Source organism: Acidaminococcus sp., from assembly GCF_057597765.1.
Genome location: NZ_DBMBXK010000002.1, coordinates 1 through 217799, shown reverse-complemented (window position 1 = coordinate 217799; position 217799 = coordinate 1). Strand labels below are relative to the sequence as shown.

Below are 217799 nucleotides of genomic sequence, written 5' to 3'. Positions count from 1 at the left end.
AAACGGAGCTTGTGCCCAGACGGCACAGCAAAACACCCCGGACAGTGGCTGTCCGGGGTGTTTTGCTGTGTGTCTGCAGACGGGCGGCTCTGGCGACATTTTGCCAGAGGCAAAAGTCTTGAACCGACCCTGCGGATTCGGCTTATCCATTTCAAAAATTTGCCTGTAAATTTTTCGTTGGCTGTAGGCTGGTGACTGCTGACTAGTGACTGGAAGGGGGTATTCACACCTCCCTCGGATACACCGTCAAAAAATGGTTCTGGGCGTCTTTCAGGGCGGCGATCACCGCCTTCTGGGACAGGGCCAGAAACCGGCTGCGGAGTTCTTCCACCATCCGGTCCATGTCCTTCAGCAGGTTTTTCCCGATCAGGATGTCTTGGAGAAAGGCGATGGTGTCCGCCATGATCATGTTGGCGCTGCAGTGGAGGATCAGGCCGGTGTTCCGCTGGATTACTAGGCTCAGGGTGAAGGTGCCGTACAGGGTATTGATCACATCTTCCCGGGATACTTTGGCCACCCCGGTGACAAAAATGGAATCAGAAGGATAGTGTTTGTCCATAGAGGAAAGCTCCTTTGCAATGAATTGATTTTAGGGTATCACAAAAAGCCGGCAGGGGTCAATGACAGGACGAAAAATTCACAAAATTCTGTTGCACTGCTGACGGGAATATGCTATACTAAACATGTTATGAAGAAAGTATAAGACAACTGGATAAATCCTTATGGATCTGGGAACAGTTTCCCCTGTTTCTGACCGTCTGTAAGGCCTGGATCGGCAGTCCTTCCCCATGGGACTGTCTGTTCAGGCCTTTTTTGTTTGAGTTCAGGAGGTAAAGTATCATGATGCAGGCAAAGCAACCCATTGGCGTAATCGATTCCGGCGTAGGCGGGCTCACCGTCCTGAAATGGCTCCAGGCCAAGCTGCCCCACGAAGATTTCATCTTTATCGGGGATACGGCCCGGACCCCTTACGGCAACCGGCCCCGGGAAGAAATCACCCGGTTTGTGGGAGAGATGACCGACTGGCTGGACAAACGGCACATCAAACAGCTGGTGGTGGCCTGCAATACCATTACGGTGCTGGGGCTGGACGTGATCAAGGGGAACCATTCCTTTGACGTGATCGGCATGGCCAAAGGCGCCCGGATGGTCCCGGGAGTGACGAAGAACAACCGGGTGGGCTTTTTTGCCACGGATTTCACCGTATCCACCGGGGCCCACAAACGGGAAATCCAGCGGATCAGCCCGGAAATCCAGGTGTTCGGACAGGGGTGTCCCAAGTTCGTGCCGCTGATCGAAGGAGAGAAATTCGGCACGCCGGAACTGAAGGCGGCCATCCACGAATATGCGGACAAGCTCCGGGAACATCATGTGGATACGGTACTTCTGTCCTGCACCCATTATCCCTTTGTCCGGAAGGAAATCGAAGAGGAATTCGGTCCGGAAGTGACCATCCTGGATCCGGCGGAACGGACCGCCCAGGATGCTCTGGAAAACCTGGAAAAACGGGGGCTGGCACGGACGGATGGCCTGGGCCGGGCGGAAGTGTGCTTTACCGCCGACCTGGAACGGGGACGGCGGCTGGCGGCCCGGATGCTGGATCTGAGCAAGTGCAGCTTCCATCTGATCGATTTGAAAAAAGATCCGGAACAACCGGAAAAAGAAGGAAAAACGGCGTGAAAAATAAGGGATTGTTGCCTGGGCAACAATCCCTTATTTTTTCAAAACAAGATAAATTGTGATGGAATGTGGAATTTTTAGAAATGTTCGTATATAGTAAAAAGAAATGAAATAATCATTATCAGGCGGGGAGTGAAAAATTATGGAAAACAAAGAACGGCGGGATACCATCCTGGCCATGCTCCGAAAAGCCGACAAACCGGTGACCGGAACGGACATGGCCAGGGTATGCCAGGTAAGCCGTCAGATCATCGTAGGAGACATTGCCCTGCTGCGGGCCAGCGGAACCCCCATCATTTCCACCCCGCGGGGCTATCAGCTCCAGGAGTTCCGGAAACACGGGGTGCAGGAATCCTTCCTGTGCCGCCATGGGGCGGACCAGGTGGAGGCGGAACTGAACGCCATTGTGGATAACGGGGGAGTTGTCCACAATGTGGTTGTGGAACATGAGGTATACGGCTTCATGGAAGGGGAGCTGAACCTCCGGTCCCGGAGAGACGTGCAGCTGTACATCCAGCGGATGAAGGAGACAAAGGCACCGCTGCTGTCCACCATGTCCAACGGAATCCACACCCATCTGGTGGAAACCAACACCGAAGAAGAAATGGAAGCCATCCGCAAAGCCCTGGAGAAACTGGGGGTGCTGGTGGAATAAAAGAAAATGCAAAAGGGGCTGCCGCCTACGCGGCAGCCCCTTTTGCATCCATCACCATCCCTGCCAGGATGATGGCGAAGCCGGCAAGGACCATGGGACCCGGGTACTGGTGGAGGAACAGGGCCACCCACAAAGGTCCCAGGATCATCTCCCACAGGGCCAGCACCGAAGCTTTCCGGTCGGGGATTTTCTGGACTCCCAGGTTGAAGAATCCGTAGCCCCCGGCCACCTGGACCATCCCCAGGATCAGCATCATCCCCCATTCCTGGCCGTTCATGGCCGGCAGGGCAGCCCGGGCGGTGGGGAACAGGAGAAAGACCGCCAGGGCGGTGAACAGGTTCCCGATGGCGGTGATCCCCAGAGCATTGGTCCGGGTGGCTTTCTTGGAGGCCAGGCTCATGCCTGCAAAGAAAATCCCTTCCGTGAGGGCAATCAGGTTCCCCAGAGGATGGGAATCCCCGCTGCCTCCGGAGAGCATGAAGCACAGGACCCCGGCCATGATCACCGCCACCGGCAGGAAGGCCCGGCGGCTGAAATACCGGGTCTGGAACCAGTACAGCAGGAACAGCCAGATGGTGGCGGTGTACTGCATGCCGATGGCAATGGCGGCGGAAGTCAGGGACAGGGAAACAATCACGCTGAGACACAGGGCACAGTAGGCCAGGACATAAGCCAAGAGGTACCGGTTCCAGGCGATTTCCCGGGGCCGCACAAAAGGCAGCAGCACCAGCCCGGCGATCAGGGAACGGAGTCCGCAGATCAGGAAGGGGTCCAGGGTCAGATACTTCACCAGAGGGGAATTCAGGCTCCAGCAGACAGCTCCCAGAAGGACCAGGGCGCTGCCGGACAGGGCAGGGAGACGGGGCATGGGGATACCCTCCTTTCCAATGAGGAAAAATTCGTACTTGACGTTTAATCACGATTAAAATATAATCATGATTATAAACCAGCTATATTATAAAAGCGGCCTGAAAAATTGTCAACCATCTTCCCGGAACGGGAATCAGGATCAGCAGTCAGGAGGTGCCCTGCCCCATATGGAAAACCAAAATCAGGAAACCCAAAAACAACAGCGAAAGGAACTGACTCTCCGGCAGAAGCGGAACATGATGTATTTCGTGGAAGCTACGGAGAAAATCCTCAAGGAAGAGGGAATCCCCGGAGTGACCATCCGGCGGATCGCCGCCGAGGCCGGGTACAACAGTGCCACCCTCTACAACTATTTCCAGGACCTGGACGAACTGATCCTGTTCGGATCGGTGTGCTTCCTCCGGGATTACCTGCTGAGCCTGGCCAGGCACCTGGAACCGGAGATGACTGCCCTGGAACGGTACCGGACCATCTACCGGTGCTTCAATGAAAGAGCCTTCCGGTTCCCGGATATCTTCTACAACATGTTCTTTGGCCGGTACAACGCCAAACTGGGCCATGTGATCCAGGTCTATTATCTGGACCTGTTCCCGGAAGAACTCCAGGGACTGCCGGCGGATGTCCGGGAAATGGTGGTCCGGGGCACCCTGGTGGAACGGGATCAGGTAATGATGAAGAGCCTGGTGGAAGAAGGGTATGTGGCCGGAAACCGGGCTTCGGAAACCCTGGAAATCATCGTGGCTCTCCATGGAAGCTACATCCACCGGGCCTGCCTTTTGGGCAGCAGCCTGGACCGGCCCCTTCTGGAAAAGCAGTTCCTGCACATTTTCGACTATGTCCTGGCAGCAGCCAGACCCGGGGAAACTACCCGGGGCAACCGTGATCAGACAGTCTGAAAAAGGAGTGGTACAAAATGGCGGAAGAAAAGAAAAAAGGCTTCAAGCTCCATGCTCTGAACCCCATGGTCCTTCTGGGCATCATTATGTTCCTGGCTTTCCTGGCCTCTTACATCGTCCCGGCCGGGGAATACAGCCGGGTGATGAACCCCGTCCTCAACAAGGAAGTGGTGGATCCCGCCACCTTCCATTACATCCAGCAACAGCCGGTGAGCCCCTTCTATCTGTTCCAGTCCCTGACCCTGGGACTCCAGAACGCAGCGGAAATCATTTCTTTCCTGTTCATCATCGGGGGCATGTTCGCCATTATGGACGCTACCGGAGCCATTAACGCCGGACTGTCCAATGTGGTGGAAAAGATGAAGGGCCGGGAACTGATGATGATCCCGGTGTGCATGGTGCTTTTCAGCCTGCTGTCCGCCTTTGCCGGCTGTTTTGAAGAATTCCTGGCTTTCACCCCTCTGGTGATCGGGGTTTCCGTGGCCATGGGGTTCGATTCCCTCACCGCCATTGCCATTGTGTTCTGTGCGGCGCCGGTGGGTTATGCGGGAGCCATGACCAACCCCTTTACCATCGGGGTGGCCCAGGGCATTTGCGGTCTGCCCATGTTTTCCGGTATGGGACTCCGGGCTGTGCTGTTTGTGGTGATGAACATCGTAACCATTCCCTATGTGATGTGGTATGCCAACAAAGTCCGGAAGAATCCGGAACTGAGTACGGTCCGGGAAGAAGACCTGCTGTACAACAGCCATCTGAAACTCCAGGAAACTCCAGTGATCACCCTCCGGCACAAACTGGTGCTGGTGCTGTTTGTGGCCACCATCGGTGCCGTGGTCCTGGGCGTACTGAAATTTGACTTCTACATCAACGAAATGGCCGGGCTGTTCCTGGTGTGCGGGATCCTGGCCGGGATCATCGGGGGCCTGTCCTCCGGGGAAATCGCCGATGCTTTCCTGGCCGGCTGCAGCAACATGCTGTTCGCCAACCTGGTCATCGGCATGTGCAACGCGGCGGTGCTGATCATGCAGAACGCCCACATTATGGATACGGTGATCCACTACATGGCCAGCCTGCTGAACGGGCTGCCGCCCACTCTCAGTGCCTGCGGCATGTTCATCGTCCAGGATCTGTTCAACGTGCTGGTGCCTTCCGGCAGCGGCAAGGCGGCCATTACCATGCCTCTGTTTGCCCCGCTGGCGGATCTCATCGGGGTCACCCGGCAGACGGCTGTGCTTGCTTTTCAGATGGGGGATGCCTTTACCAACGTGTTTGCTCCCACCAGTGGGGAAGTGGTGGCCGCCTGTGCCATGGCCCACATCTCCTTCGGGAAATGGTTCCGCTGGCTGGCGCCTCTCTTTGCCATCTGGTGCGTGGTGGCCATGGTGTTCATGGTGATCGCCGTCCAGATCCACTATGGTCCGTTCTGACAAGGAGGCAGTATGATGGAAAAAGAAAATTTCGGCAGCCTGGAAGAACTGCTCCGGCATCCGGTGTTCCGGCACTTTGCCCGGATCTGCCAGATCCCTCACCCTTCCTTTAAGGAAAAGGCCCTCAGCGATGCCCTGTTCCAGTGGGCCCGGGAAAAAGGCTATGCTGTCCGTCAGGATGAATGGAACAATGTGCTGCTGCGGAAGCCGGCTTCTCCCGGGTATGAAAACCGGCCGGGGGTCATGCTCCAGGCCCATCTGGACATGGTCTGCCAGAAGGCAAAGGGGGTGGAACACGACTTCCTGCAGGATCCCATCCATCTGGAACTGGAGGGGGATATCCTGTCCACCGGAGGGCGGACCACCCTGGGGGCCGATGACGGCATCGGGGTGGCGCTGGCTCTGGCCCTTTTGGAAGACGGGTCCTTTGCCCATCCGGAACTGGAAGTGCTGCTGACCACCGCCGAGGAAGAAGACCTTAGCGGGGCCCAGAATGTGGACGCCAGTGATTTCCGGTCCCATTACCTGGTGAACATCGACAATGCGGTGGAACGCCATTCGGTAACCGGCAGCTGCGGAGGCTTCGGGGTGAACTTCCACCTGCCGGTGACCTGGGAAGCGGTGCCGGAAGGGGCCCGGTTCTTCCATCTGAAGGTGGAAGGGCTCCAGGGAGGCCATTCAGGGGAAGACATCCACCGGGGCCGGGGAAACGCCAATATTTTCCTGATCCGGATGCTCCTGTCCGCCCGGAAAGAAATGCCCCTCCGGCTGTCTTCCCTTCATGGAGGCACCTTCCGACTGGCCATTCCCCGGGATGGGGAAGCGGTGGTGCTGGTGCCCCGGGGCAAGGAAGAAGCCTTCCTCCAGGCGGTGAACGCTGCAGCGGAAGAACTGCGCCGGGAATACAAGGCCGTGGCTGCCAATCTGAAGATTTCCGTGGAAGAGACCCAGGGACCGGACAACGGACTGGTGGTGTCCCGGGAAGTGACGGACAAGTTCATCCAGGTGCTGGTGCTGTCTCCCAACGGAATCTCGGAAATGAATGCCGCCGTGCCCGGGGTGGTCCAAAGCTCCGACAACCTGGGAGAAATCCGTCTGGAACGGGAACAGAACCGGCTGGTGGTGGTCTACGAGATCCGCACCTCCTTCCGGTCCAAGGCGGAATACATCTGGGATAAAATCCATCTCCTGGCCCAGATGGTGGGGGGGACCTGCGAGAAATTCGCCGCCTATCCCGGCTGGCCCCATGATCCGGATTCCCGGCTGACGCCCCTGGTCCAGCAGGTGTATGAGGAAACCTTTGGAGAAAAAATGGACGCCACTCCCATCCATTCCGGCCTGGAGTGCGGATGCCTGATCGAGAAGAAACCGGACCTGGACGCCATCTCCCTGGGCCCCGACTGCTGGGACCTCCATTCTCCTCAGGAAAGGCTCAGCGTAAAGAGCACCATCAGGATGTATGAGTTTTTGAAGAAGCTTCTGGAACAAATTGCATAAAAAATAAGGGGCTGTGAAGAAAGAAAAGATTCACTTCTTCACAGCCTCTCTGGTCGCAACCTGCGACCGGGGGTGTGGATTTTCCACACCCCCTTCTTTTATTTTCCCAGCAACTGGATAAAGGCCCGGACTGCGTATGGGGTAAATTCCCTGTCCGGCAGCAGGGTATGGAAGGTGCGGATGCAGTCCCGATCAGAAAGCATGAAGAACAAAAGGGTTTCGCTGTCCCGGGAAACCATGGCATCACTGACAAAGGTGGCGGCCAGTCCATGCTCTGCCAGCCGGTAGGCGGTGGCCAGCTGGGAAAGCATCAGTTTGACATGGGGAGTGAAGCCGGCTTCCCTGAACAGGATCTGACAGCGCTGATGGAGGTTGTTTCCTGGGGTCAGAAGGATGAAGGGCAGATCCTGGAATCGGGCCAAAGGGAGGGAGGGGCAGTCCGGCTGACCGGCCCGGCCTTCCAGCACATCCTGGCAGGTCAGGGCACTGGGCAGCAGCGGATCAGGCAGTGGATAGGAACGGGGCACAGCCAGCAGGATCTGGTCCTGAAAAGCCCGGTAGTGATGGCTGTGGCGCCGGATGATGGTTGGATCGCAGCTGAAGGTCAGATCCAGGTCTTCTCTTTCCAGAAGGGATAGAAGGGCATCAGAACCTTCTTCAATGAGCTTCAGCTGAATCCTGGGGTATGTTTCTGCAAAGGCTGTCAGCAGGTTGGGGATTTTGTAAGAAAGGATATAATGGCTCCCTCCGATGGTGAGACTGCCTGTCTGGAGATCTTTCAGCTGCTGGACTTCCCGGTCCAGATCTTTTTCCAGGTGCTGCATTTTCCGGATGGCTTTCAAATAAAGGACACCGGCTGGGGTCAGCTGTATCGGGCGCCGGTTCCGGATGAACAGAGGCATGCCGATCCGGGCTTCGATCTTCCGCAGGGCGATGCTCAGGGCAGGCTGGGTGATAAACAGTTTTTCTGCGGCCCGGGTAAAACTGCCTTCCCGATAAATGGTGTAGATGTATTCATAGTCGGCATTCATGGAATCCACCTCTTCTTATAAAACTAGTTTATAGAATTATATATATGATAAATTGGATTATATAGCAAAAGAATGATATTGTAAATATAAGAAAAATCAAGGAATTCCGAAGGGGAGGAAAAGTATGAAAATCAATGGACTGCTGATGGACGACCAGGACAATGTGGTCACCTGTGTGGCCGAAATCCGGAAAGGGGATCAGGTGGTTTATCAGAAAGATGGAAAAATGGAAACGCTGGAGGCAAAGGAAGACATTCCGTTCTGTCATAAAATCGCCCTGGTGGATCTGCCCAAGGATGGTTCGGTGATCAAATATGGAGAATTGCTGGGAAAGACCCGGGAACCCATCGGGAAGGGCCATTGGGTCTCTGACAAAAATATCTTCAGTGTGCCCAGAGATTATGAACAGGAATTTGTAAAGGAATAAGGAGTGACAATCATGGAATTTTGGGGATATAAGAGAAAAGAAGGAAGAGCCGGGATCCGCAATCATGTCCTGATCCTGCCCACCTGCGCCTGCGGCAGTGAAACGGCCCGTATCGTAGCCAGCCAGGTCAAGGGAGCCGTAAACATCATTTTCAATACCGGATGCTCCGATGTGGCGGCCAACACGGCCATGTCCCAGAAGGTGCTCACAGGATTTGCCTGCAACCCCAATGTGTACGGGGTGGTGATCATTGGTCTGGGCTGTGAAACCGTACCTCATCTGAAACTGAAGGAAAAAATCCAGCAGATGACCTCCAAACCGGTTGTTTCTTTTGGCATCCAGGACGAGGGAGGCACCCTGAAGACCATCGAAAAAGCAGTCCGGGCGGCCCGGGAAATGGCAGCGGAAGCAGCGCTCCAGCAGAAAGAACTGTGTGACATTTCCAATCTGCTGCTGGGCATCGAATGCGGCGGATCCGATGCCACCAGCGGCATTGCCAGCAACCCGGCTGTGGGAGAACTGAGTGACCTGCTGGTGGACCTGGGGGCTTCTACCATCATGAGCGAATCCATCGAATGGATCGGTGCGGAACATGTACTGGCCAAACGGGCAGCCACTCCCCACATCCACAACCAGATCATCCAGATCTGCAAAGACTATGAGGCCCATCTGATGGCCGCCGGCCAGGACTGCCGGGCCGGGCAGCCTACCCCGGGGAACAAGGCAGGGGGACTTTCCACCCTGGACGAAAAGAGCCTGGGCTGCATCCGCAAAGGCGGTACCCGTCCCATTGTGGAAGTGCTGGAACAGGCAGCACGGCCTTCCTGCCAGGGCGCCATTGTGATGGATACGGCAGGGTACGACATTTCTTCCGTAACCTCCATGGTAGCCGGGGGCTGCAATGCGGTAATCTTCACCACCGGCCGGGGGACGCCCACCGGGAATGCCATTGTACCGGTCATCAAGGTTACGGGCAATGAACGGACCTACCGGAAAATGGAAGACAACATGGATGTGGATGTAAGTGCCATTGTCCGGGGCGAAAAAACCTTCAAGGAATGCGGCAAAGACATGCTCCAGGTGATCCAGGATGTGTGCAACGGCAAAATGACCAAAGCGGAAGCTTTTGGCTTCTCGGATATTGCCGTGGATCATGTGTGCCGGTTTGTCTGATGGAAAAAGGGAAAAGGAGAGCGATGAAAAATGGGATTTATTTGTAAACCGTGGAATCGGCTGAGCCTTTTCACCCGGATCATGATCGGGTTTGTCCTGGGGATTGTCCTGGGACTGGTCCTGGGACCCCGGGCCGAAGTGCTGAAGCCCCTGGGGACCATCCTGACCAATCTGCTGACCATGGTGGTGGCTCCTCTGGTATTTACCCTGCTGGTCTGTGCGGCAGCAGATGTGGGAGACGGCAAACGGCTGGGACGGATCGGCATCAAAACCGTCATCATCTTCCTGGTCAGCACGGCATTGGCCATTGTCCTGGGGCTGGTGGTGAGCAACATGATGAACATTGGTGCCGGGGTGGAACTGAGCAATGTGGCAGCTCCTCAGCCCAAGGGACAGGCACCGGCTTCCATGCTGGATACGGTGATCAACATCATCCCGGTGAACATCTTTGCTTCACTGGCCAAACAGAATCTGCTCCAGATCATTTTCTTTGCCCTGATCATGGGCTTCGCCCTGCTGAAACTGGGTGACAAGGGCAAGCCCCTGCTGGACTGCTGCCGGGCAGGCCAGGAAGTGATGAAGGAAATCACCAACATGGCTCTGGAATTCACTCCTTACGGGGTGCTGGGACTGATGGCCTCCGTTGTGGGGAAAAACGGGACAGCCATCCTGATCCCCTACATCAAGACCATCGGGGCTATGTATCTGTGTGCTGTGGTGTATCTGCTGGTGGTCCAGGCTGTTCTGATGGTGGGCGTATTCGGCCGGGTCAGTCCCCTGAAATTCCTGAAGAACATGAAGGAAGCCATGACCTTTGTGTTTGCCACCTGTTCCAGTGTGGCCACCATCCCCCTGAATCTGGCCTGTGTAAAGAAAGTGGGGGTGGATGAGGAAACCGCCAATTTTGTGATTCCCTTCGGCGCCGTCATGAACATGAACGGGACGGCCATCTATGAAGCGGTTGCTGTGGTGTTCACGGCCCAGATCTTCGGGGTGGAATTGACCTTTACCCAGCAGGTGATGATCATGCTGACTGCCACCCTGGCCTCTATCGGGACTGCGGGAATTCCCGGGTCCGGGCTGGTCATGCTGACCATTGTGCTCAGTTCGGTGAATCTGCCCATGGAAGCCATCGGCCTTTTGGCAGGGATCGACCGGATCCTGAACATGGCCCGCTGCGTACCCAACATCGTGGGAGATGCGGCTACGGCGGTCATCGTGGCCCAGTCGGAAGGAACGCTGAAAAGATAAAAAAAGAATAGGGTGCTGTACCTTGCGTGCAGCACCCTATTCTTTCATTCTGCTGTTTTGGCTGCTTTTTCCACGGCTTCCGGCAGGGTCACGTCTTTACCCTGCTGGTAGTCGAACTGGAAGGCGAAGACCAGGGTGGAGCTTCCCAGCAGGCTGGTGAACATCTGCTGCTGCTCCGGGGTGATCTTTTTGGTCTTGGCGGCGGCATCCAGGATGTAACCGCCGGTGGTCTGGAGCACCGGGGTCATGTCCATGCCCAGCCGTTTCATCCGCCAGGTCTTTTTATCCAGCACCACTGTGTAGGGCACGTCCTTTACCTGGGCCACCAGGGACTGGATCTGTTCTGCATCCTTCTGCTTTTTGAATTCCGGATCCTGGGCCAGCTTATTGGCCAGCTTCTGGCCGTCCAGGGTGAATTCCAGGGTCTTTTCCCGGCTGGTTTCCTTGGTTACCTTGGCGGAAGACAGGTACTCCAGCAGTTCCTTTTCGGCTTTTTTGCTGTCCGGATTGGGCAGGAGAGGCAGGGTGTAGGGACGGACACTTTTGGCCCAGCCTTTGCCGCTGTTGATGTACTGGGTCAGCTGGCCTTTTTCCGCAAAGAAATAGGCGTCAATGGGCTGGCTGGCGGTCTGCTGGCCGGTGAGCAGGGTCAGCTCCCCGGTGCCGTGGAGATCTCCGCTGAGCTTTTCCATCCGGGTATTCTTTTTGTCTGTTTCTTCCACTCCGTTCCCGGTAAGGGACAGGTTCCCCACTCCGATGGGGCTGAACAGGGTGCCCTTCATTTCGTACTGGATGTATTTTTCCTTGGCCATGACGCTCTGGACACGGACCATGTCTTTCACCACAGCCTTGTCTACGGGAGAAGCAGCCTGGGCCAGGGAGCCGGCGGAAAGCACCAGCAGCAGGGACAGGCCTGCCGCACGGATTTTCGATAACAATGCCATAAAAAAAGCCTCCTTTTCAGATCAACGTCTGTTTGTTCCTTATTCTATCCTCTTAGCATGTCACATTCAAGGAGGAAAGTCAAAGGAAAAAGTTTTGAACTTTTCGGGAAGAACCGGTGCGAGGGCCGGGGGATATGGTATCATGACAGCAGATAACTGGAAAAGGAGAGGATACCATGAACAACGAAGTACTGGAAGCCATGCAGCTCCGCAGGAGCATCCGCAGTTTCAAACCGGACCCGGTGCCGGAAACCGATCTTCAGGAAATCATCAAGGCAGGACTCTATGCCCCCAGTGGCAGAGGCAGCCAGGATACCATCATCCTGGCCATTACCAACCCGGCCATGGTGAAGCGGCTGAGCCGGCTGAACTGTGAAATCGGCGGCTGGGCTCCGGATTTCGATCCTTTTTACGGGGCACCGGCCGTGCTCATCGTACTGGCGGACAAGACGAAGCCCACGGAAGTGTATGACGGGTCCCTGGTCATGGGGAATCTGATGCTGGCCGCCCATTCTCTGGGCCTGGGCAGCTGCTGGATCCATCGGGCCAAGGAAGAATTCGAACGGCCGGAAGGCAAAGCCCTGCTGAAAACCCTGGGTATCACCGGCGAATGGGAAGGCATCGGCCACTGCGCAGTGGGCTATGTAAAGGGAGATATCCCCATCGCTCCCCTGCGGAAGGAACATCGGGTGTATTGGATGAAATAAGGAGCATATTGCAGAGGCAAAATGCTCCGGTCGCGGGTCGCGACAAAAGGGGTGCTGCGTCAGCAGCACCCCTTTTAAAATACTTCCGATTCCGCCGTCCTCTGGTAATTCTTCTCCAGCATGGCTTTGTGGGAGAGAAAGCGGGGATCGTCGAAATATTTGGCCCCTTTGGGACAGTATTTGATGCAGGCCTGACATTTGATGCAGATGCCGGGGACTTCATCGGTGTTTTCCGGATTGATGGACCCCATGGGACACACCTGGGCGCATTTGCCGCAGTGATCGCATTTGGTCAGGTCCGTTTGGGGCTTGGCTTTCAGGAACTTGGCAGGCTGGCCGTCTTCTCCCAGAGGGATGTAGTAGGGGGCCACCGGGGCGTCTCCGTTGATGCTCACTCTTTCCAGAGGCTCTCCGCTCCGGAGTTTTCCTTCCACCCGGTCCAGCAGTTCCTGGAATTTTTCTTTGTCCTGAACCGTGGGATGATCCCGGCCGATGGCGGCAAAGGCGTGGGGAGCGGCAAAGGCACCGGCAGCGAACACCCGGAAATCCTTCTTTTCCAGTTCATCCCGAAGTTCCGTCAGAGAGCTGTCGTAACTCCGGTTGCCGAAGGTCACCAGGGCCACAGCCGGGGTCTTGTTTTCCGGATCTCCGGAAAACAGCTGCTGGACAAAGGGCAGGGCCTTGTTGGGAATCCGGCCGGCATAGGTGGGCATCCCGAAGATCACCAGGGTGGCGGGACCGAAGGTATGGAGAGTCTGCTGATCCTGGGGCAGGGTGAAGGAATGATGGGACAGGGTGACCCCTTCTGCATGGAAACGGCGGGCCAGCTGTTCCCCGAATTCCCGGACCAGGGCTTCCGTCTGACCGGTGGGACTAAAAGAAATGGCGGCAATATGGGTAATCAAGAACAAGACCTCCCTAAAGAACTGAATTTTCAGCCAATGGATTTTCTTTTTATCATACCTTATTTTCAGGAGAAAAGCCAGTGCCAGGGCCTTCCTTTCAAAAAATTTGCTACCGGTCCCGGAAATGGCCTATAATAAAAACAGCAAACCTACCAAAGACAGGGGGAATACCCATGAGTGAACTGATGATCCGGGAGGCCACGGCGGAGGACGCAGCGGCCATCCGTTCTGTTTATGCACCCTATGTGGAAAGCACGGTGATCACCTTTGAATACCAGGTGCCCAGTGTGGAGGAATTCCGGCGGCGGATCGCCCATACCCAGGAACGCTATCCCTATTTTGTGGCGGTGGAGGATGGCCGGGTGCTGGGGTACGCCTATGCCGGACCCTTTGTGGGCCGTCCGGCCTATGACTGGTCCGCGGAACTGAGCATCTATGTGGACTGCCATCTTCGGAAAAAGGGACTGGGAAAGAAACTCTACGGCGCCCTTCTGGAAGCCCTGAAAAAAATGGGGATCCTGGATGTGTACGCCTGTATCGGCTATCCGGAACAGCCGGACGAATACCTGGACTTCAACAGCGCCCAGTTCCATGCCCATCTGGGGTTTGAACCGGTGGGGCTCTTCAAAAACTGCGGCTACAAGTTCAACCGCTGGTACCATATGATCTGGATGGGGAAGAACATCGGGGAACACGGGAAGAACCAGCCGGCTGTCCGGCCCTATCCGGAAGTCCAGGCCGGGGAATAGAAAGGGAGGGGGAACCATGGAACAGCAGGTGGTGCTGGTCACCGGGGCCAGCAGCGGCATCGGCCGGGAAACCGCCATCCTTATGGCCCGGACCGGCCATGTGGTGTACGGGGCAGCCCGGCGCCTGGACAAACTCCAGGAACTGTCCAAATACGGGGTCATCCCCCTGGTGCTGGACGTGACCAAAGACTATTCCTGCCAGAACGCCCTCCAGCAGATCCTGAACCAGCACGGGACCCTGGACATCCTGATCAACAATGCCGGCTACGGATCCTATGGAGCGGTGGAGGACGTGCCCCTGGCGGAGGCCCGGCATCAGATGGAAGTGAACGTGTTCGGGGCCATCCGGCTCACCCGGATGGTGCTGCCGCTTTTCCGCCGGCAGCACCAGGGACGGGTGATCATGGTTTCGTCCATTGCCGGACGGGTCACAGGACCTTTCGGGGGCTGGTATCATGCCAGCAAATATGCTCTGGAAGCCCTCAGTGATGCCCTGCGGATGGAAACCGCCGGCCAGGGAATCCAGGTGAGCATTGTGGAACCGGGGCTGGTGCGGACGGCCTGGGGCCACATTGCCGCTGACCATCTGGCAGAGGTGTCCCGGCAGGGAGCCTGCAGGGCCTGGGGAGAGAAAATGGCCCGGGGACTCCATCGGCTCTACGACCAAAAGTGGCTGAACACCCCCCAGGATGTGGCCAAAACCATTTTCCTGGCGGCCAACGCCTCCCAGCCCCAGGCCCGGTATCTGTGCGGCAAGGGTGCCTGGCTGCTGCTTTTGGCCCATACCTTGCTGCCTACCGGACTGTATGACATGGCGGCCCGGTGGGTCATGAAAAAACTGTCCTAGGGAGGCGGTGCCATGGATATTTATCGACTGGGGAATCTCCAGCTGTCTCTCTTCCTGCTGATTCTCATTGGTCTGTACCTGCGGAAAAAGAATATTGTGGATGAACCGGGGAAACGGTGTCTCACCGATGTGTGCGTCTATGTGATCATTCCCTGCAACATCATCAAATCCTGTCTCATGCCCTTTGAAGGAAATATCTTCCTGACCTGCGGCCGGATCCTGGGGGCAGGGGCTGTGCTCCAGGTGCTCTTCATGATCCTGAACCATTTCCTGTTCAACCGGTATCCGGATACCCGGAAAAAGGTGCTCCAGTACGGCACCCTGGTGTCCAACAGCGGCTTTCTGGGCTATCCGGTGGCGGAAGGGGTCTATGGGGACCTGGGGCTGTTCTATGCCTCTGTGTTCCTGATCCCTCTGCGGCTGGTCATGTGGTCCGTGGGCACCGGATATTTCATGGCCCGGCAGGAAAGCCGGAAGGAAGTGCTGAAAAAGGTCCTGACCCATCCCTGTCTGATCGCTGTGTACATCGGGATCGTATTGATCCTGACCCAGTGGCGGCCTCCGGCTTTTCTGGACATGACCATCCGGTACATCGGGGGCTGCAATGCGGCCATTACCATGTTCATCGTGGGGACCATCCTGGCGGATGTGCCGCTTTTGACCATTTTCAACCGGGACAGCATCCTCTACAGCATCCTGCGGCTGATCCTGCTGCCCGGGCTGGCCTGGGGAGTCAGTGCCGCACTGGAGCTGGATCCGGTGGCCACCGGGATCGCGGTCCTCATGACCGGCATGCCTGCCGGAGCCACTACCGCCATTTTCGCCGCCCGGTATGGCAGCGACGCCCCCTTTGCCACCAAGCTGACGGTACTGTCCACGCTGCTCAGTATGTTCACCATCCTGTTCTGGTGCATGGTGCTGCCGGAGCCGTGAGACAAGGTGCTGTTGCATGCGCAACAGCACCTTTGTTCATCCTTTTGCCTCTTTTCTGCCTTATTTATTCTGCATCTTGGGATTATGATGTATAGTCAGTATTCTATGCATCACAGAAAGGCGAAGAAGGTATGCGTTTCCTTTGGAATTTCATCAAATATCTGGTGTTCCTGACCCTGCTGCTCCTGCTGGGAGCCGGATTCTATGCCGGGAATGCCGCGTACACCCAGCTGTTCACCCAGCCCTGGGACAAACTGCTGGCCATCGAGAACCATCGGAATGACCTGGACATGATCCATGGGCTGGAACGGAAATACGGCTGGGAACGGGTGGCCGTCACCTCCAAGGACGGTACCCGGCTCCAGGGAACCTACATTGAAAGCCCTTCAGGAGGCCATAAAACCGTCATTCTGCTCCACGGTCTGTACCAGAATCGGACCATGTGCGTTCCCTATGCCCGGATTTACCTGGCCCGGGGATACAATGTGCTGATGCCGGATATCCGGGGCCATGGGGAAAGCGGCGGCAATACCAATGACTGGGGAATCCACGATCCGGAAGACATGGACAGCTGGGTGGCTCTGCTCCGGCAGCAGGATCCTCAGGTATCCATCGGGTTCCACGGCATTTCCCTGGGTGCCGCCATGAGCCTGATCTATGCCGGCACCCCTCAGGGCCGGGACATGGCTTTCTACGTGGCAGACAGTTCCTATGGCAATGTACTGGAACTGGGCCGGGAAAAGCTCATGAACTATACGGAGGACCAGCGGATCCTTACCGGCATGGAAGTGCTGGATCCCTTTTTCCAGGCTTCCATGTACTACCATACCCGGAAGACCCTCCGGGATGTGGACCCGGCTTCCTGCGTCCAGCGGATGACCGCTCCGGTACTGTTCCTACACGGAGATGTGGACCGGCTGATTCCCCCTCACATTGCGGAAGAACTGATGGACCGGTGCACCAGTCCCCATAAAAAGCTGGTCTATTTCGAAGGATCCGGCCACGCCAACGAAATCGTGGACAATCCGGAAGGATATGCCCAGGCGGTGGGGAGCTTTTTGGAGAGCTTGTAAAAAATGGGCTGTGAAAAAATGATTCTTCATTTTTTCACAGCCCATTTTTTACGCGTATTTCTTCAACAGTTCCAGGAACGCCTCTTCATGGTCCGGATACCACTGGGTGAAGGGCTGGCCGGCTTCCAGGAGAGTCTGGTTCAGGTCCAGGAAGAACTGGGGCAGCCGGGCGGTGGCAATCAGGCCCAGAGGCTCGCTGATCTTTTCCTTTCCGTAGGCGTAGCTGCCTCCCGCGTACACCTGGAAGGCACTGGCCCGTTCCCCGTTCACCAGGGTGAAGGCCCCCCGGAAGCCCAGCGCCGCCAGGGATTGGACAGTGCAGGTGGAAGGGCAGCCGGAGAAGTGGCATTTGGGCAGATACCGGGTATCCACGCCCTTTTCCTTCAGGAAGGAGGCAATCCGGGCCAGGGTCCCATGAGAATCACACAGGCCCTGCTGGCATACAGCTGCGCCGATGCAGCTGACGGAATGTTCAAAGAGGGTGTGGGCGGTGTCCTTTTCTGTCAGGGCCGCCACCTGCCGGGCTTCTTCCGCCGTCAGGTTGATGATGTAGCAGGTTTCGTCCGCGTTGAGCCGCAGCTGGGCGCCTTCCATCTGAGAAGCTTCTCCCAGCAGCTGCCGGAACACCTGGATGTCCGGTACTCCGCCCAGGGGCTTGTATTCCACATAGTACAGCCCTTCCTGTTTCTGGCTGCGGATCCGGGGATCGGCCAGGACGGAATCGTCTTTCCCGGATTTGGTCAGGGGAGGGATGGTTTCCAGTTCCAGACGGGGGATCCCTTCTTCCCGGCACCGGGCCACTGCCTCCCGGAACGCCTTCCGGAAGGGTCCTTCGCCCATTTTGGTCAGGATGAAGCGGGAACGGGCGGTCCCCCGGTGTTCATAGTCCCCGTATTTCATATACACGTCCCGGGCATACCCCAGAATGTACCAGGACAGGTCATGGGGATCCACCTGGGTGTCGATGAGCACGCCGAACCGGCTGCCGTTGACTCCGAAGCCTCCGCCGGCATAGACATCGAAAGTGCCGCCGGGACGGGCTACAAAGCCCAGGTCCTTGAAAGTGGCATGGCCTTCATTGTCGATGCCGTTGGAGAAGCTCACCTTGTATTTCCGGGGCAGTTTCAGTTCCGGGATCTGGCTGATCACAAAGTTGGAAGCAGCCCGGATGGCCGGGGTCATGTCAAAGGGTTCTCCCTTTTCCACCCCGTGGAGCGGGCTGGCGGTGATGTTCCGGGGGTTGTCCCCGCCGGCTCCCGCACAGTAGATTCCCTGGTCGAAGCAGTCCTGGTACAGGCCCAGCACTTCCTGTTCCTGGAGATGATGGAACTGGAGGGCTTCCCCGGTGGTGAAATGGGCCAGGGAAACATGGTATTTGTCAATGGCCTGGGCCAGAAAGGCCATATGTGTCTGGTCGATGGTGCCCGCCGGAGAAGCGCAGCCGGAGCATGCTGCTGCTCGCGCCCCGTTCTCCATAGGAACCGAATTTGCCGGAAGTTCCTTTATATTTTCCGGGAGCCAGCTCTTTGGCATAGAAAGCCCGTGCGGCTTCCTGGAAGACCGGGAACTGGCTTCGGATCTTCTCTTTGGCAGTTTCAGAAATCTGCGTCATGGACGGATTCCTCCTTTGTGTGCTTGTAAATCCGGATGGATGGAATAGAAAAAGAATAACACATCCTAATTCATAGTGCAATAGTGTGATATAAGCAGCAGCCCCTCCTACCGCAGGGTCAGCAGACACACGGTCTCCACATGGCTGGTATGGGGGAACATGTCCACGGGCTGGACTTTCCGGACCACGAAGCCTTTGTCCCGGAGAATGGCCGCATCCCGGGCCAGGGAGGCCGGGTTGCAGGAAACATACACCACCCGCTGGGGACGGACTTTGGCAATGGCGTCCAGCACCCGCTGTTCACAGCCGGCCCGGGGAGGATCCAGCACCACCACATCGGGGCGGCTGCCCTGGCGGACCAGTTCGGGCATTTCTTTGGCCGCATCTCCGCACAGGAACTCTGCATTAGTCACCTGGTTGTCCCGGGCATTCTGCCTGGCATCCCGGATGGCCGGAGCCACGATTTCGATTCCCAGGGCCCGCTGAGCTTTCTGGGCCAGGAACAAGGTAATGGTGCCGGTGCCGCAGTAGGCGTCGATGACCTTCTCCTTTCCTGTAAGGGACGCGTACTGGAGGGCTGTTTCATAGAGCTTTTCCGCCTGGAGGGTGTTCACCTGGAAGAAGGAATGGGGAGAAATGGCAAAGGTGAATTTTCCCAGCCGGTCATGGATTACGCCCGGCCCCCAGATCACTTTGTTTTTGGGGCCCATGATCACATTGGTATGACGGGTGTTCAGGTTCTGGACCAGAGTGGTGAAGCCGGGGATTTCCTGCCGGAGCATGGCCGTCAGATCCTTCAGATGGGGGACCTGGGGTTCGTTGGTCACCAGCACGGCCATTACTTCCCCGGTACGGACTCCCACCCGGCCCATAATGTGCCGGACAATGCCCCGCCGGGCATCTTCTTCCAGAGCCGGGATCCGGAATTTTTCCATCCAGGCCCGGACCACCTGGACGATTTTGTTGTTGGTCTGCTGCTGGATCAGACAGTCTTTCACATCAATGACCCGGTGGGTGCCCTGGGCGTAGCAGCCAATGGCCAGGGTGTGGTTCCGTCCCTGGGCAGCCGGTACCTGCATTTTATTCCGGTAATGCCAGGGGTCCTCCGCTCCCAGGGTTTCCTGGACGCAGAGTTTGGAAAAATGGCCGATCCGTTCCATGGCGTCCACCACCGTCTGGCGTTTCAGGGCCAGCTGGGCCGGATAGGACAGGTGCTGGAGCTGGCAGCCGCCGCACTGGGCGTAGACAGGACAGGGGGGCTTCACCCGGTCCGGGGAGGGCACCAGCAGCTTCAGCAGCCGGGCCTGGCCGTAGCTTTTCTTCAGCAGGGTCACCTGGGCCTGGATCCGCTCTCCCGGCAGGGCTCCAGGGACGAAGAAGGTAAAGCCGCTGACTTTGCCCACCCCTTCTCCGGAGCTGCCCAGACCGGTAATGGTCAGTTCGATGTTCTCTTTGATTTTGAAGGGTAATTTGTTTTCTTTCATAATACTGTCATTATACCGTTGTCCCCGTTCCGGTGCAATGTTTCCGGCTGAAAAGTCGGTAAAGGGAAGGAAAGAATGGAAAAAGGAAGTTTGGAAATTATTTTGAACCATTTCCAAATGAATTGACAAAATAAACGGTTTTTACTATCATATTATTATAGAAGGACGCTGGGCTTGGATTCAGCGCCCGTTTTTTCAAATTGGGGAAAAAGGGTGCAGCAGGGAGGCGTGATCTTACTGTTGTTTTTATTGAGGGGGAGAAGTTTATGATGTGGAAAGAAGATGCATTGCTGCTTGTCTATGTGGCTTTGGGCGGCGCCCTGGGATCGGTGGCCAGATACCTGGTGGCTGGGGCCCTGAAGGGAGTTTGGAGCAATCATTTTCCCTGGGAAATGGTCTTCGTGAATACTTTCGGGTGCATCCTGGTAGGCTTTTTTGCCGCCTTCCTGTATACGAAACTTCCCCATCCCCGATGGGCCATGCTGCTGTACTGGGGGTTCATCGGCGGTTTTACGGCCTTTTCTTCCTTTATCAAGGAAGGGCTCCATTTCTTCCTCCATGGGGAACATGTAACCGGGTTCCTGTACCTGCTGCTCCAGAACACCCTGGGCCTTCTGGCGGCCAGTGTGGCCTTCTGGGCAGGAAAAACGCTGTTGTAAAGGGATGATGTTCTCGTGAAATCCTTCTTTGTGACCCTGCTGTTGGTGGGACTGGGTGGCTCCACGGCCATCTGGGCCATGTACCGGGCGGGGCTCTCTTTTTTGCGGTCCTGGTGGACCCTGGTGCCTTTTTGGGTACTGCCTTTGTGTTTTGTGTTCAGCAATGTGTATCTGAATGCGGTGCCCCGGCCCCTTTTGCGGTTCCTGGCCTGGGCCGGGGGCCTGTGGATGGGCTTCCTGTACTATTCCGTGCTGGGGATGGCTTTGTTCCTGGTGGCTTTCCTTGTGGGGAAACTGAGGCACTGGCCGTTTCTGGCGTCCCGGGCAGCCCAGGTGCTTTTTGCAGGGACGGTGCTCCTGGTGGCTGTGGGTTGCTGGCAGGCCCTCCACCCGGTGGTCCGGAAGCTGGAATATGCCACGGATAAAAACATCCCTGGCCCCTATCGGATCGTGTTTGTGTCCGATCTCCATTTCGGCGGCCTTTTCGGCACCTCCTATGGGGAAACTCTGGTCCGGAGGATCAATGAGCAAAAGCCGGATCTGGTCCTTCTGGGCGGGGATATGGTGGACGGGGACCTGCCCTTTGTGCTCCAGGAAGGGAGCCTGGGCACGTTCCGGAAGCTGCGGAGTACCGACGGGGTCTATGCGGTGTTTGGCAACCATGACAAACGGCTGGGTTCCGGAGCTGTGGAACGGGAATTCCTGGAAGAGGAAGGCGTCCGGTTTGCCGTGGATGAAAACCGGATGGTGAATCCCTGGCTGAACCTGACGGGGATGGACGATTACCTGTTTGGAAACCGGCGGGCGGACTATCATCCGGAACCCGGGAAGTTCAACGTGTTCATGGAACATGAACCCCGAAGGATCCCGGAAGCGGCGGTTAAAGGATACAATCTGTATTTTGCCGGCCATACCCATGCAGGCCAGATAGCTCCCAACCGGCTGATCACCCGGAAAATGTACTTACTGGATTACGGATCAGAAATGGTGGAGGGGATGCTGGCCACAGTCTCCAGTGGCTACGGCCTCTGGGGCGTCCCGGTGAGGACGGGCCCAAAACCGGAAATCGTCGTTGTTGACATCAAAAAAGCAGATTGAGCGGCAGGCTCAATCTGCTTTTTTCCTTTGGCCGCTGACCGTTGTCCGTTGACAGCTGACGGGCGGTGCTGCTTCAAGCAGCACCGCCCCATACATCTCCGCTTTCTTTTCCAGCTTCATGGGATAGGCCCGGGAAGTGGAGGGGAGCCGGGAAAGAAGCAGTTCCCGTCCGTCCAGGGTAATGGGCAGGGTGGTGCCGGTCCGGGGCAGTTTGGGAGGATCGGTGCACTGGCCAAGGAGGATTTCCGTAGCCTTTTCTCCGGTGGTGATCAGATGGCGGCAGTCCGGGATCTGCCGGACCATGGCAGCCAGGGAGGCTTCTTCCACCACATGGAGGAATTTGTCCGAGGCATTGCCTTTCTGCCGCTGGGCCCGGAGCACCGTGGGCCCCAGGGCGATGCCCGTCCGGGTCAGGAAGGCTTTGATGGCTTCCGGGTCAAAGGCTTTTTTCGTCCCTTTCCGGAAATGGTCCGGGTCTTTGAAATATATCATTCCCATGATCCGCCAGATGTCGTTCTGGAAATTGGGATAGTAGAAATCCATGGCCCGCTTTTCCGCTGCCGGGGGAAAGGTCCCCAGGATCAGCACTTTGGCTCCCTCCGGCAGGAAAGGTGGAAAAGGATGCTCCTCCACCGGGATCCCCGGCAGAATCTTTCCTGTAAGTTCCATTTGCTCCATAGCAACCTTACTCCTTTATATCATTCAGAACCGGCTGAAAGCCGGCTTCCAACGGCCATTGACAATTGACTATTGACAATTGACTATTGACAGCCCTCATTCTTCTTTCAGCAGCTTGAAGCTTTCCTTGTGGTATTCCAGGAGGCCTTCCTTCTGCATCTTGCTCAGTTCGTTGCTGAGGGCACTCCGGTCCACACTCAGATAATCCGCCATCTGCTGCCGGTTGAAGGGGACGGTGATGATCTTCCGCTTCTGCTGGGCTGCCAAAAAGGACAGGTAGGACAGCACCCTCCCCCGGATGGATTTGGAGGAGGTGTGGAGGATCCGCCGGGCCAGGGACAGGTTCTTCCGGGCCAGGATGTGGAGCAGGTTGTCGCTGATCTGCTGGTGCTGGGGACAGCTCCGGGAACAGGTGTGGAACACCTTGGACAGGTCCATCATCAGCACGGTGGTGGGCTCCACCGCCAGCACATTGATCAGCAGGGGTTCGTTTTCCGCGCAGGCATAGGCTTCTGCAAACAACTCCCCGGGGCCCATCTGCCCCAGCAGGTTCCGGTTGCCCCACAGGTCGTCGTTTTCGATGATGACCCTTCCTTTCAGTACCATGCTTACCGTGTGGACCACATCCCCGGCGTAATGGATGTAGGTTCCCTTGTCGTAGGAGCGGACTACACCTCCCAGACAGTGTATCCGGACCTGGATCTCTTCCGGGGGAACATTTTTGAACAAAGCCGTTTTGGCCAGAAATTCCGTATCCATAGTTTTCCTCCGTTGTTTTAACAACATTAAATCTGTCTCCAGTATACGGCCAAAAGGAGAAGATTGCAAGGGGGAAACCTCTTGACGAACCGGGTTTTCTGTGCTAAATTGAAAGCAATTTGATAGACAAACCTGCAATGAAAAGAAGAGTACCCTTTGCAGGCCGGCACAGAGAGCTTCCATTTGGGTGAAAGGAAGAGCGGCGGAGAAGGGGAACATGGCCTTGGAGCAGATGATTGAACGGCAGTAGGTCATCCGGGGGTGCCCGTTACAGCACTGGAGCATCCGCCTTGCGTGTGCTCGAGAGGCCTGGGCAACCAGGCGAAGCCGGGTGGTACCACGATGCTTTCGTCCCTGCAGGGGCGGAAGCTTTTTTTATTCATGAAGAAGGAGTGATTTCCATGCCAATCAAAATCGACAGCCATCTTTCCGCCAAGGAAAAGCTGCGTGAAGAAAATATCATCACCATCGACAACGAACGGGCCCTGACTCAGGACATCCGTCCTTTGAAGATTCTGATCCTGAACCTGATGCCTTTGAAGAAGCCCACGGAAGTGCAGCTGCTCCGGCTTTTGGGGAATTCCCCCCTCCAGCTGGAAATCGATTTCTGCCGGCCGGTAAGCCGGGTGGGGACCCATACGGACAATTCCTACCTGGAATCCGCCTACCTGGAATTCAGAGATGTCCAGGACCGGTATTACGATGGGCTCATCGTCACCGGGGCTCCTGTGGAAAAACTTGAATTCGAGGATGTGGAATACTGGGGAGAAATCGAGGAATACCTGGAATGGGCCCGGACCCATGTGTATTCCGTGCTCCATTACTGTTGGGGTGCCCAGGCCGGCCTGTACTATTATTATGATGTGCCGAAGATCATGTTCCCCCAGAAGCTCTGCGGCATCTATCCCTATGGGCTCACGGTCCGGAACCATCCGCTGCTCCGGGGCTTTGACGACCGGTATTTCATTCCCCAGTCCCGGTACACCACCGTGGATGACGCCAAGGTGTACAGCAATCCGGACCTCCAGGTGCTCAGCCGCAGCGTGGAAAACGGCATCAACATCTGTGCCACGGAAGACATGCGCCGGATCTTTGTCATGGGCCATTTTGAATATGACCGGATGACCCTCCGGGATGAATACGTCCGGGACCGGGAAAAGGGCCTGAATCCTTCCCTGCCCAAACACTACTATCCCACGGACGATACCACCCAGGAGCCTCTGTTCAAATGGTGCAGCTACGCCCATCTGTTCTACCTGAACTGGCTGAACGTGGTGTACCAGGATACTCCTTACGATCTGCACAAGCTGACCAAGAGGGAGTAGGAGGGTTTGCTGCACGGTCCGCCTGCCGCCCCAGTGGATCTTTGGAAAAGGAGAAAAAACAAGATGGCTCAGATTACCAAGAACTCGCTTGCCGGACAGACCGATGTTCATTTCATGGAAATGGCCCTGGAGGAAGCCCGGCAGGCAGCCCGGGAGGGGGAAATCCCCGTGGGGGCTGTGCTGGTCCGGGAGGGCCAGGTGCTGGCCCGGAACCACAACCGCCGGGAGCAGGACCGGGACGCCACTGCCCACGCGGAAGTGCTGGTGCTCCGGGAAGCCTGCCGGCAGCTGGGCCGCTGGCGGCTCAGCGACACTGCGCTCTATGTGACCCTGGAACCCTGTCCCATGTGCGCCGGGGCCATCTGGAATGCCCGGGTGGGCCGGCTGGTGTACGGGGCCTGGGACAGTGCCGCCGGAGCCTGCGGCTCCCAGTTCAACCTGCCTGCCCATCCTTCCCTGAATTTCCGGACCCAGGTGACCGCCGGGGTGCTGGAAGAGGAGTGCCGGAAAATTTTGCAGGATTTTTTGAAAGCACGGCGGTAAGTATGGTATAATAAAACTCTCATGGATGGGTGTCCGAGTGGTCGAAGGTGCTTGACTCGAAATCAAGTGTACCGCAAGGTACCGAGGGTTCGAATCCCTCTCCATCCGCCAGCCATGGGGCTGCTGCTCGTGCAGCAGCCCTTTTTTACTGTATAAAAACTGCAGAGGCCGCGAAAGAAGGAAGGAAGCATGAAAATCTATCAACCCATGACCGGGAAAGTCCTGGACGCACTGCGCAGCATTGTAGGAGAGAAGTATGTCTGGACGGATCCGGATCACCTGGAACAGTACAAGACCGATGAGGAAACCGACCCCCGGAAGTTCCATCTGCCGGAGGCAGTGGCTGCTCCCGGCTCTACGGAAGAGGTTTCCGCCATCCTGAAACTGGCCAACCGGGAACAGTTCCCGGTGACGCCACGGAGCGGGGGCACCAGCGTATCGGACGGGGCCATTCCTGTGTGCGGCGGCCTGGTGCTTTTAATGGAACGGATGGACAGGATCCTGAAAGTGGATCCGGAAGGCATGTATCTGGTGGCTCAGGCCGGGGCCCGTACCGCAGCCGTCCAGCAGGCCGCCCGGGAAAAGGGCCTGTTCTATGCCGGGGATCCCTGCAGCGCCGACAGTTGCCTGATCGGCGGGAACCTAGCCACCAATGCCGGGGGAGACAAGGCCGTCCGGTACGGCACCACCCGGAACCAGGTCCATGCCATCGAAGTGGTGCTGCCCAACGGGCAGATCGCCCGTCTGGGCACCCGGAGCAAGAAGAACACCACCGGCTACTGCCTGGATCAGCTGGTAATCGGCAGCGAAGGTACCCTGGGCATCATTACGGAAGTGACCCTGAAGCTGCTGCCCCAGGCTCCCTATAAAGCCGATGTGCTGGCCATTTTCACCGACCAGGCCAAGGCTACAGGCATTGTGCCCGTACTGCTCCGGGAAGGGCTGAATCCCACCAGTGTGGAATTCATGGACAATGCCTTCGTCCGGTCCGCCAGCGACTATTCCCAACTGGACCTGGGCCATTATGAGGATGGGTCCTATGTGATCCTGACTCTGGAAAGTTTCGACGAGGACGAACTGGATAAAAAACTGCTGAAACTGGACGAATTGTGCCGGAGCCACGGAGCGGTCGATGTGTCCATGGCCGATGAACGGGTGTGGACCCTCCGGAAGAACTGTCTGGAATCCGCCCGGGTGCTGAGCAAGGTCATGACCAGTGACGACTTTGTGGTGCCCCTGGACAAAATCGCCCAGGCCCTGGACGAACTGTCCGCGGAAGCCAAAAAATATCCCTTCCGGGTGTTCACCCTGGCCCATGCCGGGGACGGGAACCTTCATTTCGCCATGCTGAAGGGAGATCTGTCCGACCGGGAATGGGAAGAAGCCCTGGATGCCTTCCACGAAAAGGCCTATCAATACATCTATGCCCTGGGCGGCAAGCTCAGCGGGGAACACGGCATCGGGGCCAAAAAGGTGAAGCAGCTGGCCCAATTGGCGGACCCGGGAGAACTCTATATGATGGAAACCATCAAGCGGGCCCTGGATCCGTTGGATATTTTGAATCCGGGGAAGGTACTGGAGGTGTTTTAAGGGCCTTCTTGTGTGCAGGGAAGCAATCGTCGACCGATGACAAAAAAGAGCCGCCGCCCCTTGGGGCGGCAGCTCTTTTTTCTTTATTTTCCCGGCGGGCTGCAGGGGCAGGCACCCCTGCGGCACATGGGGGTATCCGCTTATTGCTGCTTCCTTCCGGACCTGACAAGGTTCACAGGCCTCCATTGCGCAGGACCCACTCCTGCAGTCCGCCGGAAAAATAAAAGCCGCACAACGCGGCTGATTGGATAAAATGGCGGAGAGTGAGGGATTCGAACCCTCGATACGGTTATCCCGTATACACGCTTTCCAGGCGTGCTCCTTCAACCACTCGGACAACTCTCCAGGTTGAATTGCTGACAGACAGCTATTCAGTTTTCAGCTGCCTGAACGACAACTGCGAGATTTAGTATAACGAATTTTACATTCTTTGTCAAGGGATTTTTGAAAAAAGAAAAGAATCCTGTTGAAAGCGTCCATGGAAAAAAGGTATAATAGCAAAGAAGCACTGCAGAAAGGATGGGAAAGATGGCATACGTAGCATTGTACCGGACCTGGCGTCCCCAGGATTTTGACGATCTGGTGGGCCAGGGTCCCATCAAGAAGGCTCTCACCAACGCCCTGGAAACCGGGCGGATTTCCCATGCCTATCTGTTTGCCGGTCCCCGGGGTACCGGGAAGACCAGTACCGCCCGGATCCTGGCCAAGGCACTGAACTGCAGGGAAGGCCCCACAGCCCATCCCTGCAACGACTGTGAAAGCTGCCGGGAAATCACCGAAGGCACCTGCCCGGATGTGGTGGAAATCGACGCGGCTTCCAACCGGGGCATCGACGAAATCCGGAAACTCCGGGAGCAGGTGTATTTTGCGCCCTCTTCCTGCCGGTACAAGGTGTACATCATCGACGAAGTCCACATGATCACCACCGATGCCTTCAATGCCCTGCTGAAAACCCTGGAGGAACCGCCGGAGCATGTGGTGTTCATACTGGCCACCACCGAGCCCCAGAAGATCCTCAATACCATCCTGTCCCGATGCCAGCGGTTCGACTTCCGCCGGGCCACTGTGGACGAGATTGCAGCCCATCTGGCCAAAGTGGCCAACGGCAGCAAAATCCAGGCGGAACCGGAAGCCCTGCGGCTCATGGCCATCCAGGCGGACGGGGGACTTCGGGATGCCCTGAGTCTCCTGGACCAGTGCAGTGTCATGGCCAGTCCTGTTACGGCGGAAACGGTCCGGCAGGTGCTGGGCCTGGTGGGCCGGGAAAAACTCCGGGAACTGGTGACCCGGATCGGTCAGAAGGATCTGTCCGGGGCCCTGGATGCCCTGGGCCAGCTGTTGGAACAGGGCAAGGAAATGGAGCAGATCCTGGCGGAACTGATGGAATATTTCCGGGCCCTGCTGCTGTACCAGGCAGACCGGGAGTATCAGGAAATTTACCTGACGGATACCCCGGAAGCCCTGGGGGAGACGGCGGCCCTTTTTACTTCCAGCCAGATTGTGGCCAGTGTGGAGCGGATCCACGAGGCCATCCGGGAAAGCAAATTCTCCCTGCGGAAAAAGATCGTAGGGGAACTGTGCCTCTTTGACCTGTGTGAAACCCGGGGCCATACGGAGGCGGCTCTCCTGGCCCGGATCGACAGTCTGGAACAGCAGGTGGCCGCCCTCCGGCAGGGAGGCATCACGGCGGCACCGACTGCAGCCCCGGTAATCCGGCCGGCAGCCGTACAGGCCTCCGTATCCCGGCCGGCATCTCCTGGCCCCACGGCTGTCAGGCCGAATTCCGGGGTGAAGGATGCCTTTGCCCGGATGGCGGCAGCCGCCCGGCAGGAAGAAGCCCGGCGGCCCCAGGAGACAGTTCCCGCTGCTCCCGCGGCGGAACCGGCTGCGCCCCCGGCACCACCGGCCCCGGCTGTACAGCCGGCCCGGCCGGAACCTGCTGCCGGGGAAGTGCAGTTTGACGGTAGCGGACGGGCCAAGGCCCAGCAGCTGTGGCAGCTGGTGCTCCAGGGTCTGAAACGGCGCCGGAAGCGGACGTTCCTGGTCTATGCGGAAATGGCCCAGGCAGCGGATTACCAGGACCAGGAACTGCTCCTGGCCGTCAGCTCCGCCTATGGAAAGGAAAAAATGGAAGAACCTTCCTTCCGGAATCTGATCCAGGATATCTTGAAGGAAGCGGTGGGGCAGCCTATCGGGCTCCAGGTGGTCCAGCAGGAAGGAGAGATTTCCCTCCACCGGCCCCAGGAGAAACCGGCGGCTGCACCGGCACCGGTCCAGGCGGCACCGCCGCCTCCTCCCGTGCCGGATCCCATGCCGGAACCTCCGGCGCCTCCGGAGGAGGAAATCCCGCTGCCCCCTGAACCGCCGGAGGAAGAGGAAATACCGGAACCTGTTCCGGCCCCTTCCCCGGCCAGCCAATCAGCAAGTCCCGCCCCTCACCCGGTCAAACCAGGGGAACTCCCTGAGGGTGTGAAGAAAGCCATGCAGGTTTTCGGCGGAGAAGTCTATAAAGAATAAAACAAGGTCCCTGTTGGGACATAAGGAGGAAACCAAATGTTCAAAGGTGGAATGGCAATGAACGGCATGCAGGGCATGCTGAAGAAAGTACAGAAGATGCAGAGCGAAATGACCAAGCTCCAGGAAGAACTGAAGGAACGGGAAGTGGAAGGCACCGCCGGCGGCGAAGCCGTCAAAGCTGTGGTCAACGGGAACAAGAACCTGGTGAGCCTGACCCTGTCCCCGGATGCAGTGGATCCGGAGGATGTGGAAATGCTCCAGGACCTGATCGTCACCGCTGTCAATGATGCCATGAAGAAAGTGGACGAAATGACGGAAAAGGAACTGGGCAAAGTGACTGGCGGACTGAAGCTGCCGGGGATGTTTTAAGGAACGGTCTCAGGCATGCGGATGGTAAAACCCCTGGCACGGCTCCACGAACAGCTGCGGCGCCTGCCGGGAATCGGCTCCAAATCGGCCCTGCGTCTGGCCTACCATGTGCTGGACATGAAGCGGGAAGATGTGGAGGAACTGGCCCGGGCTCTCCTGGACGTAAAGGACAATGTCCATCTCTGCCGTCAGTGCTTTGACCTGTGCGAAGGGGATCTGTGTGAAATCTGTCAGGATGAAAAACGGGACCGGAGCCTGGTGTGCGTGGTGGAACAGCCCCAGGATGTGGCGGCCATGGAAAGGACCCGGGGCTACCAGGGCCTGTACCATGTGCTCCACGGGGTCCTGTCTCCTCTGGACGGGGTGGGCCCGGATCAGCTGAAGATTCGGGAACTGCTGCTCCGGCTCCAGAAGGGGACGGTGAAGGAAGTAATCATTGCCACCAATTCCGATGTGGAAGGGGAAGCCACAGCCAACTATCTGGCCGGGCTGATCCGCCCCACCGGGGTGAAGGTGAGCCGGATCGCCCATGGGCTTCCGGTGGGCGGGGATCTGGAATATGCCGATGAACTGACTTTGTACAAAGCTCTGGAAAACCGGCGGGAAATCTGATCCTTTCCGGCAGGCAGAAGACTGCCTGGAAAAAACGGATTATGCAGAAAAGGCGGTTAAACAATATGGAAATATGGCTGGTGGGCGGGGCAGCCCTGGTTGTCCTGTTCCTGATCATCAATATGTTCTCTCTTTCCCTGAAGCTCCTGTGGAACGGGATCTGCGGGGTGGTGCTGCTGTGGTTGTTCAACATCCTGGGAGGCCTTTTCGGAGTGACCATTCCCATCCACTTCATTTCAGCTCTGGTGGCCGGCTTCTTCGGAATCCCGGGAGTGGTGGTCATGCTGCTGTATCAGCTGATGGGGCACTGAAATGCTCCAGAAATCCAAAAGTGAAAAGATCCGTGTCCTCTGTTATCTCTGCATCGGGGGCACGGCTGCTTTGTTTGAGTGGGCCCTGGTCTATCTGTTCAACAGTCACTGGGGCTGGAACTATCTTGTAGCCACAGCGGCGGCTTACCTTTGTTCCACGGTGTGCCACTACATCGCCACCAACATCTGGGTGTTCACCAGCGGAGTCCGTTACAGCAAAGGAAAGGAATTTTCCCTGGTACTCCTGGTGTCCACCCTGGGGCTGTTGTACAACGTGCTGCTTATGCGGCTGTTTGTAGGCAGCCTGGGTCTGCCGGTGATGGGATCCAAAGTGGGGGCTTCGGCACTGGTGACGGTTTGGAATTATTTTTCAAGGAAAAAATGGATTTACACGGAATAATGGAAGAAAAAGAGTAGGTGGAGATGCACATGCTTCGTCATAAAGTCGATATTGAAGGATTCCAGAAAGTCCTTCTGGTCCACAACCGCAACTCCGGAAAGCAGACCCTTTTCAGCGGAATCCACAGCAATGTGGAAAGCATTGCCCGGCAGCTGATGCGGCTGTACGGTGCGGAAAAGTTCCAGTATGTGACCGTGGGCACCTTTGCGGAAACCCAGGCTGTGGGAAAAAAGATCTGTGCAGAACAGATCCAGTGGGTGATCGTGGCTGGGGGAGACGGCACCCTCCGGGCCCTGGTGGAAGAATGCGTGGACCAGGACTACTGGCCCTATGTAAGCATCTATCCGGCAGGAACCGTGAACCTGGTGGCCAAGGAACTGATGCAGAAAACCGATGTGCACAACTGGATGTACCGGGTTTCCAAAGGAGTCACCACCCCGGTGTGCCTGGGCAAGGCCAACGACCGGATCTTCCTCACCGTGGCCGGGATCGGGGTGGATTCCATGGTGGTCCAGCAGGTGACCCCCAAACAGAAAAAGTACCTGTCCACCCTGGCCTATGTGCGTCAGAGCGGCCGGGTGCTGGGGAATGAAATGCTGCTCCACAACTGGAAATACCGGTTCCAGGTGATGATCAACGGGGACGGGGTGTGGCACCAGGCCAGTTCGGTGATCGTCACCAAAAGCCGGTACTATGCCGGCCGGTTCTCTCTGGTCAACGGAGGCTCCCTGTCCAATCCCACCATGCATGTGTGCCTGTTCACCAAGGGCCGCTGTGTGGACTTCCTCCGGTATACGGCACTGATTGCCGCAGACATGCTGACCCTGGACAAAAGCGTGGAAATCTATCCCGCCACCCAGGTGGATGTCCGGTGCAATGTAAGTAAATTCGCGGCGGAACTGGACGGGGATGCGGTGGTCAATTCCCCTCTTTCCATTGTCCTGCTGCCCAAATCCCTGCAATTCATATCCTGAGAGGCTGCGTTGTGAAAAAGAAAATCCTGTACGGAGTCTTTGTGCTCCTGAGTTTTCTGGCGGAAGCCGGGTACCGCTGGAACTTTTTGAAAGAAATCGTACCCTTTCCCTGGGCGGAATTCTGGTACCACACCCTGAACTATTTCTGCCGGGACCTGCTGCTGTCCTGGGTGGTCCTGTTCCTGTACGCCCAGCGCCGGCGGATCCGGGACCGGGTGAAACGGTATTTCCCGGTGGTGGTGGTGGGCACCCTGTATCTGATCGATGCGGTGTTCATGGTCAGCTATCTGGAACTGGACCCCGGGTTCATGACGGTGCTTTCGGTGCTGGCCGGGCTGTTCAACAACATCGTGTTGGTGCTGCTGGCTGCCATGTGCTACCATCACTGGCCCAACCGGGCCATGAAGGCGGTCTATTTCCTGGTCTACTATGTGACCTGCCTTCTGATCCTGGGAGACGGGATCTATTTCTGGAACACCTCCATGCACGTGGAAAGCGTGCTGTTTGACAACCTGAACATCTACGCCGCCAAAGGGATCCTGAGCACCACGGAAAACTGGCAGCTGGGTCTGATCGCTGCCGTGATGCTGGTGTTCGTCCCCCTGTTCCGGGTGGTCCATCCCCGGCGGCACAAGCCCAACCTGCCCTGGTCCCTTTTGTGCGTGGTGCTGTTTGCCATGGGCCTCAACGGCTCCTACCTGCTGTTGGCAGAAGGGGTCTACCATGCCACGGACAGCGTCAGCGGCCTGGACATCGAAGTGGATATGGAAAAGAGCCGGAAACCCACCCGGGCCATGGTGGCTTATCCCATCAACGTGAACTTCTTCCAGAAAGCCTTCTTCAAGACCGACAAGGTGGTCCATGATCCCTGGAAATACCAGGAACGGACCCTGACGGACAAGGACCAGGCAGCCCTGACGGAACTGGGGATCCTGCCCAAACAGGAAATCGTGCCCCGGAAGCAGCCGGCCTACGACCGGGTGGTGATGCTGATCCTGGAAAGCGTCCATCGGGACTACCTCCATCACTACAATCCCAACATCCCGGCGGATGCCACGCCCTATCTGGATTCCCTGGTGGAGAAGTATCCCCGGATCGATCATTACTATTCTTCTGCGGTGCCCACTACCCAGGGGCTCAACGCCACCTTCCGGTCCCAGCTGATCTATGACAAGGACCTGCCCGGCGAAAAGCAGCCCTCCCTGTTCCGGAGTCTCCAGCAGGCCGGCTACGAAGGGTACTTCATCAATGCCTCCAGCCGGTACTATGCCAACGAATACCGGGAATATCCCGCCCAGTTCGGCATGGAACACTACCTGGCCAAGGAGGACCTGGGGAACATGGGCTACAAGGGGGCCAGCGGCTGGGGCTTCCACAACGACGTAATGTACGATGTGGCCCTGAAGACCCTGGCGGAACACCGGGACCAGAAACTGTTCCTGGTGTGCAAGACCCTGGACATGCATCAGCCCTATCCCTATTACGGGTACACCTATGCAGAGATGCCGGAAGATGTCCGGGACCACGGGACCGCCACAGTCTGCGGCATGTACTGGGTGGACAAGACCATCCAGCATTTCTTTGAGGAAGCCTCGAAGCAGGGACTGATGGATGACAGGACCCTGTTCATCATCACTTCGGACCATAACCCCCATTCCGGCGGGGAATACAAGACCCTGGTAAGCAATCCCCAGGACAAACAGAGCGTGGCTCCCATTCCGGTGATCTTCGTTTCCAAAAATCTGGCTCCTCTGGCGGACCTGGATGAAACCATGTACGCCAGCCAAGAAGACATGGCACCCACTCTGCTGACCCTGCTGGGCCAGCCAGTGCCGGCAGAATTTTTGGGCCGGGATCTGCTCCAGCCAGTGCCACATCCCTATGCCCTGGGATATTTCGGAGGCAAGGCCTACTATTATTCTGCCGACCGGAATTTCGTGGCTACCCTGGACGAAGAAACCCCGGATACAGAAGAAAAAAACGCCCTGGCCAACTACATCATGTACGGCTATGTGAAAAGGCATATTGAGTTTATGAAGTGAAAAAAGAGGCTGCTGCCCGGGCAGCAGCCTTTTGATTTAAAGGAGTTGATTTGTTGACTGCAATGACCATGGCGGGGAACGGGACCTTCCGTTCCTGTCTGAAAAAGATCCTGGGGGTGATGATCCCCATCCTGATCACCCAGCTGTGCATCACCGGCATGAGCCTGTTCGACACGGTGATGAGCGGCCATGCAGGCACTGTCCAGCTGGCCGGGGTGGCTATCGGTACCAATGTTTGGATGCCGGTGTTCACCGGTCTCAATGGCATCCTCCAGGCCCTGACTCCCATTGTGGCCAATTACCGGGGCGCCCGGGAATTCCACAAAATCTCCGGCGCCGTGGTCAGCGGCCTGGCCCTGGCCTGCGCCCTGGCGGTGACGGTAATCGGGGCCGGCTCCCAGCTGCTGCCCCGGATCCTGGACACCATGAGCCTGGCTCCGGAAGTCCGTACCGTGGCCTTCCGGTATCTGGGCTTTGTGGCCTGGGGAATCCTCCCCCTGTTCTGTGCCAGCATCCTCCGATCTTTTGTGGATACCCTGGGCTACACCCAGGTGACCATGAAGCTGTTCCTGCTCACCATGCCGGTGAACGCCTGCATGAACTATATCTTCATCTTCGGCAAACTGGGAGCCCCTGCCTTGGGCGGTCCGGGAGCCGGGGTGGGGACGGCCATTACCTGCTGGCTCCTTTGCCTGTCCTTTGCCCTGCTGGTGCTTCGGCTGAAGGTGTTCCGGGATTTCCACGTGTTCCGGACTTCCGGCTTTTCTTTCCATCATGTCCGGGAACATCTCCGGATCGGCATTCCCATGGGGCTGGCCATTTTCCTGGAAACCAGCTTCTTCGGGGTGGAATGTCTCCTGGTGTCCCGGTTCGGCACCATTGCCGTGGCGGCCAACCAGGCGGCCATGAGTTTCTGCAACATGCTGTACATGGTGCCCCTGAGCTTTTCCCTGTCCCTTACCATTATTGTGGGGGCCTATGTGGGAGCCCGGGATTTTGTCCAGGCCAAGGCCTATGCGGACACGGGACGGCTGTCCAACATCCTGATCGGGGCTTTTTTCGGCTGCTGCCTGTTTTTGGGACGGGGGCTCATCGCCCGGCTCTATACCTCCGACCCCAATCTGCTGGAACCCATCATGCACTTCCTGACCTTTGCCGTGGCCTTCCAGTTCTTTGACAGCACCGCCGCTCCCATCCAGGGGGTGCTCCGGGGGTACAAGGACGTAAAAGCCACTTTCTATTCCGCTCTGGCTGCCTACTGGGGCATCGCCCTGCCCTTCGGCCTGTTCCTGGACCATGGGCTGGAAAAGGGCCCGGACGGCTACTGGCTGGGGCTCATTACCGGAATCTTCTTCTCCGCTGCCTTCCTGAGCCTGCGGCTGAGATATATGGAAAAGAAAAAAAGAGAGGCTGTCTGAGGCAGCCTCTCTTTTTCTGGTGTTTAAAAGCCAGCGGTGCTGGCTTCCTTTGCCCGTTGACAGCTGACCGCTGACAGGTCTGTCGCTCTTGCGACAGACCCTTCCAATTCACAAACCCCAGCCCGGTGAGGATATACACCGCTCCCAGGATCCCGGCGGGGCCGAAGGTCTCTCCCAGGACCCAGTGGCCCAGGAGGCTGGCGAACAGAGGATTGATGGCACAGTAGAGCCCCGCTTCTTCCGGGGTCAGATACCGCTGGGCCTTGGGCTGGAAGGCAAAACCGAAGCAGCTGCACACCAGCACCTGGAAGGCCAGGGACTGCCAGGTAAGAGCTGCCTGGGGCACCGGGATCCCCCCGTCCAGCACCAGGGCCGCACCGAAGCTCATGAGTCCCATGATGCCCATCTGGAGGGTGCCCAGGGCCAGAGGGTCAGCGGAATGGGACAGTTTCCCGATAGAGATGATGTACCCGGCGTAGAAAACTGCCGCCAAAAGGGCCCAGCCTTCGCCGCCTGCCAGGGTGAACCCGGCGGTGCCGATGGTAAGGGCCGCCACCCCCAGCAGGATGAAGCCCACTCCCTGGAGAATCCGGTCACCGGGGAGCCGCCGGTACCACAGGGCCAGGAACAGAGGCACCAGGGCCAGGGACAGGTTTTCCAGGAAGGCCACGGTATGGATTTCCGCCGTAAGCAGGCTGCGCATTTCGCATCCCATGACGGCAAACAGCAGGAGCCCCAGGAGCAGGCTCTTCCGGCCCAGGCTCCGGTGTTCGTCCCAGGCCCGGACCAGAGGGCGGCGGAGCACCAGGGCCATCACCAGGAATGCCAGGATGAACCGGTACCCCAAAGCCTGGAACGGCGTCAGTTCCTCCATGATGAATTTGGAAAAGAGAAAGGCACTGCTCCGGGTCAGGATGATCAGCGCCATAAGGATTTTGGCGGCAGTGGGTTTCATACTAAGACCTCCCTGTAATTTTTTTTCTTTCTGGTTCCATTATAAAAAGAAAAAGGCGTTGCAGGAAGCGCACATTCTGCAATATACTGTTGCTGAAAACGCAATGCAAAAAGCAGAACAGGAGGGATTTCATGGATACGGAAAAATACCAGGCCCTGGTCCAGGCAGCGGAGCAGGGGAGCATTACGGCAGCGGCCCGGTCGCTGGGCTATTCTCCCTCCGGGCTGACCCGGATGCTGGACAGTCTGGAACGGGAAGTGGGCTTCCCGCTATTGGCCCGGACCTCCCAGGGGGTACGGCTGACCCGGGAAGGGGAGGGACTGCTGCCGTCCATACGGGGACTGCTCTACTGGAGCCGGCAGATACGGGAACAGTGCAACGGGATCCTGGGCCTGGACCAGGGGGAACTGTTCGTGGGCAGCTACTACAGCATTGCCTCCTGCTGGCTGCCGGGGATCCTCCGGGAGTTCCAGAAGGATTATCCGGGGATCCGGGTCCATGTCCAGGAAGCCGGGAACCAAACCCTGCTGGAGGGGCTCCGGGAACACCGGCTCAGCTGCTGCCTGTTCAGCCGCCATCCCGGGTACCAGGGGGACTGGGTGCCTCTGTATGAGGATCGGCTGGTGGCCTGGGTGCCGGAAGACCATCCTCTGGCACAAAAAAAGGCCCTCCTGCCGGAGGACCTGGAAGGCCAGCCTTTTATCGAACCCCTGCCCCAGCAGGAAACAGACACGGACCTGTTCCTGGATAAATACCAGGTCCATCCGGATTTCCGGTTCACCACCAGCAACATGTACACCTGCTGGACCATGGTGGAGGCGGGACTGGGGCTGTCCATGGACAACGCCTTCAGCAGCCGCCGGTGGAACGGAAAGGTAAAGGTGCTGCCCTTTGCCACCCCGGACCGGCTGGAACTGGGCATGGCTCTGCCCAGCCTGGCCCAGGCTTCCCCGGCCCTGAAGAAGTTCCTGGAGTATGTGAAGAAAGGGGTGGGGTGATCCTTTCTTACTGTCCAAACCCGAAGACCACGCCCACTACAGCCGAGGCAGCCAGGAAGGCGATGGGGTGTACCTTTTTGTATTTCCCGGTAAGGAACACCAGTACCAGGGCCAGAAGGAGGGAACGGCCATTCAGCACCCCGGCCAGGTCACCCTGCTTCCAGGCTTCCGGATGGAGCAGGGTCACCCGGGCCACCATGAGCCCCGCTGCGGCGATCAGACCGGCGGAAGCGGCCCGGAGCCCGTACATTACCGCTTTCACGTATTTGCTGTCCCCGAACTTCTTCAGGAACTGGGACACGATGATGATCACGATTACCGACGGGGTGATCAGGCCGAAGGTGGCGTCCACTGCCCCGGGGATCCCGGCAATGTGATAGCCCACATAGGTGGCGGTGTTCACCCCGATGGGGCCGGGAGTGGATTCAGATACGGCGATCATGTTCAAGAGATCCGTTTCTGTGAACCAGCCGGTGGCAGTAGCCAGCTTGGCCAGGAAGGGAATGGTGGCCATGCCGCCGCCGATGGCGAACAGGCCGATTTTGAAGAATTCCCAGAACAGCTGCACAAAAAGGCACATTACAGCTCACCTCCCGCTTTTTTGGCCAAAAGACCCACCACGCCGGCCAGGACCACCAGCCAGGCGGGAGAAATGCTGGAGAACAGGTTGATCCCCATGACCAGAAGGAACAGACCTATGGTCAGTTTGTCCACCAGAGCCCCTTTTGCCAGTTTTTTGATGGCGTTGAAGATCAGCACACAGACGCAGACCCGGATCCCGGCAAAGGCATCCCTGACGAACTGGAGCTGGGCAAAGTTGGACAGGAAGGCGGCGATTACCGTAATGATCACCAGAGAGGGGAACACTACCCCCAGGGTGGCAATGATCCCTCCGGTTACCCCTTTCCGTTTCATGCCAATGAAGGTGGCCGTATTCACCGCAATGACCCCAGGGGTACACTGGCCCACCGCATAATAGTCCGCCAGTTCTTCCTCGCTGGCCCAGTGGTATTTTTCCACCACTTCCGCCTGGAGGATGGGGAGCATGGCATAGCCGCCCCCGAAAGTGACCGCCCCGATCCGGGCGAACACCGCAAACAGCTGGATCAGTTCATTCATGGAAACACCTCCGATTCTTTTCAGTGTAACACGGAGCAAAGAGCCTGTAAACAAACTGGCACCAAATGGCTGGAGGAGAAAAAGAACGGGAAGAAAAATGGAGAAAATGTCACAAAGGAAACAGGGGAACAAATTGTAGATTTTCCAAAACTGTACTATAATAACTTTGTATGAGCAAAAGTGCAGAGAAAATTTTCCAGGAAAAGGGAAAGTAAATTTCCCTGGGCGGGCAATCCGCAGAAAGGCTTGTTTTGTGAAAACGTATTTACTGGCATTGAGCATTTCCCTGATCATCAGTTGGGTCCTGACTCCTTTTGTGAAGAAGCTGGCTTTCCGCATCGGCGCTGTGGACCGGCCCAATGCCCGGAAGGTGCACCACAGGATCATGCCCCGGATGGGGGGCCTGGCCATTTACATCGGGTTCATGGCTGCGGCTGTTTCCACCATGGAACTGACCCGGGACGTGGTGGGCATCCTCCTGGGAGGTACGGTCATTGCCATTGTGGGTATATTGGATGACATGTTCCAGCTGGCCGCCAAGGTGAAGCTGGTGGGCCAGATCATTGCGGCCCTGGTGCCGGTGTTCTTCGGAGTCCGGATCGAATGGCTGAACAATCCCTGGGGCGGGTATTTCTATCTGAACTACCTGTCCATCCCTTTTACCGTGTTCTGGATCGTCAGCTTCACCAATGTGGTGAACCTGATTGACGGGCTGGACGGCCTGGCAGCCGGGGTGTCCGCCATTGCCTCTGTCACGGTGATCATGGTGGCCCTCCAACAGGGACTGTATCCGGTGGCGGTGCTCACCGCGGCCCTGGCCGGAGGCATCATCGGCTTCATCCGGTACAACTTCAATCCGGCCACTATTTTCATGGGGGATACCGGGAGCCTGTTTCTGGGCTACATGCTGGCAGCCATTTCCATTTTCGGCGCTGTGAAAAGCGCGGCCACCATTGCTCTTCTGGTGCCGGCCATTGCCCTGGGGCTGCCCATTATGGACACGGCCTTTGCCATTGTCCGCCGGTACCGGAACGGACGGCCTATTTTCAGTCCGGACAAGGGACATATCCATCACCGCCTGCTGGCCATGGGCTTCAGCCAGCGGCAGGCAGTGATCTTCATGTATCTGATCAGTGCAGGACTCTGCCTTACGGCAGTGCTCCTGACGGAAATGGAGGGGATTTATGCCATTGCACTGCTGGTATTCCTGCTGGCGGTGATCTTCATTGGCGCAAGAAAAATCGGGATTTTACAGGATAGATCATGAAATAGGGGCGAAGGAAAATGAAAAAATTGAAAGTCATGACGATTTTTGGGACCCGGCCGGAAGCCATCAAAATGTGTCCCCTGGTGCTGGAAATGAAAAAGTACCCGGATATGCTGGAACCCATTGTGGCAGTTACCGCCCAGCACCGGGAAATGCTGGACCAGGTGCTGGAGCTGTTCCAGATCAAACCGGATTATGATTTGAACATCATGACCGCCGGTCAGACCCTGTACGATGTGACCAGCCGTGCCCTTATGGGGCTGAAGGAAGTGCTGGAAGAAGCCCAGCCGGATCTGGTGCTGGTCCATGGGGATACCACTACCACCTTTGTGGGGGCGCTGGCTTCTTTCTACAAACAGATCCCCGTTGGCCATGTGGAAGCAGGACTGCGCACCGGCAACAAATATTCTCCCTTCCCGGAGGAAATGAACCGGAAACTTACCGCAGCCATTACCGACTGGCATTTTGCTCCCACCAGCAACGCCAGAGCCAACCTGCTGAAGGAAAACATCAAGGAAGATGACATCTACGTCACCGGGAATACGGTGATCGATGCCCTCCAGGCCACGGTGAAGGATCATTTCGATTTCCACAACCCCAAACTGGAGGAAGCCATCCGTTCCGACCACAAGCTGATCCTGATGACCACCCACCGGCGGGAAAACCTGGGGGCTCCCATGCGCCACGTATACCAGGCTCTGAAGGAAGTGCTGAAGGACAATCCGGAAGCGGAAGCCATTTTCCCCATGCACAAGAATCCCAAGGTCCGGGAAGTGGCAGAAGCGGTCCTGGGCAAAATGGAACGGGTCCATCTGTTGGAACCCATGGACTATGAACCCTTTGCCAACCTGATGGCCCGGGTGGACATTGTCCTCACCGATTCCGGCGGCATCCAGGAAGAAGCACCGGCCCTGGGGAAACCGGTACTGGTGCTCCGGAACACCACGGAACGGCCGGAAGCCGTTACCGCCGGCACGGTGAAGCTGATCGGCACCGGCAAGGAGGATGTGTATGCTGCCACCTGCCGGCTGCTGAACGATGAAAAATACTACCGGTCCATGGCAGAAGCCGTGAATCCCTATGGGGACGGCCAGGCTGCCAAACGGATCGTCACCTATCTGCTCCATACCCATGGGTATCCGGTGGATCTGATGCCGGAATTCCATGGGGGACAGGAAAAGTAAGACCCTATGGAAACCCTGTTCCAGCGCCTGGGCCGTCAGCTCCGGTCGCTGTTTCTGAAACAGCTGGCTCTGGGACTGGCTTTCCTGCTGGCGGTGCTCCTGCTGGGAGGAACCCTGCCCGGGGCCCTTCTGGGCTCCGCCGCCGGCCTGGCGGACACGGCCCTGTTTCTCTGGGGCGTCCGGCGGGGGATGGAAAAGGAACCGGCCCAGGCCGCCCTTTCCATGCACCGGCTCATGTTCCTGCGGATCGCCGTACTGCTGGGGTTCACCCTGGCGGCACTCCGGGGAAAATGGCAGCCGGTGCTGGTCCTTTCCGGTTTCCTGATCCTGAATCTTGGTTTGATCATCCAGCTGGCCCGCAGCCGGCCCGGATGCCGGAAACCCTGAATTGTCAGAGTTTCCTATAAAAAACAAGAAATAATACAAAGGAAGTGATAAGTCTATGGGAATTGCAGAAGCTGCCGGTTCAGAAGTCATCCACTACGGGACCACACAGGTCCTGCCGGGGGTCACCCTGAACATGCAGACCATCTATATGTCCTGGCTTACCATGCTGATTGTGGCAGCCATCGTCTTTGCCGCTACCCGGCGGGTGCAGGAGATTCCCTATGGAATCCAGAACCTGGTGGAAATGATCGTGGAGTGGCTGGAAAAACTGATGGATGCCAACCTGGGGGTGGAAGGCCGTCGGATGGCCACGCCCTTCATCCTGACCCTGTTCCTGTACATCTTTGTGGGGAACGAACTGGGCCTGATGCCTTCCCTGGGGGTCCATCTCTCTTCGCCCACCAATGACATTAACGTGGCCCTGGGGCTGTCCATTACCGTGGCTGTGGCCACCTACATCATCGGGATCATCCAGCAGGGGCCCAGCTATTTCAAGCATCTGGTGACACCCTTTGCCCTGATGCTCCCTCTGAATATCATCGAGGAGCTGGCCAAGCCCCTGACCATGGCCTTGCGTCTTTTCGGGAATATCCTGGCCGGGGAAATCCTCCTGGCCGTGCTGTACATGCTGGTACCCTGGGTGGTGCCCAACCTGTGGATCGGATTCAGTCTGGTCATCGGTTTCCTCCAGGCCTTTATCTTTACCATGCTGACGGTGATCGCCCTGGCGCCGATCTTCAAACAGGTCCATTCCAAAAAATAAGAATCTGGAAAACAGAAAGGATGTAAAAAAATGATAGACAACAATACCCTGATCATCGTGGCTTCCATCCTGGGAGCAGCAATCATTGGCGTAGGGGCTTCCCTGGGGGCCACCAAAGGGGACTCCACCGTGGCTTCCAAGGCTCTGGAATGCATGGCCCGTCAGCCGGAACAGGCAGGCAGCTTCCAGGTGAACATGCTGATCGCCATCGGCCTGGTGGAATCCATCCCCATCATCGCCTCCGTTATCGCCATTGTGCTGGTGTTTGCCAACCCCTTTGTAAAATAAGAGGCATGCACCCCTTTGGGGAGAAAGGAAGCGATAGGGAATGGTAAGTATCAATTATACGCTGGTGGCCCAGGTGGTGAACTTCATCATCCTGCTGTGGGTCCTGGCCAAATTTGCCTACAAACCCCTGCTGAAGGCCATGGATGACCGCCGGACCAAGATCGTCAAGGATATGGACCAGGCGGATCATGCCCGGAAAGAGGCGGAAGCCCTGAAGCAGGAATATGTGCAGCAGCTGCAGAACGCCAAGAAGGAAGCCAACGACATTGTGTCCAAGGCCAACGCCATGGCCCAGCAGCTCCATGATGAAGCCATGGCCAACGCCCAGAAGGAACGGGAAGAACTGCTCACTTCCGGACGGCAGGCTGTGGAAATGGAACGGAAGAAAGCACTGCTGGACGTGCGGGAGCAGATCATCGCCCTGAGCACGGAAATCGCAGGCCGGGTTCTCCAGGAAAAGCTGGATTCTGCAGAAGACCAGCAGCGGATCACCCGGATTACCGATGAAACCCTGGCAGAACAGAAAAAATAAAAGTCCCTTCAGAGGAACTGTGGAGGCAGTATCAACCTATGAACAGTAAAAACAAGGAAGCTCTGTGGAAACAGATCCTGGACCGGCTGACCCTCACCGAGGACGACCAGGCTCTTTTTGCAGGAGAGTCTCTCCTCTCCCTGACGGTGACCACGGCCCAGCCTCTGGCTCCGGAAGAAGCCCAGCTGCTCCAGGAGCTTCTGGCAGAGAAATTCGGAAAACCGGTCCGGCTCCAGGAACAGAAAGTGGATGCCCGGCTGGTGGGCGGCGTACTGATCCAGTACGGCGACCATATCTTTGATGCCACCATGAAACGGCAGCTGGAAAAGATGGATGCCCTGATGAAGGAAATCCATCTCAGCGACCAGGATCTGGACCATACCCAGAACATCACCCAGGCCCTGACCCAGGGGGTCCAGTCCTTTAAGGACGACGTGGACCTGGAAGAAATCGGCGTGGTGGAAAAAGTCGGTGACGGCATCTGCACGGCCTCCGGGCTGGGCGGTGCCATGAGCGGGGAACTGGTTGCCCTCCATGACGGGGTGTACGGCATGGTCCAGAACCTCCGGGAAAAGGAAGTGGGGATCGTCCTTCTGGGCGGCGCCACGGAAATCAAGGAAGGGGACCTGGTCCGGCGTACCGGTGAAATCATGGAAATCCCCGTAGGGGAAGCCATGCTGGGCCGGATCGTGAACCCTCTGGGCCAGCCCCTGGACGGGAAAGGGGCCATCAAGACCTACGCCCATTATCCCATCGAACACCAGGCACCGGGCATTGCCGCCCGGCAGCCGGTGGATGTGCCCCTCCAGACCGGCCTCAAGGCTGTGGATGCCCTGGTGCCCATTGGCCGGGGCCAGCGGGAACTGATCATCGGGGACCGGGGCACCGGGAAAACCGCCATTGCGGTGGATACCATCCTGAACCAGAAGGGGAAAGGTGTGATCTGCATCTATGTGGCCATCGGCCAGAAGGCCTCTTCCGTGGCCCGTCTGTTCCATACCTTTGAACAGTACGGGGCATCGGATTATACCATGATCGTGGCGGCCACCGCCGCGGATACGGCCCCCATGCAGTACCTGGCTCCCTATGCCGGGGCGGCTGTGGGGGAATATTTCATGGACCAGGGCAAGGATGTGCTGATCGTCTATGACGACCTGAGCAAGCACGCGGTGGCCTACCGGGCCATGAGTCTGCTGCTCCGCCGTCCGCCGGGACGGGAAGCCTACCCTGGGGACGTGTTCTACCTCCATTCCCGGCTGCTGGAACGGGCCTGCCGCCGGAATGCCAGACACGGCGGCGGCTCCATGACCGCTCTGCCCATTATTGAAACCCAGGCCGGGGACGTGAGCGGGTACATTCCCACCAACGTGATTTCCATCACCGACGGCCAGATCTATCTGGAAACGGACCTGTTCAACTCCGGTGTCCGGCCGGCCCTGAACTCCGGGCTGTCCGTATCCCGGGTAGGGGGCGCAGCCCAGACCAAGGCCATGAAATCCGTGGCCGGCACCCTGCGGCTGTCTCTGGCCCAGTACCGGGAACTGGCGGCTTTCGCCCAGTTCGGTTCCGATCTGGACCGGGAAACCAAGGCCCAGCTGGACCGGGGCGCCCGGGTGACGGAAATGCTGAAACAGGGTCAGTACCAGCCCCTGTCCATGGCCCAGGAAGTTATTTCCCTTTACGCTGTGAACAACGGGTTCCTGGATGAGATCCCGGTGGAGGATGTGACCCGGTATGAACATGAGATGCTGGGGTATCTGAACAACCACTGTTCCATCATCCTCACCACCCTGGAAAAAGAACAGAAATTCACTGATGAACTGAAGGCCCAGCTGGACGACGCCCTGGATGACTTTGGCAAAATGTTTGCGCCCGGCAGCGCAGACGGCATGTAAGGCAGGTGATCCCTGATGGCAAATACCAGCGGCATCCGTGCCCATATGAAAACCGTCGGCAGCATCAGCAAGATCACCGGGGCCATGCAGATGGTGGCCTCTGCCCGGATGCATCAGGCCCAGCAGCGGGCTGACGCCAGCCTGCCCTATGCGGAAAAACTCAAGAGCCTGCTCCAGGAAGCCGTCAGCGATCCTTCGGTGATGGCCCATCTGGACATGAAAGCCAATCCCCTGCTGGAAAAACGGCCGGTGTACCGGACCGCCTATGTGATCATGGGTTCCGACAAGGGGCTGGCAGGCCCCTACAACAACAACGTGGTGAAATATGCCGGAGTGGAGCTCCGGGGCCGGGAGGATTCTCCTCTCCTGGCGGTGGGGAAGCAGATGAAGATCGGGCTGAACCACTGGGGCTACCACATTGCCAAAAGCTGGAGCGGATTTTCCGAAAAGCCCACCTTTGAGGCGGCGGAAGACATTGCAGACACGGTGGAATCCATGTTCATCCACGGAGAAGTGGACGAAGTGGACGTGATCTTCACCTATTTCAAATCTGCCATGATCCAGATCCCCAAAACCGTGCAGCTGCTGCCGGTCCAGCCCAAGGCCAAGGACAGCCTGGAGGTACAGGCCCAGGAAGTCTGGGAGGACGATGATCCCACCGATTATCCCACCCTGATCTTCGAACCGGAACCGGCCCAGATGCTGCCCTACCTGGCCCGGTATTATCTGCGCAGCCAGATCTTCACGGCGCTGATCCAAAGCTCTGCCTGTGAACTGGCTTCCCGGATGACGGCCATGAGCACGGCCACGGACAATGCCCAGAACCTGTTGGGCAAGCTCCAGGTCTATTACCAGAAGGTGCGGCAGGCCAGCATCACCACGGAAATCAATGAAATCGTCAGCGGCGCGGAAGCGCTGAAATAAGGGAGGCACCCATCGTGTCGGAAGAGCAGAAACAAGCAATCGACAGGGCCGTTGCCCATCTCTCCGCCAAACAGCGGGGCCATGTGGGCAGAGTGGTCCAGGTCATGGGCCCGGTGGTGGATATCCGGTTCCCGGATAAGGAACTGCCGGCCATTTACAATGCAATCGTCATCGATGCCCAGGCATCGAAAAATATCCATGTGCATCTTACCGCGGAAGTGGTCCAGCACATCGGGGATGATGTGGTCCGTACCGTAGCCATGAGTTCCACCGACGGGGTTACCCGGAACATGGAAGCCAGGGATACGGGGAAACCCATTACGGTCCCGGTAGGCAAGGGCTGTCTGGGCCGGGTGTTCAACGTCCTGGGAGAAACCGTGGATGATGATCCCACCCCGGTCCAGGCAGCGGACCACTGGCCCATCCACCGGCCGGCTCCGGCTTTGGCGGACCAGGCCACGGAAACCAAGATCATGGAAACCGGCATCAAGGTGGTGGACCTGATCGCCCCGTATTCTCTGGGGGGCAAGATCGGTCTGTTCGGCGGGGCCGGCGTAGGCAAAACCGTGCTGATCATGGAACTGATCCACAATGTGGCCACCAACCACGGGGGCTATTCCGTATTTTCCGGGGTCGGGGAACGGACCCGGGAAGGGAATGACCTGTGGGGAGAAATGAAGGAATCCGGGGTCATCGACAAAACGGCCCTGGTGTACGGACAGATGAACGAACCCCCGGGAGCCCGTATGCGGGTGGGGCTCACCGGTCTTACCATGGCGGAATATTTCCGGGATGTGGGAGGCCAGGATGTACTGCTGTTCATCGACAACATCTTCCGGTTCATCCAGGCCGGGTCTGAAGTCTCCGCCCTGCTGGGCCGTATGCCTTCCGCCGTAGGGTACCAGCCCACCCTGGCCAACGAAATGGGTGCCCTGGAAGAGCGGATCACCTCCACCCGGAGCGGCTCCATCACCTCCGTCCAGGCCGTCTATGTGCCTGCCGACGACCTGACTGACCCGGCACCTGCCGCCACCTTCGCTCATCTGGACGCCACCACGGTGCTCAGCCGTGAAATCGTGGAACTGGGCATTTACCCGGCAGTGGATCCCCTTTCTTCCACCAGCCGGATCCTGGATCCTCTGGTCATCGGCCAGGAACACTATGAAGTGGCCCGGGGAGTCCAGAAAATCCTCCAGCGGTACAAGGAACTCCAGGACATCATCGCCATCCTGGGGATGGAAGAACTGAACGAACAGGACAAACTCACCGTATCCCGGGCCCGGAAGGTCCAGCGGTTCCTGAGCCAGCCCTTCTTCGTGGCCCAGCAGTTCACCGGCCAGCCGGGGAAATACGTTCCCCTGTCCGAAACCATCCGGGGCTTCAAGGAAATCCTGGAAGGCAAACACGACGATCTGCCGGAAAGCGCCTTCTACATGGTAGGGTCCATTGATGAAGCCGTGGCCAAGGGCAAGAAACTGAAAGGCGCATGATCATGGCCAGGTTAATGAAACTGGAAGTCCTCACACCGGAAAAAATTTTGGTGAAAAGGGAGGATATTTCCTATGTCTTGTTGAATACAGTCAATGGGGGAGTTGGCATCCTGGCCAACCATGGCCCCATGATTGCAGTCTTGGGGGAAGGTGCACTGAAACTGCAGGATAAAGACAATCAGGTGATCCTGGTCTATGTGGAAGGGGGATTCGCAGAGGTCAAGGACAACCAGGTTGTGATCCTGACGCCCAGAGCCCAAAGAGCAGAGAAAATCGATGTGGCCAAATATCAGCAGATCCGGGACGAGGCCCAGGCCAGACTGGACCATCCCGACGCGCTTACCGACGTGGCCCATACGGAGAAGATCCTGCGGCGGGCGGAAGCCCGGCTCAGGACGGCATCCCTGGTGGGAAAGGTACAGCCCTATCCCGTAGAAGGAGAATGATCCTGTAGCACAAAGTCACTGCAGCAGGCAGAGGGGGGATCCGCTGTGGACTTTATCAGCAAAATGGCTGCCAGTAAAATGGGGCAGCTGCGGCTGGAACTGGTCGAGCTCAATGAACGGCTGGAAGCCGCAACAGACGAAGAACAGATCCGCAAGCTACGAAAGACCATCCAGGAAAAAGAAGTCTACTACAACATCCTGGCGGATCGGCTGCGGACCCATACGAGGAATTTTTAAAGGGGGTGCCAGTAGGCACCTCCTTTGCCCGTTGACAACCGACCGTTGACGGGGCTGTTGCTTATGCAACAGCCCCTTTTTTTATTTCCCTCTATGGAAAACAGAACGTTCTATGGTATAATAATCTAGTTATAAAAATGGACAGAGAAGGGAAGTTCCGTAGACATTAAGGGGGGTGCCGTACGGTTTGTCCAATATGATTGTTTTGGTGGTCTGCTGTCTTGTGACCTGGGTGGTTTTTCTGGACAGCCACAGCATTGGCATGAAGCACAAGAACCTGTGGGTATTGGGAACCTTTCTGCTGATGCCGGTGGCGGTGCCGCTGTATCTGATCCGGCGGGCCCAGTTCTTGTATGACCATAAATTGACGCCCCGGCAGAAACGGGAAGCCCAGGAACGGGCCGCATCCCGGAAACGGCGGGAAAAGGCGGAACGGGAAAAACAGCAGTGGGAACAGCAGCAAAGGCAGCTGGCCCAGGCAGATCCGGAAGAAGTGGCCCGGGAAAAGGCCGCCCGGTATCGGGAAAAGCATGAAATGAGACTCCGTCTGGATGAACAGCTGAGCAATCAGCAGAAACGTCATGCCAGACAATGGGGCATCCATCGACAATAGAGGCAGGAAAAAAGAGGGAAGCCCGGCTTCCCTACAGGCAAGGAAAGGTGTGGAATCAGGCGTGGAGAAACTGGTGGTAAAGGGTGGTCATCGGCTGACAGGAACTGTGCGGGTCAGCGGGGCCAAAAATGCAGTGCTGCCCATCATTGCAGCATCCGTTCTGGGGACGGAGGGCAGTACAATTTTGGAAGTTCCGGAACTGGAGGATGTAAGCACCATCTGCAAAGTACTGGAATGTCTGGGGCTGAAGGTGGATCATTCCACCCCTCATGTGCTGAAAATCGACAGCCACAACATTACCGGCTGGGAAGCTCCCTATGATCTGGTCAGCACCATGCGTGCCTCTTTCCTGGTCATGGGATCCCTGCTGGCACGGATCGGCCGGGCCAAGATTTCCCAGCCCGGAGGCTGTGCCATCGGCACCCGGCCCATCGATATCCATCTGAAAGGGTTCGAAGCCCTGGGGGCCACCATCGAACAAGGCCACGGCTACATTGAAGCCTTTGCCCCCCACGGTCTGGTGGGCACCACCATCTACCTGGATTTCCCCAGTGTGGGAGCCACGGAAAACCTGATGATGGCGGCGTCCATGGCCAAAGGCACCACCATCATTGAAAATGCGGCCCAGGAACCGGAAATCGTGGACCTGGCCAACTACATCAACGTGATGGGAGGCAAGGTAAGAGGCGCCGGTACCACTGCCATCCGCATCGACGGAGTGGAAAGCATGAAAGGCGGGGAACACGCGGTGATCCCGGACCGGATCGAAGCCGGCACCTATATGGTGGCGGGAGCCATGACCCAGGGGGATATCCTGGTGGACAATGTGCTCTGCGAACACATGAAGCCGCTCATTGCCAAGCTCCGGGAAGCAGGGGCCATTGTGGAAGAAGACATCAGCAGTGTCCATGTGGTGGGACCTAAGGAACTCCAGCCCATTACCATCAAGACCCTGCCTTATCCCGGGTTCCCTACGGACATGCAGGCCCAGGTCATGGCCATGATGTGCATTGCCAAAGGCCAGAGCTCTGTATTGGAAACCGTGTTCGAGAACCGGTTCATGCATGTGGATGAACTGCTGCGGATGGGGGCCAATATCCGGACCAACGGCGGCCGGGCCGCCATTGTGGAAGGGGTTCCCAAACTGTACGGCTGCCAGGTACGGGCTACGGACCTGCGGGCCGGTGCAGCCATGGTGCTGGCCGGTCTGGTGGCAGACGGGGTGACGGAAATCACCGATATCTACCACATCGACCGGGGCTACGAAAACCTGGTGGACAAGCTGACCGGACTGGGAGCCGACATCCAGCGGGTTGGCTGATGCGCCATGAAGCACACTGAAAAAAGCCTGTTCGCCCGGCTGTTCAATCCGGTGGACGTGGGCATCGACCTGGGGACTTCCTCCACCCGGGTGTTCATGAAAAATCGGGGGATCGTGCTGGAAGAGCCTACGGTGGTGGCCATCGATCCAGCTACTGGGAAGACGGGTGCCATCGGTTCCCGGGCCCGGGAAATGAACGGCCAGGGCCAGTGGGAAGTGGTCTGGCCCTTGGAAAACGGGGTCATTGCAGATTTCGACGCTTCCGTAGGCCTTCTGGAAACAGTGTTGGACCGGGTGGTGGGGAAGAATCTGTTCTTCAAGCCCAGAGTCATGGTCTGTGTGCCCACGGGAGTCACCGGGGTGGAACGGCGGGCGGTGACGGAAGCGGCTCTTTTAGCGGGAGCCGCCCGGACTTATCTGATCGAGGGACCTCTGGCGGCAGCCCTGGGGGCCGGGCTTCCCATCCAGGAACCCAGAGGCCGGATGGTGGTGGATATCGGCAGCGGTACCACCAGTGCAGCGGTGATGAGCATGGGACGGATCATCCAGGCAGCCTCACTCCGGATGGGAGGGGAGGCCTTCAACGAAGGGCTGATCCGTCATCTCCGGGACCGGCTGAACATCCAGATTGAACGGCCCCTGGCGGAAGAAATCAAGCTGGAAATCGGTACCGTGAGCCGGCGGGGACGCCGGAGCACCAAGATCATCCGGGGCCGGGACAACATTACCGGCCTGCCCACCAGCCTGCGCCTGTCCTCCCAGGATACGGTGGCCGGACTGGAGGAACCCCTCACCGCCATTTTGTCCTGCATCCATCAGGTGCTGGAAAAGACACCGCCGGAACTGGCAGCGGACCTGCTGGAAGAAGGCATCGTCCTTACCGGCGGGGGCGCCCTGCTGGAAGGGCTGGATGAGTGCATCGAAGCCGGGACTCACGTAAGGACCCGGGTGGCGGCCCATCCCAGGGAATGTGTGGCCCGGGGGGCCGGCATGGCCCTGGATGATCCGGGGCTGCTGGAAATTTTGGAAGGAAAATAAAGGGGGTGTTGCCTGCGCAACACCCCCTTTTTACGAAAGGAACGCGATCAATCACAATGAACCACAGTTACAGACAATGGATGGCACGAATTCTTCTGGCGGGGGTGCTGCTGACGGCTTCTCTGCCGACGGCCCAGGCGGCCCGGGTCAGCGCTCTCCGGGGCGGGGTTACCCCTAACCGGGCACGGGTGGTCATGAACCTGGACAGCCCTCTTTCTTATACGGCCCGGGTCACCGGGAACCAGCTGATCGTTGACCTGAAGGGAAAGGCGGACCGGACGGAAATGGTCCGGCTCCGGGATCCCCGGATCCAGAAGGCCTATCTGGAACCCCAGGGAAAGAACAGCCGGCTGGTGGTGGTCTTCCGGAAGACGGTGCCGGTGTACAAGATTTTCCTGCTGAAGAATCCCCAGCGGCTGGTAGTGGATTTTCCCCGGTCCGGAACCAGCACCGGTACGGCCGGAAAACCGGCGGCGGGAAGTTCCCAGTGGCTGGGAAAGGGGCTCACCTACCGGGAAAGCACCGTGAATCTGGGAGCCGGCCGGGTGAAGACTTATCTTTTGACCCTGGCCCCTTCCAGTGACTTCCGTCTGGACTTCATCCCCGGCTATGGGAAGACCATCCAGCGGGGGACCCTGTCCATGATCCAGAAACGGTCCGGGGCTGTGGCTCTGGTGAACGCCTCCTATTTCGACAGTGACATCTGGGTGGTAGGAAACCTGAAAATCCAGAACAAATGGCTGGGCATGGAAAGCACGCCCCGGACCGGGCTGGTGATTCCCCGTACGGGAACTCCTTCCATCCAGCCCGGGCTGTCCTATACCGGCACTGTAACCCGGCCGGACGGAAAAAGTTTCTCCATAGGCGGATTGAACCGGATGCGGCTGCAGAACGAACTGATCCTGTACAATGACGGGTATGACGACACGACGGACACCAATGCCTACGGCACGGAAGTTCTTCTGAATGGCGGGATTGTCCGGGATATCCGGAAAGGGGCCGGCAGCATGGCCCTTGCCCCCGGCACCACGGTGCTTTCCGGCAACGGAAGTGCCGCCGCCTTTTTGAACGGCCTGCGGACCGGAGACAAAGTCACGGTGACTCAGACCCTGGGAAACCAGGCTGCGGACAGTGCAGCTTCCGTAGGGTCCGCCGGGCCTCAGCTGGTCCGGGACGGCCGGGTCCAGGTGACCAGCGAGGAAGAAGAAATCGCCGATGACATCGCCCAGGGACGGGCTCCCCGGACCGGGGTGGGCATCAAAAAAGACGGCACTGTGCTGATTGTAGTGGCTGACGGCCGGTCCGACAGCAGCGTGGGCATGACTCTCACCGAATTCGGCCGGTACTTCGTCCAGCTGGGGGCTGACCGGGCTATGAACTTCGACGGAGGCGGCTCCAGCGAAATGGTGGTCAACGGCAAAATCATGAACGATCCCAGCGATGGCAGCGAGCGCCCGGTCCGGGTGGCTCTGGGGGTGTTCAGGAAATAAGTGCCGCCAGAGGCGGCACTTATTTCAGTCTTGAGTCGGGAGTCTGAAGTCTGGAGCCGAATGATAAATTTGCAGGCAAATTTTTGAACGTGTAAATCGGTGCCGTAGGGGCTGCACGCCGGGCAGCCCGCCAAATTATCGATGATCTGCGCATTTTGCGGGGCGCCGGGCCTGCGCCCCCTACGGTTATACACAATAAGAAGAACCCGGCCGAAGGACAGGTTCTATCCAGTGGCCCGAGCCTCATGACTCGAGACCCGAGACCTGAAGAGGGGGCTGCTGCCTTACCGGCAACAGCCCCCTTGCATCTCCCCTCTCCTTCGGTATATAATAAACAAACGAAAGAAAAGAGGTGCTGATCATGTTACACAAAATCCTGAAAAACAGAAAAATATGGGCAGCAGCCTTGCTGATGGTATTGCTGGCTTTGGGCATTGCCCAGGCGGCAGGGGTGCAGCCCCAGAAAAGCAGTCTCTCCGGCCAGGTGGCAACGGTGGTTTCCGTGGGCACCCAGGTATCGGAAGGTTCTGTGCTGGTTACGGTGAAGACCCTGACCGGGACGGCACCGGCAGCCCGTGCCAACTGCAGCGGGAAAGTGGTTTCCGTGGAAGTGGCTCCCGGCAGCCAGATTGCAGCGGACCAGGTGGTGGCCACCATCCAGCCCTGATGCAGGCAGTTTTTTCCATTATTGATAATTACAGGAACCAGAGGGTGTGAAATACACAGTCACACCCTCTTTTTTACAGGAGGAATTATGCGTTGTTTCAAGTGGAAGCGGCTCCTGGTGCTGACCCTGGGCTGCCTTGTGGCGGCGGTTTCCCTGGTAAGTGCCGCCATTCCCACCATTGCCGTGGAAGAGCTGAAACCGGGCATGAAGGGATATGGGAAAACAGTGATCCGGGGAGCGGACATCGAAACCTTTGATGTGGAAGTCCTGGGGGTCACCGGTACGGAAACCGGGGGCTACAACATCCTGATCAAGGCGTCCGGCCCTCTGCTGAAGGAAAGCGGGGGCATCGCCCAGGGCATGAGCGGCAGCCCGGTGTACATCGACGGCCGGCTGGCCGGAGCCGTGGCCTATGGTCAGGCTTTTTCCGACCCCAACTACTGTTTCCTGACCCCCATCAACGAAATGCTCCGGCTCTTTGACGAGACCGATCCCCGGCCTTCCGTCTTCCTGCCCAAGAGCACCCCTCTCATGGTCAGCGGTTTTACCGCTGACGGGGTGGCCCATCTGAACGAAAACCTGTCTCCTTTCGGCCTTACCTCCTATGCCGTGCCGGGAGGGACGGAACAACTGGACAATGTGAAGCTGGAACCGGGAAGTTCCGTGGGGGTTTCCATGGTCCGGGGAGATATGGTCATCGGAGCCATCGGCACGGTAACCTGGACAGACGATGAAGGACGGATCCTGGCTTTTGGCCATCCCTTCCTTCAGCACGGGGATTCCAACTATTTCATGACCAATGCCTGGATCTTTGCTTCCGTGCCCAACATCCAGAGCGCTTTCAAAGTGGGGACCCTCGGCAAGACCCTGGGACGGATCAGCCAGGACCGTCTCAGCGGCATTGCAGGGAAAGAGGGGGAGAACGCGCCCATCATCCCCATGTACGTGTCCGTCACCGACAAGGACCGGGGACTGCACAAAAGCAGCAATGTCCAGCTGATCACCGATGAGGACCTGGTGCCCAGCCTGGTGGACGGGGTGACTTACAACACCGTCAGCATGGCCAAGGACAGAAAGGGAGGGGGCACCTCCCGGATCCGGTTCACCATCACCGCCCAGGGAGAAAAGGAAGGCCCCATCCGGCTCCGGCGGGAGAACATGTTCTACAGCGCTTCGGACATCGGGAAGCTTACCGATTCAGAACTGAACGTGGCTACGGATATGCTCATGAACAACAGGTTCGACAAGGTGACCATCCAGGACATCAATGTGGATGTGGAAACCACCTCCAGCTGTGAAGTGGCGGAAATGGTGGGAGCCTCGGCGCCTCTCACGGCAGTCCAGGGAGGGAACCTGCCCATTACCCTGACCTTTAAGCCCTACCGGTCTGAGGAAATCACCCGGACTATCAATTTCAGGATCCCGGACAAGCAGCCGGCGGGTCCCATGAACCTGATCGTCCGCAGCGGCAATGCCACCACCTGGATCAGCAAGGCCCTGGCCAAGCGGAACAGCCGGAACGGGGCCAACACCGCCCAGGGACAGGATGCAGGGGACGGCACCGGAGAGGACGACAGCGCCATGTTCCAGTCTTCCCAGCGCCAGTTCAAGGATTTCCTGACGGAATTCAATGAAATGGATGCCAACAACGAAGTGGTGGTGGACCTGATGCCCTCCTACGGGGACAGCCGGCCCAGCAGACGGGCTGCGGCCCGGGCGGCGGGAACCACCTCCGGCAGCATGAGCAGCGCCATCACCGGTCTGCTGAAAGGCAGCAAATACAAGCAGAAATTCCCCCTGGATTTCATTATAACCGGGGAAAGCAGCATTACTGTGGATGTGAAGAAACGGTAAGAAAAGGGGCTGTGAAAGAATGAGATATCATTTTTTCACAGCCCCTTGTTTGTCACTGGTCAACGGCCAGTGCCCAGTGACAAGAGACCAGTGACCGGGGGTGTGAATTTTTTCACACCCCCTTTTTTCTACATTTTTTCATCCAGATAGGTTATAATAATCAGTAACGTATTTTTGAAATCATGCAGGGAAGGAGTTGTTTCCATGGGATGTCGTGATCTTTGCCGCTGGGTGGGCCGTAAAATGGTGGACCTGTGCGCCCGTACAGGCCGGGTGGTCAACCTGTTTCTGGCGGCCTGTCAGGCGGCCGGCAGTGCGGACCGGCGGGAAGTCCTCCGGCAGATGGCACGGCTGGGGGCTGATTCCCTGCCCATTGTGAGCATGACCATCCTGTGCACCGGTATGGTCATGTCCGTCCAGACCGCCAAGGAATTCGTCCGTTTTGGGGCGGCGGATTCCGTAGGGGGCATCGTGGCCATTGCTATGGGCCGGGAACTGTCTCCCATCCTGACCGGGGTGGTGGTGGCCGGCCGGATTGGGGCGGCCATTGCGGCGGAAATCGGGACCATGAAGGTCACGGAACAGATCGATGCCCTCCGGGTCATGGCCGTGAGCCCCATCCGCTATCTGGTGGTGCCCCGGCTCCTGGCCATTGTGCTCATGATGCCCGTGCTGGTGGTCTATGCCAACCTTGTGGGGGATGTGGGGGGCTGGTTCGTGGCGGAAAACTACGCCGGGATCAATTCCCACATGTTCCTGGAAAGCATCAGGGGATTTATTGAACCCTGGGACATTATCGGCGGGCTGATCAAAGGAGCCGTGTTCGGCGCCATCATCGCCATCATCGGCTGCCACAAGGGTCTGAACGCCCAGCAGGGGGCTGAAGGTGTGGGCATGGCCACCACCAAATCCGTGGTGCTGTCCATTATCCTGATCTTTATCGCCAACTATTTCCTGTCGGTGATCCTGTATGTCCATGGAGGCTGAAATGGAACGACCTGTCATTGAATTCCGGAATGTGGAGATGGCCTTCGGGCCCAAGGTGATCCTGGACCGGGTGAATTTTTCCGTGGCCAAAGGGGAGACCCTGGCGGTAATCGGTCCCTCCGGTACCGGCAAAAGCACTGTGCTGAAGCTGCTGATCGGCCTTTTGAAGCCCCAGGGGGGCCAGGTGCTGATCCAGGGCCAGCCGGTGGAAAAATATACGGAAGACCAGTGGAACCAGCTGCGCCAGCATATGGGCATGGTGTTCCAGTATTCCGCTCTGTTCGATTTCCTGGATGTGGGAGAAAACGTGGCCTTCGGCCTGCGCCAGCACACCAGCATGTCGGAAGAAGCCATCCAGAAGCGGGTCAGGGACCTGCTGGAAGCGGTGGGCCTTGCCGGCAACGAGCATGTGTACCCGGCCCAATTGTCCGGAGGCATGCAGAAACGGGTGGGCCTGGCCCGGGCACTGGCTCTCCAGCCGGACATTATCCTGTACGATGAACCCACCGCCGGGCTGGACCCCATTATGGCCACCAACATCAGCCAGCTGATCCTGGATACCAAGAAAAAACTGGGCATCACCGGGGTACTGGTGACCCACGACATGGCTTCCGCCTTCCTTTGTGCGGACCGGATCCTTATGCTCAGCCATGGGCACATCGTCTTTTCCGGCACGGTGGACGAAGCCAGACATACCCGGGAACCCCTGGTGCGGGCGTTCCTGCGCAGTGATATTTTGGAAGACAAGGAGTAAGATCATGAAAGCAGATGAAGTCAAAGTCGGTGCCGTCACCCTGGGGGGCATCGTGATCCTGGCCCTGATGCTCACCTTCCTGGGGGTGTTCAGTTTTGCCGGCCGGACCTACAAACTCAATGTAATGTTCGACGATGTAAACGGCCTGAAAGTGGGCAATGAAGTCCGGTTCGCCGGGGTCCCGGTAGGGAAGGTGGATGACATCATCGTGGACGGGTCCAAAGTGAAAGTGGTCATGAAGATGGACGAAAAACAGAAGATTCCCCGTAACTCCCAGTTCAGCATCGGTATGGACGGGGTCATGGGCACCAAATTCGTCACCATCGCTCCTCCCAAAATCGCCACCGGCCTGGTGTTCAAGGCAGGGGAAACCATTACCGGCCAGCAGGCAGGGGGCATCGATAAACTGATGGATTCCTCCGGCCGGGTGCTGGACAAGCTGGAAGTGGTGGTGGATGCCTTCAGCAATGTGTTCGGAGACAAGAACGTGCAGAAATCCATGCGGGAAGGCTTTGTCCAGACCGGGGAAGTGGCCAAGAACATGAACGACTTCACCAAGGCCCTGGCCACCATGGCCCAGCAGAACCAGGGTGATATCCGCACCATGGTGGGTCAGATGAAGGAAATGTCCGTCCATATGAACAGCATTATGGACAAGGCAGATGCTGATGGAGCCACCGGTCAGAACGTGGCGGCCATGGCAGCCAATATGGCGGATGCCAGCAAGAAGATCCAGAACACGGCAGAGGCCCTGCAGAATGTGGTCACCGACCCTCAGACTCAGCAGGACCTGAAGGAGACCATCCACCATGCCAAATCCACCACTGTGAAGGCGGACAAGATCCTGGGAGTGGTCACCGATGCCCAGGTCCAGGCGGATGTGCTGTACAATGACAAAAAAGGCAAATGGCGGACGGACATGGGAGTGAAGCTGCCCCTGAAGGAAGATACCTATGCCTATCTGGGGGTTTCGGACATCGGGGACCGGGACAAAGTGGACTTCCATTACAACAAAAAGCTGAACAAGTACATCTGGGGCCGGGCCGGTGTTATGGAAGGAGAATTCGGCGTGGGAGCCGACTGGATCCTGTCTCCCAAATTCAAGCTGTTCACCGATTTCTATGATTTCGATGATGCCAAATTGAAAGTGGGGGCGGAATGGGCCTTCAGTCCCAAACTTTCCCTGATCGGAGAGAGCATGGACGTGCTTGATCATGGTTCCGACACCACCTACCTGGGGCTTCGGGCCAGATTCTGACAAAAAGTTTAAAAAGTGTTTGGTTGACTTTACTTTTTCAACTGATTATAATAATAAAAGCTGACTAGGTAGTCAGAAAGTACAGGAGGGTCTGATTGTGAAGCATTTCCATACCAAAAGCATGATTCTGAGCGCTGTCATCCTGAGCGCCCTTTCTATCCATACAGTGGGGGCCGCTACCCCGGAAACCGTAAACCTGGATCTGGGGAAAACCGTCCGCATGGCCCTGGACAACAACTCCAGCGTCAAGATCTCTGCCGCTGAACTGGATGCGGCCAAGGCGGAACTGGACCAGGCCAAAGGGGCCCGGTGGGGGAGCATTGATTTCTCCCATACCAGCGGCCGTACAGAAAAATACCAGTCCAATGTCATCGGCAACAATCATTCCAATCAAGTGAGCATTACGGTGCCCATCTATACCGGAGGCCGTCTGGAAGGGGTCATCGACCAGGCCAAAAAGAACCTGGATTACTACCAGTATGGGATGAGCAGTTCCTACCAGACCACCCGGTACAATGCGGAAAAGGGGTACTATGATGTGCTCCAGGCCGCCAACACCGTGAACCTGGACAAGGAAACCGTGAACCGTCTGGATGAACATCTGAAGAACACCCAGGCCCAGTTTGCCGTAGGGGTAGTGGCCAAAGCCGACGTGCTCCGGTCCCAGGTGGAACTGGTCAACGCCCAGCAGACCCTGACCCAGGCGGAAAACAACTATGAAGTGGCTGTTTCCTCCCTGAACAACGTAATCGGGCTGCCCACTGCCACCCGGCTGAACCTGAGCCAGGGACTGGAATACAAACCCAACGACTACACCCTGGACAACTGCGTGACTTATGCCATGGCCAACCGGCCGGAAATCCACCAGGCGGAAGCCTCCGTGGGCATGGCTCAGGCCGCCCAGAAGATCGCCAACTCCGGCAGCCTGCCTCAGGTAAGCCTGGGAGCTTCCAACGCCTGGAGCAATGATACCTTCCCGGGCCAGAACCGGGACAACTGGACGGTGGGGCTCAACATCACCCAGAACATCTGGGACTACGGGGTCAACGCCGCCAAAGTCCGGGAAGCCAAGGCCAATGTGGTGAAAGCCCAGGAAAGCTACCGGCAGATCAGTGATCAGGTGCGCCTGGCCGTACGGACCAGCTACCTGAGCATGCGGGAAGCGGAAAAACGGATCAAGACCACGGAAGTGGCTGTGGCCCAGGCGGAAGAAGATTACCGTATCGCCCAGCTCCGGTACCGGGCCGGCGTAGGGACCAACACCGACGTAATGGATGCGTCCGTGGCCCTCACCACCGCCAAGAACAACTACATCCAGGCCCTGTATGACTACAATACTTCCACTGCCCTGCTGGAACAGAGCATGGGTGTTCCTGTGGAAAACGAATAAAAGAGCAAAGAAGAGGCTGTTGCGCAGGCAACAGCCCTTTTCTTTTTCCCTCTATACCTGTTATACTTATGTTGTGTATGATAAATTAATTAATTTGCATTTCCCTTGTAAGCGCCGGGCAGCAGCCCGCGCTTTATATCCGCCCTTTTCAAGGGCGGGGGACCATGCGCAGCATGGTGGTGGGTTTCGCGATGAACGACCCACGATTCACGACAATCGATATGGAGGCCCTGATGGGTACCAAAGGTAAAAAACGGCTGGCCGTTCTGGCCGGAGTGCTGGTCCTGCTGTACCTGGTCCTGTGGAAGCTGCTCCTTCCTACAGGGCTGGAGCGGGCCGTCCCTCTGGTGGAAAACGCCGCCGGGGAATACATTAACGGACAACTGCAGATGGAAACCATGGAAGTGAGCCCGGACCTGACCTTCACCGCCCGGAACCTCCAGCTGACCGATGCCGGCGGGAACCTGGTGGCCAAAATCCCGGCCCTGTCCCTCCAGGTGGATCCTTTGAAGTTCCTTTCCGGGAGCAGTTCGGTGGGGATCCTGACCCGGATCACCCTGGATGAGCCGGAATTGTACCTGGTCCAGGACGACAAACAGGAATGGAATGTGGCCCATCTCCTGAAGGAAAGCCAGAGTTCCAGCACCGATTTCAAAGCTCTCATTGCCATCCATAACGGCCGGGTGGAACTTCATCTGCCTTATGGCACCTGGGATGCCAGGGTGGAAGGGACCATCGATCCGGCCCGGAACCCGGACTTTGCCCTGGATCTGACGGTGACCCGGAAAAATCAGTCCATCCATGTAGCCGGTAACCTGGACACGGACCGGCAGGGAACCCTGACCGCCCAGACAGATCTCATGGGACTCCAGGATTTCAGCCCTCTGGCGGAACAGTTCCTGCCGGTGACGGAGCTTACCGGGGCTTTGACGGATGCTTCCATCACCTGGACCAACAACGCGGCAGGCAGCCAGCTTTCCGGGAAGGCCCGGCTCCGCCAGGTGGGAGCCGTCTATACCTGGAACGGCCATGACCTGTCCCTTACTGTGGATGGGGGTCTGTCCTTTGACCAGCTGCGGCTGAAGGCTCAGGACCTGGATGTGACGGTGAACGGCCAGAAAATCCGTCTTTCCGGAGGCCTGGATCTGACAGATTTCCAGGATCCCCGGGCGGAAAAACTCCAGGGGGAAATCCGGGATTTCGATCTGTCCGCCCTGCCTCTGGATCTGCCTGTAACCGGCACTGTCAGCGGCACCCTGGCTGTGGACGGGACCAAAGAGGATCTTACCGGCAATGGCACCTTTACCAGCCCTGCTCTGACTTACCAGGGATATGAAGCGGACCAGGTGACGCTGCCCTTCTCCTTCCGGAACCACCGGGTGGAAACCGACGGAGCCAAAGCCAGCCTGGGAGGGGGTTCTGTTACGGTCGAAGCCTCCTATGACTGGGAAGCCCAGGAGGGGCAGGCGGCCCTTACGGCAGACCAGGTGGACGCCGGAAACTTTGTGCCCCGGCTGGGCAGCCTGATCCTGGACGGCACCCTTTATGCCGCAGGAAAGTATCAGGACGGGACGCTCCAGATGGAAACCCTTTCCAGTGATCTGTCCCTTGCCTGGGGGAACCTGAAGCTCCAGCAGATTGCCCTGGATGGATCCGTGGACGGCAGCAATTTCACCCTCAGCCGGATTTCCGGCTATACGGAAGAAGGGGGCGCCCTGGCCGGCACCGCCAGTCTGAAGGGGGGGCAGCTCCAGGGAGATATCTATATTACCGACCTGCCGGTGGATCCTCTCCTGGCCGCTGTGGGCCAGGAAGGCAAAGGTCTGCTTTCCACCCACCTGCTCCTGTCCGGTACCGCCGACGCACCGGGAGCCTTCGGGGCCTTCTCCTTCCGGGAGGGAGAACTGCTGGGCCAGACCATCCAGGAAGCCCACGGAGCTCTGGAATGGAAGGACCGGAAAGCCAGCTTCCACAAGGTGGAAGTAAACCTGGCCCAGGGCACCCATGTACTGGACGGCAACGTGGACCTTTCCGGCAGCGAGCCTCAGCTGGACCTGACCCTGGAAACCCGGGGCATCCGGCTGGAGCCCTTCAGCGAAGCTTTCCATTCCCCCTGGCCGGTTACCGGGAATCTGACCAATACCATTGCCGTGAAGGGGCCCCTGTCCAATCCTTCTTTCACCGGCCATGTCCACGCCTGGGACGGGTCCGTAAACAAATTCCTGGTGGACGAAGTGGACGGAGACTACACCTATGACGGGAAGCTCCTTCATCTGAAAGATTTCCATGTCCAGGCTCTGACCTGCGCTGCCCAGTTCAGCGGCACCGTCAGCCGGGACGGGTTCCTGGATCTGGGGATGGACGCCAAAAACATCAACCTGCTCCGGCTGCCCTGGCTGAAGGACAGTGTGGACCTGGCCGGATTCGTGAACTTCAGCGGCAGCATTACCGGCCACACCAGCCGGCCCCTGTTCCAGGGGGTCCTGTCGTCGGATTCCGTGCTGATCAACGGAGTGGAATTCACCGGGCTGGCCCTGTCCTTCCAGAGCCAGGCCGGCCATGTAAACACCTTCCAGGGAACCTTCCAGCAGAAAACCGGCGGGGACTATGCCCTGAAAGCCAAATTCGACTTTGACCGGAAGCTGTTCCAGTGGACCGTGGACGTAACCAAAGGCAATGTCCGGTCCCTGCTCCAGATGGGGGGCATCAAAGCGGACGTGGACGGCTATCTGTCCGGACGTATTGAAGCCAATCCGGACGGCCCCCGGACTGGCATGACCATCATCGGCAAAGTGGAAGACGGGAAAGTGGCCGGAGTGCCCTTTGCTTCGGCGGATTTCGATATTTACACCCATATGGGTCTGTGGCAGATCCGGAAGCTCCAGGCCCAGGAAAGCGGCGGCGGGCTCCTGGCCGCCCAGGGGAACTTTGACATGCGGAAACGGACCATCGACCTGGAACTGGCCACCAGTGAGGCCAATGCCAAGCTGCTCACCGTGGGCATGGACAATCCTCCGGATGTGAACGGAAAACTGAACATTGTGGCCCAGCTGAAAGGGAACCTGGACGATCCCAACGGGAACTTCTCTCTGGAAATGAAGGAGGGAAGCATCAGCGGAGTGGCTTTTGACAATGTGTACGGCATGGTTACCCTCCGGAATGACATGTTCCATCTGGACCAGTTCCTGATCCAACGGGATGTGTACAAGATCAGTGCCTACGGCACTTTCCCCATGGACCTGCTCCGGCCGGTGGCCAAACGGAAGAATCCCCAGTCCCGGATGAACCTGGAAGTCCGTCTGGACAACGGGAACCTGGCCATCCTGCCCACCCTGACCAAATGGGTCCAGTGGGCGGACGGCCCCACCAGCGGCCGGGTGGATATTACCGGTACCCTGGAGGACTACAGCCTGAACGGATCCATTGATCTGGACGGGGGTACCGTAAAGTTCCGGGGCCTGGACAATACTTTCGACAACATGAAGTTCCATGGGGAATTCAGCGGCAAGACCATTACCCTGAAGGAATTCTCCACCACTACCGGGAAAAACGGCAGCATCACCGCATCCGGTTCCTATCTTCTCAATGATGTGTCCGGGAAACCCTACCATCTGAATCTGGCCATCAAGGATGTGGAACTGGTCTCTTCCATGGTGAAGGGGAAACTCAACGGGAACTTCGACCTGGAGCACAAGGAAAACAAACCCTTCCTCAGCGGGAACATCAAACTGGACAAAGGGTATCTGGGGCTGTCCGCCATCCCGGAATTCGGGGAGGGAAATTCGGACATCGGACTGGATATCGACGTGGACCTGGGGAACAATCTCCATTTGTACAATGCAGCCTTTATGGACCTGTGGCTGAAAGGCCAGTTCCACATTATGGGCAGCACGGCCTTCCCCCAGATCAACGGCAGCATCCGGGTGAACCGGGGCAGCCGGCTGAAATATCTGGGCACTCCGTTCAACATCGGGTTCGGGGAAATCTACTGGCCCCGTCCCGGGACCTTTGTGCCCAATGTGAACATGTCGGCCTTTACCCGTCTGGGACAGTACAATATCCTGGCCAAGGCCAGCGGGCCGCTCAGCCTGGACAACATTGTGATCAAACTGTCCAGTGATCCGCCCCAGGATGAAAACACCCTGAAGCGGTTCCTGACCCTGAAAACCGACGACGCCAGCCTGGGGGACGATGCCTGGAGAGGTTTGGTGGATGCCGGGCTCCAGATGACCTTCCTGGCGGATGTGGAAGACGCCATCAAGGACGCCCTGGGTCTGGACGAACTGCGGATCTACAGCGGCAATGTCCAGAACCTGGTATCCTTCTCCGCAGATACCAACCAGGCCAACGAAGCCACCGGTCAGGAACGGCGCCAGTACAACGTGCTGCTGAGCCGGTATTTCGGCCGGAAGCTGCTGCTGGGCTATACCACCAGCTTCGACGGGGAAGAACATAACCTGTACGCCGGGTACCGGGTGGCTCCCAAAGTCCATCTGGGTGTATCCATCGATGAAGACAACAACCGGTGGTATGGGGTACAGTATCGGACGAAGTTTTAAAAGAAGGGACTGTTGCCTCCGCAACAGCCTGTGACCGGGGTGTGAATTTATTCACACCCCTTTTTTCACACTCCAGGACTGGAAATATTATCCCATAGAAGGTATAATAAACGGGATATGGTATAATTAATCGTTGATTTTCAAGTAGATACTGACAGCAAAAACCTGTACGGAGGGTACTCTATGAAAAAACATGTAAACTGGCGGCAGCTGTCCGTCGCTGTCTTGGCATCTCTGGCCATGACCACTCCGGTCTATGCCGCAGAAATCACCCACAGCCAGGAAGTGGAACTGGGGCCGCACAAAACGGCCGCCAAAGAAGGACAGGGCATCGGAACCATCGAGGTGGCTCCGGAGAGCCAGACTGCTGCCCAGCCGGCGGAAGCGGCTGCTCCAGCAGCTCCTGCTGAAGAAGAACAGCCCAGATATCGGGAAGTCCGCCGGAACGGTGTCACTTATATCGAAAAGGTCGGCAAGAAGAAACTGGAACAGGAACAGGAAAAGGCCCAGGCTGATGAAGAACAGCTGGAAGCCCGGATGACCCAGCAGAAGGAAATCCAGGAAGCCCAGAACAAGCAGCTGCCGGGCCGGAGCATCCTCCAGCAGTCCGTCCTGTCCGACTATGATATCACCACCCAGGAAAACCAGTATGCCAAAGTGGAAAAGGAATCCCTTCCCTTTATCGGCCAGACAGTGACCAAAGTGACCCTGGAAGGCGCCTCCCATGAGGATCCGGCCAAACTGGCAGACGTGCTGAAGATGCCGGCCGGCACCAAGTTCACCAAGGAAGGGCTCCAGGATGATATCCGGGCTCTCTACGAAACCGGCTGGTTCTACGATATCCGTCCGGTGTTCACCAAAGTCCCGGAAGGGGTCCAGATCAAATACCAGCTGGAAGAAAATCCTGTGCTTACGGACCTGGATATTGAAGGAAACACGGTGATCTCCACCGGGGACATTAAAAAAGAACTGGATCTGCCCATCGGGAAGGTCCTGAACTCCCGGGATGTGAACATCGGCGCCCGGAAGGTGGAAAGCCTTTACAGCCAGCAGGGCTACATCCTGGCCAAAGTGGCCGATGTGCGGATGCAGCCGGACGGACGGCTTATCGTCCAGGTGGCGGAAGGGGTCATCGAAGATTTCCGGGTGAAGGGCAACACCAAGACCAAGGATTACGTGGTTATCCGGGAAATGCGCATGAAGAAGGGCGAACCCTTCAATGCCAAGAAAGCCCGCCGGGCCATGCAGAAGATCTACAACCTGGGCTTCTTTGAAGACGTGAACATCCGTCTGAACCCGGGCCAGATGCCCAATACCGTTTCCGTGGAAGTGTCCGTGGTGGAAACCAGCACCGGTACCTTCGGGATCGGCGCCGGCTACAGTGATGCAGACGGGTTCCTGGGTATGGTCAGCATCGGGGACAAGAACTTCATGGGCACCGGGGACAGTGTCAGCGCCCGTTGGGAATTCGGCGGCGACTCTGAAACCAAGGCCAACTTCGAAGTGTCCTATGTGAAGCCCTGGATCGACGACAAGGAAACTACTGCCGGCTTCACCTTCTACAACATGACCAACGAGTACGTGGACTACAATCGGGACGGGGATGAAATCGCCCGGTACTACAAGAAACGTACCGGTGAGGAACTGTTCTTCAGCCGGGTCACCGACAACGAATTCATCACCAACAGCATCACCCTGAAGAACCGGGACGACAAATACAAGAAACCCGTCAGCGGCTACGGCACCCAGTGGTTCGAAGCCGGACAAAATGGCTATGACTATATCCACGAATATCCTGACGACTTCGATTGGGACAAACACGAACGGATGAAGAAGAACTTCGGGATCACCCGGAGCATCACCTTTGCCCGTACCCTGGATACCCGGGACAACATCTACGATCCCCGGGAAGGGAAACGGACGGCCTATTCCGTGGAAGTGGCCTCCTTCGGCGGGGACTTCAACTTCCAGAAATACCAGGCCGACTACCGGTACTACTACCGGATGGGCAAGGACAATGTGTGGGCTCTCAACCTGGGAGCCGGCTATGCCAACGGGGATATGCCTCTGTCCCAGCGCTTCAGCTTAGGCGGCAGCGACATCCTCCGGGGTTACCGGGATGACCAGTTCAAGGGCAACAGCATGGTGAAGGGATCCCTGGAATTCCGGTATCCCATCATCAAGAAAGTCCAGGGGGTATTCTTTACCGATGCAGGCTACGCCTGGAGCAAGGAATACGACGAATCCAATTACGACCTGGGCAAACTGAAGAACTCTGTGGGTATCGGTCTCCGGATCAATTCCCCGCTGGGTCCCATTAAGCTGGACTATGGCTACCGGCTGGAAAGCAGCGACCGTGGAGGCCGCTTCCACTTCAGCTTTGGCGGTCAGTTCTGATAAACAAATTGCATAACAAGGAAGCAGGGATAGTAAAATGATGGAATTGGCCCACAAGAAAAATGTCAAGGTCATTTCTCTGGCCATTGCGGCCATTATGGTGGTTGGGATCTTCGTCCTGGCCATCCAGGGCAAGAACCTGGGAGGCGGTGACGCCACCATGAATTCGGCCATCGGCAAAGTGAACTACAACCAGGTCATGGCGGCGGCTCCCGGTCTGGCAGATGCCCAGACCCAGCTCCAGCAGGCTGCTGAAGACAGCCGGAAGGAGTTTGAAGAAAAGTCCAAGGACATGAGCGATGCGGACAAACAGAAACTGGCTGCGGAATACCAGAAAAAACTGGAAGACAAGCAGAAGGAACTGATTGAACCGGTCAAGAAAGAAGTGGATGACGCCATTGTGGCCGTGGGCAAGACCAAGGGCCTGACGGTGGTGGTCAACCAGGGTGCTGTGGTCTATGGCGGTCTGGACGTTACGGCGGATGTAACTGCCCAGCTGAAAAAAGCCAAGAAATAATTCCGGGACAGGAGGGGATGGCTTATGGGCAGATGGCTCAGTCTTCTGCTGGCAGGTCTTCTTCTCCTGTCCGGCTGCGGTTTTTCCCAGGGGAAGTTCCCCTTTCAGCAGGACAAGCCCCGGTTCGCCGTGGTGGACTGGGACCGGCTGGTGGAACAGCACCCCAAGTACAAGGAATGGCAGCGCCGGAAAGAACAGCTGGAAACCGCCAAATGGCTGCGGGAGCGGCAGAAGGAAAACGGGCAGCAGCAGCTGGCTCTCCTGGGACAGATGAAGAAAGTCCGGGAAGCCGGCAAGGGCCAGTTCCAGTCCGCCCAGTGGTCTGCCCAGGTGGCGGAGAAACGGGCCCAGGAACAGGACCTGCTCCGGAAGAAGCGGGCGGCCCTGGAAGAAGAGGCGGAAAGCCGGGTAAAGGCGGACCGGGATGCGGTGGAAGAAAAATACCGGATCCCTCTGTTCAACCTGCGGCTGAAGTTGAGCAGCGTGAAAATGAGCGATGAAGCCCAGAAAGCGCTTCTCCAGGAACAGCAGGAACTGCTGGACAAACGCCAGAAGGATCGGGCGGATGTGGAAGCGGAAAAGGAACAGTGGCTCCAGCAGCAGATGGCTGCGGACGTGGCTGCTTCCCAGGCACGGCTCCAGGCTTTTTCCAAGGAACTGGCCGGTCAGGTGGTCCAGGAACAGACAGGGCTTTCTCTCACCGGGAAAACTCCTCAGAACCAGGAAGGCCAGCCGGAACTGGATAAACTGCTCCAGTCCATGGACAAGGAGATCCAGCAGCAGGAAGACAAGGAAAAACAGATGCGGGAGGAAATCGACAGTGATATCCTCAGCGCCATCAAGAAAGTCAATCTCAGCCGGAAATACACGCTGATTTTCCGGAATCCGAGAGCCAATATCAGCGCCGACGACATCACTGACGAAGTGAACACGGTCGTCCAGCAAATTGTTTACTAAGAGGGATGGAACAACATGAAAAAAGCAATGATTCTCTGTGTAGTGGCAGCAGCCATGCTGTCCTTTGGCTGCGGGCGGAACGCCCAGTTCGGTGTGGTGGACATGAACAAGGTCCAGACGGAAAGCCAGGTGTTCAAGGATGCCACCCAGGACATCCAGACCAAGGGCAAGGCCATGGAAGAGGAACTGAACCAGGAAACCGCCGGCAAGAGCCAGGAAGAAGCCCAGAAGATTCTGACGGAAAAGAGCCAGAAGATGCACAGCCTCCAGGCAGAAGCCCAGGCCAAGGTGAAAGGCAGTTTTGACGCGGCCGCCGCATCCGTTGCCAAAGAAAAGAACCTGAGCGCCATCCTGGTGAAGGAAGCCGTCCCTCAGGGCGGTGTGGACGTCACCGATGACATTATCAAAGCAATGAAATAAGATTCGATAAGGGCGGACACTGTTCGCCCTTTTTCCCGTACCATCATGAAATGGAAAGGATGCTGGAAATGGAAAAAACCTTACAGGAACTGGCAACATTGTTGAAAGGGGAAATCCTCCAGGGTGACCCCGGAATGGTCCTCAAGGGGGTCAATGGACTGGAAGAAGCCCAGAAGGATCAGATTTCCTTTGCGGTGCCTCCCTATCTGGAAGTGGCCGGACAGTCCCGGGCCGGGGCCATCATGATTCCCCGGGGAGCGGAATTCAGGGGAGAACAGGCTGTACTGGCCGTGGAAAATCCTCGGGCCGCTTTTGCGGTGCTGCTCCAGATGTTCCGTCCGCCGGAAGCGGTGAAAAAGGGCATCAGCCAATACGCCTTTATCCATCCTACGGCCAAAGTGGGGAAGAATGTGGCCATCCTGCCTTTTGCCTATGTGGCGGAAGATGCGGAAATCGGCGACAACACGGTGATCTATCCCCATGTGTACGTGGGACGCCATACGAAGATCGGTGCTGACTGCACCCTGTATTCCAACGTGACGGTGCGGGAAGACTGTGTGGTGGGGGACCGGGTGATCCTCCAGGCCGGCTGCGTCATCGGCGGAGACGGCTTCGGGTACATCACCGCCAACGGCAAACACACCAAAGTGCTCCAGACAGGGAACGTGGTCCTGGGAGACGATGTGGAAATCGGCTGCAACACCTGCATCGACCGGGCTGCCGTGGACAGCACGGTGATCGGCAAAGGCACCAAGATCGACAATCTGGTCCATGTGGGCCATAATGACATCATCGGCGAAAACTGCATCCTGGTGGCCCATGTGGGCATTTCCGGCAGTGTTACCGTAGGGAACAACACCACCTTCGGGGGCCAGGCCGCAACTGCCGGCCATCTGAAGATCGGCAGCAACTGCACCTTTGCCGGCCGTACCGGGATCATCAGCGACGTGCCGGACAATGTGGTGTGGGCCGGGTTCCCTGCCCAGCCCCATGTGGACTGGCTCCGGCAGACCGCCAATGAACGGAAGCTGGGAGCTGCCCTGAAACGGCTCCGTCAGCTGGAAAAAACCGTGGAAGCCCTGGAGAAAGGAAAGAAGGAACAACCATGAAGAGACAACTGACCGCTGCCCTGCTGTGTGCCCTGGCGGCGCTGCCTTTTGGGGCTGCAGAAGCCAAAACCACTCCCAGCGGCACCAGCGGCATCATCAACGCCCCTTCCGGCTACGTCCGGATGCCCGGCCATGTGTCCGCCGGACTGGACTGGACCAAGGAAGGCCGGAATGTACGGGGCAACATCGCCCTGCCTCTGGGCATCGAAGTGGCCGGCAGCCATGTGGATACCAAACATGACGGATCCTACGGCACCGTCAGCGCCAAACTCCAGGTGCTTCGGGAAACCCCGCTGACCCCTGCCATCGCCATTGGCGTGGAGGATATCGGAGACCGGAATGACCGGCGGGGCTATGTGGCTGTCACCAAGGCCCTGGCCGCCGGCTGGAAAATCCACGGCGGGGTGGGGACCGGAGACCAGTACAAGCACGGTTTCTATGCCGTGGAAAAAGAAACCAGACTCCTGGGTCTTTCCATGAATCTCATGGGAGAATATGACGGCAGCCATTTCAACTACGGCGCCGGCATCCCGGTGGGGAAATTCATCCAGGCCCAGGTGGGTGTGAGAGACCATCACCTGTACGGAGGGATGGACCTTACCTTTTAAGGAGGATGCAGGATGGCTGCGTACAAGCTCATGGAGTTCATCAGCTGGCTGGTGTGCCACCAGCCGGACTGTCTGAACCGGGCCCTGGCCTGGGTGCTGGGGCATCTGGGATGGCGGGTGGTGCCGGCCTGGCGCCGGTACATGGCCCGGGAAAACATCCGGGACTGCCTGGGGGTGGATGAAAAACAGGCGGAACAGATCGCCCGGGAAAGCGTCTACCGTTTCGGACGGATGCTCATCGAAGTGCTGAAATATCCCCTGATCACCAAAGACAATTTCCGGCAGCTGGTCCATTTCGAAGGACTGGAGAACCTGGAAAAAGCCTATGCGGAAGATAAGGGGGTGATCATGTGCACCGCCCACTATGGCAACTGGGAGATGCTGGGGGCTTCCATGGCCCTTCTGGGCTATCCCATCCTGTCCATTACCCGGAAGCAGAACAACGGGGCCATGGATAAATTCATCAACGACTACCGGCAGATGGTGGGGCAGCATGTGACCTACAACCATGGGGAAAACAGCATGCTGGCCATCGGCCGTTATTTGAAAAAGAAACATCTGGTGGGGATCCTGTACGATCAGGATTCCGCCCATACCGGAGAACATCTGCTGTTTTTCGGCAAACCTTCCCGGGTTCCCCAGGGAGCCGCCCATCTGTCTAGGATGTTCGGTTCTCCCATTGTGCCCCTGTTCATGCACAACAACCCTGACGGAACCCTGACCGCCCGGATCTATCCGGCCCTCCACACGGAGAAAACAGCTAACCGTTCCCAGGACGTCCGTGTTATAATGGAAGAACTGGTAGCCATCGCTGAGCGGGAAATCCGGTTGGATCCGGCCATGTGGTTCTGGGTCCACGACCGCTGGAAGGATGGCCGCAAACGGTATGAAAAGTATAAGAAAGGCGTGTGATTTATGACCATTGAAAAACAGCACACCCTGAAACAGGCGGCTTCCTGTGACGGCATCGGGCTCCATTCCGGGAAGCTGGTGGAAATGACCCTGCGCCCGGCACCGGTGGATACGGGCATCGTGTTCATCCGCACAGATATGGAAGGCCGGCCCCAGGTCCATGCAGTGGCATCCAACATCACTGCTACCACCAGGGCCACCACCCTGACGGAAAACGGAGCCAGCGTCACCACCATCGAGCATCTCATGGCGGCTCTGGCCATATTGAAAATCGACAACTGCTACGTGGAAATGTCTTCTGCCGAACCCCCGGTGGGGGACGGCTCCGCCCAGGCCTTCATCAATGAGATCCTGAAGGCGGGCATCGAGGAACAGGACGGGGAACGCCAGGTGTACCATGTGGACCGGGCCTTCTCCCATTACGACGGAGACCGCTCCATTGTGGTGCTGCCCTACGAGGGCTTCCGGATCACCTTTACCTCCATCAATCCCCATCCTCTCCTGGGAACCCAGGTGATGGACGTGGAAGATAAGGGAGATAATTTCCTGAAGGAAGTGGCTTCCGCCCGGACCGTGGCCTTTGAAGACGAAATCGCCCAGCTGCGGAAAATGGGCCTGGGCCTGGGAGGCAACCTGGACAATGTGGTGGTGTTCGGCAAGGACAAGATCCTGTCCACCCCCCGGTTCCCGGATGAACTGATCCGGCACAAGATCCTGGATGTGATCGGGGACATGTACCTGTTGGGCCCCATCCATGCCCATATCATCTGCATGAAGAGCGGTCACGCCTTCAACGACAATGTGTCCCGGCAGATCGATGAATATCGGCGGCTCCATGAATATCGTCCCAGACATACCCCGGTTTCCGGAAAAGAGAAAAAAGAAATAAGGAGTAAGGATATGATTACATTAGACATTCAGGAAATCCAAAAGATTCTGCCCCATCGGTATCCCATGCTGCTGGTGGACCGGATCATCGAACTGGAACCCATGAAGCGGGCCGTGGGAATCAAGAACATCACCATGAATGAGCCCCAGTTCATCGGCCACTTCCCTGGGAATCCCATTATGCCCGGGGTGCTGCTGATCGAAGCCATGGCCCAGGTGGGCGGCGTTACCCTGCTGTATCCGGAAGAAAACCGGGGCAAGATCGCCGTCTTCGGGAAAATCGACAAGGTGCGTTTCCGCCGTCCCATCAAACCGGGGGACCAGCTGGTGACCACCGCCATCATTACGAAAATCAAAGGCAATATGGGTGTGGCCCACTGTGAAGGTACAGTGGACGGAGAGCCGGCCTGCGAAGGGGACTTCTTCTTTGCGCTGGCGGAAAATAAACAATAAAGGTGGAGTGAAACAATGACAGCAGATTCTAGTATGATACATGAGACAGCCATTATTGCACCGGGTGCGGAAATCGGCCCCAACGTGAAAATTGGCCCGTACTCTGTCATCGGTGAACATGTCAAGATCGGTGAAGGTACCATCATTCATCCCCACGTTGTGATTACCGGCCGGACCACCATCGGGAAGAACTGCGAATTCTTCCAGGGTGCCAGCATCGGCGAAGTCCCCCAGGACCTGAAATACAAAGGCGAAGATACGGAAACCATCATCGGTGATCACGTGACCATCCGGGAATGCGCCACGGTCCATCGGGCTGTGGGAGAAGGCAATGAAACCCGGATCGGCAACAATGTGTTGATGATGGCCTATACCCACGTGGCCCACAACTGCATCGTAGGCAACAACGTGATCATGAGCAATGTGGCCACCCTGGCCGGCCATGTGATCGTGGAAGACCGGGCCGTCATCGGGGGACTTACCGCTGTGCATCAGTTCACCAAAATCGGCCGGAACTGCATGTGCGGCGGCATGAGCCGGATCTCCCAGGATGTTCCGCCTTTCGTCATCGTGGCCGGGAACCCGGCCTATGTGGCAGGGCTCAACAGCGTGGGAATCTCCCGGGCAGGCATTCCCATGGAAGTCCGCCGGGAGCTGAAGAAAGCCTACAAGATCCTCTACAAGAGAGGCCTGTCCCTGTCCGATGCCATCAAGACCATGGAACTGGAACTGGACAGTTACGAAGAAGTGGAACACTTCATGCGCTTCCTGCGCACGGTGGAAAGAGGCATCTGCCGGGCTTCCGCCCACGGTATCCGGGAGTAAGCCTATGGGGAAGACCTTAGGGGTGCTTTCCGGGGTGGGCCATCTGCCGGTGGATGTGGTCCGGGGGGCGAAAAAGGCCGGTTATCGGACGGTGGCTGTGGCCCTGGTCCCCGGCACCCATGAAGACCTGGAAAAAGAGGCGGATGCTTTCTATGCCATCAACATCGGCAAAGTGGGGAAAATCTTCAAGACCCTGAAGCAGGAAGGGGTGGATGAAGTCACCATGATCGGCAAGGTGACCAAGGAAATCCTCTATTCCGGAGGTATCCTGGTCCCGGACTGGCAGGCCATCAAGATCCTTATGTCCCTGCCGGACCGGCACGATGACACCATCATGAACGCCCTGGTGGCCAAGCTGGAAGACATGGGGATCCATGTAATGGACCAGACCCTGTTCCTGACGGATCTCATGCCCCTGGAAGGGGTGCTGAGCAAACGCCAGCCCACACCGGAAGAATGGGAAGACATGAAGTACGGCTTTGCCATGGCCAAGAAGATCGGAGGCCTGGACATCGGCCAGACTGTGGTGGTGAAGAACAAGGCCATCATGGCTGTGGAAGCCATTGAAGGCACCGATGCCTGCATCCTCCGGGGCGGCAGACTGGGCAAAGGGGCCATTGTGGCCAAAACCGCCAAACCCGCCCAGGACAACCGGTTCGACATGCCGGGAGTCGGGGTGAAGACCGTGGAATCCATGATCGAATCTGGCTGTGCCGGCATCGTCATGGAAGCCGGACGGACCCTCCTGGTGGAACGGGAAAAGGCCCTGGACCTGGCCAACCGTCACAAACTGACGGTGGTGGCCATGAAGGATCCGGAAGGAAAATAAAAATGGGCTGTGAAAAAATGATCTTCATTTTTTCACAGCCCATTTTGGCTTCGGTGGAGGGGGTGTGAATTTTTTCACACCCCCTTTTTTGTTATGTGATATAATAAACTGTACATTTATGTTCAGATGAGAGAGGAGACAACAGGGTGACAAAAGTTTTCATTTCTGCGGGGGAGGCATCCGGCGATCTTCATGCCGCTGCACTGACCCGTGCCATCCTGCAGCAGGACCCCACGGCCCAAGTCTTTGGCATGGGCGGTGATGCCCTGGCAGCAGCCGGTGGGCAAGTGGTGTTCAATTATAAAGATTACAGCGTCATGGGCTTTGTGGAAGTCCTCCAGGCCCTGCCCCGTCTGCTGGGGCTGAAGAAGGCTTTCCGCCGTCTTATGGAGGAACGGAAGCCCGATGTGTTCGTAACTGTGGACTACCCGGATTTCAACATGCGGGTAGCCAAAGAAGCCAAAAAGCTGGGGATCCCGGTATTTTCCTACATCCCTCCTTCCGCCTGGGCCTGGCGCCGGGGGAGGGCCAAAGACGTGGCCCGGCTGGCCGCCAAAGTGGCCTGCATCTACCCCTTTGCAGCGGAAGTCTACAAAGCAGCGGGAGCCCCGGTGGAATTTGTGGGGAATCCGCTGGTGGATATTGTCCAGCCCACCCTGAGCCCCCAGGAGGCGGAAGCCCTGATCGGCAAACGGCCCGGCCATCCGGTGGTGCTGCTGCTCCCGGGCAGCCGGGTGAAGGAAATCACCGGGGTGCTGCCGGTGATGCTCCGGGCCCTGCCGAAAATCCGGAAGCAGCGGCCGGAAACGGAATTCGTCCTCCAGAAGGCCCCGTCCATTGACGCCGGCCTGCTCCAGTCCATCCTCCAGACCAGTCCTGTGCCGGTGAAAGTGGTGGAAGGACACAACTATGATGTGATGGGGGCCTGCGACGTGGCCCTGGCCACCAGCGGCACCGTGACCCTGGAAGCGGCTCTCTGCGGGCTGCCCAGCGTTATCTGCTACACCGCCAGTCCTCTCAGCATGTGGATCGCCAAACACATGGTCTATGTGAAATACATCGGCCTGCCCAACATCCTGGCCGGGAAGGAAATCCTTCCGGAACTGATCCAGGAAAACATGACCCCGGACCACATGGCTGCCGCCGTCCTCCACTTCCTGGAGCCGGCCAACGCCGCCGCTGTCCGGGAAGAAATGCAAAAGGCCGTTGCCAAGCTGGGTCAGCCCGGTGCCGTGGAACGGACCGCCCGTCTGATCCTTGAAACAGCAAAGGAGAATCCATGAACCTCTATCTGCGAATTTTGCGCTTTATCAAACCCTATCTGCCCCGTCTGGCCCTGGCAGGGGTCTGCACCGTGCTCACCTCCGCCGCCAACCTGTACGTGCCCTGGATCGTCCGGGACGTAATCGACAAGGTGTTCATCAACAACGATGCCCAGCTGCTGAACCTGATCGCTCTGGGAATCGTGGTGATCTTCTTTGCCCGGGGCATTACCTACTACGGTCAGAACTACCTGATGAACTATGTGGGGGAAAGCGTGGTCATCGACATCCGGGGCCTGGTGTTCAAAAAGATGATGGAACTGGATACCCGGTTCTATGACACCAACAAACTGGGCACCATCATGAGCTATGTGACCAACGACGTCCAGGCCATGCAGAGCGCCATGGTGGACAACTCGGTGGAAATCATCACGGAAACTTCCGTCCTCATCGGCTCCATCTGTGCCATGGTCTATCTGGACTGGAAACTGACCCTGTTCGCTTTCTGCACCTTCCCGGTGGTACTGTTCTTCATGGATTTCTTCGGCAAGAAGATCCGGAAGACCGGCCACCGGATCCAGCAGGCCACCGCCGACATCACCTCCGTGCTCCAGGAAACCCTGTCTTCCAGCCGGGTGGTGAAGTCCTTCGTCCGGGAGCCTTATGAAATCGCCCGGTTTGAACGGACCAACCGGAAGAACTTCGATGCCAACATGAAAAGCGTCCGGCTCATGGGCACCCTGTCCCCGGTGATCGAATTCATCGCCGCCCTGGGGGTCACCGCCATTATCTGGTTCGGGGGCCGGGGGGTGCTCAGCGGTGACATTACCGCCGGGTCCCTGATTGCCTTCCTGGTCTATGCCGTGAATATCTCCAACCCCATCAAGCGGATCGCCCGGGTGCTGGGGAACATCCAGAAAGCCCTGGCCGCTGCAGACCGGGTGTTCAGCATCCTGGACCTGGACGAAAAGATCCCGGAAAAGGCCGATGCCATTGCCCTGCCTCCTGTAAAAGGGAAGGTGGAATTCCGTGACGTGTCCTTCTCCTACAATCCGGATGAACCCATCCTGAAGCACCTGACCTTTACCGCCCAGCCCGGCCAGGCCATTGCCCTGGTGGGGCCCAGCGGTGCCGGCAAATCCACCATCGCCAACCTGCTGCCCCGGTTCTATGATGTGACCGAAGGGGCCATCCTCATCGATGACCACGACATCCGGGACGTAACCGTATCTTCTCTCCGGGAACAGGTGGGCATTGTGCCCCAGGAAACCAACCTGTTCAACGATACGGTGTACAACAACATCCTCTACGGGCGGCTGGATGCCACCCGGGAAGAAGTGCTGGCCGCCGCCAAGGCCGCCAATGCGGACGAATTCATCCAGAACCTGCCCCAGGGGTATGACACCTACCTGGGAGACCGGGGCATCAACGTGTCCGGGGGACAGCGCCAGCGCATTGCCATTGCCCGGGCCATCCTGAAGGATCCCCGGATCCTGATCCTGGACGAAGCCACTTCCGCCCTGGATACGGAAAGTGAACGGATCGTACAGGAAGCCCTGGACCGGCTCATGGTGGGCCGTACCTCTTTTGTGATCGCCCACCGGCTGTCCACCATCCAGAACGCCAGCAAGATCCTGGTACTGGATCATGGGGAAATCGTGGAAGCCGGCACCCATGAGGAACTGATGGCCCGTCACGGGCTTTATGCTCACCTACACGATATCCAGTACCGGGAAAAAGCCGAACAGGCGGAAGTCCGGAAACTGGAAGACCAGGAAACGGCACCGGCCGGGACGGAGGTCCCTGCCCGCTGATCAGCCGCTTTCCTTCCAAGCAAGCCAAGCCCAATGAAAACGAGGTCAATGTATGTACTATATTTATAACTTCCTGGCCACAGTTTTGTTCATCTTTGTGATCCTGCCCTACTTTACCTGGCGGTATTTCCGGGAAAAAGGCTTTCCCCGCCGGTTCCGTCAGAGCCTGGGGTTCATCCGGGATGAAGAAATCGCAGCCGTTGCCCATAAAAACTGCATCTGGATCCACGGTGCTTCCGTAGGGGAAATCGTGGCCACCAGCCCGCTGGTGAAAGAAATCCGCAAGGCCATGCCCGATGCCAAGATCCTGGTGTCCGCGGTGACCACCGGGGGCTACAACATGGCCCACCAGATCATCCCGGAAGCCGATGCCATCATCTACTTCCCCCTGGATCTACCCTTTGTGTCCGAATCCTTTGTGAAGCGGATCATGCCCCGGATCTTCATGCCGGTGGAAACGGAACTGTGGCCCAACTTCCTCCGGGCCATCAAGCTGCGTCGGATCCCGGTGATGATGGTCAACGGCCGGATCTCCGACAAATCCGTGAAAAGCTACCGGTATCTGTTCGGCATCCTGGCCGACATGATGGGCAGCGTCACCCGGTTCTGCATGCAGTCCTCCATCGATGCGGAATACATCCAGCATCTGGGGGCGGAAAAACGCCGGATTTTTGTGACCGGCAACACCAAATTCGACCAGACCTATGCGGAAGTGACCCCGGAAGATCTCCAGCAGTACAAGGATGAACTGGGGCTGGAAGAGGACTACCCGGTGATCGTGGCCGGCAGTACCCATCCTACTGAAGAGGAAACCCTGTTCCAGAGCTTCCTGGACATTCGGAAGGAATTCCCCCAGGCCCGTCTCATCATCGCTCCCCGGAAGCCTGGCCGGATCCATGAAATCACCCGGCTGGCGGAAAAATACGGCCTTTCTCTGGGCCTTCGGTCCTCTCTGAAGGCCATGAGCAATCCTCGTCCCAAATACCAGGTGGTCCTGATCGACACCATCGGGGAACTGGGCCGGATCTATGCAGTGGGGGATGCGGTGTTTGTAGGCGGCAGCCTGATCAACCACGGCGGCCACAATGTGCTGGAACCGGCAGCCCATGCCAAACCCATCATTGTGGGGCCCAGCATGTCCAACTTCAAGGATTCCTTCGCCCTTTTGAGCAAAGTGGGGGCCTGTGTCCAGATCCATGACGGCAAGGAAATGACGGACATGTTCCTGAAGATCTTCAAAGACGATGCCCTGCGGAAAAAGATGGGGGATGCCTCTCTCCAGGTGATCCGGGAAAACCGGGGCGCCGCCGTGCGGACCATCGGCTACCTGAAGGAGCTGCTGGAACTCACTGCTACCGAAAGCATGGTGAACACCCATTACAAGATCAATACCCGGAACATCAACGACGAAGTGAGCCCCCGGATGCGTCCCGGGGATGCGGTGACCCAGTACCTGATCCAGCTTTCCCACGGGGAAGACAACGGAATCCTGGACTGGTGCGTCCTGGCCTTCCTCCGGATCCTGTCCGTGCTCTATGAAGCCGGGGTCCGGCTGAAGCTGTTCTGTTACAACGCCGGGCTGGTGCCCCGGACCAAATTGGACTGTTGCGTGATCAGCATCGGCAACATTACCGTAGGGGGCACCGGCAAGACCCCCACCGCCCAGAAAGTGGCCCTGATGATCCAGAAACTGGGCTACCGGGTGGTGATCCTGAACCGGGGCTACCGGTCCCACTGGGAAGAAAAGATCGGGGTGGTGTCCGACGGGAAGAAAATCTACATGACCGCCTATGAAGCCGGGGACGAAGCGTTCCTCATGGCCAAGCAGCTGCCGGGGATCCCGGTGGTCATCGGCAAGGAACGGGCCATTACCGGCCAGTTCGCCGTGGACAAGTTCAAGGCGGAAGTGATCATCCTGGATGACGGCTACCAGCACTGGCAGCTGTACCGGGACCTGGACGTGGTGCTGGTGGATACCCTCAACATGTTCGGCAACGGCTGCATCCTGCCCCGGGGCACGCTCCGGGAGCCCCTCAGCAACCTGAGCCGGGCAGGGCTGTTCCTCCTGACCAAATGCGACCAGAGTTCCCCCATTTCCCGGGCCACTCTCTGCGACACCCTGCACAAATACGCTCCGGCGGCTCCTATCGCCGAGAGCATCCATAAACCCTGCGACTACATCGAGATCGCAGACTGGTACAAGAACGACATGTCCAAGGCCCTGCCTCTGGAAGCCCTCCGGGGCAAGCATGTGATGGTGTTTTCCGCTATCGGCAACCCGTCTTCCTTTGAGCAGACCATGAACGCCGAAGGCCTGAACATCGTGGAAGCCATCCGGTATCCGGACCACCACGATTACGGCATGGTGGAAATGCAGTACATCATGGACCGGGCCATCAGCCGGGGCGTCAAAGCCCTGGTCACCACCGGGAAAGATGCGGTGAAAATCCCCACAGAGTTTATTTACCTCCACCGGGATGTGCCTCTGTACATCCTGGATATGGAAATCCAGATTACCAGCGGCGAAGAAGCCTTTACCGATACCATCAAAGCCGCCATTAAAAAGGAGAATCCGTCCAAATGAAAGTACTGTGTGTAATTCCGGCCCGTTACGGGTCCACCCGTCTGCCAGGGAAACCCCTGGCCCTGATCCATGGCAAACCCGTGATCCAGCGGGTCTATGAACGGGCCGCTCTGGCCCGGATCCCTGATGAAGTGCTGGTGGCCACCGACGACCAGCGGATCCTGGACTGCGTCAATGCCTTCGGCGGCCGGGCTGTGATGACCTCCGAAGATCATCCCAGCGGCACCGACCGGCTGGCGGAAGTGGCTCTCAACTTCGAGGATGTGGATGTGATCGTCAACGTCCAGGGCGACGAACCCATGATCCCGCCCCAGGTCATCGACGACCTGGCCCAGGCCTTTGCAGACAATCCCGACCTGGAAATGGCCACCTGCAAAACGGAAATGAATCCGGAGGACTACCAGAACCCCAATGCGGTAAAGGTGGTCACCGACCAGAACGGCTACGCCTTGTATTTTTCCCGGAGCCTGATTCCCTATCCCCGGAATGAGGAACCGGAAGTGAAGGTGTGGAAGCATATCGGCATCTACGCCTACCGCCGGGACTTCCTGCTGAAGTTTGCGGCGCTCCTGCCCACGCCCCTGGAACGGGTGGAAGGGCTGGAACAGCTCCGGGCCCTGGAAAACGGCGTAAAGATTAAAGTACTGGCTACGGACTTCCAGGGCGTGGGCATCGACACCCAGGCTGATCTGGACCGGGCCAACGAAATCTTCGCCCAACTGGACCAGGAAGGAAAGGAGTAATCCCATGGAAATCGTCAAGATCGGACCCTACCAGGTGGGACAGGGTCACCCGCTGCTGATCATGGCCGGCCCCTGCGTGCTGGAAGGCTACGAACGGAGCCTGGCCATCGGGAAACGGGCCAAGGCCATCTGTGAAAAGCTGGGCCTGCCCTATGTGTTTAAAGCTTCTTATGATAAAGCCAACCGGTCTTCCCTGGATTCCTTCCGGGGCCCGGGCATCGAAGAAGGCCTCCAGATCCTGGCCCAGATCAAGAAAGATCTGAATGTGCCGGTGATTAGTGACGTCCACGAAACCTGGCAGGTGGAAAAGGCCGCCGAAGTCCTGGACATCATCCAGATCCCCGCCTTCCTGTGCCGGCAGACGGACCTGCTGGTGGAAGCCGCCCGGACCGGGAAAGTGGTCAATGTGAAGAAAGGCCAGTTCCTGGCACCCTGGGACATGAAAAATGTGGTGAACAAGATCGTGAGTTCCGGCAGCCGGAACCTGATGCTCACCGAACGGGGCGTCAGCTTCGGCTACAACACCCTGGTGACGGATATGCGGAGCCTGCCCATTATGCGGGACCTGGGCTTCCCGGTGATCATGGACGTGACCCACAGTGTCCAGATCCCCGGTGGACAGGGCACCAGCTCCGGGGGCCAGAGCAAATATGCGCCCCATATGGCCCGGGCGGCGGCTGCCGTAGGGGTTGACGGGCTCTTCATCGAAACCCACGACAACCCGAAAGAAGCCCTGTCCGACGGCCCCAACATGATTGCCCTGGATGATCTGGAACAGGTCCTGGCGGACGCCAAAGCCATCGACGCCATCGGCCGCAGGGAGGCGTAACCGGTATGTTTGAAAAAGCCAAAGAAGCACTGCAGATCGAAGCGGATTCCATCCTGGAGCTTCTGCCCCGGGTGGATGACCATTTCGGCGCCGCTCTGGAGATGATCCTCCACTGCAAGGGCCGGATCATCGTCACCGGCATGGGCAAATCCGGGATCATCGCCCGGAAAATCGCCGCCACCCTGGCCAGCACCGGCACCCCGGCCTTTTTCCTCCATCCGGCGGAAGGCATCCACGGGGATCTGGGCATGGTCACGGACATGGATGTGGTCCTGGCCCTGTCCAACAGCGGGGAAACGGGAGAAGTCCTGAACATACTGCCCTCCATCCGGCGGATCGGCGCCAAAGTCATCGCCATGGTGGGGAATCCGGAATCCACCCTGGCGAAAAATGCGGACATCGTCCTGAACGTGGGTGTGAAACGGGAAGCCTGCCCCCTGGGCCTGGCTCCCACCAGCAGCACCACGGCAGCCCTGGCCTATGGGGATGCCCTGGCCATGGAACTCCTCAGTGCCCGGAAATTCACCCCGGAAGAATTCGCCATTTTCCATCCCGGGGGCAGCCTGGGACGGAAGCTGCTGCTTACGGTGGACGATGTGATGCACAAAGGGGACGAAAATCCCCTGGTCCATGCGAACATCAGCGTCAAGGACGCCCTGTTCATCATTACCGACAAGGGCGTGGGGGCCGTCTCCGTTGTGGATGACAACCAGCACCTTCAGGGACTTTTGACCGATGGGGACATCCGGAGAGGCATCGCCAAGGATCTGGACTGCCTGAACCGGCCGGTTTCCCAGATGATGACCAAAAACCCCAAGACCATCCTGGATCACAAACTGGCCGCCGAAGCCCTGCATCTTATGGAATCCAACAAACCCCGGCCCATTACCGTCCTGCCCGTAGTGGATCAGGACCGGAAAGTGGTGGGGCTGCTGCATATTACTGATCTGGTACACCAGGGAGTGGTATAAATGATTACAGAAGAACAACTGGCCAAGATCCGTCTCCTGGCCCTGGATGTGGACGGGGTCATGACCGATGGCAGCATCATCATCGGACAGGAAGGGGAACTGTCCAAGCATTTTGACGCCCGGGACGGCATGGGCATCAGCCTGGCCCTCCGCCACGGCATCCAGGTGGCCCTCATTACCGGCCGCCACAGCGAAATCGTCCTCCACCGGGCCATGGAACTGGGCATCAGCTCAGTTTATGAAAATGTGATCTACAAAGGCAAGGTGCTGGAGCAGGCTTCCAACGAACTGGACATTCCGCTGGAAGAAACCGCCTTTATGGGGGATGATCTCAACGACCTGCCCGCTTTCGGACGGGCGGCGGTGACTTTTGCTCCTGCAGATGCCGCCCCGGAAGTCCGGGAACGGGCCATGCTGGTTTCCGCCTGCAACGGCGGCCACGGGGCCGTCCGGGACGTGATCGAACGGATCCTCAAGGCCAAGGGCCTGTGGGACGGGATCATCCGCAGTTACGAAATCCAGGGACAGGGAGACAGACAGTAATGCTTTACGGATTTTTGAAAGGCCTGAGCCGGTTCCTGTCCCTGCTGCCCTACAAATTCGTAGTGCGGCTGGGACGGAATTGTGGTAAACTATACTGGCATATTGCCAAAAAACAGCGGGTGCGGGCGGAAAAAACCATCCAGGAACGGATGGGGGTCACGGCCCGGGAAGCCCGTGCCATCATCCACCGGCTCTTTTTGAACCTGGGCATGACCGCCATGGAGATCCTCTACATGCCGGCTCTCAACAAGGACAACATCCGGGGTCTTGTAAGCTTTGACCGGCCGGATATCCTGTGGGAAGCCCTGGCCAAAAAGCGGGGGGTCGTGATGCTGGCCTGCCACATGGACAACTGGGAATGGCTGGGAGCCGCTCTGGCCCTTAACGGATTTCCCCTCAGTGCCGTGGAGAAGCCCCAGCCCAACCCGGTATACAGTGATTTCCTCAATGAGCTCCGCCGGGGGGTGGGACAGGAAATCTTCGCCCGGGGCACCAACGAGATCCTGGGCTGCGCCCGTGCCATGAAAAAGGGACGGATGCTGGGGCTCATCGCCGACCAGGACGGAGGCTACCATGGGATTTTCGTTCCCTTCTTCGGGAAGATGGCTTCCACCCCGGAAGGGCCGGCCTATTTCGCCCGGAAGTTCAAAGCTCCGGTGGTGCCCATCTTCATGGTCCGCAAACCCAGCGGCTATGGCCACCAGGTGTTTGTGAAAGAACCCATTTACTATGAAGATACCGGCAATCGGGAAAAAGATAATTATAAGATTACCCTGAAAATGACCCAGGAAGTGGAAAAGATCATCCGCCAGTATCCGGACAACTGGATCTGGTTCCAGCACCGCTGGAACACTCCCTGGAACGGGTAAAGAAAGGATGCCTCCATGCTCGCAGAAAAACATCGTACACTGCTGGTGATCGCAGCCGCTGTGCTCCTGATGGGGGGCGTCATTGCCTGGCTCCTGAGCAGCAAGCCCACCGCGGGCACTGTAAAGGACAACGGCAAGGATGTGCTCCAGGAAGTGAACGGTTCCACCATCCAGGAAACGAAAAACGGGAAAAAAGTCTGGGAACTTACCGTCCAGTCCCTGCTCTATGACAAAAAAGCCCAGCTGGCCCACATGAAGGGCATCAGCGGGACCTTTTACCAGGACGACGGCCGGACCATGACCGTGACTGCTGACGAAGGGGAAGTCCACATGGATACCAAGGACGTGGTCCTTACCAAGAATCCTCACGGCACCACCTCCGATGGAGGGGACGCAGTGGCGGACAAATTCACCTGGATCAACAAAGATCAGATGGTGGTGGGTGAGGGCAATGTCCGGCTGAAGAAAGACGATACGGTGGCCACGGCGAAAAAGGCAACCTTCAATGTTGCCCTGGACCAGGCCAAACTGGAAGAGGATGCTCACGTACAGAAGGGAGAATTTTAATGCTGAAAGTGAAAAAATTTGCAGTGCTGGGACTCCTGGCAGGCCTTCTGTCCGTTACTTCTGCCTGCTGGGCGGCATCCGCCATCAGCGGGGACCAGGTCCAGTACGATTTCAAGACCGGCCAGGCCGCTGCCGTGGGGAATGTGAAGATCCGTCACGATGACGGCACCGCCAGTGCGGAAGAAGCCGATTACAACACCAAGACCGGGGAAGGGAAACTTACCGGGTCCGTGGTGGCGGACCAGAAGGATGCCCATCTGACCAGTTCCGAACTGATCATCAAAAACAAGGGAAAGTTCCTTTCCGCCATTGGCAATGCGGTGCTCCGGAAAGAGGACAAGACCCTCCGGGCCGCCCAGGTGGATTACGATTCCGATGCCCAGTTTGCGGAGACCATTGGATCCTGGGCCCAGCTCACCATGGATGACGGGTCCAGCCTGGATGCCGCCAACATGAAATACAACATGGGCACCGGCGTGGCCAACGCCGACGGCAACGTGCGGCTGATCAGCCCGCCCCGGAACCTGACTGCCAGAGCGGACCGGGTCATCTACAATACCAAGGAAGCCGACGGCACCATCCGGCTCATCGGCCATGCCACCGCCACCCAGAATGACGACACCGTCAGCGGGGATACCCTGACCATTACCGGAGCCGGCGGCAAAGTGGCCATGGGCGAAGGGAACGTGAAGATGGTGGTGATGCCCCAGGACAGCACCTCCCAGAAGGAGGAGAGCGGGGCACAGCCGGTATTCAGCCTGGCAGGGCTGGCCAATGTGCCGGAATTCCTGTATAAGTTTTACAACTGGCCCGGCCATCTCATGACCATCGGCCAGACTGAAATTGGATAAAGGGAGTCAAGAGTGAAGATACGTGCGGAAAAACTGGTAAAAGAATACGCCGGGCGGCGGGTGGTCAACGAAGTCAGCCTGGAAGTGGAACAGGGGACCATTGTGGGACTTTTGGGGCCCAACGGTGCCGGGAAGACCACTTCCTTCTACATGATCGTAGGACTGGAACATCCGGATACCGGCCATGTGTACCTGGATGACGAGGACGTTACCGCTCTTCCCATGTACAAACGGGCCCTGAAGGGCATTGGCTATCTGCCCCAGGAAGCCTCCATCTTCCGGAAACTTACCGTGGAAGAGAACATCATGGCCATCCTGGAAGAAATCGAACCGGACAAGGACAAACGCCGGCAAAAGATGGAAGACCTGATCCAGGAATTCCACATCGGCCACATCCGGAAAAGCAAGGGCAGTGCCCTGTCCGGAGGCGAACGGCGGCGGGTGGAGATCGCTCGGGCCCTGGCCACGGACCCCGGCTTCATCCTGCTGGACGAACCCTTTGCGGGCATCGACCCCATTGCGGTGGCGGATATCCAGGTGATGGTGGCCCATCTGGCCAAACGGGGCATCGGGGTGCTGATCACCGACCACAACGTCCGGGAAACCCTCAGCATCGTGAACCGGGCCTATATCCTCAGCGCCGGGAAGATCCTGGTGGAAGGCACCAGCCAGCAGGTGGCCGAAGATCCGGTGGCCCGGAAGTTCTATCTGGGCGATAATTTCAGAATGTGAGGCTGCTCATGTCCATTTTAGATAAGTACATTTTAAAACAGATGATGCAGCCCTTCCTGTTCGGGGTGGCTGCCTTTTCCACCATTTTTGTGGCCAGTTCCTTTCTGTTCCGGGTGACTCAGTACATCACCCAGTACGGGGCTTCCTATTCTTCCCTGATTCGGCTGTTCCTGTGTCTCATGCCGGAAGTGATCAACTATACCTTCCCCATGTCCATGCTGCTGGCGTCCCTGCTCACCATGGGGCAGTTGTCCAGCAACAGTGAAATCACCGCCATGCGCAGCGGGGGGCTCAGCTTCCGCCGGATTGCCGCTCCCATCCTGGCTGCCGGGTTCGTGGTGAGCCTGTTTTCCGTGGTGTGGGCCGAAAAGGTGGTGCCTCCTGCCAAAAGCGAATATGAACGGATCATCAAAGTGGAGATCAAGCGGGACACCAAGCCCCGGACCCAGAACCATGTGCTGATCAAGCAGGTGTCCAAGGGCCAGCTGGTACGGCTTACCTATGCCCGGACCTTCGACGAGAAGCAGGGGATGATGAAGGACATTACCATCGAAGACTGGGACAACGGAAAAGTGGCCCGGATCCAGCGGACCCCCCAGGCCAAATGGACCCAGGGGACCTGGATCATGGAAGGGGGCACCATCACCGACCTGACCGGGAAAGACGGGGTGGCCCGGACCATGACCTTCGACAAACAGGTGCTGCCCATCAGCGAGACCCCCAAGGCCATTACCCTGGACCAGAAAGATCCGGACCAGATGACCATTGGGGAACTGAAGATGTACATCGACATCCTGAAACGCCAGTACATGCCCACCAGCAAGTATGAAATGGAAATCTACCGCCGGTTCACCGTGCCTCTGGCCAGCTTCTTCTTTGCCCTCATCGGGGTGCCGTTGGGGGTCCAATCCCAGCGGACCGGGGCGTCCATGGGCCTGGGCTTCTCCGTGGTGATCATCTTCATCTACTATTCCATCATGACCTTCATGACCGGACTGGGCCAGGGCGGCGTGATCCCGCCCCTGTTGGCCGCCGCCACCCCCAACCTCCTCTGCGGAGCCTTCGGGTGTTGGATGATTTATAAAAAGGATAATGTATAGCAAAAAGCTGCCGGAAGGCAGCTTTTTTGCGGTCGCGGGCCCTGAGCCGCGGGCCGCGGGCCAATTGTTCTGCAAATCCGAATGAAACGTGAACTTTTGTTCACGGTATGATATAATAAATACCATATATGGACAAGCAGCCGTACTTCCGGCTGCACCAACAAAGTCCGCAATCCGCGACCTGTGGCTCGCGACCTGCCAAGGAGGGAAATCCCATGATCCTCATCACTGCCGTCGATGATTCCGGCGGCCTTTTGTTCAACCACCGGCGCCAGAGCCAGGACCGGGTCCTTCGGGCCCATATCCTGGATCTGGTGGGAGAGGCACCCCTTTGGATGTGCTCCTATACCGCCGGCCTGTTCGACCCGCCTGCGGCCAATATCCGCGTGGCGGAAGAGTTCCTGGACCAGGCCGGGCCCGGGGAATACTGCCTGCTGGAGGACCGTTCTGCAGTTCCCTATCTGGACAAAATCGAAAAGATCATCCTCTACCACTGGAACCGGGCCTATCCCGGGGACTTTTTCTTCGACATCGACCTGAATCAGGGCTGGCAGAAAGTTTCCTCTGCGGATTTTGCCGGTTCCTCCCATGACAAAATTACAGAAGAGGTATACGTAAAATGAAAAAATTCACAGCCTTCCTGTCCGCTCTCCTGGTTTCCCTGTCCCTGGTCTTCACCGCCTGCGGATCCACCAAACCTGCCGCCAAAAAAGCGGCTCCCAAAAACAGCACAAAGGTGACCCAGCAGGTGGGGAAGAATCAGCCCTCCTTTGACATTTCTTCCATCCCTGCCTTTACCAACAAGCCCTATGTGGTGCTGAACAACAATGTGCCCGATTTCCCCGACAAGGACAAGACCAAAAAGTCCTTTGAACGGTACAGCGACCTGGACAGCCTGGGCCGCTGCGGCCCCGCCTATGCCAATGTAAGCCGGCAAACCATGCCTACGGAGAAACGGGGCCCCATCGGCAGCGTCAAGCCCTCCGGCTGGCAGACCGTGAAGTATGAGGGCATTGATGGGAAATATCTGTACAACCGGTGCCATCTCATCGGGTATCAGCTGACAGCGGAAAACGCCAACCCCAAAAACCTGATCACCGGCACCCGGTATCTCAATGTTACCGGCATGCTGCCCTTTGAAAATATGGTGGCCGACTACGTAAAAGAAACCAACCACCATGTGCTGTACCGGGTAACTCCCATTTTCCAGGGGAATGATCTGGTGGCCCGGGGCGTACAGATGGAAGCCTGGAGCGTGGAAGACAAAGGAGCCGGCGTTCAGTTCAACGTGTTCGTCTACAACAACCAGCCCGGCATCACCATCGATTACAAGACCGGGAAAAGCCGGAAAGGGTGATCTGATTTCTTGCCTGTGAAACCCGCAGGCCGGGAAGGGCGTGCCTTTGGCGCGCCCCTACCTCGTTGGGATCAGATGTCCGATCCTACGGTCCGGGAAACAGATTTTCCGCTGTATCTTCGACACCAACGTTGTAGGGGCTCCCCGCAGGGGAGCCCGTCCCGGCCGCCCGGAGGGCAGATATATTCAAAAGCAGATGCGGCAGCATCTGCTTTCCATTGGCCGCTGACCGCATAAAACCGGAGCTCATCCACGAGCCCCGGTTTTATGCTATAATGTACAGGATAATATACACACGAAAGGAGAGCGCATCCCATGACCGGCATTACCCTGATCCTGGTTCTGGCCCTGATGGGCGGACTGATCGCCTATCTGGGAGATAAACTGGGAAGCAAAATCGGCAAAAAACGGCTCCGGCTTTTTGGCCTGCGCCCTCATGACACCTCCGTGGTCATGACAATTGTCAGCGGCATGCTGGTTGCCGCCCTGACCATCACCGTCCTGACCATTGCCTCCAAGGAGGTCCGCACGGCCCTGTTCGGCATGAAGCAGATGCGGGCGGAAATCGCCTCTCTTACCGCCACCCGGGACAAGGCCAACGAAGAACTGTCCGCCCAAAGTGCTAAAATCGAAGAACTGGACCAAAAAATCAGCGAAGCCACCCAGGCTGCGGAACAGGCACGGCAGCAGAAGGCTGCTGCTGAAGCCCAGATGAAGGACGCCCAGGCCCAGATGCAGCAGGCCCAGGCCGACCTGGGGCAGCTCCAGGCCCGGTATGCGGAAGCCAGCACCCGTCTCCAGGAGGCCCAGGAACAGGTGCGCCAGGCAGAAGCTGCCCGTGACCAGCTCCAGCAGGACGTGAAATCCCTGGAAGACACCGCCAAAAAACTCCGGGAAGGTATTGTGGCTGTCCGGGAGGGCCATGTGGTGTTCCGCAGCGGCGAAATCCTCTATTCCGGAGTGCTGAAAAGCGGCCAGAGCGAAGAAAACACCCAGAAACAGCTTCAGGATTTCCTGAACCAGGCCAACATCCAGGTGGCCGGCCGCATCGGAGTGGATCCTTCCACACCGGTGATCTGGCTCAGCCGGGAAGCGGTGGAGAACGCTGCTTCCAACCTGGAAAAAGCCAAAGGGGACATGTACGTCCGTGTCTGCGCCGCCGGCAACATCCTGTCCGGAGAAGTGGTGGTATCCCGTCTGGAAATGGTGGGGGACAAGGTGGTCTATCCGGAAGATACCCTGATCCTTACCCAGTCCATTACCGTGGATCCCAATTCCAACGAATCCGACCTGGCCCTCATGGCCTTCCTGAAGGCCGTGAACCGGGCAGCACAGGCCGATGGAGTGATTCCCAACCCCATTACCGGGGACGTGGGGGCCATTACCAGCACCGAACTGTCCAACGCCAGCGAAAAGATCCGCAGCCTGGGCGGCAAAGTGGTAATCACCGCCAAGGCCCGCCGGGATATTACCGTGGCCGGGCCTGTATTGCTGGATCTGGAAATCCGTCCTGTGGGAGGTCTGCCTCGTGAACAAAACTGAGCTTTATCTGGGGGTGGATCCGGGCCGGGATAAAACCGGTGCCGCCCTGGTGGCCGGGGATGGAACCCTGGTCCGCCAGGCCATCCTGCCTACGGAAGGGTTCCTGGATCATCTGAAAGAGTTCCTGGCCGCAGACCGTCCCGCCGGCTGCGTACTGGGGGACGGCACAACTTCAAAAACCATGCATCGGCAGCTGGCGGAGGCGTTTCCCCAGCTGCCCCTTTATGAAGTGGATGAATACGGCAGCACCCAGGAAGCCAAGAAACTCTACTGGCAGCTGAATCCGCCCCGGGGATGGAAAAAGCTGCTGCCCACGGCCCTGCTTTCTGAACCGTCCGCAGTGGATGGACTGGCAGCTGTGGTACTGGTCAAAAGATTCCTTTGTGATAAAACAGTGAAATAACGGACTGATGAGTCACAGAATTGACTTTGATAAAATACGAAGAAACAAGGCACAATCTGGCGAAAATGGAAACTTTTCCCCAGGTGCCTTGTTTCTTTTTTTTTACCATGCTACACTGGCAGTGTGAAGAAATTCACGCCGTCCCGCTGATGGGCCAATGGATGGAAGAATCCGGAATGTGTACGTAGAGGAAACAAGGATACTCGCACGGAAAAATCTGGAGGATGCCGGAAAGGAAACCCGGGGGCAGGACAAATATCATTCAAGGGAGTGTTTTCCTATGAAAAAATCCTTAGTATTTGCCATGGCTATGGCTCTGGGCGTCAGCGCTACTGCTTTCGCTGCCAACCCGTTCTCCGACCTGCCTGCTGGCCACTGGGCTTACGGCGCTGTTGCCAAACTGGCTGCTGCCGGTGTAGTTGACGGTTATCCTGATGGCACCTTCAAAGGCGACAAGACCATGACCCGTTATGAAATGGCTCAGATCGTTGCCAAGGCTCTGGCCAAAGGCGCTATCGGTGCTGATGACAAACTGGTCAGCGAATTCGCTGATGAACTGGACAACCTGGGTGTTCGCGTTGCCAAACTGGAAAAGAATGCTGACAACGTAAAGATCACTGGGAACGTTCGTATGAGCTACCAGGACAACAAAGGCGGCAAAGTTCCCGGCGGTTCTTCTGCTTCCCGTCTGCGTACCCGTCTGTTCCTGACCGGGGAAGTCAACGACAACTGGCATTATGTTTCCATGCTGGAAAACAACCAGTACTTCGCTGGCCGGAACGAATCCGGTGATTCCGACACCTCCTTCCAGAGAGCTTACCTGAATGGTAACATCGGTGTCTGGAACATCACTGCCGGCCGTTACAACAAGACCATTGCTGAAGGCAACGTATACGATAACCGTGTAGATGCTGTCGAATTCAAAGTTCCTTTCGGCCAGACCTACTTCAGCGCTGCTTACGGCAAGATGGCCAACAAAGATGAATATGGCTGGACTCCTTCCAAAGTAACCGATGGTGATTCCGTAGCTGACAAGTTCTGGAACGCAGAATTGGGCGGCAGCATCGGCAACCTGGATCTGGCTGCCACCTACACCAAGGCTGACGATGTGAGCCCGGTGATCGACAACGGCCTCACCGGTGACAACAAAATCTGGACTGTTGGGGCCAACTACAAAGCCGGCGACTTCAAGATCGGGGCCATGTACCTGAAAGGTGACGATGACACCCTGGCAAACAGCGACTATAAGAACGGCGATGATGACGGTTATGTAGTATCCCTGGGCTACAAGGGTGCTGCTGCTTCCAAACCTGGTTCCTGGGGCCTGTTCGCCAAGTACTATGATCAGGGAGCTCCCACCATCATTTACCATACCATGAACGGTATGTGGGATTCCTTCAACGGGGAAGGCTTCAAAGGCTATCAGGTTGGCGGCAACCTGACCCTGGCCAAGAACATGGTAGCTCAGGTTGAATACTACGACATGAAGGGCAAAGAATCCGATTCTCATGCCCGGACCCTGTGGTCTCAGATGGTAGTAACCTTCTAATTCATCATTCCTCCTTGGGTATCCATCTCTTTAGGATGGGACCCAGCCAGTCCCTATATATCCGCCTTTTTAAGGGCGGGGGACCCAGCCAGTCCCTTCTATATCCGCCCTTTTTAAGGGCGGGGGACCATGCGGAGCATGGTGGTGGGTTTTTCATCACCAATATAAAAAGGACGATTCGTTGGAATCGTCCTTTTTTCGTGCTATAAATTTTAAAATATGTGATAAAAACATGAACTATAAAGAATAAAACAAATAATAATGTAATCCATAGCCAAAATAAGTTCACAAATTTGCTTTTTTCTGTAATCTTGTGTTAAAATAACACCGTGACAAGAAGTTGTCACAATAGTAATGCGAATTTCACAGGGACAGAACGCTGAAAGAGCCAGAGGAAACAAGGATACTCGCGGCAGAGGTCAGCCGGACGTTCCCGGGGAATTCACTCTGTGATTCCTAAGGAGGAATATCCCATGAAAAAATCTTTAGTATTTGCCATGGCTATGGCTCTGGGCGTAAGCGCTACCGCTTTCGCTGCCAACCCGTTCTCCGATCTGCCTGCTGGCCACTGGGCTTACGGCGCTGTTGCCAAACTGGCTGCTGCCGGCGTAGTTGACGGTTATCCTGATGGCACCTTCAAAGGCGACAAGACCATGACCCGTTATGAAATGGCTCAGATCGTTGCCAAGGCTCTGGCCAAAGGCGCTATCGGTGCTGACGACAAACTGGTCAGCGAATTCGCTGATGAACTGGACAACCTGGGCGTTCGCGTTGCCAAACTGGAAAAGAACGCTGATGCTGTAAAGATCACCGGGAACATCCGGACTCACTATGATCATACCACTGGTGACTTTGGTAAGAGCAGCGATACCAAGACCCGGTCCCGTCTGTTCTTCACCGGCGAAGTGAATGACAACTGGCATTATGTTGGCATGCTGCAGAACGAACAAACTTGGAACAACAAAGGTAAGAATGACTCCGGTGACAGCGAAACCCGTTTCCAGAGAGCTTACCTGACCGGTAACCTTGGTGTTGTGAACATGACCGCTGGCCGTTACAATGGCACCTATGCTGAAGGCAACATTTATGATACCCGTGTGGATGCTGTGAACGCCAACACCAAATTCGGTGCTACCTACCTGGGCGCAACCTGGGGCAAAATGGCTAACCAGGATTTCGCTACTAAGAAATCCAAAGCAGATGAATTCACTCAGGTTGTACTGGGCGGAGACATCGGCAACCTGAACCTGGAAGCCAACTATCTGCATGTAAAAGATTTGAATACCGCCAATGCTGATGCAAAAGTATATAAGAATGGTTGGGTGAAAGGTTCTGACAATATCTGGACTGCCGCTGCCAACTACAAAGCTGGTGATTGGAAAATCGGCGCTATGTATCTGCACGGCGATGCTGATGACAAGATTGACGGCGTAGAACCCGACAACGATGGCTGGGTAGCTAGCCTGGCTTATAAAGGTGCTTCCTCTGCTAAACCTGGTTCCTGGGGCCTGTTCGGTAAATACTACGATCAGGGTGGTGCTACCTACATTGCCCACACCATGAACGGTCATTATGATTCCTTCGGTCCTGAAGGCTTCAAAGGCTGGATGGTCGGCGGCAACCTGACTGTTGCCAAGAACATGGTAGCTCAGGTTGAATACTATGACCTGAAGGATAAGGGTGCTACCGATAACCATGCAAAGACCCTGTGGTCTCAGATGGTTGTTACCTTCTAATTACAGAACAAACCAAAAGACGGTTCCTTCGGGAACCGTCTTTTTTTTATAAAAATACATACAAAATTGTTTCAAACAGTACAATAATTAACTTCTGTAATATCATTTACCTTGCTTCGTTGCGTTCACATTCAAAATATGGTAAATTTATGAAAGATGACAAATAATTCACACTTGCTTTATCCCGGTCAGGGACCGGAATTTTCTGCCAGGAACAGAGGAAACAAGGAGACTCGCGGGAATGGAGAAAACAGAAGGAACTGCCTGGATAAAAATAACATCAGGGAGGAATCTCCAATGAAAAAATCCTTAGTATTTGCCATGGCTATGGCTCTGGGCGTAAGCGCCACCGCTTTCGCTGCCAACCCCTTCTCCGATCTGCCTGCCGGCCACTGGGCTTACGGCGCTGTTGCCAAACTGGCTGCTGCCGGCGTAGTTGACGGCTATCCTGATGGCACCTTCAAAGGCGACAAGACCATGACCCGTTATGAAATGGCTCAGATTGTTGCCAAGGCTCTGGCCAAAGGCGCTATCGGTGCTGATGACAAACTGGTCAGCGAATTCGCTGATGAACTGGACAACCTGGGTGTTCGTGTTGCCAAACTGGAAAAGAACGCTGATAATGTGAAGGTTACCGGGGCTGCCCGTATCCACAACAGAGTTGCCAGCGGAAATCGGGTCGACAAACTGAATAAAGAAGATCTTGCTGACAAATCTGACAGCAAACTGCGTACCCGTCTGTGGTTCACTGGGGAAGTGAATGACAACTGGCATTATGTAGGGATGCTCCAGAATATACAGAGCTTTGAAGGCAAGAACGAGTCCGGCGACAGCACTACTGAATTCCAGAGAGCTTATCTGACTGGGAATATCGGTGCTGTGAACCTGACTGCTGGCCGTTTCAATGATTTTATTGCCGACGGGAACGTATTCGATGACCGGGCTGATGCTGTCCGTGCCGATGTGAAATTCGGCCAGGGCTATCTGTCCGCTGCTTACGGCAAAATGGCCAACAACGTAGTATATGGGAAAGAGAATAATGAATCTGTAGCAGATGATTACTGGTCTGCAGCTTTGGGCGGCAGATGGGGCAACCTGCATGCGGAAGCAACCTACACCAAAGTGGATAATCAGGATTTCTTGAATGCATTGGATCCTGGCTATGCTTACAGCGACAACAAGATTTGGACTCTGGGTGCTGATTATACTGCAGGGAAATGGAACGTAAGTGCCATGTACCTGAAAGGTGATGCTGATGAAGCTGATGCATTTAAAGAAGGTACCGGACTGGATCTGGATGATGACGGCTATGTATTCGGCCTGAACTATGCTGGTGCTGAAACCAGCAAACCGGGCACCTGGGGCCTGTATGCCAAATATTATGACCAGAGCGCACAGACTGTAGTAGCTCACACCATGAACGGTGATTACTACATGTTCCCGTTCACCGGGTTCAAAGGGTACATGTTCGGCGGCAACCTGACTGTAGCCAAGAACATGGTTGCTACTGTGGAATACTATGACCTGAAAGACAAGAATGGCGATGCAGGGGACTTCGCCGGCACACATGCCCGCACCCTGTGGTCCGAACTGAACATCACCTTCTAATCAACCGATTGAAAGCAAAAAACGGCTCTCCCCAAAGGAGGGCCGTTTTTATGTGCCGAAAAAACAGTGCAGAGGGAAGAGTGCAGAGTGCAGAGCAGGTACGGTGAAAATCCAATGTTCTGTTGCGATGCCGTAGGGCCTCACAAACGGAGGTCGGAAGGTCAGATGCACGGTCTGCTGGTGTTCGCCCGTACCGGGCAACAAACGGCGAACACCGCTGTTGTCGTCTGTTAGACAGCGACGGCGTAGGGGCTGCCCGCAGGGGAGCCCGTCCCGGCCGCCCAGAGGGCATGACAAAAAACCAGAAACGGCCCTGAGGTCTTACTATAAATCCGGAGTCCGGGAAGGACGCGCCCTACAGATGGCAATCGGCTAATCGATGAAAAATTCTTCGGTGTAAAATGAGGGGGAATCCAATGGTACCGTTGGTTTTGCTTGGTGATTTTGCTATAATGGAAGAAAAGGGGGGATGACCAATGCCTGAAATTAGTTTGTTTTTTGGAATTCGGATTACCATATATTACAACGACCACAATCCTCCACATATCCACGCCGAATATGCTGGTCAGAAGGCTTTGATTGATATTCAGAATGCATCGGTATTAAAGGGATTTCTGCCAGGTAGACAATTAAAAATTGTCCTTGCCTGGTGTGTTTTGTATCAGGATGAATTGATGCAGAATTGGGAACTGGTGAAAGAAGGAAAAGAACCCAATCCGGTACCTCCAATGCGGAAGGGGTGATACAATGGAAAAACAGTTGATACCTGAAGTCTTACAGGTGGTTCCAGGAAAAGGATACAGTTTTTACGCGTATTTTAATGACGGAACGGTTCATTATTATGATGCATCGTCCCTGGTACAGAACCCCGGAGTATTTCAAAAATTGAAGGATCAAAAGGTGTTTCACGACTGCCTTACGGTCATGAATGGCACAGCCGCGTGGGACTTGGAAGGAAAACGGAATCCGCGAAGATGTATAGATTTGGATCCTTATGACGTCTATGAGGCCCCTGTTGTAAAGGATCCGCTGGAGACGGTTGCATAAGAGATAAAAGAAAAGGGGGTGTTGCACGTCCTGTGCAACACCCCCTTTCTGTCGCCTGCCGTTGACCGCTGACTGCCGTCCGTTGACAGCCTCATTCCCTTCTTGCCAAATCCATTGGCAGATTGTATAATTTATGACGTGAAGTTAGAAGAAACTAACTAAAATTCAAGGAGGGTTTTCCAATGAACAAGAAACTGATCATGGCCCTGGCTATGGCCCTGGGGGTCAGCGCAACGGCTTTTGCGGCCAATCCTTTTTCCGATCTGCCGGCAGGCCACTGGGCCTATGGGGCAGTGGCCAAACTGGCGGCGGCCGGAGTGGTGGACGGGTTCCCTGACGGTACTTTCAAAGGGGACAAGTCCATGACCCGGTACGAAATGGCCCAGATCGTGGCCAAAGCCCTGGCCAAAGGGGCTATTGGCGCCGATGACAAACTGGTCAGCGAATTTGCCGATGAACTGGACAATCTGGGTGTTAGAGTATCCAAACTTGAAAAGAATGCGGACAATGTCCAGGTCACCGGAGAAGTCCAGATGAGCTACCGGAATGATTCTGGGGCCGCCACCGGCAAGGGCAGCGAATCCGACCTGCGGACCCGTCTGTGGTTCACTGGGGAAGTGAACGACAACTGGCATTATGTGGCCATGCTGGAAAACCACCAGTACTTCGGCGGCCGGAACGAATCCGGGGACAGCGACACGGACTTCCAGAGAGCTTTCCTGGACGGCCGGATCGGGGCTCTGGAACTGAAGGCCGGGCGGTATGATGAGTTCCTGGCGGACGGGAACATCTATGACAGCCAGGTGGATGGAGTGAAGGCAAAGGTGAATCTGGGCCATGCTTCCTACCTCCAGGCAGCCTACGGGAAAATGGCGGATGTATCCGGATTCGGCTATATGAGCGATGACGAAAAAATTTCCGTGGCTGACAAATTCTGGACGGCGGAACTGGGCGGGGATACGGGCAACCTGCACCTGGCGGCCACCTACACCAAGGCGGACAACATCACCTTCCTGGACGGGGCAGACAATGAAATCTGGACCGCCGGGGCCGGGTACCAGGCCGGGAAGCTGGGCATCAACGCCATGTACCTCCGGGGCAGCAATGACTACGAAAAAGCCCGTGACTGGGACAAGGACGGCTGGGTGGCTGGCCTGACCTACGGCGGGGCAGAAAGTGACAAACTGGGCAGCTGGGGCCTTTTGGCCACTTATTATGACCAGAGCGCTTCCACGGTGATCGCCCACACCATGGACGGCAGCTGGGATGCTTTCATTCCCGGAGACAACGGAGTCACCAACGGGTTCAAAGGCTGGAAAGTAGGGGGCAACCTGACCCTGGCCAAGAATATGGTGGCCGAAGTGGACTATTATGATCTGAAAGGCAAAGAAGGGGACCAGAACGGCAAACACGCCCGGACCCTTTGGAGCCAGCTGGTAGTGACGTTTTAACGGTCTGCAGCCAAGCAGCAGACCGTGTCAGCGGTCAACGGTCAATTGTCAATGGCCGTTGGAAAGAAAAATCCCAGGAATAAATCCTGGGATTTTTCTTTATAAGGAAAAACGCAGCCTATGGCTGCTAACCCACCACCATTGCGCAAGCGCAACGGTCCCCCGCCCTTGCAAAGGGCGGATATACGCTCGGGCTAGTGCCCATTGCTTTCCGTGACACTCGGGCTACGCTTTTACCCTGTCCGTAAAAATCGGGTTGAGCCCTTGCTTTCCGTGACACGCGGGCTACGCCCTAGTGTCACTATCCGTCCCTTTTCAAGGGCGGGGGACCATCCGCAAGGATGGTGGTGGGTTAGCAGCGTCAGCTGCGTTTTCTTTCATTAAAATTTGCCTGCAAATTTTATCATTCGGCCGTTGACCGCTGACCGTTGACAGAAATAAAGCGCCCTGCGCTTTATTTCCATGTATTGCATTGTGTCATCTGATCCACCAGGGGCGTTCCGCTGCCGGCCAGCAGATCCACTTTGCTGACCACCACCTGCATGATCCGGTTCTTTACCACGCCGCTGGAAGTCTCCATGCCGTAGGAGGCCAGGGAATGGATCATGTAGGGAGTGCCGTTGTAATTCCCCAGCACCATCATAACATGGTAGGGGGTGAACAGGAGGGACCCCGGTGCGGCGGTTTTGATGTAGGCCAGCTTCTCTGCATGGGTCATGCCCTGGAAGCTTTTCCCCGGGAAGGACTGGGCCTGTTCGTCTCCGTTCCGGGGCAGCTGGATTCCCATGGTCTTGTACACATCCTGGACAAAGGCGGAGCAGTCCACACTGTTGTGCATGCCGCCCCAGCCATAGGGGGCCCCCAGATGCTTGAAGGCCATTTCAATGGTGTTGTTGGCGGTGTAGGGCAGGTAGCCCTGATGGAGATCAGCCCCGTAGGCGGCTTTCACCGGGACAATCTGGAGATAGCCCTGATGGTTCCGGGTGGGCAGCAGCAGGTTCCCGCCCTGGGTGGGAATGGCGGTGCCCATCTGGTACAGCTGGGGCTGGGTGCCGGCCTGGAGGGTCAGTACCCGCCCGGTGACTACAGCAGGAGAGGCAGGGTTGGCGTAGGTCTGCCAGGTCTTGGCATCGGTGATGGCTACCTTGTTCCGAGGGACCCATCCCCGATAATGGGGGGTACGGACGAAAATGAAGTTCCCTTGGGGATTGGTGTGGTACACCCGCACCGGAGTGGCCGGATCCACGGCGGTTTCCTGCCAGTTGTCGAACTGGGTGTCGGAGGCGGAATCAAAGGCCCGCTGAAGGGTGGGGAAGGAGCGGAGATCCACCCGGTCCACCACCACTCCGTATTTTACTGTATTGGTGGGACGGATATTGGCTTTGGCATCTTGGACCAGCTGGGAAGCAAAAGAGTGGCTGATGGGAGCCCTCTGGATGTACTGGTCTTCATCCATGCCGAAGGAATTCACATAGCCGGTGAGCTTGTCGCCGGAAATGGAGGCTCCCAGGTCCTGGATGGAATCGCCAAAGGTGGCCTTGTCCATCTGGGCGTTCATGGCTTTAATCCGTTCCGGAGTGGCCAGGACGGTGTTCCCGGCAGCCGTGGTCCAGGCGGAAGCTTTGGTGAGAGCAGCCGGTGTGCCAGGCATGGCCGCCGCAGCCAAAGCCACGGAAGCGGACAGGCAAAGGGCACCGGTCAAAAGGGATATACGATGAAAAGCATGCAGCAAAATGATGACCTCCTTTATATAGCGTTCCTATTATACCATAAGAAAAGGGGACCGCGGGTAGGGTGAAAAACGGCGGGCCGTTTTTCAGTCTTGCGCTTAACGTCTCACGCCGATGGAAACCATCTGCCCCAGGCAGATGCTGTTGATTGAAAACGCAGCCCCAAGGGCTGCTAACCCACCACCATTGCGCAAGCGCAACGGTCCCCCGCCCTTGCAAAGGGCGGATAGATTGCATGGCAGGCCGAGACCATGGATAAGCAATGGGCCAGCGGCCCGAGCGTATATCCGCCCTTTTCAAGGGCGGGGGACCATCCGCAAGGATGGTGGTGGGTCAGCTGGCAAATTTTTTCCATCAGCCGTTGACCGTTGCCCATTGGCCGCTGACCGGGTTTCTTATGGTATAATATCCCCTGTGATACACCTAACGGAAAGGACGGAAACGGCAATGGGAAAATATGTGATCGCCCGGCCTGTGGTCAGTGAGCTGGTGGTGGAAAAATCCCGGTTCCTGTGCACCTTGGCCCGGGTAGAAACGGAAGGGGAGGCCCAGGAATTTGTCCGGGCCATGAAAAAGAAATACTGGGACGCCACCCACAACTGTTCTGCCTATATCGTAGGTCCTGACAACCGGGTGGAGCGGTCCAATGATGACGGGGAACCCAGCGGCACAGCCGGTTCTCCCATGCTGGAAGTCCTCCGCCGGAAGGAGCTGTACAACACGGCGGCAGTGGTGACGAGATATTTCGGGGGCATCAAGCTGGGAGCCGGGGGCCTGACCCGGACCTACGGGAAATGTGTGGCCCAGGCCGTGGAGGAAGGGGGCCTGGCGGAAATGGTGCCCATGGGGGACTATGCCTTCCTCTGGACCCTGGACGATGTGGGCCGGGTGCTGAACCTGCTGTACCAGCAGGACCTTTTTGCCGTGGGGGACGTAGAATACGCCAACCGGGCCAAAATCCACTTGGTGATGCCCCGGGACCGAAAAGAGAAGGCGGAAGCCTGGCTCACTGAGTCCCTCAGCCGTCCGGTGGCCTTGGACGAAGAGAAAACTTTCTTTGAAGAATGTCCGGTGGAGCCGGCCCAATCTTGATTTTCCCTCCGGATTACAGTACACTTATACTTATTGTACATCATGAGATGATGGGGAAAGAATATGGTAGAAAGCAGGCATGATCAATGCTGAAAAAAACTTGTGCTGTCCTGATGAGCTGTCTGGTCCTGGGGGCCGCTACAGTTCCTGCATGGGCGGCGGAAACCGGCGTATCCGTCAAGACGGTGAGCCGTACGGAAAATAAAGTAGATGTGGAATGCCCTCAGGTCAGCGGCGGCAGCCGCACGGCAGATGACAAAATCAACCGGGCCCTCAGCAGCCAGGTGGCTTCTTTTGTCAGTGAAGCCTCCACCCTGGGAGGGGGCAAAGTCCATTACGATGTGCACAAATCTGACGAGGATCTGGTCAGCTTCACCCTGGTGATGACTCCCAATATGGGTGTGGAAGAAAGCGTGGGCATGACCTTTGACCGGAAAACCGGTGAACTGCGGCCTCTCAGCTATTACTACACCAAAGACCAGCTGGCTGTGCTGGCCCAGAACGGGCTCCAGTATCTGTATGATGTGGATCCGGCCAAACTCCAGACCATTCCGGATACCTATTATGTGGACCGGGACGGGAGCCTGATCGGGGTATACCATGCCGGGGCGGTGCTGGATAAAAGTGAAGGGGAAATCGAAATCAACCTTTCGGCAGCCGGTATGGATGCGGAAGGGAATGTGACCGAAGCCCCCATCGACCACAGTGATGGGACGGCCGGAGAAACGGCGGCTCCCGCCGACACAACGGCCAAACCGGCGGAAAAACCGGCAGTCGGAGAAAGCACCGGCAAGGGGCTGGAACGGATCCGGGCCCGTCTGGCGGCCAAAGAAAAAGCCCAGGATGAAGCCAAAGCCAAAGCCAAAGCCAAAGCAGAGAAAGCCGCCAAAGCCAAAGCGGAAGAACAGGCAAAAATGGATGCCCAGGCCAGGGCAGAAGCTCAGGCCAGAGCGGAGGCCAGAGCCAAAGCACGGGCAGAAGCCAGAGCCAAAGCTGAGGAACAGGCCCGGAAAGAGGCTGCTGAAGCTGCCAAGGCAGCGAAAGCCAAGTCTGCCAAAGAGAACAAGGCGGCTGAAGTGGCAGCCGGCAGCCTGACGGCGGTGGCCAAAGAGGCGGAAGCAGCCGGGAAAACTGCTGCTGCCGTGAAACCGGCGGTACCGGAAACCAAACCGGAAGCCAAAAAGGCGGAAGCTTCTCAAGAAGCTCCCCAAGAAACGGCCAAACCGGCGGAACAGAAGGCTGCTCGTCCCATGACCGTAAAGGAAAAAGTGGCAGCCATCCAGGCCCAGGAAGCCAAAGAAGAGGCGGCCCGGGAAGAAGCCCGGATGAAGGAACTGGTGGCCATAAAGGAAGCTGCGGAGAAACGGGCGGCAGAAGAAAAGGCCCGCCGGGAAGCGGAAGAACGGGCGGCTGAAGAAGCCCGCCGGCAGGTGGAAGCTGCGGCGGAAGCCGAACGGCAGGCTGAGGCGGAACGGCAGGCAGAAGCTGCCAGAGCCGCGGCTGCAGCTCTCGATACGGATGTAAGCGGTGCCGGGGTGATCACCGGCACGGACGTGCGGATGCGGGACGGCGCCGGCCTGGACAGCAGCGTCATCGGAGTCTTTGGCCAGGGAGAATCGGTCCAGGTGCTGGGCAGCACCCGGGCTGACGGCATGACCTGGTACAAGGTGAGCCGCAGTGACGGATCCACCGGCTATGTGGCTGCGGATTACTGCAGCATGGGCAGCGGGGATGGTGACGGAAGCAGTGCTTCCACCGGAACCATCACCGGCACGGACGTGCGGATGCGGGCCAGCTACAGTACGGACAGTGCTGTGCTGGGCTACTTCGACAACGGAGAAACCGTGACCATCCTGGACGATGTGACCAGTGACGGGCAGCGGTGGCTGAAAGTCCAGCGGAGCGACGGTTCCGTAGGCTGGGTATCGGCTGATTTCTGCGCCCAGAACTGATTTACTGGCAGTACTGGCAGGGAACGGGCGCTTGTGATACAATGACTTCAATAAGAGGAGAGGAGGCAGACCATGATGAAAAAAATGGGACGGATTCTTGCCGCGCTGTGCTGTCTGCTGGGTCTGACATTCCCCATGGAACGGAAAGCGGATGCGTCCGCAGCCGGAACCATCATTGGTACGGAAGTGCGGATGCGGAAAGGCGCTGGGACGGATACAGAAATCCTGGGCTATTTTGAAGACGGTGAAAAGGTGGAAGTCCTGAAAAGCAATGTAAATGAAGGACGGAAATGGTATGAAGTGACCCGGAAGGACGGGTCCCAGGGCTGGGTGGCCGGGGAATACTGCCGGGTGCCGGAAGGCTCCCTGATCCCTTCGGTGACCCGTCTGGAAGACCGGAAGGGCAGGATCACCGGCACGGAAGTGCGGATGCGCAGCGATCCCAACCAGAACGGGGATGTGCTGGACTACTTCACCAAAGGGGAAATCGTCACCATCCTGGATGCTGCCGACGGCGGCGGCCTCCATTGGACCAAGGTCCAGCGGGAAAATGGGGATATCGGCTGGGTGGCTTCTGCCTATTGTGAGGAATTGTAATTTTCTGGCCAAAGAGCTCCCCCTTGTGATAAAATAGATGAAATGACAAGAAAAGACAACTAGGAGGTTACAGCAATATGAAAAAAATCTGGCAAACCCTGTCTGCCGTCGCTTTCAGTGCGGCGCTGATCCTGCCTGCCCTCCAGCAGGCGGACGCCGCTACCTTTACCTATACCCCCACCAAACCGGCGGAAACCACTGCCCAGCAGCAGACCCCTGCAGTAACGCCTCAGGTAAAATCCCTGAAACTGGCTGTGGTGCCCCTGATGATCGGAGAAAAAGTGGAAGACAACGAAGGGATGAAACCCATCGTGTTCAGCAACGAAATCGCCAAGGCTTTCCAGTATCCGGAATATGACATGGTGGATTCCGACATCGTCCGGAAAGTGGCCCTCCAGGAACAGGACAACCTGTTCACCCAGGCTGGTCTGGAAGCCGTAGCCAAAGCCAGCGGCGCTGACGTGGTCATTGTCATGGCTGTGGACAAGTTCGACGTAACGGAAGACAACTTCCGCCGGGAACCCATGACCATCCTGGATTACCGGGGACGGTTCGCCACGGTGAACATGTTGAACCACAAGTTCAAACTGGACCGCTGGAGCTATGGCCGTGAAATGGAATCCGGAGCCATCAATCCCCGGTCCGACTGGCCCCATCACGAATTCGGCCTGTTCTGCCGGAGAGAGCTGAAGAAGGTTATTAAGAACAACAAGTAAGGTATGCTGCCAAGGCAGCATACTGTCAGCTGTCAACGGTCAGCGGCCCAAGGAAGCCAGCGCGGCTGGCTGTGAACAATGGCAAAAAGATTCGGCAAACAACGTCTTTTACAAGTTCAAAATCAATTTACGAAAATTGATTTCCAACGGCCGTTGACCGTTGACCATTGACCGCTGACAAAAAGGGGTGTTGCTGTGCAACACCCCTTCTTATTGCAAAGAAGGGAACTACACCAATGGATTGGGCAGAAATCAAGGCGGCAGGCCTGGCCTGCTACAATATCAGGCATCTGAAGGAACGGAAGCGCTACTGGGTGTATCTTCTCCGCTGTGCCACCCACCGGAGCCAGATGGAAGGACTCCAGAAATTTTTCCATGGGGATCCTCTGCGCCGGGAGGTGCTCCAGGGCATGCCCTGCCTGCTGGAGCAGGAAACCCGGGCATTCTTTTACAAGGGCGCCGGCTGGGCAGAACGGGAAAAGGTGATCACCTATACCATCTATGCCCTTCAGCAGCGGATGACCCCGGAATTCCTCCGGGAAATCTACGTCCGCCACGGCCGGGTGAACCTGTGGACCGACGAATTCCAGGACAAGCCCCTGACCCTGGACCTGCTGTTCCATCCGGGCCAGCGGAAGGAAGGGTGTCTGTCCCTGGTGCTCCACTGGGGGGACCTGGACTTTTACCAGATCATGTTCTGGTTGGGACCGGATCCGGAAAGCGGCAGACCCTGCATCTGGGTGGGAGCCCTCCAGGGCACCAGCCTGGGGAATGATGCGGTGAAGGCCATGACCAAGAAATTCTTCGGATACCGGACCAAGAACCTGATCTTCTACGGGCTCCGGACTCTGGCGGATCTGGTGGGCTGTGAGGCTATCTATGCAGTGACCAATGAGGGCTACTACGCCATGAACCATGTGCGGGTGGACCGGAAACTGAAGACCAATTTCGGGGACTTCTGGGGAGAATGCGGCGGGGAACCCACCCAAGATCCCCGGTTCTACCGGATCCCCCTGGAGGAAAAGCGGAGGGATCTGTCGGAACTGAAACCCTCCAAACGGGCCAATCACCGGCGCCGGTACGAACTGATGGATCGGATGCGGGCAGAGATGGAAGAGAAACTGAAACCTTTCTTCGCTTCCTGATTTATGTTACAATAAAACCGATAGTTTCTGAAAATTACCCTGACGGAGGTGTCTGGATTGAAGAAAAAAATCATCAGCCTGTTTTTGACAGCCCTGCTGTGCCTGACCTGCCTGGTTCCGGCTTTTGCCGAGGAAATGGCGGCCACCAACACGGTAGCGGGCAAACTGGAAATTGCGGAAAACTTCCTGTATGGCGCTGTCCAGACCGGGTCCCTGGTATCCCGGGTGGACAAAATGGAAACGGACATGTACGGCCAGAAAAGTTCCGGTTCTGTGATGAGCCGGGTGGATAAGCTCTACAACAATTTGGAAGGGGCCCCGGTAAACGGGAAGCTGTCCATGGCCACCATGATGAACGTGATTGAATGGCAGTTCTCTGACCGGATGTCCATCGACGCGGCCAAAACCCGTCTGAGCCATCTGGAAACCCAGATCTTCGGCACGGAATATGCCAAGGATTCTTTCACCAGCCGTCTGAACCGGCTGACCAAGGCCGCCTTCCCCAACGGCAGCCTCACTTCCAGCACCGTGGTCCTGCCCAAGGATTCCCTGATCAAGGTGAAATTCATGGAAGACATCAACAGCAAGACCAACCAGCAGGGGGATACCATCGACTTTATTGTGGATGACAATGTGTATGTGGGGGATGCTCTGGTGCTGCCCAAAGGGGCCAAAGGCTATGGCCAGATCAAAAAGATCGTCCAGCCCCGGATCTTCGGCCGGGATGCCCGGATCGATCTGGACTTCTCCCATGTGGTGGCTGTGAACGGGGGCGCTGTCCCTGTTACGGTGGGCGACCTGGCCAAACAGCAGGCCAAGACCGCTGCCGGTGCCGCCGGTGCCTCCATCGGAGGGATGATCCTCTTCGGGCCGGTAGGCGTTGTGGGCGGCGCTTTTGTGAAGGGATCTTCTGTGACCATTCCGGCAGGGACCAACACCTATGTGCAGGTGGCGGAAGACACCAGCGTGGACGGCGTGATCCTGGCGGGCAGTGCAGTAGCTGGTCAGCAGCTGGACGGCAATACCCAGGAAGGCGGCCCCCAGACGGCTCAGCCTGCCTCTGCGGTAACCAAGGAACCGGCCGGTGAAACGGCTGCCGAACCGGCTGCGGAAGCCCAGAAGGAACCGGCCGCCGCTCTTCAGCCCAAGAAAAACACCGGGGTAGCCCTGGATGAAACGGAACCGGAAGCCGCCCAGCCGGCTGATGACTCCCAGACCGTCCAGGAACCGGCTGCCAAGACCGGGGAAGACAAGGCGGATGCAGAAACGGAAGCCGCTCTGGCAGAAGCCCAGAAACGGGACGAAGAAGCCAAGAAGCTGGCCAAAAAGGATAGCAGCAGCCAGCCTATGCTGGATGAAGACGACGGAAGCGCCTACGATACGGCTACTCTCTGAGACGGAAACCAGGGCCTCTCTCTTTCACACAAAGTTGCGGAAGAGAGGGGCCTTTTGTGTTATAATATTGAAGAGTGTAACTGTTTTCCGGGCAGGGAACTGCCGGGACACTGCAAGATTTGATGAGGAAATTTATCCACTGGAGGACAGAATCCTATGAACAAAAAGGCGTTGGCCTTAGGAATTACATTGGCGGTATCGCTGCCGGGCATGGCCAGTGCAGCGGTGACCTATGACGGGGGAAAACTGAGCAGCAAGGACGGTCCGGCTTTCCAGCCGGCTATCCAGAGCCTGGATGAAGTGGAATCTCTGGCCCGGACCAAGGAAGGGGTCCACCGGATCCAGGACCAGCCGGATGCCAAGACGGAAACCATCACCCGGGCTGGACGGGAAACAGCCAAGGAACAGAAGCTCCGTGAGAAAAAGGGGGAAACGGTTCCCAGCGAATCCACCCTGCCCATTACCATCTATGGGGATCAGGTCCAGTACAATTCGGAAACCGGTGATTTTGAAGCCAAGGGGAACGTGCGTCTGTACCAGGGCAACCAGAAGCTGTACACTGCCCAGGCCCAGGGCAATTCCAAAACCGGGGATGTGTACCTTCTGACCGGGGGTCGGATCGTGGAAGAGACCGGCAGCGGCACCAGTGTCACCAACGGCCAGTGGGGCCATTACAACTTCCTGGACAAAACCGGTACGGTGAAGAACATTTCCGGCTACAACGGCAAGGATATGTACCGGGCGGATATCGGGGAAATCTATCCGGACCGGGTGGAACTCACCAGCGGCGGCAGCACCACCCGGTGCCCGGCAGTGCTCCATCCCCCTTGTGTGGAAGTGAAGGCGGACAAAGTGGTGATCTATCCCAAGGACAAGATCATCGCCTACAATGTGAAGGTGTTCGTCAAAGGCAAGCACGTCTATTCCCGGGACCGGTGGATCAACCGGATGGGTGACAGTGACGAAAAACAGAGCCTGCTGCCCCATATCGGGTACGATACGGACCATGGAGTGAAGATCCGTTACAACCTGGATGTGCCCATCAGCAACAAGAACAACCTGGATGCGGAACTGAAGTACTATTCCAAGATCGGCTGGCGGCCTCTCTTTACGGACCGGCAGGAGGAAAAGAACTTCTATGTCCAGATCCAGGACGGGCATATGGAAGACTCGGACAACAACTGGATCCGGAAGGAACGGGATGTGAAGTTCGTCTACAAGGCCCACAAGTTCGACGACCGGGTGCCGATGAACTATTCCGCCTACATCAGCCATGGTCTGTGGAAGGACAACTGGAAGCGGAGCTGGCATACGGAATACGGGTTCTATCTGAACCATGATCCCATCCGTCTCACCCACGAAAAGATGCCCCTGTACCTGAACCTGGGGATGGGCCATAAATGGGTCCGTGAAAGCATTAACGATGAAACCAAAAAGACCATGCTGTATTCCGCCACCCTGAACAAAAACTTCGACGGGGGCTGGAACACCTGGCTGGGCTATTACTATGAAAAGGAACACAGTTCCGTATTCTCCTATGCGGATCCGGACATGGCCAAGGAAATCCAGTGGGGACTGGGCAAACGGCTGGGCCCCAATGACTGGGTGAACTTCGTCATGCGGTATGACCAGGGCAAGAGCAGCGTCTACGAATACATCTACCGGTGGTACCATGATTTCTGCTGCTTCCGTCTGGGACTGGAATATCGGGACAAGAAGTACAACAATGATCATGAATGGAGTGTGACATATGACCTCTATCGGTGGTAAGGCACAGGAACTGATCGGAGCCCGTCTCCTGGAACATGAAAAACTGGTCCACAAGGTCATGGGCAGCAAACGGCTGCTGAAGGCCATTGAGGAGGCGGCGGGGATGATTTCCCTGACCCTGGCTTCCGGGGGCAAAGTGATGTTCTGCGGCAACGGGGGATCGGCGGCGGACGCCCAGCACTGGGCGGCGGAAATTGTGGGCCGGTTCCAGAAGGAACGGCCGGGGATGGCAGCGCTGGCTCTCACCACGGATACCTCCATCCTGACGGCCATCGGCAACGACTACGGCTATGACCGGATCTTCGCCCGGCAGGTGGAAGGCCTGGGCCGGGAAGGAGATGTGCTGGTGGGGATTTCCACCTCCGGCAACAGCGGCAATGTATTGGCGGCCATCGAGACCGCCCGGGCCAAAGGGATCCGGGTCATCGGCTTTACGGCCAAAGGGGGCGGCAAAATGGCGGACCTGTGCGACGTGCTGCTGGACGTGCCCGCGGTGAATACCGCCCGGGCCCAGGAAATCCATGAAATCATGGGACATATCATTTGCGAGCTGGTGGAAGACTATGCGTAATACCAAAAGTACCCAATTCCTTACAGAAGACATCCAGAAGCTGCGGATCGCGGTGATCGGGGATGTGATGCTGGACCGGTACGTGTACGGGGAAGTGAAGCGGATCTCTCCGGAAGCCCCGGTGCCGGTGAACCGGGTGCGCCGGATGGAAAGCGTCCTGGGGGGCGCCGGCAATGTGGCGGCCAATCTGGCGGGACTGGGCGTGAAAGTCTATGCCGCAGGGGTCACCGGGCTGGATGAGCACCGGGAAGCCCTGGAGGAAAAAATGGCAGCGGCGGGAATCGATTTCAGCGGTCTTTTGCCCATGCCCGGCCGCAGTACCATTACCAAAATGCGGATCATCGGAGCCCGGCAGCAGATGCTCCGGCTGGATTTCGAAGAGCCGGGAGACCTGAACCCGGAAGAGGAAAGCCGGCTGCTGAGCTGGCTGGAACAGCGGCTCCAGGACGGCCTGGACGGCATCGCTCTCAGCGACTATGCCAAAGGGGTCTGTTCCGACCATTTCTGTCAGACGGTGATCGACCTGGCCCACAGTGCCCAGGTGCCGGTGCTGGTGGACCCCAAGGGAGCGGACTGGCGGAAGTATGCAGGGTGTGATTTCATCACCCCCAATGTGAAGGAAATGTGCGAAGCCGGGGGCAAAGTGGTGCCCAACGAAACGGAACCTCTGGTGGAACTGGCGGCCAAAGCCCGTGATGCTTTCCACATCAGGAATGTGGTGGTGACCCGGTCGGAAAAAGGGGTTTCCCTGATCAACCGACACGAAGTAATCACGGAAGCGGCCACTGCCCGGGACGTGTTCGATGTGTCCGGGGCCGGGGATACGGTGGCGGCGGTGCTCCTGGCGGCGGTAGCCGGAGGCCTGCCTTTGGGAGAAGCCCTGAATCTGTCCAACAAGGCGGCGGGGATCGTGGTTTCCAAAGTGGGGACCTATCCGGTGCACCGGGAGGAACTGCTGAAGGAAGTGCTGGCCAGCGAAGAACGGGAAGGACGGGACTACCGGCCTCTCAGCTGGGACGAAGTGACCAGCCTGGCCCGGACCTGGCAGGCGGCCGGGGAGAAGATCGTCTTCACCAATGGCTGCTTCGACATCCTCCACACCGGCCACGTAACCTATCTGGAACAGGCGTCCCGGCTGGGACAGCATCTGATTGTGGGGGTCAATACCGATGCATCGGTGAAACGGCTGAAAGGAGAGACCCGTCCCCTGAACCAGGAAAATGACCGGGCCCGGATCCTGGCTGCCCTGGGCTGTGTGGACGCAGTGGTGCTCTTTGGAGAAGACACGCCCACGGAACTGATCCGCCGGATCCGGCCGGATATCCTGGTGAAAGGCGGAGACTACAAACCGGAAGAAGTAGCCGGACGGGAATACGCCGGCCGGGTGGAGATCCTGCCCTTCAAGGAAGGCTATTCCACCACCGGGGTAATCCGGAAAATCGCAGAACTGGTCAAGGAGGGTAAATTATGATCATTGTAACCGGGGGTGCCGGTTTTATAGGCAGCAACATCGTCAAGGGACTGAACGAACAGGGCCGGGATGACATCCTGGTGGTGGACAATCTCACCAATATGGTGAAGTTCAAGAACATCCAGGGGCTGAAGGTCATGGACTACCTGGACAAAATGGACTTCATCCAGCGGGTCCGGGACGGGAAGTTCGACCATGAACCCATCGAAGTGATCTTCCATGAGGGAGCCTGCTCCGATACCATGGAATACAACGGCAAGTACATGATGGAAAACAACTTCGAATACACCAAGACCCTTATGCACTTTGCCCTGGACCGGCGGATCCAGTTCCTGTATGCTTCTTCCGCTTCCACCTACGGCAGCGGGAAGAACGGGTTCCGGGAAGAACCGGCCTGTGAAGAAGCCCTGAACGTCTATGCCTTCTCCAAGCTGTTCTTCGACAACTATGCCCGCCGGTACTTCGACAAGGCGGAAAGCCAGATCGCCGGGTTCCGGTATTTCAACGTGTTCGGGCCCCAGGAAAACCACAAGGGGAAAATGGCCTCCATGGTGCGCCAGATGTTCCTCCAGTGGCAGGGGGAACACAAGGTGAAGCTGTTCGGGGAATACGACGGCTACGGGCCGGGGGAACAGACCCGGGACTTCATCTATGTGAAGGACGTGGTGAAGGTGCTGTTCTATTTCTGGCAGCATCCGGAACTGAAAGGGGTCTACAACCTGGGGACGGGTCATGCCCATACCTTCAATGACATGGCCAGAGCGGTGCTGGAATTCTTCGGCAGCGGAGAACTGGTCTATGTGCCCTTCCCGGAAGTGCTGAAGGGGAAATACCAGAGCTATACCCAGGCCGATGCCACCAAGCTGCTGGCCACCGGCTACGACGGCGGGTTCACGGATTTTGCCCAGGCGGTGAAGGAATACTGCCAGGTGCTCCGGGATTCTGACGGCTATTACAAGGCATGAGCGGGAAATGGAAAGCGGTGTTCCTGGACCGGGACGGGGTCCTGGACATCGACAAGGGATATATCTGCCGTCCTGACCAGGTGGAATGGGTGACCGGCGCCAGAGAGGCGGTGGCCGCCCTGGTCCGCCGGGGCTATCAGGTGTATGTGGTGACCAACCAGAGCGGTATCGCCCGGGGTTACTACACCCAAAAGGACATGGAGCATCTCCATGCCTATATGGCGGAAAAAATCAGGAAAGCCGGCGGCCAGATCGACGGCTTCTATTTCTGTCCCCACCATCCCACCAAAGGGGTGATCCCGGAACTGACTGTGGCCTGCAATTGCCGGAAGCCCAAACCGGGGATGATCCTGCAGGCCCTGGCAGACCATGATCTGGACCGGGAAGGATCCTTCCTGATCGGGGACAAGGAAAGCGACGTGCAGGCGGCCCTGGCGGCGGGAATCCCGGGCTACCGGTTCACCGGGACGGATCTGCTGGCCTTTGTCCGGCAGGTGCTGGCCCGGCAGGAGGGGGCAAAGTGACCTACAAGAACATCCTGATCATCAAAATGAGTTCCCTGGGGGACGTGATCCATGCCCTGCCCTTTGCGGCGGCCCTCCGGGAAACTTTCCCGGACAGCCGGATCAGCTGGCTGGTCCATCCCCAGTTCAGCGCCTTTGTGCCGGAACCGCCCATCATCGACGAAGTGCTGTATTTCGACAAGAAGGCCTTCGGGAAAATGGGCTGGGGGGACAAGTGGAAGACCCTCCGGGAAACCCGGGCGCTGCTCCGGTCCAAAAATTTCGACCTGGTGATCGACCTCCAGGGGCTGTTCAAAAGTGCGGTGATGGCCTGGCTCACCGGCTGTCCCAACCGGATCGGCTACTGTGAGATGCGGGAAGGGAGCCGGCTGGTATCCCGGCCCATTGCGGGGGCCCATGCCCACGATCATGTGATCGAACGGTACCTGGATGTGGCCCGGTATCTGGGGGCAAAGGTGGAGAAGATCACCTATCCCATGCCGGCGCTCCGGGAAGAAGGGGAAACGATCCGGCAGAGACTCCGGGAAGCCGGGGTGCCGGAGAAAGAAAAAATGCCCTATGCGGTGCTGGTGCCCGGGGCCCGGTGGGAAACCAAGCGGTGGCCCCTGGAGCACTATGCCGCCCTGGCCCGGAAGTTTCTCCAGGACGGGACCTGGGTGGTACTGGCAGGGGGTCCGGAAGACAAGCCCCTGGGAGAAAAGATCCGGGACCTGGTGGGGCCGGAACCCCGTCTGCTGGACTGGATTGGGAAGACCAGCCTCCGGGAACTGGGGGCCCTGATCAAAGGGGCCCGGTGCTATGTAAGCGGGGATACCGGGCCTCTCCACATTGCCACGGCGCTCCAGAAGCCCCTGGTGACCATCTACGGCCCTACACGGCCGGACCGGACGGGTCCCTACGGCAATCCACGGGCCACGGTGCTGGTCAGCCCGGCAAAGTGTGCCGGATGCCTGAAAAAGCACTGTGACCACTGGACCTGCATGGGGGAAGTGACTCCGGACCAGGTGTATGCCCTGTGCCGGGAAAAGGAGGAAAACAGCTGTGATTGAACTGGCAGGCAAGAAAATCATCGTGACATTCCTGATGCACCTGGGGGACCTGGTGCTCACCACTCCTTTCCTCCATGCCCTGCGCCAGGCGGCGCCGGGAGCGGACATCACCTATCTGGTGGATGAGAAGCTGAAGGAAATCGTGGAATACAATCCCAACATTGACCATGTGTGGACCATCGACAAGAAGGGGAAGGACAACAATCTGCGGGCCCTGTGGGCCATGAGCCGGAAAATCACCGACGCCCATTTCGATGTGCTGATCAACCTGCACCCCAATGAACGGTGCTCCTTCATCGATGCCATGGCGGTGGTGCCGGTGAAGGTTGGGGCTTCCCATTTCCTGTTTCGGGGCTTCTTCCGTCCCTGGCTGAAGCTGAACCGGAAAATCCATGCGGCGGATATGTACCTGGATGTACTGAAACGGATCGGGGTGGAGAACCTCCGGAACAATGGACTGGAAGTGTTCCCGGGACCGGAGCACAAACAGGCGGCGGAAGCCTATTGGGCGGCCCAGGATCTGAAGCCGGAAGAAAAAGTGGTGGGATTCAACATCGGCAGTGCGGTGGTGACCAAACGGTGGGCCCCGGAACGGTTCGCCCAGGTGGCGGATACTCTGGCCGGGGAAGGATACCGGACGGTGTTCTTCGGGGGCCCCATGGATGAGGAGATGGTCCGGGAGGCGGTTTCCTTCATGAAGAGCCGTCCCATGGTGGCCACCGGGAAATTTTCCCTGGGAGAACTGGCAGCGGCCATGAGCCGGTGCAGCCTGATCATCACCAACGACAGCGGCCCCATGCATGTGGCCATCAGCCAGAAGGTACCCATTGTGGCCATGTACGGGCCCAGCCATCCGGAACTGTACGGTCCCTATACGAAAATGGCCACCATTGTCCGGGCGGAACCGCCCTGTGACGGGTGCCGGAAGGGGATGAAGCACCACTGCGATGACATGCGCTGCATGCGGGATCTGACGGTGAAACAGGTGCTGAAAGCGGCCCACCGGTGGCTCCGTGAAAAAAAATAAAGTTTTTTTGAAAAAAGGCTTGCAATATTTTAGATTATCTTGTATACTAAACAAGTCAGCGGTTGAGAAACCAAAGACATGATGGTCCGCTAGCTCAGCTGGTAGAGCACCTGACTCTTAATCAGGGTGTCCAGAGTTCGATCCTCTGGCGGATCACCATTTTTTTTGGCCGGATGGTCAAGCGGTTAAGACACCGCCCTTTCACGGCGGTATCGGGGGTTCGATTCCCCCTCCGGTCACCAACTTATGGGCGCTTAGCTCAGCTGGGAGAGCGTCTGCCTTACAAGCAGAATGTCAGCAGTTCGATCCTGTTAGCGCCCACCACAAAAGAAGACGATACATGCGTAACGCTGTATCGTCTTTTTTATTGCTTTTTTTGAGGGAGCGGGCGCACCGGGCGGGATTGCAGAGCAGCCCTTGGTGCGCATCCTGCGGAGAATAATCGATTACCAAGCCACCAAACCATTCGCTCCTCCCAAATAGCAGGGATTTCCCTTTTTATCTCGAATAATACTTATCAATCTCTTCTTATCCTGAGGAAAGGAGGTCCCTATGGAACTGCAGCTTTTGTTTTTGGGTGTGGTGCTGCTGCTTGTGGAGGGGTTTATCCCCGGCTTTGGGATTTTCGGCATCTCCGGCATCCTGTGCCTGTTGGGGGCATTGTATTTCTTTCTGGGGGCCACGGCCCAGGCGGCTGCTCTGGTGGGCGGTGTCCTGCTGGTGCTGGCGGTCCTGGGGTTCTGGCTGATCCGCCGGGGTCCCAAAAGCTGGCTGGGCCGGCAGGTGACACTCCATCTCCGGTCCACCACTGCCCAGGGCTATACGGGCAATGCAGACCGGAAGGATCTGGTGGGCAAAACCGGTGTGGCCCAGACGGTGCTCCGTCCTTCCGGACGGGCCCTGATCGATGGTGAACTGGTGGATGTGATCACCGAAGGGGAATTTTATGAACCGGGGATGGCCATCCGTGTGGTGGCAGCCACCGGAGGCCGGACCGTAGTCCGGAAGGAGGAAAACCCATGATTGCAATTTTAGGCAGTACCGTATTCCTGGTGGCCATCCTGGTCATCATTGTCCTGTTCCTGCACTTTGTCCCTCTGGGCCTGTGGATTTCCGCCATGGCCGCCGGGGTCAACGTGCACATCTTCACCCTGGTGGGCATGCGGCTCCGCCGGGTGATCCCTTCCAAGATCATCCTGCCTCTGGTGAAGGCCAACAAGGCCGGCCTGGATGTGAACGTGGACCAGCTGGAAGCCCATTATCTGGCCGGGGGGGATGTGGACCGGGTGGTGGATGCCCTGATTGCCGCGGAACGGGCGGCCATCCCTCTGACCTTTGAACGGGCGGCGGCCATCGACCTGGCCGGCCGTGACGTACTGGAAGCGGTCCAGATGAGCGTCAATCCCAAGGTCATCGAGACCCCGCTGATTTCTGCCGTGGCCAAGAACGGCATCGAGCTGAAGGTTCGGGCCCGGGTCACTGTCCGGGCCAACATCGACCGGCTGGTGGGGGGCGCCGGGGAAAGCACCATCATCGCCCGGGTGGGAGAAGGCATCGTCACCACCGTGGGGTCTTCGGAAGAACACACGGATGTGCTGGAGAACCCGGACCACATTTCCCGGACCGTGCTGAGCAAGGGACTGGATGCCGGCTCAGCTTTTGAAATCCTCTCCATTGATATCGCCGATGTGGACGTGGGACGGAACATCGGGGCCCAGCTGATGACGGACCAGGCGGAAGCGGACAAGAACATCGCTCAGGCCAAGGCCGAAGAACGCCGGGCCATGGCTGTGGCCAAGGAGCAGGAAATGCGGGCCTACACCCAGGAAATGCAGGCGAAAGTGGTGGAAGCCCAGGCCCAGGTGCCGGAAGCCCTGGCCCAGGCGCTCCGGGAAGGCCATCTGGGGGTCATGGACTACTATCAGATGAAGAACCTGCTGGCGGATACCAAAATGCGGGAAAGCCTGGTGGCTGGCGGCCAGGAAGAACTGCCGCCCACCCGGAAACCGGAAAAATAACAGGAGGGGCCTATGAAAAGCGATTTGCTGCTGTTCCTGGTGTGGATCTTGTTCCTTCTGGGAAGCCAGCTGCTGAGAAAAAAGAAACGGCCCCTGAAAAAGCCCTCCCAACTGGTCCGGAAACCGGATCCGGGACATTTCGTCTGTGAGGAGGCTCAGGCTCCTGCCCAAAAAGAGCCGCCCCTCCAGCCTACGGTAAAGCCCGTACGCAGTGACCTGGTGGAAGAAATCCGGGACCTGAAGCCCACAGTGGCCCCCCAGGTGGTGGAAAGCCGGGAGCGCCAGGCCAGACATTCCGGCCATCCAGTGCTTTCCGGGGACCTGCGCCAGGGGATGCTCTGGTCCCTGGTGCTGGGGGAACCCCGAAGCAAAAAGAGCTGGGCCCGGGAACAGAGAGAAAAAAGGGGATTTTGAAGTGGGGGAGTTTAGGCTATAATTATAAAATATATAAGTAAAACATAAACCGTAGGGGCGCAGGCCGGTTGTCCCGCAGGATGTCAGGACAAATGGTGAATGGGCGGGCTGCCCGGCGTGCAGCCCCTACGGGTACGCTTGACACAGTTACAGGAAAAGGAAGGGATAAGATGAAGGGAGATACGCAGCAGGCCCGGGGCAGCTGGGTGGACCGGTTTTTGAACGGAGTGGAGAAGGTCTGTGACAAACTGCCTCCTCCGGCCATTTTGTTCTGCATTCTGTTTGTCATTACAGCTTTGGCCGGAGCGGCTCTTTCTGCTTCCGGAATGAGCCTGGTGAACCCGGCCAACGGCAAGGCGGTCATGGCCCAGAATCTGTTTACCAAAGAGGGGATCAACTGGCTTTTGAGCAACATGGTGAAGAACTTCTCCGGGTTCGCCCCTCTGGGCCTTGTGATCACCATGACCCTGGCCATCGGTTTCTGTGAGGAAAGCGGCCTGTTGGTAAGCCTGCTCCGGCGGAGCATGAAGAACGTGCCCCCGGGAGTGGTGCCCTACCTGATTGCCTTTGTGGGCACCATGGGGAACATTGCCTCGGATACGGCTTCCGTGGTGATTCCCCCTCTGGCGGCCCTGGTGTACATCGGGGTGGGGAAGAACCCTCTGGTGGGGATGATCGTGGGATACGCCGGAGCCAACGCCGGCTTTACTGCCAACCTGATGATTGCCGGCACTGATACCCTGATGCAGGGGCTTACCAACCAGGCCCTGGACGGATTCCTGGGCAAAGGGGTCTACGCCGTGGACGTCACCTGCAACTGGTACTTTATGGTGGCTTCCACCTTCCTGGTGGCCCTGGTGCTGGGGTACACCTCCAAGCATCTTATCGAACCCCGGTTCGGGAAGTATGAAGCCAAAGAACTGGAAGCGGTCCAGGACCTGACGGAAACAGAAACAAAGGGGCTCCGCCGGGCCGGCTGGGTGAGCCTGGTGTACATTGCCATCATCGCCGTTGGCTTTTTCACCGGCATCCTGTCCAAGGACGGCCATACCCTGGTGGGCTCCCTGCTGCTGAAGGGGCTGATCCCCATCCTGTTCTTCCTGATGAGTTTTGCCGGGATCGCCTATGGGATGACCACCGGCAAGTTCAATACTGTAAAAGATATCAACGGGGCCATGGTGAAGCAGATGTCTCACATGGGGTCCTATGTGGTGTTCTGCTTCTTCTGCGGCCAGTTCCAGGGACTGTTCAACTGGAGCAAAATGGGGACACTGCTGGCCATCGGCGGAGCAGATTTCCTCCAGAGCATGGGATTTACAGGCCTGCCTTTGTGCGTGACCTTTGTGCTGGTCTGTGCCTTCGTGAACATCTTCATGTCTTCCGGATCCGCCAAATGGGCCATCTTTGCCCCTATCTTCGTGCCCATGTTCATGCTGCTGGGGTACCATCCGGCTTTTGCCCAGCTGCTGTATCGGCTGGGGGATTCCCCGGGGAACAGTGTGACTCCCATGATGCCTTATCTGTGGATGATGCTCAGCGTGGCCCAGGAAAAATATGATCCGGACTGCACGGTGGGGACCTTCATCTCCAACCTGATTCCTCTGGCTGCGGTGCTCCAGGTGGTGTGGATCCTGTTCATGCTGGCGTGGGTTGCCCTGGATATCCCCCTGGGACCGGGCGTAACCGTCCACCTGCCGGCGGGGATCTTGTAAACCCGGTTGTTTCTTTGGACGGCAGCACGTATAATAAAGACAATAGTTTCATGAGGGGAGCATTCTATACGATGATCGAAACATCCAAGCGGGCGGAAAAGGCCGCAGAACTGAAACACAGCACTGATGTGCATACCAACTGTGCCCAGGCCGTGCTCCTGGCTTACCAGGACAAACTGGGCAAATCCACCGAAGAACTCCGAGCCCTGGGGTCCGCCTTCGGGGGAGGAATGGGAGGAATGGACGCCACCTGCGGTGCCCTCACCGGGGCCGCTGTGGTGCTGGGGCTGCTGGACAAAAGCGGCAAGCCGGCCAAGACGGTGATGAACGAAATCCTCCAGGAGTTCAAAGAAAAAGCCGGCGCCACCATCTGCCGGGACCTGAAAGGCGTGGGCACCGGGAAGATGCTCTGTTCCTGCGACGACTGCGTACGGCTGGCCGTCCTGGGACTGGAAAAACACCTGGGCTGAGGAACCAAAGGGGAAAATGTTGATAAAGCGGGGAGTTATCCACGAAAAAGTGGATAACTCCCCACTTGTCAACACAGGATAAGGAGGGCAAAATTGGATAAAAAGAATAAAGTGGACCAGGTCGATGAACAAATCATCCATATTTTGCGTCATCAGGGAAGGATTACGCTGCAGGAATTGGGTGAAAAAGTCCATCTTTCCGGGCAAGCCGTAAAAAATCGCATTGAAAAGCTGGAGGACAAAGGAATCATCCAACAGTATACGGTCAATGTAAATTGTCCTGTCTATGGTTATCCGCTTCATTCCTTGATCCGCCTGGAAGCAGGGATACCGCAAAAGACTCCTTTGGTAGTATTCTTGGCTCAATGCGGTTGTCAAGTACTCCATTGTTATCAGATTACTGGACGTCAGGTTTATGTTCTGGACATGTTTTTTCAGTCGGTGGAAGAACAGGAAAGAATTCTGGTGCAGCTTCAAAAATATGGCATTTGTACGGTTGATATGGTGCTAAAGAACTTGGAACTGCCGGAAACTTGAATTTTTCAACTCCGGACAAGAAAAGACTTGTTTTTTTCCATGGAGCGGGATTTCCTTTTTTTTATAATTTTCTCATACAGCCAAAGTATCAAGGAGGAAAATGCAATGGAAATCCAGCAGATTCGCAACGCAACCAATAAAATCAAATTCGGAGGAGTGACCTTTCTTCTAGATCCATGGTTAGCTGACAAAGGGAGCATGGGATCCTTTGACGACATTTCCCAAGAAAACTACCAGGTCCCGGACCCGGTAAAAATGGTGCTGCCCATGCCTTTTTACGGCTTGCCCCTGTCCAGAGAAAAAATCAGGGAAGGAGTGGATGCTTATATCGTCACCCATATCCATCCAGATCACATTGATGTGGCGGCAGATGGTACGGTAGGAAAATTTTTGGACAAGACTGTTCCCGTATTCGTCCAAAACGAAACAGATGCGGCCGTATTCCGGAAATCCGGGTTCCAAAGAGTACAGGTGCTCTCTGCAGAAGGGACCGTGTGGAAAAATGTAACGCTGACCAAAGTGCCGGCCAAACATGGAACTATGGTCTCCTGCGGCAATGCCATGGGCGTGGTTTTTCAGGCCCAGGGAGAAAAAACATTGTATGTGAGCGGAGACACTGTATGGTATCCTGGCGTGAAGCAAACGCTGGAAGCTTATTCTCCGGAAGTGGTTACAGTCAACGCCTGTGCAGCAGAGCTTGTGGGATTTGGCCGGCTGATCATGAATGATGAGGATGTGGAGTGTGTGGCCCGGACCGTACCCAGGGCAACAATCTTTATAACCCATATGGACAATGTGGCTCATGCTTCTTTGACCCGCTATGACATGAAAGGCAGGTTGGCCGGAAGAGGAGTCACCAATTATGTTATGCCACAGGATGGAGAAACGGTTTTGTTTTGAGTGGAAGACCCCGGGCCTGGGGCCCCTCTGTGCGTTTGGTGATTTCTGGAGCGGGCCGCCGGGCCTGCGGCCCCTACGGTTCCTCTCTTCGCTCTGCACTCTTCCCTTTCTGTCCCGTATACGGTATAATTTAATTTTGTGAGTCCGCTCGGAACTGTTTTTTTCGACTGCGGGTTTTCCAAAACTGTACTTTTTGGAGGAATGACCATGAGAACAAAAGAAGAACTGCAGGGGGTCACCGAACTGGGCAGCGGCCATACGGTGTACCAGAATACCTATGCGCCGGAAGTGCTGGAATGTTTTCCCAACAAACATGAAGAGGCTCCCTACATGGTGAAGCTGGACTGCCCGGAATTTACCAGCCTCTGCCCCAAAACCGGCCAGCCGGATTTCGGCCGGATCGTGATCAGCTACATCCCGGACCATAAGCTGGTGGAAAGCAAATCCCTGAAACTGTATCTGTTTTCTTTCCGGAACAACGGGGACTTCCATGAGGATTGTGTGAACATCATCAAAAACGACTTGGTGGACCTGCTCCAGCCCAAATACCTGGAAGTGGCTGGCTATTTCAATCCCCGGGGTGGCATCAGCATCCTGCCCTTTGCCGTTTATTATCAGCCGGAATACAAAGACATGGCCCAGCGGAGAATGGAGGCCTTTGTCCATGAATAAGAAAGCCCTGGTGCTGTCCAGCGGCGGGGTGGATTCCACCACCTGCGTCTCTGTGGCAGTGGAAGAATTCGGCAAAGAAAACGTGTCCACCGTTTCCATTTTTTATGGCCAGAAGCACCGGAAGGAACTGGAATGCGCCCGGAAGGTGGCGGACTATTACGGCCTGCCCCATTATGAACTGGATCTTTCCAAGATCTTCCAGTATTCCAACTGTTCCCTGCTGGACCATTCCACGGAAAAAATCGTCCACAAAAGTTATGAACAGCAGATCGCGGAAAATGGAGAAGAGAAGGTATCCACCTATGTGCCCTTCCGGAACGGGCTCATGCTTTCTGCAGTGGCCAGCCTGGCCATGAGCATCTACGAAAAGGACGATGTATCCATTTTCATCGGAGCCCATGCAGATGATGCGGCCGGCAACGCCTATGCGGACTGCAGCGAAGCCTTCCTGGACGCCATGGGACGGGCCATTTCTCTGGGTACGTACAGCCAGTGCCATATTGTGGCGCCTTTTGCCAGCTGCAGCAAAGCCGGCGTGGTGAAACGGGGACTGGAGCTCTACACCCCCTATGAACTGACCTGGAGCTGCTATGAAGGCGGGGACAAACCCTGCGGCACCTGCGGTACCTGCATCGACCGGGCACGGGCTTTTGCCGCCAATGGGGTCAAAGACCCGGCACTGGAGGATTGATCATGTATACGGTAACCAAACGGATGGAAGTCAGCGGAGCCCACTGTCTCCAGCTTCCTTATAAAAGCAAATGCACCCATCTCCATGGGCACAACTGGATCATCGACGTGACCTGCCAGCGGGAAACCCTGGACGAAAACGGCATGGTGGTGGATTTCACCCACATCAAGGAGGTGGTGATGCAGCTGGACCACGCCTTCATCAATGACATTGTGAAAACCAATCCTACGGCGGAAAATATTGCCAAATGGATCCACGACCAGATCCCCTTCTGCACCCGGGTCTCCGTCCAGGAATCGGAAGGGAACGTGGCCATTTATGAAGACTGAAACGTTTCCTGTGGTGGAGCTGTTCGACTCCATCGAAGGGGAGGGAAAACGCACCGGCTATATGGCTGTGTTCGTCCGGTTCGCCGGATGCAACCTCCGGTGCAGCTACTGCGACACCGGCTATGCCCTGGAACGGTCCGATGCCCGGGATCACCTGACGGAGGGGGAACTGCTGGAACGGATTCGCAGCTATCCCTGGAAAAAAGTGACCCTCACCGGGGGAGAGCCGCTGCTCCAGCCGCTGGATGGCCTGTGCCGGGCCCTTTCCCGGGAAGGGTATGAAGTGAACATCGAGACCAACGGGGCGGTGCCTCTGTTGGAAGAGCGGCCCAAAGGCCTGTTCTACACCATGGATGTGAAATCTCCTTCTTCCGGGATGCGGGGACGGATGCGGATGGAAAACCTTACCCGGCTCACCGGAGACGATGTGGTGAAGTTCGTGGTGGGCAGCCGGGAAGACCTGTTGGATATGGAACAGGTCCTCCAGGAGTATACCATTCGGAGCCAGGTGTATGTGTCTCCAGTGTACGGAGCCATTGAGCCTAAAGAACTGGTGGAATTCGTCCGGGACCACAAGCTGGCCCAGGTCTGCATCCAGGTCCAGCTCCACAAGATCATCTGGGATCCGGAGATGAGAGGGGTGTAAAAAAGGGGGCTGTTGCTTATGCAACAGCCCCCTTTTTACACCCTGAACCGGGTGGTGCTTCCCTGATTGGTGGGGATGATTTCCAGCTGGGCGGAAATCCTTTCCTTTAATTCGGCCACGTGGGAGATGATGCCCACCAGCCGGCCGCCTTTCTGGAGTTCCAGCAGGGCGCTGATGGCACTGTCCAGGGTTTCCGGATCCAGGGACCCGAACCCTTCGTCCACCAGGATGGTGTCCAGGTGCAGGCCTCCGGCGTAGGATTCCAGCACATCGGACAGCCCCAGGGCCAGGGACAGGGAGGTGAAGAAGATCTCCCCTCCGGACAGGGTGGTCACCGCCCGGGCCTGGCCGGTAAAGGCATCCATGATTTCCAGTCCCAGCCCCTGTTCCTTCCGGGCATCCACAATGTCCTGGCTCCGGTACAGACTGTACCGTCCCTGGCTGATCTTGTTCAGCCGCAGGTTGGCGGTTTCCAGCACATCGTCCAGCACCGCCTGGAGCACAAAGGAGGAGAAGGTCAGCTTCCGGCTGTTGTCCCCTTTGGCAGTGGAGGCCAGGAGGCCGATGGGTCCGTAGGCTTCCTGGAGCCGGGAAAGGTCCTTTTCCAGTTTTTCCAGCTGCTTCAGGCTGGCTTCTTCCCGGCGGAGGGTTTCCTGGAGAGCCCCGGTCCGGGTGGCCAGGGTGTGGGCGGCGCTGCCGGTCTGCCGGACCGCTTCCTGGAGAGGTGCCAGGTCCGGAGGGGTCTTGTCCTTCAGCTGGGCCCCCAACAGCTTCAGTTCTCCCTGGAGGCTGTCCGTCTGCTGCCGGTACCGGTCCACCTGTTCCTGCCACAGGGGCTTGCTGGGAAGGGCTTTGTGGGCGGCCACAAAAGAATGCTGATCCGGGAAGGGAGACTGTTCCAGAGCTGTTTTATAGGCCTCCCGGTCCGCCTCGAAGGCCTTTTGGGCGGCAGCCAGGTTTTCTTCAGCGGTTTGGCAGGATCCGGCCGCCTGATCCGCTTCCGTCTGGGCCTTTTCCAGGGCTTTCTGTTTCCGGTTCAGCTGGGCGATTTTGGCTTCCATGGCCTGGGTCTTCCGGGCCAGTTCCTCCTGGGCCTGGCGGGTCTGGGTGGCAGGGTGGGGATGGTCCGGGGAACCGCACACCGGGCAGGGCTTCCCGGGAACAAGGGCCTGGGCCATCCGGACGGTTTCCCCTGAAACAGCGGTCATCCGGGCCAGCTGTTCCCGGACCTGGGCCATCTGTTCCTGGAGGGCATGGGTGTTGGTTTCCGTGGCGGAAGCCAGCTGCTGCCGGAGGGTTTCCTGGGCGGCTTTCAGGGTCTCCCGGGCCCGGGCCAGCAGCCCTTCCGCCGCATCCAGCCGGGCCTTGGCCTTCCGGGTCCGGTCGTAGATGGGGTGGAGCTTCAGGGCCTCTTCCAGCCACTGGAGCTTCTGTTGGAGTTCCTGGATGGCCGGTGCCTGCTGGAGCAGGGTTTCCTTCCGTTTCTGGCCCTCCTGCCAGCGCTGGAAGGTGTGGGCCAGCTGCTGGGCCTGCTGGAGGGCTTCCAGGGCGGCGGCTGAGGCTTTCTGGGCTTCGGCGGCCTGGGCTTCCAGGGCTTTGGCCTGCTGCTTTTCTTCCTGGATCCGTTCCTTCAGGGCGGCAGGATTGTCGGTACCGGCACTTTCCAGCAGCAGCTGGTATTTCTGCCGGCATTCCTCATATTCCTTTCTCAGGGTCTTGGCACGGGCGTCCAGGGCCTCTTCCAGGGCGCTGTACTGGCCGGTCTTGAACAGGGTTTCCAGGATGGTTTTCCGTTCCTTGGAATCTGCCACCAGGAACCGGCGGAATTCTCCCTGGGGCAGCACCATCAGCTGCCGGAACTGCCGGGCCTGGAACCCCAGGAGCTGTTCCACCGCCCGGGTCACGGAGCTGTTGGAGGTACCCAGCACCTTCCGGTCCCCTTCCGGGAGAATCTCCACCAGGGAGGCACCGGCAGGCACGGTCCGGGTTCCTTCTCCCCGCTGTTTGTTCAGCACCTGTTCCGGGGTCCGGGTCACTTCATAGGCCCGGTCCCGGTTCCGGAAGGTGAACCGGACTTCTGTTTTCCGGTCCGGGGTGGCATAGTCGCTGCGCAGGGACCGGTTGTCCCGGAGATCCCCGCTTGGGGTGCCATAGAGAGCAAAGGTGATGGCATCCAGGATGGTGGTCTTGCCGCTTCCGGTGGGGCCGGTGATCAGGAAGAACCGGTTGTCTCCCAGCCGGGTAAAGTCGATGGTCTCTTCGTTGGCGTAGGGACCGAAGGCGGTCATCACAAGTTTCAGGGGGCGCATCAGGCTTTCCTCCCTTCCTGGTTCACGGTATCGGCAATCTGGTGGAACAGGGCTTTTTCCCCCTCCGTCAGATCCCGGCCCTGGACTTCCTGGAAAAAGGCCTGGAACAGGTCGTCGGTGGAAAGCCCCTTCCGCTGGGCGGTGGCGGCTGCTTCTGTTTCCATAGGCTGGAGCCGTTCATAGCCCAGCTGGAGGATCTGGGGGTACACTTGTTCCAGCCGGTGCTTGGCATCCAGGACGGGCACCCGGTCCGTCAGCTGGATCTGGAGATAGTCCTGGAGATGATCGGTCCGGGGGTTCTCCAACAGGTCCCGGAATTTTCCCTTCAGTACCGCCAGTTCGTGGGGAGCCTTAAGGGGAACGGTTTCCACGGAAATGTCCCCTTTGCCGTCCAGGTCCACAATGTGGACGGCTTTTTTCTGGCTGGCTTCTGCAAAGGAATATTTCAGCAGGGAGCCGCAGTACCGGACCCGGGGACTGTTGTTCTGGCAGGCGTGGAGATGTCCCAGGGCCGTATAGTGGAAGTCTTTGAAGCAGTCGATGCTCACGGTGGTGGCCCCGCCGGCGGCCAGGGGCCGTTCGCTGTCCGGGGTGGTCTGGGCCCCGGTGAGGAACACATGGGCCAGGGCCACTTTCCGGGCCCGGGTAGGGATCTGCCGGAGGATCCGTGCCACCTGCCACTGGAGGGCAGCTTCATGGGTGGGCTGCTTTTCTCCGCTCAGTTCTGTGGCGGTGAGAGGTTCGCAGTAGGGGAGGGGAGCAAAGTATACGGGCCCGTCCCCATCTTCCAGCACCACCGGATGGGTATCCGGATCCACCGGTCCGGTGATGTACAGCTGCCGGGCGGCAAAAAGGGCCTGGCCGAAGTTCAGCCGGTCCGGGTTGTCGTGGTTGCCGGCAATGAGCAGGGTGGGGATCTTTAATTCCAGCACCAGCCGGCGGAGGGTTTCGTCCAGCAGGTTCACCGCTTCCGTGGGAGGGACGGCCCGGTCGTACACATCCCCGGCCACCAGAAGGGCATCCACCTTGTATTCCCGGGCCAGGTCCAGGATCTGGTCCAGGGCGGCCCGCTGGTCCTCCAGCAGGTGGAGACCATGGAAGATCCGGCCCAGGTGCCAGTCAGAAGTATGTAAAAATCGCACAGCAAAGCCTCGCTTTCGTGAAAGTTGTTTTTATCATCATAACACGAAGGGGAGTGCAGAGTGAAGAGCGAAGAGATGGAACGGCGGCAATCAGACGAATGGCTGCAATGCCGCAGGATGCGCGCCCTGATTGAACTCCCAGTCACTAGTCTCCAGCTGAATGAGAAATTTGCAGGCAAATTTTTGAACGTGTAAATCGGTACCGCAGGGGCTGCACGCCGGGCAGCCCGATTTCTTGTACCATACTTCGGGGCAACGGCGTAGGGGTTCGCCGCAGGCAAACCCATCCCGGCCGCCTGGAGGGCAAAAACTTCTATACTCATCCACCCGTGAGGGCTCTCCGCCGGGAGGGCAGACCCGTTCGTCCCTGGCGGGAGGCTCACAGCCTATCGCCTTGCCCTGTCGGTCAAAGGCTGCGGCTACGGACCAGGAAGCCGGACCCTATCGCCCGCGTGCTCCACCCCAGGAGCGACAACACCCGATGTTGTCCCGCCGACTCCTCCTGGGCCTGCCCTCCCAGCTCCCGAAGAATCGACGTATACTCACACAGAATACCAGCAAGGCCGATTCCTCTACCAACTTGTGTCCCCCTGAAAGGGGGAAAGGACCCGTGCTTGCACGGGTAGGGGGGGCCTGGGGGCCAGGAGTTTCTAACGGAAGAAAGTACAAAGCTTCTGGCCGAACCCCACCACCATGCTGCGCATGGTCCCCAGCTACGGCATAAGCGACCTCGCTATCCGCTAAAGCGGATGCTCCCTGCTTACGCCCCTTTCAGGGGACGGACAGAAACAAAACTATAAATATAAGTTCAATGCTCCTGCCAATCACTCCTTTGTTGTCGGCAGGTCCTGCAAAATATTGGCTGTCGCCGATGCCACCACCATCCTGAGATTGACTGAAAAGAATCAATCGTTTTAAAATAATGAGAGAATGGGGAGGGAGTTATTATGAAAAAAGCATTGGTGATCCTTGTTGCTTTATTATCCACTCTGTGTCTGGCTGCACCGGCACTGGCCTATCTGGGCAATCCGCGGACGATGAAATTCCATAATGATAATTGCCGGACCATCAGGCATCGAGAAAATTTTGTTGAAATCGACAGCCGGGAAGAAGCCATTGAAGAAGGGTATGTACCTTGCCAGGTTTGTTATCCGTAAACAGATTTTAATGTTAGGCACGAATTAAATTTTATGAATTTGCCAAAAAGGAAGGCTTTTATCCTGCAGGTTCAGGCAGCATGCGCTACTGACAGGAGCGAAGGCCTTTCCTTATTTTTTGAAAGAGGATAGTCTTCCGGAGGAAAGAAAATCTAAAATTTTATCGATCCATGGGCGAGGCAGAAACGTATCATTCCTGCCCATCATTGGACAGCCAGGGACTTTGGTATAAGAGGTAAAAAATTGCCCTTCGGGAGGCCGGGAAGAGAGTGCCTTCGGCGCTCCCCTACGGCGTCTTCGGCGAAATAAGGGTGCTATATTTTTATCCCGTTCCTGTATTCAGTACGGTGCTGGTTCTGGTCATTGGCCCGAGACTCGAGAACCTTGACCCCTATCCGAGACCCAATAAAACAGGACCTGCGATTTTAGCAGTCCAGGAATAAAAATTTCACCCCTCCCTCACTTCCATCATGTATAATAACAGGATATGGATGCAGGAGGGATTGTTATGCGCAGACTGTTTGGAATCCTGGCTTTTTGCCTTTTGATGGTGCTGCCGGCGCCCCGGAGCCAGGCGGCCATGATCAGCCAGAAACAGGAAATCGAAATGGGACAGCAGGTGGCTCAGCAGCTGGAGAACCACTACGGCCTGGTCCAGGATGACGAAATCCAGGACCGGGTGAACCGGATCGGCCAGAAGCTGCTCCAGAACGGCACCCGTCCCGGCCTTACCTATACCTTCAAGGTGCTGAACACCCCGGATGTGAACGCCCTGGCCTGTCCGGGGGGCTTCATTTACGTGTACAAGGGTCTCCTGGATTATATGACCAGTGACGACGAACTGGCAGCGGTGCTGGGCCACGAAATCGGCCATATCGAAAAACGCCACACGGTCCATCAGATGGAACAGCAGATGGCCCTGTCCCTCTTGACCCTGCTGGCAGGGGTGGCTTCCGGTGATCCGGGGGCAGGGATGGTGCTGGCCTCCACGGCCAGCCAGGCCCTGCTGGCCGGCTACAGTCGGAAGGACGAACGGGAGGCGGACCAGGAAGGCTTCCGGCTGTCCAACCTGGCCGGATACAATCCCTACGGGTCCTATGTGACCATGGCCAAACTGGAGGATATGAGCAAGGATATGGGGAATCCGGGGTACGGGCTCTTTGCCTCCCATCCGGAACCGGAAGTGCGGATGGCCAAGGCACTGAAATGGACGGAGCCCCTGAAAATCCCGGAAAAGGTCACAGTGAAGACCGACGGTACGGCTGCCGTCAGTCTGGGGGACTGGTCTTTTCCCATTACGGAAACCGCCGGCTACGACAAGCCGGAATACCGGGCACGGCTTATGGCCGGGGCCCTGTACCTGGCCTGGAAACGGGGGAACCTGGATGAATCCCATTTCATGACCGTGGACGGGGACCGGTGGTCGGATGTTTATTATGAAGACATCCGGGTGCTCCGGGTCTACCCCCAGGACAACCAGGAAAACGGGAACACCGGGGAACTGGCCCTGAAAATCGCGGCCCGGCTCCAGGCCTGGGCCAAAATCGCCAGGCAGCAGCCAGCTCCCCAAACAGCCCCGCCGGTCCCTCCGGCACCGGCGGCAGAAAAGGAAGGAACCAACCATGAAAAATCTTGAAGCACTGGATCAGGAACCCTATCTGTGGGACTATCTCCAGACGGTCAAAAAGCCCATTGTGCTCTACGGCATGGGCAACGGGGCGGATGCCATCCTGGACCGCTGCGGCCGGCTGGGCATCCCGGTGGCCGGGGTCTTTGCCAGTGATGAATTTGTCCGGGGCCAGGAGTTCCGGGGCTACAAAGTGAAGACCTATAAAGAAATGAAGGCAGAACTGGGGTCCTTTGTGATCCTCATCGCCTTTGCCAGCGAACGGCCGGAAATCCTCCGGCGGTTCTTCCATCTGGGGGAGGAGCAGGAAACCTATGCCCCTCATCTGCCCCTGTTCGGGGATACCAACCTGGTGACCCCGGCCTGGATCCGGGAAAACCGGGGAGTGCTGGATCGGGTGTACGGCAAGCTGGCGGATGATGCCAGCCGGCAGGTAATGGAGGATATCCTCCGGTACAAAATCACCGGGAAGCTGGAGTACCTGTCCCGGACCACGGACCGGCGCCGGGATCTGGAGACCCTGTTTTCCTTTACGGATAAGGAAAGCTACGGGGACCTGGGAGCCTACAACGGGGACACCATCCGGGAATTCCTGGAGCTCACCGGGGGCCATTATGACCATCTGTATGCAGTGGAACCGGATCCGAAGAACTTCGCCAAGCTCCAGAAATACGTGGAAACGGAACAGCTGGGCCGGTGCAGCCTGTCACCGGAAGGAATCTGGGCCCAGCCGGCGGAGCTGCCCTTTGCCGCCCGGGGCGGCCGGATGTCCGCCCTGGAACAGAACGGAAAAAAGACCCTGCCGGTGACCTGTCTGGATGATCTGGTGGGGGACCGGCCCCTGACCTGTCTCAAAATGGATGTGGAAGGGGTGGAAAAGGAGGCCCTCTCCGGAGGGGCCCGGGTGATCCGCCGCTGCCGGCCCAAAATGCTCCTGGCAGGCTATCACCACGACGATGACCTGTGGGAGATTCCCCTGGAACTGTGGAACCTGGTGCCGGAGTACAAAATCTATCTCCGCCGCCATCCCTATGTACCCTGCTGGGAGATTAATTTTTTCGTGACTTTGTAAAATCTGGGGTGTATGTTACAAAATAAAAAGATGCACAGAAAAAAACGGGGCGAAATGCCCCGTTTCGTTGCTCCCGGGGCCGGGATATGTTAGAATGGAACAATAGACCAAACAGCAATCCCGGAAACAGCAAAGGGAAATCAGAAGGAAAGAAGGATGGAAGAGATGAAGCTGTGGAAGAAAGGGTTCCTCCTCTTGACGGCACTGGCCGTGGGACTGACGGCAGGCTGCGGGGGTACCCAGAAAACAGGGGACAAGAAGAACGTGAAGGTGGGGGTGGTCCAGCTGGTGGAACACCAGGCCCTGGACGCCGCCAACAAGGGATTTGTGGACGGCCTGGCCGCCGGAGGCTTCAAGGAAGGGGAGAACCTGACCCTGGACCGGCAGAATGCCCAGGCGGACCAGTCCAACCTCCAGACCATTGCCCAGCGGTTCGCCAACAACAAGGAGGACCTGATCTGCGCCATTGCTACCCCGGCGGCCCAGACCGTGGCCAATGTGACCCGTGACATCCCCGTTGTGGGCACGGCCATTACGGATTACAAGGAAGCCAAACTGGTGAAGGATCCGGAAAAACCCGGCACCAATGTGACCGGCACCACGGATATGAACCCCATTGACAAGCAGCTGGATCTGCTGCTGAAGATCGTGCCCAAGACCAGGACCATCGGCATCCTGTACAATTCCAGCGAAATCAACTCCCAGATCCAGGTGAAGAAAATGAAGGAACTGGCGGAAGCAAAGGGGCTCACCGTACGGGAAGCCACGGTTTCCAGCGTCAACGACATCCAGCAGTCCGCCCAGAGCCTGGTGGGCCAGGTGGACGCCATTTACGTGCCTACGGACAACGTGATCGCCTCCGCCATGCCGGTGCTGGCCAAAATCACCAACCCGGCCAAGATCCCGGTGATCTGCGGAGAAGAGGGCGTGGTGAAAAGCGGGGCCCTGGCCACCATCGGCATCGACTACTACAAACTGGGATACCAGACCGGTCTCATGGCAGCTAAGATCCTGAAAGGGGAAGCCAAACCCCAGACCATGCCCATTGAAAAACAGAAGGACATGAAAGTGACCATCAACGAAACCACGGCCAAAGAACTGGGAATCACCCTTCCGGAAGATGTGCTGAAGGGTGCCTCCCTTGTGAAGTAAAGCGGGAGGGGAAGGATCATGAAGAAAAGTTGGAAGGCAGCGGCCGCTCTGGCCATGATTGCCGTAATGCTGGGAGCAGCCGGCTGCGGCGGAGATACGAAACAGTCCGGGAAGGACAAGACCTATCAGGTGGGGGTCCTCCAGCTGGTGGAACACCCGGCTTTGGATGCAGCCAACAAGGGATTTGTGGACGGCCTGAAATCCAAGGGCTTTGAAGAAGGGAAGAACATCAAGTTCGACAAACAGAACGCCCAGGGGGATCAGTCCAATCTCCAGACCATTGCCCAGCGGTTCGTGAGCAACAAGGTGGACCTGGTGTGCACCATCGCCACCCCGGCGGCCCAGACCATGGCCAACGCCACCAAAGAGATTCCCATTGTGGGCACCGCCATCACCGACTACAAGGTGGCCAAACTGGTGAAGGACAACAACCAGCCCGGCACCAACGTCACCGGCACCACGGACATGAACCCGGTGGAGGCCCAGATCGACCTGCTGGTAAAGATCATGCCCAGAGCCAAGACCGTGGGCTTCATCTACAATTCCAGTGAAGTGAATTCCCAGCTCCAGATCGAACTGGCCAAAAAAGCCGCGGCGGCCCGGGGACTGAAGACTGTGGAAGCCACGGTGTCCAGTGTCAACGACATCCAGCAGGCGGCCCAGAGCCTGGTGGGGAAAGTGGATGCCCTGTACGTGCCTACGGACAATGTGCTGGCTTCCGCCATGCCCAACCTGATCAAGATCACCGACGAAGCCAAGATCCCCGTGTTCTGCGGGGAAGCAGGGATGACCAAGGCCGGCGGGGTGGCCACCCTGGGCATCGACTACTACAAGCTGGGCTTCCAGACCGGGGAAATGGCGGCGGACATCCTGTCCGGCAAGTCCAAACCTCAGAACATGGCCATCCAGTCCCAGAAAACCTTCACCGTGACTCTCAACGAAGCCCAGATCAAAAAACTGGGGCTGACGGTGCCCGATGATATCCTGAAAGAAGCCAAAGGAGCCAAATAACCCATGATCGATCTGTTACTGCCGACTGTTTCCCAGGGCCTTTTGTGGTCTCTCCTGGCCCTGGGTGTTTATATCACTTTCCGGGTGCTGGACATTGCGGACCTGACCGTGGAAGGATCCTTCCCCCTGGGGGCCTCTGTGGCCGTCACCCTGCTGGTGAAGGATGTGAACCCGGTGACCGCCATCCTGGCTGCCGCCCTGGCCGGAGGACTGGCCGGGGTGGTTACCGGACTGCTCCACACCAAACTCCGGATCCCTGCCCTGCTGGCCGGGATCCTCACTATGATCGCCCTGTATTCCGTGAACCTGCGGATCATGGGCAAAGCCAATGTGTCCCTGTTGGGGAAGGATACCGCCTTTACCTTGGTGGAAAGCACTTTCGGAGTGGCTTATTCCCAGGCGGTGCTCCTGGTGGGCGTCCTGGCCTGTGTGCTGTTTTCCGTGCTCATGTACTGGTTCTTCGGTACGGAAATCGGGGCGGCCATCCGGGCTACCGGGTACAATCCCCAGATGATCCGGGCCCAGGGGGTGGACACCAACATCATGCTGCTCATTGGCCTGTTCTTCAGCAATGCCCTGGTGGCCGTGGCCGGTGCCCTGGTGGCCCAGAGCAACGGATTCGCTGATGTGGGCATGGGAGTGGGGACCATCGTCATCGGCCTGGCCTCTGTGATCATCGGGGAAGTGCTGTTCGGTACCCGCAGCTTCAAAAATTCCCTGATCTCCGTGATCCTGGGCTCCATTGTGTACCGGCTGGTGATCGCCATTGTGCTCCAGATGGGGATGCCGCCCAATGACCTGAAACTGTTTACGGCGGTGCTGGTGGCCATTGCCCTGAGCCTGCCCATGGTCAAAGGGAAGTTCCAAAGCAGAAAGGCGGGAATCTGATGCTGGACATCAAACATTTATCCAAAACGTTCTTCCCGGGGACGGTGAACGAAAAAAAGGCCCTTACCGATGTGAACCTGCACATGGAACCGGGAGATTTCATTACCATCATCGGAGGCAACGGGGCTGGGAAATCCACCCTCTTGAACTCCATTGCCGGGGTATTCCCCATTGACGGGGGACAGATCCTCATCGACGGGGTGGACGTAAGTAAGATGCCGGAACACAAACGGGCCCGGTACATCGGCCGGGTGTTCCAGGATCCCATGATGGGTACGGCTGCCGGGATGATGATCGAAGAAAACCTGGCCATTGCTTCCCGCCGGGGTAAGACTCCCGGGCTTTCCTGGGCCCTGAAGGACAGCGACAGGGAAAGATTCCGGGAGATGCTGAAGGAACTGGACCTGGGCCTGGAAGACCGGCTCACCAGCCGGGTGGGGCTGTTGTCCGGAGGCCAGCGGCAGGCGCTGACCCTTTTGATGGCGGCCATGAACCAGCCCAGGATCCTGCTTTTGGACGAACATACCGCCGCTCTGGATCCCAAAACAGCAGAAAAGGTGCTGAACATGACCCAAAAGGTCATTGCACGGGACCATTTGACATCTCTCATGATTACGCATAATATGAGAGATGCCCTGCGCTTCGGCAACCGGCTGATCATGATGAACGCCGGCCGGATCGTGGTGGATGTGAATGCAGAAGAAAAGGCCAAACTGACCATTCCGGATCTGCTGGCCCTGTTTGAAAAAGCGTCCGGCTCTGCACTGGACAACGACCGTATGATGCTCAGCTGAGACATCAGCCAAATTGAGGGGGTTTAAACCGATTATGAAAAAAGTTCCATTTATCACTAAAGCACAGGTGGAAAAACTGGCAGAAAAATATCCGACACCGTTCTATGTCTATGATGAAAAGGGCATCCGGGATACGGTGCGCAGCATCAACAAGGCCTTTGCCTGGAATAAGGGGTTCAGAGAATATTTTGCCGTGAAGGCCACGCCCCTGCCCGGGATCCTGAAAATCATGAAGGAAGAAGGCTGCGGCACCGACTGCTCCTCCTATCCGGAACTGCTGCTGTCCGACGTATGCGGGTTCAAAGGCCATGAGATCATGTTCTCTTCCAACGATACCCCTGTGAAGGATATGCAGGAAGCCTACAAACTGGGAGCCATCATCAACCTGGACGATTTCACCATGATCGATTTCCTGGAACAGGTGGCGGCCATTCCTGAAACCATCTGCTGCCGGTTCAACCCCGGGGGTGTCTTTGCTCTGGGCAACGACATCATGGACAATCCGGGAGATTCCAAATACGGCATGACCCGGGATCAGCTCCGGGAGGCTTTCAAGATCCTGAAGGCCAAGGGGGTGAAGCATTTCGGCATCCATGCCTTCCTGGCCAGCAACACGGTGACCAATGAATACTATCCGGAACTGGCCCGACAGCTGTTCCAGCTGGCGGTGGACATGAAGAAGGAAACCGGTGTGGCCGTGGACTTCATCAACCTGTCCGGCGGGGTGGGGATCCCTTACCGGCCGGAACAGACCCCCAATGACATTGCGGTCATCGGGGAAGGGGTCCGGAAGGTCTATGAAGAAGTGCTGACTTCGGCGGGCATGGGGAATGTGTCTCTGTTTACGGAAATGGGCCGCTTCGTCACCGGGCCTTATGGGGCACTGGTCACCAAGGTCCTCCATTTCAAACACATCTACAAGGAATATGTGGGAGTGGATGCCTGTGCCGCCAACCTGATGCGTCCGGCCATGTACGGGGCCTACCATCACATTACGGTGCTGGGGAAGGAAAATGAACCCTGCGACCATACCTACGATGTTACCGGGGGCCTGTGCGAAAACAACGACAAATTCGCCATCGACCGGAAACTGCCGAAAATCGACAAAGGGGATTATCTCTTCATCCACGATGCCGGGGCCCACGGTTCTGCCATGGGATACAACTACAATGCCAAGCTGTGGTGTGCGGAACTGCTGCTGAAGGAAGACGGTTCTGTGGAACTGCTCCGCCGGGCGGAAACGGAAAAGGATTATTTCGCCACATTGGACTTCACCGGTCTTTTTAAGGATCTGTAATGAACGGGCAGGAAAAGGAGAAGACCCTCCAGGGTATGCTCCACATTCCCAACTTGAAACTGAAACTGGCTTTTGAAGGGATCCTGGTGGGAATCGCCACCGGTCTGTGCATAACGGTGCTCCGGCTGTGCCTGGGCTTTGTGGCTAAAAACCGGGCCAGGATGGTCACTTTCCTCCAGAATGTACCTCCTGCCTATACCCTGATCTGGGTGGCCTGCCTTTTGCTGGCGGCGGTGATCATCGCCGCACTGGTGCGCTGGGCCCCCATTGCCGGAGGCAGCGGCATCCCTCAGGTCCGGGGGATCGTACTGGGCCTGGAAAAAAGCACCCACTGGGCCCGGGTGATCCTGGTGAAGCTTCTGGATACCTCCCTGGGCATCGGGGCCGGGCTGTCCATGGGCCGGGAAGGGCCTTCGGTGCAGATCGGGGCCATGACCGGCCAGGGCATCGGCAATGCCCTGAACAACACCAACCTGGAAAAACGGGCTCTCATCAGCAGCGGAGCCGGAGCGGGCCTGGCCGCCGCCTTCAACGCCCCCATGGCCGGGGTCATGTTTACCATGGAAGCCATCCACAAGAACCTGTCTGCTGTGGTCATGGCTCCCACTCTGATGGCCTGCATGACCACCACCGTGCTGGTCCACTGGGTTTTCGGGGTGGAGACGGTGCTGGCTATTCCCCCCATGCCCATCCTGCCGGTGGAACTGCTGCCCCAGGTAATCGGCCTGGGACTGGTGTCCGGGTTCATCGGGGTGGCCTTCAACAAAGGCTCCCTGGGCATCGGGAAGTTCTACAGCCTGCCGGTGTTCCGGAAGCCCTGGATGAAGATCGCCTTTCCCCTGCTGCTGACCATTCCCCTCACTTACCTGCTGCCCCAGGTGCTGGGAGCCGGGGACGAGATCATCGAAGCCATGGTGAGCCTGGAAGGGACCTTGAGCCTGGTGCTGGTGATCCTCATCGGGAAATTCATCTTCACCATCCTCAGCACCGGGTCCGGTGCCCCTGGGGGCAGCCTCCAGCCCATGCTGGTGCTGGGGTCCCTGGTGGGCGGTCTGTACGGGAACCTGCTGGTCCAGCTGGGAATCCTGCCGGAAGCCTACAGGCTGAACATGGTGGTGTTCGGCATGGCCGGCCTGTTCGCCGGGTCCGTCCGGGCACCGGTCACCGCCATCCTGCTGCTGCTGGAAATGACCGGGCGGTTCTACCATATGGTGCCCCTGGGCATCGTCACTCTTTTTGCCTATGCAGCAGGAGAACTGGTCCATGATACGCCTATTTTCGATGCCATGCTGGAACGGGCCCTCCGGAACAATCCCAAGGTGAAGAACATCCTGGAAGCTCCGGCAGAACAGATGCTGGTGGAAATCGCTGTGGAGGGGGGCTCCCGGGTGGAAGGGAAGACCCTCCAGGAAATCCGCCTGCCGGGACGGGCCCTGGTGGTCTGCGTCCGGCGGGGAGACCAGGACATGATTCCCCAGGCGGATACCGTGCTCCTGGGCGGAGATTACGTGTACATCATTCCCAACCACGCCCGGCTCTATCAGCTGAACCGGCTGTTCAAGACGAAGATGGGGGAGTAAGGGGACGAAGGAATCCGCCTGCGACCCAAGGGGACTGTTGCTCTGCAACAGTCCCCTTTTTCATGGTATAATAAAATTTAGAGTACACGGGAGGTGAATGCCATGGAAGAGGACAGTCTTTTTGCGGCTCCGGCGGAGGAGCCTCTGGCGGCCCGGCTGCGGCCCCGGAACCTGGACGAATTCGTGGGGCAGAAGCATCTTTTGGGGCCGGGGAAAATCCTCCGGAACCTGATCGAAGAGGACAAAATCTCCTCCATGATCTTTTGGGGGCCTCCGGGGGTGGGGAAGACCACCCTGGCCCAGATCATCGCCCATACCACAAAAGCCAATTTCATCAACTTTTCCGCAGTGACCAGCGGCATCAAGGACATCCGCACGGTGATGCAGCGGGCCGATGACAACCGGCGGTTCGGGGCCCGGACCATTGTATTCGTGGACGAAATCCACCGGTTCAACCGGGCCCAGCAGGATGCCTTCCTGCCCTTTGTGGAAAAAGGGGCCATCATCCTGATCGGAGCTACTACGGAAAACCCCTCCTTTGAAGTGAACGGGGCGCTCCTGAGCCGCTGCAAGGTGTTTGTGCTGAAGGCCCTGACCCAGGAGGACATCAAAGGGATCCTGCTGCGGGCCCTGAAGGATCCCCGGGGGTTCGGGAATGAAAGGGTCCATCTGGAAGAAAAAGATCTGGAGTTCCTGGCCCAATTGTCCAACGGAGATGCCCGGTCCGCTCTGGCTACCCTGGAAATGGTGGTCCTCAACGGGGAACGGAAACCGGACGGAATCCATATTTCCCGGGAACTGATTGAGCAGTGCACCGGGAAAAAGGCCCTGCTCTATGACAAATCCGGGGAAGAACACTACAATCTGATTTCCGCCCTCCACAAATCCATGCGGAATTCCGACCCGGATGCGGCGGTATACTGGCTGGCCCGGATGCTGGAAGCCGGGGAAGATCCCCTGTACATTGCCCGGCGGGTGGTCCGGTTCGCCAGCGAGGACGTGGGCATTGCGGATTCCCGGGGGTTGGAGATCGCGGTGGCGGCCTATCAGGCCTGCCATTTCATTGGCATGCCGGAATGTTCCGTAAACCTGACCCATGCGGTGATCTATCTGTCCATGGCCCCCAAATCCAACGCCATGGAACTGGCCTACAATGAGGCCAAAGCCGACGCGGTGCAGCATCTCAACGAACCGGTGCCCCTCCAGATCCGGAACGCTCCCACCAAACTTATGGGAGAGCTGGGGTATGGGAAGGGGTACCAGTACGCTCATGACACCAAGGAGAAAATGGCAGCCATGCAGTGTCTTCCGGACGGGCTGAAGGACCGGAGTTACTACCATCCCACGGAACAGGGGCTGGAGGCCCGGTACAAAGAGCGGCTCCGGCAGATCAAGGAATGGAAAAAGCAGCACGGTCTGTAAATGCAATAGAAATAGCACAGATTTGTCATGATTTTGTTACATCATTTCAATAAGATAGAAATTGCGTGAAAGAAGGAATGGTTATGATTCTTGGCATTGGTGTGGATATCCTGGAAGTGGGCCGGATGGAACGGGCCCTGAAGCAGCCTGGGTTCAAGGAAAAGACCTTTACCCAGGATGAAATCGCTTACTGCGAAACGAAAGGGGCCCACAGCGTGGAATCCTATGCGGCCCGGTTTGCGGCCAAGGAAGCCCTGGGCAAGGCCCTGGGCACCGGGATCCTGCCGGGACAGCTTCAGCAGGTGGAAGTGCTCACCGATGAAAAGACGGGAGCCCCCCGGCTCCATCTTATGGGCCAGCTCCGGGTGGCGGCTCTCACCCGTCAGGTGGAACGGGTCCATGTAAGTCTCAGCCATACGGCGGAAAATGCCATTGCCCAGGTACTGTTGGAGGAATAAGATGAAACTGATTGCAAGTGCAGCCATGAAGAAAGTGGATACCAAGGCCATCGGGGAAATGGGGATCCCGGAAGCCGTCCTGATCGAAAACGCCGGCCGTGCAGTGGCCGACGCCGCCCTGGAACTACTGGGGAATCCCCGGGAAAAACGGGTAATCCTGCTGATCGGCAAGGGGAACAACGGGGGAGACGGCCTGGCCGCCGCCCGGTTCCTGTTGAAGCGGGGAGCCCTGGTGACCCTGGTGCTGGCGGAAGCTCCGGAAAGTTTCGGCCCGGGAGCCGCTCTCCAGTACAAGATCTGCCAGAGCTTCCCCTTCACCATCCTCCGGTGGGAAAAGGACCAGAATGAGGTGCTCCAGGCCTGCGCCCAGGGTGATCTGTTCATTGATGCCCTGTTGGGGACCAGTTTCCACGGAAAAGTTCGGGAGCCTATCCGGTCCCTTCTGGAAACTCTCCAGATGGTGCCGGTGCCGGTATTGGCGGTGGACATCCCCAGCGGGGTGGAAGCGGACCACGGATACACGGACCTGGCCCTTCATGCCCGGGCCACCGTGACCATGATCGCCCCCAAACCGGGACTGTACCTGTATCCCGGTGCCGAATATACGGGAAAGATCATCCTGGCGGACCTGAATACGCCCCCTTCCCTGGTGCTGGAAGCGGAAAGCTCTGCGGAACTTCTCACGGAAGACCTGGTCCGCCATGTGCTGCCCAAACGGCCTCCCAATGCCCACAAGGGCATGAACGGCCGGGTGGGGATCCTGGCCGGGAGCCTGGGCTACGCCGGAGCGGCGGAACTGTGCTCCAAGGCGGCAGTTCGGGCAGGCGCCGGCCTGGTGACTCTCTACACCCAGCCGGAAGTGCTCCAGCCTCTCATTATCAAATCCACGGAAGTGATGGTGCGGCCGGTGACGGAAGCCAGCCTGAAGGCCTTCCGGGCCTATGATGTGGTGGCGGCGGGTCCGGGAGCCGGGAAAGCCCCGGAAACGGTCCAGTATCTCCGGGAACTGCTGCCCCAGCTGGACCAGCCCCTGGTGCTGGATGCGGACGGGCTCAATGCCCTGGCCGGGGATGATGTCCTGCTCCGTTCCCTGAAAAAGAAGATTTTCACCCCCCATCCGGGAGAAATGGCCCGGCTGCTGGGGAAAACAGCGGGAGAAATCCTCCAGGATCCTGTCCAGGCGGCCTGGGAAGGGGCGGCCAGATGGGACGCTGTGGTGGTGCTGAAATCCACTCCCACAGTGGTGGCCCTGCCCAACGGCCAGGTGTTCCTCAACACCACTGGCAATGAAGGGATGGCTACAGGAGGCTGCGGGGATGTGCTTACCGGCACCATCGCCGCCCTCCTGGGCCAGGGGCTGGATCTGGGCCAGGCGGCCTGCTGCGGGGTCTATCTCCAGGGGTTGGCCGGGGATCTGGCGGCCGGTCACGGGAAAATCGGCCTGGCGGCCGGAGACCTGGTGCTTCAGCTGCCGGCAGCTCTGGAAAAAGTCAGAAAGGGATGAAAAATGGCCGGCCCGCCCACAGCGGACGGCACGCCGGCCTGATTTGCATGAACCCTGGGAAAGTGTTACAATGGCCGGGTAGTCTGGGAGGCAGGGGAAACCGTCTGCGTCCCAAGAGGAGGTTCCAACGTGTTCAAAAAACTGCTGTTATTATTTTTCTGTCTGGCGGCATGCCTGGGAACGGGAAATGCACAGGCAGCATCCAAAATCCAGGATGTGGTGTACGGGGTCAATCCCAACGGACGGCTGCGGATTGTCCTGGATACCAACCAGGCAACGAAATATAAGACGGAAATGCTGGACAATGAACTGCGGGTCACCGTGTACGGCAACCTGAAATCATCCATTCCCCGTGTCACTACCCCCAAGAAGGCCACGTACGTTTCCAAGGTGTACCTGGAGCGGAAAGTCAATGCCACAGTGGTCCATGTGATGATGAAGAAGCCCCTCCAGAAGGGGATGTTCAACGTGTTCAGCCTGAAGGCGGACAAAGTGGCCAAACGGCCCACCCGGGTAGTGGTGGATGTGATTGCGGCACCGCCTCAAAAGACCTTCACCCCCAAACGGACCAAGCGGCCTTCCAGCTCGCCCTGGCAGCCCACCCGTCCCAAACCCAGTTTCGGGGACACCTACTCTGTGGTAGGGGGCATCAAGGGGAAACGGATCACCCTGGACGCCGGCCATGGGGGCACGGATCCCGGGACCCACGGGCTGGTCACCGGCACCTATGAAAAGGACATTACCCTGCCCATCACCAAAAAGGTGAAGGCCCTGCTGGAAAAGAAAGGGGCTATTGTCTACATGACCCGGACCACCGACGTGGATGTGTACGGGCCGGACGCCACCGATGCGGAAGAACTCCAGGCCCGGGTGGATGTGGCGGAAAACAGCCATTCTGACATGTTCATCAGCATTCACATCAATGCCAGTGAAAACACCAGTGTAGGGGGCTTTTCCACCTACTACCATCCCAAGACCAAGTACGATATCCAGGTGGCCCAGTGCATCCAGGATCAGCTGATGAAAACCGCCGACGTGGATGATTTGGGAGTGCGGTACGCCAACTTCTACGTGAACAAACGGAGCACCATGCCCGGAGCTCTGGTGGAATGCCTGTTCCTGACCAATCGGCGGGAGGAAAAGCTCCTGATTTCCGACTGGTTCCAGAACAAGGTGGCCAACGCCATTGCCGACGGTATCGAAGACTTCTACAACCAGCATCAAGGAGGCTGATCCCATGGAAAAAAGACTGACCCGCTGGACGGCGGTGTTCCTGCTGCTGGGGGCCATGGCCTTTTTGGGAGGCTGCAGCGGCTCCAGTACCACCGTCCATCCGGAAACCCAGAAGGAAACGGCGGCTGCGGGCCAGCAGGCCGGCAAGACGGCACCCCAGGCGGCATCTCAGACCCTGTACCGGGCGGGCAAAGGGGGCAAACTGAAGGCCCAGACGGTCCAGCTGTCCGGAAGCCGGGACAAGCTGCCCCTGCTGGTACTGAAGGAACTGGTGGAAAAGGCACCCCAGGGAGACACCACCTTCCCCAAAGGGACCAAGGTGAACAAGGTGACGGTGAAGGGCAAAACCGCCACCGTGGACTTCAGCCGGCAGTTCCAGACCCGGCGGGGGGACCATGACACCCTGCTGATGCTTTACGCCGTGGTGGATACCCTTACCGAGTTTCCGGAAATCCAGAGTGTGAAATTCACCGTCAAGGGAAAACCGGTTACGGTGCTGGGAGGCCAGGACCTGACGGATTCATTGAAACGGGACAAAAAGTATATACAGTGAGAAAAAAGAGGGTGTTGCACGTGCTGTGCAACACCCCCTTTTTGTCAGCAGCCCCTTGCTTCCATTCCCCTTTTTCCGGTATAATAAATATATTTGACACAATTCACTGCAGAAAAACTTGTGAAAGGGAGTGGAGCCATGCATATGGAATGGGGAACGCTGGCTGCTCTGGTTCTGTATTTCGGGGTACTGATCGGAATCGGTGTGGGCACCTACAAAAAAGACGAAAACATGGAAGGCTATGTACTGGGAGGACGGGGACTGGGACCCTGGGTCACCAGCATGAGTGCAGAGGCCTCGGATATGAGCGGATGGATGCTCATGGGACTGCCGGGCTATGCCTATCTGGCAGGCATCAGTGCCTTCTGGATCGCCCTGGGACTGATCCTGGGGACATGGGCCAACTGGGCCATTGTGGCCAAACGGCTCCGGGTGTTCACCCAGGTGCTCCACAATTCCATCACCCTGCCGGAGTACTTTGACAACCGGTTCCAGGACCGGCAGAAGAAGCTCCGGGTGGCTTCCTCCATTTTCATTTTCATCTTCTTCCTGATCTACACTTCCTCCAGCTTTGTGGCCGGGGGCAAGCTGTTCAACTCCGCCTTCGGGCTGGACTACCACACCTCCCTGTTCATCACCGGGGGCATCGTAGTGTTCTACACCCTGGTGGGGGGCTTTTCCGCCGTGTGCTGGACGGACCTGTTCCAGGGTTTCCTGATGTTCTTCTCCATCCTGCTGGTGCCGGTGACTGCCATGTACTATATGGGCGGGGTGGAACCCACCATGGCCCGGCTCCACACCATCAGCCCCAATTATTTCAGCCTGATCGCCGGGGCTGACGGCAGCCATCTGGACATGGTGGCCATTCTGTCCCTTTTGGCCTGGGGCCTGGGGTATTTCGGCCAGCCCCACATCCTGGTGAAGTTCATGGCCATCAAGACCTCCAAGAGCATTCCCCAGGCCACCCGCATCGCCATGGTGTGGGTGGTGATCTCCCTGGCCATGGCAGTGCTGGTGGGGCTCACCGGCCGGGTGTACCTGGGAGACATCCTGAAAGGGACGGAAGCGGAAACCGTCTTCATCCGCATGAGCGACGACTTTTTCGATCCCTTCATCGCCGGGGTGATCACCGCCGGCATCCTGGGGGCCATTATGAGCACTTCCAGCAGCCAACTGTTGGTCACCGCCTCCTCCGTGACCCGGGATTTCTATGAACCTCTCATCAACCCGGATGCCTCTCCGGCCACCATGGTCCGGCTCAGCCGCATTATGGTGGTGGTGGTGTCCCTTCTGTCCATGTACCTGGCCCTGGATCCCAACAGCATGATCCTGAACATCGTGTCCTACGCCTGGGCCGGGTTCGGCGCCGCCTTCGGGCCTATGATCCTCATGTCTCTGTACTGGCGGCGGATGACCATGAACGGGGCCTTTGCCGGGATCGTGGCCGGGGGCGTCACGGTGCTGGTGTGGAAGAACTTCTTTTCCTGGACCGGGATCTATGAAATCATCCCCGGGTTCCTCCTGTCCCTGGCCGCCATTGTGCTGGTGAGCCTTATGGACAAAATGCCGCCCCAGGAGATCCTGGACGAATATGACGAAGCGGACCGGATGTATCACCTGGAATAAAATCCTTGCCTTTTGGGCCGCTTTAATATAAAATAAACAAGAATAAGGCAAGACAATTTATATTTTTTGCTGACAGAGACTACATAACGAATCCGAATGAGGGCTTGCTCCTTCGCCGCGCTGATGGTGCTGGCTTGCACAGGGGCAACCCTCTACTTTTGTGGAGAAAGCCATGATACCTGTAAAGATTACCATCCACAGTGAAACCGTGGGAGCCGGCGCAGCAGACCCTGCCACCCTGGTGGCCTTCGGGCAGCTGGCGGAAAAAGACGGCACCACCTATGTCCGGTACGAGGAATCCGAAGTCACCGGCATGGAGGGAACCCGCACCACCCTGAAATGGACGGAGGATACCCTGACGGTAATCCGGCATGGCCGTTATGAACATCGGCAGCAGTATGAACGGGGCCGGAACAGTTCGTTTCAGTACAGGACCCCGTATTTTACTGTTCCCATGACGGTCTTCACCAGGGAACTGGCCATTGAAAAGCGGAACCATGGGTGGCAGGTCCGGGTCTTCTACGACCTGGAAATGGACAGCCAGCCCAATGGAAGCATTCGTTTGCAGATCGAGATTGAGGAGGAAGAAAAGCGTGGACATGAAGAAAGTACTGGCGGAGGCCGTGGCCGCCGCCGTCCGGAAGGCCATTGAGGCAGGGAAGCTGTCCCAAGGGGAGATGGCCCCGGTGGTCCTTACGGTACCGCCCCAGAAGGCCTTTGGTGATTTTGCCACCAACTTTGCCCTGCAGGCTGCCCGTAATTTCCACTGTGCACCCCGGGTGATCGCTGCTGCGGTGCAGGAATTCCTGGACTGCCCCAGTGTGGAAAAGGTGGAAGTGGCCGGTCCCGGATTTTTGAACTTCTACCTGAAGGAAGACTGGCTGGGTGAATCCCTCCGGGCCATCCTGGACAAGGGCGAGAACTACGGAAACCTGCCGGCCAAGAACGGGGAAAAGATCCAGATCGAATACGTCAGCGCCAATCCCACCGGTCCTCTCCATGTGGGCCACGGAAGGGGAGCGGCTGTAGGCAGCGCCCTGGCCAATCTGATGAAGGCCGCCGGCTACGATGTGACCCGGGAATACTACATCAATGATGCAGGGAACCAGATGCACAACCTGGCTCTTTCCGTGAACGCCCGGTACCTGGAGCTGTTCGATATCCCCTGCGAATTCCCGGAAAACGGATACCATGGGGAAGACATCAAGGTAACCGCCCGGCGGATCAAGGCCAAATACGGGGACAAATTCATCCATATGCCGGAAGCAGAACGGCTGGAACAGTTCCAGAGCATTGCCAAGGAAGAAAAACTGGCGGCTCTGAAGGAAGACCTGGAAGCCTTCCACTGTGAATTCGACGTGTGGTTCAGCGAACAGAGCCTCCACGATGCAGACAAGATCCATCAGGTGGTGGATGAACTCCAGGAAAAAGGCTATGTGTACGAAAAAGACGGAGCCAAGTGGTTCAAATCCACTGCCTTCGGAGACGATAAAGATCGGGTGGTGATCCGGGACAACGGGGTTTCCACTTATTTTGCCGCGGATATCGCCTATCACCAGAACAAGTTCCAGCGGGGCTTCGACCGGGTGATCAACCTGTGGGGCGCCGACCATCACGGGTACATTCCCCGGGTGAAGGCGGCCATGGAAGCCCTGGGCTATGATCCCAGCCGGCTGGAAGTGCTGATCCTCCAGATGGTGGCCCTGTACCGGAACGGGGAACTGGTGAAGATGAGCAAGCGTACCGGCAAAAGCGTTACCCTCAATGAACTGATCGAGGAAGTGGGCACCGATGCGGCCCGGTTCTTCTTCATCATGCGGAGCATGGACAGTCAGCTGGACTTCGACCTGACCCTGGCCACCGAACATTCCAACGACAACCCGGTGTACTATGTGCAGTACGCCCATGCCCGGATCTGCAGTATCCTGCGGCAGATGGAAGAAGAAAAGATCACCCTCAAAAAAGACTGTGACCTTTCCGTATTGAAGGAACCCATTGAAATCGACCTGATCAAGAAACTCAATGACTATGAGGAACTGATCGATACGGCGGCAGCCGAACGGGCACCCCACAAGATCGCCCACTATGTGTACGATCTGGCCGGGCTGTTCCATTCGTTCTACAACCAGTGCCGTGTCCTGGGCGTGGATCCTGCACTCCAGCAGGCCCGTCTGGCATTGATTACAGCTGTGGGCAATACCCTGCGCCACGGTTTGAAGATCCTGGGTGTCAGTGCACCGGACCATATGTAAAGTTGGGCGAAAGCCAGAAAAAGGGAGGAAGAAAATGACCAAGTATATTTTTGTAACGGGCGGCGTGGTGTCTTCTTTAGGGAAAGGGATTACGGCGGCTTCTCTGGGACGTCTGCTCAAGAGCAGAGGCTACAAAGTCACCATCCAGAAATTCGATCCCTACATCAACATCGACCCGGGTACCATGAGCCCCTACCAGCACGGGGAAGTGTTCGTCACTGACGACGGGGCGGAAACGGACCTGGATCTGGGCCATTATGAACGGTTCATTGACATCAACCTGACCCGGAACTCCAATGTGACCGCAGGCCGGATCTACCAGTCCGTGATCAACAAGGAACGCCGGGGCGATTATCTGGGCCGCACGGTACAGGTCATTCCTCACATCACCAACGAAATCAAGGAACGGGTCTACCGGGTTGGCCGGGAAGAAAATGCGGATTTCGTGATCACTGAAATCGGCGGCACCGTAGGGGATATTGAATCCGAACCCTTTATGGAAGCCATCCGCCAGGTCAAGAAGGATGTACCCAAGAACGATGTGCTCTACATCCATGTGACCCTGGTGCCCTACATCAGCGGCGCCGGCGAACTGAAGACCAAACCCACCCAGCACAGCGTCAAGGAACTCCGGAGCATCGGCATCACCCCGGATATCCTGGTGTGCCGGAGCGAAAAGGAAATCAGCAAGGAAATGCGGGAAAAGATTTCCCTGTTCTGCGATGTGGATGTGGACGCCGTGTTCCAGTCCATCACCGCTCCCAGCATCTACGAAGTTCCCATGCTGCTGGAAGACCAGGGCATGGACAAAGTGGTCCTGCGGAAACTGGACATGGAAGACCGGCCCAAGGACATGGACGCCTGGCACGCCATGGTGAAGAAGATCCTGGCTCCCCATTCCAAGAAATCCACCATTGCCGTGGTGGGCAAATATGTGGAACTGCCCGATGCCTACATCAGCATCGTGGAAGCCCTGAAACATGCCAGCTATTTCCATGACGCGGATGTGGACATCGAATACATCAACGCTGTGGACCTGGAAGATCCCAAAGCGGACTTTGCCCAGATCTTCAAAGGCGTGGACGGGATCCTGGTGCCCGGGGGCTTCGGCGACCGGGGCATCGAAGGGATGATCCTGGCAGCCAAATATGCCCGGGAAAACAAAATCCCCTTCTTCGGGATCTGCCTGGGGATGCAGTGCCTGGTCATCGAATATGCCCGGGACGTGTGCGGCATGGCCAAAGCCAACTCCACGGAATTCGACGAAAACACTCCGTACCCGGTGATCTACCTGATGCCGGAACAGATGAGTGTGGAAATCAAAGGCGGCACCATGCGGCTGGGGGCTTATCCCTGCAAGCTGTATCCCGGCACCCTGGCAGAAAAGGCCTACGGCACCGATATGATCAGCGAACGGCACCGTCACCGCTACGAAGTGAACAACGAACTGCGGGATGAACTGTTCAGCCATGGTCTGGTACTGGGTGGCACCCTGCCCAACGGGAAACTGGTGGAAATGGTGGAACTGCCTACGGATGTACATCCCTGGTACCTGGGGGCCCAGTTCCATCCGGAACTGAAATCCCGTCCCACCAATCCCCATCCTTTGTTCAAGGCCTTCATCGCAGCAGCGTTGAAGTATCATAACCATTGATTTCTGCAGGAATAGCGGTTACAATGATAAGGCAATGAAAATTGCCGAACAAAATTGGGAGGCGTATGGAATGAACAGAGAATTATCCATGGAATTTGTCCGTGTAACGGAAGCCGCAGCGATTGCCAGTGCCCGTGGCGTTGGCCGGGGCGACAAGAATGGCATCGATCAGCTGGCTGTAGATGCCATGCGGAAAATGTTTGATACCGTCCACATCAACGGCACGGTGGTCATTGGCGAAGGGGAAATGGATGAAGCCCCGATGCTGTATATCGGTGAAGAAGTAGGGGCCGGCGGTCCGGAAGTGGATATTGCCGTAGACCCGGTGGAAGGGACCAACCTGGTGGCCAAAGGCCAGAACGGTGCCATTGCCGTGATTGCCATTGCTCCCAAAGGCTGTCTGCTCCATGCGCCTGACATGTATATGGATAAAATTGCCGTAGGTCCCCGGGCCAAAGGCTGCATCAACATCGACGATCCGGTGAGCGTCAACCTGGAACGGGTGGCCAAGGCTCTGAATCGGAACGTGAACGACCTGACCGTAGTGGCCCTGGACCGTCCCCGTCACCGGAAGATCATTGAAGAAGTCCGTGCTGTAGGGGCCCGGATCCGTCTCATCAGCGACGGGGATGTGGATCCCATCATCGATGCCGGGATCGAAGGCACCGGTGTCCACATGTACATCGGCCGGGGCGGTGCTCCGGAAGGGGTACTGGCTGCCTGCGGGCTGAAATGCCTGGGCGGCGACATGCAGGCCCGTCTGGTTCCGGAAAACGAAGACCAGGTGGAACGGTGCCGGAAGATGGGCATCGAAGACACCAAGAAGATCCTGACCATCGACGACCTGGTCAAAGGGGATGACTGCATGTTCACTGCAACGGCCATCACCAACTGCGACATGCTCCGTGGGGTCAACTACTTCGGCAACGGTGCCCGTACCCATACCATCTCCATGCGGTATGCCACCGGGACTGTCCGTTTCATCGACGGTGTACACACCTTCGACCGGAACAACATCAGCATTAAACTGTAATGGAAGGGGGCTGTTGCATAAGCAACAGCCCTTCAAGCATTGACGGGGATTCTGCACATATTTTTTATGGGCAGAATCCCCCTTTCCCTATTTCCATAAAGAGAGAATTCTATGACAAATCAACTGACGAAATTGCTGCAGCAGGAAAAAAATGTCCAGGATGCAGCCGGGCTCTGGAAGAAGAAAGCCGGCCCCATCCAGCTTACCGGCCTCACAGGATCTGTGAAAGCCGGGTTTTTGTGCGCCCTGGAGGAAACCCTCCAGCCGGCCCGGCCTCTGGTGATCCTGACGGTGAACCGGGAAAGCATCCGGGCCCAGCGCCGGGAACTGGCCTATTTCTATCCGGATCTGGCCATGCGGGAACTGTATCCGGCCAGCCTGATCCACGGCCAGGTGGATACCCGGAACGAACAGATCATGGCGGAGCGGGCAGCGGCCCTGGAAATGATCGTCCGGAAAGAACCGGGGATCATCTTTGCCACCGCCGAAGCCGCCATCCAGAAACTGCCGGCCCCGGAATCCCTGGTCCGGGAAAACCTGAAACTGGCAGTGGGCCAGGAAATCGGCCAGGACCTGGTGGTGGAAAAGCTGGTGAAAGCCGGCTATGAACGGACGGAACAGGTGGATACCCTGGGCCAGGTGGCCGTCCGGGGGGACATCCTGGACGTGTTTCCCATCAACGGCAAGGATCCGGTGCGGATCGAATGGTTCGACAACACCATCGATGCCATGAAGCATTTCAACCTGGACACCCAGCGGAGCATCGGCGCCATCAAACAGGTGGGAATCATGCCCCTGGCGGTCCAGAGCCAGGAAGTCGGCGCCTCCCTGTTCCAGTACCTGTCCCCGGACCAGCTGGCGGTGCTGGATGAACCGGCAGCCTTTTTTGAAGAATGCCGGAAAAGCTTCGGGGACAACCGGGAATTTGCCGACCAGCTGCTGGAGGCGGAGACCATGCTCCTCCAGGCCGGGGAATGCCACCTGGTGACGGTCAGTGATCTGGGCCATCCCTATTTTCCGGAAGCCCCCAAACTCCATGTCCAGGTCCGGGCCATGGCCCCCTACAACAAGAACACCGACATGCTCCAGAAAGACCTGAAGGGCTGGCTGGACCAGGGAGTCCATCCCCTGATCATGATGGGGACCCGGGACAAGGCGGCAGGCCTGGCGGAAAGCCTGAAAGGGGCGGGCCTTCCCATGGCCTTTGCCGGCCAGCTCCAGGAAGTGCCGGACCAGGGAGGAGTGGTCTTCCAGGGAAGCCTTACCAACGGGTTCTATTTCTGGGATGAAAAATGGCTGCTGCTTACCGAAAGCGACATTTTCGGCATGCAGAAAAAACGCCGTCTGGTGAAATCCAAGGGAAAGGGACCGGCTCTCAACTATTTCTCCGACATCAAGGTGGGGGATTACGTGGTCCACGATGTACAGGGCATCGGCCGGTACATGGGGGTGGAAACCATTGAAGTGAACGGGGTCCACCGGGACTATCTCCAGCTCCAGTATGCCAAGGGGGACAAGCTCCACGTGCCGGTGGAACAGGTGGGGCTCCTCCACAAATACGTGGGCAACGAGGGCACCCCTCCCAAACTGTCCAACATGGGCCGGAAAGACTGGCAGAAGACCACCCGGAAGGCCCAGAAGGCCATTACCATCCTGGCCACGGAACTGCTCCGGCTCTATGCCCAGCGGAAAATCACCCCGGGCCATGCCTTTGCTCCGGATACCCACTGGCAGAAGGAATTCGAGGACAGTTTCCCCTTTGAGGAAACCCCCGACCAGCTGAAAGCCATCGCCGAAATCAAGGCGGACATGGAAAAGCCCGTACCCATGGAACGGCTCCTGTGCGGGGACGTGGGCTATGGGAAGACGGAAGTAGCCATCCGGGCCGCCTTCAAGGCGGTCATGGACGGGAAACAGGTGGCGGTGCTGGCCCCCACCACAGTGCTGGCCCAACAGCATCTCCTGACCTTCTCCCAGCGGATGGGGTCCTTCGGAGTCCGGGTGGAAATGCTCAGTCGGTTCCGGACCCCCAAACAGCAGAAAGAGATCATGGAAAAGGTGGCGGAAGGCAAAATCGATGTGCTCATCGGAACCCACCGGATCCTGAACCCGGATGTGGAATTCCACGACCTGGGGCTTTTGATCATCGACGAGGAACAGCGGTTCGGGGTGGCCCAGAAAGAAAAAATCAAACAGCGCAGTGCCGGCATAGACGTACTGACCCTGTCCGCCACCCCCATTCCCCGGACCCTCCACCTGGCCCTGGTAAAGGGACGGGACATGAGTATCATCGAATCTCCTCCCGAAGACCGTCTGCCGGTGGAAACCTATGTGGCGGAATACGATGACGGGATGGTCCGGGAAGCCCTGGAACGGGAAATCCGCCGGGGCGGACGGATCTATTACGTCCACAACCGGATCGAAGGGCTCAGCCGGATCGCCGCCCATCTCCGGGAACTGGTCCCTGGGATCACCATCGGTATGGCCCACGGACGGATGAGCGAGGACGAACTGGAAGACGTGATGCTGGGCTTCTACCACGGGGATTTCGATGTGCTCCTGTGCACCACCATTATCGAAAACGGCCTGGACGTGCCTCTGGCCAATACCATCATCATCGACGGTGCGGAAAACTTCGGCCTCTCCCAGCTGTACCAGATGCGGGGGCGGGTGGGACGGTCCTCCCGGCTGGCCTACGCCTATTTCCTGTACAAAAAGGACCGGGTACTCAGTGAAGTGGCCCAGAAACGGCTCCAGGCCATCCGGGACTTTACGGAACTGGGGGCCGGGTTCAAAATCGCCATGCGGGATCTGGAAATCCGGGGCGCCGGGAACCTGCTGGGGGCGGAACAGCACGGCCAGATTGCCGGAGTGGGTTTCGACCTGTACTGCCGGCTGCTGGAAAAGACCATCAACACCCTCCAGAACGGGGGGAACCCGGACGAACCCATTGCTCCGGATCCGGTGATTGAAATGAAGCTGGATGCCTACATCCCCGACGACTACATCGACAATCCCCGGTACAAACTGGAACTGTACCACCGTCTGGGAGACATGAAGTTCGAAGACCGGAACGATCTCATGGACGAGATCATCGACCGGTTCGGCACTCCCCCCACCCAGGTGGAGAACCTGTGGCGGGTGGCGGCACTCCGGGATCTGTGCCGGAAGCTGCGGATCACCGGGGTGGCGGTGCGGCCGGGAGAAATCCGGATCACCTTCGATCCCCACAGCAAGGCCAATCCCGATGTGATCCAGCAGCTGATCCGGGACTATGTGCCCCGGGCCACCATGAAGCTGGGGCCCCAGCCCCAGTTCGTGCTGAAAACCAAAGGCATGGAGGAACAGCCCCTTTCCTGGCTGGAAAAGAATCTTCCCCGTATGCTATAATCCTTTGAGTGAAGAGTGAAGAGTGAAGAGTGAAGAGTGAAGAGTGAAGAGTGAAGAGTGAAGAGTGAAGAGTGAAGAGTGAAGAGTGAAGAGTGAAGAGTGAAGAGTGAAGAAAGGAGGCCGTGATGGCGGACCGGTTTATGAAAGGGACCCTGATCCTGACGGCGGCAGGGCTTATGGTGAAAATCCTGGGTTCGGTGAACCGGATCCTGCTGTCCCGGCTGCTGGGAGGTGAAGGCATCGGCCTGTACCAGATCGCCTATCCCCTGTATCTGCTGCTGGTGGCCCTGTCTTCTGCAGGGATCCCTGCAGCCATGTCCATCCTGATTTCCCGCCGGGCAGCCGCCGGAGACCGGCAGGGGGCCCGGCGGATCCTGGGGATTTCCGCCGGGCTCATGGCCCTGGCCGGAGTGTTTTTTGCCGCTCTGGCCTGGGCCCTGATCCCCTGGCTCATGGACGGGGGCATCGTCAAGGATGGACGGGCCCGGTACGCCATGCTGGCCCTGGTGCCCGCCATTGGCCTGTCCATTCCCGTGGCCTGCTTCCGGGGCTACTTCCAGGGGTTCCAGGAAATGACTCCCACAGCGGTGTCCCAGATCCTGGAACAGTTCACCCGGGTGGTGACCATGGTGCTCCTGGCCTGGGCCCTGCTTCCCTGGGGTCTTCCCTGGGGAGCTGCCGGAGCGGCTTTTGGGGCCGTGCCGGGAGCGGTGGTGAGCCTGGGGGCTCTGTTGTACTTCGTCCACCGGCAGCAGAAACGGTGGCAGCAGGAACCGGTGCCGGCCCTGTCAGAAGAAAGACCCTCCCTGACCCGGACCGCCTGGCAGCTGGTGTCCCTGGCCCTGCCGGTGACCTGCGCCAATCTGATGGTGCCGGTGGTCAGCGGCATCGAAATGATCCTGGTGCCGGACCGGCTGCTGGCGGCGGGCTTTACGGTGGCGGATTCCACCCGGGCCCTGGGCTATCTGTCCGGCATGGCCATGCCCCTGGTAAACATGGGCACCATTCCCACCAACTCCCTGGCGGCTTCGGTGGTGCCTGCGGTGGCGGAAGCCAAGGCACTGGGGGACCGGCCCCTGATGGTGAGCAAGACCCGCCGGGCCTTCCGGTTCTTCCTGCTGCTGAATGTGCCGGCGGCGGTAGGGGTGTACCTGTTGGGGACCCCCATTTCTCAGGTGCTCTACGGCACTATCCATGCCGGGCGGGCCATTACGGCCCTGGCCCCGGCCATCCTGTTCCTGGGGCTCCACCAGGTGTCCACCGCCATCCTCCAGGGCCTGGGCCATACCCGGGTCCCCATGGTGAACATGTTCCTGAGTCTTTTTGTAAAAGTGGGGCTCCTGTGGACCCTCACCGCCAATCCGGTGTGGAACATCCAGGGGGCCGCCTGGGCCACCGATGCCAACCTGGCTGTGGCCGGTCTGGGGAACCTGCTGTGGATGCACCACAGTGACGGGCTCACCCTGCCCGGAAAGAACTGCCTCCGGATCGGCGTTTCCGCCGCCCTGATGGGAGCCGCCCTGTGGGTCATGGGGCCCGTCCTGGCCCGGCTTCCCCTGGGAAATGTGGTCCGGCTGGCCCTGGAGATCCTTGCGGGGGCACTGGTCTATGGCCTGTGCCTTTTGGCCACAGGAGAACTGAAACTCCGGGAACTGAAAAGAAAGAAAGAGGAAAAACGATGAAAACACTCCACGAAAAAGGGATCCACCAGCCGGGGGTCCTGGATCTGCGGCCTCTCATGGAACTGGTCCGGGTACTCCGGGAGCCGGGAGGCTGTCCCTGGGACCGGGTCCAGACCCATACTTCCATGCGCCGGGAACTGGTGGAAGAAGTCTATGAGATGCTGGAAGCCATCGACGACGGCAATGTAGCCGGCATGCGGGAAGAAATGGGGGATGTGCTCCTCCAGGTGGTGTTCCACGCCCGGCTGGCGGAAGAAGAGGGGCTCTTTGCCATGCAGGATGTAATCGACGATGTGGTGAAGAAGCTGGTCCACCGGCATCCCCATGTTTTCGGCGATACCAAGGTCACAGGGGCCGGGGAAGTGATGGCCAACTGGGAGACCCTGAAGGCTCAGGAAAAGACTGAACGGACCCATGCCCTGGATGGCATCGCCAAGGGGCTGCCAGCCCTGATGCGGGCCTACAAACTCAGCGCCAAAGCCGCCAAAACCGGGTTTGACTGGCCCGATGCCCCGGCTGCATGGCAGAAGGTGGAAGAAGAGAAAGACGAGCTCCAGGAGGCTGCAGCGAGCCGGGACAGGGACCGGACGGAAGAGGAACTGGGGGACCTGCTCTTTGCCCTGGCCGTCTATGCCCGGAAACTGGACCTGGAACCGGAAACCACTTTGAACCGGGCCAACAACAAATTCCAGCGCCGTTTTGAGCAGCTGGAAGCCCAGGTGAAGCAGGAAGGAAAAGAATGGAAAGACCTGACTCTGGAAGAACTGGAACACCGGTGGCAGGAGGCAAAGAGAGCAGTAGGGGACGGTCAGCGGTCAGCTGACCAACATGGGGGCACAGGTCGCGAGTCGTGACCCGCGACCGGGGCTGCGGCCCCTGCTCTGGCCCCTTGTTTTCAAGATTTTCCCAAAAAACACGTGCATTTTTCCTATGATTGTGCTAATATGACCATAGTCAGGCGCCAGCCATGCAGGCGCAATACCTATTTAGGAGGATTTATCTCATGAACAAAAGTGAATTGATTGCTGAAGTTGCGTCCAAAACCGCACTGCCCAAAAAAGATGCTGAAAAGGCTGTGAACGCTTTCATCGATACTGTTAAAGAAGCTGTTGCCAACAAAGATAAAGTACAGCTGATCGGCTTTGGTACTTTTGAAGCTCGCGTTCGGAATGCCCGCAGCGGCAAGAATCCTCGCACTGGCGAAACCATTGAAATTGCAGAAGCCAACGTTCCTGCTTTCAAAGCCGGGAAGGCTTTTAAGGATGCCGTAAACAAATAATTGGCAGATCCAGCAACCTGATGCTCCCGGTGTCAGGTTGCTTTTTTTATCCTCTGCAGGAGAGAATTTCCTTCCAGAGGTGGAAAGGCAAGAAAATGGGCCTTAAAAAGAAAAAGCGTTTGGACTGGGCGGTTATCGGACGTACCCTGCTTATCCTGCTGGTCGTCCTGCCTCCGGTGGCGCTGCTGGGTACAGCTCTCCAGCGGGGATACTGGATCTACCAGCTCCGTCAGGAAAGGATACGGACAGAAAACAAAGTCCAGCAGCTGAAAGCGGAAAACGACGCCCTGGCACAGGAAAAAGAGAACCTGGGCGATATCAAATACATAGAAAAAGTGGCGCGGGACGAGCATAATATGGTAGGGAAGAATGAGATCCCGCTGTTTATGGTGAAGAAGTGAAAAAAGGGAGCTGTTGCACATGCAACAGCTCCCTTTTTCTTACTTATCCTGTTCCACCACTTTATCCACAATGGCATCCAGCGCCTTTCGGCTGGCTTCACTGATGTTTTCCAGGGGATTGCCTTCGTCTTCGGCGGCCACCACCTGGGGATCGATGGGGATCCGGCCCAGGAAGGGCAGGCCTTTTTCTTCCGCCAGGGCCTTGCCGCCGCCAGCTTTGAAAATGTCCACTTCCTGTCCGCAGTGGGGACAGACGAATCCGCTCATGTTTTCGATGATGCCCCGGACAGGGATATGGCCCAGCTGGCAGAAGCTAAGGGATTTCCGCACATCGGCCAGGGCCACTTTCTGGGGGGTGGTGACGATGATGGCTTCCGCATCCTTGATGGTCTGGACCACGGTCAGGGGTTCATCCCCGGTGCCCGGAGGGCAGTCGATGATCAGGTAGTCCAAAGGATCCCATTTGGTGTCGCTCATGAACTGCCGGATGGCCCCCACCTTCAGGGGACCCCGCCAGATCAGGGCATCGTCCTGCTGGGCCAGGAAGCCCTGGGCGGACAAAAATTCCAGATGGTCGCTGTACCGGAAGGGAATCAGCTTTTCTCCTTCCACCTGGACGTGCTTGTCCATGAAGCCCAGCATGCCGGCCACGCTGGGGCCGTGGAGATCCACGTCCATCAGGCCCACATGGTAGCCCCGCTGGCTGAGAATCAGGGCCAAATCTACGGAAACCGTGCTTTTGCCCACGCCGCCTTTGCCGCTCATGACGACGATTTTATGTTTTACATGGGCCAGGAAATCGGCAATGGCCGCATCCTGGGGATTCTGCTTCGGATTGGATTCGCAGCCGGAGCAGTGGGAATGATCGCAGTGATCACATTCGCTCATTGAAAAAACCTCCCTCATAATCGATTGTCAACCTGTCCCTATTATAGATAAAAATCCAACTGAATGCAATCGGGTTACATTAGAATCAGTGAAGAGGGAAGAGGGAAGGACCTGGCGGGCCGCCGGTTGTGCGGCCCCTACGGATTTCCCCACCTGCTCCCTGAATTCCCCCTGACTCTTCGGTCAAAAACAGTGTATAATAGGGAAGAGAAAAATCCGGGTGCCTGGCACCCATAAGGAGTGAAAACCTATGATGTGGAAAAAAACCATGGCGGTGGCCCTTTTGGCAGCCCTTTGTGCGGCTCCGGCTTATGCTGCGGAACGGCCCAAACTGGCGGATGGAGAACTTTTTGTATCGGAACGGGTGGTGAAGGACGGCCGGGTGCTGTTCCAGGCGGCGGATGCCCACACGGACTGGGAACATGACAGTGAAAAGACCGTACCGGGCCTGGTGTGCACCGCCTTCATCCCTCCCAAGGGGGGAGCGGACGCTCCGGAACTGGCCAGCGTGAAAAAGCTGACCACCCAGCAGGAAAAGGTCCTCCAGGCCCGGCGCCGGTATTCCGGCCCCTCCTATGCCAACCAGCTGGTGCTCTATGCGGCTATGAACACCAACGGCCAGAACGGGAAGCTGGCCATTACCAAGGCGGAACTGTTCGGCCGGCTGCTGAATGTGACTGTGGCCATCCAGGATCCCACCGGTACCCAGGATGACGGCAGTGAAGCCCTGGCGGAAGAACATGTGGTGACCATCCCGGAAAAGAACCTGCCCCGGTTCGGCAATCTCCGGGTCCGTTTCTCCGACGCCACCGGCCATGCCCTGGAAGATCTGGATGTGGCGTTGGAGAGGTAACAGCTCTTGTAACACCCATTACACATTCCCGTTTCAATCTGGCTCCAATTAATTCTCTATTGACGGATTTTGTAAACGGGAGTATTATAGATTCATTCCAATGGTTAAAGGCGGGTTGACAGATGACTCTTTCTTCTCTGAAATGGGAAACTGCATATGGCTTTACCTTTACCCAGAGCTATTATTTTGGCTTTGGTTATTTTGGCTGCCATGAACTGAACAGTTTGCCCATCGTGAAGAGAGACTGAGGCTCCGGCCTTCCGGCGGTTTCCGTGAAGTGAAACCCTGAAGCAGACTCCTTGCGAGTCTGCTTTTTTTGTGGAGAGGCCCCCGTCAGAAAAAAAGTAGGATAGTAGGAAAGCAGGACAGGAGGAAAACAACATGATTATTGTAATGAAGAAGGGTGCACCCAAAGAAGCGTCTGAAAAACTGAAAAAGAGCCTGGAACAAAGAGGCTTCACCATCCATGACAGCATCGGGGAAAACCAGGAAGTCCTGGGGATCGTAGGGGATACCAGTATCCTGGATCCGGAAGATTTCATGGTGAATCCCTGGGTGGATAAGGCCATGCGGGTACAGGAACCTTTCAAACGGGCCAACCGGATGTTCCACCCGGATGATTCCATCATCGATGTAAGCGGCGTGAAAGTGGGGGGCAAAAAGCTGGCGGTGATCGCCGGTCCCTGCTCTGTGGAAGGCCAGGAACAGATGGATACCATTGCCGCCGCCGTGAAAAAGAGCGGGGCGGCCATGCTCCGGGGCGGGGCCTTCAAACCCCGTACATCTCCCTACTCCTTCCAGGGGCTGGGGGACAAGGGCCTGGATATGATCCGTCAGGCCGGCACCGCCAACCATCTGCCCATTGTAACGGAAATCATGTCCGCGGACAAAATCGATGAATTTGTGGAAAAAGTGGATCTGATCCAGGTAGGGGCCCGGAACATGCAGAACTTCACCCTGCTGAAGGAACTGGGGAAAATCAATAAGCCCATTCTGCTGAAGCGGGGTCTGTCCGCCACCATCGAGGAATGGCTCATGAGTGCAGAATACATTATGTCCGAAGGGAACGAAAATGTGATCCTCTGCGAACGGGGGATCCGGACCTTTGAAACCTATACCCGGAATACCCTGGACCTGTCCGCCGTCCAGGCGGTGAAGCGGCTGAGCCATCTGCCGGTGATCGTGGACCCCAGCCATGCCACCGGGAAGGCCTGGATGGTGCCCACCATGAGCAAGGCTGCCATTGCCGCCGGGGCTGACGGGCTGATCATCGAGACCCACAACGATCCCCAGCACGCCTGGTGTGACGGGGCCCAGAGCCTGTCCCTGCCGGAATTCGACCAGCTGATGAAGGACCTGAAGGTACTGGCTCCTGCGGTGGGCCGGGATCTGTAAGACGGAAGCGGGAAAGACATCATGAAGAAACTGCAGGATACTGTTGTTGCCATTGTAGGGCTGGGGCTCATCGGAGGCTCCTACGCCAAGGCACTGAAAAGCCAGAAGGTGAAGCGGATCATCGGCATGGACCGGAACCACATCGTTTCTCTGATGGCCCTGGACGAAGGGTATGTAACGGAACTGGCCGATGAGGATCCGGAGCTCCTCCGGGAGGCGGATGTGATCATCTGCTGCATGTACCCCGGCGCCTTTGTACCCTTTGTGAAGGACCATGTCCGGTATTTCAAAAAAAATGTACTCCTGACCGATGTGATGGGGATCAAAGGCAGTATCCCGGACCAGGTGGATGCTCTTTTGGGACCGGAGATGGATTTCGTCCCCACCCATCCCATGGCAGGCCGGGAAGGCAAGGGATACAGCCAAAGCACCTCCCAGATCTTCCAGGGAGCCAATTTCATCCTGATCCACCGGGACAACAACCGGCCGGAACACCGGGAATGGCTCCGGAACATGGCCTATGAACTGGGCTGTGCCCGGGTGGTGGAACTGTCGGTGGAGGAACATGACAGCATCATCGCCTACACCAGCGATCTGCCCCATGTGATGGCGGTTTCCCTGATCAACAGCGATTCCATGCAGGAAAACACCAAGTACTTTGTGGCCGGGTCTTTCCGGGATGCCACCCGGGTGGCGGATATCAACGCCAAGCTGTGGAGCGACCTGTTCCTGTTGAACAAGGAACCGGTGCTCCGGGAGATCAACAAGCTGGAAATGCAGCTGGAACACTGGAAAAGCGCCCTCCAGCAGGATGACCGGGAAGAACTGGAGCAGATGATGGATCAGGCCAAAAAGAAAAGAAGGGACATGTTTTATGGAAAAAATCTTCGTTGATTTGGGGAAAGACTCCTATACCATCGAAATCGCACCTCATTCCTGGACCGGATTCGGGAAAAAGATCCGGGAACTGGCCCGGGGAAACAAGGCGGCGGTGATCACGGACCGGACGGTGGACAGCCTGTATGGAGCGGACCTGGAGCAGCAGCTCCTGGCCCAGGGGTTCCAGGTGCGCCGGGTGGTGATGGAACCGGGAGAAGACCACAAGAACCTGGACACCTACGGGAACATGGTCCGGGCCTGTGCGGATTTCGGCATGACCCGCAGCGATTTGGTAATCACTCTGGGGGGCGGCGTGCCGGGAGACCTGGGGGGCTTTGCCGCCGCCAGCTTCCTCCGGGGGGTGGACTTCATCCAGGTGCCCACCACCCTTCTGGCCCAGATCGACAGCAGCGTGGGAGGCAAGGTGGCGGTGGACCTGCCGGAAGGAAAGAACCTGGTAGGGGCCTTTTACCAGCCCAAAGGGGTGCTGATGGATCCGGAACTGCTCCGGAGCCTGGACCGGCGGTATCTCCACGATGGCCTGGCAGAAGTAATCAAATGTGCCGCCTTCGGGGATCCGGAGCTGTTTGCGGCCCTGGAAAATTTCTCCGGGGATGAGGACATCCTGGCCCATGCGGAAGAAATCAGCGCCGCCTGCTGCCGGATCAAGGTGAAGGTGGTGGAAGAGGACGTGCGGGACGTGGGCGCCCGGATGGTGTTGAACTTCGGCCATACCATCGGCCATGCGGTGGAGCGGTATTATCATTATGAAAAATACACCCATGGGGAAGGGGTGGCCATCGGCATGGTCCGGCTCACCCGGAACACGGAAAAAATGGGGATCACCCAGCCCGGTACCGCAGACCGGATCCGTCATCTCCTGGAAAAATACAACATTCCCACGGAAGATCCCATCAGCGATCAGCATATCCTGGAAGGGATCACCATGGACAAGAAAAAACGGGGGAACCAGATGACTCTGGTGATCGTTCCGGAAATCGGAAAGAGCCTGCTGAAAAAGGTGGACTTTGCCGATCTGAGACCCTATGTGAAAGGATGAGACCATGACCACACTGCGTATCGAACCTGGTTCTCTTTCAGGGACGCTCCGGGTGCCTTCTTCCAAAAGCATGGGGCACCGGGCCCTGATCTGTGCGGCCCTGGCAGGAGGCACCAGCCAGGTGAAAGGGGTCAGCCTCAGCCAGGATATCCTGGCCACCTGTGCCTGTCTCCGGCAGCTGGGGGCAAAAATCACTTCCCAGGAAGAAACAGGAGGACGGGCCCACTTTACCGTGGAAGGCTGCCGGCCCCATCAGACAGGGACGGTGCTGGACTGCGGGGAATCCGGGTCTACCCTCCGGTTCCTGATCCCGCTGGCTGCCCTGTGCCAGGAACCTTTTACCTTTGTGGGGGCCGGGAAGCTGGGCAGCCGTCCCCTGGAACCCTACGAAGCCATTTTCCGCCAGCAGGGGCTGGTGTTCCAAAAGGGAAGCGCTGAGGACAATTTTCCTCTGACGGTCCAGGGGCCGCTCCGTCCCGGCCATTTTTCCCTGCCCGGAGATGTGAGCAGCCAGTTCATCAGCGGCCTGCTTTTTGCTCTGCCGCTCCTGCCGGGGGATTCCACCCTGGAAATCACCGGGAAGCTGGAAAGCCAGAGCTACATTGCCCTGACCCTTTCCGCCCTGAAGCAGTACGGCATCAGCATTGAACACCAGGACTACCGGCAGTACCGGATCCCCGGGAACCAGCAGTACCGGCCCCGGGAAGGGGCAGTGGAAGGGGATTATTCCCAGGCCGCCTTCTGGCTTACGGCCGGGATGCTGGGCCGGACCATGACCCTATTGGGGATGGATCCGGAGTCTCTCCAGGGAGACAAGGCCATCATCCCCATTCTCCAGAAAATGGGCGGCCAGGTGGTCTTTGAAGGAGACAAACTGATCAGCCGGCCGGCGGACCCGGTGGGGACCACCATCGATGCCGCCGACTGCCCGGACATCATCCCGGTGCTGACCGTGGCCGCCGCTCTCAGCGAAGGCCATACGGAGATCATCCATGCGGAACGGCTGCGGCTGAAGGAATGTGACCGGCTGAAGGCAATGGCCACGGAACTGAACAAACTGGGCGCAAAAATTACGGAACGGCCGGACGGCCTTTCCATCGACGGGGTGGTGGAACTTACGGGAGGCACCGTGGACTGCTGGAACGACCACCGGATCGCCATGAGCCTGGCGGTGGCCAGCATCCTGTGCCGGGAACCTCTCACTCTGGTGGGGACGGAATGTGTGGCCAAATCCTATCCGGAATTCTGGCAGGACTTTGCAGCAGCAGGAGGACAGTATGAGCAGTGTAATGGGTGAACAGATCCGGCTGACCATTTTCGGGGAATCCCACGGACCCTCCATCGGCGTGGTGATGGACGGGCTGCCGGCCGGGATCGAACTGGATCTGGAAGCCATTGAAAAGGAAATGAAACGCCGGGCACCGGGAACCAGCAAACTGGCCACCCCCCGGAAGGAAAGTGACAGCTTTATCATTGAAAGCGGGTTCTTCAACGGGAAGACCACCGGCATGGCCCTGTGCGCCCGGATTCCCAACAGCAACACCCATTCCAAAGATTACAGCAAAATGAAGGAAATCATGCGGCCGGGCCATGGGGATTATGCAGGATATGTGAAATTCCACGGTTGCAACGACTACCGGGGCGGGGGCAGCTTTTCCGGACGGCTGACGGCGCCTCTGGTGTTTGCCGGGGCAGTGGCCAAGCAGCTGCTGGCCAAAGAGGGCATATTTATCGGGGCCCATGTGGCGTCTCTGGCCGGGATCCGGGACAGAAGGTTCAATCCTCTGGGAGAAGATCCGGAAACCTTCCGGGCCCTTTCCGGAGAGATCCTGCCGGTGCTGGATCCGGCGGTACGGGAGCCCATGGCCGCCCAGGTCACTGCTGCCCAGAAGGACAGGGATTCCGTAGGGGGCACCATTGAATGCATGGCAGTGGGCCTGCCTGTCGGCCTGGGAGAACCCTATTTCGATTCCGTGGAAAGCCGGCTGAGCCATGCCCTCTTTTCCGTACCGGCGGTGAAGGGCATTGCCTTTGGGGATGGATTCGCCCTGGGGACCATGCGGGGCAGTGAGGCCAATGATCCCATGGCATACCGGGACGGGAAAGTGGTGTGCACCACCAACCACAACGGGGGAGTCACCGGAGGCATCACCAACGGCATGCCCCTTTTGTTTACGGTGGTGATCAAACCCACCCCTTCCATCGGAAAGACCCAGCATACGGTGAATGTGGTTACCGGGGAAGACACCACCCTGGAAGTTACCGGGCGCCACGATCCCTGCATCCTGCCCCGGGCGGTGCCGGTGATCGAGGCGGTGACCGCCTGGACCCTGCTGGATCTGCAGCTTGTGGCACAGCGGAGGTAGAGCATGGGAGAACAAACCATTCCTGTGGGCTATCAGGGCGTCCCTGGGGCCTACAGCCACCTGGCCCTCCGGCAGTATTTCGCCGGACGGCCGGTGGAAGCACGGAACTATATGCTGTTTGAAGATGTAATCAACGCCGTGATGAAGGGGGAGATCCGCTATGGGGTCCTGCCCATTGAAAATTCTTCCACCGGAGGGATCACCGAGGTGTACGACCTGGTCCGCCGGTACGGCGCCTTTATTGTAGGGGAAAAGATCGTGAAGGTGGAGCACTGCCTTCTGGCCTGGCCGGGAGCGAAACTGGAAGACATCCGGGAAGTGTATTCCCATCCCCAGGGATTTTCCCAGTGCCGGACCTTTTTCAAGGAGCATCCGGCCATGCGCCAGTTCAACTATTTCAACACCGCCAAGGCGGCGGAACTGGTGGCAGAAAAAAAGACCGGGTACATGGCGGCGGTGGCCGGGGCCCAGGCGGCGGAACAGTACGGCCTTGCCATCCTGGCCCGGGGCATCAACACCAACCAGAGCAACTACACCCGGTTCATTGTGATCAGCCGGGAGCGGGAGCTGGTGCCGGAAGCGGACAAGATCACCCTGATCGTGAGCCTGAAGCATCAGCCCGGGTCGTTGTACCGGGTGCTCTCCCATTTTGCCCGGTACCAGATCAACATGACCAACATCGAATCCCGGCCTATACCGGGAAGGCCCTGGGAATATTATTTCCATATGGACATTACCGGTCACCTGACGGACCCGGCGGTCCGTCAGGCCCTGGCTGATCTGCCGGAAGACACCACGGAATGCAAGATTTTGGGGAACTATCCTGCAGACCACGGAAAGGAGCAGTAAAAGGATGAAATTCGGACTTTTGGGACGGGTGCTGGGGCACAGTCTGTCTCCCCAGATCCATCAGGCTATTTTCCGGGCCCTGGGGACCGGGGATACCTATGGGCTGCTGGAACAGGAACCGGAAGAAGTCCCCTGCTTTGTCCGGGAGAACCCGGAGGGGCTCCGGGGCAGCAATGTGACTATTCCCTACAAAGAAACGGTAATCCCTTATCTGACCGCCATTGCCCCGGAAGCGGAAAAAATCGGGGCGGTGAACACCCTGTCCTTTACTCCGGACGGGGTGAAAGGGTACAATACCGATTACCTGGGCTTTGACCGGATGTTACAGGCCGCCGGCATCGGGCTGGAAGGCCGGGATGTGACGGTGCTGGGGAACGGAGGGGCCGCCAAGGCGGTCCTCCAGGTACTGGCGGACCGGAAAGCGGCCTCCATCCGGATCCTGGTCCGGGACAGGGAGAAAGCTGGTCAGGCCCTGGCTCATTTCCTGGCCCAGCGGCCGGACACCCGGCTGGAGACCTATGAGGAAGCCCTGGAGGGCAGTGAGGGAGGCCAGGTGATCATCAATACCACCCCGGTGGGCATGTATCCCAAGGTGGAGGCCAGTCCGGTACCGGCGGAATTCACCGGCCGGTTCGCCGCTGCCGTGGACATTATCTACAACCCGAAAGAAACCTGGTTCCTGGCCGATGGCCGGAAGGCGGGAGCCAAAACCTGCAACGGCCTGTACATGCTGGTGGCCCAGGCGGTGGCTTCGGAAGAAATCTGGCAGGGAAAGACCCTGGATCCGGCCCTGATCCCTGCCATCATGAAACAACTGGAGGCAACTTTTCATGGCTAATATTGTACTCATCGGCATGCCCGGCGCCGGCAAGACCACCATCGGCCGGAAACTCAGCAAGGCCCTGGGACGGCCGGTGCTGGATGCGGACGACAAGGTGGTGGAACAGACCGGACGCACCATCAAGGACCTGTTCCAGGAAGGGGAGGACGTGTTCCGCCAAGCGGAAACAGAGGCGGTGAAGACCCTGGCCGCTCTGGACGGGATTATCATTTCCTGCGGGGGAGGGGTGGTGAAGCGGCCGGAGAACATCGCTTACCTCCAGCAGAACGGGAAGATCTTCTTTTTGAACCGGGACCTGGCGGCCATTGCCGGCAGCGTGGACAAAGTGACCCGTCCTCTGCTGAATTCCGCCGAAGACCGGCTCACCCAGCTGTACAAAGAACGGCTGCCCCTCTACCTGAAATACGCCGACTACACCATCCCCGTAGACGAAGACTTCGACAAGACAACGAAGTACATCATCGAACTGGTGAGGAAGGCAGGGCTGTAAGGCCGACCAAAAAGGACCAGCCGCTCAGGCGGCCGGTCCTTTTTCAATATACACGCTTGTACTGGGAAACGCGGCGCTGGTGCCGGTTTCTTCCAGGAGCTTCATCAGTTCCAGGTTGATCCGTTCTTTGCTCTTCATGAATTTATCGTAGCTGGTGTGCCGGCAGTAGCAGACGATGCTGATGTCCAGGCTGCTGGCTCCCATTTCCGAAAAGGCCACGGTAATCCCTTCGTCCACAATGTCCGGGTCTTCCTGGAGAAATTCCCTGATTTTCCGGACCAGTTCCTCCATCTGCTCCCGGGTGCTGTCATAGGTGACCCCCAGGGTCATTTCCAGCCGGCGCATGTGCCGGTTGGTGAAATTCTGGATGGGGGTGCTGATAATGAGAGAATTGGGGATGTACACCAGAGCCTGGGTAAAGGTCCGCACATTGGTGCTCCGGAAGGAAATGGATTCCACGATGCCTTCCACATTGTTGCAGATGATCCAGTCTCCCACGTGGAAGGGCTGATCCATGAGGATCACCAGACAGGCGAAAATGTTGGCCAGGGAGTCCTTGGCCGCCAGGGATACTGCCAGGCCGCCGATGGACAGCCCGGCAATGAATCCGCTGATGTTGACCCCCCAGGTGCTCAGCACGGTGGCCAGAGCAAAAAACAGGATCAGGGCATGGAAGAAGGACGAAAACAGTCCGCTGATGGCCGGATCCAGCTTTTTGCCGGATTTGCTGAAAAAGTGGTCGAACAGGACGCTGGTGGTGGAACTGAAATTGTACAGGATCCAGTAAAAGGCAATCACCAGCAGGGAAGAAACCGTATTGGATACAAGGGCCGTCTGGGCCAGTCTCTCCCAGGGAGAATTGGCAAGGGCCGTATAGCCCCCGAAGACGGCAATGGCCATGCGCCCGGGCCGGTACACCGCGGCAGAAATGTTTTCATCTGCCGCAAAGGGCAGTTTGTCCAGGATGAACCGGATCACCCGGATGCTGACGATCCGGAAGCCGATGTAAAACAGGATGGTAACGGCCAGGATCACCAGGGCCGGTACCCAGGCCATGAAATCATTGTACAGGGTCATGAAAAAGCTCCTTTTGCAGCTGTTTTGTCCTCATTGTACCATTGGGCCGGCGGCCGGTGCAAGAATATGCTATAATGAAACCAGTTCGCAATATTTTGAGGGGGAAAACACCATGACATTACGTACAGATGCAGAGACCATCATGGAGGAGGCCATTAGGGCTTCGCTTCCTGATGCGGCGGTAGCAAAAGCTTTGGAACATAAGGAGTTCGGCAGGGGGAAAATCGTGGTGGTGGCCATTGGGAAGGCCGCCTGGCAGATGGCCAAAACGGCGGTGGGGATCCTGGACGGACGGATCTCCAGCGGGATCGTGATCACCAAATACGGCCACAGCAAGGGGGAACTGGCCCCTCTGGAAATCTGGGAAGCCGGCCATCCGGTGCCGGATGAGAACTCCCTGAAGGCTACCCAGCGGGCCATCGACCTGGTCAAGGATCTGACGGCGGAAGACACGGTGCTGTTTTTGATCAGCGGCGGGGGCTCGGCTCTTTTCGAAAAGCCTCTGATTTCCCTGAAGGAACTCCAGGACATTACCTCGGACCTGTTGGCCAGCGGGGCGGATATCGTATCCATGAACACGGTGCGGAAACGGCTGAGCTCTGTAAAGGGCGGGAAATTCGCCCGGCTCTGCGCTCCGGCCCAGGTGTATGCCATTGTGCTCAGCGACATCATCGGGGATCCCCTGGACATGATCGCCTCCGGGCCGGCCTATCCGGATTCCTCCACCTGTGAGGAAGCCCTGGAGGTGATCCGGAAGTTCAAAATCATGCTGCCGGCAGATGCGGAAAAGGCCCTGGGGGAAGAGACCCCCAAGACCCTGGACAATGTGGAAACGGTGATTACCGGCAGTGTGACGGAACTGGCGGCGGCAGGCCAGAAGGCGGCGGAAAAGCTGGGGTATGAGACCTGGCTTTTGACCACCAGCCTGAACTGCCAGGCCAAGGAGGCAGGCAGCTTCCTGGCGGCTATCGGACGGCAGTACGCAGCCAGCGGAAAGAAGCTGGCGGTGCTGGCCGGGGGAGAAACGGTGGTCCATCTCCACGGCCGGGGCAAGGGAGGACGGAACCAGGAAATCGCTCTTGCCGCCGCTGACGGCATTGCCGGCCTGGACAATGTGGCGGTGTTCTCCTTTGGCAGCGACGGCACCGACGGCCCCACCGACGCCGCCGGAGGCTACGGAGACGGAACCACCAAAGCCCGGCTGGCGGAAGAAGGCATTGCCATTTCCGATGTACTGGACAAAAACGACGCCTACCATGCCCTGGAAAAAACCAAGGGTCTCCTGATCACCGGAGCCACCGGGACCAATGTAAATGATCTGAGTGTGCTGTTGATCGGGTAAAGCTGTCAAAGGCATCTTTCGCCTTCAAAAAAATTTGCCTGCAAATTTTATCATTCGGCCATTGACGATTGACAATTGACCATTGACAAAAAGAGAGGGTGCTGCTCTGCAGCACCCTCTCTTTTACACCTAAAACGTAACAAAAACGGTTACTTATGTAAAATAAAACAAAAATGTTGATAAAATAACAAAACAAGAGTATGATAAGTGCGTACAATAATTTTTCGTTAGGGGAGTGGAGATTACGGATAAGGAAGTACTGAAACAAAAAGTGTTCAAGATGATTGATGATTCTGCTCAGGAGCTGCAGGCCTATGCAGCGGATGTGGCTTCGGAACCGGAATTCGGGTTCAAGGAATTCAAGACTTCCGCCAAACTGGCGGCCCAGTTCGACAAACTGGGGATCCCCTACCGGAAGGGAATGGCCATTACTGCTGTCAAAGGGGTCCTGAAAGGGGGCAAGCCCGGTCCCACCATCGCCATCCTGGGGGAACTGGATGCCATTGGCTGCCCGGAACATCCCAAAGCGGATCCGGATACCGGGGCTGCCCACGCCTGCGGCCACCACATGCAGCAGTCTTCCATGCTGGCCGCTGCCTACGGCCTTGCCAAAACCGGGGTCATGAAGGACCTGTGCGGGAATGTGGTGTTCTTCGGGGTCCCGGCGGAAGAATACGTCCAGATCGCCTACCGGAAAAAGCTCCGGAAAGAAGGGAAGCTCCATTTCCTCCATGGGAAAGGCGAACTGATCTATGAAGGGGAATTCGATGACATCGACATGGCCATGATGATCCATTCCCAGAAACGGACCCCCAAACCGGTGGTGGCCATCGGTACCAGCAGCAACGGGTTCATCGGCAAGACCATCCAGTATGTGGGGAAGGCCGCCCATGCCGCCGACGCTCCGGACCAGGGTATCAACGCCCTGAACGCCGCCATGCTGGGGATCATGGGGATCAATGCCCTCCGGGAAACCTTCCGGGATGACGATGCCATCCGGGTCCATCCCATCATTACCAAAGGGGGAGACCTGGTGAACAATGTGCCTGACGATGTGCGGATCGAAACCTATGTCCGGGCCAAATCCATGGACGCCATCGACCGGACCAACGCCAAGGTGGATGCGGCTCTCCGGGCGGGGGGCGCCGCTATCGGGGCCAAGGTGAACATCGACACCCTGCCCGGCCAGCTGCCTCTCATCTGCAACCCGGAAATGAATGAACTGTTCGTCCACAATGCCCAGGACGCCTTCCCGGAGGTGGAAATCACCAACGCCGGCCACTTCAGCGCCTCCACGGACATGGGGGATGTGTCCCATCTGATGCCCGCCATCCATCCCTTCATCGGCGGGGTGGACGGACTGCTCCACGGACCGGATTTCAAGGTGGTGGATTTCCATGCGGCGGCGCTCCTGCCCGGGAAAGCCTTTGCCGGCATGGTCATCGACCTTTTGAGCGATGATGCCAAGGAAGCCAAGAAGATCCTGGCCGATTTCAAGCCGGCGCTTACCAAAGAACAATACATTGCCAAACTGGATGGCTATTTCAGCGAGGAGGAACCCGACCATGATTAACTGGAAACTGCACATTACGGCCCTGGCCCTGGTGGTCATCGCCGAACTGATCGGTATCAAATCCTTCAATCTGGGCCCGGGGAAAGTGGTGTTTGTCCCCATGCTCTATGCCCTGATCCTGGGGATCCTGACCACTCCCAACTTCTTTAAACTGACCAAACAGAAGGACATGGAAGACGCAGGCTCCCTGGTGGGCATTACCCTGATGCTGCTTATGGCCCGGTATGGGACCCTGGTGGGGCCCACCCTGCCGAAAATCATCAGTGCCAGCCCGGCTTTGATCCTCCAGGAATTCGGGAACCTGGGGACGGTATTTTTGGGGGTTCCCCTGGCGGTGGCCTTCGGGCTGAAACGGGAGACCATCGGGGCCGCCCATTCCATCGCCCGGGAACCCAACGTGGCTCTCATCGGTGAAAAATACGGCCTGGATACTCCGGAAGGCCGGGGGGTCATGAGCGTGTACATTGCCGGTACCGTGTGCGGCACTGTGTTCTTCGGGATCATGGCTTCCTTCCTGGCAGCTTTAAAGATCTTCCATCCCTATTCCCTGGCCATGGCCTCCGGGGTGGGGAGCGCCAGCATGATGTCCGCTTCCCTGGGGACCCTGACGGTGATGTATCCGGAAATGGCTGACCAACTGGCCGCTTTCGCCACCGCCTCCAACATGCTTTCCGGTCTGGACGGGGTATACATGGCCGTGTTCCTGGCCCTGCCTTTGACGGAATGGCTCTACAAGAAATGCTGCATCATCAAATACGGTCATGTGCTGACCAAGGAGGAGGAAGGAAAATGAGATCGTTTACTTTGCCTGAAACCACGCTGGTCCTCATTATCACGGCTTTCCTGTCCCTGGTGGCCAATACCCTGTCCAGCAACATTCCCTTTATGGACGCAGTCCCCGGCATGGTGATCCTCATCGCCATTTCCCTGGCAGGGATCGTGGCCGCCCGGGTGATCCCCGGAGGGATCCCGGCGGTGGCCTACATTACCACCCTGGGCTGTATCCTGACCTATCCCGGGTTCCCGGGCTCTGAAGTGGTCAACATGTATATGAAGAAAGTGGGCTTCCTGGCCCTGTGTACCCCCATCCTGGCCTACGCGGGGATCTCCATCGGCAAGGACATGGACGCCTTCAAGAAAACCGGCTGGCGGATCGTGGTCCTGGCCTGCGTGATCTTCATCGGCACCTACGTAGGGTCCGCCGCCATCGCCGAAGTGATCCTGAAAGCGCTGGGACAGATTTAACTGGTTGTCACTGGTCTCTGGCCAATGGAAAGAATCCGTGGCTGACGGGTTCTTTCGAATAAAAAAGACGTTGCTTTTCTTTTAATCTGTTGCTTGTTGTGAGTTCTTCTGAAGAGCAAGGACAAGCCAAAGGCGCGTCCGAGCCAGCTTCATACAATGAAAGACAGCCGCAGCCCGGCTGCCTTTCTTTATCCAGTGACCAGTGACAAGAGGCCAGTGACAGGGGGGTGTGAATTTTTCACACCCCCCTTTTTCTCTTGACAAATATCCCCCAACAGAGTATGATATGACCATGAAAGAAGGATACCCTGGTAGGGTATAGAAAGAGAGGATCGGTTATGAAACAATATATAGTAACAGGCATGACCTGTGCTTCGTGCCAGGCCCATGTGGAAAAGGCGGTGGCCGGGGTTCCCGGGGTCACCGGGGTATCGGTTTCCCTCCTGACCAACAGCATGGGGGTGGAAGGGACCGCCTCCGATGGGGATATTATCAAGGCCGTGGAGGACGCAGGCTACGGGGCTTCCGTCAAAGGAGCCGCCCAGGCCAAACAGGGAGTGGCGGAAAAGCTGGCCGCCGATGAAGAAGCCCTGAAGGACCATGAGACGCCCCGGCTCCGCCGGCGGCTGGTTACCTCCCTGGGGTTCCTGTTCCTGCTCATGTACATCACCATGGGCCACAACATGCTGGGGTGGCCGGTGCCCGCTCTGCTGGACGGGAACCATCTGGGACTGATGCTTACCCAGATGCTCCTGGCCATTATCGTCATGTACATCAACAAGGACTTTTACACCAGCGGTTTCAAGACCCTGTTCCACGGGGCTCCCAATATGGATACCCTGGTGGCCCTGGGTTCTTCCGTTTCCTTCCTGTGGAGCCTGGCGGTGTTCTATGATATCACCTTCCTGACCGCCCACGGAACGCCCTTCGAAGAACTCCACCACATGTACATGCACGACCTGTACTTTGAAACCGCAGCCATGATCCCTTCCCTGATCACCCTGGGGAAGATGCTGGAAGCCATGAGCAAGGGCCGGACCACCGATGCCCTGAAAGGGCTCATGAAGCTGGCTCCCAAGACCGCTGTGCTGATCCGGGACGGGAAGGAAGTCACCGTCTCCATCGATGAAGTCCAGAAAGGGGACATTTTCGCCGTCCGTCCCGGAGAAAACATCCCGGTGGACGGGGTGGTGGTCAAGGGCAATTCCGCCGTCAACGAAAGCGCCCTGACCGGGGAAAGCCTGCCGGTGGACAAGAAGCCCGGAGACAAGGTTTCCACCGCCACCATCAACCAGTCCGGGTACCTGGAATGTGAAGCCACCCGGGTAGGGGAAGACACCACCCTGAGCCAGATCATCAAACTGGTCAGCGATGCGGCGGCCACAAAGGCTCCCATTGCCCGGATTGCCGATAAGGTTTCCGCCGTGTTCGTGCCGGCCATCATCAGCATCGCCCTGGTCACCACCCTCGGCTGGCTGATCGCCGGAGCTCCTCTGGGCTCCGCCATTGCCCGGGGCATCGCCGTGCTGGTCATCGCCTGCCCCTGCGCCCTGGGGCTTGCCACTCCTGTAGCCATTATGGTGGGCAGCGGGGTAGGGGCCAAGAACGGCATCCTGTTCAAGACCTCCTCTTCCCTGGAAAACGCCGGGAAAGTGGCAGTGGTGGCTCTGGACAAAACAGGGACCATTACCAAAGGCCAGCCCAAGGTAACCGATGTGGTGCCGGCGGAAGGCTATACCAAAGAAAGCCTGCTCCAGCTGGCCTATGACCTGGAACAGAAATCCGAACATCCCCTGGCCAAAGCCGTAGTGGAAGAAGCGGAAGCCAAAGGTCTCAGAGCAGACGTTGTGGATGATTTCCAGGCTCTGCCCGGGAACGGACTCCAGGTGATCCAGAAAGGGAAGAAACTCATTGGCGGAAGCCTGAGCTTTCTGAAGAGCCTGGGGGCCCTGGATGACGCCATGGAAGCCAAAGGAGCGGAACTGGCCGGTCAGGGCAAGACACCCCTGGTGTTCGCCAAAGACGGGAAGCTGGCCGGGATGATCGCCGTGGCTGACGTGATCAAGGAAGATTCCGCCAAGGCCATCAAGGAACTCCAGAACATGGGCATCGAAGTGGTCATGGTCACCGGGGACAACCAGCGGACTGCCGAAGCCATCGGCCGTCAGGCCGGGGTGGACAAAGTGGTGGCCGGGGTCCTGCCGGAAGGCAAGGAAACGGTGATCCGGGAACTCCAGAAAGCCGGAGGCCTGGTGGCCATGGTAGGGGACGGCATCAACGATGCGCCGGCTCTCACCCGGGCAGACATCGGTATCGCCATCGGTGCCGGAGCGGACGTGGCCATCGATTCTGCCGACATCGTGCTGATGAACAGCCGGCTCACGGACGTATCCGCAGCGGTGCGGCTGAGCCGGGGCACCGTGACCAACATCCACGAGAACCTGTTCTGGGCCTTCTTCTACAATGTCATCTGCATCCCTCTGGCAGCCGGGCTGTTCAGCTACAAGATGAACCCCATGGTGGGGGCGGCGGCCATGAGTATTTCCAGCTTCACCGTGTGCATGAATGCCCTGCGGCTGAACCTGTTCAAGCTCCATGATGCCAGCCATGACAAGAAACGGAAGAACCCGGCTGCGGCTGTGGTGGAAAAAGCGGACCTGGCGCCTCAGCCTGCTGCCTGCCCGGTACCAGCTGCAGACGGCACCACCGTGACTCTGAAAGTGAAGGGCATGATGTGCGCCCACTGCGAAGGCCGGGTAAAGAAAGCCCTGGAAGGCCTGGAAGGGGTCACCAGCGCCAAAGCCGACCACACCTCCGGCACCGTGGAAGTCACCGAAACCCGGAACGTCCCCGAAAACGACTTCAAAAGCGCCATCCTGAAGGCGGGGTATGAGTATGAGGGGAAGGAAGCATAAAGATGTCTGTTGACCATTGACAAAAGGGGCTGTTGCGCATGCGGCAGCCCCTTTTCCCTCTTGACGAAAATTCGTTAACAACGGTATAATGGTTAACGTAATACCCACTGATTAAAGGAGGATGTCTTTGACTTATGGCTTTGGAAAAAGGCGCAGTTGTTGATGGTATTGTCACCGGGATTACGAATTTTGGTGCTTTTGTGTCATTGCCCGAAAATAAGGTTGGTCTGATTCACATTTCTGAGGTTTCCAATGTCTTCGTCAAAGATGTACATGATTTCCTCAAGGTAAAGGATAAGGTTACCGTCAAGGTGGTTTCCATTGACGACAAGGGGAAAATCGGCCTGTCCCTGAAAGCCCTGATGCCTCCTGCTCCTGCACCGGAACGGAAACCGGCGGGAGAAAACAGACATTTTGAAAACAGACACTTCGAAAACAAACGGTTCGAAGGGAAGAAGCGGTTCGAGAGCAAACCCTTCCATGGAGCTCCCCGGGCCCAGGGTCCCATGAGCTTCGAGGACAAGCTTTCCCGGTTCCTGAAGGAAAGCGATGATCGTCTGCTGGATCTGAAACGGAATACGGAGTCCAAACGGGGCGGCCGTGGTGCTCGCAGAGGAGATTGATGAACACAAAAGGTACTTCCTCGGAAGTACCTTTTTTAATTAGAAGGTGAAAACGTTGAGTATTTTGGAAAACAGCCTGCGGCAGCTGGTGGCCCAGTCCCCCCTGTGGAAACCGGGGACGAAAGTCATCGCCGCCTTAAGCGGCGGAGCGGATTCCCTGTGCCTCACTGATGTGATGGCCTCCCAGGGAGAAGAAGACGGGGTGGATGTGCTGGCAGTTCATGTCCAGCACCATCTCCGGGGGGAGGAAGCGGAACAGGATGCCCGGCAGGCGGAAGAGTACTGCCGGAACCGGGGCCTGGCCTTCCGGCGGGTGGATGTGGATGTCCGGTCCCTGGCGGAAGGGGAAGGGCTTTCCCTGGAGGAGGCGGCCCGGAAGCTCCGGTATGGAGCCCTGGAAAAGGTCCGGCAGGAAACCGGTGCCGTTGCCATTTTCCTGGCCCATCATCAGGATGACCAGGCGGAAACCGTGCTCCTGAATCTGGTCCGGGGCGCCGGTACCCGGGGGATGCGGGGAATGCTGCCGGTAAGCGGATATCTGGCCCGTCCCTTTCTGGAAATCACCCGGCGGGATACGGAAGCCTACTGTGAGGAAATGGGCCTTGCCTGGTGTGAGGACAGTTCCAATGAGGACCAGAGCCTGAAGCGGAACTGGGTCCGGAAGACCCTGCTGCCCCTTCTGGAGACCCAGAATCCCCAGATTCGGAAGCAACTGGCCCAGGCGGCAGCTCTGGCTGCCAGTGATGAGGCCTATCTGGAAAAACTGGCCGGCCGTTACATCGGTGCCTATGGCCGGGAAGTGTTCGACACCTGGGATATCAAGGTGGAGAAGGATTTTGCCGCCCTGCCCCTGGCTCTCCAGAGCCGGGTGATCCGGATCCTGGTCCGTCGGGTGGGCGGAGCGGAAATGAGTTATGATCATGTCCGCAAAATATTGGAAATGATTGAACGGGGCGTGGGCAACAAGTCCCTGGATGTCCCCGGCGGTGTCCGGCTGATCTATCTGAACGGCCGGCTGATGGTGGGAAAAAACCAGCGGTCCCGGGAAGAAGAACGGGCCGCCAAGCTAGCACAAAAGGAGCGTCAGAGAAATGAACGAAAATCTTGAAAGAGTCCTGATTGATGAGAAAACCTTAAAAACCCGGATCGCTGAAATGGGCGCCCAGATCAGCAAGGATTATGCCGGAGAAGAACTGGTGGTCATCGGCCTTTTGAAGGGGGCTGCCTATTTCCTTACGGAACTGACCCAGCACATTACCGTGCCGGTGCGGATCGACTTCATCAAGGCTTCTTCCTACGGTTCCGGCACCAAATCTTCCGGCAAAGTGGACATCGACTATGATACCTCCCGGAACATCGCCGGCAAAAACGTGCTGCTTGTGGACGATGTGATCGACACCGGACTCACCCTGAAGGAAGTGGGAGAACTGTTCCGGAACCGGAACCCCAAGACCCTGAAAGTAGCAGCCATGCTGGACAAGAAGGAACGCCGGCTGGTGAAGGTGCTGCCGGACTATGCCGGGTTCGAGATTCCCGATGAATTCGTGGTGGGCTTCGGCCTGGATTACGACGAAGAATACCGGAACCTGCCCTATATCGGTATCCTGAAACGGTCCGTCTATGAAAAATAATTCCATGTCTGCCGGTCCTTCCCGGAATGGTTCAGACAGGAAAGGAGCTCTAGTGTGAGTAAGTTTATCCGTAATCTGGTATTTTACCTGCTCATTGTCATTGTAGGGGTCTGGATTTACGATTATTACAATGCCTCCAGCACTCTCAAGAACGAAATGAGCTACAGCAACTTCATCAAGGAAGTCCAGCAGGATGAAGTGAAGAGTGTAACCATTGTGGACAATTCGGTGATCAAAGGCAAGCTGAAAAACGGTGCCGACTTCACCACCATTGCGCCCCGGGATGACAAACTGGTGGACACCCTCCGGGCCCGGGATGTGGAAATCAAGGCGGAACTGCCGCCCCAGCCTTCCATGCTCAGCAATATCCTGACTTCTCTCCTGCCCATGGTGGTCATAGTGATCCTCTGGTTCTTCATGATGAACAACGCCCAGGGGGGCGGCAGCCGGGTCATGAGCTTCGGCAAGAGCAAGGCCAAGCTTTATGGGGACGGCAAGAGCCGGGTCACCTTCAAGGATGTAGCCGGGGCTGATGAAGCCAAACAGGAACTGGAAGAAGTGGTGGAATTCCTGAAGGCCCCCCAGAAGTACAACCAGCTGGGAGCCAAGATCCCCAAAGGGGTGCTGCTCTACGGACCTCCCGGTACCGGGAAGACCCTCCTGGCCAAAGCCGTGGCCGGGGAAGCGGGGGTGCCTTTCTTCAGCATCTCCGGATCTGACTTTGTGGAAATGTTCGTGGGGGTGGGGGCCTCCCGTGTCCGTGACCTGTTCGACCAGGCCAAGAAAAACGCTCCCTGCATTGTGTTCATCGACGAAATCGACGCCGTAGGCCGCCAGAGAGGCGCCGGCCTGGGCGGGGGCCATGATGAACGGGAACAGACCCTGAACCAGCTGCTGGTGGAAATGGACGGGTTCGGTGCCAACGAAGGGATCATCATGATCGCCGCCACCAACCGTCCGGATATCCTGGATCCGGCACTGCTGCGTCCGGGCCGGTTCGACCGGCAGATTGTGGTGGACAAGCCGGATATCCGGGGACGCCGGGCCATCCTCCGGGTCCACACCAAAGGCAAACCCATCGATCCTTCTGTGGATCTGGGAGTCATTGCCCGGCAGACCCCGGGCTTTACCGGGGCTGACCTGGCCAATCTGGTGAACGAAGGGGCCTTGCTGGCCGCCCGGCACAACCAGGTGACCATCACCATGAGCGACCTGGAAGAAGCCGCGGAACGGGTGATGATGGGTCCGGAACGGAAGAGCCGGGTGATCACCGACGAAGAGAAGAAGCTTACCGCCTACCATGAAGGGGGCCATACCCTGGTGGGGATGCTCCTGGACCATACGGATCCGGTGCACAAGGTAACCATCATCCCCAGAGGCCGTGCCGGTGGCTATACCCTGAGCCTGCCTACGGAAGACCGGTATTATGCCACCCGCAGTGAAATGCTGGATCAGCTGAAGGTGCTCCTGGGGGGCCGTGTGGCGGAAGCCCTGGTGCTCCATGAGATTTCCAGCGGGGCCAGCAGCGACCTCCAGCGGGCTACGGAACTGGCCCGGCGGATGACCTGCGAATACGGCATGAGCGATGTGCTGGGGGCTGTGACCTTCGGCCACCGGCAGGAACAGGTGTTCCTGGGCCGGGACATCGGTCGGCAGAACGACTACAGTGAAAAAGTGGCAGCCCAGATCGACGGGGAAATCCGCCGGTTCATCGACGAAGCCTACGAAGGCACCGTGAAGCTGCTCACCGACCATATGGACAAGCTGCACCTGATCGCCCAGAACCTGATGGAACGGGAGACCCTGGAAGGCCACGAGATCCAGGAACTGCTGAAATACGGCCATATCCTGGAAAAAGGCGAAGTGCCGCCTCAGGAAGAACCCAAGAAGCCCGCCGACGGTACCCCGGCCCCCATCGGACCGGTCCCAGCCGAAGAACCGGCCGAAGAACCCGTGATGGCGCCGGTACCGAAAGAAGTGCCTCAGGCGTAAAAAGGCTGTTGCCTTGGCAGCAGCCTGTCAACGGCCGCTGACCGCTGACTGTTGACTGCTGACAAGAAAGGGCTGTTGCTCAGGCAACAGCCCTTTATCCAAGCAATTGCGTTAACATACTTCTCCCAACAGGGAACGAAAGGAAGACTGTCATGCGTACTGAAATCCTGAACATCCTTCGTAAAAAAGCGCCGGAACCGGTTTCCGGCGAGGAACTGGCCAAACAGCTGGGAATTACCCGGACGGCCATCTGGAAGCATATTCAGACCCTGAAAAAGGAAGGCTACGGCATCGAAGCGTTCACCAAAAAAGGCTATGTGCTCACTTCCGTGCCGGACAAACTGCTGCCTTCGGAAATCATGGCCCATCTCCATACCCGGTTCGTGGGCCGGTCCATCTGTTATGAGGAAAGCGTCACCAGCTCCAACGAAGTATTGAAGAAGCTGGCGGACAAAAACGCCGCCGACGGAACCGTCTGTGTGGCGGAAGAACAGACCGGGGGCAAGGGACGGCTGGCCCGGGGCTGGTTCAGTCCCAAAGGCAAGGGCCTGTGGTTCTCCCTGCTGCTGAAGCCCGCCTTCCTGCCCCAGGAAGCCCCCAAAATGACCCTGCTCAGCGCCGTGGCGGTGGTCCGGGCCATCCGGGAAGTCTGCCAGGTGGATGCCCGGATCAAGTGGCCCAACGATGTGCTGCTGAACGGGAAGAAGCTGGTGGGGATCCTTACGGAAATGAGTGCGGAATTCGGCCACATCAACTATCTGGTGGTGGGCATCGGCATCAATGTGTGCGTGCCCAAAGAGATGGTGCCGGAAGAACTCCGGGCCGCCGCCATTTCCATTGCCGATGCAGCGGAAAAACCGGTGGACCGGGTGGCTCTCCTGGCCAAGGTGCTGGATTATCTGGAATACTATTATGACCTTGCCTGCCGGGAAGGGTTCGGCCCCATCCTGGACCAGTGGCGGAAATATTCCATCACCCTGGGAAAACAGGTGAAGGTGATCGCACCGGACAAGACCTATGTGGGGACGGCCCTGGACATCGATGATACCGGGGCTCTCCAGGTGAAGAAAGAGGACGGTACGGTGGAAACCGTCCTGGCCGGGGATGTTTCCATTCGTCCGGCCCAGGGAAAGGGGAAATACGCATGAACCGGACCAGAAACATGATGGGAGCCGGGCTGTTCACCGCCCTGATCATCCTCAGTTCCTATGTGACTATTCCCCTGGGACCGGTGCCGGTGACCCTCCAGACTCTGATGGTGCTCCTGGCCGGGTTCCTGCTGGGACCGGTGTGGGGACTGGCCAGCGTGCTGGTATGGATGGTCCTGGGCTGTGTGGGGCTGCCCGTATTCAACCAGGGCCAGGCCGGCATCGTCATGCTGGCAGGGCCCACCGGGGGCTTCATCCTCAGCTTCCCGGTGGTGGCATGGCTGGCCGGGAAGGTCAGCCGGGGATCCTGGGCCGGGGACAGCCTGTGGAAGAACTTCCTGGCCCTGGCCGGGGTGACGGTGGTGTGCTACATCATCGGAGCCATCGGCTTTAAACTGAGCTTCGCCTTTTTCCTCCACAAGCCCATGACCTGGGAAAAGACCCTGGCTCTGTCCGTGGCCCCCTTCCTGCCCCTGGACATCGTAAAAGCCCTGATCACCGCCTTCCTGGGCACCCGCATCCGCCGGGCCCTGAAGGCAGGGGGGATGTGGGAGTAAAGACGGTCAATTGACCGTTGACCGCTGACAAAGGGGGTAATGCTGTATGGAACATACAGCATTACCCCCTTTTCCTTGACAACTCCCCCCGTTGCCCCTATAATAAAGTCGTTTATGGACCGGACCTGTACGGAGAGAGAATGCCGGGAGCCCTGCTGCAGGGTGCTTCTGAGGGATTCCCAGGCCGGTCATTCTAGAAACCGATATGGAGGGTTTTCACCATGTTAATGGTCATGGATGTTGGCAACACCAACATCGTAGTAGGGGTTCACGACGGCAATACCTGGCAGGCACACTGGAGAATTTCCAGCAGCCGCTCCCGGACTTCCGATGAATTCGGCATCATCCTGGGCAGCATGTTTGCCTACAGCGGTATGGATATGAAGGATATCGAAAACATCATCATTTCCACCGTAGTGCCGCCTCTTCTGGTACCCCTGTGCAACATGTGCAAGCGTTTCTTCAGCATCACTCCCTTTGTGGTCACCAGCGAAATCAAAACCGGTCTGAAACTGGATTACGATGATCCCTCCCAGATCGGGGCCGACCGGATCGTCAACGCAGTGGCTGCCCACAACATGTACGGGGACAAGGGGAATCTGATCATCATCGACTTCGGCACCGCCACCACCTTCTGCGCCCTGACCCCTGCCGGGGAATACCTGGGTGGCGCCATTGCCCCGGGCATTGGCATTTCCACTGAAGCCCTGTTCCAGAAAGCGGCCAAGCTGCCCCGGATCGAACTGATCAAGCCCCCCAAGGCAATCTGCCGGGACACCATTCACGCCATGCGGTCCGGCGTGATTTACGGCTTTGTGGGCCAGATGGACGGCCTGATCACCCGGATGAAAAAAGAACTGGGAGGCCAGGCCTTTGTAGTAGCCACCGGAGGCTTTGGCAAACTGATGGCCAGCGAATCCGACCAGGTGGACGTAGTAGAACCCTTCCTCACCCTGGAAGGCCTGCGGATTCTGCATGAGATGAATAAATAAAGGCGGTCGCGGGTCGCGGTCAGCTGTCAATGGTCAATGGCCGAAGGAAGCCAACTTTCGTTGGCTTTGAAAAATTGAAAACGGAATGACTGTTCCTGTCTGTAAGTGGAAACTCAGTTGTTATTGAGTTTTCGCCTTGGCTTTCTTTCAGACAGTTCTTTACAAGGAACAGATTCAAAAGCAGGAAGCAGTGAATTGCTGCTTCCTGCTTTCATTCGGCCATTGACAATTGACCATTGACAATCAGTAAAGGAGCACTCCTAAATGACAACTCACATCGAAAAAACGCTGCAAACCCTCCTCCCGACCCGGCTCCCCATCGCCCTTGCCCCTATGGCCGGGGTTACGGATCTTCCTTTCCGGGTGATCTGCCGGGAGCTGGGGGCGGATTACACGGTTTCGGAGATGGTCAGCGCCAAGGCTTTGCTGTTCAGGAACCCCAAGACCTTTGCCATGTTGGAAGTGGATCCCCGGGAGCATCCGGTGGCCATCCAGCTGTTCGGTTCGGTGCCGGAGGAATTGGCCCGGGGTGCGAAAATCGTGGCGGAACACGGGGCGGACATCATCGACTTCAACATGGGCTGCCCGGTGCACAAAATCGTGGCCAATGGGGAAGGGTCCGCCCTGATGAAGGACCCCGAACGGGCCTATGCCTGTCTGGCGGCTCTGGTGGATGCGGTGGACCTGCCGGTGACGGTGAAGTTCCGGGCCGGCTGGGATGAGGAACACCGGAATGCGGTGGAGATCGCACGACTGGCAGAAAAGGCCGGCGTGGCGGCAGTGGCAGTCCATGGCCGTACCCGGGGGCAGTTCTACAGCGGAAAGGCGGACTGGGACATTATCCGCCAGGTCAAGGAGGCCGTGTCCATTCCCGTACTGGGGAACGGAGATGTGTTCACCGCCCGGGATGCTCTGGCCCTGTGGGAGACCACCCACTGTGACGGAATCATGATCGCCCGGGGAGCCCAGGGAAATCCCTGGATCTTCCGGGAAGTGAAGGCGGCCCTGGCCGGGAAACCCATTCCAGCCGTGACCCTGGAGGAACGGTTTGCCATGGTCCGGCGCCATCTCCGGGACCTGATTGCCTTCAAGGGAGAAAAAGTGGCCATCCGGGAAATGCGCCACCATGGAGCCTGCTACTTCACTGGTCTCCCTCACAGCGCCCACTACCGGAACGCCATCAACCAGTGCCTGACAAAAGAAGCCTTTGAGCAGGTGCTGGAGGAGTATGAGGGGGAATTGGAAAAGGGACTGTGAAAAAATGAGAAATCATTTTTTCACAGTCCCTTTTTTCAAAAGAACGCCTTGTCACAAATGGCATTCATGATATTCTCTTCCCACACATAGTTCCCGCTGAATTTTCCTTCGCTCCTGGGGTCCTCGTCTTCGGCCACCGCTTCTCCGTTCATCATGTAGATGAACCCGTTTTTGGTGCCGGGGACCACGAACAGGCCGGACAGGAGGCCGTAGGCTTCCCCGGTGTGGCCCCACAGGTCCAGTTCATGGTCTTTCACCACCCGGGAGGTGCCGCTGCCCTTGATGGGATACATGGCCAGGCCGTAGGCCTCGATGGAGCCTCCGTAGGTGTTCCCGTTCTTCCTGGCCGGATCCCAGGTCCACTGGGTGGTCATCATTTCCCGCAGGGCCTCGGGCCGGAGCACCTGTCTACCTTTGTACTTCCCGTTGTTCAGGACCATCTGGAGGGCATGGCCCAGTTCGTCGTAGGAGATCCGCAGGCCCCCCTGCGGGGAGAAGAAGGTGGCGTTGGTGCCGGGCTGGTAGTCCTTCAGGCTGTAGAAGGCATCCAGGTCCCGGTGGTCCGGGTTCTGGACCTTCACCTGGTCTTTGGGAGGCTGTTTCCCCTGGTAGTCATCAATCTGAGGGATCCAGGGCCCCTGTTCATCCCATTTCCCATTGCTGTTCTTCTGGTAGATCACCCCCAGGTTTTTGAAGGCTCCTTTGGAAAGGTTCCCCACAGTGTAGTCCGCCTTGATGTCCAGGTCCTTCAGGATGTGCTTTTTCTGGTACAGATCGAACCGTTCCCCGGTGACTTTTTCGATGATGGTACCCAGAAGGCCGTAGTTGATGTTGGAGTACTTGAAGTATTCCCGGGGAGCCTGGCCGGCGGGAGCAAAATGGTCCCCGTTTTCATAGAACTTCCCGTCCTTCACGAAAAATTCCCGGACGGAGTATTCCGGGGGAATGGCATAGAGCTTCCCGTCCCGGAGACTGGAGGTGTGGCTTAGGAGCATCCGGACGGTAATGGGGGTGTCCGGATAGTTGGGATTCCGGAGAGGGAAGCCCAGGATCTCGCTTACATCCTGGTCCAGCCGGAGCTTCCCCTCATCCACCAGCTGCATGATGGTAAAGCCGGTGAACATCTTGGAGACGGAGGCCGCCCGGAACCGGGTATCCGGAGTGATGGGCAGGTCTTTCTGGCCGGGCTTTTCTGCAAAATACCGGTGTCCGGCAAAATGGGTGTAGACTTTCTTTCCGTTCTTGTACACTTCCACTCCCAGGCCGGGTACATGGGTGCCGTCATGGCCCACCATTTCATCCAGCTGGGCGGACAGGGCTTTGGCCGCCTTGGGATCCATGGCCTTCCGGGCCAGGGCGTACTGGGGCATGAGCACGGCGGCACACAGCCCCAGGGCCGCCAGCCATTTCAGATGGTGCTTCGTTTGCATAAAAAGACCTCCTTTGAACAGTTCCGGAATTTCGACGGAAAAATCAGGCTTTTCCGTCACTACCAGTACCCATTATACCGGTGAACAAAAAGACAGTCAACATGTATACAGCATACTATATAATGTTAAAAAATCGGAATACTTCATTGACAGTAGACGGGCGGATACGGTAAACTTAAGTTGTAAGACCCATAGAGAATGCTGTTTCATTTTGTGTGGGCTATGGCCAATAGCTCAGGGAGCATTGTGAGACCCAGCATGGGGCAGAGTGGTTTTGCTGCGCCTTTGCTGGGATTTTTTTATACCCCGGCAGCAGGCTCTGAGGGAAAAACATCAGGAGGTCGTACAATGGATTTAGCAAAACTGGTAGACAACAATCGGGAAGCCATGGTGAAAACCCTGCAGGAAGCCGTCCGGATCAAAAGTGTCCAGGAACCGGCTGTGCCCGGCAAGCCTTTCGGGGAAGGTCCGGCCCGATGCCTGGCCTATATGCTGGAAGAAGCGGCCAAAATGGGCTTCCGCACGGAAAATGTGGACAACTACATGGGCTGGTGTGAATACGGGGAAGGACCGGAAATGGTAGCCGTCCTGGGGCATCTGGATGTGGTGCCGGAAGGGGACGGCTGGACGAAGGATCCCTACAGCGGGGAAGCGGACGGAGAAAACGTCTACGGCCGGGGCACCATGGATGACAAAGGCCCCACCACCGCCGCCCTCTATGCTCTGAAGGCCCTGAAGGACAGCGGGGCTCCCCTGAAACGGCGGATCCGGATCCTCTTTGGTACCAACGAGGAAACCGGCAGCCAGGACATGAAGCATTACCTGGAAAAAGGCGGGGAAATCCCTGTGTGCGGGTTCACCCCCGATGGAGAATACCCGGTGATCAACGGGGAAAAGGGTATCATCAACGTAACCTTTGAACGGGCCTACACCCAGGAGGGTGGTCTGGTTCTGAAGGAAATCAAAGGGGGCTCCGCCTTCAACGTGGTGCCGGCCCTGGCTTCCGCCACCATCCAGTGCGCGCCTGCAGAAGCCGCCAAGATCCTGGAAAAATATGGAGAAAAGGATCCCAAGGTCCAGTGGGAAGTGATCCCGGAAGGGTTGAAAGTCACTGCCCAGGGAGTCCAGGCCCATGCAGCCTCTCCGGAAAAGGGAGAAAATGCCATCGGCCGTCTCCTGGCTGCTCTGGCGGAACTGCCCTTTGGGGATGATCTCCATCAGGCACTGGCGTTCCTGGGTCAAAAGATCGGTACGGAGATCCACGGGGAATCTCTGGGCATCTGCCTGGAGGATCCGGATTCCGGGAAGCTGTCCTTCAACCTGGGGGTCATTGCCGGAGACGCTGGGAAACTGACCCTGAAGATCAACTACCGGTATCCGGTGACCAAATCCTATGAGGACTGTGCTCCTAAACTGGATGCCCAGTTCGCAGAAGCCGGGTTCCGGAAGGTCGGCGAAACCCACAAGAAATCCCTGTATGTGGATCCCAAAACCGACTACATCCAGACCCTGCTCCAGGTGTACGGAGAACTGACGGACTTTGAACCGAAGACCATCTGCATCGGAGGCGGCACCTACGCCAAGAGCATCCCCAACATTGTGGCCTTCGGGCCTATTTTCCCGGGGGATGCAGTGCGGGAACACCTGCCTAATGAATACTGGGAAATCGACAAACTGGTGCTCAACGCCAAGATCTATGCGGAGGCTCTGTACCGGCTGGCGAAATAAAGGCGGTCAGCTGTCAACGGTCAGCGGCCGGAGGAAGCCAGTCTCGCTGGCTTTCAATGAAGAACAATGGTTGTGCAATTAAGGAGGGAAAGCCAATGAAAATCACGCAAGTTCGCCTGGGACGGATTTCCGTTCCCCTTCGGGTACCGTTCAAAACCGCTTTGCGGCAGGTCAACAGTGTGGAGGATATCATTGTGGAGATCCACACGGATACCGGTGAGGTGGGATTCGGGGAAGCGCCCCCAACGGGAGTCATTACCGGAGATACCACCGGAGCCATCATTGGCGCCTTCCAGGATCATATCAGCAAGACCCTGGTGGGCCGGGACGTGGATGACTTCGAAGATATCACCCGGGCGGTCCAGGACTGCATCGTGAAGAATTCCAGTGCCAAGGCTGCGGCGGACATGGCCCTGTGGGACCTGTACGGCAAGAAGTACGGGATTCCGGTGTACAAAATGCTGGGAGGCGCCCGGAACAAGATCGTTACGGACATCACCATCAGCGTGAATCCCCCGGAAGAAATGGCCCGGGATGCAGTGAATGCCCTGGAACGGGGCTATGACACCCTGAAAGTGAAGGTTGGCATCGATCCGTCCCTGGATGTGGCCCGGCTGGCCGCCATCCGGAAGGCTGTGGGGCCGGACATCCGGATCCGCATCGATGCCAACCAGGCCTGGAGCCCCAAACAGGCAGTACGCCTGCTGAACCAGATGCAGGAAAAGGGCCTGGATATCGAACTGGTGGAACAGCCGGTAAAGGCCCACGACCTGGAAGGGCTGAAATACGTCACGGAACGGTCCTATGTGCCGGTACTGGCCGACGAAGCGGTGTTCTCCGTAGAGGACGCTCTGAAAATCGTCCAGATGCAGGCGGCGGACCTGATCAACATCAAATTGATGAAATGCGGCGGTCTTACCAACGCCCTGAAAATCGCCACCCTGGCGGAAGTCTGCGGAGTGGAGTGCATGATCGGCTGCATGCTGGAGGCCAAGGTTAGCGTCAATGCGGCGGTGCACCTGGCCTGTGCCCGGAAGATCATTACCCGGGTGGATCTGGACGGGCCGGTGCTCTGTTCCGAAGATCCGGTGGAAGGCGGCGCCGTCTTCAACGAAAAGGAAATCACGGTCAGCGACGGGCCGGGGCTGGGTGTCACCGGGGTCCGGGGCATCCGGTATCTGGACGACTAGCCTCCTGACGGGGAAAAGAAAGGGGAGATTTCTATGGTCATCACCAACGGTTTTACCTACATTGCCTTCCTCATGTGCCTGGCAGGGGTCCTGCTGGCACTGGAAAAGTACACCAAGTGGAAAATCTTCAACCTGGTGCCCCCTCTGGTGTGGATCTATGTGCTGAACATGATCTTCTGCACTATGGGCCTGTACCATTCCAAGGAAGTGTCCGCAGCCTACAAGGCCCTGAAGAACAACCTGCTGTATGCCATGATCTTTGTGATGCTGCTTCGGTGCGACTTCCGGAAACTGGCCAAACTGGGAGGCCGGATGGTGGCCATCTTCCTGGGCTGCTCCGTGACATTGTTCATCGGCTTTGTGGTGGGCTACCCCATTTTCAAAGGCTTCCTGGGCCATGATACCTGGGGCGCCGTGGCGGCCCTGTACGCTTCCTGGGTAGGGGGCTCTGCCAATATGGCAGCCATGCAGGCGGCTCTGCCGGTGGATGCGGGTGCCTACAGCTGTGCCCTGGCCCTGGATACCGTGTGCTATTCCGTGTGGATCGCCCTGCTGCTCCTGATGGTGAAACATGCGGACAAATGGAACAACTCGGTGAAGGCGGATACGTCCAAACTCCAGGCAGTGGCTGATGCAGCAGCTGCGGAAGTGGCCAAGGAAAAGAAAAAGGCATCGGCGGCTGACTGGATTTTCCTGATCGGTGTTTCCCTGCTGGTGTCTGCCATTGCCCAGAGCGTGGGGGCTTCCCTCAACACCATGCTGAAGGGTGTGGGACTGGCCATGTTCGACAAAGGGACCATGACCACCGTGTTCGTCACTGTCCTGGGCCTGATTTGTGCCATGAGCCCTCTGGGCAAGGTCCCTGCTGTGGAAGAACTTTCCAGTGTGTACCTGTATGCAGTGGTGTCCCTGCTGGCTTCCACTGCTTCCGTAACGGACCTGTTGAGTGCTCCCATGTGGGTGGTGTACGGGTTCTTCATCCTGGTGGTCCATGTGATCGGCATGTACATCCTGTCCAAGCTGTTCCACTGGGATCTGTGCATGGTTTCCACCGCCTCCCTGGCCAACATCGGCGGGGCGGCCTCCGCACCTATCGTGGCGTCCGCCTACAACGAATCCTATGCCGGCATCGGGGTCCTGATGGGGGTCCTGGGGGCTGCCATAGGGAACTTCGCCGGACTGATCTGCGGGTATGTTTTGAAAATGATGGCGTAATTGGTATAATAAAGGGGTGCTGCACGTTGGGTGCAGCACCCCTTTATTTGTCAGCGGTCAGCGGCCGGATGTAAAAATTTGCAGGCAAATTTTTCGAATGGAAACGCAGCCAGCGGCTGCTAACCCACCACCATTGTGCAAGCGCAACGGTTCCCCGCCCTTGAAAAGGGCGGATATCTGCCGGGGCTGACGCCTGCTGCCTTTACAGTACCAGTGCAACCAAAGGAGCACAGTCACATGGACAAACGAACCCTTTACCTTACCGGGGAAGCCCGGACCAATATGGACAATGCCATTACCAAGATCTACGGGGTGTTCTACATGGCCTTTGAGGTGGTGGAACAGACCGGGGAAATCGTGGAGGTGGACTGCAACGCCACCCTGGAGCTGACCCGGAACTTCATCCGGAAACTGTTCCTGAACCATTCCATCCTGGAGGAATCCCAGTTCCTGGAACAGGAAGTGACCCGGCGGTATTTCGGCTCCTCCGGAAAGGCCATCCTGGCCGCCTACCGTGACGCCCGTCAGCATTACCGGCAGATAGTGGGGAAGTAGTGGCCCGCGACCGGGGCTGCTGCATTGCAGCAGCCCCTTTTTACTCTGCTAAAGTTCGGAGTTCTCCCTATTCGACCTCTTTTTATCCTGAAAAAATTGTAAAAGTTCTCTTGAAAAGACATAAATTCGAACAATCATATATTGCTGAATAAAATTATTCGAGAAAATCCCATTTTCCTCTAGGCGATGGGAAACTTTTGTGTTATAATAAACCACGTAATCAAAGACCAAAGGATACAGGTTTTGGTAAGGCAAGATTCAAAAGGGATGGAGACACACCTGCAAACAGGGGCTCTGTTCCAGTCCAGGCCAGGTATTCAAAAAGAACTTTCGAGGGGAAAGGGGTACATGATTATGTACGAAAAAGATCTGCTTTACGTGATTAAACCCAGTGAATTGGAACCGGAAACCTTACGCGTACTGCTCGCTCAACATCCTGAGATTAAATTTGTGTCCTTCATGGGCATTGACTTCGCCGGCAACGACACCGACGAAAAGGTACCCATCAGCGCACTGCTGAACAACATGGAAACCATGCTCTACAGCCATACCGCCCAGACTGACGGTTCTTCCGTAGTGCTGCCCGGGGTTGCCTCTCTGAACGATGCCCGTGTGGACATGGTGGCAGACCTGTCCGTGAACTGGTTCGTGGACTACAACATGGAACACATCGATCCGGAAACCGGTAAAATGGTGGGCACCCTGCGGGTTCCCTGCTTCCTGAAACACAATGGGGAATTTGTGGATTCCCGGTACCTGCTGAAGGAAACCCTACGCTATGTGGGCGATGAAATCCTGAAAGCCATGAAAGCCGAAGGAAAAGTCCCCGGCTTGGCCTTTGCTCCGGAAGATGTGGAAAAGATCACTTCCACTTCCGCTACGGAACTGGAATTCTGGGTGAAGACCCCTACGGAAGACGTTTCCACCGAAGCCCTGTCCTCCTCTCAGATCATGCAGGAACAGTACTGGGCCCGTACCCGGGGCAACGTTCGTACCGCTCTGGAACAGGCTGTGGAGATCCTGGGCTACTATGGCCTGGAACCGGAAATGGGCCACAAAGAAGTGGGCGGTGTCCGGGGCCAGCTGGATGCCAACGGCAACATGACCCACGTCAATGAACAGCTGGAAATCGACTGGAAATATTCCACCGGCCTCCAGGCTGCTGACAACGAAATCCTGGTCCGCACCATTGTGAAGGAAGTGTTCCGTGCCAACGGGCTGGAAGTTTCCTTCCTGGCCAAACCCATCGTGGGGGTTGCCGGCAGCGGCGAACACACCCATGTGGGCCTGGGCTGCCTCACCAAGGATGGCAAATTCTACAACCTGATGAGCCCGGCCGACATGACCAAAGATTTCCTGTCCGCTGTAGGCTATGGGGCACTGATGGGCATCCTGAAGAACTATGAAGTGCTGAACCCCATCGTTTCCTGCACCACCGACGCTTTCAAACGGCTGAAACCCGGGTTCGAAGCTCCTATCTGCATCGTAACCTCCCTGGGCATCGCTCCGGACGTCCCCTCCCGGAACCGTACCATCCTGGCCGGCCTGATCCGCGACCTGGACAACCCCAAGGCCACCCGTTTCGAAATGCGGGCTCCCAACCCCTTCACCAACACCTACATGGCTCTGGCAGGCTTCTACATGGCTGCCCTGGACGGCATCAAGGCTGCCCTGGCTTCCGGCAAGAGCACGGATGAACTGTGTGCGGAACTGTCCAAGAAGTCCGGTGAAGACGGCTTCTATCTGGAAAAAGACAGAGAATACCGTTCTGAAAACGATGTATTCGAAGACTACACCGAAGAAGAACGGAACAAATACTTCGGAGCTCCCCCTGCAACGGTTTGGGAAAACTGCAAGGCTTTCGACAAGTATCCGGAAAAGGTGGCCGTGCTCACTGCCGGCGACATCATCAAACCGGTTTACCTGAAATCCTTCGAAGAGGGTGCCCTGATCCGTTGGCAGACCGAACTGCTGAAACACATCATCCCTGACTACCGGGCCAAAGTGGTGGCCATGAAACCGGTGACCAGCGAAAGCAGCACCGCCTGGGATGACGGCATGTGGCAGAGAGTCCAGGAACTGCGGGTCCTGATCGCCAAAGATACGGACACCAGCACCAGCCTGTTCACCCAGATTGCCAAAGCCTTTGCTGCCGGTGACTTTGACAAGGCTTCCGACCTCCAGAAGACTCTGGATGCCAAGATGGAAGAACTGGAAGGCCTGTACACCGATTATAAAAACAACATCCTGTAAGATCATGGAAAAGGAGGCTGCCGCGCTGTGCAACGCAAGACCTTTGGTCTCCTGCTGGCGCTCCTGCTTCTCTTCCTGATGCCCCTGACTGGCAGGGCTGCCGCCGTAAAACCGGTGGCAGTCCTGGGGTCCAAGGGTCAGAAGGTGGAAGAAGTACAAGCTATGTTGTCCAAACTGCACTACTACAACGGCGATATAGATGGAGAGTTCGGAACAGGGACACAGATTGCAGTAAAAAAATTCCAACAGAAGAATCGGAAACCGCAGACCGGGGATGTGACCTGGTCCATTTACAATTTAATGAGCAAACAGAGTGGCCTGAGTTTCGGTCATTTCCGGAAAATCTGGATCATGGAATCCACAGGATACAGTCCTCAGGATCCCGGGGTCACAGGAGTCACCTACACAGGTGCCATGATGCGCCGGGGTGTGGTGGCAGTGGATCCGGTACTGATCCCTCTGGGCACAAGACTGTACATAATGGGCTACGGCGAAGGACTTGCCTGTGATATTGGCTCTGCCATCAAGGGCAACAAGATCGACCTGGCTTTTGACAACCGCGGACAGGCGCTGGAATGGGGCCGTCGGCGGGTACGTGTGTATATACTGTAAAAAGCGGACAAAACGGCAGGAATAAAGGAGTGGAACCAGTGCTGACAGCAAAAGAAATCCCCAACTGGATGGTCAAAAAATTCGAAGAAAACAGCTTCATGAAACTGGCTGACGTGAAACTGGAAAAAGTGGAGTGCGGCTACTGTGAACTGAGCATGGACGCGGACCCGGAACACAAACACGGGAACCGGTACGGAGTGATCCACGGAGGAGCCCTGTTTACCCTGGCGGATACGGCCATGGGGGCGGTGGGCTACAGCATCGGCTGCAAGGTGGTCACCCTGTCCAGTTCCATCAACTTCATCAGCAATTCCAGTGCCAAAGAAAAGGTCTGGGCCAGAGCCTCCCTGATCCATGCCGGCCATTCCACCCTGGTGACCCGGGTAATGATCTATGACCATACCGGGAAGGAAATGGCCGATGTAACAGGGACCATGTTCGTCATCGGTCATTTTGACGAAATACCCAAAAAGTGGTAAAATATTCATACATTTAGGCTTAAAATTGAGAATAAACCATAAAACAGGAGGACCCTTATGGATTTCGCATTAACCGAAGAGCAACAGGAATTGCAGGCGATGGTGAAGGATTTCGTGGATAAGGAAATCGTTCCCTATACCGAAGAAATGGACCGGGAAAATCATGCAAGACCGGAAATCTTCAAGAAGGCAGGGGATATGGGCCTGCTGAACCTGGTTGTTCCGGAAGAATACGGCGGGCCTGGACTGGACAGCATTACTATTGCCACCATCTATGAAGAACTGGGCAAAGGCTGCGCCGGCATCGCCACCTCCATTGCCGCCAATGCACTGGCTTCCTATCCCATTCTGCTGGCTGGCAATGAAGAACAGAAAAAATATCAGTGCGACCTGCTCAACGACGGGAAACTGGCCGCCTTCGCCCTTACCGAACCGGGAGCCGGTTCTGATGCCGGGGCTGTGGCCACCAAAGCCGTGAAAGACGGGGATCACTATGTACTGAACGGGAACAAAGTGTTCATCACCAACGGGGGTATTGCCGACAGCTTCCTGGTGTTCGCCAACACCCGGAAAACCGGCGGCATCCGGGGCCTGACCGCTTTCATCGTTCCCAAAGACACTCCGGGCTTCAGCGTGGGCCGGAAAGAAGACAAAATGGGGATCCGTCCCTCCAACACCTGTGAACTGATCCTGGAAGATGTGGTGGTTCCGGAATCCATGCGGGTGGGCCGGGAAGGCCAGGGCTTCCGCATTGCCATGAACACTCTGGACAGCGCCCGTCCTTTCGTGGCCGCTGTGGCTGTGGGGCTGGCCCAGTCCTGTCTGGACATTGCCGCCCATTACGCCCGGGAACGGAGACAGTTCGGCCAGCCCATCGCTTCCTTCCAGATGGTCCAGGCCATGATTGCCGATATGGCCATGAAAGTGGAAACCGCCCGTCTCATGGTCCACAAAGCCTGCTGGATGCGTGACCAGGGCGTGGAATTCGGCAAGGAAGCAGCCATGAGCAAATGCTTCGCTTCCGATGTGGCCATGGAAGTGGCTACCGATGCGGTCCAGATCATGGGCGGCTACGGCTACATGAAAGATTATCCTATGGAAAAGAAAATGCGGGATGCCAAGATCCTCCAGATCTACGAAGGCACCAACCAGATCCAGCGGATGGTCATTGCAAACAAGATTCTGTACTGAGGAAAAGGGGTTGCTGCGTGGGCAGCAGCCCTTTTCTGCTGTAATTTTCTGAATACCGCTGTTGTCAAGGCAGGCAAAATATCTTATAATGTTCTATGTATACAATAAAGCGGCTCCTCCGTCTATGGAGTCCAATCGATGGATATAGGAGAGGAAAAAACAAATGATCAGTGCCGGATTGTTAGCGGAAGCGAAAGAAACTGTAAGAGATTTGAGCGTTCGTGAATTGATTGAAGAAGCCATCCGTAACGGAGAAGGGACCTTTTCCGACCGGGGTGCGCTGCGGGTAACCACCGGGACCCATACGGGCCGTTCTCCCAAGGACAAATTCATTGTGGACACCCCTCTGACCCATGATGTGGTGAACTGGAACAACAACCAGCCCTGCAGCCAGGAAACTTTCGACCGGCTCTATGCCAAATGCGAAGAATTCATCAAGACCCACAAGGTCTATGTGAAGAACGTGAAGGCTGGGGCAGACCCCAAATACCAGATCCGGGTGAAATTCATCAACGAAATGGCCTGGCAGACCGTTTTCGTCAGCCAGCTGTTCATCAAGACCGATGAACCCAGCACCGTCCAGGAAGATTTCACGGTAATCTCCCTGCCCAGCGTGGAAGCGGATCCGGCCACGGACCATACCCATTCTGAAACCTTCATCATCCTGAACTTCGACAAGAAAGTGGTCCTGATCGGCGGTGGCATGTACGCCGGGGAACTGAAGAAATCCATTTTCTCCGTGATGAACTACCTGCTGCCCCGTCAGGGCATCCTGACCATGCACTGTTCCTGCAACGAAGGGAACAAAGGAGATGTGGCCCTGTTCTTCGGCCTGTCCGGTACCGGCAAGACCACCCTGTCCGCCGATCCTCAGCGTTCCCTGATCGGGGATGACGAACACGGCTGGGGAGACAACGGGGTGTTCAATATCGAAGGGGGCTGCTATGCCAAGTGCATCGACCTGACGGAAGACAGCCAGCCGGAAATTTACCGGGCTGTCCGGTTCGGTGCGGTAATGGAAAACGTGGTGGTGGATCCCAAGAACGGGGTGCCGGATTTCTCCGACAACAGCATTACGGAAAACACCCGGGTGGCTTATCCCCTGAACTACATCCCCAACGCCAAGCTGCCCAGCATGGCCGGCCATCCCAAGAACATCATCTTCCTGACCGCCGATGCTTTCGGGGTGCTGCCTCCCATCTCCAAACTCACCAAAGAACAGGCCATGTACCATTATCTTACCGGCTACACCAGCAAGGTGGCCGGTACGGAACGGGGAATCACGGAACCCCAGGCCACCTTCTCTACGGCCTTCGGGGCGCCTTTCCTGCCGCTGCCTCCCCTGACCTATGCCAAGCTGCTGGGAGAACGGATCGCCAAGCATGAAACCAACGTGTACCTGGTGAACACCGGCTGGAGCGGCGGCCCCTACGGGGTTGGCAAACGGATGAAGCTGGCCTACACCCGGGCCATGATCCACGCGGCTCTGGACGGGGAACTGGGCAAGGAAGGCTGGACCACCATGCCCATGTTCGGGGTCTCCATCCCCAAATCCTGCCCCAATGTGCCCAGCAACGTGCTGAATCCCCGGAGCACCTGGGAAGACAAGGGAGCTTACGACGAAACCGCCCGGAAACTGGCCCGTCTCTTCCAGGAAAACTTCAAGAAATTCCAGGGAGAAGTAACCGAAGACATCGCCTCCGCCGGACCGGTGGTGAAATAAGCGGGAAGGGGGAGCTTTCCCCTATTGACCATTGACAAAAAAAGAGGGACGCAGGTGCGTCCCTCTTTTTTTTATGCTATAATTATAAATTGCAATGAACTGGAAGGACGGTGAGTGTATGGCGGAAACTGTCTATTGTGCGGATACGGCGGCCACAGAGACTCTGGGACGGAACCTGGGGGCTCTGTGCCGGGAAGGGGATGTGTTCCTGCTGAACGGAGACCTGGGGACCGGCAAGACCTGTCTGGTGACCGCAGCCTCCACGGCTCTGGGAGTGGATCCTCAGGAAGTCACCTCCCCTACTTTTTCCCTGATGAATGTGTACCATGGGAAGACGCTGAACATCAAGCATTTCGACCTGTACCGGATCAACTGGCCGGAAGAACTGGAAGACATCGGGTTCTCTGAATATGCCGGGGGAGACGGGGTCACATTCATCGAATGGGCGGAACTGTTTCCGGACTATATGCCGGAAGAAAATCTGGAACTGAAATTTACCCGCAAGGGTGAGGGACGGGAAGTGGAACTGCTCCCTCACGGCAGACGGTATGAGGAATTGGCCCGGGCGCTCCTTGCTCCCAAGGGCCGGGAAGGTTGAAATCGTGCTGACATTGGGAATTGATACGGCGACCCGGGTGTGTTCCGTGGCCGTCTGTGACGGAAAGAAAATCCTGGGGAGCCTGGATGTGAATGTGGGGCTTACCCATTCTGAAGGTCTGGTGCCCCAGCTGGAAACCCTGCTGGCCATGGCCCGGGTGAAAAAAGAGGATCTGGACCTTTTGGCGGTAAGCCGGGGCCCGGGTTCTTTCACCGGTCTGCGGATCGGTATGGCCACTGCAGAAGCCATGGCCTACGCCCTGGAACGGCCTCTGGTGGCGGTGGATACCCTGGCAGCCATTGCCTATAACCTGCCGGTGGCTGGAGTCCGGTTGACTCCGGTGCTGGATGCCCAGAAGGGGAATCTGTATGTGGGCAGCTACCGGTGGAACGGGGACCATTTGGAAGAAATGGAACCGGTGCGGATTGCACCTGCCAAAGAACTGGCCGCCCAGCTCCAGGAGGGCTCGGAGCCGGCCATCCTTATGGGAGAATGCCACCGGGTGCCCGGGACGGAAGCCTGTGACCGGGTGACCCTGGCCCCGGAAAGCGCCCGGCTGCCCAGAGGGTCTTCCGTGGCCATCCTGGGTGCGGCCCAATATGTGCCGGAAGGGGACATCCACAGCTATTTCGGTATGGATCCTTTCTACATTCGCCGGTCGGAAGCGGAGGAACTATGGGAAAAGAGACATCCGGAAGGACGGTAAGACCTCTGACCCGGGAAGATCTGCCCTGGCTGCTGCCTCTGGACGCAGGATCCTTCGGAGAACCCTGGACAGAAGAAACCTGGGGGGACGAACTGGAAGGCCGGCTGAGCCATTACATCGCCCTGGAAGAAGGAGGAGTGCCGGTGGCTTTCGGGGGCTTCTGGCTGGTGGCGGGAGAAGCCCAAGTCATGCGCCTGGCGGTGGATCCCCGGCGCCGGGGAGAAAAACTGGGGCTGGCCCTGGTGGAAGCCATGGTGGCGGAAGCCCTCCGTCTGGAAGCGGTGGAAATGACCCTGGAAGTCCGGGAAGGGAACACCCCGGCCCGGCGGACCTATGACCATCTGGGCTTTACCGAATGCGGCCGGCGGCCGGGGTATTATGGAGACAACGGGGAAGCGGCGGTGCTTATGCGCCGGGACCTGTAAATCGAGGAGATTATGACGGAAAAAGCAATCAATATATTGGGAATCGAAAGCAGCTGTGACGAAACGGCGGCAGCGGTGATCCGGAACGGACGGGAGGTATTGTCCAATGTGGTATCCACCCAGATCCTGGTCCACCGGAAGTTCGGGGGCGTGGTGCCGGAAATCGCTTCCCGGAAACATATCGAACATGTGATGCCGGTGATCCACAAGGCCCTTACCGACGCCAAAATGACCCTCCAGGACGTGGACGCCATTGCCGTGACCTACGGACCGGGGCTGGTGGGCGCCCTGCTGGTGGGCCTTTCTGCCGCCAAGGGGCTGGCCCTGGGCAGCGGGAAGCCTCTCATCGGGGTGAACCATCTGGAAGGCCATGTATTCGCCAATTTCCTGGCGGATCCGGATCTGAAGCCTCCCTTCCTGGCCCTGGTGGTCAGCGGGGGACATACCTCCCTTCTGGTGGTGGAAGATTACAACACCTTCCGGCTCCTGGGCCAGACCCGGGACGATGCGGCAGGGGAGGCCTTTGACAAAATCGCCCGGTTCATGGGGCTGCCCTATCCGGGAGGCCCGGAAATCGAACGGCTGGCCCGGAACGGGAATCCGGCAGCGGTGGATTTTCCCCGGCCTTTGCTGCCCGGCTGCTATGATTTCAGCTTCAGCGGCCTGAAAAGCGCCGTGATCAACCACATCCATACGGAAGAACAGCGGAAAAGCGGCTTCCGCCGGGAAGATGTGGCGGCCTCCTTCCAGCAGGCCATTGTGGACGTGCTGGTGAAGAAAAGCCAGGAAGCCATCCAGGCCACAGGCCTGAAAAAGATTGTCTTGGCCGGCGGGGTGTCCGCCAACAAATGCCTCCAGGAAGCCCTGGCCCAGGGGGCCCGGGAAGCGGGAGCAGAACTGGTCCATCCCACCCCCATACTCTGCACCGACAACGCGGTGATGATCGGCGTACGGGGCTACTACCAGTATCTGAACCAGGACTTCGCCAACCTGGACCTGAACGCAGATCCCAGTTTGAAGCTGGGGGAATAAAAAAAGGGGCTGTTGCATAAGCAACAGCCCCTTTTTTCACGCTTCTTTCATGGAATTCAAAATGGCATCCACCAGATCGTTCATGCTCCGTTCCTGGCCTCCGGTCATCCGGGAGTTGATGGTCACCCCGTCCTGGAGGACGGTCATGGCCTTCATGTTGTTTTCCAGGAATTCCGTCATGAGACCGCCTACGGTGCAGGCCCAGGATCCGTTTTCGATGATCCCCACGATCCGTTTCTGCAGGTTCAGGGCCTTCATGTCTTCCAGGAAGTTCAGCATCTTGGGATAGATTCCCAGGTTGTAGGTGACGGAAGCCAGCACCAGATGGCTGTATTTGAAGGCATCGGAGATCAGGTAGGAAATGTCCGTTTTGGACACATCGTACATATGGATGTTGGTCATGCCCTTTTCCGCCAGCTTGGCCGCCAGTACGGAAGCAGTGCTTTCGGTGTTGCCGTACATGGAGGCATAGACCAGGAGCACACCTTTTTCTTCCGGTTCATAGGTGGCCCAATGGATGTACTTGTCTACGATGTATTTGATGTTGTTCCGCCATACCGGCCCGTGGAGAGGGCAGATCATCTTGATGTCCAGCTGGCTGGCCTTGCCCAGAAGGTCCATGACGAAGGGTCCGTATTTCCCTACGATGTTGGTGTAGTACCGGCGGGCATCATCCAGCCAGTCCCGGTCGAAGTTCACTTCGTCGTTGAAGATCCGGCCGCCCAGGGCTCCGAAGGAACCGAAGGCATCGGCGGAGAACAGGGTACCGGTGGTCAGGTCGAAGGAGACCATGGCTTCCGGCCAGTGGACCATGGGAGCGGCCACAAAAGCGATGGTGTGCTTCCCGAACTTCTGGGTGTCGCCCTCTTTCACCACGATCTGTTTTTCCCCTTCCACCCGGTAGCCGAACTGGTCCATCAGGGTGAAGGCCTGTTCATTGCTGATCACCGTGGTTTCCGGGTGCCGGAGCAGCACTTCTTCGATGGAAGCCGCATGGTCCGGTTCCACATGGTTGATGATCAGGTAGTCCAGTTTCCGGCCTTTCAGGACCCCTTCCACGTTTTCCAGGAACTGCTTGCATACGGACCAGTCCGCAGTGTCGAACAGCACGGTCTTTTCGTCCAGCAGCAGATAGGAGTTGTAGGAAACGCCCCGGGGAATGGGATGGATGTTTTCAAACAGTGCCAGCCGGCGGTCATCCGCCCCTACCCAGTATAAGTCATTGGTTAATTTTCTTACACATTCCATAGTTATGCTCCTTTTCTCACTTTACGGGTACGAATTCAGTCTTGGCGGAGTTGCACAGCGGGCATACCCAGTCTTCCGGCAGATCCTGGAACTTGGTTCCCGGCTTCACATCCGCATCCGGGTCGCCCAGATCCGGGTTGTATTCATAACCGCAGCCCTTGCAGACATAGCGGCCTTCCGGCATGTCTTTCAGGATCAGAGGTCTCTTCATCTTGACCATGGGAGGAGCGGGTTTCTTGGGCTGGCCGTTGTTCAGGGCCTTGGCCAGAAGCGGCAGGATCACCTTCACGTCCCCTACGATGCCGTAGTCGCAGTTCTTGAAGATGGGGGCCCCGGCGTTGATGTTGATGGCCACAATGGTGGTAGCGTTCTTGATGCCCTTCAGGTGCTGGACTGCACCGGAGATGCCGCAGGCAATGTACAGGTTGCCGTTGAACTTCTGGCCGCTCATGCCCACATACCGGTCAATGGGTACATACTGGAGGGTTTCCGCCACAGGACGGGAGGAACCTACCGCAGCCCCGGCCTGGCGGGCCAGTTCTTCGATCAGCTTCATGTTGGCCTTTTCCCCGATGCCCTTGCCGGCGCTGACCACCCGTTCCGCATCGGAGATGGGAGTATCCAGAGGGATGCCCACGGTAAAGTCATAGCCGTCGTTCTTCAGGGCTTCCACCAGGGCAGCCACCTGTTCTTCCGGGGTGCCGTCCTTGAAGATCTGTTTCTTCCGGGCCCCGGTAATGGCTGCATTCTGCTTGGGAGCGCCCCCATGCTTGGCCACGGACATCTTATCCGTAATGTGGGAGGCAATGACCACCCGCTGGATTTCGTTGGTGCCTTCGTAGATGGTGGTAATCTTGGCATCCCGGTAGAAACGTTCCACATCCATGCCTTTCAGGTAACCGGTGCCGCCGAAGATCTGGAGGGCATCGTTGGTGATGGAGACTGCCGCATCGGAAGCGTACATCTTGGCCATGGCGCTTTCCATGCCGTAATCCTGGTGTTCCTGCTTCAGTTCCGCAGCGCTGTATACCAGGAACCGGGCAGCCCGGAGTTTGGTGGCCATATCCGCCAGCTTGAAGGAAACACCCTGGTTCTGGCAGATGGGAGCATTGAACTGGATCCGTTCCTTGGAGTAGTTCAAAGCCGCTTCATAGGCACCCTGGGCGATTCCCAGGGCCTGGGCCGCGATCCCGATCCGGCCGCCGTCCAGGGTAGCCATGGCAATCTTGAAGCCCTGGCCCCGTTTGCCCAGCAGATTTTCCTTGGGCAGCTTCACATTGTTGAAGATCAGTTCCGCCGTGGCAGAAGAACGGATCCCCAGTTTGTCATAATGGTCACCGAAGGTGAAGCCCGGCATGCCTTTTTCCACGATGAAGGCGCTGATGCCCCGAGTGCCTTTCCCCGGTTCAGTGACGGCAAACACCACATAGGTATCGGCTTTCCCTGCGTTGGTGATGAAAATCTTGTTCCCGTTGAGGATCCAGTGGGTACCATCGAATTCCGCGGTGGTTTCCGTTTCCCCGGCGTCAGAACCGGCGTTGGGTTCCGTCAGGCCGAAAGCCCCGATTTTTTTTCCGGAAGCCAGGGGCACCAGGTATTTCCGTTTCTGTTCTTCGGTGCCGAAGGCGAAGATGGGATAGGAGCCCAGGGACACATGGGCGGACAGGATAACACCGGCGCCTCCGTCCACCCGGGCCAGTTCTTCCACGGCAATGGCGTAGCTGATGTAGTCCAGCCCGGCACCGCCATATTCTTTGGGGAAGGGGATGCCCATCCATCCCAGTTCGCCCATTTCTTTGACCTGTTCATCAGGGAACTTGTTTTCCTTGTCCAGCATGAACGCAATGGGTTTGATCTTGGTTTCCGCAAACCCCCGTACTTTGGCGCGGAATTCTTCATGTTCCTGTGTGGTGGTGAATAACATACGCGTACCTCCTCTGTCTTGGAAAATCAGTTTGTCAGAACCTTCAGTTAGTCACAACATACCAATTTAAAAATAAAATTATTTTAATAATAATTCTATCTTTATATGATTCAATGGTACACTTTTCATATACGTTTGTCAATGGGAAAAATCAGAAAGTTTCTGCTTTAACCGGTCCAGGAACACCTGGCTGGACCGGGACAGGAGACGGAACTTCTTCCAGGCCACCAGACTGCCGGCGGATAGGGGCGGATCCAGAGGGATGAATTTCAGCCCCTGGGTTTCGATTTGGAGCAGATTGTCCAGACCCAGAGCATTGATCTGACCGGTACGGACCAGCAGGGATGCGTTGCCGATCAGGTCGAAACGGCCTGCCACCTGGAGATTATCCAGGGTCACCTGACCGCCGGACCAGCGGGAAAAATCAAAGGTCTTCTGGGTGGTCCGGGAGGAAATGAGAAGGGGCATGGCCAGGAGATCTTTGGGGGTCACTTTTTCCAGATGGGCCCAGGGACTGTGGAGACTGGTGACGATGCCCACCCGGTCCGGTTCCGGGAGATGGAGAAAGTTGTATTTTTCCGGGTTGAAGGGTTCGATGAACAGACCAAAATCCAGCAGCCCGTGTTCCAGCCGTTCCTGGACCCCGTCCGCGTTGTTGGTGAACAGTTCGATGGTGAGACTGGGATATTCCTGATGGAGTTCCCCGAAAGTGTCGGTGATCCAATGCATGGCCCGGGTTTCTCCGGCACCGATCCGGATGCAGCCGGAAAGGTCCATGTCGTCTTCCCGGATCTCTTCTTTGGTCTGGTCCACCAGGGCCAGGATCTCTTCTGCCCGCTGGCGCAGGTGCATCCCTTCTTCCGTCAGGGTAGTGCTCCGGTTGGTCCGGACAAAGAGCTTTTTGCCCAGTTCCTTTTCCAGGTCCGCCATCTGCCGGGACAGGGTGGGCTGGGTGACGAACAGCACATTGGCGGCTTCGGTCATGTTCTGTTCCCGGGCCACCGCCAGAAAATATTTCAGGGTACGGATTTCCATGGTTCCCTCCTGCAATAGAAAAAACGCATTTGTAAGTAGTTGCTATAAGTATTATACATCTTAAAGAGTTTGGAATACAATACAGGAAGAACAGGAAAGGAGAGATCAACCTATGGATCTGGAAGAACTGGAAAAAATGAGCCCCTTTGCCCTGGGGGAAGAAAATACGGGCTATGCCCAATATTTTGATGGAAAGAGTTATCTGAATATGCTGACCCTGGAACAGGTGCCCACTGCTGTGGTGACCTTTGAACCGGGCTGCCGGAACCACTGGCACATCCACCATGCAGCCAAAGGAGGGGGACAGATCCTCATCGTCACCGCCGGCCGGGGCTATTACCAGGAATGGGGGAAACCTGCCCGGGAGCTGAAAGCCGGAGACGTGGTGAACATCCCTCCGGAAGTGAAGCACTGGCACGGGGCGGCCCCGGATTCCGCCTTCCAGCACCTTGCCCTGGAAGTGCCCGGAGAAGGCACCAGCAATGAATGGTGTGAAGGGGTGGATCCAGAAGAATACGGGAAACTGAAATAAAAGGAGGCCCCATGGAACGGAAACAATGGTTTTGGCACATGACAGCAGGGATTCTGGCGGTTGTGACGATAAGCGGAATTGGATTGCAGACAGGGGAGGTTTTGGCCATGGAACAGAAAAAAGAACCGGTCAAGGTGGTACAGACTGCAGGACGGGATCAGCTGGGGAGTTTTGCCCCGGATTTTGCCCGGTACAATGATGACATCCTTTTTGGAGAAGTGTGGAGCGCCAACGATAAATTGAGCCTCCACGACCGGAGCCTGGTGACGGTGACGGCTCTTATCGCCCAGGGGCTGACGGACAGCTCCCTCCAGTATCACATGGCCACCGCCAAAAAGAACGGGGTGACCCGGGAAGAAATGGTCCAGGCCATCACCCAGCTGGGGTTCTACGCCGGCTGGCCCAAAGCCTGGGCGGCGTTCCGGTATGCCAAAGAGGTATACGGAAATGAATGAGAAGGAGGCGGAAAGCCTCAAAAAGACGGCACTGAGCCAGGCAGAGCTCCAGGCGGCAGGCTGTCCGGAAGAGACCATCCGGAAGATCCTCCAGGAAAAGAATGACCGGTGCCAGTGCCGGTGTCTCCGCCAGTACCGGAAGGAAATCCTGGCCAAGCTCCACCGGGAGCAGGAGAAACTCACCAATGTGGATTATCTGCTGTACCATATGGAAAAATGACAGCAGGGAGAAGAATAAAGGAAAGCGGGAAAAATATGTCCAAGATGCTGATTGTCTATTATTCCTGGTCCAACGGGAATACGAAAAAGATTGCGGAAGAACTGCAGAAGGCAACCGGGGCCGATCTTGCCAGGATCGATACCCTGAGTGCCTACAAGAATCAAAGCTACGATGAAGTAGTCTGGGAATCGGAAAAGGATATCGCCAAAGGGTACAAGCCGGAACTGGCCCCTCTGTATTTCCACCTGAAGGACTACGACACGGTGGCGGTGGGCACCCCTACCTGGTGGTATACCATGGCTCCGGCCATGAAGACCTTCCTGGAAAGCCAGGATTTCACCGGGAAGAAAGCGACCTTTTTTGCCACCCACGGAGGCTGGCCCGGCCATGCCCTGAAGGATATGGAAAAAGCCTGTAAAGGGGCTTCTTTCGGTCCGGAACTGACCATCCAGTTCGATTCCACCGGCGGCAGCCGTCAGGTGACCAGCCAGGACAAAGTGGAAGAGTGGATCCGGAAAGTACAGGGATGGAAGTAAGCATCCCATTGGCCGCGGTCTGCGCCGCTGGATGTAAAGCAAACAGAGTAAAGCTGTGAAAGGGGAAAGCATCATGGAAAGAAAAATACTGCCCGGCCTGGAAAAAAAGGCCCTGGGCATGAGTCTTCTGGCACTGGCGGCCGTTCCGGTGATCCTGGTCAGTTCCTGTACGGTGCGCCGGGCAGCAGGGCTTTCCCCTGTGGCAGCGATGAACCGCCAGGCAATGGTGGAAGCGTCCCGGGCGAATCTGGGCCTACTCACCTGGCCGGAACAGTTGGATGCTGTCCGGTATGAACTGGAACTTTTGGACGGGATTCCTCTAAATCTGGATCCCGCCCGGGAAGCAGACCATGCCTTATATCGGAACAGCCGGGTCTATTCCGCCCAGGCCCTGCTGCCTCTGGAGGAACTACGGAAGAAACAGACGACCGGCGTCCTGTATTACCGGGTACGGGCTTTTGACCTGGATGGCCGGCCTCTGGGGAACTATTCCCAGCCGGCGGCCGTTGAGAGCAGCCTGCGGAAAGTGGAACGGAATGCCCCGGTGCCTCGGAGCCGGATGGAGGATACCAATGGCTCCCTGCTGCTTTATCCTGTCTATGCCTATACCGGGAACCCGGGAGCAGTCCAGTACGAAGTGGAAGTAACGGACCGGATGCCAGAGAATACGGAAGGGACCGCACCTTCCCGGTATCGGGTCTTTGCCCAGGTCACCTCTCTTACGGATCTGTATGACGAGGCACCCCGGCTGGGGACCTATTACTGGCGGGTCCGGGGCATGGACAAGGAGGGGAATCCGGTGGGCCAGTGGAGCCTGCCCCAGAAGTTCACCACCCTGCCTTCCCGGAAAATCCGGGTGGGCATCTACGGTGACAGCATTTCCCACGGAGGAGGACATCTTTCTTTCAGTCCCGTGGATTATGCCTACAGCTACAGCCATTATCTGGCCTTTCCTACAGTGAACCTTTCGGAAAGCGGGGATACCAGCGCCATGATGGTGGAGCGGTTCGAACGGGATGTGCGGTCCTTCCCTCTGAAGTACCTGCTGATCCTGGGAGGCACCAACAGCCTCCGGGCAGGGGTGCCGGCAGAAGAAGTGATCCATGATCTGGACGAGATCGGCCGGAAGGCGGAAGCCCTGGGTATCCGTCCCATCTATCTCACCCTGCCGCCCATCAATCCCGCCAACATCCAGAAAGCTTTTGACGAACCCACCGCCGACAATTGGCGTCAGTCCTTTGCCCAGGTGAATGCCTACATCCGCAACCGGGACCATATCGACGTGGCGGCCTCCTTTGAAAATGGGGGAGACCTGCCTACGGAACTGGCCCTGGACGGAATCCACGGCGACTGGAATATGAAACAGGAAACGGCTCAGGTGATCAATGAGGGGATGAAAAGATTCGGTGTGTAGGAATCCTAAAACGTTCCTTCTCATGGCAGTGACTGCCGGTATACAATAAAAATAACGTGGAGAAGGTAAGGAGGAAAACAATATGAAGTGGAAAAAAGCAATCTCTATCGTCTGCATGGCGCTGTCTCTGCTGGCGGTTACGGCCTGCGGCGGACAGCAGGCTGCCCAGAATGGCGGGGGCAAGGCAGCGGGTACGGCGGCTGCGGAAAAGGCCCCGGCCAAGGCCAAAAAGGTGCTGGTGGTCTATTACACCAATACCCACCGGACGGAACAGGTGGCCAAGACCATTGCCGGGGAAACCGGCGGGGATCTGTACCTGCTGGATCTGGAAAAGCCCTATACGCCGGCAGATCTGGATTACAACAACAAAAGCGCCCGGGTCTACAAGGAACATGATGACGCCAGTCTGCGGAACGTGGCTCTGAAGAACGCCAAACCGGCCAACTGGCAGGACTATGACACCGTATTCGTGGGCTATCCCATCTGGTGGGGCATTGCCGCCTGGCCCATGGATACCTTCGTAAAGAGCAACGATTTTACCGGCAAGGCGGTGATCCCCTTTGCCACCGCCTACAGTTCCGGCCTGGGCAGCAGCGCCGACCAGCTGAAGGAAATGGCCGGCAGCAAAGGCACCTGGCTCCAGGGACGCTGTTTTACCGGCACCATCCAGGACAGCCAGGTGAAGGACTGGGTGAAGAGTTTGGGAGTGAAATAAAAAACGGGGCTGTTGCTTATGCAACAGCCCCGTTTTTTATTTCTTCCCCCTGCAAAGTCCACAGCTTCCGCAGTTTCCTCCGCAGCAACTTTTCCCTGCCTTGTGGTCTTTGTACATCTTGCGGATCACTGCCGCAACGATGAGAAAGAGCACCAGGCCCACAACAAATGTACCCATAGGTCATTTCTCCTTTTATGCATTGGCAGACGCTTTGCATCTGCCTTCCTTCGGTCGCTGACCGTTGACAGCTGACTGTTGACAAAACGGGGGTGTGGAATCCCCACACCCCCATTATACCTTATTCCGTTACATCCGCCGCATCTTTGATCTGGATTTCTCCGTTGTACTTGGGAGCCGGACGGCACAGCAGGTAGACCATGATGGCCAGTACCACACAGGCGGCTGCCGTACCCAGGGTGAAGGTGCCGGTGGAAACGAAGCTGCCGAACTGATAGAACATCAGGGCCATGCAGTAGGCGAAACCGCACTGGTAGCCGATGGCGATCAGGGTCCAGCGGCCGTTGTTCATTTCCCGTTTGATGGCGCCCATGGCAGCCACACAGGGAGCGCACAGCAGGTTGAACACCAGGAAGGAGTAGGCGCTGAGCACCGAGAAGTCCTGGGCAAAGGTGCCCCAGAATTCCTGGCCGTCTTCTGCGGCATCTGCCAGCCCGTACAGGATCCCGAAGGTCCCTACCAGGTTTTCCTTGGCAATCAGCCCGGTGAAGGCAGCCACAGCAGCTTTCCAGTCACCCCAGCCCAGGGGAGCGAAGATCCAGGCCACTTTGGAACCAATGAAGGCCAGGATACTTTCGTTCAGGGCATCTTCCTCCAGCATGGTGAAGGCACCGTCGTCCCAGCCAAAGCTGGACAGGAACCACACCAGGATGGTGGACAGCAGGATCACAGTGCCGGCCTTCTTGATGAAGGAGGAGCTCCGTTCCCAGACGCTGCGGCCGATGTTCCCCAGGGTGGGCATGTGGTAGGGGGGCAGTTCCATAACGAAGGGAGCCGGATCACCGGCAAACAGTTTGGTCTTTTTCAGGATGATCCCGGAAAGGATGATGGAGAAGATCCCCACAAAGTAAGCGGAAGGAGCCACCCACCATTCTCCGTGGAAGTAAGCCCCGGCGATCAGGGCGATAATGGGCATCTTGGCGGAGCAGGGGATCATGGTGGTGGTCATGATGGTCATCCGCCGGTCGGATTCGTTTTCAATGGTACGGGAAGCCATGATCCCGGGCACGCCGCAGCCGGAGCCGATCAGCATGGGGATGAAGGATTTCCCGGACAGGCCGAACTTCCGGAAAGCCCGGTCCAGGATGAAAGCGATACGGGCCATATAGCCGCAGGCTTCCAAAAAGGCCAGGAAGATGAACAGCACCACCATCTGGGGCACAAAGCCCAGCACGGCGCCCACCCCGGAAATGATTCCGTCCACGATCAGCCCGTCCAGCCAGTCAGCCACTTCCAGGCTTTCCATCAGATCATGGGCAGCCGGGATGATCATGTCTCCAAACAGGGTGTCATTGACCCAGTCCGTAGCATCCGTCCCGATGGTGGTCACCGATACGTAATAGACCAGGAACATAATGGCGGCAAAAATAGGGAGGGCCAGCCACCGGTTGGTGACGATCTTGTCGATTTTATCGGAGGTGGTCAGTTTGCCTTTGCTCTTTTTGATGTTGCATTCATGGATAATGGAGCTGATGTATTTGTACCGTTCGTTGGTGATGATGCTTTCCGCATCGTCGTCCATTTCCTGTTCCACCGCTTCAATGTCCCCGTCGATGTGGTCGATGACGGACTGGGGCAGCTTCAAGGCTTCTTGGACTTTTTCATCCCGTTCGAACAGTTTGATGCCATACCACCGTTCCTGATGGGCCGGGAGCATTCCCTGGGTGGCTTCTTCAATGTGGGCCAGGGCGTGTTCCACAGGGCCGTCGAAGGAATGTCTGGCCACCATCACCTGCTGGTGTTTGGCCACCTTGGCGGCCAGGTCTGCGGCTTCCTTGATCCCTTCCCCGGTACGGGCGGAGATTTCGATCACCTGACAGCCCATTTTCTGGGACAGCTTGTCGATATTGATGATGTCCCCGTTTTTCCGGACCATGTCCATCATGTTTACGGCCATCACCATGGGGATCCCCAGTTCAGCCAGCTGGGTGCTGAGATACAGGTTCCGTTCCAGGTTGGTCCCGTCCACAATGTTTAGGATGGCATCCGGCCGTTCCTTGACCAGATAGGTCCGGGAAACCACTTCTTCCAGGGTGTAGGGGGAGAGGGAATAAATGCCGGGCAGGTCCTGGATGATCACATCCGGATGGCCCATGAGTTTTCCTTCTTTTTTCTCAACGGTAACCCCGGGCCAGTTCCCGACGAACTGATTGGAACCCGTCAGGGCGTTGAACAGGGTGGTCTTGCCGGTATTGGGGTTCCCGGCAAGGGCAATCTTGAATTCCATAAATCGTGACCTTCTTTCCCATCTATTACTAATTTTAAAATCAGTTAGAAAAAGCTAATAAAAAGATAAAAAATTACAGTTCTTTCACTTCCACCATTTCCGCATCGGCTTTTCGCAGGGACAGTTCATAGCCCCGCACGTTGAGTTCCACCGGATCTCCCAGAGGCGCCACCTTCCGGATGTGCACCGGAGTCCCTTTGGTGATGCCCATATCCATGATCCGGCGCTTGATGGCTCCGGTGCCATGGAGTTTTACCACTTCGTAATCTTTGCCTGTCAAGGCGTCTTTCAGAGTTGTCATTCTGATGTTCCTCCTGCTGTTACTGTACTGTGATTTTGGCGGCCATTTCCATACTGATGGCCACCCGGGATTCCCGGATGTTCAGGATCAGCCCGCTGGGGGTATGCTGGACAATGGAGATCACCGCACCCTGGGTGATGCCCAGGTTTTCCAGGTGGGTACGGACCTTGGGGGAACCGCCTACCCGCAGGACGGTCAGGTCCCTGCCAGCGTCGGCAAATGTCAAAGGCATGATGCTACCTCTTTTCACAATTTATTTATGAAACCTAATCTTCATACGTGATATGTTAGCATACACTAACGAAAGAGTCAACAAAAATAGCAAAAAAGGGCTGTTGCTCATGCAACAGCCCTTTTTTATTCCTCCGGCTTCAGTTTCTTTTCCGTAAACGCCTTCAATCCATTGAGGGCTGCCAGGAACACGCCGCCCATGAGGAACCAGAAAATGTGGAAAGTTTCCCAGGTCATGGCAGGCTGGGGCACTTTCAGGGTGGTGGGGCCCTGGGCAATGGCGTACAGGGATCCGACCATCAGCCCAAGGATGAAGTACACCATGGCGGCCCGGTGGTTGTCCAGGGCGTTCTTCACCAGCTTGATGATCCCTACGATCCCGGCCAGCACCCCAAATCCGAAGATGCACAGCACCGGGAAATAGGACAGGTTCATGTGGAGGAATTCCTTGATGGCGCTGATGATGGGCACATACAGCCCGAAAATAAGCAGCATGGTGGATCCGGAAATCCCCGGCAGCACCATGGCACAGATGGCGATCATGGCACAGACGAAAATGTATCCGCCCAAAAAGGGCGTCAGATGGGCGATTTCCACATTGGTACCCTGGCCACCGGTGGGGTTCACTGCAGCAATCACCAGTACCAGCACGATCCCCAGGATCATGTAGATGATCCTGCTGGTACGCCGGAGGCATTCCTTTTCTTCCTTGATAATGAGGGGCAGGGAGAAAATGGAGAAGCCCAGGAACAGGGAACTGAGCTCATAGATCCGGCTGGTGAACAGACTGGCAATCACCAGCACCGAAGATCCCATGCCGATGAACCAGCCCATGCCCAGCTTGGCCAGGAACCGGATGCCCTCCCGCTTCAGCTCCCGGCTGCCGTGGGTGAGTACATACAGGGAACTGATGAATTCATCATAGAAACCCAGTACAAAGGCGATGGTACCGCCGGATACCCCGGGGACGCTGTCGGCCAGGGCCATGCAGAAGCCCCGGACCATGTTCAGGAACAGATCCATAGTAGTTCATCCTTTCTGGGGCCAGGCCCCTCTGTCTTTTCCTTATTATAAGCAATGGGGTTAAACAATTCCGAAACAAACAGGAAAAAAATCGGCAAGATTTGTGTTATAATGATTCATCGGACTGACTGTTTAGCCGGTCCGGACAATGAGACTCTATTATATCGTATTTTGGAAGAAAATAGAATAGCGCAGGGAAATCTCTTTTCCGCGCAAAGGAGGATGCAGGTTGGACAGAAGCGAACTGAAACTGAAACTGATGGAATATGCCGCCAAAGGCTATGAAGTGCCCCGGATGGACATGATCAAGACTCCGGAACAGATCGAAGGGATCCGGAAAGCCGGAAAGGTGAATTCAGAAGTGCTGGATGCGGTGGAAAAAAACATCAAAGTGGGGATGACCACCGACGACATCAACACCATTGTGTATGATACCACGGTGAAGCTCCACGCCATTCCCGCCTGCCTGAACTACGAAGGTTTCCCCAAATCCGTGTGCACCTCCGTCAACGACGTGATCTGCCACGGGATCCCGGATCCCAACCAGGTGCTGAAAAGCGGGGACATTGTGAACGTGGACGCCACCACCATTTTCGACGGTTATGTGGGGGATGCCTCCCGGATGTTCATGCTGGGCCGGGTGCCGGCGGAACGGAAGAACCTGGTGGGCATTACCAAAGAATGCCTGAAGCGGGGCATGGAAAACGCCGTAGGCTGGAAGAACACCCTGGGGGACATCGGGGCGGCCATCCAGAGCTTTGCCCAGAAACACGGATGCAGCGTGGTCCGGGAATTCGGCGGCCATGGTGTGGGACTGGAAATGCACGAAGATCCCTTTGTGTCCCATGTGGGGAAACGGAAAACCGGTATGCTGCTGGTGCCGGGCATGGTGATCACCATCGAACCCATGATCAACGCCGGCACGCCGGAACTGTGGATCGACGAACTGAACGGCTGGACCGTCCACACCGCTGACGGCAAAGACAGCGCCCAGTGGGAACACACCCTCCTGATCACAGAAGGGGAACCGGAAGTGCTGAGCTGGTAAGCCATCAAAAAACGAAAGGATGAAAGAAAATGACCTTCATGGACCTGGCCAAAGCCAGATATTCTGTACGGAAATTCAGTGATAAACCCATCGAAAAAGAAAAAATGGACGCCATCCTGGAAGCGGGACGGATCGCGCCCACCGGCCACAACTATCAGCCCTACCGGGTGTACGTGCTCCAGAGCCCAGAAGCCCTGGAAAAGATCCGGGGACTGACCCGGTGCGCCTTCAATGCACCGGTGGTGCTCATGGTCACCGTCCGGAAGGACGAGGAATGGGTGAACCCCTTTGAACACAGCATCCGTGGCGGGGAACAGGACGCCAGCATTGTGGCCACCCATATGATGCTGGAAGCCTGGGAACAGGGCATCGGATCCTGCTGGGTGAACTACTTCCCGGTGACCCAGACCGCCGATGCCTTCGGCCTGGAACTGAACGAAGTACCCCTGCTGCTCATGCCCATGGGCTACGCCGCAGAAGGAGTCCACGCCGCCCATCTCCACACGGAACGGAGAAGCAACGAGGAATTGGTGAAGGTGCTGTAAAAAACGGGGCTGTTGCGTATGTGCAACAGCCCCATTTCTTTTTTTTATTCCACCACCACCTGACAGCTCCTCATGGTGGCGAGGGCCGCCTGATGGCTTTCTTCCGTTACTCCTGCACAGCATTGGCTGTCCACCCGGATCTCCACTTCCGGCAGGGCCGCCTTCAGCAGCAGGGCGTTGCTCACTACGCAGATGTCCGTGCACAGGCCAATGAGCTCGATGCTCTGGATGGGCTGCTTCCGGTTCAGTTCCTTCAGGTCTTCCGCCAGTTTCACCGAACCGAAGGAGGGCTTCTGGATCACCGGCCAGTGATGTTCCTGCTGGAGTTTTTCCAGGGCCGGGATCAGTTTCCAGCCCGGGGTCCCCTTGATGCAGTGCTTCACCGGCAGCCGTTTTCCTTCCTGGGTCTCCAGGTAATCCTCCCCGTGGGTATCCTGGGTGAAAATCACCTTCCCGGGGAAATGGGCCACCTTCTTCAGCACCGCCGGGGTAATGGCCTGGGCCGCTTCCGACCCCAGGCTCCCGCCCACAAAGTCATTCTGCATATCCACCACGATCAAAAAACGGTTTTCCATACCAACCACATCCTTTTCATTCACTCTTCACTTTTATCCTTCTTCACCGGCCGCACTTCCACGATGATCTCCTGGACCCGGTGCTCATTGGCCTGGGTCACCGTCACGTGGAGGTTCCGGCAGTCGAAGGTATCGCCCTTTTTGGGAATGGTCTCCAGGGTATCCACCACCCAGCCGCTGATGGAATTGTTCTCCAGGCCGTAATCATCGATATCCAGATCCAGATACTTGAACAGGTCGAACAGGTTGGCGTTCTGGGAATTGGAGGAGCAGGAAACCAGGTACCGGTTCTTCCCCAGTTTCCGGAAGGAAGAAACCGCCTTGTCGTGCTCGTCCCAGATTTCGCCCACCAGTTCCTCCACAATGTCTTCCGTGGTCACCAGCCCCCGGACGGTGCCGTAGCTGTCCATCACCATGGCCATTTCCACCTTGGCCTCCTGGAGGGTCTTCAGCACTCGGGAAATCTTGGTGGACTGGTGGACCAGGGCTGCCTTCTTGATCAGCTTCTGCAGGCTGCAGTGGGGGTCCTGGAGATAGGCTGCCAGGAAATCCTTGGCGTGGAGGATCCCCACAATCTCGCTGTAGTCATCCTTGAATACCGGCAGACGGGAAAAACCGTGGCTGCCAAACAGCTTCAGGGCTTCTTCGCTGCCTTCCGAAATATCCATGGCCACCATGTCCACCCGGGGCGTCATGATTTCCCGGACCCGGATGTCGCTGAATTCGATGGCGCTTTTGATCAGCAGGCTGTCCTGCTTGTTGATGCCGCCCCCGTGTTCCACTTCGTCCACCATCAGAAGCAGTTCATCTTCCGTGGCGAACCGGTGGGACACTTTTTTCCGCAGGCACCGGTTGAAAAGGTTCTTCATGATCCGGAACAGGAAATTCAAAGGAGCGAACAGCACCACCAGCACACTGAGCAGGCCGGAGCAGTCCATGGCGTATTTTTCCGGGGCATCGCTGGCCACGCTTTTGGGGATGATTTCCCCGAAAATCAGGATCACAATGGTGGTGAACACCGTGGCCAGGGCCAGACCGGAAGGACCGAAGGCCGCCGTGGAAACCGCCGCCGCCAGGGAAGCGGTGGCAATGTTCACCACGTTGTTCCCGATCAGGATAGTGGACAGGGCGTCGTCAAAATGGTCCAGCAGCCGAAGAGCTTTCCGGGCCTTTTTGCTGCCGCTTTTGGCCTGGTTCTTCAGCCGCAGCTTGTTGGACCCGGTAAGAGCCGTCTCTGAAGCGGAAAAAAAGGCGGACAGGGATATAAACACAATCAGGATCAGCGTCAGGGCTGATGTGGGTATTTGCAGATCATCCATAGTATTACACTTCCTCCGTATAATACTGATATTATAGGAGAAAGTATGACAGTGGTCAATGTTCTATGCTATAATAGGAAAGCTATGGTTGCTGAATCTTTACTGAAAAATGCCCGGATCATCCAATCCTTCCGCCGGAGCATCGGCTTCGAGGTGGTGGAGGACGGTACTCTGGTGCTGCGGGTCCCTTACGGGATCTCCTCTCAGGAACTGCTCCGGGTTGTGGCAAAAAAAGAAAAATGGATCACCGGGGCCCAGGCCAGGGTCCGCCGGGAACGGGAAGAGCATCACACTCTGCGCCTTCAGGACGGGGAAACTTTCCTGCTCTTCGGCCGGCCCTGCACCCTCCGGCTCCGGCCCGGAACCGGGTTCTCTTACCGGAAAGAAGAAGGCCTTTTGGAGATGGGGGACCAGGAGACACGGGAGAACCTGGCCCGGTTCCTGATCGGCCAGCTGCGTCCGGTGCTTGGGGAACTGGTGACCCGGTATGCCTCCCAGATGGGTCTCAGGCTGCCGGTGGTCAAATGCAGCCGGGCCAAAAAAAGATGGGGGTACTGCAACTGGAAGGGGGAAATCGGGTTTTCCTGGCCCCTGGTATTCTGCCCCCGGGAAGTCATAGCTTATGTGGTGGTCCATGAACTGTGCCACATCCGGAATATGTCCCACAACAAAGCCTTCTGGCAGGCGGTGGCCCAGGTGCTGCCCGATTACCGGGAACGGGAAAACTGGCTGAAGGTCCACAGAAAGGTCATGAGTACATTATGAGCATCAACAAAAAAATCATCCTTTGTTTCATTGCCCTGGTTGTGGTGGGAACGGTCTCTCTGACCCTTCTCCACCGGAGTCCCAAATATCTGGAACAGCAGCAGGCACAGAATGCCCAGACGGTCCATTCCCAGGACACCAAGCTGCCCTATGACTATCTGAACAACGTGATCGCCCAGAGTGGTGCCGCCTGTTCCGTGTACTACCATTCCCTGGAAAACGACGATGTATTCTACAACTATTCCGGTAAAATGCCCGCCGGGGATCTGGCCCGGCTTTATGTGGCCGCCGGGGTCCTCCGGCAGGTGGAAGACGGGGACCTGTCCCTGGACGAAGTGTACACCATCCGGGAAAAAGACCGGAAGCCGGCCAGCCCGGTACTGGGGAAAGTCCCTGCGGGCAGCCGGGTCACCGTCCGGAACCTGCTGGAAGACATGGTGCTCCAGAATGATACCACCGCCCTGTACAAGCTGATCTGGATTGCCGGCCGGGAAGACATGAACCAGTGGCTGTCCAAAGAGGGGTATGCGGATACGGAAATCGGCACCACCCAGCTGCCCCAGGGAGAAAACAGTCAGGATACCCTGGCTCCCGGGGAAAAACGCCGGCTCAGCTACACCTCTGTCAACGATACAGTGAATCTGCTCACCCGGCTGTACCAGGGGAAGGCGGTTTCCCAGAAGCAGGATGCTTACCTGATGGAACTGCTCCGGAAACAGCCGGACCGGAACCTCCTGGGAGCCCTGCTGCCCAAAAAGGTGAAGATCGCCGGGGTTCAGTCCGACCAGAATCAGCAGCTGGGCGCCGCAGGGATCGTCTATGCCAAGGAAAAATACGTGCTGGTGGTCATGATGGACAAGGCCGTCCGTCCGGAAGAGAGCCGCAAGACCATCAATCAGCTTTCCTCCATTATCTTCAATACAGTCAACGACAAAGAGGTGTTCAAAAAATGATGAAAAAAGTCGATGTAGCAATTATTGGCGGGGGTCCTGCCTCCATTTACGCCGCTTATGAATTTGTCCTGAAATACCCCAAGGCCCAGGTGCTGATCCTGGAAGAAGGCCATGCCATTGATTTCCGCAGCTGTCCCATTATCGCCGGGAAAGTGGAAAAATGCGTCCGCTGCACCCCCTGCAGCATTATGCGGGGATTCGGGGGCGCCGGGGCTTTTTCCGACGGCAAGTACAATTTCACCACTGAATTCGGAGGCTGGCTCAGTGATTACATCCCCAAAAAGACTGTGATGGATCTCATCGACTACGTGGATGAAATCAACCTGAAGCACGGGGCACCCGGAGAAGTGTATTCCACCAAGAACTGCAAAATCGGACGGCTGGCCCTGGGCCATGACCTGCACCTGCTGAACGCCAAAGTGCGGCATCTGGGTACCGACAACAACCGGAAACTGATGGCCAGCATCTACCGGTTCCTGCTGGATCACGGAATCCAGATCCAGTGCGACACCCAGGTGGACACCTTCCATCCCTGTGAAGAGGGCTATGAGGTGGTGCTCAAGGACAGCCCGGACACCATCCGGTGCACCTATCTCATCGGGGCTCCCGGCCGGGCCGGTGCGGAATGGTTCTCCGGCCAGTGCGAAAAGCTGGGGCTGGAACTGACCAACAACCAGGTGGACGTGGGGGTCCGGGTGGAAGTACCGGCCGCTGTGTTCCAGCACATTACCGACGAAGTGTACGAAGCCAAGCTGGTGTACCGGACCAAAGGGTACGGGGACCGGGTACGGACCTTCTGCATGAACCCCAACGGCTATGTGGTGGCGGAAAACACCGACGGCATCGTCACCGTTAACGGCCACAGCTTCAGCGACCCCAAAAAGAACAGCGGCAACACCAATTTTGCCCTCCTGGTGAGCAACCGGTTCACGGAACCTTTCAAGGAACCCCACCGGTATGGCAAACACATCGCTTCCCTGTCCAACATGCTGGGAGGCGGGGTGCTGGTCCAGCGGTTCGGGGACCTGATCAAAGGCCGGCGGACCAACGCCCACCGGCTGAGCCAGAGCTTCCTCCGGCCCACCCTCAATGCGGTGCCCGGGGATCTGAGCCTGGTGCTGCCCAAACGCCATCTGGACAACATCATTGAAATGATCTATGCCCTGGACAAAGTGGCGCCGGGTACCGCCAACGACGACACCCTGCTCTACGGGGTGGAAGTGAAGTTCTACAGCGCCCGGCTGGAACTGGATGACCAGCTGGAAACCAAACTGCCCAACTTCTTCGCCATCGGGGACGGGGCCGGCATCACCCGGGGCCTGAGCCAGGCCAGCGCCAGCGGCGTCTACGTGGCCCGGATCATCGGGGAGAGAATGAAGGGTTCCTCAGGCCATTGACAATTGACTATTGACCATTGACGGGGTGCTGCGCAGCAGCACCCCCTTATTCTATATTCTGCCTCTTCAAACTCTCACGCAGCTCCCGAGACCGGTGCTTGGACAGGGGCAGGACGCTGCCGTTCAGCAGGGTCACTTCACGGCCCCACACATTCCGCACCCACTGGAGATTAAGCACATAGCTCCGGTGGATCCGCATGAAATTGAACCGGCCCAGCTGCTTTTCCAGCCCGCCCAGGGTCTCCCGGTACTCATAGTTTCCCAGGGCGGTCACCACCTGGATCCGGGACCCCAGGGCCTTGAAATAGATCACGTCCTTCAGGGGGAACCGGTGGAGTCCCTGCCAGTTGGAAAAAACAAAGGTATAGCAGCTGTTCCGGCGTTTCCGGATCAGTTCCTGCAGGTCCCGGTGGAGAATCCGGGAAGGAAAGGGGTGGGGGTAGCACCGGTACAGGGGCACCTCATACCCGGCCAGAGAATCCTGGAAACTGTTGGAAATCAGGGAAATGGGCATCTGGGGATCAAAAGAACGGATTTCCCGGGCCAGGGCCAGATTCCGGTGGTCCTGCTGGAAGGGGCCCAACAGCACCAGGTTGTAGCAGCACCCCTGGCGGCAGTCCCGGAGCAGCGCCTGCTCCCCCAAAAAGGTATGGATGCTCAGGACATCGGATGGATTGGGCAGTTTGAGAATGTTGTCAGTGAGCTGGGTGAGAATTTGGGGATTACTGTCACAAATGGCAATGTGGAACATGATGGGGCCTCCGTTCTTGAAAATTGTAAAAAAGTAGACACTTGTACAGTATAACACGAATGTTCTAAAAAAGCAGAAAATTATTTTATTTCATGGATTCCCCGAGCATTTTTTTGACGGGTACGGTATAATAACTGGTGGAATACTCCAGACCACCCCGGAAAGGGAACCTGGAAGAAAGAAGGCGCACCATGTCCACCTGTCAGGAAGATCAGATGATTTACCACTATTGCTCCACCAGCGGATTCTTCAATATTCTGCGCAACCAGTGCCTCTGGCTGACGGAAGCCTCTTTTACCAACGACGCATGGGAAAACAGGATGCTGGATCCCATTTTCGAACAGGCCCTGGAGGACCTGGCGGAAGAGGGGGAAGTCCGGCGGGATCAGCTGGACACTGCCCAGGATCTGTATTATCACCATTCCGCCTGCTTCATCTACCTGGGCTGTTTTTCCGAGGCCGGGGACATCCTGCCCCAGTGGCGGTCCTATGCGGACGACGGCCAGGGTTTTGCCATCGGCTTTTCTTCCCGGGAAATGGATTTCGACTGTTCCACCGTCCACCTCAATGCGGACTTCGCCAACAAGTACTACCTGAAAAAAGTCATCTATATGAAAGAAGGGTATGCAGAACACTTCCTGCCCCTGGCCAGGAACTGGATCCGCATGCGTCTGAACCGGGGAAAACACCTGAACGAACGGGAGATCCGCCGGGCCATTGCCGACGATGCGGCCTTTTCTTCCCTCCGGTACTACTGCAAGGACGCCAGCTTTGCCTCGGAAAAAGAACTCCGGGCCCTGTGGCTGCCGGTGCTGCTGAAGGACGAAGAGGGGAACATGGCCGCCGGGAACCGGAAAGCCTACCGGCAGATCCATTTCCGTCCGGAAGCCAGCCGGCTGGTGCCTTATACGGAAATGCCCTTTGCCAAAAGTGCCGTCCGGGAAGTGGTCCTGGGCCCGAAAAATGACATGAAAGACCATCCGGATATCCTGAAGATGTTCCTGGCTGCCAACGGTTATGACGACCGGAACGTCCGGATCCGGGTATCCAAAAGTTCCTATCGATAAAAGGAGAACCTATGCAGAATTTTGATTTTACCCAACCTTCCATCCTCCAGCGGCTGTATGATGCCCTGGATGAACGGGGCCGCCTGCCCCGGGAGTTTTCCCTCCGCCAGGCCATGGAACCGGAAGGCCCGGCCCAGGGGTTTTATTACAGTGACGGCTTCATGGAAGGGAACCTTACCGGGCTGGACAAGGGGGAAGAAGAAAGCCCGGAACTCCAGGAAATCCTTGGGCAGATCCTGGCCGGAGCATATGACCAGGCTGTCCAGGGGCTGAAAGCCTTCTTTGGAGAGGAAGAAGACCATCTGATGAATGCCTTTGTGCTGCCCCTCCAACAGGCGGTGGATGCTCAGCGGGAAGCCCTGGACCCGGAACCCCTTATCTGGTTTGCCCACCGGTTGCTCCAGGAGGCGGATCAGCCGGAAATCGTTAAATTCGCCCTGTCCCTGCTGGAATTCTTCGACCTCCAGGAAGAGGAAGATGTGGCGGAAGACATCCGGCTCCTGGCCCGGTGCAACGAATTTACCCTGTTCTGCGTCCGGAATTTTCTCCAGTGGACCGACGGCCAGGAAGAAATCTTCCGCACCGCCCGGCAGGTATACGGCTGGGGCCGGATCGCCGCCCTGGAACATCTGGATCCCCGGACTGCCCAGATCCGCCAGTGGATGCTGGAAGAAGGCTGGGACAACGATGTGAACCCGGAATACACCGCCCGGCTCCTGGCGGACCATGTGGATCTTTTGGGAGTGCTGGAACGGCCCACCCTCACCGCCAAAGCCTTTGAAGGGGCTGAAGCCCTGGTGGATGCCCTGCTGGTGGATGAACCGGTACCCGGGATTTCAGAGATGGCCCAGCCGGTGAAACTGCTTACGGAATTCCTCCGGCACTGTGGGGAACAGGAAAAAGAACTGGAAGACTACCAGGTGATCCTCCGGATCCTCCAGTATGCCACCAACAAACTGGAAGGCAAAGCCGGGGAAACGGTGAAACAGGCCTGCGGCAAGCTGCTCCTGTCCTTTGCCTGCGCCCAGACCGTCCAGCAGGCCATGAAAAAAGGGGAAGGGTTCGACCTGGCCCGGACCCTGGATCTGCCCTATGCCCAGCAGGCGGTGGAACTGGTGCTCCAGGCCCCACTGGACCATGTGGACCTGCTGCCCTATGCCCTTACCGGGGACAGCCACCACGACCATCATGTGATGGAACTGTATGAAGACCTGATTCCCGGGTTCGAAGAAGTCTTTGGGCAGTGCCAGGAAGGGGAAGTGTCCCTCCAGGAACAGCTGGACGGGGTGTACATGGACCTGAACCGGATCCTCAGCCAGCTGTACGGCTTCCCGGGCACCGGAGAAAAGCTTTTCCAAACCGCTCTGAAATCTCCGGCCCTGATGAACCGGAACACCGCCTTGGAAATCCTCAACCAGTGGAAAGACCTGGGATACACCCTCAGTGATCCCATCCGGGAAGGTGTGGAACAGCTCCTGGTCCGGGAGAAAAACCAGGACGTAAAGGAAAAAGCGGAAAGGCTGTTAAAATAGTTGACAGCCTTTCCAATCTTTGCTATACTATACAAGCTTTCTCCTTGAGAAAGCAACAGACAATCGATTCTGCAGCAACGAAATGTTTCAACTGAAACACTGAAAGAAAAAAGTTGTTGACAAAGGAACGAAAGTCTGGTACTATATAGAAGCTGTCGCTGAGACAGCGAGACGAACTTTGAGAACTGAATATTGTTGACAGATGTGCGGGTCAAGTCACTTTTAGTGATGAGATCAAGTCACCTGGATGACAACCAGGTTAAAAAATCAAAGCTAGTTTTTCAAGAGCCATGAGGCTCTTCAAAATACTCTATTTTGGAGAGTTTGATCCTGGCTCAGGACGAACGCTGGCGGCGTGCTTAACACATGCAAGTCGAACGGAGAA

Annotated in this window: 205 protein-coding genes, 5 tRNA genes, 1 rRNA gene, 1 other RNA gene, 1 pseudogene and 1 other annotated feature; of the genes and pseudogenes, 182 read left to right on the top strand and 31 right to left on the bottom strand. The window is 57.3% G+C overall.

Annotated elements, in window-relative coordinates:
• Positions 1–223: 223 nt before the first annotated feature.
• Positions 224–559: a DUF3870 domain-containing protein gene (locus ACZOF8_RS02230; RefSeq protein WP_022487582.1), complete on the bottom strand. Its 336-nt coding sequence runs from the start codon at positions 557–559 to the stop codon at positions 224–226.
• Positions 560–843: 284 nt separating this feature from the next.
• Between ACZOF8_RS02230 and murI the strand changes: the two genes are divergently transcribed.
• Both murI and ACZOF8_RS02220 read left to right on the top strand, forming a co-directional pair.
• Positions 844–1680, top strand: a complete 837-nt coding sequence (gene murI, locus ACZOF8_RS02225; RefSeq protein WP_118287216.1) for a glutamate racemase — start codon at positions 844–846, stop codon at positions 1678–1680.
• A 142-nt stretch (positions 1681–1822) separates the two neighbouring features.
• A complete protein-coding gene (locus ACZOF8_RS02220) occupies positions 1823–2335 on the top strand; it encodes a transcription repressor NadR (RefSeq protein ID WP_022487580.1) in 513 nt (170 codons plus the stop codon).
• A gap of 25 nt (positions 2336–2360) precedes the next feature.
• Here ACZOF8_RS02220 and ACZOF8_RS02215 read toward each other — a convergent pair whose 3' ends face one another.
• Positions 2361–3203 (bottom strand): DMT family transporter, encoded by an 843-nt coding sequence (locus ACZOF8_RS02215; protein ID WP_487426514.1) that lies wholly within the window; start codon positions 3201–3203, stop codon positions 2361–2363.
• A 169-nt stretch (positions 3204–3372) separates the two neighbouring features.
• On the opposite strand from ACZOF8_RS02215, the gene ACZOF8_RS02210 reads away from it, so the two are divergent.
• Genes ACZOF8_RS02210 through ACZOF8_RS02200 form a run of 3 tightly spaced genes read left to right on the top strand, consistent with a single transcriptional unit; the run spans position 3373 to position 7025 of the window.
• Positions 3373–4101 carry a TetR/AcrR family transcriptional regulator gene (locus ACZOF8_RS02210; RefSeq protein ID WP_154487821.1) on the top strand — a complete coding sequence of 243 codons (729 nt, stop codon included), beginning with the start codon at positions 3373–3375 and terminating at the stop codon, positions 4099–4101.
• Between the two features lie 17 nt (positions 4102–4118).
• Positions 4119–5528, top strand: a complete 1410-nt coding sequence (locus ACZOF8_RS02205; protein WP_022487466.1) for a YfcC family protein — start codon at positions 4119–4121, stop codon at positions 5526–5528.
• A 12-nt stretch (positions 5529–5540) separates the two neighbouring features.
• Positions 5541–7025 (top strand): aminoacyl-histidine dipeptidase, encoded by a 1485-nt coding sequence (locus ACZOF8_RS02200; RefSeq protein ID WP_154487820.1) that lies wholly within the window; start codon positions 5541–5543, stop codon positions 7023–7025.
• A 98-nt stretch (positions 7026–7123) separates the two neighbouring features.
• Here the strand turns inward: ACZOF8_RS02200 and ACZOF8_RS02195 are convergent, their stop codons facing one another.
• Positions 7124–8056, bottom strand: coding sequence for a LysR family transcriptional regulator (locus tag ACZOF8_RS02195; protein ID WP_487426513.1), 933 nt, complete (start codon positions 8054–8056; stop codon positions 7124–7126).
• 124 nt (positions 8057–8180) lie between these two features.
• Between ACZOF8_RS02195 and ACZOF8_RS02190 the strand changes: the two genes are divergently transcribed.
• From ACZOF8_RS02190 to ACZOF8_RS02180, 3 genes are read left to right on the top strand one after another with little or no spacing between them, the layout of a single operon-like run.
• Positions 8181–8483, top strand: a complete 303-nt coding sequence (locus tag ACZOF8_RS02190) for a UxaA family hydrolase (protein ID WP_022487463.1) — start codon at positions 8181–8183, stop codon at positions 8481–8483.
• A gap of 12 nt (positions 8484–8495) precedes the next feature.
• Positions 8496–9656: a UxaA family hydrolase gene (locus tag ACZOF8_RS02185; RefSeq protein ID WP_022487462.1), complete on the top strand. Its 1161-nt coding sequence runs from the start codon at positions 8496–8498 to the stop codon at positions 9654–9656.
• A gap of 30 nt (positions 9657–9686) precedes the next feature.
• Positions 9687–10907, top strand: a complete 1221-nt coding sequence (locus ACZOF8_RS02180) for a dicarboxylate/amino acid:cation symporter (protein WP_022487461.1) — start codon at positions 9687–9689, stop codon at positions 10905–10907.
• Between the two features lie 44 nt (positions 10908–10951).
• On the opposite strand, the gene ACZOF8_RS02175 is transcribed toward ACZOF8_RS02180, so the two are convergent.
• On the bottom strand, positions 10952–11851 hold the full coding sequence (locus tag ACZOF8_RS02175) for a hypothetical protein (RefSeq protein WP_022487460.1): 900 nt from the start codon (positions 11849–11851) through the stop codon (positions 10952–10954).
• A 176-nt stretch (positions 11852–12027) separates the two neighbouring features.
• Here ACZOF8_RS02175 and ACZOF8_RS02170 point away from each other — a divergent pair, with 176 nt between their 5' ends.
• Positions 12028–12558 (top strand): nitroreductase, encoded by a 531-nt coding sequence (locus ACZOF8_RS02170; RefSeq protein WP_022487459.1) that lies wholly within the window; start codon positions 12028–12030, stop codon positions 12556–12558.
• A gap of 74 nt (positions 12559–12632) precedes the next feature.
• Here ACZOF8_RS02170 and ACZOF8_RS02165 read toward each other — a convergent pair whose 3' ends face one another.
• Entirely contained in the window at positions 12633–13463 is an 831-nt protein-coding gene (locus tag ACZOF8_RS02165; RefSeq protein WP_022487458.1) for a 4Fe-4S binding protein, read from the bottom strand.
• 173 nt (positions 13464–13636) lie between these two features.
• Here ACZOF8_RS02165 and ACZOF8_RS02160 point away from each other — a divergent pair, with 173 nt between their 5' ends.
• From ACZOF8_RS02160 to ACZOF8_RS02145, 4 genes are all read left to right on the top strand, one after another.
• Positions 13637–14212, top strand: a complete 576-nt coding sequence (locus ACZOF8_RS02160; protein WP_022487457.1) for a GNAT family N-acetyltransferase — start codon at positions 13637–13639, stop codon at positions 14210–14212.
• 16 nt (positions 14213–14228) lie between these two features.
• Complete coding sequence (locus tag ACZOF8_RS02155) at positions 14229–15059, top strand: oxidoreductase (RefSeq protein WP_022487456.1); 831 nt, start codon at positions 14229–14231, stop codon at positions 15057–15059.
• Between the two features lie 12 nt (positions 15060–15071).
• On the top strand, positions 15072–15992 hold the full coding sequence (locus ACZOF8_RS02150) for an AEC family transporter (protein ID WP_154487819.1): 921 nt from the start codon (positions 15072–15074) through the stop codon (positions 15990–15992).
• Between the two features lie 131 nt (positions 15993–16123).
• Positions 16124–17065 carry an alpha/beta hydrolase gene (locus ACZOF8_RS02145; protein ID WP_154487818.1) on the top strand — a complete coding sequence of 314 codons (942 nt, stop codon included), beginning with the start codon at positions 16124–16126 and terminating at the stop codon, positions 17063–17065.
• 48 nt (positions 17066–17113) lie between these two features.
• Here ACZOF8_RS02145 and ACZOF8_RS02140 read toward each other — a convergent pair whose 3' ends face one another.
• On the bottom strand, positions 17114–18541 hold the full coding sequence (locus ACZOF8_RS02140; RefSeq protein WP_487426512.1) for a nitrite/sulfite reductase: 1428 nt from the start codon (positions 18539–18541) through the stop codon (positions 17114–17116).
• A gap of 243 nt (positions 18542–18784) precedes the next feature.
• On the bottom strand, positions 18785–20161 hold the full coding sequence (gene rlmD, locus ACZOF8_RS02135) for a 23S rRNA (uracil(1939)-C(5))-methyltransferase RlmD (protein ID WP_154487816.1): 1377 nt from the start codon (positions 20159–20161) through the stop codon (positions 18785–18787).
• A 266-nt stretch (positions 20162–20427) separates the two neighbouring features.
• On the opposite strand from rlmD, the gene ACZOF8_RS02130 reads away from it, so the two are divergent.
• Positions 20428–20820, top strand: a complete 393-nt coding sequence (locus tag ACZOF8_RS02130; RefSeq protein ID WP_154487815.1) for a fluoride efflux transporter FluC — start codon at positions 20428–20430, stop codon at positions 20818–20820.
• 15 nt (positions 20821–20835) lie between these two features.
• Positions 20836–21918 (top strand): metallophosphoesterase, encoded by a 1083-nt coding sequence (locus ACZOF8_RS02125; RefSeq protein WP_154487814.1) that lies wholly within the window; start codon positions 20836–20838, stop codon positions 21916–21918.
• A gap of 9 nt (positions 21919–21927) precedes the next feature.
• On the opposite strand, the gene ACZOF8_RS02120 is transcribed toward ACZOF8_RS02125, so the two are convergent.
• Positions 21928–22596, bottom strand: a complete 669-nt coding sequence (locus tag ACZOF8_RS02120; protein ID WP_154487813.1) for a uracil-DNA glycosylase family protein — start codon at positions 22594–22596, stop codon at positions 21928–21930.
• Between the two features lie 96 nt (positions 22597–22692).
• On the bottom strand, positions 22693–23355 hold the full coding sequence (locus tag ACZOF8_RS02115) for a Crp/Fnr family transcriptional regulator (RefSeq protein ID WP_022487449.1): 663 nt from the start codon (positions 23353–23355) through the stop codon (positions 22693–22695).
• 128 nt (positions 23356–23483) lie between these two features.
• Positions 23484–23714 (top strand) — a binding site (T-box leader).
• Positions 23715–23756: 42 nt separating this feature from the next.
• Between ACZOF8_RS02115 and ACZOF8_RS02110 the strand changes: the two genes are divergently transcribed.
• From ACZOF8_RS02110 to ACZOF8_RS02095, 4 genes are all read left to right on the top strand, one after another.
• The gene (locus ACZOF8_RS02110; protein ID WP_154487812.1) at positions 23757–24680 is read left to right on the top strand and encodes a homoserine O-succinyltransferase; all 924 of its coding nucleotides are present in this window, start codon (positions 23757–23759) and stop codon (positions 24678–24680) included.
• Positions 24681–24743: 63 nt separating this feature from the next.
• Positions 24744–25223, top strand: a complete 480-nt coding sequence (gene tadA / locus ACZOF8_RS02105; RefSeq protein ID WP_154487811.1) for a tRNA adenosine(34) deaminase TadA — start codon at positions 24744–24746, stop codon at positions 25221–25223.
• A 23-nt stretch (positions 25224–25246) separates the two neighbouring features.
• Positions 25247–25334, top strand: a tRNA-Ser gene (locus tag ACZOF8_RS02100).
• A gap of 78 nt (positions 25335–25412) precedes the next feature.
• Complete coding sequence (locus tag ACZOF8_RS02095) at positions 25413–26813, top strand: FAD-binding oxidoreductase (RefSeq protein ID WP_154487810.1); 1401 nt, start codon at positions 25413–25415, stop codon at positions 26811–26813.
• Positions 26814–26915: 102 nt separating this feature from the next.
• Here ACZOF8_RS02095 and ffs read toward each other — a convergent pair.
• Positions 26916–27015, bottom strand: an RNA gene (gene ffs / locus ACZOF8_RS02090) — signal recognition particle sRNA small type.
• Positions 27016–27067: 52 nt separating this feature from the next.
• Positions 27068–27158: transfer RNA gene (locus ACZOF8_RS02085), tRNA-Ser, on the bottom strand.
• A 183-nt stretch (positions 27159–27341) separates the two neighbouring features.
• Here ACZOF8_RS02085 and dnaX point away from each other — a divergent pair.
• The 8 genes from dnaX to ACZOF8_RS02045 all read left to right on the top strand — a co-directional run bounded on the left by dnaX (position 27342) and on the right by ACZOF8_RS02045 (position 35456).
• Positions 27342–29330 carry a DNA polymerase III subunit gamma/tau gene (dnaX, locus tag ACZOF8_RS02080; RefSeq protein ID WP_441368892.1) on the top strand — a complete coding sequence of 663 codons (1989 nt, stop codon included), beginning with the start codon at positions 27342–27344 and terminating at the stop codon, positions 29328–29330.
• A 36-nt stretch (positions 29331–29366) separates the two neighbouring features.
• A complete protein-coding gene (locus ACZOF8_RS02075; RefSeq protein WP_022487406.1) occupies positions 29367–29699 on the top strand; it encodes a YbaB/EbfC family nucleoid-associated protein in 333 nt (110 codons plus the stop codon).
• Between the two features lie 15 nt (positions 29700–29714).
• Complete coding sequence (gene recR, locus ACZOF8_RS02070) at positions 29715–30311, top strand: recombination mediator RecR (RefSeq protein WP_022487405.1); 597 nt, start codon at positions 29715–29717, stop codon at positions 30309–30311.
• 65 nt (positions 30312–30376) lie between these two features.
• A complete protein-coding gene (locus tag ACZOF8_RS02065; RefSeq protein ID WP_022487404.1) occupies positions 30377–30622 on the top strand; it encodes a pro-sigmaK processing inhibitor BofA family protein in 246 nt (81 codons plus the stop codon).
• A gap of 1 nt (position 30623) precedes the next feature.
• Entirely contained in the window at positions 30624–31022 is a 399-nt protein-coding gene (locus tag ACZOF8_RS02060) for a GtrA family protein (protein ID WP_022487403.1), read from the top strand.
• A gap of 29 nt (positions 31023–31051) precedes the next feature.
• The gene (locus ACZOF8_RS02055; RefSeq protein WP_154487808.1) at positions 31052–31996 is read left to right on the top strand and encodes a diacylglycerol/lipid kinase family protein; all 945 of its coding nucleotides are present in this window, start codon (positions 31052–31054) and stop codon (positions 31994–31996) included.
• 11 nt (positions 31997–32007) lie between these two features.
• A complete protein-coding gene (locus ACZOF8_RS02050; RefSeq protein WP_288310422.1) occupies positions 32008–34038 on the top strand; it encodes an LTA synthase family protein in 2031 nt (676 codons plus the stop codon).
• Positions 34039–34100: 62 nt separating this feature from the next.
• Entirely contained in the window at positions 34101–35456 is a 1356-nt protein-coding gene (locus ACZOF8_RS02045; RefSeq protein ID WP_154487866.1) for an MATE family efflux transporter, read from the top strand.
• On the opposite strand, the gene ACZOF8_RS02040 is transcribed toward ACZOF8_RS02045, so the two are convergent.
• Positions 35377–36411 (bottom strand): DMT family transporter, encoded by a 1035-nt coding sequence (locus ACZOF8_RS02040; protein ID WP_022487399.1) that lies wholly within the window; start codon positions 36409–36411, stop codon positions 35377–35379. The genes ACZOF8_RS02045 and ACZOF8_RS02040 overlap by 80 nt on opposite strands.
• A gap of 131 nt (positions 36412–36542) precedes the next feature.
• Here ACZOF8_RS02040 and ACZOF8_RS02035 point away from each other — a divergent pair, with 131 nt between their 5' ends.
• Positions 36543–37409 carry a LysR family transcriptional regulator gene (locus ACZOF8_RS02035; RefSeq protein ID WP_022487398.1) on the top strand — a complete coding sequence of 289 codons (867 nt, stop codon included), beginning with the start codon at positions 36543–36545 and terminating at the stop codon, positions 37407–37409.
• A 7-nt stretch (positions 37410–37416) separates the two neighbouring features.
• Here the strand turns inward: ACZOF8_RS02035 and ACZOF8_RS02030 are convergent, their stop codons facing one another.
• Entirely contained in the window at positions 37417–37989 is a 573-nt protein-coding gene (locus tag ACZOF8_RS02030; RefSeq protein ID WP_481143620.1) for a chromate transporter, read from the bottom strand.
• The gene (locus ACZOF8_RS02025; protein ID WP_022487396.1) at positions 37989–38528 is read right to left on the bottom strand and encodes a chromate transporter; all 540 of its coding nucleotides are present in this window, start codon (positions 38526–38528) and stop codon (positions 37989–37991) included. The genes ACZOF8_RS02030 and ACZOF8_RS02025 overlap by 1 nt, the downstream gene beginning before the upstream one ends.
• 253 nt (positions 38529–38781) lie before the next feature.
• Here ACZOF8_RS02025 and ACZOF8_RS02020 point away from each other — a divergent pair, with 253 nt between their 5' ends.
• The 54 genes from ACZOF8_RS02020 to ACZOF8_RS01755 all read left to right on the top strand — a co-directional run bounded on the left by ACZOF8_RS02020 (position 38782) and on the right by ACZOF8_RS01755 (position 97345).
• Positions 38782–39795: a glycosyltransferase family 4 protein gene (locus tag ACZOF8_RS02020; protein WP_022487395.1), complete on the top strand. Its 1014-nt coding sequence runs from the start codon at positions 38782–38784 to the stop codon at positions 39793–39795.
• A gap of 17 nt (positions 39796–39812) precedes the next feature.
• Entirely contained in the window at positions 39813–40979 is a 1167-nt protein-coding gene (wecB, locus tag ACZOF8_RS02015; protein WP_022487394.1) for a non-hydrolyzing UDP-N-acetylglucosamine 2-epimerase, read from the top strand.
• Between the two features lie 6 nt (positions 40980–40985).
• The gene (locus ACZOF8_RS02010) at positions 40986–41366 is read left to right on the top strand and encodes a hypothetical protein (protein WP_154487803.1); all 381 of its coding nucleotides are present in this window, start codon (positions 40986–40988) and stop codon (positions 41364–41366) included.
• A 55-nt stretch (positions 41367–41421) separates the two neighbouring features.
• The gene (atpB, locus tag ACZOF8_RS02005; RefSeq protein ID WP_022487393.1) at positions 41422–42129 is read left to right on the top strand and encodes a F0F1 ATP synthase subunit A; all 708 of its coding nucleotides are present in this window, start codon (positions 41422–41424) and stop codon (positions 42127–42129) included.
• A 30-nt stretch (positions 42130–42159) separates the two neighbouring features.
• On the top strand, positions 42160–42417 hold the full coding sequence (gene atpE / locus ACZOF8_RS02000; RefSeq protein WP_022487392.1) for an ATP synthase F0 subunit C: 258 nt from the start codon (positions 42160–42162) through the stop codon (positions 42415–42417).
• Between the two features lie 40 nt (positions 42418–42457).
• Positions 42458–42949 (top strand): F0F1 ATP synthase subunit B, encoded by a 492-nt coding sequence (atpF, locus tag ACZOF8_RS01995; protein WP_022487391.1) that lies wholly within the window; start codon positions 42458–42460, stop codon positions 42947–42949.
• Positions 42950–42987: 38 nt separating this feature from the next.
• Complete coding sequence (gene atpA / locus ACZOF8_RS01990; protein WP_022487390.1) at positions 42988–44844, top strand: F0F1 ATP synthase subunit alpha; 1857 nt, start codon at positions 42988–42990, stop codon at positions 44842–44844.
• Between the two features lie 15 nt (positions 44845–44859).
• Positions 44860–45768 carry an ATP synthase F1 subunit gamma gene (gene atpG, locus ACZOF8_RS01985; protein WP_279127834.1) on the top strand — a complete coding sequence of 303 codons (909 nt, stop codon included), beginning with the start codon at positions 44860–44862 and terminating at the stop codon, positions 45766–45768.
• A 38-nt stretch (positions 45769–45806) separates the two neighbouring features.
• Complete coding sequence (gene atpD, locus ACZOF8_RS01980) at positions 45807–47258, top strand: F0F1 ATP synthase subunit beta (protein ID WP_347567404.1); 1452 nt, start codon at positions 45807–45809, stop codon at positions 47256–47258.
• A complete protein-coding gene (gene atpC / locus ACZOF8_RS01975; protein WP_195839603.1) occupies positions 47255–47704 on the top strand; it encodes an ATP synthase F1 subunit epsilon in 450 nt (149 codons plus the stop codon). Before atpD ends, atpC begins: the two co-directional genes overlap by 4 nt.
• Before the next feature lie 45 nt (positions 47705–47749).
• Positions 47750–47941, top strand: a complete 192-nt coding sequence (locus ACZOF8_RS01970) for a hypothetical protein (RefSeq protein WP_012939048.1) — start codon at positions 47750–47752, stop codon at positions 47939–47941.
• A 187-nt stretch (positions 47942–48128) separates the two neighbouring features.
• Positions 48129–48554 (top strand): hypothetical protein, encoded by a 426-nt coding sequence (locus tag ACZOF8_RS01965; protein WP_154487800.1) that lies wholly within the window; start codon positions 48129–48131, stop codon positions 48552–48554.
• Positions 48555–48615: 61 nt separating this feature from the next.
• Positions 48616–49875: a UDP-N-acetylglucosamine 1-carboxyvinyltransferase gene (gene murA / locus ACZOF8_RS01960; RefSeq protein ID WP_279127828.1), complete on the top strand. Its 1260-nt coding sequence runs from the start codon at positions 48616–48618 to the stop codon at positions 49873–49875.
• 6 nt (positions 49876–49881) lie between these two features.
• Positions 49882–50913 carry a rod shape-determining protein gene (locus ACZOF8_RS01955; protein WP_022487384.1) on the top strand — a complete coding sequence of 344 codons (1032 nt, stop codon included), beginning with the start codon at positions 49882–49884 and terminating at the stop codon, positions 50911–50913.
• Between the two features lie 80 nt (positions 50914–50993).
• Complete coding sequence (locus ACZOF8_RS01950) at positions 50994–52403, top strand: phosphodiester glycosidase family protein (RefSeq protein WP_229778417.1); 1410 nt, start codon at positions 50994–50996, stop codon at positions 52401–52403.
• A 361-nt stretch (positions 52404–52764) separates the two neighbouring features.
• Complete coding sequence (locus tag ACZOF8_RS01945) at positions 52765–53070, top strand: biotin/lipoyl attachment domain-containing protein (protein WP_022486866.1); 306 nt, start codon at positions 52765–52767, stop codon at positions 53068–53070.
• Between the two features lie 87 nt (positions 53071–53157).
• Complete coding sequence (locus tag ACZOF8_RS01940) at positions 53158–54924, top strand: SpoIVB peptidase S55 domain-containing protein (RefSeq protein WP_487426511.1); 1767 nt, start codon at positions 53158–53160, stop codon at positions 54922–54924.
• Positions 54925–55128: 204 nt separating this feature from the next.
• A complete protein-coding gene (locus ACZOF8_RS01935; protein WP_302158176.1) occupies positions 55129–55911 on the top strand; it encodes an MlaE family ABC transporter permease in 783 nt (260 codons plus the stop codon).
• A 1-nt stretch (position 55912) separates the two neighbouring features.
• Positions 55913–56665, top strand: coding sequence for an ABC transporter ATP-binding protein (locus ACZOF8_RS01930; protein WP_022486870.1), 753 nt, complete (start codon positions 55913–55915; stop codon positions 56663–56665).
• Positions 56666–56669: 4 nt separating this feature from the next.
• On the top strand, positions 56670–57923 hold the full coding sequence (locus tag ACZOF8_RS01925; protein ID WP_279127822.1) for an MlaD family protein: 1254 nt from the start codon (positions 56670–56672) through the stop codon (positions 57921–57923).
• Positions 57924–58020: 97 nt separating this feature from the next.
• Complete coding sequence (locus ACZOF8_RS01920) at positions 58021–59313, top strand: TolC family protein (protein WP_022486873.1); 1293 nt, start codon at positions 58021–58023, stop codon at positions 59311–59313.
• Positions 59314–59546: 233 nt separating this feature from the next.
• On the top strand, positions 59547–63872 hold the full coding sequence (locus tag ACZOF8_RS01915; protein ID WP_487426510.1) for a translocation/assembly module TamB domain-containing protein: 4326 nt from the start codon (positions 59547–59549) through the stop codon (positions 63870–63872).
• A gap of 183 nt (positions 63873–64055) precedes the next feature.
• Positions 64056–66269, top strand: coding sequence for a BamA/TamA family outer membrane protein (locus ACZOF8_RS01910; protein ID WP_154487793.1), 2214 nt, complete (start codon positions 64056–64058; stop codon positions 66267–66269).
• A gap of 37 nt (positions 66270–66306) precedes the next feature.
• The gene (locus tag ACZOF8_RS01905; protein ID WP_279127814.1) at positions 66307–66786 is read left to right on the top strand and encodes an OmpH/Skp family outer membrane protein; all 480 of its coding nucleotides are present in this window, start codon (positions 66307–66309) and stop codon (positions 66784–66786) included.
• Positions 66787–66810: 24 nt separating this feature from the next.
• The gene (locus ACZOF8_RS01900) at positions 66811–67743 is read left to right on the top strand and encodes an outer membrane chaperone Skp (RefSeq protein ID WP_487426509.1); all 933 of its coding nucleotides are present in this window, start codon (positions 66811–66813) and stop codon (positions 67741–67743) included.
• 15 nt (positions 67744–67758) lie between these two features.
• Positions 67759–68163, top strand: a complete 405-nt coding sequence (locus ACZOF8_RS01895) for an OmpH/Skp family outer membrane protein (protein ID WP_487426508.1) — start codon at positions 67759–67761, stop codon at positions 68161–68163.
• A gap of 68 nt (positions 68164–68231) precedes the next feature.
• Positions 68232–69272 (top strand): UDP-3-O-(3-hydroxymyristoyl)glucosamine N-acyltransferase, encoded by a 1041-nt coding sequence (gene lpxD / locus ACZOF8_RS01890; protein WP_487426507.1) that lies wholly within the window; start codon positions 68232–68234, stop codon positions 69270–69272.
• Entirely contained in the window at positions 69269–69880 is a 612-nt protein-coding gene (locus tag ACZOF8_RS01885) for a YjbH domain-containing protein (protein WP_022486879.1), read from the top strand. Before lpxD ends, ACZOF8_RS01885 begins: the two co-directional genes overlap by 4 nt.
• A 12-nt stretch (positions 69881–69892) precedes the next feature.
• Positions 69893–70792, top strand: coding sequence for a lysophospholipid acyltransferase family protein (locus ACZOF8_RS01880; protein WP_487426506.1), 900 nt, complete (start codon positions 69893–69895; stop codon positions 70790–70792).
• A 3-nt stretch (positions 70793–70795) separates the two neighbouring features.
• Positions 70796–72133, top strand: a complete 1338-nt coding sequence (gene lpxC / locus ACZOF8_RS01875; protein ID WP_487426505.1) for a UDP-3-O-acyl-N-acetylglucosamine deacetylase — start codon at positions 70796–70798, stop codon at positions 72131–72133.
• 15 nt (positions 72134–72148) lie between these two features.
• A complete protein-coding gene (gene lpxA, locus ACZOF8_RS01870) occupies positions 72149–72958 on the top strand; it encodes an acyl-ACP--UDP-N-acetylglucosamine O-acyltransferase (protein ID WP_022486882.1) in 810 nt (269 codons plus the stop codon).
• 4 nt (positions 72959–72962) lie between these two features.
• Complete coding sequence (locus ACZOF8_RS01865; protein ID WP_154487790.1) at positions 72963–73787, top strand: LpxI family protein; 825 nt, start codon at positions 72963–72965, stop codon at positions 73785–73787.
• Between the two features lie 146 nt (positions 73788–73933).
• Entirely contained in the window at positions 73934–75070 is a 1137-nt protein-coding gene (lpxB, locus tag ACZOF8_RS01860) for a lipid-A-disaccharide synthase (RefSeq protein WP_441373751.1), read from the top strand.
• Complete coding sequence (msbA, locus tag ACZOF8_RS01855) at positions 75067–76863, top strand: lipid A export permease/ATP-binding protein MsbA (protein WP_154487789.1); 1797 nt, start codon at positions 75067–75069, stop codon at positions 76861–76863. Before lpxB ends, msbA begins: the two co-directional genes overlap by 4 nt.
• A gap of 52 nt (positions 76864–76915) precedes the next feature.
• Positions 76916–79447, top strand: coding sequence for a tetraacyldisaccharide 4'-kinase (lpxK, locus tag ACZOF8_RS01850; protein WP_022486886.1), 2532 nt, complete (start codon positions 76916–76918; stop codon positions 79445–79447).
• A complete protein-coding gene (kdsB, locus tag ACZOF8_RS01845) occupies positions 79444–80190 on the top strand; it encodes a 3-deoxy-manno-octulosonate cytidylyltransferase (RefSeq protein ID WP_022486887.1) in 747 nt (248 codons plus the stop codon). Before lpxK ends, kdsB begins: the two co-directional genes overlap by 4 nt.
• A gap of 4 nt (positions 80191–80194) precedes the next feature.
• Positions 80195–81019: a 3-deoxy-8-phosphooctulonate synthase gene (gene kdsA, locus ACZOF8_RS01840; protein WP_487426504.1), complete on the top strand. Its 825-nt coding sequence runs from the start codon at positions 80195–80197 to the stop codon at positions 81017–81019.
• 5 nt (positions 81020–81024) lie between these two features.
• A complete protein-coding gene (locus tag ACZOF8_RS01835; protein ID WP_487426503.1) occupies positions 81025–81990 on the top strand; it encodes a KpsF/GutQ family sugar-phosphate isomerase in 966 nt (321 codons plus the stop codon).
• Positions 81991–82533 (top strand): KdsC family phosphatase, encoded by a 543-nt coding sequence (locus ACZOF8_RS01830; protein ID WP_487426502.1) that lies wholly within the window; start codon positions 81991–81993, stop codon positions 82531–82533.
• Positions 82533–83402: a lysophospholipid acyltransferase family protein gene (locus ACZOF8_RS01825; protein WP_487426501.1), complete on the top strand. Its 870-nt coding sequence runs from the start codon at positions 82533–82535 to the stop codon at positions 83400–83402. Before ACZOF8_RS01830 ends, ACZOF8_RS01825 begins: the two co-directional genes overlap by 1 nt.
• Before the next feature lie 15 nt (positions 83403–83417).
• On the top strand, positions 83418–83969 hold the full coding sequence (gene lptC / locus ACZOF8_RS01820; protein WP_279127788.1) for an LPS export ABC transporter periplasmic protein LptC: 552 nt from the start codon (positions 83418–83420) through the stop codon (positions 83967–83969).
• Positions 83969–84820 (top strand): LptA/OstA family protein, encoded by an 852-nt coding sequence (locus ACZOF8_RS01815; protein ID WP_487426500.1) that lies wholly within the window; start codon positions 83969–83971, stop codon positions 84818–84820. Before lptC ends, ACZOF8_RS01815 begins: the two co-directional genes overlap by 1 nt.
• Positions 84821–84832: 12 nt before the next feature.
• On the top strand, positions 84833–85552 hold the full coding sequence (gene lptB / locus ACZOF8_RS01810; RefSeq protein ID WP_302574071.1) for an LPS export ABC transporter ATP-binding protein: 720 nt from the start codon (positions 84833–84835) through the stop codon (positions 85550–85552).
• An 8-nt stretch (positions 85553–85560) separates the two neighbouring features.
• Positions 85561–86652 carry an LptF/LptG family permease gene (locus ACZOF8_RS01805; protein WP_303225112.1) on the top strand — a complete coding sequence of 364 codons (1092 nt, stop codon included), beginning with the start codon at positions 85561–85563 and terminating at the stop codon, positions 86650–86652.
• A 215-nt stretch (positions 86653–86867) separates the two neighbouring features.
• The gene (locus ACZOF8_RS01800) at positions 86868–87275 is read left to right on the top strand and encodes a ribonuclease Z (RefSeq protein WP_303225111.1); all 408 of its coding nucleotides are present in this window, start codon (positions 86868–86870) and stop codon (positions 87273–87275) included.
• Positions 87272–88009, top strand: coding sequence for a DNA/RNA non-specific endonuclease (locus ACZOF8_RS01795; protein ID WP_487426499.1), 738 nt, complete (start codon positions 87272–87274; stop codon positions 88007–88009). Before ACZOF8_RS01800 ends, ACZOF8_RS01795 begins: the two co-directional genes overlap by 4 nt.
• 315 nt (positions 88010–88324) lie before the next feature.
• On the top strand, positions 88325–89551 hold the full coding sequence (locus tag ACZOF8_RS01790; protein ID WP_303225109.1) for a DUF3084 domain-containing protein: 1227 nt from the start codon (positions 88325–88327) through the stop codon (positions 89549–89551).
• Positions 89538–89954 carry a RuvC family protein gene (locus tag ACZOF8_RS01785; RefSeq protein WP_288310492.1) on the top strand — a complete coding sequence of 139 codons (417 nt, stop codon included), beginning with the start codon at positions 89538–89540 and terminating at the stop codon, positions 89952–89954. The genes ACZOF8_RS01790 and ACZOF8_RS01785 overlap by 14 nt, the downstream gene beginning before the upstream one ends.
• 280 nt (positions 89955–90234) lie before the next feature.
• Entirely contained in the window at positions 90235–91503 is a 1269-nt protein-coding gene (locus tag ACZOF8_RS01780) for an S-layer homology domain-containing protein (protein ID WP_487426498.1), read from the top strand.
• Positions 91504–91976: 473 nt separating this feature from the next.
• Complete coding sequence (locus tag ACZOF8_RS01775; RefSeq protein WP_154487784.1) at positions 91977–93239, top strand: S-layer homology domain-containing protein; 1263 nt, start codon at positions 91977–91979, stop codon at positions 93237–93239.
• A gap of 297 nt (positions 93240–93536) precedes the next feature.
• Positions 93537–94847, top strand: coding sequence for an S-layer homology domain-containing protein (locus ACZOF8_RS01770; protein WP_154487783.1), 1311 nt, complete (start codon positions 93537–93539; stop codon positions 94845–94847).
• 476 nt (positions 94848–95323) lie between these two features.
• On the top strand, positions 95324–95590 hold the full coding sequence (locus tag ACZOF8_RS01765; RefSeq protein ID WP_288174839.1) for a DUF4160 domain-containing protein: 267 nt from the start codon (positions 95324–95326) through the stop codon (positions 95588–95590).
• A gap of 4 nt (positions 95591–95594) precedes the next feature.
• Entirely contained in the window at positions 95595–95894 is a 300-nt protein-coding gene (locus tag ACZOF8_RS01760; RefSeq protein WP_154488661.1) for a DUF2442 domain-containing protein, read from the top strand.
• 182 nt (positions 95895–96076) lie between these two features.
• Positions 96077–97345, top strand: coding sequence for a porin (locus tag ACZOF8_RS01755; protein ID WP_441368873.1), 1269 nt, complete (start codon positions 96077–96079; stop codon positions 97343–97345).
• Between the two features lie 454 nt (positions 97346–97799).
• On the opposite strand, the gene ACZOF8_RS01750 is transcribed toward ACZOF8_RS01755, so the two are convergent.
• The gene (locus ACZOF8_RS01750; RefSeq protein ID WP_022488156.1) at positions 97800–99077 is read right to left on the bottom strand and encodes a C40 family peptidase; all 1278 of its coding nucleotides are present in this window, start codon (positions 99075–99077) and stop codon (positions 97800–97802) included.
• A gap of 445 nt (positions 99078–99522) precedes the next feature.
• Here ACZOF8_RS01750 and ACZOF8_RS01745 point away from each other — a divergent pair, with 445 nt between their 5' ends.
• From ACZOF8_RS01745 to queE, 27 genes are all read left to right on the top strand, one after another.
• Positions 99523–100167: a YigZ family protein gene (locus tag ACZOF8_RS01745; RefSeq protein WP_022488155.1), complete on the top strand. Its 645-nt coding sequence runs from the start codon at positions 99523–99525 to the stop codon at positions 100165–100167.
• Positions 100168–100253: 86 nt separating this feature from the next.
• Positions 100254–102119 carry an SH3 domain-containing protein gene (locus ACZOF8_RS01740; protein ID WP_487426497.1) on the top strand — a complete coding sequence of 622 codons (1866 nt, stop codon included), beginning with the start codon at positions 100254–100256 and terminating at the stop codon, positions 102117–102119.
• Between the two features lie 72 nt (positions 102120–102191).
• Positions 102192–102716, top strand: coding sequence for an SH3 domain-containing protein (locus ACZOF8_RS01735; protein ID WP_022487300.1), 525 nt, complete (start codon positions 102192–102194; stop codon positions 102714–102716).
• A 77-nt stretch (positions 102717–102793) separates the two neighbouring features.
• Positions 102794–103432, top strand: a complete 639-nt coding sequence (locus tag ACZOF8_RS01730) for a hypothetical protein (RefSeq protein ID WP_022487299.1) — start codon at positions 102794–102796, stop codon at positions 103430–103432.
• A 236-nt stretch (positions 103433–103668) separates the two neighbouring features.
• Complete coding sequence (locus ACZOF8_RS01725; protein ID WP_154488658.1) at positions 103669–104577, top strand: VirK/YbjX family protein; 909 nt, start codon at positions 103669–103671, stop codon at positions 104575–104577.
• Positions 104578–104625: 48 nt separating this feature from the next.
• Positions 104626–105972 (top strand): hypothetical protein, encoded by a 1347-nt coding sequence (locus ACZOF8_RS01720; RefSeq protein ID WP_326831143.1) that lies wholly within the window; start codon positions 104626–104628, stop codon positions 105970–105972.
• Positions 105973–106128: 156 nt separating this feature from the next.
• Positions 106129–107742 (top strand): LPS-assembly protein LptD, encoded by a 1614-nt coding sequence (locus ACZOF8_RS01715; RefSeq protein WP_154488656.1) that lies wholly within the window; start codon positions 106129–106131, stop codon positions 107740–107742.
• Positions 107723–108313: a D-sedoheptulose 7-phosphate isomerase gene (gene gmhA, locus ACZOF8_RS01710; protein WP_022487295.1), complete on the top strand. Its 591-nt coding sequence runs from the start codon at positions 107723–107725 to the stop codon at positions 108311–108313. The genes ACZOF8_RS01715 and gmhA overlap by 20 nt, the downstream gene beginning before the upstream one ends.
• The gene (gene rfaE1 / locus ACZOF8_RS01705; protein WP_329778129.1) at positions 108306–109784 is read left to right on the top strand and encodes a D-glycero-beta-D-manno-heptose-7-phosphate kinase; all 1479 of its coding nucleotides are present in this window, start codon (positions 108306–108308) and stop codon (positions 109782–109784) included. The genes gmhA and rfaE1 overlap by 8 nt, the downstream gene beginning before the upstream one ends.
• Positions 109781–110749, top strand: a complete 969-nt coding sequence (rfaD, locus tag ACZOF8_RS01700; RefSeq protein ID WP_022487293.1) for an ADP-glyceromanno-heptose 6-epimerase — start codon at positions 109781–109783, stop codon at positions 110747–110749. Before rfaE1 ends, rfaD begins: the two co-directional genes overlap by 4 nt.
• Positions 110746–111273, top strand: coding sequence for a D-glycero-alpha-D-manno-heptose-1,7-bisphosphate 7-phosphatase (locus tag ACZOF8_RS01695; RefSeq protein WP_441368870.1), 528 nt, complete (start codon positions 110746–110748; stop codon positions 111271–111273). The genes rfaD and ACZOF8_RS01695 overlap by 4 nt, the downstream gene beginning before the upstream one ends.
• Positions 111270–112322, top strand: coding sequence for a lipopolysaccharide heptosyltransferase I (gene waaC, locus ACZOF8_RS01690; protein WP_012938992.1), 1053 nt, complete (start codon positions 111270–111272; stop codon positions 112320–112322). The genes ACZOF8_RS01695 and waaC overlap by 4 nt, the downstream gene beginning before the upstream one ends.
• Entirely contained in the window at positions 112315–113349 is a 1035-nt protein-coding gene (locus tag ACZOF8_RS01685) for a glycosyltransferase family 9 protein (protein ID WP_278721849.1), read from the top strand. Before waaC ends, ACZOF8_RS01685 begins: the two co-directional genes overlap by 8 nt.
• 83 nt (positions 113350–113432) lie before the next feature.
• Positions 113433–113508 (top strand) — tRNA-Lys (locus tag ACZOF8_RS01680).
• Between the two features lie 8 nt (positions 113509–113516).
• A tRNA-Glu gene (locus ACZOF8_RS01675) sits at positions 113517–113591 on the top strand.
• Between the two features lie 6 nt (positions 113592–113597).
• Positions 113598–113673 (top strand) — tRNA-Val (locus ACZOF8_RS01670).
• Positions 113674–113901: 228 nt separating this feature from the next.
• Positions 113902–114372: an NfeD family protein gene (locus ACZOF8_RS01665; RefSeq protein WP_487426496.1), complete on the top strand. Its 471-nt coding sequence runs from the start codon at positions 113902–113904 to the stop codon at positions 114370–114372.
• A complete protein-coding gene (floA, locus tag ACZOF8_RS01660) occupies positions 114369–115367 on the top strand; it encodes a flotillin-like protein FloA (protein ID WP_022487288.1) in 999 nt (332 codons plus the stop codon). Before ACZOF8_RS01665 ends, floA begins: the two co-directional genes overlap by 4 nt.
• 12 nt (positions 115368–115379) lie before the next feature.
• Positions 115380–115781, top strand: coding sequence for a hypothetical protein (locus ACZOF8_RS01655; RefSeq protein WP_487426495.1), 402 nt, complete (start codon positions 115380–115382; stop codon positions 115779–115781).
• A 170-nt stretch (positions 115782–115951) separates the two neighbouring features.
• Positions 115952–117493 (top strand): AbgT family transporter, encoded by a 1542-nt coding sequence (locus ACZOF8_RS01650; RefSeq protein ID WP_487426494.1) that lies wholly within the window; start codon positions 115952–115954, stop codon positions 117491–117493.
• Positions 117494–117564: 71 nt separating this feature from the next.
• The gene (locus ACZOF8_RS01645) at positions 117565–117963 is read left to right on the top strand and encodes a C-GCAxxG-C-C family protein (RefSeq protein ID WP_022487285.1); all 399 of its coding nucleotides are present in this window, start codon (positions 117565–117567) and stop codon (positions 117961–117963) included.
• Between the two features lie 93 nt (positions 117964–118056).
• A complete protein-coding gene (locus ACZOF8_RS01640) occupies positions 118057–118500 on the top strand; it encodes an Lrp/AsnC family transcriptional regulator (protein ID WP_022487284.1) in 444 nt (147 codons plus the stop codon).
• Positions 118501–118605: 105 nt separating this feature from the next.
• On the top strand, positions 118606–119400 hold the full coding sequence (locus tag ACZOF8_RS01635; protein WP_022487283.1) for an MBL fold metallo-hydrolase: 795 nt from the start codon (positions 118606–118608) through the stop codon (positions 119398–119400).
• Positions 119401–119601: 201 nt separating this feature from the next.
• The gene (gene queF, locus ACZOF8_RS01630) at positions 119602–120072 is read left to right on the top strand and encodes a preQ(1) synthase (RefSeq protein ID WP_369678677.1); all 471 of its coding nucleotides are present in this window, start codon (positions 119602–119604) and stop codon (positions 120070–120072) included.
• Positions 120065–120763 (top strand): 7-cyano-7-deazaguanine synthase QueC, encoded by a 699-nt coding sequence (gene queC / locus ACZOF8_RS01625; RefSeq protein WP_022487281.1) that lies wholly within the window; start codon positions 120065–120067, stop codon positions 120761–120763. Before queF ends, queC begins: the two co-directional genes overlap by 8 nt.
• A 2-nt stretch (positions 120764–120765) precedes the next feature.
• Positions 120766–121092: a 6-carboxytetrahydropterin synthase QueD gene (gene queD / locus ACZOF8_RS01620; RefSeq protein ID WP_022487280.1), complete on the top strand. Its 327-nt coding sequence runs from the start codon at positions 120766–120768 to the stop codon at positions 121090–121092.
• A complete protein-coding gene (queE, locus tag ACZOF8_RS01615) occupies positions 121082–121738 on the top strand; it encodes a putative 7-carboxy-7-deazaguanine synthase QueE (protein ID WP_288311262.1) in 657 nt (218 codons plus the stop codon). The genes queD and queE overlap by 11 nt, the downstream gene beginning before the upstream one ends.
• Before the next feature lie 35 nt (positions 121739–121773).
• On the opposite strand, the gene ACZOF8_RS01610 is transcribed toward queE, so the two are convergent.
• Positions 121774–124047, bottom strand: a complete 2274-nt coding sequence (locus ACZOF8_RS01610; protein ID WP_487426493.1) for an AAA family ATPase — start codon at positions 124045–124047, stop codon at positions 121774–121776.
• Entirely contained in the window at positions 124047–125189 is a 1143-nt protein-coding gene (locus ACZOF8_RS01605; protein ID WP_481143935.1) for an exonuclease SbcCD subunit D, read from the bottom strand. Before ACZOF8_RS01605 ends, ACZOF8_RS01610 begins: the two co-directional genes overlap by 1 nt.
• Before the next feature lie 947 nt (positions 125190–126136).
• Between ACZOF8_RS01605 and ACZOF8_RS01600 the strand changes: the two genes are divergently transcribed.
• The 24 genes from ACZOF8_RS01600 (at position 126137) to ACZOF8_RS01485 (ending at position 154254) form a co-directional block, all read left to right on the top strand.
• Positions 126137–126346, top strand: a complete 210-nt coding sequence (locus ACZOF8_RS01600) for an Ada metal-binding domain-containing protein (RefSeq protein ID WP_022487276.1) — start codon at positions 126137–126139, stop codon at positions 126344–126346.
• 508 nt (positions 126347–126854) lie between these two features.
• A complete protein-coding gene (locus tag ACZOF8_RS01595) occupies positions 126855–127982 on the top strand; it encodes a M48 family metallopeptidase (protein WP_154488695.1) in 1128 nt (375 codons plus the stop codon).
• On the top strand, positions 127969–129045 hold the full coding sequence (locus tag ACZOF8_RS01590) for an FkbM family methyltransferase (RefSeq protein WP_481143448.1): 1077 nt from the start codon (positions 127969–127971) through the stop codon (positions 129043–129045). The genes ACZOF8_RS01595 and ACZOF8_RS01590 overlap by 14 nt, the downstream gene beginning before the upstream one ends.
• A 156-nt stretch (positions 129046–129201) precedes the next feature.
• Positions 129202–130197, top strand: a complete 996-nt coding sequence (locus tag ACZOF8_RS01585; protein ID WP_154488697.1) for an ABC transporter substrate-binding protein — start codon at positions 129202–129204, stop codon at positions 130195–130197.
• An 18-nt stretch (positions 130198–130215) separates the two neighbouring features.
• On the top strand, positions 130216–131208 hold the full coding sequence (locus ACZOF8_RS01580) for an ABC transporter substrate-binding protein (protein WP_022486745.1): 993 nt from the start codon (positions 130216–130218) through the stop codon (positions 131206–131208).
• A 3-nt stretch (positions 131209–131211) separates the two neighbouring features.
• Positions 131212–132096, top strand: a complete 885-nt coding sequence (locus ACZOF8_RS01575) for an ABC transporter permease (protein ID WP_022486744.1) — start codon at positions 131212–131214, stop codon at positions 132094–132096.
• Positions 132096–132890, top strand: a complete 795-nt coding sequence (locus ACZOF8_RS01570) for an ABC transporter ATP-binding protein (RefSeq protein WP_022486743.1) — start codon at positions 132096–132098, stop codon at positions 132888–132890. Before ACZOF8_RS01575 ends, ACZOF8_RS01570 begins: the two co-directional genes overlap by 1 nt.
• A 34-nt stretch (positions 132891–132924) precedes the next feature.
• Positions 132925–134187 (top strand): diaminopimelate decarboxylase family protein, encoded by a 1263-nt coding sequence (locus ACZOF8_RS01565; protein WP_022486742.1) that lies wholly within the window; start codon positions 132925–132927, stop codon positions 134185–134187.
• Positions 134187–135767 carry a ClC family H(+)/Cl(-) exchange transporter gene (locus ACZOF8_RS01560; RefSeq protein ID WP_022486741.1) on the top strand — a complete coding sequence of 527 codons (1581 nt, stop codon included), beginning with the start codon at positions 134187–134189 and terminating at the stop codon, positions 135765–135767. The genes ACZOF8_RS01565 and ACZOF8_RS01560 overlap by 1 nt, the downstream gene beginning before the upstream one ends.
• A 102-nt stretch (positions 135768–135869) precedes the next feature.
• Positions 135870–137189, top strand: coding sequence for a replication-associated recombination protein A (locus ACZOF8_RS01555; protein WP_308664199.1), 1320 nt, complete (start codon positions 135870–135872; stop codon positions 137187–137189).
• 83 nt (positions 137190–137272) lie between these two features.
• Positions 137273–137647: a holo-ACP synthase gene (gene acpS, locus ACZOF8_RS01550; RefSeq protein ID WP_022486739.1), complete on the top strand. Its 375-nt coding sequence runs from the start codon at positions 137273–137275 to the stop codon at positions 137645–137647.
• A gap of 1 nt (position 137648) precedes the next feature.
• A complete protein-coding gene (locus tag ACZOF8_RS01545; protein WP_308664200.1) occupies positions 137649–139151 on the top strand; it encodes an NAD(P)H-hydrate dehydratase in 1503 nt (500 codons plus the stop codon).
• A 129-nt stretch (positions 139152–139280) separates the two neighbouring features.
• On the top strand, positions 139281–140384 hold the full coding sequence (locus ACZOF8_RS01540; protein WP_487426492.1) for an N-acetylmuramoyl-L-alanine amidase family protein: 1104 nt from the start codon (positions 139281–139283) through the stop codon (positions 140382–140384).
• A gap of 4 nt (positions 140385–140388) precedes the next feature.
• Positions 140389–140937, top strand: coding sequence for a GerMN domain-containing protein (locus tag ACZOF8_RS01535; protein WP_022486736.1), 549 nt, complete (start codon positions 140389–140391; stop codon positions 140935–140937).
• Positions 140938–141075: 138 nt separating this feature from the next.
• The gene (gene putP / locus ACZOF8_RS01530) at positions 141076–142563 is read left to right on the top strand and encodes a sodium/proline symporter PutP (RefSeq protein ID WP_487426491.1); all 1488 of its coding nucleotides are present in this window, start codon (positions 141076–141078) and stop codon (positions 142561–142563) included.
• Between the two features lie 172 nt (positions 142564–142735).
• Positions 142736–143215: a YwiB family protein gene (locus ACZOF8_RS01525; protein WP_022486734.1), complete on the top strand. Its 480-nt coding sequence runs from the start codon at positions 142736–142738 to the stop codon at positions 143213–143215.
• Complete coding sequence (argS, locus tag ACZOF8_RS01520; RefSeq protein WP_022486733.1) at positions 143157–144815, top strand: arginine--tRNA ligase; 1659 nt, start codon at positions 143157–143159, stop codon at positions 144813–144815. Before ACZOF8_RS01525 ends, argS begins: the two co-directional genes overlap by 59 nt.
• A 34-nt stretch (positions 144816–144849) precedes the next feature.
• A complete protein-coding gene (gene pyrG, locus ACZOF8_RS01515) occupies positions 144850–146469 on the top strand; it encodes a CTP synthase (protein ID WP_022486732.1) in 1620 nt (539 codons plus the stop codon).
• Between the two features lie 70 nt (positions 146470–146539).
• Positions 146540–147502 (top strand): class II fructose-bisphosphatase, encoded by a 963-nt coding sequence (glpX, locus tag ACZOF8_RS01510; RefSeq protein ID WP_022486731.1) that lies wholly within the window; start codon positions 146540–146542, stop codon positions 147500–147502.
• A 111-nt stretch (positions 147503–147613) separates the two neighbouring features.
• On the top strand, positions 147614–150892 hold the full coding sequence (gene mfd / locus ACZOF8_RS01505; RefSeq protein ID WP_487426490.1) for a transcription-repair coupling factor: 3279 nt from the start codon (positions 147614–147616) through the stop codon (positions 150890–150892).
• Between the two features lie 125 nt (positions 150893–151017).
• The gene (locus ACZOF8_RS01500) at positions 151018–152574 is read left to right on the top strand and encodes a putative polysaccharide biosynthesis protein (RefSeq protein WP_022487368.1); all 1557 of its coding nucleotides are present in this window, start codon (positions 151018–151020) and stop codon (positions 152572–152574) included.
• Entirely contained in the window at positions 152571–153428 is an 858-nt protein-coding gene (mazG, locus tag ACZOF8_RS01495; protein ID WP_022487367.1) for a nucleoside triphosphate pyrophosphohydrolase, read from the top strand. The genes ACZOF8_RS01500 and mazG overlap by 4 nt, the downstream gene beginning before the upstream one ends.
• Before the next feature lie 149 nt (positions 153429–153577).
• Positions 153578–153853, top strand: a complete 276-nt coding sequence (locus tag ACZOF8_RS01490; protein ID WP_012938958.1) for an HU family DNA-binding protein — start codon at positions 153578–153580, stop codon at positions 153851–153853.
• A 95-nt stretch (positions 153854–153948) separates the two neighbouring features.
• Entirely contained in the window at positions 153949–154254 is a 306-nt protein-coding gene (locus ACZOF8_RS01485) for an FtsB family cell division protein (protein WP_022487366.1), read from the top strand.
• Between the two features lie 39 nt (positions 154255–154293).
• Here ACZOF8_RS01485 and ACZOF8_RS01480 read toward each other — a convergent pair whose 3' ends face one another.
• Positions 154294–155142: an Mrp/NBP35 family ATP-binding protein gene (locus tag ACZOF8_RS01480; protein WP_154488544.1), complete on the bottom strand. Its 849-nt coding sequence runs from the start codon at positions 155140–155142 to the stop codon at positions 154294–154296.
• Positions 155143–155392: 250 nt separating this feature from the next.
• On the opposite strand from ACZOF8_RS01480, the gene ACZOF8_RS01475 reads away from it, so the two are divergent.
• From ACZOF8_RS01475 to ACZOF8_RS01435, 9 genes are all read left to right on the top strand, one after another.
• Entirely contained in the window at positions 155393–155995 is a 603-nt protein-coding gene (locus tag ACZOF8_RS01475) for a hypothetical protein (RefSeq protein WP_022487364.1), read from the top strand.
• A gap of 381 nt (positions 155996–156376) precedes the next feature.
• The gene (gene aroF, locus ACZOF8_RS01470) at positions 156377–157390 is read left to right on the top strand and encodes a 3-deoxy-7-phosphoheptulonate synthase (protein WP_022487362.1); all 1014 of its coding nucleotides are present in this window, start codon (positions 156377–156379) and stop codon (positions 157388–157390) included.
• 21 nt (positions 157391–157411) lie between these two features.
• A complete protein-coding gene (locus ACZOF8_RS01465) occupies positions 157412–158284 on the top strand; it encodes a prephenate dehydrogenase (protein ID WP_022487361.1) in 873 nt (290 codons plus the stop codon).
• Positions 158265–159329, top strand: coding sequence for a 3-dehydroquinate synthase (gene aroB, locus ACZOF8_RS01460; RefSeq protein WP_022487360.1), 1065 nt, complete (start codon positions 158265–158267; stop codon positions 159327–159329). Before ACZOF8_RS01465 ends, aroB begins: the two co-directional genes overlap by 20 nt.
• Positions 159330–159333: 4 nt before the next feature.
• The gene (gene aroA, locus ACZOF8_RS01455; protein WP_487426489.1) at positions 159334–160626 is read left to right on the top strand and encodes a 3-phosphoshikimate 1-carboxyvinyltransferase; all 1293 of its coding nucleotides are present in this window, start codon (positions 159334–159336) and stop codon (positions 160624–160626) included.
• Positions 160607–161695 (top strand): chorismate synthase, encoded by a 1089-nt coding sequence (aroC, locus tag ACZOF8_RS01450; protein ID WP_441368853.1) that lies wholly within the window; start codon positions 160607–160609, stop codon positions 161693–161695. Before aroA ends, aroC begins: the two co-directional genes overlap by 20 nt.
• Positions 161696–161698: 3 nt before the next feature.
• Positions 161699–162544, top strand: coding sequence for a prephenate dehydratase (gene pheA / locus ACZOF8_RS01445; RefSeq protein ID WP_022487357.1), 846 nt, complete (start codon positions 161699–161701; stop codon positions 162542–162544).
• Between the two features lie 4 nt (positions 162545–162548).
• Positions 162549–163382 carry a shikimate dehydrogenase family protein gene (locus tag ACZOF8_RS01440; RefSeq protein ID WP_154488547.1) on the top strand — a complete coding sequence of 278 codons (834 nt, stop codon included), beginning with the start codon at positions 162549–162551 and terminating at the stop codon, positions 163380–163382.
• Positions 163375–163875: a shikimate kinase gene (locus ACZOF8_RS01435; RefSeq protein ID WP_154488548.1), complete on the top strand. Its 501-nt coding sequence runs from the start codon at positions 163375–163377 to the stop codon at positions 163873–163875. The genes ACZOF8_RS01440 and ACZOF8_RS01435 overlap by 8 nt, the downstream gene beginning before the upstream one ends.
• Positions 163876–163899: 24 nt before the next feature.
• On the opposite strand, the gene ACZOF8_RS01430 is transcribed toward ACZOF8_RS01435, so the two are convergent.
• Positions 163900–164952, bottom strand: coding sequence for a mechanosensitive ion channel family protein (locus ACZOF8_RS01430; RefSeq protein ID WP_022487354.1), 1053 nt, complete (start codon positions 164950–164952; stop codon positions 163900–163902).
• Between the two features lie 112 nt (positions 164953–165064).
• Here ACZOF8_RS01430 and ACZOF8_RS01425 point away from each other — a divergent pair, with 112 nt between their 5' ends.
• From ACZOF8_RS01425 to dusB, 13 genes are all read left to right on the top strand, one after another.
• Positions 165065–166294, top strand: coding sequence for a glycerate kinase type-2 family protein (locus ACZOF8_RS01425; protein ID WP_022487353.1), 1230 nt, complete (start codon positions 165065–165067; stop codon positions 166292–166294).
• Between the two features lie 235 nt (positions 166295–166529).
• Positions 166530–167867, top strand: a complete 1338-nt coding sequence (locus ACZOF8_RS01420; protein WP_022487352.1) for an amidohydrolase — start codon at positions 166530–166532, stop codon at positions 167865–167867.
• On the top strand, positions 167860–168660 hold the full coding sequence (locus ACZOF8_RS01415) for a DUF3100 domain-containing protein (RefSeq protein WP_022487351.1): 801 nt from the start codon (positions 167860–167862) through the stop codon (positions 168658–168660). Before ACZOF8_RS01420 ends, ACZOF8_RS01415 begins: the two co-directional genes overlap by 8 nt.
• Positions 168657–169112, top strand: a complete 456-nt coding sequence (locus ACZOF8_RS01410) for a hypothetical protein (RefSeq protein WP_022487350.1) — start codon at positions 168657–168659, stop codon at positions 169110–169112. The genes ACZOF8_RS01415 and ACZOF8_RS01410 overlap by 4 nt, the downstream gene beginning before the upstream one ends.
• Before the next feature lie 338 nt (positions 169113–169450).
• Positions 169451–172027: a heavy metal translocating P-type ATPase gene (locus ACZOF8_RS01405; RefSeq protein ID WP_022487349.1), complete on the top strand. Its 2577-nt coding sequence runs from the start codon at positions 169451–169453 to the stop codon at positions 172025–172027.
• A gap of 134 nt (positions 172028–172161) precedes the next feature.
• Positions 172162–172650, top strand: coding sequence for a S1 RNA-binding domain-containing protein (locus tag ACZOF8_RS01400; RefSeq protein ID WP_022487348.1), 489 nt, complete (start codon positions 172162–172164; stop codon positions 172648–172650).
• 55 nt (positions 172651–172705) lie between these two features.
• Positions 172706–173758: a tRNA lysidine(34) synthetase TilS gene (gene tilS, locus ACZOF8_RS01395; protein ID WP_487426488.1), complete on the top strand. Its 1053-nt coding sequence runs from the start codon at positions 172706–172708 to the stop codon at positions 173756–173758.
• Positions 173742–174281 carry a hypoxanthine phosphoribosyltransferase gene (gene hpt / locus ACZOF8_RS01390; protein ID WP_154488551.1) on the top strand — a complete coding sequence of 180 codons (540 nt, stop codon included), beginning with the start codon at positions 173742–173744 and terminating at the stop codon, positions 174279–174281. Before tilS ends, hpt begins: the two co-directional genes overlap by 17 nt.
• A gap of 54 nt (positions 174282–174335) precedes the next feature.
• Positions 174336–176273 carry an ATP-dependent zinc metalloprotease FtsH gene (gene ftsH, locus ACZOF8_RS01385; protein WP_487426487.1) on the top strand — a complete coding sequence of 646 codons (1938 nt, stop codon included), beginning with the start codon at positions 174336–174338 and terminating at the stop codon, positions 176271–176273.
• Positions 176274–176425: 152 nt separating this feature from the next.
• Positions 176426–177421 carry a biotin--[acetyl-CoA-carboxylase] ligase gene (locus ACZOF8_RS01380; RefSeq protein ID WP_022487344.1) on the top strand — a complete coding sequence of 332 codons (996 nt, stop codon included), beginning with the start codon at positions 176426–176428 and terminating at the stop codon, positions 177419–177421.
• The gene (locus tag ACZOF8_RS01375) at positions 177418–177978 is read left to right on the top strand and encodes a biotin transporter BioY (RefSeq protein ID WP_022487343.1); all 561 of its coding nucleotides are present in this window, start codon (positions 177418–177420) and stop codon (positions 177976–177978) included. The genes ACZOF8_RS01380 and ACZOF8_RS01375 overlap by 4 nt, the downstream gene beginning before the upstream one ends.
• A gap of 221 nt (positions 177979–178199) precedes the next feature.
• Positions 178200–178970 (top strand): type III pantothenate kinase, encoded by a 771-nt coding sequence (locus ACZOF8_RS01370; protein ID WP_154488552.1) that lies wholly within the window; start codon positions 178200–178202, stop codon positions 178968–178970.
• 264 nt (positions 178971–179234) lie between these two features.
• Positions 179235–180227 (top strand): tRNA dihydrouridine synthase DusB, encoded by a 993-nt coding sequence (gene dusB / locus ACZOF8_RS01365; RefSeq protein ID WP_302157603.1) that lies wholly within the window; start codon positions 179235–179237, stop codon positions 180225–180227.
• A gap of 35 nt (positions 180228–180262) precedes the next feature.
• Here dusB and ACZOF8_RS01360 read toward each other — a convergent pair whose 3' ends face one another.
• A complete protein-coding gene (locus tag ACZOF8_RS01360) occupies positions 180263–181657 on the bottom strand; it encodes a serine hydrolase domain-containing protein (protein ID WP_487426486.1) in 1395 nt (464 codons plus the stop codon).
• 348 nt (positions 181658–182005) lie between these two features.
• Between ACZOF8_RS01360 and pepV the strand changes: the two genes are divergently transcribed.
• The 13 genes from pepV to tsaD all read left to right on the top strand — a co-directional run bounded on the left by pepV (position 182006) and on the right by tsaD (position 195364).
• The gene (gene pepV, locus ACZOF8_RS01355) at positions 182006–183385 is read left to right on the top strand and encodes a dipeptidase PepV (protein ID WP_329778100.1); all 1380 of its coding nucleotides are present in this window, start codon (positions 182006–182008) and stop codon (positions 183383–183385) included.
• Between the two features lie 95 nt (positions 183386–183480).
• Positions 183481–184575 carry a dipeptide epimerase gene (locus ACZOF8_RS01350; protein ID WP_487426485.1) on the top strand — a complete coding sequence of 365 codons (1095 nt, stop codon included), beginning with the start codon at positions 183481–183483 and terminating at the stop codon, positions 184573–184575.
• A 33-nt stretch (positions 184576–184608) separates the two neighbouring features.
• Complete coding sequence (locus ACZOF8_RS01345; RefSeq protein ID WP_022487337.1) at positions 184609–185790, top strand: DUF819 family protein; 1182 nt, start codon at positions 184609–184611, stop codon at positions 185788–185790.
• A gap of 237 nt (positions 185791–186027) precedes the next feature.
• Positions 186028–186345 (top strand): DUF3870 domain-containing protein, encoded by a 318-nt coding sequence (locus ACZOF8_RS01340; protein ID WP_022487336.1) that lies wholly within the window; start codon positions 186028–186030, stop codon positions 186343–186345.
• A 354-nt stretch (positions 186346–186699) separates the two neighbouring features.
• On the top strand, positions 186700–188598 hold the full coding sequence (locus ACZOF8_RS01335; RefSeq protein ID WP_288174503.1) for a type I glutamate--ammonia ligase: 1899 nt from the start codon (positions 186700–186702) through the stop codon (positions 188596–188598).
• Between the two features lie 27 nt (positions 188599–188625).
• Positions 188626–189210, top strand: a complete 585-nt coding sequence (locus ACZOF8_RS01330) for a 3D domain-containing protein (RefSeq protein ID WP_022487334.1) — start codon at positions 188626–188628, stop codon at positions 189208–189210.
• Between the two features lie 38 nt (positions 189211–189248).
• Positions 189249–189689, top strand: a complete 441-nt coding sequence (locus tag ACZOF8_RS01325) for a PaaI family thioesterase (RefSeq protein ID WP_487426484.1) — start codon at positions 189249–189251, stop codon at positions 189687–189689.
• A gap of 57 nt (positions 189690–189746) precedes the next feature.
• Positions 189747–190880, top strand: a complete 1134-nt coding sequence (locus tag ACZOF8_RS01320; RefSeq protein WP_022487332.1) for an acyl-CoA dehydrogenase family protein — start codon at positions 189747–189749, stop codon at positions 190878–190880.
• 163 nt (positions 190881–191043) lie between these two features.
• The gene (pckA, locus tag ACZOF8_RS01315; protein WP_154488554.1) at positions 191044–192603 is read left to right on the top strand and encodes a phosphoenolpyruvate carboxykinase (ATP); all 1560 of its coding nucleotides are present in this window, start codon (positions 191044–191046) and stop codon (positions 192601–192603) included.
• Between the two features lie 118 nt (positions 192604–192721).
• Entirely contained in the window at positions 192722–193201 is a 480-nt protein-coding gene (gene tsaE / locus ACZOF8_RS01310; RefSeq protein WP_154488555.1) for a tRNA (adenosine(37)-N6)-threonylcarbamoyltransferase complex ATPase subunit type 1 TsaE, read from the top strand.
• A gap of 4 nt (positions 193202–193205) precedes the next feature.
• Positions 193206–193907, top strand: a complete 702-nt coding sequence (gene tsaB / locus ACZOF8_RS01305; RefSeq protein WP_302575224.1) for a tRNA (adenosine(37)-N6)-threonylcarbamoyltransferase complex dimerization subunit type 1 TsaB — start codon at positions 193206–193208, stop codon at positions 193905–193907.
• Complete coding sequence (rimI, locus tag ACZOF8_RS01300; RefSeq protein WP_022487327.1) at positions 193877–194332, top strand: ribosomal protein S18-alanine N-acetyltransferase; 456 nt, start codon at positions 193877–193879, stop codon at positions 194330–194332. Before tsaB ends, rimI begins: the two co-directional genes overlap by 31 nt.
• A gap of 12 nt (positions 194333–194344) precedes the next feature.
• The gene (gene tsaD / locus ACZOF8_RS01295; RefSeq protein WP_154488557.1) at positions 194345–195364 is read left to right on the top strand and encodes a tRNA (adenosine(37)-N6)-threonylcarbamoyltransferase complex transferase subunit TsaD; all 1020 of its coding nucleotides are present in this window, start codon (positions 194345–194347) and stop codon (positions 195362–195364) included.
• 36 nt (positions 195365–195400) lie between these two features.
• Here tsaD and ACZOF8_RS01290 read toward each other — a convergent pair whose 3' ends face one another.
• From ACZOF8_RS01290 to ACZOF8_RS01280, 3 genes are all read right to left on the bottom strand, one after another.
• Entirely contained in the window at positions 195401–196612 is a 1212-nt protein-coding gene (locus ACZOF8_RS01290) for an FprA family A-type flavoprotein (RefSeq protein ID WP_154488558.1), read from the bottom strand.
• 16 nt (positions 196613–196628) lie between these two features.
• The gene (locus ACZOF8_RS01285; protein WP_317423449.1) at positions 196629–198536 is read right to left on the bottom strand and encodes an acyl-CoA dehydrogenase family protein; all 1908 of its coding nucleotides are present in this window, start codon (positions 198534–198536) and stop codon (positions 196629–196631) included.
• Between the two features lie 138 nt (positions 198537–198674).
• A complete protein-coding gene (locus ACZOF8_RS01280) occupies positions 198675–199571 on the bottom strand; it encodes a LysR family transcriptional regulator (RefSeq protein ID WP_154488560.1) in 897 nt (298 codons plus the stop codon).
• A 112-nt stretch (positions 199572–199683) separates the two neighbouring features.
• Here ACZOF8_RS01280 and ACZOF8_RS01275 point away from each other — a divergent pair, with 112 nt between their 5' ends.
• From ACZOF8_RS01275 to ACZOF8_RS01250, 6 genes and pseudogenes are all read left to right on the top strand, one after another.
• A complete protein-coding gene (locus ACZOF8_RS01275) occupies positions 199684–200103 on the top strand; it encodes a cupin domain-containing protein (RefSeq protein WP_022487322.1) in 420 nt (139 codons plus the stop codon).
• 107 nt (positions 200104–200210) lie between these two features.
• A pseudogene (locus ACZOF8_RS01270) lies at positions 200211–200546 on the top strand (carboxymuconolactone decarboxylase family protein); the annotation flags it as partial.
• A 4-nt stretch (positions 200547–200550) separates the two neighbouring features.
• Positions 200551–200778, top strand: coding sequence for a hypothetical protein (locus tag ACZOF8_RS01265; RefSeq protein WP_022487320.1), 228 nt, complete (start codon positions 200551–200553; stop codon positions 200776–200778).
• A 35-nt stretch (positions 200779–200813) separates the two neighbouring features.
• Complete coding sequence (locus tag ACZOF8_RS01260; protein ID WP_154488561.1) at positions 200814–201314, top strand: flavodoxin; 501 nt, start codon at positions 200814–200816, stop codon at positions 201312–201314.
• 73 nt (positions 201315–201387) lie between these two features.
• The gene (locus ACZOF8_RS01255) at positions 201388–202728 is read left to right on the top strand and encodes an SGNH/GDSL hydrolase family protein (RefSeq protein ID WP_487426483.1); all 1341 of its coding nucleotides are present in this window, start codon (positions 201388–201390) and stop codon (positions 202726–202728) included.
• Between the two features lie 82 nt (positions 202729–202810).
• The gene (locus ACZOF8_RS01250; protein WP_154488563.1) at positions 202811–203443 is read left to right on the top strand and encodes a flavodoxin; all 633 of its coding nucleotides are present in this window, start codon (positions 202811–202813) and stop codon (positions 203441–203443) included.
• Positions 203444–203479: 36 nt separating this feature from the next.
• Here the strand turns inward: ACZOF8_RS01250 and ACZOF8_RS01245 are convergent, their stop codons facing one another.
• The 5 genes from ACZOF8_RS01245 to ACZOF8_RS01225 all read right to left on the bottom strand — a co-directional run bounded on the left by ACZOF8_RS01245 (position 203480) and on the right by ACZOF8_RS01225 (position 207462).
• Complete coding sequence (locus ACZOF8_RS01245) at positions 203480–203620, bottom strand: FeoB-associated Cys-rich membrane protein (RefSeq protein WP_022487316.1); 141 nt, start codon at positions 203618–203620, stop codon at positions 203480–203482.
• A gap of 121 nt (positions 203621–203741) precedes the next feature.
• A complete protein-coding gene (gene feoB, locus ACZOF8_RS01240) occupies positions 203742–205907 on the bottom strand; it encodes a ferrous iron transport protein B (protein WP_022487315.1) in 2166 nt (721 codons plus the stop codon).
• A 73-nt stretch (positions 205908–205980) separates the two neighbouring features.
• Positions 205981–206208, bottom strand: a complete 228-nt coding sequence (locus tag ACZOF8_RS01235; RefSeq protein ID WP_022487314.1) for a FeoA family protein — start codon at positions 206206–206208, stop codon at positions 205981–205983.
• A gap of 19 nt (positions 206209–206227) precedes the next feature.
• Positions 206228–206440: a FeoA family protein gene (locus ACZOF8_RS01230; RefSeq protein ID WP_022487313.1), complete on the bottom strand. Its 213-nt coding sequence runs from the start codon at positions 206438–206440 to the stop codon at positions 206228–206230.
• A 125-nt stretch (positions 206441–206565) separates the two neighbouring features.
• Positions 206566–207462, bottom strand: coding sequence for a DUF368 domain-containing protein (locus ACZOF8_RS01225; protein WP_022487312.1), 897 nt, complete (start codon positions 207460–207462; stop codon positions 206566–206568).
• Positions 207463–207691: 229 nt separating this feature from the next.
• On the opposite strand from ACZOF8_RS01225, the gene map reads away from it, so the two are divergent.
• Together map and ACZOF8_RS01215 are read left to right on the top strand one after the other, a co-directional pair.
• Complete coding sequence (map, locus tag ACZOF8_RS01220; protein WP_022487311.1) at positions 207692–208510, top strand: type I methionyl aminopeptidase; 819 nt, start codon at positions 207692–207694, stop codon at positions 208508–208510.
• A 29-nt stretch (positions 208511–208539) separates the two neighbouring features.
• Positions 208540–209055 (top strand): nitroreductase family protein, encoded by a 516-nt coding sequence (locus ACZOF8_RS01215; RefSeq protein ID WP_487426482.1) that lies wholly within the window; start codon positions 208540–208542, stop codon positions 209053–209055.
• A gap of 44 nt (positions 209056–209099) precedes the next feature.
• Here the strand turns inward: ACZOF8_RS01215 and ACZOF8_RS01210 are convergent, their stop codons facing one another.
• Complete coding sequence (locus ACZOF8_RS01210) at positions 209100–209630, bottom strand: cysteine hydrolase family protein (RefSeq protein WP_303226169.1); 531 nt, start codon at positions 209628–209630, stop codon at positions 209100–209102.
• Between the two features lie 20 nt (positions 209631–209650).
• On the bottom strand, positions 209651–210949 hold the full coding sequence (locus ACZOF8_RS01205) for an HlyC/CorC family transporter (RefSeq protein ID WP_022487308.1): 1299 nt from the start codon (positions 210947–210949) through the stop codon (positions 209651–209653).
• Between the two features lie 84 nt (positions 210950–211033).
• Here ACZOF8_RS01205 and ACZOF8_RS01200 point away from each other — a divergent pair, with 84 nt between their 5' ends.
• Genes ACZOF8_RS01200 through ACZOF8_RS01190 form a run of 3 tightly spaced genes read left to right on the top strand, consistent with a single transcriptional unit; the run spans position 211034 to position 214064 of the window.
• On the top strand, positions 211034–211714 hold the full coding sequence (locus ACZOF8_RS01200; RefSeq protein ID WP_487426481.1) for a M48 family metallopeptidase: 681 nt from the start codon (positions 211034–211036) through the stop codon (positions 211712–211714).
• Positions 211711–212667: a serine hydrolase gene (locus ACZOF8_RS01195; protein ID WP_487426480.1), complete on the top strand. Its 957-nt coding sequence runs from the start codon at positions 211711–211713 to the stop codon at positions 212665–212667. The genes ACZOF8_RS01200 and ACZOF8_RS01195 overlap by 4 nt, the downstream gene beginning before the upstream one ends.
• Entirely contained in the window at positions 212664–214064 is a 1401-nt protein-coding gene (locus ACZOF8_RS01190) for an NAD(P)/FAD-dependent oxidoreductase (RefSeq protein ID WP_022487305.1), read from the top strand. Before ACZOF8_RS01195 ends, ACZOF8_RS01190 begins: the two co-directional genes overlap by 4 nt.
• A 46-nt stretch (positions 214065–214110) precedes the next feature.
• Here ACZOF8_RS01190 and ACZOF8_RS01185 read toward each other — a convergent pair whose 3' ends face one another.
• Entirely contained in the window at positions 214111–214815 is a 705-nt protein-coding gene (locus tag ACZOF8_RS01185; RefSeq protein WP_481143657.1) for a LytR/AlgR family response regulator transcription factor, read from the bottom strand.
• Between the two features lie 191 nt (positions 214816–215006).
• Between ACZOF8_RS01185 and ACZOF8_RS01180 the strand changes: the two genes are divergently transcribed.
• The 3 genes from ACZOF8_RS01180 to ACZOF8_RS01170 all read left to right on the top strand — a co-directional run.
• On the top strand, positions 215007–215882 hold the full coding sequence (locus ACZOF8_RS01180; protein WP_487426479.1) for a DUF2971 domain-containing protein: 876 nt from the start codon (positions 215007–215009) through the stop codon (positions 215880–215882).
• An 11-nt stretch (positions 215883–215893) separates the two neighbouring features.
• The gene (locus ACZOF8_RS01175; protein ID WP_487426478.1) at positions 215894–217414 is read left to right on the top strand and encodes a hypothetical protein; all 1521 of its coding nucleotides are present in this window, start codon (positions 215894–215896) and stop codon (positions 217412–217414) included.
• 312 nt (positions 217415–217726) lie between these two features.
• Positions 217727–217799: ribosomal RNA gene (locus ACZOF8_RS01170) — 16S ribosomal RNA — on the top strand; the annotation flags it as partial.

Coding starts and splice junctions, on each gene's coding strand:
- ACZOF8_RS01825 (WP_487426501.1), top strand. CDS start 82,533: ATGCTTTACGGATTTTTGAAAGGCCTGAGCCGGTTCCTGTCCCTGCTG.
- pyrG (WP_022486732.1), top strand. CDS start 144,850: ATGACCAAGTATATTTTTGTAACGGGCGGCGTGGTGTCTTCTTTAGGG.
- ACZOF8_RS01235 (WP_022487314.1), bottom strand. CDS start 206,208: ATGACAACTCTGAAAGACGCCTTGACAGGCAAAGATTACGAAGTGGTA.
- ACZOF8_RS01635 (WP_022487283.1), top strand. CDS start 118,606: ATGGAAATCCAGCAGATTCGCAACGCAACCAATAAAATCAAATTCGGA.
- lpxC (WP_487426505.1), top strand. CDS start 70,796: ATGACCATTGAAAAACAGCACACCCTGAAACAGGCGGCTTCCTGTGAC.
- feoB (WP_022487315.1), bottom strand. CDS start 205,907: ATGGAATTCAAGATTGCCCTTGCCGGGAACCCCAATACCGGCAAGACC.
- ACZOF8_RS01290 (WP_154488558.1), bottom strand. CDS start 196,612: ATGGAATGTGTAAGAAAATTAACCAATGACTTATACTGGGTAGGGGCG.
- ACZOF8_RS01665 (WP_487426496.1), top strand. CDS start 113,902: ATGGAACTGCAGCTTTTGTTTTTGGGTGTGGTGCTGCTGCTTGTGGAG.
- ACZOF8_RS01895 (WP_487426508.1), top strand. CDS start 67,759: ATGAAAAAAGCAATGATTCTCTGTGTAGTGGCAGCAGCCATGCTGTCC.
- ACZOF8_RS01595 (WP_154488695.1), top strand. CDS start 126,855: ATGCGCAGACTGTTTGGAATCCTGGCTTTTTGCCTTTTGATGGTGCTG.
- ACZOF8_RS01935 (WP_302158176.1), top strand. CDS start 55,129: ATGGGATGTCGTGATCTTTGCCGCTGGGTGGGCCGTAAAATGGTGGAC.
- ACZOF8_RS01490 (WP_012938958.1), top strand. CDS start 153,578: ATGAACAAAAGTGAATTGATTGCTGAAGTTGCGTCCAAAACCGCACTG.
- ACZOF8_RS01425 (WP_022487353.1), top strand. CDS start 165,065: ATGACATTACGTACAGATGCAGAGACCATCATGGAGGAGGCCATTAGG.
- ACZOF8_RS01575 (WP_022486744.1), top strand. CDS start 131,212: ATGATCGATCTGTTACTGCCGACTGTTTCCCAGGGCCTTTTGTGGTCT.
- ACZOF8_RS01925 (WP_279127822.1), top strand. CDS start 56,670: ATGAAAGCAGATGAAGTCAAAGTCGGTGCCGTCACCCTGGGGGGCATC.
- rfaD (WP_022487293.1), top strand. CDS start 109,781: ATGATCATTGTAACCGGGGGTGCCGGTTTTATAGGCAGCAACATCGTC.
- ACZOF8_RS02130 (WP_154487815.1), top strand. CDS start 20,428: ATGATGTGGAAAGAAGATGCATTGCTGCTTGTCTATGTGGCTTTGGGC.
- ACZOF8_RS02045 (WP_154487866.1), top strand. CDS start 34,101: ATGACCATGGCGGGGAACGGGACCTTCCGTTCCTGTCTGAAAAAGATC.
- lpxD (WP_487426507.1), top strand. CDS start 68,232: ATGGAAAAAACCTTACAGGAACTGGCAACATTGTTGAAAGGGGAAATC.
- atpB (WP_022487393.1), top strand. CDS start 41,422: ATGGGAATTGCAGAAGCTGCCGGTTCAGAAGTCATCCACTACGGGACC.
- ACZOF8_RS01205 (WP_022487308.1), bottom strand. CDS start 210,949: ATGGATGATCTGCAAATACCCACATCAGCCCTGACGCTGATCCTGATT.
- ACZOF8_RS01775 (WP_154487784.1), top strand. CDS start 91,977: ATGAAAAAATCTTTAGTATTTGCCATGGCTATGGCTCTGGGCGTAAGC.
- ACZOF8_RS01535 (WP_022486736.1), top strand. CDS start 140,389: ATGGAAAAAAGACTGACCCGCTGGACGGCGGTGTTCCTGCTGCTGGGG.
- ACZOF8_RS01320 (WP_022487332.1), top strand. CDS start 189,747: ATGGATTTCGCATTAACCGAAGAGCAACAGGAATTGCAGGCGATGGTG.
- ACZOF8_RS01900 (WP_487426509.1), top strand. CDS start 66,811: ATGGGCAGATGGCTCAGTCTTCTGCTGGCAGGTCTTCTTCTCCTGTCC.
- ACZOF8_RS02035 (WP_022487398.1), top strand. CDS start 36,543: ATGGATACGGAAAAATACCAGGCCCTGGTCCAGGCAGCGGAGCAGGGG.
- msbA (WP_154487789.1), top strand. CDS start 75,067: ATGAACCTCTATCTGCGAATTTTGCGCTTTATCAAACCCTATCTGCCC.
- ACZOF8_RS01370 (WP_154488552.1), top strand. CDS start 178,200: ATGTTAATGGTCATGGATGTTGGCAACACCAACATCGTAGTAGGGGTT.
- ACZOF8_RS01950 (WP_229778417.1), top strand. CDS start 50,994: ATGGCACGAATTCTTCTGGCGGGGGTGCTGCTGACGGCTTCTCTGCCG.
- tsaD (WP_154488557.1), top strand. CDS start 194,345: ATGACGGAAAAAGCAATCAATATATTGGGAATCGAAAGCAGCTGTGAC.
- ACZOF8_RS02205 (WP_022487466.1), top strand. CDS start 4,119: ATGGCGGAAGAAAAGAAAAAAGGCTTCAAGCTCCATGCTCTGAACCCC.
- mazG (WP_022487367.1), top strand. CDS start 152,571: ATGAAAACACTCCACGAAAAAGGGATCCACCAGCCGGGGGTCCTGGAT.
- ACZOF8_RS01790 (WP_303225109.1), top strand. CDS start 88,325: ATGACCGGCATTACCCTGATCCTGGTTCTGGCCCTGATGGGCGGACTG.
- ACZOF8_RS01645 (WP_022487285.1), top strand. CDS start 117,565: ATGATCGAAACATCCAAGCGGGCGGAAAAGGCCGCAGAACTGAAACAC.
- ACZOF8_RS01735 (WP_022487300.1), top strand. CDS start 102,192: ATGATGAAAAAAATGGGACGGATTCTTGCCGCGCTGTGCTGTCTGCTG.
- ACZOF8_RS01175 (WP_487426478.1), top strand. CDS start 215,894: ATGCAGAATTTTGATTTTACCCAACCTTCCATCCTCCAGCGGCTGTAT.
- rlmD (WP_154487816.1), bottom strand. CDS start 20,161: ATGAAAGAAAACAAATTACCCTTCAAAATCAAAGAGAACATCGAACTG.
- ACZOF8_RS01185 (WP_481143657.1), bottom strand. CDS start 214,815: ATGTTCCACATTGCCATTTGTGACAGTAATCCCCAAATTCTCACCCAG.
- ACZOF8_RS01915 (WP_487426510.1), top strand. CDS start 59,547: ATGGGTACCAAAGGTAAAAAACGGCTGGCCGTTCTGGCCGGAGTGCTG.
- ACZOF8_RS01755 (WP_441368873.1), top strand. CDS start 96,077: ATGAACAAGAAACTGATCATGGCCCTGGCTATGGCCCTGGGGGTCAGC.
- ACZOF8_RS02200 (WP_154487820.1), top strand. CDS start 5,541: ATGATGGAAAAAGAAAATTTCGGCAGCCTGGAAGAACTGCTCCGGCAT.
- acpS (WP_022486739.1), top strand. CDS start 137,273: ATGATTCTTGGCATTGGTGTGGATATCCTGGAAGTGGGCCGGATGGAA.
- ACZOF8_RS02075 (WP_022487406.1), top strand. CDS start 29,367: ATGTTCAAAGGTGGAATGGCAATGAACGGCATGCAGGGCATGCTGAAG.
- atpA (WP_022487390.1), top strand. CDS start 42,988: ATGAACAGTAAAAACAAGGAAGCTCTGTGGAAACAGATCCTGGACCGG.
- ACZOF8_RS01730 (WP_022487299.1), top strand. CDS start 102,794: ATGAAAAAAATCTGGCAAACCCTGTCTGCCGTCGCTTTCAGTGCGGCG.
- lpxA (WP_022486882.1), top strand. CDS start 72,149: ATGACAGCAGATTCTAGTATGATACATGAGACAGCCATTATTGCACCG.
- ACZOF8_RS02190 (WP_022487463.1), top strand. CDS start 8,181: ATGAAAATCAATGGACTGCTGATGGACGACCAGGACAATGTGGTCACC.
- ACZOF8_RS01375 (WP_022487343.1), top strand. CDS start 177,418: ATGAACCGGACCAGAAACATGATGGGAGCCGGGCTGTTCACCGCCCTG.
- ACZOF8_RS02195 (WP_487426513.1), bottom strand. CDS start 8,056: ATGAATGCCGACTATGAATACATCTACACCATTTATCGGGAAGGCAGT.
- ACZOF8_RS01345 (WP_022487337.1), top strand. CDS start 184,609: ATGGTCATCACCAACGGTTTTACCTACATTGCCTTCCTCATGTGCCTG.
- queC (WP_022487281.1), top strand. CDS start 120,065: ATGAATAAGAAAGCCCTGGTGCTGTCCAGCGGCGGGGTGGATTCCACC.
- ACZOF8_RS01465 (WP_022487361.1), top strand. CDS start 157,412: ATGAAGAAACTGCAGGATACTGTTGTTGCCATTGTAGGGCTGGGGCTC.
- ACZOF8_RS01280 (WP_154488560.1), bottom strand. CDS start 199,571: ATGGAAATCCGTACCCTGAAATATTTTCTGGCGGTGGCCCGGGAACAG.
- ACZOF8_RS01410 (WP_022487350.1), top strand. CDS start 168,657: ATGAGATCGTTTACTTTGCCTGAAACCACGCTGGTCCTCATTATCACG.
- ACZOF8_RS02180 (WP_022487461.1), top strand. CDS start 9,687: ATGGGATTTATTTGTAAACCGTGGAATCGGCTGAGCCTTTTCACCCGG.
- ACZOF8_RS01955 (WP_022487384.1), top strand. CDS start 49,882: ATGAAGCACACTGAAAAAAGCCTGTTCGCCCGGCTGTTCAATCCGGTG.
- aroC (WP_441368853.1), top strand. CDS start 160,607: ATGAGCAGTGTAATGGGTGAACAGATCCGGCTGACCATTTTCGGGGAA.
- ACZOF8_RS02060 (WP_022487403.1), top strand. CDS start 30,624: ATGCTCCAGAAATCCAAAAGTGAAAAGATCCGTGTCCTCTGTTATCTC.
- ACZOF8_RS01655 (WP_487426495.1), top strand. CDS start 115,380: ATGAAAAGCGATTTGCTGCTGTTCCTGGTGTGGATCTTGTTCCTTCTG.
- queF (WP_369678677.1), top strand. CDS start 119,602: ATGACCATGAGAACAAAAGAAGAACTGCAGGGGGTCACCGAACTGGGC.
- ACZOF8_RS02170 (WP_022487459.1), top strand. CDS start 12,028: ATGAACAACGAAGTACTGGAAGCCATGCAGCTCCGCAGGAGCATCCGC.
- murI (WP_118287216.1), top strand. CDS start 844: ATGCAGGCAAAGCAACCCATTGGCGTAATCGATTCCGGCGTAGGCGGG.
- mfd (WP_487426490.1), top strand. CDS start 147,614: ATGACAAATCAACTGACGAAATTGCTGCAGCAGGAAAAAAATGTCCAG.
- ACZOF8_RS01440 (WP_154488547.1), top strand. CDS start 162,549: ATGAAATTCGGACTTTTGGGACGGGTGCTGGGGCACAGTCTGTCTCCC.
- ACZOF8_RS02110 (WP_154487812.1), top strand. CDS start 23,757: ATGCCAATCAAAATCGACAGCCATCTTTCCGCCAAGGAAAAGCTGCGT.
- wecB (WP_022487394.1), top strand. CDS start 39,813: ATGAAAAAATTGAAAGTCATGACGATTTTTGGGACCCGGCCGGAAGCC.
- ACZOF8_RS02010 (WP_154487803.1), top strand. CDS start 40,986: ATGGAAACCCTGTTCCAGCGCCTGGGCCGTCAGCTCCGGTCGCTGTTT.
- ACZOF8_RS01600 (WP_022487276.1), top strand. CDS start 126,137: ATGAAAAAAGCATTGGTGATCCTTGTTGCTTTATTATCCACTCTGTGT.
- ACZOF8_RS01715 (WP_154488656.1), top strand. CDS start 106,129: ATGAACAAAAAGGCGTTGGCCTTAGGAATTACATTGGCGGTATCGCTG.
- ACZOF8_RS01245 (WP_022487316.1), bottom strand. CDS start 203,620: ATGGGTACATTTGTTGTGGGCCTGGTGCTCTTTCTCATCGTTGCGGCA.
- ACZOF8_RS02040 (WP_022487399.1), bottom strand. CDS start 36,411: ATGAAACCCACTGCCGCCAAAATCCTTATGGCGCTGATCATCCTGACC.
- putP (WP_487426491.1), top strand. CDS start 141,076: ATGCATATGGAATGGGGAACGCTGGCTGCTCTGGTTCTGTATTTCGGG.
- ACZOF8_RS01485 (WP_022487366.1), top strand. CDS start 153,949: ATGGGCCTTAAAAAGAAAAAGCGTTTGGACTGGGCGGTTATCGGACGT.
- atpE (WP_022487392.1), top strand. CDS start 42,160: ATGATAGACAACAATACCCTGATCATCGTGGCTTCCATCCTGGGAGCA.
- ACZOF8_RS01555 (WP_308664199.1), top strand. CDS start 135,870: ATGGAAGAGGACAGTCTTTTTGCGGCTCCGGCGGAGGAGCCTCTGGCG.
- ACZOF8_RS01525 (WP_022486734.1), top strand. CDS start 142,736: ATGATACCTGTAAAGATTACCATCCACAGTGAAACCGTGGGAGCCGGC.
- ACZOF8_RS01585 (WP_154488697.1), top strand. CDS start 129,202: ATGGAAGAGATGAAGCTGTGGAAGAAAGGGTTCCTCCTCTTGACGGCA.
- ACZOF8_RS01400 (WP_022487348.1), top strand. CDS start 172,162: ATGGCTTTGGAAAAAGGCGCAGTTGTTGATGGTATTGTCACCGGGATT.
- ACZOF8_RS02115 (WP_022487449.1), bottom strand. CDS start 23,355: ATGGATACGGAATTTCTGGCCAAAACGGCTTTGTTCAAAAATGTTCCC.
- ACZOF8_RS01335 (WP_288174503.1), top strand. CDS start 186,700: ATGTACGAAAAAGATCTGCTTTACGTGATTAAACCCAGTGAATTGGAA.
- pckA (WP_154488554.1), top strand. CDS start 191,044: ATGATCAGTGCCGGATTGTTAGCGGAAGCGAAAGAAACTGTAAGAGAT.
- queD (WP_022487280.1), top strand. CDS start 120,766: ATGTATACGGTAACCAAACGGATGGAAGTCAGCGGAGCCCACTGTCTC.
- lpxK (WP_022486886.1), top strand. CDS start 76,916: ATGTACTATATTTATAACTTCCTGGCCACAGTTTTGTTCATCTTTGTG.
- ACZOF8_RS01250 (WP_154488563.1), top strand. CDS start 202,811: ATGAAGTGGAAAAAAGCAATCTCTATCGTCTGCATGGCGCTGTCTCTG.
- ACZOF8_RS01200 (WP_487426481.1), top strand. CDS start 211,034: ATGGTTGCTGAATCTTTACTGAAAAATGCCCGGATCATCCAATCCTTC.
- ACZOF8_RS01435 (WP_154488548.1), top strand. CDS start 163,375: ATGGCTAATATTGTACTCATCGGCATGCCCGGCGCCGGCAAGACCACC.
- kdsB (WP_022486887.1), top strand. CDS start 79,444: ATGAAAGTACTGTGTGTAATTCCGGCCCGTTACGGGTCCACCCGTCTG.
- ACZOF8_RS01650 (WP_487426494.1), top strand. CDS start 115,952: ATGAAGGGAGATACGCAGCAGGCCCGGGGCAGCTGGGTGGACCGGTTT.
- ACZOF8_RS02025 (WP_022487396.1), bottom strand. CDS start 38,528: ATGAATGAACTGATCCAGCTGTTTGCGGTGTTCGCCCGGATCGGGGCG.
- ACZOF8_RS01380 (WP_022487344.1), top strand. CDS start 176,426: ATGCGTACTGAAATCCTGAACATCCTTCGTAAAAAAGCGCCGGAACCG.
- kdsA (WP_487426504.1), top strand. CDS start 80,195: ATGGAAATCGTCAAGATCGGACCCTACCAGGTGGGACAGGGTCACCCG.
- ACZOF8_RS01500 (WP_022487368.1), top strand. CDS start 151,018: ATGGCGGACCGGTTTATGAAAGGGACCCTGATCCTGACGGCGGCAGGG.
- ACZOF8_RS02175 (WP_022487460.1), bottom strand. CDS start 11,851: ATGGCATTGTTATCGAAAATCCGTGCGGCAGGCCTGTCCCTGCTGCTG.
- tadA (WP_154487811.1), top strand. CDS start 24,744: ATGGCTCAGATTACCAAGAACTCGCTTGCCGGACAGACCGATGTTCAT.
- ACZOF8_RS02210 (WP_154487821.1), top strand. CDS start 3,373: ATGGAAAACCAAAATCAGGAAACCCAAAAACAACAGCGAAAGGAACTG.
- ACZOF8_RS01190 (WP_022487305.1), top strand. CDS start 212,664: ATGATGAAAAAAGTCGATGTAGCAATTATTGGCGGGGGTCCTGCCTCC.
- ACZOF8_RS01885 (WP_022486879.1), top strand. CDS start 69,269: ATGAAGAGACAACTGACCGCTGCCCTGCTGTGTGCCCTGGCGGCGCTG.
- ACZOF8_RS01590 (WP_481143448.1), top strand. CDS start 127,969: ATGAAAAATCTTGAAGCACTGGATCAGGAACCCTATCTGTGGGACTAT.
- glpX (WP_022486731.1), top strand. CDS start 146,540: ATGAACAGAGAATTATCCATGGAATTTGTCCGTGTAACGGAAGCCGCA.
- ACZOF8_RS01430 (WP_022487354.1), bottom strand. CDS start 164,952: ATGACCCTGTACAATGATTTCATGGCCTGGGTACCGGCCCTGGTGATC.
- ACZOF8_RS01610 (WP_487426493.1), bottom strand. CDS start 124,047: ATGCGCCCCCTGAAACTTGTGATGACCGCCTTCGGTCCCTACGCCAAC.
- ACZOF8_RS02160 (WP_022487457.1), top strand. CDS start 13,637: ATGAGTGAACTGATGATCCGGGAGGCCACGGCGGAGGACGCAGCGGCC.
- ACZOF8_RS01945 (WP_022486866.1), top strand. CDS start 52,765: ATGTTACACAAAATCCTGAAAAACAGAAAAATATGGGCAGCAGCCTTG.
- ACZOF8_RS01225 (WP_022487312.1), bottom strand. CDS start 207,462: ATGGATCTGTTCCTGAACATGGTCCGGGGCTTCTGCATGGCCCTGGCC.
- ACZOF8_RS01740 (WP_487426497.1), top strand. CDS start 100,254: ATGCTGAAAAAAACTTGTGCTGTCCTGATGAGCTGTCTGGTCCTGGGG.
- ACZOF8_RS01230 (WP_022487313.1), bottom strand. CDS start 206,440: ATGCCTTTGACATTTGCCGACGCTGGCAGGGACCTGACCGTCCTGCGG.
- aroB (WP_022487360.1), top strand. CDS start 158,265: ATGGAAAAAATCTTCGTTGATTTGGGGAAAGACTCCTATACCATCGAA.
- ACZOF8_RS01260 (WP_154488561.1), top strand. CDS start 200,814: ATGTCCAAGATGCTGATTGTCTATTATTCCTGGTCCAACGGGAATACG.
- ACZOF8_RS02230 (WP_022487582.1), bottom strand. CDS start 559: ATGGACAAACACTATCCTTCTGATTCCATTTTTGTCACCGGGGTGGCC.
- ACZOF8_RS01770 (WP_154487783.1), top strand. CDS start 93,537: ATGAAAAAATCCTTAGTATTTGCCATGGCTATGGCTCTGGGCGTAAGC.
- ACZOF8_RS01795 (WP_487426499.1), top strand. CDS start 87,272: ATGAAAAAATTCACAGCCTTCCTGTCCGCTCTCCTGGTTTCCCTGTCC.
- lptC (WP_279127788.1), top strand. CDS start 83,418: ATGCTCGCAGAAAAACATCGTACACTGCTGGTGATCGCAGCCGCTGTG.
- ACZOF8_RS02055 (WP_154487808.1), top strand. CDS start 31,052: ATGCTTCGTCATAAAGTCGATATTGAAGGATTCCAGAAAGTCCTTCTG.
- ACZOF8_RS01565 (WP_022486742.1), top strand. CDS start 132,925: ATGAAAAAAGTTCCATTTATCACTAAAGCACAGGTGGAAAAACTGGCA.
- ACZOF8_RS02120 (WP_154487813.1), bottom strand. CDS start 22,596: ATGGAGCAAATGGAACTTACAGGAAAGATTCTGCCGGGGATCCCGGTG.
- ACZOF8_RS02095 (WP_154487810.1), top strand. CDS start 25,413: ATGAAAATCTATCAACCCATGACCGGGAAAGTCCTGGACGCACTGCGC.
- dusB (WP_302157603.1), top strand. CDS start 179,235: ATGACAACTCACATCGAAAAAACGCTGCAAACCCTCCTCCCGACCCGG.
- queE (WP_288311262.1), top strand. CDS start 121,082: ATGAAGACTGAAACGTTTCCTGTGGTGGAGCTGTTCGACTCCATCGAA.
- ACZOF8_RS01480 (WP_154488544.1), bottom strand. CDS start 155,142: ATGAGCGAATGTGATCACTGCGATCATTCCCACTGCTCCGGCTGCGAA.
- ACZOF8_RS01215 (WP_487426482.1), top strand. CDS start 208,540: ATGACCTTCATGGACCTGGCCAAAGCCAGATATTCTGTACGGAAATTC.
- ACZOF8_RS02065 (WP_022487404.1), top strand. CDS start 30,377: ATGGAAATATGGCTGGTGGGCGGGGCAGCCCTGGTTGTCCTGTTCCTG.
- ACZOF8_RS01695 (WP_441368870.1), top strand. CDS start 110,746: ATGAGCGGGAAATGGAAAGCGGTGTTCCTGGACCGGGACGGGGTCCTG.
- ACZOF8_RS02215 (WP_487426514.1), bottom strand. CDS start 3,203: ATGCCCCGTCTCCCTGCCCTGTCCGGCAGCGCCCTGGTCCTTCTGGGA.
- rimI (WP_022487327.1), top strand. CDS start 193,877: ATGGGAAAAGAGACATCCGGAAGGACGGTAAGACCTCTGACCCGGGAA.
- ACZOF8_RS01340 (WP_022487336.1), top strand. CDS start 186,028: ATGGACAAACGAACCCTTTACCTTACCGGGGAAGCCCGGACCAATATG.
- ACZOF8_RS02150 (WP_154487819.1), top strand. CDS start 15,072: ATGGATATTTATCGACTGGGGAATCTCCAGCTGTCTCTCTTCCTGCTG.
- aroA (WP_487426489.1), top strand. CDS start 159,334: ATGACCACACTGCGTATCGAACCTGGTTCTCTTTCAGGGACGCTCCGG.
- atpF (WP_022487391.1), top strand. CDS start 42,458: ATGGTAAGTATCAATTATACGCTGGTGGCCCAGGTGGTGAACTTCATC.
- ACZOF8_RS01265 (WP_022487320.1), top strand. CDS start 200,551: ATGAATGAGAAGGAGGCGGAAAGCCTCAAAAAGACGGCACTGAGCCAG.
- tsaE (WP_154488555.1), top strand. CDS start 192,722: ATGGCGGAAACTGTCTATTGTGCGGATACGGCGGCCACAGAGACTCTG.
- ACZOF8_RS01405 (WP_022487349.1), top strand. CDS start 169,451: ATGAAACAATATATAGTAACAGGCATGACCTGTGCTTCGTGCCAGGCC.
- pepV (WP_329778100.1), top strand. CDS start 182,006: ATGGATTTAGCAAAACTGGTAGACAACAATCGGGAAGCCATGGTGAAA.
- rfaE1 (WP_329778129.1), top strand. CDS start 108,306: ATGCGTAATACCAAAAGTACCCAATTCCTTACAGAAGACATCCAGAAG.
- ACZOF8_RS01815 (WP_487426500.1), top strand. CDS start 83,969: ATGCTGAAAGTGAAAAAATTTGCAGTGCTGGGACTCCTGGCAGGCCTT.
- atpC (WP_195839603.1), top strand. CDS start 47,255: ATGATCATGGCCAGGTTAATGAAACTGGAAGTCCTCACACCGGAAAAA.
- ACZOF8_RS01780 (WP_487426498.1), top strand. CDS start 90,235: ATGAAAAAATCCTTAGTATTTGCCATGGCTATGGCTCTGGGCGTCAGC.
- ACZOF8_RS01350 (WP_487426485.1), top strand. CDS start 183,481: ATGAAAATCACGCAAGTTCGCCTGGGACGGATTTCCGTTCCCCTTCGG.
- ACZOF8_RS01835 (WP_487426503.1), top strand. CDS start 81,025: ATGTTTGAAAAAGCCAAAGAAGCACTGCAGATCGAAGCGGATTCCATC.
- ACZOF8_RS01560 (WP_022486741.1), top strand. CDS start 134,187: ATGAACGGGCAGGAAAAGGAGAAGACCCTCCAGGGTATGCTCCACATT.
- ACZOF8_RS01725 (WP_154488658.1), top strand. CDS start 103,669: ATGGATTGGGCAGAAATCAAGGCGGCAGGCCTGGCCTGCTACAATATC.
- ACZOF8_RS01580 (WP_022486745.1), top strand. CDS start 130,216: ATGAAGAAAAGTTGGAAGGCAGCGGCCGCTCTGGCCATGATTGCCGTA.
- ACZOF8_RS01360 (WP_487426486.1), bottom strand. CDS start 181,657: ATGCAAACGAAGCACCATCTGAAATGGCTGGCGGCCCTGGGGCTGTGT.
- atpG (WP_279127834.1), top strand. CDS start 44,860: ATGGCAAATACCAGCGGCATCCGTGCCCATATGAAAACCGTCGGCAGC.
- ACZOF8_RS01910 (WP_154487793.1), top strand. CDS start 64,056: ATGAAAAAACATGTAAACTGGCGGCAGCTGTCCGTCGCTGTCTTGGCA.
- ACZOF8_RS01255 (WP_487426483.1), top strand. CDS start 201,388: ATGGAAAGAAAAATACTGCCCGGCCTGGAAAAAAAGGCCCTGGGCATG.
- ACZOF8_RS01765 (WP_288174839.1), top strand. CDS start 95,324: ATGCCTGAAATTAGTTTGTTTTTTGGAATTCGGATTACCATATATTAC.
- ACZOF8_RS01570 (WP_022486743.1), top strand. CDS start 132,096: ATGCTGGACATCAAACATTTATCCAAAACGTTCTTCCCGGGGACGGTG.
- ACZOF8_RS01180 (WP_487426479.1), top strand. CDS start 215,007: ATGTCCACCTGTCAGGAAGATCAGATGATTTACCACTATTGCTCCACC.
- ACZOF8_RS01905 (WP_279127814.1), top strand. CDS start 66,307: ATGATGGAATTGGCCCACAAGAAAAATGTCAAGGTCATTTCTCTGGCC.
- hpt (WP_154488551.1), top strand. CDS start 173,742: ATGAACGAAAATCTTGAAAGAGTCCTGATTGATGAGAAAACCTTAAAA.
- ACZOF8_RS02145 (WP_154487818.1), top strand. CDS start 16,124: ATGCGTTTCCTTTGGAATTTCATCAAATATCTGGTGTTCCTGACCCTG.
- dnaX (WP_441368892.1), top strand. CDS start 27,342: ATGGCATACGTAGCATTGTACCGGACCTGGCGTCCCCAGGATTTTGAC.
- ACZOF8_RS01760 (WP_154488661.1), top strand. CDS start 95,595: ATGGAAAAACAGTTGATACCTGAAGTCTTACAGGTGGTTCCAGGAAAA.
- ACZOF8_RS02220 (WP_022487580.1), top strand. CDS start 1,823: ATGGAAAACAAAGAACGGCGGGATACCATCCTGGCCATGCTCCGAAAA.
- gmhA (WP_022487295.1), top strand. CDS start 107,723: ATGACCTCTATCGGTGGTAAGGCACAGGAACTGATCGGAGCCCGTCTC.
- aroF (WP_022487362.1), top strand. CDS start 156,377: ATGATTATTGTAATGAAGAAGGGTGCACCCAAAGAAGCGTCTGAAAAA.
- pheA (WP_022487357.1), top strand. CDS start 161,699: ATGGGAGAACAAACCATTCCTGTGGGCTATCAGGGCGTCCCTGGGGCC.
- ACZOF8_RS01800 (WP_303225111.1), top strand. CDS start 86,868: ATGATCCTCATCACTGCCGTCGATGATTCCGGCGGCCTTTTGTTCAAC.
- floA (WP_022487288.1), top strand. CDS start 114,369: ATGATTGCAATTTTAGGCAGTACCGTATTCCTGGTGGCCATCCTGGTC.
- ACZOF8_RS01285 (WP_317423449.1), bottom strand. CDS start 198,536: ATGTTATTCACCACCACACAGGAACATGAAGAATTCCGCGCCAAAGTA.
- ACZOF8_RS01880 (WP_487426506.1), top strand. CDS start 69,893: ATGGCTGCGTACAAGCTCATGGAGTTCATCAGCTGGCTGGTGTGCCAC.
- ACZOF8_RS01865 (WP_154487790.1), top strand. CDS start 72,963: ATGGGGAAGACCTTAGGGGTGCTTTCCGGGGTGGGCCATCTGCCGGTG.
- ACZOF8_RS01210 (WP_303226169.1), bottom strand. CDS start 209,630: ATGGAAAACCGTTTTTTGATCGTGGTGGATATGCAGAATGACTTTGTG.
- ACZOF8_RS01805 (WP_303225112.1), top strand. CDS start 85,561: ATGTCCATTTTAGATAAGTACATTTTAAAACAGATGATGCAGCCCTTC.
- ACZOF8_RS02155 (WP_022487456.1), top strand. CDS start 14,229: ATGGAACAGCAGGTGGTGCTGGTCACCGGGGCCAGCAGCGGCATCGGC.
- ACZOF8_RS01940 (WP_487426511.1), top strand. CDS start 53,158: ATGCGTTGTTTCAAGTGGAAGCGGCTCCTGGTGCTGACCCTGGGCTGC.
- ACZOF8_RS01275 (WP_022487322.1), top strand. CDS start 199,684: ATGGATCTGGAAGAACTGGAAAAAATGAGCCCCTTTGCCCTGGGGGAA.
- ACZOF8_RS02030 (WP_481143620.1), bottom strand. CDS start 37,989: ATGTGCCTTTTTGTGCAGCTGTTCTGGGAATTCTTCAAAATCGGCCTG.
- ACZOF8_RS01930 (WP_022486870.1), top strand. CDS start 55,913: ATGGAACGACCTGTCATTGAATTCCGGAATGTGGAGATGGCCTTCGGG.
- ACZOF8_RS02140 (WP_487426512.1), bottom strand. CDS start 18,541: ATGGAGAACGGGGCGCGAGCAGCAGCATGCTCCGGCTGCGCTTCTCCG.
- ACZOF8_RS01195 (WP_487426480.1), top strand. CDS start 211,711: ATGAGCATCAACAAAAAAATCATCCTTTGTTTCATTGCCCTGGTTGTG.
- ACZOF8_RS01475 (WP_022487364.1), top strand. CDS start 155,393: ATGATGTGGAAAAAAACCATGGCGGTGGCCCTTTTGGCAGCCCTTTGT.
- ACZOF8_RS01415 (WP_022487351.1), top strand. CDS start 167,860: ATGATTAACTGGAAACTGCACATTACGGCCCTGGCCCTGGTGGTCATC.
- ACZOF8_RS01745 (WP_022488155.1), top strand. CDS start 99,523: ATGGGAAAATATGTGATCGCCCGGCCTGTGGTCAGTGAGCTGGTGGTG.
- ACZOF8_RS01830 (WP_487426502.1), top strand. CDS start 81,991: ATGATTACAGAAGAACAACTGGCCAAGATCCGTCTCCTGGCCCTGGAT.
- ACZOF8_RS01545 (WP_308664200.1), top strand. CDS start 137,649: ATGAAACTGATTGCAAGTGCAGCCATGAAGAAAGTGGATACCAAGGCC.
- ACZOF8_RS02185 (WP_022487462.1), top strand. CDS start 8,496: ATGGAATTTTGGGGATATAAGAGAAAAGAAGGAAGAGCCGGGATCCGC.
- recR (WP_022487405.1), top strand. CDS start 29,715: ATGCGGATGGTAAAACCCCTGGCACGGCTCCACGAACAGCTGCGGCGC.